The following is a 230,686-nucleotide window of genomic DNA, read 5'->3' as shown; positions in this document are numbered from 1 at the left end:
GGCGAAAGGCGCCTCGAAGCCCACTACACCGAGCCCGGTAAAGCCGATGAAGGCGCCTGAGTCCTTGCGCTCCAGCGCCCACAGGCCAAAGCCCAGTTCAGCAAAGTGCCCGCGGATACGCCCGATCAGGGCGGCACTTTCAAGGCGGGTCAAGGGCTCTGGAAAGTAGCGCATGACCCGCGGGTCGGCACACATCTTGGCGAATGCCGGTAAATCATCATCCCGCCACTGGCGCATCAATAATCGCGCACTGTCGAGTCTGAGTATCGGCTCCATCGGTTTTCTCCCATAACCGGCCAGTGAGTGTGTGCGGGCAAGTGTAGCGCGGTGATTTCTTTAAAAACTGTGCGTTATCTGCCAATACTGGCAAGATCAGCCTTCGTCCCTGCCCTGCACGCCAAATGTCCCTGCCGCTGATCTACCACGACGACTACAGTCCCGCGTTCCCGCCTGACCATCGCTTTCCGATGGACAAGTTTCGTTTGCTGCGTGACCACTTGATCGACAGCGGCCTGACCACGGATGTTCAATTGCTTCGTCCAGAGGTTTGCCCGGACGACATTCTCGCCCTGGCCCATGACCCCGGTTATATCCGCCGTTACATGGATGGCGACCTGTCCCGCGAAGATCAGCGCCGCCTGGGCCTGCCCTGGAGCGAAGACCTGGCGCGACGTACGGTGCGCGCCGTGGGCGGCTCGCTGCTGACCGCCGAACAGGCCCTGCAGCATGGCCTGGCCTGCCATCTGGCCGGCGGTACCCACCACGCACACTACGATTACCCGGCGGGCTTCTGCATCTTCAACGACCTGGCGATCATCAGCCACTATCTGCTGCAAAGCGGCCGGGTCGACAGGATTCTGATCTTCGATTGTGACGTGCATCAGGGCGATGGCACGGCGCGGATTCTCGCCAATACCGAAGACGCCATCACCGTGTCGCTGCACTGCGAGAAAAACTTTCCGGCGCGCAAGGCCAACAGCGACTGGGACATCCCGCTACCCATGGGCATGGGCGATGCCGACTATCTGCAAGTGGTCGACGAAACCCTCAACTATCTGTTGCCGCTCTATCAGCCAGACCTGGTGCTGTATGACGCCGGGGTCGATGTGCATCAGGACGATGCCCTGGGCTACCTGCGTCTGACCGATGCCGGCGTGGCCGCCCGTGACGAAGCGGTGATGCGCCATTGCCTGGGCCGGGACATTCCGGTGATGGGCGTGATCGGCGGCGGCTACAGCAAAGACCGCGAGGCATTGGCGCGACGGCACGGGATTCTGCATCACAGTGCACAACGGGTTTGGCTGTCGGAGGGCCTGTAAGTGCACGCCCTATTTGCATTTGATCTGTGGGACCGGCTTTAGCCGGGAAAGGGCAGGTAAGACCGATGCATTTCTCTTGTCGGTCAGATTGTCTTCCCGGCTAAAGCCGGTCCCACCTGAGCGCAAGAGCCACGACAGAATCGCTCATCAGGTAGAATGCCCCACCCCACTGCCTTCGATCATCCTGCCATGTCCCAGTGCTCCCCAACACCTCGCCAATCAATCGCCATTATCGGCGGCGGCCCCGCCGGGTTGATGGCGGCCGAGGTATTGAGTCAGGCAGGCCTGCAGGTCGACGTCTACGACGGCATGCCCTCGGTGGGCCGCAAGTTCCTGCTGGCCGGGGTTGGCGGCATGAATATCACCCATTCCGAAGCCTATCCGGCCTTTCTTTCACGCTATGCCGAGCGCGCGCCCCAGGTTGCCCCGTGGCTGCGCAGCTTTGGCGCCGAGGCGTTGTGCCAGTGGATTCATGAACTGGGCATCCAGACCTTTGTCGGCAGTTCCGGACGGGTCTTTCCTGCCGATATGAAGGCCGCACCGCTGCTGCGCGCCTGGCTCAAACGCCTGCGTGACGCCGGAGTCGCTATTCACACCCGGCATCGCTGGCTGGGCTGGAACGAGGACGGCAGCCTGCGCATTGTTCACGCCCACGGCGAACTGGCGATCAGGCCCGATGCGACCCTTTTAGCCTTGGGCGGCGCCAGTTGGGCACGCCTGGGTTCCGATGGCGCCTGGCTGCCATGGCTGCAACAACGCGCCGTCGAAGTATCACCTTTACAGCCAAGCAATTGCGGGTTCGAAGTGACCGGCTGGAGCGAACTGCTGCGCAGCAAATTCCCCGGGGCACCGCTGAAGAACGTTGCCATTGGCCTGCAAGGCCAGACGCTGCGCCTGGGCGAATGCGTCATCACCGAAACCGGCATCGAAGGCAGCCTGATCTACGCCCTGTCGGCGCCGATTCGCGAACAGATCAACCGAGAAGGTGTCTCAACCATCAGCATCGACCTGCTGCCGAACAAGCCCTTGAGCGCCGTCGAGAAAGCCCTGAATAAACCCCGTGGCTCGCGCTCCATGGCCAAGCACCTGCATAGTCAGTTGGGGATCGACGGCATCAAGGCCGCGCTGCTGCGCGAACTGGCCGACGCCACCACCTTCAGCGACCCGACGCGCCTGGCCCAGGCCATCAAGGCCCTGCCCCTGACACTGGTCAGGACACGGCCGCTGGACGAGGCCATCAGCACTGCCGGCGGCGTCAGCTTCGCCGCCCTTGACGAGCGCCTGATGCTGAAAAAGCTGCCGGGCGTGTTCTGCGCCGGGGAAATGCTCGACTGGGAAGCACCGACTGGCGGTTATCTGCTGACGGGCTGTTTTGCCAGTGGACGGATGGCGGGGCTGGGCGTGGCAGAGTGGTTGCACGGGCTAACAACGACTTGAATGGCGGGAATCATTGTGGGAGCGGATTCATCCGCGAAGGCGGCATTCCAGGCGATAAAAGTGCATTGGATGTACTGGCCTCTTCGCGAATGAATTCGCTCCCACAGTAGCGCGTGCATATCGTCGGATCTGTGGGAGCGGCTTCATCCGCGAAGGGGCTGTTCTGGCTTTACAGCAAACATAGAATCTCCCACAGATTCGTGCCTGACGGATATTTCAGCGCAGTTCCATCAAGGCTTGCGCTTACGCGGCCCGGTATTGAATACCGGCACCTTGCGTACTGGCTTGGCCACCGGGGCCTGAGGCTCGGTTTCGCCGCTGTCGACCCATTTACCGAGGTTGCGCTTGCCGCCACCGCCGGTCTTGGGCTTTTTCGGTTTCTTCGGCTTTTTCAGGATCTGCCCGCTGGCATCGGTGGCCGGCACGCGGTGTTCAGGCTCGAAATCCTGCTCTTCTTCGCGCTTGAGAGTCTGGCGGGTCAGCACTTCAATGGCCGCCAGCAACTCCACCTCATCGGCACACACCAGGGAAATCGCTTCCCCGGTCAAACCGGCGCGACCGGTACGGCCAATACGGTGCACGTAGTCTTCAGCGACGATCGGCAGATCAAAGTTGACCACGGTCGGCAGGTCGTCGATATCCAGGCCGCGAGCGGCGACGTCGGTGGCGACCAGAATCTGTACTTCTCGCAGCTTGAAGCGATCCAGGGCACGCTGACGAGTGGCCTGAGGCTTGTCACCGTGAATGCCGTCGGCGTTGATACCCAGGCCCTGCAAGCGCTCGACCAGTTGATCGACGCCGTTGCGGGTCTTGGCGAATACCAGCACCTGGCTCCAGCGCAGGCGCTTGAGCAGGTGGATGAACAGCTCGGGCTTGCGCTTTTTGTCCACCGGCACGACCCACTGCTTGACCGACGCCGCCGCCACGTTGCGCGGGCTGACCTCGATGCTCAGGGGGTTGTCGAGCATCAGGGTTGCCAGCTGGCGAATGGCGTCGGAGAACGTCGCCGAAAACAGCAGGGTCTGGCGTTTCTTCGGCAATGCGGCGTAAACACTGCGCAGCTCTTCGGAAAAACCCAGGTCCAGCATGCGGTCGGCTTCGTCGAGGATCAGGGTCTCGACCTGATTGAACTTGACCGCGTTCTGCCGGTGCAGGTCCAGCAGACGGCCGGGAGTGGCCACGAGCACATCGACCCCACGGCGCAGTTTCATCATCTGCGGATTGATACTGACCCCGCCGTAGACGGCGTAAGTGCTCAGGGGCAGGTGTTCGGCGTACTGACGGATGGCTTCATGGACCTGCTCGGCCAGCTCCCGGGTCGGCACCAGAATCAACGACCGCACCGAGTTGGCGGCCACTTTCGGCCCTTCCATGGTCAGGCGTTGCAGCAGCGGCAAGGCGAAACCGGCGGTCTTGCCGGTGCCGGTCTGGGCTGCGGCCATCAGGTCACGCCCGGCCAGGACCGGTGGAATGGCCTGGGTCTGAACAGGAGTCGGAGTCTGGTAGCCGAGCGCATCGAGGGCGCGCAGCAGAGGGTCGATCAGGCCGAGGGAGGCGAAAGTCATGGTAATACCGTCAGGAAAATTCAGCGCATTGAAGCAATGGGCCGCAGTTTACCCTGTCTGGCCCTCCCCCGCCCGCCTCAGACAGTCTTGGGTTTGCGCCACTGGGGCAGGCCGATCAGCACCACAGCGCTGATGATCACCGTCATCGCGACACTTTCCGCCATACCGATATGCTCGTCGGCAAAGACGATGCCCAACAGCACCGCTACCACCGGGTTGACGTAGGCATAGCTGGTGGCCGCCGCCGGACGCACGTTTTTCAGCAGGTACATGTAGGCGCTGAACGCGACGATGGAGCCGAATACCACCAGATAGGCCAGCGCCGCCCAACCGGCCAGCCCCGGCGATTGCGCCATGTGCTCGCCCGTGAGCGCGCTGCCCGCCAGCATCACCACCCCGGCAACGATCATTTCCGCCGCACTGGCCATGGGCCCGGCGGGCAGCGGCAGATAGCGGCTCCAGACAGAACCGAAAGCCCAGGTCGCCGCCGCGAAGATCACCAGTGCTGCGCCATAGGGGCTGGCTTGCAGGTTGGAACCGAGGTTGAGCAGGATCATGCCGACCAGGCCGAGCAGAATCCCCGCCCATTCCAGCCCGGTATTGCGATGCCCCCAGAACAGTCCGCAAATCAGGGTGAACAGCGGCACCACCGCCACCGACAACGCGGCGACGCCGGAAGCGACCCCGGCATGCTCGGCCAGACTGACACCACCATTGCCGCAGACCAGCAGCAGAAAGCCGATCATCCCCGCCGCACGCCACTGCTGCCAAGTGGGCGAAGGCACGCCGCGAAAGCGCAATACGGCGTACATCAGGGTTCCGGCGATAGTGAAGCGCGACCCGGCCAACAACAGCGGCGGCCAGGTCTCGATACCAATGCGGATGACCAGATAGGTCGATCCCCAGATCACGTACAGGGCAAAAAAGGCACCGATAAGCAGCAAGGGAAAGCGACGGACAGAAGGCATGAAAGGCTCGGATCAAAAGTTATTTTTATAGGGAGAACGAAAACAACTGACAGTGGGACCGGCTTTAGCCCACACATGATTAGATTCCCAGGGTTCATGCGCCACGATGGCGCTTGAGCGTTTCCCGAATCTTCGCCGCCGGGACTTTTTGCAGGGAACACAGCAACGGATGGGACACCTCGCTCAAACCGTGAGTCTGGCGCAACTGCAGGGCCAGATGGCCGATCAGGTTGGCGGCCATTTCCGCATCAGCCATGGCCCGGTGCGCCTTGCCGGTATCGGGCAGGCCGGCAAAACGGGTCAGGGTGCCGAGTTTGTGGTTGGGCGCTTCCGGCATCAGACGGCGGGCCAGCAGCATGGAACAGGCAAAGGCCTGCACGCGCTGGCGCTGGATGCGGGCCAGTTCGTCGTCCCAGAACTTCTGGTCGAATGAGGCGTTGTGCGCCACCAGCGGGGTAACGCCGACGAACTCGGCCACTTCCTGCATGACCTGAGCGGCAGGCGGTGCGCTGCGCAGCATGGCGTTGCTGATACCGGTCAGGCTCTCGATAAAGCCGGGGATGCGCACACCGGCATTCATCAGGCTCTGGTAACGCTCGACGATGCGCCCCTGTTCCATGATCACCACGGCGATTTCCGTCGCCCGGCAGCCCATGTTCGGGGACATGCCCGTGGTTTCAAAGTCGATGACCGCAATACGTTCCAACACGGGGTAAAACCTTCCTGGCAGGCAGATACGAGGGCGACGCGAACGTCAGTTTTTCAGCAACAACGCGCCTTCGATGGGCACATAACGGCTGGCGGCGCGGATCAATGAGTTGGCGGTCAGACCCGGTACGCCGTAAGCCACGGCTTCGACGCCATGCTTGGCGATGATGCGTTCGAGCAACATGTCGAAATCACCATCGCCGGAGGCCAGCACCACTTCATCGACCTGAGGCGCGACGTCCATGATATCGATGGTTATGCCCACATCCCAGTCGCCCTTGGCCGAGCCGTCGCTGCGCTGGATATAGGGTTTGAGCTTGACGGTAAATCCCAGGTTGCGAAGGATTTGCTGGAACTGCTGCTGTTTACTGTCGCCACGGTCGATGGCGTAGGCATAGGCTTCGACTATCTGGCCGCGCTGACTGATATCAGCCCAGAGCGCCGCATAGTTGAAGTGACAGCCATAGGCCTGGCGCACGGTGTAATACAGGTTTTGTACATCGGCAAATACCGCAATCTTCTTCACCGCACATCCTCATGAAGCAGGATCCCGGAGCGGAATCGACGCCCAGTATGCCAGTTTGAGGATGTTGCAGGAGATTGATGATGCCATCGGGGAAACACCGAGAGCGAATTGTGGGAGCGAATTCATTCGCGAAAAGGCCATTACATCCACTGCATTTCTATCGACTGGAATGCCGCCTTCGCGGATGAATCCGCTCCCACAACCATTCACCTCGAATCAGGAACTCAGACAAACGAATCGTCATCATCCATAAAGCCGCCGCCGTCATTGCTGTCGTAGCCACTGTCGGCAAAGCCACCGCCATTGCCGCCGCCCCACGAGTCGTTGTTGCTGACCCGCTGGCTCTCATCGCCCCAACCGCCGCCACCGTTGCCAAAGCCACCGTCGCTGGCCTGACTCGGTTGTTGCTCGATGATTTCAACAATCTCCTGAGGCTGACTGTTGTGGTGGAACAGACTGCTGATGCCTTCAGCCAGCATCACACCACCGGCCACGCCCGCTGCGGTTTTCAGTGCACCACCAAGAAAGCCGCTGCCAAAAGGCGCAGCCGGGGCCTGCTGTTGCGGCGGAGGCGCAGCGTAGTTGGCTTGTGGTGGTGGGCTCGCCGGACCGTCGCGCCAGCCGCCGGACGACGGTTGTGGCGCAGGGGCTTGCGGCTGCGACGAACCGCCACCGAAGAGGCTCGACAGGAAACCACCGCTCTGTGCCGGCGCAGGCTGGGCCTGGGCACGGGCCTGCTGCAATTGCGCCTGCAAATCACGGATCTGCTGATTGAGCTTATTGACCGCCACTTCCTGCACCAGGATCGCCTGGGTCATGTAATACGGGGCAGCGGGCTGTTGGCTGAGATGCTCCTTGATCCGCGCTTCCGCTTGGGCGTCCCGGGGGGCTGAGGCGGCTTCGGCACTTTTCAGTTTCGAGAAAAGACCATCGATCAGGGTTTGCTCTTCGCTATTCATGGCGACCTCGTTAGATTGCCGTTGGAAATCGTCGCAGGGTCAAAATGGCCCTGTGTACCCGGGGTAATGGGGCCGTAGCATTGCCTTTCAATAGATTAAATAAAAAGTTAAGAAGGCTCTGACTCAAGGGTCGTTGTCCTTGGTTCGACACAGGCCATGGGCTAAAGTGTCCAGCTGCTTTTTTATAGTCTTTGACCGGAAGCCCATGAACCCGCTGAACGTTATTCGTGACGCCCTGTATTTTTCCCGGCGCAACCTGGCCAGCATCATCATGCTCTGCCTGCCACTGGTCGCCCTCGAAGCCCTGACCAAGGAAGTGCTCGACAGCACGGTGTCGGACAACACCGCCAGCGTGTATGAAGTGCTGATCGGCCTGCTGTTCTATCCGCTGTACACCGGCGCCCTGATCCTCTTTCTCGATGCCCGCAGCCACGGCGATACGCCGCGCAAACGCGACCTGCTGGCACTGGCCCTGCGTCTGTGGCCGACCTTCGCGCTGCTGTCGGCCATGAGCACCCTGATGATCATGGCCGGGCTTTCGCTGTTTATCCTTCCCGGCGTGTGGATCATGGTCAAACTGGCCTTCGCCGAGTACCTGCTGGTGCTGCGGGGCCTGACACCACTGGCCGCCATGCGCCAGAGCGCAGTGCTGACCAAAGGTTATTTCGTACAGATCCTGGCCTGCCTGCTATGCGTTTATCTGCCCCTGATACTACTGGGGCGCTTCAGCCTGATGATCCTGCCGGACCCGCAGAACGCCGTGGTCACCCTGGCTATCGACAGCATCAGCAGCTTCCTGCAGCTGTTCACCAGCGTGGTGATGTTCCGTCTGTTCATGTTGGTCACCGAGCCACCGGTCAACGCCTGAGGGCTGTCATCGTGGCCTGACTGGGCTATGCTCGGGCCACCAATAGTCTGCCAACAGCCTTGAGCCGATGCCCCGACTACACCGCTACGCCCTGCTTGTTCTGCTATTGCTCGGCCTGTCCGGGGCGGCAATCTACAGCCTGACCTGGCACCCTGCCGACCGCGAAAAACTGCCGGTCAGTTGCAATGCCGAGACGCAGGCGCCGCCGCTGGTGCCGGGGCAGGCGCTGAAAGTCATGACCTGGAACATCCAGTACCTGGGCGGCAAGCGTTACGTATTCTGGTACGACCTGGCCGACGGCAGCGGCACCGACGAGCGCCCTACCCCGGAAGACACCGCCTACAACCTCGACGAAGTGGCCAGGGTCATTCGCGACGAGCAGCCGGATATCGTCCTGCTGCAGGAGGTCAACGACGGCGCCAAGAACACTGACTACCAGAACCAGCTGGCCCTGCTGCAGGAGCGGGTCGTCGATCTATATCCGTGCAGCACCGAAGCCTTCTACTGGAAGGCCGACTTCGTACCGAACCGCCACATCATGGGCAGCGTCGGCATGAAACTGGCGACCCTGAGCCGTTACCACATCGACCACGCCGAGCGCCTGCAGCTGCCGATTCTCTCCGCCGACCCGATCAGCCGCCAGTTCCGCCCCAAACGTGCCCTGTTGGTGAGCTACCTGCCCTTGGGCGATGGTCGTGAACTGGCGGTGATCAACACCCACCTGAACACCTTCACCCTCGACGACGACACGCCGCTGCGGCAGATCCAGATGACCGCAGGCCTGCTCGACAAACTGGAAAGCAGCGGCACGCCCTGGCTGATCGGCGGCGACTTCAACCAGTTGCCCCTGGGCCAATACAAGCGCCTGCCCCTGGAACAACGCCGCCGTTACTCGGCCGACAGCGACCTGCACCTGCTCTGGGACAAATACCCGATGATCCCCAGCAACGACGAAGCCAGCGGCATCGACCGCGAACAATGGCTGACCCACTTCCCCAACGATCCACGGGTCGACGGCCCCGATCGAACCCTGGACTACCTGTTCTACAGCCCGTTGCTCAAGCGCATCGACGCCAGGGTGAGGCGCGATGACACCTTATTGATATCCAATCATTTGCCGGTGGTTGCGCGGTTTTTGTTGCCGGGAACGCCGTAACCAGGAGCAAATCCTGTGGGAGCGAATTCATTCGCGAAGAGGCCAGTACACTCAATGCATCTGTACCTCTGAAATCCCGCTTTCGCGAATGAATTGGCTCTGTCTGCATTAAGTGTTGCGTACGAGGCATCGCGAATTATGTGGGAGCGGATTCATCCGCGAAAATGTCGTGATTGTGCACACTTCTTCGCGGATAAATCCGCTCCCACAACACCTACACCTCATTAGAACCGATGGCGATGCAACTGCCTGAATCGGCCAGGTAAATCGCTGGCCGCAACACCTGACGCAGACAGAGCGAATGAATTCGCACACAGAGTTTCGCGTATTCAACAGGTTTGGCGTTGTTTGATATGAGCGTGTTTACCGCGCGAAAAGGCTAGCTCTTACGCGGCTTGATCCGCGCCGTCGCTTCCGCCACCAGCGGATCATCCGGCCAGCAATGCTTGAGATAGAGCCCTTTCAGGTCTTTCTTGACCTCGGCATAGGTCGTGCGCCAGAAGCTGGCCAGGTCCTGAGTGACTTGTGCCAGGCGGGTAGATCCAACACTCGCCGCCCAGAAGCGCTGAAGCCATCGCTCAGGGATGCTCTCCTACCGTTACCGAACCCTGGGATATGTCGTGAGCGCCATTAGACAGACCGTTATTCTTGAGAGTTCTCCAGCTTAAAATAGTGCTTAGTTACAACAGCAACCGCCGCCGTTCCCGCCACAGCCCGAGGTTTTCTTACTCGCTACGCTTTCCACTGTCGCCAGTTGCGCTGGATAGCCCGCGTTCTCCAAGGCTGCAAGCAGCGCATGGCTGTCTGAATCGCCGCTGACCTTCACCCGTCCGGCTTGTAGATCCACTGTGACGTCACTGACTCCTTCGAGTGGGCGCAGCGCTTCAGTGACATGTTTGACACATGAGCCACAGCTCATGCCCTGAACTTGCAGTTCAACAGCTTTCATTGGTGACTCCTCACAACAAAGTGGATCATGGAAAGACTGACGCATGAGGCCTTTCTGCGGCGTTGGCTTATCCTCAACCTTGCCGCCATGGCAAGGTCAAGCGGTCGTTTTCACTCATTCAGTGGAAGCCTGGCGCAGACGCAAGGCGTTGAATACTACCGACGCCGAGCTCACGCTCATGGCCAGTGCGGCAATGAGCGGTGACAGAAGGTGACCGGTAAGTGGAAAGAGCAAGCCGGCAGCCAGTGGGATCCCCATGGCGTTGTAAAGGAAGGCGAAGGTCAGGTTCTGGTGCATATTTCTCACCGTTGCGACTGACAGGCTGCGAGCACGCAGGATACCGAGCAGATCCCCCTTGACCAGGGTGACCTGAGCGCTGTTCATCGCCACGTCCGTGCCAGTGCCCATGGCGATACCCACATCAGCGCGAGCCAGTGCGGGGGCATCATTAATGCCGTCGCCGGCCATCGCCACCCGGTGTCCGGCTTGTTGCAGAGAGGCCACCAGACGTTCTTTATCTTGCGGTTTGACCTCGCCGTGAACCTCCTCGATGCCCAACTGGCGAGCTACCGAGCGAGCAGTCGTAAGGCCGTCGCCGGTGGCCATGATGACCCTGACGCCATCCGCCTGCAGACGCTCGACGGCCAGCTTCGTGGTGGGTTTGACGGGGTCGGCAACAGCCAGCAAACCCGCCAGGGCACCATCGACTGCCAGGTACATGATGCTTGTACCGTCGCCGCGTAGCTTCTCGGCATGTACTTGCAAGCTCTTGGTGGAAACGCCCGCCTCTTGCATCAACGCGGTATTGCCTAGCATCAGGCGGCGCCCCTCCACCTGACCGCTTACGCCGATACCTGAGGCTGACTCGAAGGTTTCAGGTGCCACCAGTTTTAGCCCAGCGGCACGAGCCTGCTCAACGATGGCGTGGGCCAATGGATGCTCACTGCCCTGATCGAGACTTGCGGCCAGGCGCAACACTTCATCCTGACTAAATCCGGGTACTGCCTCGACGCTATGGAACGCTGGTCGACCTTCAGTGAGGGTGCCAGTTTTGTCGACTATCAAGATGTCTATCTTGCGCAGGTTTTCGATGGCGGCGGCATCGCGAAACAATACGCCGCTGCCAGCCGCCTTGCCGGTGGCAACCATGACTGACATCGGTGTCGCCAGGCCAAGGGCACAGGGACAGGCGATGATCATGACCGCGACAGCGTTGATCAGTCCGAACACCCAACTTGGCTCAGGCCCCCACAGCCCCCAGCCGAGTAGAGTCAGCGCGGCGATAGCAATCACAACGATCACGAAGTAACTGGCAATCACGTCTGCCAGCCGCTGCATCGGCGCTTTTGAGCGCTGTGCCTGCACAACCATCTGCACAATCTGTGCGAGCAGGGTCGCAGACCCTACCTTCTGCGCCTGCATCACCAGACTGCCGTGAATGTTGAGGGTGGCTCCGATCAGCGCGTCTCCGGCCCTTTTCATTATCGGTATTGGCTCGCCGGTGAGCATCGACTCATCTACAGCGCTTTCGCCTTGCAACACCTGGCCGTCGACAGGCACTTTTTCGCCCGGACGCACACGTAATGTGTCGCCGCTGTGTACGTGTGTCAGTGGGATGTCTTCTTCCGTGCCGTCGGCATTGATCCGACGGGCAGTTTTTGGGGCCAGTCCAAGCAGCGATTTGATGGCAGCCGAGGTTTGCGAGCGCGCCTTGAGCTCAAGCATCTGGCCGAGAAGGGTCAGTGAGATGATCACAGCCGCCGCTTCGAAGTACACGCCGATGCGGCCCTCCATCATGAAGTTGCCGGGGAATAGATCGGGGGTCAGGGTGGCCACGACGCTATAAAGGAAAGCCGCCGCTGTGCCGAGGCCGATCAGCGTCCACATATTCGGACTTCGCTGAATCACCGAACGCACACCGCGAACATAAAACGGCCAGCCCGCCCAAAGCACGACGGGGGTAGCCAATCCCAGTTCGACCCAGTTTTGCGTGGTGCCGTGGAACAGCACCAGCGCATGGCCACCCATAGCCAGCACGGTTACGACCACTGTCAGTGGCAGAGTCCACCAAAAGCGCCGGGTGAAATCCTTAAGCTCGGGGTTGTCATCCTCCTCTAATTCGGGGATCACCGGCTCTAAGGTCATGCCGCACTTAGGGCAGACGCCGGGGCCGATCTGGCGAATTTCCGGATGCATGGGGCATGTGTATTCAGCGGCACCCGTTACCGGTTCTGCTGTTGTCTGATGGACTTGTTCAATTTTCAGTTGAGACATTCGATAACGTTCGGGCGCTGCCCTGAAGGTCGTTTGGCATTTCTGGCTGCAGAACCGGTAGTTTTGTCCCTCATACTCCGTGCTGAACTGGCTGTCGTTACTGACGGTCATGCCACATACCGGATCATGGGAGCCGGTGGGTTGGGGGTCAGACTTCTGTATTGGCTCGCGCCCTTGACGAAGCTCAGGGGTGTGCATTAGCTAACTCCTGTTCGCATCCTTGGTTGAGGCCGAGGTTTCACCGTGATGACTGTGACCACCGTGGTGGTGTCCGAAAAAATGCATCAGCGGGCACAACAGCAAAATCATGTAAGGCAATAAGCCCAGCATATGGCCGTAGTGTTCTCTTGCCAGATAGAACAACACGATCACCAGCAGCATACCCAGCGCTATGCTGGGCTTGCGCCTCCAAAAAGTTGGAGAGCTATTAGCGGAATGTGGTGAATTCATCATGGATCTGTACTCCTGAGGGAGTGCTGTCTAGTGATACGTCGCAAAGGTGCAACGAGCGGCAGTTTTTACCTTTGGCATATTGGCTAAAGTAAAACCGTCGCTGCATTGCCTACAGGCTCGTGCGCGTCACTTGCTCATCGGCATGTTCATCATGCTCGATTGCTGATCCATCATTTTCATCATCATGCTCATCATTCCCATATCCATGCCGTCTTTGTTGTCGGTCATGCCCATGCCATGACAGTTCTTCTGCATCATGGACATGCTGTCCTTCATCGTCTTCATGCTCTCCTGCATGGCGGCGTGTCGTTCGGCAGGGGTCTTGGCTGCGGCTGCCTTTTCGTGTGCAGCCTGCATTTTTTGCATTTGCTCGGTCATGACATTGTTTTGCATCGGCGTAGCTGTTTCGCCCGTCTGGCCGGGCACGTTCTGCCCTTGCTCCGGGTGATGCTCATCGACTGCCGAGGCGATGAGTGGGCTGCTCATGAGCAGGGTGGCGAGGATAATTTTCAATGAGACATGCATGGCAATCTCCAAAGGGTGAGGACAACTCAGGTAATACCAAGCCGCACCAGGCAGGCGCAGTCAGACAATGCGCCGAAGATCGGCGCGCAGAAGGTCGGATTAATCGTTGAAACGGACGAAAATCAGGCGGGCAGGCGGTCTGGCCGGTACAGGGCGTCGTAATGCAAGAAAGGCAAAAGCGCAGGGATTGGCGAGAAACAAAATCAGCAGCGCAGGGGGCAGTAACAGAAACGTCCAACTGAACAGATCAAATGTTTGAAGATGGAACGAAGGACTTACAGCTATCGCGGCATCGGCACAGTGCTGAAGGCAGCCGAGGTCAAGGGCGTCGTGGCTTTCGTGATCTTGCGCAGTGTTCAGTGAGACATGCGTTGTAGCCGGATTGTGGCTGGGCTGTGCCAGACATCCCTGGGTCGCTGCCACACCAAACGCTAACACCCACAGCACGATGGCGAGGCGTATGAACGCTGGTTGACGATGGCGAAACCAGAACATGGAGAATCTCCGGTACTGATTAGCAAGTTCGATTTATCAACATACAGCACATCGAAGTGCCACGATTGATCCACATCAATTTATGCCGCCGGCTGTCGGTTCGTGGTGCGGTCAAATTTTATGACGTACGTCGATCTTTCAGATGTTGAGTTTCTCCGTGTGCTGACAAAAGTGTAATCACCGGCTAAGCGTGCTGACAGGTGCGTCCCCTCATCATCCTCATCGAGCTGACGCTCAAACTCTCTGGTTTCATCGAGAGTCAATTCCTTGAACGAGATGCACCATGAAAGCAACCAACGTTGTGATTCTTACACTCAGTTTGGCTATATCGTCCCTGGCCTTGGCCGAAGGTGGCGGCGACCGTGCGGTTGAGCGCATGGAACGAGCTCGCGAGACGGCAATGGCCACCACCAAGCCCGTCCCACAAGTGCAAGAGGAAATTGCACAGGAAAAGCCCACGGCTGAAGAGCAGAAGCATCAATGCTGAACCACCCAGCTTACGGAAATGTAATCACCCCGTTTGCTGGCTTACGGCATCTAACGATGTATCAAGCGCACTAGTTATCCAAAGCGTGAACCCTCGGGAGCACGCCAACGTGCGTGCACCTGACATCCGACTGACAGGACATGAATCGGTATGCATTCCAAAACCTCTCGGCGCACCTTTGTGAAAGGTCTCACCGCAGGCGGGATTCTCGGTGGCCTGGGGCTTTGGCAGACGCCTATATGGGCGGCACCTCGCTTGGGCGAAACCAATGTCCTGTCAGGCACAGAGTTCGACCTCTTTATCGGAGAAACACCGGTAAATATCACTGGAAATGCCCGGACAGCCATGACGATCAATGGTGGACTTCCCGGGCCTCAGCTGCGCTGGCGTGAGGGCGATACCGTGACCTTGCGGGTCAAGAACCGCCTCAAGGATATGACATCAATCCACTGGCACGGGATTATTCTCCCCGCGAATATGGACGGCGTGCCGGGCCTTAGTTTCCATGGGATTGAGCCTAACGGCACGTATGTCTATCAATTCAAGGTCAAGCAAAACGGAACATATTGGTATCACAGTCACTCCGGCTTCCAAGAACAAGTAGGTGTATACGGCCCATTGGTAATCGACGCGAAAGAGCTCGAGCCATTTGAGTATGACCGTGACTACGTGGTGATGCTTACCGATTGGACGGATGAAGATCCTGCTTCGCTGATGAAAACATTGAAGAAGCAGTCTGATTACTACAACACCCACAAGCGAACAGTCAGTGACTTTATCCATGACGTCGCTGACAAGGGTTGGTCAGCAAGCGTCGCTGACCGCAAAATGTGGGCGGAAATGAAAATGAATCCCACGGACATTGCAGACGTCAGTGGTGCGACATATACCTACTTGATGAACGGCCATTCTCCGAACTCCAACTGGACAGGCACATTCAAACCCGGCGAGAAGCTCAGATTGAGGTTCATCAATGGTTCAGCCATGAGCTACTTTGATGTCCGTATTCCGGGTTTGAAGATGACTGTTGTGGCTGCCGATGGCCAGTATGTTAAGCCGGTGAGCGTGGACGAGTTCAGGATCGCCACTGCCGAGACTTTCGATGTGATTGTCGAACCCACCCAGGACGCCTACACACTGTTTGCGCAGTCGATGGATCGGTCGGGATACGCCAGAGGCACCTTGGCCGTCCGGTCTGGAATGACTGCTGCGGTACCTGAGCTTGACCCTCGTCCTCTCGTCACCATGGCCGACATGGGTATGGCGGGTATGGATCATGGCGCGATGCCTGATATGGGCGATATGGCCGGAATGGATCACGGCAAGATGGCCGAAATGAGCAATGGCTCAATGGAAGGCATGTCTGGGATGGACGGCGGCTCTATGGAAGGTATGAACCATGACGCTATGCAAAGCATGTCCGGCATGGGCAACATGGCGGGAATGGATCACGGCAAAATGTTCATGGGCGGTATGGGTGGTAAGGGGGAAATGCAATCGCACCCAGCCACAGAATCCAACAATCCTCTCGTCGATATGCAGGCAATGTCGACCTCGCCAAAGCTCGATGATCCTGGCATGGGCCTTCGCGATAATGGTCGAAAGGTGCTGACGTATTCTGATCTTAAGAGCGCGTTTGAAGATCCGGATGGTCGTGAGCCAAGTCGAACTATCGAACTGCACTTGACCGGGCATATGGAGAAGTTCTCCTGGTCGTTCAACGGTGTGAAGTTTTCGGACGCCGAGCCAGTAAAGTTGAAGTATGGCGAGCGAGTCCGGATCGTCCTGGTCAACGACACGATGATGACTCACCCCATCCACTTGCATGGCATGTGGAGCGACCTGGAAGATGAAAACGGACAATTCCTTGTCCGCAAACACACCATTGATATGCCTCCAGGGTCAAAGCGCAGCTACCGGGTGACAGCCGATTCGCTGGGACGCTGGGCCTATCACTGCCATCTCCTGTACCACATGGAGATGGGGATGTTCCGCGAAGTGCGTGTAGAGGAATAAGGAATCGACTATGAGCAATTTCTTTTGCGGGACTCGCATGCACTCAGCTTTATTTACGGTCGCCCTAACCGCTGGTTTTGCCTTGCCGGCAGCTGCAGGACCAGATCAGGGTACGGAAGGCGGGCAAATGCAGACAATGGATCACAGTCAAATACAGGGTATGAAGCCCGCAAAGCAACCACAAACCCAAAGCCGGACTCCGATACCGCCGCTAACCGATGCCGACAGAGCCGCAGTCTATAAGTCCCCAGGTGGTCACGCGGTTCATGACGCTGCCCTCAACTCACTTTTTATATTTGAGAAGTTGGAGTGGCAGGATACTGACGAGGGAAGCGCACTGAACTGGGAAGCCCAAGGTTGGATAGGGGGAGATGTTGACCGTCTATGGTTGCGTACCGAAGGCGAGCGTACCAATGGGAAGACTGAAAAAGCTGAGATCCAGACTCTGTGGGGGCACTCGGTTAGTCCTTGGTGGGATCTAGTCGGTGGAGTTCGTCAAGATTTCAAACCCGAAGACCCTCAAACGTGGGCGGCTTTTGGCATCCAGGGTTTGGCGCTCTACAATTTCGAGGCCCAGGCTACTGCTTATCTGGGTGAAGGTGGCCAGACCGCAGCGCGTCTCGAAGGGGACTACGACATTCTTCTAACCAATAAGCTGATTTTGCAACCAACGGCAGAATTCAATTTCTACGGAAAAAACGATCCTGAGCGTGGCGTGGGTTCAGGACTGTCTGAAAGTGAGGTGGGTTTGCGGCTTCGGTACGAAATACGCCCAGAATTCGCACCTTACGTGGGTGTGACTTGGAATCGGGCTTATGGGAAGACCGCAGACTATGCGCGCGAGGAAGGCGAAGACGTTAACGACGCGCGCTTAGTGCTCGGCGTCCGTGTCTGGTTCTAAATAAAAGTTAGCGATACCAAATAATTATCTAACCTCATTACAACAGCTACGCGCTGTGAGGAGCCTTGCATGTCTGTATTTAAGTCCTGTGTTGTGGCCGTCGCTCTTTCAATCACGTTTCTGCTCAGTGCAGTCGCTCAAGCTCACCCGAAATTGTTGTCTTCTACTCCGGCTGAAGGTGAAAGCAAGTCAGCCCCAGCGAAAATTGAACTGCATTTTTCAGAGAACTTGGTTACTCAATTTTCCGGAGCCAAGTTAATCATGACTGACATGCCAGGCATGCCAAACTCACCTATGGGTGTAAAGGCCAGCGTAGCGGGCGGAAGTGATCCTAAAACAATGGTTGTAACACCGGTATCGCCACTTACAACAGGAACTTATAAAGTGGAGTGGCGAGCGGTATCGTCTGATACTCATCCGATTACTGGCAGCGTCACTTTCAAAGTAAAATAAGTATGAGTGACTCAATTAACGTAGCACTGCGCCTAGCGCTGTATCTGGATCTGATGCTTCTGTTCGGTCTTGCGATATTTGGCCTATACAGTTTTCGAGGAAAAGAGCGTGCATCGGGGGCAGTGTTGCATTTTGGGTCGTTACTGCCTTGCACCGCCGTTGCAGGAATGCTGTTGTCCGTCGCGGCTTTCGTTGTCATGACGAAAAACATGAGCGGCGCATCCGATTGGGCGGAGCTGCGACCTCACCTGGAAATGATGGTGTACGAAACTGAGGTTGGCTACACCTGGGTGACGCGCATGATCTCGCTAGCGGTGGTGATATTTGTCGGAAGCCAGAGCAAGCGATGGCCAACGGGCAGTCTCTGGGTTTCCACCTTGGCTGGCAGTATCGCCTTGGCGACCCTCCCATGGACGGGGCATGGGGCTATGGATGAAGGTACTCGGCGGTTCTGGCATTTTACCGCTGATATTCTTCATCTACTTGCGGCTGGCGGCTGGATCGGAGCTCTCGCAGCATTTGGTTTGATGCTGAGTATTAGGGGAGCAAATTCAGAGCAACTGGTACGAGTACTATCGCGAGCGCTCAGGGGATTCGAAACAGCGGGCGCCTTCATTGTCAGTATGATCATAGTTACTGGCGTCGCTAATTATCTCTTTATTGTCGGGCCGACAGTAATCGAGGTCGTAACCAGCACCTATGGCGTCCTCCTACTCGTGAAGATCCTGCTTTTCGTGGGCATGATCGGGCTAGCCACCCTCAATCGTTTCTACCTAAGTCCTTCACTAGAGCGCTCTGTGGTCGATGGTGATTATTCTCGTGCGGTAACTGCTTTGAGAAAAAGCGTGGTGATCGAATCGACTTGTGCTGTCGTCATCATTTGCCTAGTCGCTTGGCTAGGGACATTGAGCCCCTCAATCGAGATGGCTCAAGGGTGACCCAGGAGCCAGATCCGAGCGGCCCCACGGGCGCTCAGACCTGAGCAACGATTATCTGCTGGTGGGGTAGTCAGCGAGCACTTCTTGCGCACCTGCCTTGGTGAGCCCCAAGACTTGGTAAGGTTGATGATTCTGGCCGTAGTCCATACCAGGAGAGCCTGCAGGCATGCCTGGCACTGCAATTCCTGCGAGGTCTGGACGACCACTCAGCTTTTTGATGTCATCGGCCGGGACATGACCCTCTACGAATTTGCCGCCAATTACGGCCGTATGGCATGAAGCGAGTGCCGGTGGCACGCCTAAGCTCTGCTTGACAGCACTCATATTGCTTTCCACGTGATCGATCACCTTGAATCCGTTCGATTCCAGGTGCTTGACCCAGTCCTTGCAGCAACCGCAGTTTGCGTCTCGATGTACATCAATGGTGAGCGGCGTAGCTGCCTGCGCGACACCAAAAATCACAAAAACCAGAGCCAGCGATAGCTTTCGTTTGAACATTTGACGCACCTCGTCACGTTTTAGTGGGCGGTTGCCTATATAGCCTGGCTATAGGCCATGAGTCGTGCTTCCGCATGGTTGGAAGGTAGGTTAAGCGTAAAAAGCTCAGATCGCCGGTTACATTTTTGTAAGCTACCGACTAGCTCCTCTCGGCTTCGCACGGGCCGTCGCCTCGGCAACTAATGGATCTTCGGGCCAATAGTGTTTTGGGTATCTGCCTTTAAGATCCTTCTTCACTTCAACGTAGGTGCTGCGCCAGAAATTGGCGAGATCCTGAGTGATCTGCACAGGCCTGCGGGCCGGCGACAAGAGATGCAAAACCAGCGGCTGCCTGCCCTGGGCTATGCGTGGGGTTTCTGCCAGGCCAAAAAGCTCCTGCAACCGCACAGCCAGGATGGGTGGATGCTGCGAGTAGTCGATGCGAATGCTCGAGCCGGAAGGCACATGGATCGTCTGAGGTGCCTGAGCCTCCAGTTCTTGTGGAAGTGGCCAAGGCAGGAGATTTCTGACTATCGAAGACAGATCCAACTGGCTGAAGTGGCTGAGCCTGGTGACTTTGCCCAGATACGGCGTAAGCCACTTTTCCAGTGTCTCCAAGAGGTTGGTATCGCCGAGATCAGGCCATTTGCTGGTGGACTGGCCGCTCTGGATATCCAGCTGACGCAGCAGATCGACCCGCGCCTGCCACTGACGCAACTCCGGAGTCCATGGAAGGAGTTCGATCCCCTTACGCCGAACCAGATTGACCAGCGCGAGCGAACGAGCCTGCTCATCCAGGCTTGGCAGAGGCGCTGTGGAAAGTACCAACTGCCCAACCTTCAACTGCCGCTCAGCCTTGAGCACACCTTCCCTTTCATCCCAATCAACCTCATCGACAGACCTCACAAGGTCAGCCAGCTCGCCGTCGAACAGGGCCGGATCAAGGTCACTCGCCAGGTAGATCCGCTCCTCACGCTGACCTTGCCGGCTACCCAGGTCGGCCACGACCAGCCACTCGTGATTGGTGAGAGCATCGGGCTCTGAGAACACGGCAGCCCGCCCGTTGGAGAGACGGTACTCAGATACGCTTGCACGCCTCTGGAGACCGATTCGGTCAGGGTAGGCGAATGTCAGCAGGCACCCTACCCATCTTGGGTGATCGGGCTCGCTTACGGGGCTGGAAGCCCTTCCACGTAGTAGGGTTCGATACTGCCGAGCAGACTGCTTCACCCGCTGGAAGGAGCCACCGCCTCGACGTGAATGTTGCTCGCCTGACAATGCACTCAGCCTGGTGTGAAGATCGGCACCCGCTCCGCGCAGAATGTCCTTCTCACCCAACAGCGCCGCGATGTTGCACGCCAGGTCATCCAACCCCATCGCATTGCCTTTGATGAGCATGTGAGCGATCCGTGGATGCGCTGGAAGCTCGCTCATGGCCGATCCGTGTGGTGTGAGTAGCCCGGCATCGTCGAGAGCCCCCAAGCGCTTCAGCAGGTCTCTGGCTTGGGCGAAGGGGGCGGATGGAGGTTGATCGAGCCAGGTCATCTCCTCGGGATTCATTCCCCACCGGGCCAACTGCAGCGCTAGAGCTGCTAGATCTGCCTGCAAGATTTCAGGGGTACTGTAGCCAGCCATTTGCTCGTGCTGCGACTCAGACCACAGGCGATAGCAGACACCTGGCTCCAATCGCCCTGCCCGCCCCACTCGCTGAATAGCGCCGGCCTTCGAGATACGCTGCGTATCGAGTCGGGTCATCCCGCTGCGAGGATCGAACTTCGGCACTCGTTCAAGACCACTGTCCACCACTACCCTGACGCCTTCGATGGTCAAGCTGGTCTCGGCGATGTTCGTGGCCAGTACGATCTTCCGGGAGCCTGCGGGTGCCGGGTCTATCGCGGCTCGCTGCGCGTTCAGGTCGAGGTCACCGTACAGCGGGCATACGATCACGTCTGGGCGACTGCTCAAGTGCTCCTTGAGAGCCTCTGCAACCCGCCGAATCTCTGCCTGCCCAGGAAGGAAAACAAGGATGCTTCCAGGCTGTTCTTCGATGGCGGCCAAGCAGGTGTCCGTTACTCGCGCATCGATTCGCTCGCCCGGCTGACAGGGGCTACCCCAAATCATTGAGACCGGATACATCCGCCCTTCACTGATGACCACAGGCGCATCATTCAGCATCTTTGCAAGCCGAGCACCTTCCAACGTTGCGGACATCAAAAGCAGCTTCAATGGCGGCTCATCACGCAGCAGTTCACGACTACTCAGGCACAGAGCCAGCGCAAGGTCGGAGTCGAGGTTTCGCAGGTGGTATTCATCGAAGATGACCACACCCACACCATCCAGCGCAGGATCATCTTGTAGCCGGCGAGCCAGGATACCTTCTGTGACCACTTCAATCCGGGTGCGCGGGCCTACCTTGCTTTCAAGACGAATGCGGTATCCGACAGTCTCACCAACCTTCTCACCCAGTTCACTCGCTAACCGCTCAGCAGCCGCCCGAGCAGCCAATCGGCGAGGCTCGAGCATCAGGATCTTCTGGTCACCAAGCCAAGGTTCGTTCAGCAGCGCCAGAGGCACGCGGGTGGTCTTGCCGGCGCCGGGTGGCGCTTCCAGTACGGCTTCATGGCGCGTCGCCAGGGCGTCACGCAACTGCGGTATAACGGCGTCAATGGGTAGGGAAATCATGCAGACTCCAGGGCTGGCCGCAGAGTATACGAGGCCTGATTGATCACTCCCAGAACTGCTGCAATCGCCGGCGCCTATCGAACAACGCACAACCCACCCAGTCACGAAAACTCTGTGGGAGCGAATTCATTCGCGAAAGCGGTATTTCAGGCGATACAAATTTGTCGGATGTGCCGGCCTGTTCGCGAATAAATTCGCTCCTACAGGATTTGCTCCCAGCCCCTCTCAAGGATTTACTGCTCGACAGCGCGGTGTCGAAGACGAGCCGGGACTTTCTACGGAGTCGCTTGAACAACGGGCAATCGCCCATAGTCTTAACCTTGCTTGTATATTGGCGTTCTTTCGTTCATCAGGAGCTTTTCATGCGCATTCAATCCCGTGTCCTCGGCGGCGTACTGGTCGCCACCCTGCTCGCTCAACTGACCGCTTGCGGCAGCATTTTCTACCCTGAGCGCCGTGGCCAGATCGACGGCCATATCGACCCGGCAATTGCCGCGCTCGACGCCATCGGCCTGCTTTTCTATATCATTCCCGGCCTGATCGCCTTCGGCATCGACTTCACCACCGGCGCCATCTATTTCCCCAACAACCAAACGTCCCAGGTCGATCCGCAAAAACTGCAGCCGGCCATCAATGCCGACGGCAGCGTCGATAACGTCAAATTGCAGGCCATCCTGAAAACCGAGCTGGGCCGTTCTCTGCCGTTGGACGACCCGCGTCTGATCCAGCACAAGGGCAGCGTGCAACAACTGGCGATGTTCGGTCTGTCGCCCTCGGCCTGAGCCTTATAAGGAAGCGTCATGAGCACCAGCCCTGAACACGCCCGCCTGCTGCGTCTGGCAACCCGGGCTTCCCTGGCCGTGGCCAGCATTCTGATCGTGGCCAAGGCCGTAGCCTGGTGGCTGAGCGGGTCGGTCAGCCTGTTGGCCGGATTGACCGACTCGATGCTCGATGGCGCCGCCTCGTTTCTCAATCTGCTGGCGGTGCACTATGCCCTGCGCCCGGCCGACGACGATCACCGCTACGGGCACGGCAAGGCCGAAGCGCTGTCGGGCATGGCTCAAGCGCTATTCATTGCGGTGAGTGCCTTCCTGATCGGCTTCCAGGCCATCGAACGCATCCAGCATCCAGAGCCGATGTCCGCTCCCGGGCTGGGTATCCTGGTGATTCTGCTGTCTCTGGCCCTGACTGCGGCGCTTCTGGTCCTGCAGCATCGGGTCGTCAAGGAAACCGGCTCGGCGGCCGTGCGCGCCGATTCTCTGCACTACCGCTCCGATATGCTGCTCAATCTCAGCATCCTCTGCGCTCTGGTGCTGGCCTGGTTTGGCTGGCAGCAACTGGATGCCTGGTTCGGCCTGGGAATTGCCGCGTATATTCTCTGGAGCGCGGTTCAGATCGCCAGGGAAACCGTGTCAGTGCTGATGGACCAGGAACTGCCGCTGGATGTCAGTGCGCGCATGGTGGAACTGGCGTGCAGCGTGCCCGGCGTACTCGGCGCTCATGACGTGCGCACGCGCATCTCGGGGAGCCACTGGTTCGTGCAGTTGCATCTGGAGTTGCCGGGGGATCTGACTTTGTCGGTGGCTCACGGTCTGTGCGACCTCGCCGCTGAAGCGATCAACCGCGAATACCCGAAGGCCGAAGTGCTGGTGCACGCCGACCCTCAAGAAGTGGTGATCAAAGCCGCCGTCAGTTGAAGTTGACGCTGTAACCGCGCTTGAGCAGGCAGTCGGTCATTGAGCGACGGTAGGCGTCAATCAGGCTCGGGTCCGGTTGGTAGGTGACATTGGCCGGATCGAGGCCGGTCTGTTGCACGGACAGGCTGTAGCACTCATAGCGGTCCTGGCCCATCTGCTCCTGACTCTGGCCGTTGACGGTGGAGAACTGCGGGTCGTATTGCGTTCCCGGCTGCTGCCCCTGTTGCACAGTCTGCTGTTGGATTTGCTGTGGCGCTGGCGCATAGCCCTGATCGACATTGGCCGGCGGGGTGGCCACAACATAGTCCTGGGTATCGGGCTGATAGGCGTAGTAGGTACCGGCGGCGAGGAACAGCAGCGCGCCGCCGACCCAGACTTCGCTGGCATAGGACGGCAGGCTGCGCACCCGTACGCCATAGGGCGGGGTGACTACGACATAGCGCGGACCTTGCGGGCGATACCAGTAGCCGCCGGAGTAGAAGTAATCCTGGCCGCGATACGGAATACGTGAATAGCCGCCCGGCACCCGGTCGATCTCGTAACCCGGCCGGTACTGCGGGCCTGGTCCCCAGCCATTGCCATGGCCATCAGGGCGCCCTGGCCAGCGGTCATTGGGCCGATAGTTATTGTTGTTGCGCGGGATATCGCGGTAGTAACCCTCGCGCGGCGGCTGGGTCTGCCAGGCTTCGCGCGGGCCACCCTGGATCGGCAGGTTGTTCTGACGCTGCTGCGCCTGCTGGCGTTCGATCTGACGCTGCTGATTCTGCTGTTCCTGGATCTGCCGCTCTTGATTACGCTGGTTCTGCTGAATCTGCTGCTGTTGCTGGCGTTCAACCTGACGCTGCTGATTCTGTTGTTCCTGAATCTGGCGCTGCTGGTTTTGCTGATTCTGTTGGATCTGCTGCTGTTGCTGACGCTCGACCTGGCGTTGCTGATTCTGTTGCTGCTGAATCTGCCGCTCCTGGTTTTGCTGAACCTGTTGGACTTGCTGCTGTTGCTGACGCTCGACGTTGCGCTGCTGATTCTGTTGTTGCTGCATTTGCTGTTGCTGCTGGCGCTGCACGTTGTTGTTTTGCTCGCGACGCTCGTTGGAGCCACGCAGTTGATCCTGGCGATGCGAATTGTCCTGCTCGTCCGCCATCGCCTGAACGCTGATGCCCAGACACAACAGAGTCACACCTGCCAACTGCCAGATGCCCGTTTTCATGCTTTCCTCACTGCCACGCGACAATAGATAAGAATTCGACTGCACTTTGCGCGCGTCGTTCGCCGCACTCTATCAGGCCGTACAGGCTTCACGCACAAGAAACGCGCGCAAAGAAAAAGGGGGCCACGTCTGGCCCCCTTTGGGAATTTCGTCCTGGCTCAACGCTTCTGGCGTCGGCTCACCTCATGCCGTCTTCTGGACAGTATGTAGCCCGGTAACCTGCCTGACCCTGTTGGGTCAGTGGTTGCAGCCGGCCTGATTCGGCGAGCCGCGCTGGACGCTGTGTCCGGGCAGTGATTCTGTGAAAAAGAATAGGCTTTCGGATGCGGCAGGGGATTGCGAATATTGCTCAATGAAATAGCGCTTGCGCAATTTTTACCTAAAGATGAATAATTCAGCGCAATCGAACGAATAAAGGGGAATCCCGTGAGCAAGCTCGACAGATATGACTTGAGCATTTTGGCGGAATTGCAGCGTGATGCCCGCATTTCCAATCAGGAACTGGCCGAACGCATCGGCCTGTCGCCTTCACCCTGCTCACGCCGGGTCAAGCAGCTGGAGGACGACGGCTACATTGTCCGCCAGGTCGCGCTGCTGGATCGCAAGAAGCTCGGCCTGAGCCTGACAGCCTACGTGCTGATCGGCATGGACCGCCACACGCCGGAGCGTTTCGAGCACTTCGAACAGCAAATCCGCAACCTGCCCCAGGTGCTGGAATGCAGCCTGGTCACTGGAATGGACGCCGACTATCAACTCAAGGTGGTGGTAGCGGACATGGATCACTATCAAAAACTGCTGCTTGGCCACCTGACCCGCATCGAAGGTGTGACCAGCGTACGTTCGAGCTTTGTGCTCAATCAAGTGCTGGCGAGTACGGAATTGCCGTTGACGCACCTGCGTACGTGAGGACCTTTGTGGGACCGGCTTTAGCCTGGAAGAGGCCGGTACATCCAACACATATCCAAGGTATTCAACACCGCCTTCCCGGCTAAAGCCGGTCCCACAGGCTCAATAGCAGATGAGCGCACCCTGCGTACATCGGCCGCAGGTACCGATTACCAGCGAGCGCCTATACTTGCCGCGCATTTTGCCAGCGGAGATGGGTGATGGATCCTGCGGTTTTCGAAGAATGGATGATGACCATCCTGGTCACGGTCCTGATCGGCTTCATGGGTTTTATCGTCTGGGACCTGGCGAAGAAGTCCAAGGCGGGCAAGTTCGGCACGTTTATCCTGTTCTTCGCCCTGGGTCTGGGGGTGTTCGCCTTCGTCATCAAAAGCGTGGTGATTGCTTATATTGAGTCCGGCCACTGATTACAGCTTCGCCGGCACTTCCCGCCACTGCCCCTGATCCAGCCCTTCGATACTCCAGTCGCCGATTCTGACCCGCACCAACCGCAGCGTTGGCAAGCCCACGGCAGCGGTCATGCGCCGCACCTGACGGTTACGCCCTTCCTTGATGATCAATTCCAGCCAACTGGTCGGCACGCTCTTGCGAAAACGTACCGGCGGATTGCGCGGCCACAGTTCGGGCTCGTCCAGCTGCCGGGCTTGAGCGGGCAAGGTCGGGCCGTCGTTCAGCTCGACGCCATCGCGCAGCTGCTGAAGCTGCTGCTCGCTCGGCTCGCCCTCGACCTGCACCCAATAGGTCTTGGCCAGTTTGTGCTTCGGATCGGCAATCCGTGCCTGAAGCTGGCCATCATTGGTCAGCAGCAACAGCCCTTCGCTGTCCCGATCCAGGCGTCCGGCCGGGTAGATGCCGGGGATCTCGATAAAATCCTTCAGGGTCGCCCGCCCTTCACCGTCACTGAATTGCGTCAGCACATCGAAAGGCTTGTTGAACAGGATCAATCGGGGTTCGGCAGGCGGTGCCTTGGCGACGCGGCGAGGTGCGGCGGCAACAGGGCGACGAGGAGCAGGACGTTGGGTGCGGGACATGGAGGTTTCAGATCATTGCAAACTAAAGAGGGCCACTGTAGTGGCCCTCTGCGTAGCTGGCAATTTCCAGCGGGCAATCAACGGAATGGCGGCTCGTCGAAACTGCGCAGTTTGCGTGAGTGCAGGGAGTTCAGTTGCGCGCGCAACAGGTCCAGGGCTGCGATGCCGATCTTCAAGTGCTGGCTGACCGCACGCTCGTAGAAGGCGTTGGCCGAACCCGGCAGTTTGATTTCGCTGTGCAGCGGCTTGTCCGAAACGCAGAGCAAGGTGCCATAAGGCACGCGCAGGCGGTAACCCTGGGCGGCGATGGTGCCGCTTTCCATATCCACGGCCACGGCACGGGACAGGTTGATCAACGGGCGTTCCTGGGCCCAGCGCAGCTCCCAGTTACGGTCGTCGTAGGTCAGTACGGTGCCAGTGCGCAGGCGTTTTTTCAGCTCGTCGCCGCGTTCGCCGGTGATCTGCGCTGCCGACTCCTGCAAGGCCATTTGCACTTCGGCCAGGGCTGGAATCGGAATATTCGGCGGCAGGACCCGATCGAGAATGCCGTCGCGACGCATGTAGGCGTGGGCCAGCACGTAGTCGCCGATAGTCTGGGATTGGCGCAGGCCGCCGCAGTGGCCAATCATCAGCCAGCAGTGCGGACGCAGCACGGCCAGGTGGTCGGTGATGTTCTTGGCGTTGGAAGGGCCGACGCCGATGTTCACCAGCGTCACCCCGTGACCGTCTTCGGCAATCAGGTGATAAGCCGGCATCTGATAGCGGTGCCAGACCACGCTGGCGACGATGGCCTGGGCCTCGCCATTGTCCATGCTCTTGTCGACCACGACGTTGCCCGGCAGGACCATGCGGATAAAGCGCGGATCTTCACGCAACTGCTCCAGGCCATGAAGAATGAACTGGTCAACGTAACGGTGATAGTTGGTCAGCAGAATCCACGGCTGCACATGGCGCCAGTCGCTGCCGGTGTAATGCACCAGGCGACGCAGGGAGAAATCCACCCGGGCGGCGTCAAACAGGGCCAGGGGCAAAGGGTCGGTATTGGCCCAGTCATGCAGGCCGTCGGCGATGCCATCGGTGGCGGCGGACAGGTCGGTGCTGGGGAAAACCCGCGCCAGGGCAGCGGCAGTAACGCCGGAGCCAGCCAGTTCATCACCCTGCTCGACCACGTACGGGTACGGAATATTCTGCTCGCTGACGCCGACTTCGACCGTGACGGTGAAGTCATTCATCAACGGGCGCAGCTGTTCCAGCAGGTATTTGCGGAAGGCTGCCGGATGAGTCACGGTAACGCTGTAAGTGCCGGGCAGTTGCACCTTGGCGTAGGCTCGGGTGGTCAGGGGCACTTCGCCATGAGCCACGTAGGTCAGACGCAATTCAGGATAACGAAACAGCGCGCGCTGCTCGGCATCGGGCTCGACGCGGTCTTTCAGGTAACGCTTGAGGGCCTGGCTCAGCGCCTTGGTCCCACGGTCATGCAGCTCGGCAAGCCGGTCCACGGCTTGCTCGGCGGTTTCAACGACAACAAAAGCTTCGGTCACGTTACGCATCCTGTCTGATCTTGCAGGTCATCATCATGCCACCTGCGGCGAAGCCCGCGCCACCAGCGCTTCGACATCGACACCTCGTGGCAATGCGCCATACACCCGTCCGCCCTCCCCCAGGCGTCCGGCAATAAACCCGTCACTGACGCTGGCCTCCCCGGCTTCCAGGAGCAATTTGGCCTGCAAGGCCAGGGCGATATCTTCCGTCAGTTGGCGAGCGCGGTACTGGATATCGCCGGTGTCCTTGAATGCGGCCTTCAACTGGCCGATATGCGCGGCCAGGCGTCGGTCGCCGTGACCATCACCCAGTTCATCGAAAAGGGCGTCCAGCACGCCGGGCTCCTTGGACAAGGCGCGCAGTACATCAAGGCATTGCACATTGCCGGAGCCCTCCCAGGTTGAATTGACCGGTGCCTCGCGATACAGCCGGGGCAGGATGCTGTCTTCAACGTAACCGGCGCCGCCCATGCACTCGGCGGCTTCGTTGATCATGGCCGGCGCCCGTTTGCAGATCCAGTACTTGCCCACCGCCGTGACCAGCCGGGTAAACCGCGCTTCATGGGAGTCATCCAGATGATCCAGCGCCCGGCCCATGCGCAGGCTCAGGGCCAGAGCGGCTTCGCTTTCCAGGGCCAGATCGGCGAGTACGTTCTGCATCAAGGGCTGTTCGCTGAGCAGACGCCCGCCGACCTGGCGATGGGCGCAATGATGGGTAGCCTGGGTCAGGGCCTGACGCATCAGGGCGCTGGAGCCGACCATGCAGTCGAAGCGGGTCATGGCGACCATCTCGATGATGGTCGGCACGCCGCGGCCTTCTTCGCCGATCATCCAGGCCAGGGCTCCGCGGAACTCCACCTCGCTGGAGGCGTTGGACCAGTTGCCCAGTTTGTTTTTCAGGCGCTGGATATAGAATTCATTACGGCTGCCGTCGGGGCGATGGCGCGGCAGCAGGAAGCAGGTCAGGCCCTTGTCGGTCTGAGCCAGGGTAAGGAAGGCATCGCACATGGGCGCCGAGCAGAACCATTTGTGCCCGACCAGTTCATAGGCTTGCCCCGGCCCGCCCGCGCCCACCGGCCAGGCCTTGGTGGTGTTGGCGCGGACATCGGTGCCGCCCTGTTTTTCGGTCATGGCCATGCCGATGGTGGCGCCGCCCTTCTGTTCGATACCGACATTACGCGGGTCGTATTCGCGAGCGAGGATCTTCGGCAGCCAGATCTCGGCCAGGTCCGGCTGCAGGCGCAGGGCCGGGACGCTGGCGAAAGTCATGGTCAGGGGGCAACCGCTGCCCGCCTCGGCCTGGCTATGCATATAGCTCATGGCAGCGCGGGCAACATGGGCGCCAGGCTGTGGATCGGTCCAGGGCAGGGACGGGATGCCATGTTCGATGGCCACTTTCATCAACTGGTGATAGGCCGGATGAAATTCGATCAGATCGATGCGATGGCCGTAGCGATCATGGCTGGCGAATACCGGTTTGTTCTGGTTAGCCAGAAACCCCGCTTCCATCAACGGCCCACCGGCCAAGGCACCATAGGCATCGATCCGCGAGCTCGCCCAACCGGCACCGAAACGCTGGGTCCAGGCCTGCAATGGCAGGTCGGCGCGCCACAGGTTCAGCCCATCCAGTGATGGCGGCTGGTTGGTGACTTCATGGGTTTCGGCGAACTGATGCAGGTTCATGGCGGTTCTCCCGGCTATTGCGCAAGAGTCGAAGTGAAGCACGGGCAGATGGCATTAAAAAGTGCCATTCAGGACGAAGTAGCGGGGGGTTATTCGCTCTCTCCCTCAGCACGCATTCCATGTAGGAGCCGGCTTGCTGGCGATGGCGTCAGATCAGGCAACAACCTTGTCGGCTCCAATATCGCAATCGCCAGCAAGCCGGCTCCCACAGTGAAAATAGCTTTTCAATTCAGGTAATTGCATTCTGTTTCAGGGGCACGTTCACATGCGTGCCGAACCTCAGCGGCAAGCGCAGGGTAAATCGACTGCCCTGCCCCGGAGTCGACTGATGGCTCAACTGCCCGCCCTGCAATTCGATCAGTTGCCGACAAATGGCCAGGCCGATGCCCAAACCACCGTGCTCCCGGGTCATGGAGCCGTCGACCTGGAAAAAACACTGATACAGGGTCGAGGCATGTTTGCAGTCGAAACCGATGCCGCTGTCGATCACATCAAGCAGCAGCCAGGCCTCACCGTTCGGCCCATATTCTGCACCCGCACGAAGTTGAATCGCACCTTCGCGGGTAAATTTGATCGCGTTATCCAGCAGACATTCCAGGCACTGACGCAGCCGGGCGGCGTCACCGAGCAGGTCATCGGGCAATTGGGCCTCCCGCGCGAAGAGCAGCGCCACGCCCTTGGCCTGGGCTGCGGGCAGGAACTGGCGATGCAATTGGGCGAACAGCCTCTCCAGAGAGAAAGGCCGCTGCTCGGCATGGAGCCGCCCGGCCTGCAATTCGGTAAGGGTAAGAATGCCGTTGATCATGCCCATCATGTCCTGGGCCGAACCGGCAGCTGTTTGCTGGTACTGGGCAAGTTCCTCGTTGAGCTCCAGCGTCTCCATCAATTCGAGGGAGCCAATCACGCCATTCATGGGGGTGCGCAGCTCATGGGTCAGGGTCGCGAGGAATTCGTCTTTAAGGCGGTTACTGGTGGCCAGTTCCAGGTTTAACTGCTCCAGGGCTTGTCCGGCTTCGAGCAGCGTCTGCGCCTGTTGCGCACGCATCAGATTGATCCGCGCTGCCAGAGCCAGGGACAGCAACGCCACTTCCAGGGCCGAACAGACCTGCCAGATGTACAGGGTAAACACGGTACTGGGCAGGCAGCCAATCAACATCAAGCCGTGGATCAGACTGCCCAGCAGAAAAATCGACCAGGCCACGACGAAATAACGCGCCAGGGACACGCCCTTTTTCAAGGCGACGATCCCGGCGGAAAGAATCACCATCGCGAAGCACATCACCAGCGCCGTGACGAGCCGCAAGGCAATGGTGCAGTCGGGTAACAACGACAGCAGCATCACGCCAACCGCAGCACCCATAACCAGACGTAACAGCCAATCGATCCATGTCCCCAGCCTGGTTGTCTGCAGGAAAGTGCGGGAGAACTGGCAAGCAAAGAACACCGAAGCCGCGACCAGAAACGGTGTTGCCGCATTGGTCCACCACGGGCTGTTCGGCCACAGAAACTCCACCCCGGTGCCGTTCACCGAGACCTGATAAAAGCCGAACGAGGCTATATACAGCAAGTAGTACAGGTAACTACGGTCACGCACGCCGAAGTAGATGAACAGGTTGTAGACCAACAGCCCGAACAGCACGCCATAACTCAGACCCCACACATAAATGCGCGCCGGCTGCGTTTCCAGGAAGGCGTGGCTGGACCACAGGTTGATCGGCACCTGGATCGACCCATGGCCGGCAACCCGCAAGTACAGGGTCATGGCCTCGCCGGGATGCAATGGCAGCGCGAACAGGTAACTGTTCTGCCTGATCTGCCGACTGGCAAACGGCAGCATATCGCCGGTGCGTACCGCCAGCTGCAACTGTCCGCTGGCGTCGGGCAGGTACAAGTCGACATAGTCCAGGGGCGGATAGGCCACATCCAGCAGCCAGTCACGGTGAACCGACAGGTTTTTGGGGCGATACAGCAGCTCGACTTTCAGCCAGAACGCCGAGCTGGAAAAACCGGCATTGAGGGCGTCAGCCTGCAGCGGCCGAAAAGCAGCCGCCAGGGCGGTGGAGCTGACCTCCTGGATCGAAGCCTGCCCGCCCGGGTCTTCCAGTACCTGCACGTCGGGGCCCAGCACCATCGTGCGGGTGTGCTCGTCGAACTCGACAGCAGCAGCCAGCAACGGCAGCCAGGCGACCAGGATTATCAGCAAATAGCGCATACGGCCCCAGCATGGCCTGCCTGATAACGCTGTTCGTCTTCCTGTCCTTATGAAGCGAAGCGACCGGCAGATTCCTGTTTTTGGAATAAGCGTCAAACAACCTGAATCAATGGCTGAGTGTGCCAAGGCCCCTCCAGGACCTGTCAGCTCAAAGCAATAGAACGTGCATCTTGCCGCTGGAAAAACGCGAAAGTTCAAGCATAGTCGCTCTACGAGCGAATCGCGTAATGTTTTGAGTTGTAATGGAAGGCTCTAGTCCGGCACTTTCAAGACCATCAAGCGACGACAAAGCCATTTTCGGTGCGATGAACGTCCGCTTTTCACGAAAAAAATCCATCGCCCCTCAGCGGCTCGGAAAAAGGTTTAGTGGTAAGCTCGCGCGCCATGACTATCTATAATTCCCGCCCCGTTGTCCTTTGCCTTTCCGGCCACGATCCCAGTGGTGGTGCCGGTCTGCAGGCAGATATCGAAGCCCTGCTCGCCCAGGGTTGCCATGCCGCTCCGGCGGTGACCGCCCTGACCGTGCAAGACACTGTCAATGTCAGCGACTTCCGCGTGCTGGATCGCGAGTGGGTGCTGGCCCAGGCCAATGCCGTGCTCAATGACTCCACCGTTGCGGCGGTCAAGCTGGGCATGCTCGGTTCCCTGGAAATGGTCGACACCGTCGTCGAACTGCTGCAGGCGCACCCGCATCTGCCGCTGGTCTGCGACCCGGTGCTGCGTGCCGGGGGCGGGGGCCGTCTGGGCAAGGATGAAGTCGGCTACGCCATGCGCGAGCGCCTGCTGCCGCTGTCGAAAATCGCCACGCCCAATCTGCCAGAAGCGCGGATTCTCGCCGACCTGCCGGAAGGTAGCGCAGATGAATGCGCGGCCAAACTGCTGCCATTTGTCGAGCACCTGCTGATCACCGGCGGCCACGGCGACGAGCAGGACATCCATAACCGCCTGTACAGCCGCGACGGCACAACCCGCACCTTTACCTGTCAGCGCCTGCCCGGCAGTTACCATGGTTCCGGCTGCACCCTGGCCAGTGCCCTGGCTGGCCGTCTGGCACTTGGACAAGATCTGGTCAGCGCCGTCGAGACGGCGCTGGACTACACTTGGCGGACGTTGCGAGACGCTGAACAGCTGGGCAAAGGGCAATTCGTGCCCCGTCGCCTGCCCCTGGATTTCTGCTCGTAACGCCACGTCATGAGGCACATTTATGAAACTACGTGGCCTGTATGCCATTACCGACAACCAATTGTTGGCTGGCAAATTCCTGTCTTACGTCAAGGCCGCCCTTGATGGCGGCGTCACTCTGCTGCAATACCGCGACAAGAGCGGCGATGATTCGCGCCGCTTGCGCGAGGCCAGCGAACTGCTCAAATTGTGCCAGCACTACAAGACACAGTTGATCATCAACGATGACGCCGAGCTGGCCGCCCGCCTGGGGGTTGGCGTGCACCTGGGGCAGACCGACGGCTCGCTGCCCGATGCCAGGGCGCTGCTCGGGCACAAGGCGATTGTCGGCGCCACCTGCCATGGCAAGCTGGAACTGGCCGAACGGGCCAAGGCCGATGGCGCCAGTTATGTCGCCTTCGGGCGCTTCTTCAATTCCCAGACCAAACCCGATGCCCCGGCCGTCCCCCTGGAATTGCTGGATCAGGTGCGAGCCAAAGTGCATCTGCCGATCGCGGTAATCGGTGGAATCACCCTGGATAACGCGCCGCAACTGGTTGCCCATGGCGCCGACCTGCTGGCCGTGGTGCATGGCCTGTTCGGCGCCGAGACGGCACAGGAAGTCACCAGCCGCGCAAGGGCCTTCAACGACCTGTGGCGAAAGTAGGGCTGAACGTGCCGGTCAGCCCCGGCTGACCAGTTCGAAGGCGAATTCAGCCATGCCTTTGTTATTCTCCAGCGCCAGCAGGGCACGCTTGCGCTCGACACCGCCGGCATAACCGGTGAGGTCGCCACTGGCGCCTATCACTCGATGGCAAGGCACGATGATCGAGATCGGGTTCTTGCCATTGGCTGTGCCGACCGCACGGGAATGCCCGGCGCTCAGGCCCATCTTCTTCGCCATCGCGCCATAGGACAGCAACTCGCCATAGGGAATCCGCGCCAGTTCGCGCCAGACCTGCTCCTGAAACGGCGTGCCGCGAAAGCGCAGGGGCAGCTCGAACGCCCGGCGCTCACCGGCAAAGAACTCGGCCAACTGCTCCTGGGCCATGCTGATCACTCGCGGCACACGTCCCACGTCGGTGACCAGGGCCAGCTCGGGGTAGTACTTCTGTCCGACGAAATACACCCCGGTCAGGGCGTCATCCTCGGCACGCAGGGCAATGTCGCCCAACGGACTTGCAACCAGATAGCCGGGAATCATTGCTTTGCCTCCTCGCGTAAACGCCATAAATGCACAGTGGCGTAGGCCCGCCAGGGCGCCCACTGACTGGCGTGTTCATTGAGTTGCGCGGCCGTGGCACACGCGAGATGTTTCTTCAGTACGGCATCGCCTTGCGGGAAGGCATTGGGCCAGCCCAACGCACGCATGGCGATGTATTGCACCGTCCATTCACCGATACCGCGGATATGCCGCAGGGCGTCCAGGGTTTCGTCCAGGGGCACCAACGGCTCAAGAACCACACGCCCTTCGGCGACCTCCCCGGCCACGGCAATGATCGCCTCCGCGCGAATTCGGATAAGGCCGGTGGTGATCAGCTCTTCGGCGTCGAGTGAGGCAAGTGTCTCAGCCGTCGCAAAAGCATGGGTCAGACCGTGAGGCGCATCCTCGATCGGCGTACCGAAGCGCTCGGCAATACGTCCCAGCACGACCCGCGCCCGGGCAACAGAAACCTGCTGACCGACCACCGCCCGTACCGCTATTTCAAATCCATCCACCGCCCCCGGCACGCGCATGCCTGGCAGGTCGGCGGACAACTCATGCAGATGGCCGTCCACCAGATCGGGTCGGCAACCGGTGTCGAACAAGCGCCGCAAACGTCCCAGCACCTGGACGATTGCGCTTTGCAGCGACGCAGAGACCGTAACCACCAGGGCATGACGTTGCGGCGCATGGCTGACGCTGACCCAGCCGTTCAAACGTTTGCCGCCTTGCTCGACCTCTATAGTGCGGGCATAACAGTTCTCGGCGATATGTTCGACCCCGGCGATGCAGCGATGGGCAAGAAAGGCCAACACACCGTCCCAGGTATAGGGCGGCCGGTAAGACAACTCGAAGCGCAGAGTCGATGCGCCGGGTACATGCACAGCCTTTTTCAGGCGCAGGGGGTTGAGCCCGTACTGCGCCTGAAACACATCATTGAAACGCCGTACGCTGCCAAATCCGGAGGCCAATGCCACTTCAGCCATGGACAGGCCGGTATCGGTCAGCAGACGCTTGGCAATCAACAGCCGCTGGGTTTGTACGTAGTCAAGCAGTGACACCCCGAACTCGGCCTCGAAGATCCGCCGCAGATGCCGGTCAGTAACACCGACACGTGCCGCCAGGGCGACCAGACTGCGGCCATTGAGAAAACCGTCCTCGATCAGCCGCGCCGCTGCCTGGGCCAGGCGACTGGACATATCGATCAGGCCATGACCGGGCGCCAGTTCCGGGCGGCAACGCAGGCACGGACGGAAACCGGCCTGTTCGGCGGCGGCAGCGCTGGCGTAGAAACTGCAATTGACCGCATTCGGTGCGCGCACCGGGCACATCGGGCGGCAATAGATGCCGGTCGATGACACTCCCATGAAAAACCAGCCGTCAAAACGGCGGTCACGGGCGACAAAAGCGGCGTAGCAGACTTCGGGATCGAGAGTGTTCATGGGCGAACTGTAATCCAGCACTCGAGGAAAGTCTGGCTGGATTCGGACATCTGGCTCGATAGGTTTCCACCACCATGGGCACGATGACAAAAATATGGAGCCTATGATGCGGGAGCGAATTCATTCGCGAAGACGGTTTCTCAAACGATACAAATTTGGCGGATGTACTGACCCCTTCGCGAATGAATTCGCCCACAACTCACTCCCGCAATATTCGCCCCTACAATTCGCGCCTATCAATCCATCCTGCGGCATTCTCACTCGGCAGGAGCTGCCCGGCATTTGTTATAGTGCCCCTCCTCTCGCCCCGCCGGGCGTAACCAGACTTTCCGGTTCACCAGCAGAGACCCGACCATGTCCCGTTCTGAAACCCTGTTCGCCAACGCCCAGAAACACATCCCCGGTGGCGTCAACTCGCCGGTTCGCGCCTTCAAGAGCGTGGGGGGTACGCCGCTGTTCTTCAAGCATGCGGTCGGGGCCTATGTCACTGATGAAGACGACAAGCGTTATGTCGACTACGTCGGTTCATGGGGGCCGATGATTCTCGGTCACAGCCATCCGGAAGTGCTGGACGCCGTGCGCAATCAGCTGGAACACGGTCTGTCATACGGCGCGCCAACGGCCATGGAAACCGAGATGGCCGACCTGGTCTGCTCCATCGTGCCGTCAATGGAAATGGTGCGCATGGTCAGCTCCGGCACCGAAGCGACCATGAGCGCCATCCGTCTGGCCCGCGGTTTCACTGGCCGCGACAGCATCATCAAGTTCGAAGGCTGCTACCACGGCCACTCCGACAGCCTGCTGGTCAAAGCCGGTTCCGGCGCCCTGACCCTGGGTGTACCCAGCTCGCCAGGCGTGCCTGCGGCCTTCGCCAAGCACACCCTGACCGTGCCGTTCAACGACCTCGACGCCGTCAGCGCCCTGTTGGCTGAAGTTGGCCAGGACGTGGCCTGCATCATCGTCGAGCCGGTAGCCGGCAACATGAACTGCGTACCGCCTGCGCCGGGCTACCTGCAAGGCCTGCGCGCCCTGTGTGATCAATACGGCGTGGTACTGATCTTCGACGAAGTGATGACGGGCTTTCGTGTCGCCCTCGGCGGCGCCCAGGCTTACTACGGGGTAACGCCGGACCTGAGCACCTTCGGCAAGATCATCGGCGGCGGCATGCCGGTGGGCTGCTTCGGCGGCAAGCGCGAAATCATGTCCCACATCGCCCCGCTGGGCCCGGTCTATCAGGCCGGTACGCTGTCGGGCAACCCCCTCGCCATGGCTGCTGGCCTGACGACCCTGCGCCTGATCAGCCGCCCGGGCTTCCATGACGAGCTGAGCGAATACACCCGGCGCCTGCTCGCCGGCCTGCAAGAGCGCGCCGATGCTGCCGGCATCCCGTTCGTGACAACCCAGGCGGGCGGCATGTTCGGCCTGTACTTCAGCGAAGCAAAGGCCATCGTCACCTTCGAAGACGTAATGACCAGCGATGCTGAACGCTTCAAGCGCTTCTTCCATTTGATGCTCGAAGGCGGCGTATACCTGGCGCCCAGCGCGTTCGAAGCTGGTTTCACGTCCATCGCCCATGGCGAAACCGAGCTGAAACTGACTCTGGATGCAGCCGAGAAGGCGTTTGCGGCGCTTAAATAAGGCTGGAAAACCTTGTAGGAGCTGCCGAAGGCTGCGATTGCGTTCCGTCATGAGAAGCGCATCGCAGCCTTCGGCAGCTCCTACAGGTAACCAATCATCAATGAAAACAGGCATTTCAAGCCCGTGCAGCAGAAAATCCGTAAAGACTTTGTAAGGTTGGCCCCGCTTATTTCATAATGCGCAGCCAGCACGTTTAGCTGGACGGGTACGCCCGCACCTTTTCAGAGGTATGTCGATTCCCATGAACCGCACCGGCCGCACCCTTGCATTGGGCTGCCTGTTGCTTATTCATCCCCTGCTGGCGAATGCAGGTGGCAACTCGTTGTTGATCCCAGCGGTGGGTCGCTGCACCCTCAATACCCAGCCGGACAACCTGCCGACGGCGCTGGCTGCCTGTCAGGAAGCCGCCAAGGCCGGGGATGCTCAGGCGCAATACGAGTTGGGTGAATTTTACTACGACGGTAAACACGCCCCTCGTGACCTGGCGCAAGCGCTCAATTACTTTGAGAAAGCCTCGCTGCAGGGGCATGCCCAGGCGCAGTACCAGCTTGGCCTGATGTTCTTCAAGGGTGAAGGTGTGCAGGCCAACAACGTCCAGGCCTATATCGTGCTGAAGATGGCGGCGGTCAACGGCTCCGAGGATGCCCTGGACAGCGCTGACGAAGTATCGTCGCACATGCGGCGCGACGAGCTGGAAGTGGCGACTCAGGTTCTGGGCCAGATTTTCCGCAACTACCTGCAAGAACTGCAGTCCGCCGAAGGTCGCTCGCCCTTCGCGCCCCTGCCTGATCCCAACAGCACGGCCCCGGCGCCTGGCGCTGCGGCACCGGCACTGGCACCGCAACTGTCGCCCCAGCAGAACTGAAGCCGGTTATTTCTCCGGCATCGGCATGGGGAATGGCATCACGTTACTGGTACCGCGCGCTTCGCTGATCTTCGGTGTGCCCATGCGCTCGACTTCGTCGATGCGCACGATCGAATGCATCGGCACAAAGCTGCGCACGACGCCTTCGAACTGCGCCTTGAGCTTTTCTTCGCTGGGATCAACCACAACGGTTGTGCGCTCGCCGAAGACGAATTCCTCCACCTCCAGAAACCCCCACAGATCACTTTGATAGATCTGCTTGGCGTACATCTCGAACACTTGTCCCTGATTGAGGAAAATCACCTTGTAGATTGGAGCTTCGCGTTTGGTCATGGCAGGCGGGTATTGTTCGGCACGGTAAAAAGAAGAGGCGAACTATATGCCCATTCGCCAGACGACGCTAGGAACCCGCAAGCGCCGTCCCTATAATGCGCGGTTCTTTGAATCACCTGATGATCACGCATGGCCAAGAAGCTTTATATCGAAACCCACGGTTGCCAGATGAACGAGTACGACAGCTCGCGCATGGTCGATCTGCTGGGCGAACATCAAGCCCTGGAAGTCACCGCTCGCGCGGAAGATGCCGACGTCATCCTGCTCAATACCTGCTCGATCCGCGAGCGCGCCCAGGATCGGGTCTACTCCCAACTGGGCCGCTGGCGTGAACTGAAACTGGCCAACCCGGAGATGGTGATCGCCGTGGGCGGTTGCGTGGCCAGCCAGGAAGGCGCGGCGATCCGTGATCGCGCGCCCTACGTGGACGTGGTGTTCGGCCCGCAGACCCTGCACCGCCTGCCGGAAATGATCGACGCTGCGCGGGTTACGCGCCTGCCCCAGGTCGATGTCTCGTTCCCGGAAATCGAAAAATTCGACCACCTGCCCGAGCCCCGCGTCGATGGCCCGAGCGCCTATGTCTCGGTCATGGAAGGTTGCAGCAAGTACTGCACTTTCTGCGTGGTGCCCTATACCCGCGGTGAAGAAGTCAGCCGGCCGTTCGACGATGTCATTACCGAGGTCATTCACCTGGCCGAGCACGGCGTGCGGGAAGTGACGCTGCTGGGGCAGAACGTCAACGGCTATCGCGGTACCACGGCCGACGGCCGTCAGGCTGATCTGGCGGACCTGATCCGCGTCGTGGCTGCCATCGACGGTATCGACCGCATCCGCTACACCACCTCGCACCCGCTGGAGTTCTCCGACAGCCTGATCCAGGCCCATGCCGAAGTCCCGGAACTGGTCAAACACCTGCACCTGCCGGTCCAATCGGGCTCGGACCGCGTGCTGGCGGCGATGAAACGCAACCACACCACCCTCGAATACAAGTCCAAGCTGCGCAAGCTCCGGGCTGCCGTGCCGGGCATCAGTATCAGTTCGGACTTCATCGTCGGCTTCCCCGGCGAAACCGAGAAAGACTTCGACAACACCATGAAGCTGATCCAGGACGTGGGTTTCGACTTCTCGTTCTCCTTCGTCTACAGCCCGCGCCCAGGCACTCCGGCGGCCGATCTGAAGGATGACACCCCGGAATCGCTGAAAAAAGAGCGCCTGGCCGCCTTGCAGCACCGCCTTAATCAGCAGGGCTTCGAGATCAGCCGACAAATGGTCGGCAGCACCCAGCGCATCCTGGTCACCGATTACTCGAAAAAAGACCCAGGCGAACTGCAGGGACGCACGGAAAACAACCGCATCGTCAACTTCCGCTGCGATAACCCGAAGCTGATCGGCCAGTTCGTCGACGTGCACATCGATGACGCGCAACCCCACTCCCTGCGCGGCTCGCTGCTGATGTAAAGCCCGGAAGGTGCAAGCTCTGATGAGTTTTAAACACGTCAGAGCTTTCGCACATACCTTACCGGGGTTATCCTTCGGTCCATATCCATTGCCGTCGGGCGGCTAAAAACAACCTTGAACGCACCCATAGAACCTCATCATTTCATCCTCGAACCCTTCGAGGCCCATCGCTTCGCCAATCTGTGCGGGCAATTCGACGAGCATCTGCGCTTGATCGAGCAACGCCTGGAAATTGAGATCCGCAACCGCGGCAATCAATTCGAACTGATCGGCACGCGCCAGAACACCACTTCAGCCGAGAACCTGCTGCGCCGTCTCTATCGCGAGACCAAGGGCACCGAGCTGTCTCCGGACATGGTTCACCTGTTCCTGCAGGAGTCCGGCGTCGAAGGCCTGGATAACCATCCGGCCGCCCAACCCGGCGTGGCGCTGCGCACCAAGAAAGGCATGATTCGCCCTCGCGGCTTGAATCAGCAGCGCTATGTGAAGGAAATCCTCGGCAACGACATCAACTTCGGCATCGGTCCGGCAGGTACTGGCAAGACGTATCTGGCAGTAGCCTGTGCGGTGGATGCCCTGGAGCGCGAGCAGATCCGTCGCATCCTGTTGGTGCGTCCGGCGGTCGAGGCGGGCGAAAAGCTCGGCTTCCTGCCCGGCGACCTGGCGCAGAAAATCGACCCGTACCTGCGCCCGCTCTACGACGCGCTGTACGAAATGCTCGGCTTCGAATACGTGGCCAAGCTGATCGAGAAGCAGGTGATCGAAGTTGCGCCCCTGGCCTACATGCGCGGTCGCACCCTTAATAACAGCTTCATCATTCTCGACGAGAGTCAGAACACCACCGTCGAGCAGATGAAAATGTTCCTGACCCGTATCGGCTTCGGCTCAACCGCCGTGATCACCGGCGACATCACTCAGGTCGACCTGCCCAAGGGCACCAAGTCGGGCCTGAATCATGTCATCGAGGTGCTCAAGGACGTGCCGGGCATCAGCTTCACACACTTCAAGCCCAAGGATGTGGTGCGCCACCCCTTGGTGCAGCGCATCGTCGAGGCTTACGAGCGTTACGAAGGGCGTGTCAGCGACGAGCCCAATGCGTTCAACCGGGACACACGCCGCGATGCTTGAGCTGGATCTGCAAATCGCCAGCGACGCTGCTGCCCCCACCGAAGCCCAGTTTCGCCAGTGGTGCGAAATGGGCCTGCGTGCCCGCAGTGCCGACTCGGAGCTGACCATTCGTCTGGTCGACGAGGCCGAAGGTCGCGAGCTGAACAACACCTGGCGACACAAGGACTACGCGACCAACGTGCTGTCCTTCCCCGCCGACGTTCCTGATGATCTGCTGGATATCCCGTTGCTTGGCGATCTGGTCATCTGCGTGCCCGTTGTCGCACGGGAAGCCGCCGAGCAGGGCAAGGCGCTGGACGCCCACTGGGCTCACCTGGTCATTCACGGCTGTCTGCATCTGTTGGGTTTCGACCATATCGACGATGAAGAAGCCGAAGAAATGGAAGCACTGGAACGAGAGTTGCTTGCTGAGTTGGGCTATCCGGATCCTTATGCCGACGACGAAAGCGACGACCACCCCCATTCAGAAACACCAAGCAAGGACCACGAGTAAGGGCTATGAGCGAAGACCGATCGAGCAACGGGCAAAAGTCATGGCTGGGTAAACTGACCCAGGCTTTTGCCCACGAGCCGAAAAACCGCCAGGAGCTGCTTGAGCTGCTGCGTGAAGCCCATCAGAACAAATTGCTGGACAGCGAAGCCCTCGCCATCGTCGAAGGCGCTATCCAGGTGGCCGACCTGCAAGTACGCGACATCATGGTGCCGCGCTCGCAGATGATCAGCATCAAGGCCAGCCAGACGCCCCGCGAATTCCTGCCGGCGGTCATCGACGCAGCGCACTCGCGCTACCCGGTGATCGGCGAGAGCCACGATGACGTACTCGGCGTGCTCCTGGCCAAGGACCTGTTGCCCCTGATCCTCAAGCCCGACGGCGATAGAGACGACATCAAGAAGCTGCTGCGCCCGGCGACTTTCGTGCCCGAGTCCAAGCGTCTCAACGTGTTGCTGCGCGAATTCCGCGCAAACCACAATCACATGGCCATCGTCATTGATGAATATGGTGGTGTAGCCGGGCTTGTGACCATTGAAGATGTGCTTGAACAGATCGTCGGCGATATCGAAGACGAGCATGACGTCGAAGAAGACAGCTACATCAAGCCACTGCCCAGCGGCGATTTCCTGATCAAGGCGCTGACGCCCATCGAGAACTTCAACGAGTTCTTCGACAGCGAATTCTCCGACGATGAGTTCGATACCGTTGGCGGCCTGGTCATGAATGCCTTCGGCCACTTGCCCAAACGTAACGAAATCACCGAAATCGGTGCGTATCGTTTCCGCATCCTGAGTGCTGACAGCCGTCGCATTCACTTGCTGCGCCTGAGTCCGATCTCGCGCTCTTAAGCTTTTCAGGGCCTGTTAAGTTTCATCTGCCAAGGAACGTAGTACATGCATTGGATCACCCGCCCCGGCTGGCCCGGTAACCTGCTGGCCATGGCGGCTGGTGGCCTGACCACCCTGGCCCTGGCCCCGTTCAATATCTGGCCATTGGCGTTGGTGGCACTGATCGTGTTCTACCTTGGCCTGCGCGACCTGAGTTCGCGCCAGGCTCTGTGGCGCGGCTGGTGCTACGGTTTCGGCCTGTTCGGCGCGGGCACCAGCTGGATCTACGTCAGTATCCATACCTACGGCGATGCCCCGGTGCTGCTGGCCGGGTTCCTGATGCTGCTGTTCACGGCGTCCATTGCCTGGTTCTTCGCCCTGCCGGCGTGGCTCTGGGCGCGCTGGATCCGCCGCAGTGAGGCGCCCCTGGCCGACGCCCTGGCCTTTGCCGCCTTGTGGTTTGCTCAGGAAATGTTCCGCGGCTGGTTCCTCACCGGCTTTCCCTGGCTGTACTCCGGCTACAGCCAACTGGACGGCCCGCTGTCCGGTCTGGCGCCCATGGGCGGCATGTGGCTGATTTCCTTCTGCCTGGCCCTGACCGCCGCCCTGCTGTGCAACCTGTGGCGTCTGCGCGAACGCAAGTCGTTCCTGGCGGCGGGCGTGGTCCTGCTGCTGGCCCCCTGGGTGCTGGGTCTGGCGTTGAAAAACCATGCCTGGACTTCCCCGTCCGGCACACCGCTGAAAGTCGCGGCAATCCAGGGCAACGTCGCCCAGAGCATGAAATGGGACCCGCAGCAGCTCAATGCCCAGTTAGCCCTGTACCGTGACCTGACCTTCACCGGCAAACCCGTGGACCTGATTGTCTGGCCGGAAACCGCCGTGCCGGTGCTCAAGGAGTCCGCCGAGGGCTTCCTGTCGGTCATGGGCCGATTCGCCGCCGATCGTCATGCTGCGCTGATCACCGGCGTGCCGATCCGCCAGAAAGGCGGGCGCGGCGAATATCGCTACTACAACGGCATCACGGTAGTCGGTGAAGGCGACGGCACCTATCTGAAACAGAAACTGGTGCCCTTCGGTGAGTACGTGCCCTTGCAGGATCTGCTGCGTGGCCTGATCAGCTTCTTCGATCTGCCGATGTCCGACTTCGCCCGCGGGCCCGCCGATCAGGCGCTGCTCCAGGCCAAGGGCTATCAGATTGCCCCGTTCATTTGCTACGAGGTGGTCTACCCCGAGTTTGCCGCCAGCCTGGCGAAAAACAGCGATTTGCTGCTGACGGTGAGCAACGATACTTGGTTCGGCACTTCCATCGGCCCGCTGCAACACTTGCAGATGGCGCAGATGCGCGCCCTGGAGGCCGGACGCTGGATGATCCGCGCCACCAACAACGGCGTAACCGGGCTGATCAACCCTTTCGGCCAGATCACCGAGCAAATCCCGCAGTTCGAAGAAGGCGTGCTCTACGGCGAAGTAACGCCCATGCACCAGCTGACCCCGTACCTGCGCTGGCGCTCCTGGCCGTTGCTGATCCTCAGCGGGTTGATCTTCGCCTGGGCACTGGTGGCAAGCCGGATTGCCAAGACGGTTTAACCATCGCGGCATGCAACCCTGCGCGGTGAACTCAGGACGCATGCGGGACCGGCTTTAGCCGGGAAAGCAAAGGCAAGATCGACACATTTCTGTCGTCCATACCCTTGTCTTCCCGGCTAAAGCCGGTCCCACAGAACTCACAACGCCCTTCAGCGATAAATCAACGGATAAACCACCATCCCCGCCGCTTCGTTGAGCAACTGCCCGCTATTGGCGAATTCCTGAGCCTCGGGCAGCCAGCCACCGAACAGCCTGCCATTGTCGGCACTGAGAAACCCCACCGGCGCGCCAATCACGCTAAACCCGGCCTTCTCGAAACACCAGAGCGCACGTGGCATGTGCGCGGCCTGAGTCACCACGACCACTCGTTTGAACCCCAGAGGCTGCAGCACTGCAGCGCTCATCGTGGCGTTTTCCCAGGTCGTGCGGCTTAACCCTTCCTGCCAGCGTACCGGCGTACCGAAGTCCTGACTCAGGGACTTGGCCATGATCGCCGCCTCACTGGGTGGCTCGCCGTAGTGCAGCCCGCCGGTGGTGAGGATCGGCAGGCCCGAATCCTTCGCTAACCGTGCCGCAAAGCGCATCCGCTCCAGAGCGCCGCCCGTGGGAATGTCTTCGCCCCAGGTCGGGTCATTGCGCTCGCGCCCCGAGCCCAGCACCACAATCGCGTCAGCGCGCCGGGCCAGGGTTGTCCACTCGCCGACGGGCAGCGGTGGGACCGTCTCGACCTTCCCCGCCGCCCACTGGACCACAACCGGCAGGCTCATCAACCACAGCCCGCCCAACCCCAGGGCAAAGCAGCCAGCCGCCAGACGCGGGCGTGAGCGCCGCAGGAACAAGGCCAGCAACAGCAACAGAAAAAGCCCGCCAGGGGGCAGAAGCAGGGTCTTGAGCAGGTATCGAACAGGCATCAGGCATCTCCATGGATGCCCGAAGCCTAGAAGGATTGACGCTAAGCAACAATGCTTATTGAGGCAGGCTCGCAGCCCGCGAAAGGTTAACGCTTGAGATTGGAACCCGAACTGTAACGCTTGGCCTTGGCTGCCGCCTGCGCACGCCGTTGATCGGCCAGCCAGAAGACCTTGGCAGATCGCTGCGGTAAGGCAGGCGACACCATGGTTTCACGCGGCCGTTCTTTGGCAATGTCGCCGGCCGCCATGACATCCTTTTCAAGATAGGCCTCGATCAATTCGAACTCGGCCCGGCTCAAGCCTCGCAATTCCACGACAGCGGGCGACTCATCACGCAGTCGAAACGCTGTTTTTGCTGTCTCCAGAGCCAACCCCAGACGATTGATCAAGCTTTCGTACAGCTCAGGGTTTGTTACTGTGTGCTGCCACTCTGTCATCCGCTCACCTCGTCGAAGATAAGACATACCCTCGACATATGAGCTTAGCGCTGCCCGCAAAACCTACGTGATGCCGCGACAGACGGCGGCGCAGGGGCTTGCAACAGCAATCAGGGTTTCCCTCGATAGTCGGCGCTCATGTATGCTACGGCGCTTCCTGTCATTCCACTTCCGCTCACTTGAGCCCGAACGCACCGCACAGGCAGTTTTCAATGTCCGGCAAGCGGTGCCGACCAGACTCGGCGAAGCCATGAAGAGGTCAAGGGTCAACAATCTTTAGTCAAAAGTAGCCATGCACGAACTCTATCAGCCCCGCGAAATCGAAGCCGCCGCCCAAACATTCTGGGAAGAGCAAAAGTCTTTTGAAGTCAGTGAACAGCCAGGCAAGGACACGTACTACTGCCTGTCGATGTTTCCTTACCCCAGCGGCAAGCTACACATGGGCCACGTGCGCAACTACACCATCGGTGACGTGATCGCGCGCTACCAGCGCATGCAGGGCAAGAACGTCCTGCAACCCATGGGTTGGGACGCCTTCGGCATGCCGGCGGAGAACGCCGCGATGAAGAACAACGTCGCCCCGGCCAAGTGGACCTACGAAAACATCGCCTATATGAAAGCCCAGCTCAAAAGCCTGGGTCTGGCGATCGACTGGTCCCGCGAAGTCACTACCTGCAAGCCGGATTACTACCGCTGGGAACAATGGCTGTTCACTCGACTGTTCGAAAAGGGCGTGATCTATCGCAAGAACGGCACCGTCAACTGGGACCCGGTCGACCAGACCGTCCTGGCCAACGAGCAGGTTATCGACGGTCGTGGCTGGCGTTCGGGCGCGGTAATCGAAAAACGCGAAATCCCGATGTACTACTTCAAGATCACCGCTTATGCCGATGAGCTGCTGTCGAGCCTCGACGAGCTGCCGGGATGGCCTGAACAGGTCAAGACCATGCAGCGCAACTGGATCGGCAAGTCCCGCGGCATGGAAGTACAGTTCCCGTACGACCAGGCCTCGATCGGCGAAGCCGGTGCCCTGAAAGTCTTCACGACTCGTCCGGATACCCTGATGGGCGCAACCTATGTCGCCGTGGCTGCCGAGCACCCGCTGGCGACCCTGGCTGCGACCAACAATCCTGAGCTGCAAGCATTCATTCATGAATGCAAGAGCGGCAGCGTCGCCGAAGCCGACGTCGCCACCCAGGAAAAGAAAGGCCTGCCGACTTCGCTGTTCGTCGAGCACCCGCTGACCGGCGAGAAACTGCCGGTATGGGTCGCCAACTACGTGCTCATGCACTATGGCGACGGCGCGGTGATGGCGGTTCCGGCTCACGACGAGCGCGATTTCGAGTTCGCCACCAAGTACAACCTGCCGATCAAGTCCGTGGTCCGCACCAGTGCCGGTGACGAGAACCCGGCGCCGTGGCAGGCTGCCTATGGCGAGCACGGCCAGCTGATCAACTCAGGCGAGTTCGACGGCCTGGACTTCGCCGGTGCCTTCGACGCCATGGAAGTGGCGCTGATCAAGAAAAACCTCGGCCAGTCCCGCACACAGTTCCGCCTGCGCGACTGGGGCATCAGCCGTCAACGCTACTGGGGCTGCCCGATCCCGATCATCCATTGCGACAGCTGTGGTGACGTACCGGTCCCTGAGGACCAGTTGCCCGTCAAGCTGCCGGAAGACGTAGTGCCGGACGGCGCCGGGTCGCCCCTGGCGCGCATGCCCGAGTTCTACGAGTGCACCTGCCCGAAATGCGGCGCAGCGGCCAAGCGTGAAACCGACACCATGGACACCTTCGTTGAGTCGTCCTGGTATTTCGCCCGCTATGCCTCGCCTCACTACGAAGGCGGCATGGTCGATCCGAAAGCGGCCAACCACTGGCTGCCGGTCGATCAGTACATCGGCGGCATCGAACACGCGATCCTGCACCTGCTGTACGCGCGCTTCTTCCACAAGCTGATGCGCGACGAGGGCCTGGTCACTTCGAACGAGCCGTTCAAGAACCTGCTGACCCAGGGCATGGTTATCGCCGAGACCTACTACCGTCTTGAAGCCAATGGCAGCAAGACCTGGTTCAACCCGGCCGATGTCGAGCTGGAGCGGGACAGCAAGGCCAAGATCATCGGCGCCAAACTGATCAGCGACGGCCTGCCGGTGGAGATCGGCGGCACCGAGAAGATGGCCAAGTCGAAGAACAACGGTGTCGATCCTCAATCGATGATTGACCAGTACGGCGCTGATACCTGCCGCCTGTTCATGATGTTCGCCTCGCCGCCTGACATGAGCCTGGAATGGTCCGACTCCGGCGTCGAAGGCTCGCACCGCTTCCTCAAGCGCGTCTGGCGTCTGGCCCAGGCCCACGTCAGCGCCGGTCTGCCGGGCACCCTGGACAAGGCGGCACTGAGCGATGAACAGAAGGCCATCCGCCGTTCGATTCACCTGGCGGTCAAGCAAGCCGGTCAGGATGTCGGGCAGAATCACAAATTCAACACCGCCATCGCCCAGGTGATGACGCTGATGAACGTGCTGGAAAAAGCCCCGCAGGCCACCTCCCAGGACCGCGCCCTGTTGCAGGAAGGCCTGGAAACCGTGGCCTTGCTGCTGGCTCCGATTACACCGCACATCTGCCATGAGCTGTGGAACGCCCTGGGCCATGCCGACCCGATCATCGACGCCGGCTGGCCGGTGCTCGACGAAACCGCATTGGTTCAGGACAGCCTGCAACTGGTGGTACAGGTCAACGGCAAGCTGCGCGGCCAGATCGAAATGCCTGCCAGCGCCAGCCGCGAAGAAGTCGAAGCGGCTGCACGCACCAATGAAAACGTCCTGCGCTTCCTCGATGGCCTGACGATCCGCAAAGTGATCGTGGTCCCTGGCAAGCTGGTCAATATCGTCGCAAGTTGATGGGATCGGGCGCCCGGCCGACCGGGCGCCGAACATACTGCCAAGGGTCGCGAAGCCGGCCCAAACGGATTCAAGGGGAGCATCAAATGATCAAACGCAACTTGCTGGTTATCGGCCTCGCCGTTGTGCTGAGCGCCTGTGGTTTCCAGCTGCGTGGCACTGGATCGACCGAGATCACGCTCAAGGAGCTGGATCTGTCGGCGCGTGACGCATACGGCGATACCGTCAACCTGCTGCGTCGGGTACTGCAAGGCAGCGGCGTGAAGATCTACACCGGCGCCGAATACAAGCTGATCCTGGTCAGCGAGCCGGAAACCCAGCGCACCGCCAGCTACTCGGGCTCGGCGCGTTCGGCCGAATACGCCCTGACCTCGACGCTGAACTACGAGCTCCATGGCTTCAAGGATCGCCTGCTGGTCTCCGACCATGTGCAAGTGGAAAAAATCTACGTGCATGACGGCAACAACCTGATCGGCTCCGACCAGGAAGCCAACCAGATCCGTGGCGAAATGCGCAACGAGCTGGTACAGAAAATGGTCGTTCAATTGCAACAGCTGACCCCGGAGCGCCTGCAGACCCTGCAACAGCGCGCCGATGACGTGGCCCGTGCCGAAGCAGAAGCTCTGGAAAAGGCGCAGAAAGTTCGCGACGAGACGCCACAGCAGTCGCCTCTTGAAATCCCGTCCAAGTAAGGGCTCGGGGGCCGGTTCGCCGGCCCCCGCCTCGTCTGACCGATGAAACTCGCCCCCGCACAACTCGGCAAACACCTGCAAGGCACCTTGGCACCGGTCTATGTGATCAGTGGCGATGACCCGTTGCTGTGCCAGGAAGCCGCCGACGCCATTCGTACCGCCGCCCGCCAGCAAGGCTTCGACGAACGCCAGGTATTCAGCGCCGACGCCAGTTTCGACTGGGGCACGCTGTTGCAGGCGGGTGCCAGCATGTCGCTGTTCGCTGAACGGCGCCTGCTGGAACTGCGCCTGCCGTCGGGCAAACCCGGCGACAAGGGCGCGGCAGCCCTAATGGAATACTGCGCCCGGCCTGCCGAAGACACCCTGCTGCTGATCAGCTTGCCAAAACTCGATGGCAGCGCGCAGAAGACCAAGTGGGGCAAGGCGCTGGTCGAAGGCGAGCAGACTCAGTTCGTGCAGATCTGGCCGGTGGATATCGGTCAGTTGCCGCAGTGGATTCGCCAGCGTCTTTCACAATCCGGCCTGACTGCCAGCCAGGACGCAGTCGAGCTGATTGCCGCCCGGGTCGAGGGCAACCTGCTGGCCGCCGCCCAGGAAATCGAAAAGCTCAAGCTGATGGCCGAAGACGGGCAGATTACCGTCGAGACCGTGCAGGCCGCAGTGGCCGACAGCGCGCGATTCGATGTCTTCGGCCTGACCGACGCCGTGCTCAATGGCGAAGCGGCGCATGCCCTGCGCATGCTCGAGGGCCTGCGCGGCGAAGGGGTTGAGACCCCGGTGATTCTCTGGGCCCTGACCCGTGAACTGCGGGTATTGGCCAACCTGGCCATGCAGTTCAGCCAGGGCGTGCCCCTGGACAAAGCCTTCAGCTCCGCCCGCCCGCCGATCTGGGACAAGCGCAAGCCGCTGATGAGCAAAGCCCTGCAACGCCTCTCGGCCAAGCGCTGGAACCAATTGCTGGTGGATGCCCAGCAGATCGACGCGCAGATCAAGGGCCAGGCTCCGGGTTCGCCGTGGAGCAGCCTGAGCCGCCTGGTGCTGCTGATGGCCGGACAGCGGTTGTCCCTGACCTGACCTGCAGGACCGCCTTTAGCCGGGTAAGGGTCAGTACATTCACTATATTTCTTTCGTCTGGAACGAAGCCTTCCCGGCTAAAGCCGGTCCCACAAGGACGTCCTCCTCGCCTTGACGCCATAGCACACATCTATTAGACACAAGCGCCTCTGTATCCGATGATTGCCGCCGCATCACCCACCTGCAGAGAGAGCATCCGCCATGAGCAAGCCAAAAAAACGGCCGAACAAGGCCAAGTCCATCGTCGCCCAGCCCCTGTTCCGCAGCCGACAGGAACAACCCGCCAAGGGCAAAGGCAGCTACCGCCGCGAAGCCTTCCAGTCTAAAAGCTGGGAGGCTTCTGACTTTCTGGCGGCCTGAAAAGCGACGAAACGCCGCTCAGGGCCCTTTCCACGGGCAGCCGTGTTAAGGTCTGCACCTATCGGCAATCCCTTGGACCCCAGCATGCCCTCTTGTTTTTCCCGTCGTTGGCCAATACGCCAGCTGTTCGCTGCTTCCAGCCTCGTCGTTCTGGTCGCCTGCGCTGAAAAACCCACTGCCGCTGTCGCTACACCGCTCCCGACGTTGCCTACTGCGCAACCCGCCCTGCCGGTTTTGCCGGTCACGCCAATGCCCAACAGCGCGCCGGACACCGCCCTCGATTTCACCCCCACGATCAGCTTTGCCGACTGGCAAGCGGGTTTTCGTGTGGATGCACTGAAAGCGGGTATTCGTGCCGATCTGTTCGACCGCGCGTTTGCCGGAGTAACCCCGGACATGAGCGTGGTCAAAGCCGACCGCAGCCAACCCGAATTCACCCGGCCAGTGTGGGAATACCTGGACGGCGCCATCTCGCCGGTACGCGTGCGTAAAGGCCAGGCCCTGCTCGCGCAATACGCTGACGTGCTGCAAGGCATCGAGCAGCGTTATGGCGTTGATCGCCAGGCACTGGTGGCGGTATGGGGCATGGAAAGCAGCTTCGGCCAGTTCCAGGGCACGCAATACGTGATTCGCTCCCTGGCAACCCTGGCCTATGAAGGCCGCCGTCGCGCGTTCGCCCAGGACCAGTTGCTGGCCGCCTTGCAGATCCTGCAACACGGCGATATCCAGCCGGAGCAGATGCTCGGCTCATGGGGTGGCGCCATGGGCCAGACCCAGTTCATCCCTACCACCTACAATACCCACGCCGTGGACTTTGACGGCGACGGTCGCCGCGACATCTGGAACACCCCGGCCGATGCCCTGGCCTCAACTGCCCACTATCTGCAAAGCAACGGCTGGCAGACCGGCCAGCCTTGGGGTTTTGAAGTGCAATTGGCTCAGGGCTTCGACTATGCCCTGGCCGATGCGTCGACCCGCAAGAGCGTCGCCGAATGGCAGCAGCTGGGTTTGAAGCTGCCCAATGGCGCGCCCCTGCCCGTGGGCTCTCTGCAACAGCAGGCGGCACTGGTGCTGCCCGCAGGTTATCGAGGCCCGGCGTTCCTGGTCCTGGATAACTTCCGTGCCATTCTCAAGTACAACAACTCGACCTCCTACGCCCTGGCAATCAGTCTGTTGGCCGAGCGCTTCAAGGGGGGTGGCTACATCCAGGGCGAATGGCCACGTGGCGACATGCCTCTGAGCCGCACAGAGCGCATCGAGCTGCAAACCCTGCTCTCCACCCGTCAGTACGACGCAGGCACCCCTGACGGCATTATCGGCGCCAATACGCGCAAGGCAATCCGCAGCTACCAGCAATCCCTGGGCTGGCCAGCCGATGGTTATCCGACCCATGAGTTGCTCGACAAGCTGCGCCAGCCTTGAGGTGGTAATACCTGTGCAGACCGTGTGGGACCGGCTTCAGCCGGGAAGAGGCCGAGACATTCGATAAACATCTATCGCCTGACAGACCGCCTTCCCGGCTAAAGCCGGTCCCACCTCAGCCAAGGCAATAAAAAACGGGCCGGATAGTGATATCCGGCCCGTTTTTTTTACTGCCTCAACTCAGGATCAGAGCGACGCCTTGGCGATCTTGGCCTGTTCGTCGGCGTGGTACGAGGAACGCACCAGCGGCCCCGACGCGACGTTCTTGAAGCCCATCTTGTAGCCTTCCTCGGCGAACCAGGCGAAAGTGTCCGGGTGCACGAAGCGCTGCACCGGCAAGTGGTTGCGCGACGGTTGCAGGTACTGGCCCAGGGTCAGCATGTCGATGTCGTGTTCGCGCATGCGCTTCATGACTTCGATGACTTCCTCGTCGGTTTCGCCCAGACCCAGCATCAGGCCGGATTTGGTCGGCACGTGAGGCACCATCTGCTTGAAGCGTTGCAGCAGGGTCAGCGACCATTGGTAGTCCGAGCCAGGGCGCGCGGCCTTGTACAGGCGCGGCACAGTTTCCAGGTTGTGGTTGAACACATCCGGTGGCTCGGCAGCGGTGATTTCCAGGGCGACGTCCATGCGGCCACGGTAGTCAGGGACCAGGGTCTCCAGCTGCACATTTGGCGACAGAGCGCGGATTTCACGGATGCAGTCGGCGAAGTGCTGGGCGCCGCCGTCGCGCAGGTCGTCGCGGTCCACCGAAGTGATGACCACGTACTTCAGACGCAGGTCAGCGATGGCGATGGCCAGGTTCTTCGGCTCATCCACATCCAGAGCTTTCGGGCGACCGTGGCCGACGTCGCAGAACGGGCAGCGACGAGTGCAGATATCACCCATGATCATGAAGGTCGCGGTGCCGCCGGAGAAGCACTCGCCCAGGTTCGGGCAGGACGCTTCTTCGCAGACGCTGTGCAGCTTGTGCTTGCGCAGCAGTTGCTTGACGCGGTCTACCTCGGGGGAAACCGGGATGCGCACGCGAATCCAGTCCGGTTTCTTCGGCAGGTCAACGGTCGGAATGATCTTCACCGGGATACGCGCAACCTTCTCGGCACCGCGCAGCTTTACACCGGCCTCGACTTTCGGGCGGGGCGCACGGTCAGAGACATCGAGCGTCGGGATCAGGGTTTGCACAGCACTTTGCGCAGTATCAGTAGCAGTAGTCATATCAGTCGATTCCGCCCGTTAGGGTCGTCTGCTCAGCATAGTCGAGGTGTTTGACGAGCTGCGCGCGCAGCCGGGCACTTACCTCGGCAAATTCAATCGGGCCTGCATGGTCGCGCAGCTGGGTCATGGCCAGCCCCGCATAGCCGCAGGGATTAATCCGTCGAAATGGCTCAAGGTCCATATCCACGTTCAGTGCCAGCCCGTGGAAGGAACAGCCATTGCGAATCCGCAGTCCCAGGGACGCGATTTTCGCTCCGTCGACATACACACCCGGCGCATCAGGCTTGGCGAAGGCGTTGACGCCATAATCAGCCAACAACCCGATCAGGCTGCGCTCGATCCGGCTGACCAGATCACGCACACCAAAACCCAGGCGTCTTACATCCAGCATCAGGTAGGCAACCAGTTGCCCAGGCCCATGATAGGTCACTTGGCCACCTCGATCGACCTGTACGATCGGAATATTGCCAGGCAACAAAACATGTTCCGGTTTGCCCGACTGCCCCTGGGTGAAAACCGGCGGGTGCTGTACCAGCCAGACTTCATCGGCGGTGTCGCGGCCACGCTCGCTGGTAAATCGCTGCATGGCCTGCCACGCGGGCTCGTAGTCCAGCAGGCCGAGCTCACGAAAGCCCAGGACAGCATCGGCCATCAGAGCACCATGTGTACGATACCCGTAGCGCGCAGGGCACTATTGATATCACGCAGTTGGTCTTCGCCAGTAGCGATGATGTGCAGTTGGACCGTAGTGTACTTGCCGTTGCTGCTCTGGCGTTCGGCCATGGTCGTGATATCGAGCTTGGCATGCTTGCCAAGGATCTCGATGACCATGTCCTTGAACCCCACAGTCGTATCACCGATCACCTTGATCGGGTAGTCGTTGCAGGGAAACTCGATTTTGTGCGACTTGACGTCTGGCTCTGTCATGGCAGTAAAGGTCTCACAAGCCGTGAAGACGGACGCGCCCGCCCTGGATAAGGGCGGGCGCGCAGTGCGGCATTGCTTACTGGATAAAATCAGTTGAACAAGCCGAAGAAGAACAGGCGGATGCTATCCCACACGCGGCGGAAAATGCCACCTTGCTCGACACCTTCGAGGGCGATCAGGTTGGCACTGTGTACCACTTTATCGTCCATTTTCACTTCCACTTTACCGATCACGTCGCCCTTGGCGATAGGCGCAACCAGCTGCGGGTTCATGCTCATGCTGGCGGTCAGCTTCTTCATCTCGCCTTTAGGCATGGTCATGGTCAGATCTTCAGCCAGGCCAGCCTTGACCTGACGCTCGGTACCTTTCCAGACGGTGGCCTGGGCCAGTTCGGTGCCCTTCTGGTAGAAGCTCTGGGTTTCGAAGAAGCGGAAACCGTAAGTCAGCAGCTTCTGGGTCTCGGCGGCACGGGCCTGTTCGCTGTTGGTACCGAAGACCACGGCGATCAAGCGCATGCCGTCACGTACAGCGGAGGACACCATGCAGTAGCCGGCTTCCTCGGTGTGACCGGTTTTCAGGCCGTCGACGGTCTTGTCGCGCCACAGCAGCAGGTTGCGGTTAGGCTGCTTGATGCCGTTCCAGAAGAATTCCTTCTGCGAGTAGATCGCATAGTGCGCCGGATCTTCGTGGATGATCGCCCGGGCCAGACGCGCCATGTCGTGAGCCGACGAGTAGTGGTCCGGGTTCGGCAGACCGGTCGGGTTCATGAAGTGACTGTTGGTCATGCCCAGGTCGCCGGCCGTCTTGTTCATCATGTCGGCAAACGCATCTTCGCTACCGGCGATGTGCTCGGAGACCGCGACGCTGGCGTCGTTGCCGGACTGGATGATAATGCCGTGCAGCAGGTCGCTGACGCTCACCTGGCTGCCCACCTTGAGGAACATCCGCGAACCACCGGTACGCCAGGCGTTCTCGCTGATGGTCACCGGATCGTTCTCGCCGATCTGGCCACGACGGATTTCCAGGGTCGCGATGTAGGCGGTCATCAGTTTGGTCAGGCTGGCCGGGGCCAGGCGCTGGTCGCCATTGTTCTCGACCAGGACGTTGCCGCTGTTGGCATCCATCAGCACATAGGCCTTGGCTGCCAGTTGCGGGGCGGAAGGCGTCATCTGCTCGGCAGCCCAGGCGGCCGGGGTGATGATCAGCGGTACAAGCAGGCAAAGGCGTTTTGCAAAGGTGGTGATGTTCATCCGTCTCTCGAAAATGCTAATGGGCAAACATGCCCTCTCGGGCAAAGCTGATCAGGTCGGTGAGAGCGTCGGCGCTCCGCCGCGACCTGCGGCGCCAGGCTATTACCCTGGCTGACAAGACCTCCTGTTCGACAGGCGATCCTGTGAACAGTTGCCTGTGACGCTTGCTCTTATGGCAACTCATGTCGGACAGACAACCGTAAAACCTTCAATTACTCCGCAGGAATCACGCTGGCCTGGCCCAGATTGGCCGCCCGGACGCTGTTCTGCAGCTGCTGGGCCTCACCCGGCGTGCCGACTGGCCCCATCCGAACCCGGTAGAGCGTCTGCTGATTGCGTGCTATGGAACTCACGAATACTGGCGCTTGCACCATCGCGCTCAATTTCGACCTCAGGAGTTCCGCAGCGTCCGGATTGGCGAAAGCGCCCACCTGGACTAACAGACCAGATTGCGGTCCTGAACCGTTTTTTTTTGCGTCGATCTGGATGGGTACGGCCGGTGCTGCGTGCTGTTGAGGCGGCGGCGTGTACTGTTCAATGGTGCCGGTCGAGGCAGTCAGGGCCGGTGCGGCCGCCTGGGCCGTTACCTGCGGCTGATCAACCAACAGCGGCGCCGGTTGACCACGCTGAGCCCACCACTCCTGCGGATCGATCCCCTCGACCTTGACCCTCGCCGTGCCGATTTCGGCATAACCGAGTTTCTTCGCCGCCGCGTAGGACAGGTCGATGATGCGGTCGGAGTAGAACGGACCACGGTCGTTGACCCGCAGAATCACGCTACGGTTGTTGTCCAGGTTGGTGACACGGACATAACTGGGCAGCGGCAGGGTCTTGTGCGCCGCGCTCATGCCATACAGGTCATACACCTCGCCATTGGCGGTGTTCTGGCCATGAAACTTGGTGCCGTACCAGGAAGCCGTGCCCGAAGCCACATAACGCTTGGAATCGCTCAACGGGAAATAGGTCTTGCCCAGTACCGTGTACGGGTTGGCCTTGTACGGGCCGTTATGCAGGGTCGGCGTGGCATCGGGGATGCGCGAGACATCGACATCCCACCACGGCGCACCGTCCTTGTGGGCACGGTTGATATCCAGGCCCGGTTTCGAGCGGATGGCATTGCCCTGCTGTGGCGAACGATTGGTCGTAGAGGTGCAGCTGACAACCAAAAGGCCCAGTGCTGCGTAGGCCAAAACCTTGATTGATGTGCGCATCGACAATGATCGCATTACTTGACGCCCCGAGCTTGAACCAGCAAATCAGAGAGCTGATGCACGGCCATGGCGTACATCACGCTGCGGTTATATCGCGTAATCGCGTAGAAATTCTTCAGACCCATCCAGTATTCCGGGCCACTGTCGCCATCCAGGCGAAACGCGGTGACCGGCAGGTCGTCGCGCAGCGCATCATGACTCGCCCAGCCCAGGGCTCGCAACTCCCCAACGGTCTTTACAGGTTCAATACCGGGGCTCAGGCCCTCTTCGGCGCGGTCGCCGCGTATGGTAGCGCGACTGACCACCGGTTCGCCCGCAACCCAGCCATGTTGCTTGAAATAGCTGGCGACGCTGCCAATGGCGTCATCGGGATCGCTCCAGATATTAATGTGGCCATCGCCGTCGAAATCCACTGCGTAGGCGCGAAAACTGCTCGGCATGAACTGCGGCAGGCCCATGGCACCGGCGTAGGACCCCTTGATGGTCAGAGGGTCGACCTGTTGCTCACGGGCCAGCAGCAGGAACTCGCGCAGCTCCTTGCGGAAGAAGTCGGCTCGTGGCGGATAGTCGAAGCTAAGGGTCGACAGTGCGTCCATCACCCGATAGTTACCGGTGTTGCGGCCGAAAAAGGTCTCGACGCCGATAATGGCCACGATCACCTGGGCCGGAACGCCATATTCCTGTTCGGCACGGGCCAGGGAGGCCTCGTGCTGACGCCAGAAATCCACACCACGGGCAACCCGGGCACTGGTGAGGAACATCGGAGCGTAGTCCTTCCACGTCTTGACCCGCTCGGCCGGACGGGAAATCGCGTCGAGAATCGCCTGTTTGCGCTCGACCTCGCGGAACACATCGATCAGTTGTTCGCCGGCAAAGCCGTAGTCGCGGGTCATTTCACCGACAAACTGGGCCACCTTGGGCGAACCTTCGTAATCCCCGGCCGCTGCGTCCTGCGCAGGGCCAAGAATGCCGACCAGGCCGACCAGAGGGGCAAACCGAGCCGCCCGGTTGAGCATTTCCCGCATTGAATTCTTCACCTTAATCAAACCTGTGCGATCCATTTTCGATGTGTATGGATCGACATCAAAACCCCAAACGCTGACAGCAGTGTCACCAGCGAAGTTCCTCCATAGCTAATGAAGGGCAAGGGCACGCCCACCACCGGTAGCAGGCCACTGACCATACCGATGTTGACGAAAACGTAAACAAAAAACGTCATGGTCAGGCTGCCGGCAAGCAATTTTCCGAACAGCGTCTGGGCCTGGGCGGTAATCATCAGACCGCGACCTATGAGCATTACGTAGATCACCAGCAGTGCGCAGATACCGACCAGACCGAACTCCTCGCCCAATACCGCAATGATGAAGTCGGTATGACTTTCCGGGAGAAAATCCAGGTGCGACTGGGTACCCAGCAGCCAGCCCTTGCCGAAAACCCCGCCCGAACCGATGGCCGCCTTGGACTGGATGATGTTCCAGCCGGTCCCCAGCGGGTCGCTTTCCGGGTCGAGGAAGGTCAGGATCCGCTGCTTCTGGTAGTCATGCATGATGAAGAACCACATTCCCACAGCCACCGGCACCGCAGCAGCGATTACGCTGATGATCCAGCGCCAGCGCAGGCCGGCCATGAACAGCACGAAGGTCCCGGACGCCAGAATCAGCAGCGATGTGCCCAGATCAGGCTGACGTACAATCAGGATGAACGGCACGCCGATCAGCCCCAGGCTCAGCACTACATGCTTGAGATGGGGGGGCAAGGTGCGCTTGGACAGGTACCAGGCGATGGTCGCCGGCATGATGATCTTGAGGAATTCCGAAGGCTGGAAGCGAATCACCCCGGGAATATTGATCCAGCGCGTCGCCCCCATGGCGTTGTGGCCCATGACGTCCACCACCACCAGCAACAGTACACCGATCACATACAGGACCGGCACCCAGCGCGCCATGAAACGCGGCTCGAGCTGAGCGATGGTGACCATCGCTATCAGACCGATACCGAAGGAACTGGCCTGCTTGATCAGCAAGTCCCAGTTCTTGCCGCTGGCAGAATACAGAACGAACAGGCTACCCGCCGCCAGGGTAAGCAGCAGGATCAACAGCGGGCCATCGAGATGGATGCGCTGCAGGAAGGTCGCGCGACGACGCATCACGTCATCGCTGGACAGGATGCGATCGAAATTACTCTTCACGGGCCGCAGCCTCCGGATTGGCAGAGCTGGCGTACTCAGGCTTGAGCAAGCCGTCCGGGCCCAGCAACCAGGCATCCATTACCTGGCGGACCACGGGTGCAGCAACGCCGGAACCGGCCTCGCCGTTCTCCAGCATCACTGCAACGACGATTTTCGGTGCATCGGCCGGGGCGAAGCCGACGAACAGGGCGTGGTCGCGATGGCGTTCCTGAACCTTGGAGCGGTCGTACTTCTCACCCTGTTTGATAGCCACGACCTGGGCCGTGCCACTCTTGCCGGCAATCCGGTATTGCGCTCCGATGGACGCCTTGCGCGCAGTACCGCGGGCGCCGTGCATTACCTGTTGCATGCCGTGATTGACCTTGTCCCATGACGTTGGATCATGCAGGACCACGTTAGGCATAGGATTCGGATCAACCGGGGGCACCCCGTCGATGGTCTTGGCCAGGTGCGGCCGGTTCCAGATGCCCTTGTTGGCCACCAGGGTCGTGGCCTGGGCCAGTTGCAGCGGTGTGACCTGCATATAGCCCTGGCCGATCCCGAGGATCAGGGTTTCGCCGGGGAACCAGGCCTGGCGCCGGGTAATGCGCTTCCAGTCCCGGGACGGCATCAGGCCGGGAGACTCTTCGAACATGTCCAGCGAGACCTTCTGACCGATACCGAACTTGTTCATGTAGCTGGCAAGGCGGTCAATGCCCAGCTTGTGGGCCAGATCGTAGAAATAGGTGTCGTTGGAACGCATGATCGCGGTGTCCAGATCCACATAGCCGTCGCCGGTGCGGTTCCAGTTGCGATATTTGTGATCGTAGTTGGGCAGCATGTAGTAACCGGGGTCGAACACCCGGGTCTGGGCCGTGACCACTCCGCTGTCGAGGCCGGCTATCGCCACCACCGGCTTGATTGTCGAGCCGGGCGGATACAGGCCGCGCAGCACGCGGTTGAACAGCGGCCGGTCAATGGAATCACGCAGCTCGGCGTAGGCCTTGAAACTGATCCCGGTGACAAACAGGTTGGGATCGAAGCTGGGTGCACTGACCATGGCCAATACCTCGCCAGTAGCCGGATCCATGGCCACTACGGCGCCGCGCCGCCCGTCCAGGGCCTTCTCGGCGGCTTCCTGCAACTTGATGTCCAGGCTCAGCACAATGTCCTTGCCGGGCACCGGATCGGTGCGCTTGAGCACCCGCAGCACGCGGCCACGGGCGTTGGTCTCGACTTCCTCGTAACCGACCTGGCCGTGCAGCTCGTCTTCGTAGAAGCGCTCTACGCCGGTCTTGCCGATATGATGGGTACCGCTGTAGTTGACCGGATCGAGACTTTTCAGCTCTTTCTCGGCAATGCGCCCCATATAGCCGACGGAATGGGCGAAATGCGCCCCCTGCGGGTAATGCCGGACCAGTTGCGCCACTACCTCGACGCCGGGAAGGCGGAACTGATTGACGGCGATGCGGGCGATCTGCTCCTCCGTCAGCTCGAACAGGATCGGCACGGGCTCGAAGGGCCGACGCCCCTGCTTCATGCGCTTCTCGAAAATGATCCGGTCGTCCGGCGTCAGGTCCAGTACCTGAACGATAGTGTCCAACACCTGAGCCCAGTCGCCGGAGCGCTCGCGGGTCATGCTCAGACTGAAACTGGGCCGATTGTCCGCGATCACCACGCCGTTGCGGTCGTAGATCAGGCCACGGCTGGGCGGAATCGGCTGCACATGCACCCGATTGTTCTCCGACAGCGTGGAGTGGTAGTCGTACTGGATGACCTGGAGGAAATACAGCCGCGCAATCAGCACGCAGACCAGCACCACCACGGCCACAGCACCGACCACGACCCGGCCGCGCACCAGACGGGCGTCTTTCTCATGGTCTTTCAGGCGGATCGGCTGGGACATTTAGGCGAGGTACGCAGGCTATTTGTGGTAAGGGTGCCCGGACAGAACGGTCCAGGCGCGGTAGATCTGTTCGCCAATCAGAATACGTACCAGCGGATGCGGCAAGGTCAGCGGCGACAACGACCAGCGCTGTTCACTACGGGCACAGACTTCCGGCGCCAGCCCCTCGGGGCCGCCGACCATCAGGTTGACCGTACGCGAATCCAGGCGCCAGCGATCGAGTTCCGCCGCCAGTTGCTCGGTGCTCCAGGGCTTGCCGTTGACTTCCAGCGTGACGATCCGCTCCCCCGGCTGCACCTTGGCCAGCATGGCTTCACCTTCCTGACGGATCAGGCGGGCCACGTCGGCGTTCTTGCCACGGGTATTGAGCGGAATTTCCACCAGGTCCAGTGCCAGCTCGGATGGCAGACGCTTGGCATATTCATGCCAGCCTTCTTCCACCCACTTGGGCATGCGGGAGCCGACGGCGATCAGACGCAGTCGCACGGTCGTATGCCTTATTCGTTACCAGGTGTGTGATGCGCGCCGCTGGCTGCACGGCTTTGCTCGGCACCTTGCCACAGGCGTTCCAGGTCGTAGAACTGACGTGCTGCGGCGGTCATCATGTGCACGATCACGTCGCCCAGATCCAGCAGTACCCAGTCGCTTTCGCCCTTGCCTTCTTCGCCCAGAGGCTGTGCGCCCTTGGCCTTGACGTTTTCGCGGACCTTGTCGAGCATCGCATTGATCTGGCGGTTCGAAGTACCGGTGGCGATGACCATGTAGTCGGTCAGGCTGTGCTTGTCCTTGACGTCGATGACCAGGATGTCCTGGGCCTTGACGTCTTCCAGAGCTGCTTTGGTCAGTTCAACCAGCTCTTCGCCGGAAACGGAGATTTTTTGCTTTGTCATATAAAACTCATTCAACTCATTTATGTGGAAAGCCTGAACGCTAGTCGAAAAAGCGTACTCAGGTCGTCCCATCAGTGTTCGGCGCACGGTACAGCCCGTGTGCATCGATGTAGGCCAGTACCGCGTCTGGCACCAGAAAACGTACCGACTTACCGCTGGCCAGCAGTTGGCGGATCTGGGTGGCAGACACCGAAAGCGGCGTCTGCCAGACGAATGTAATGTGTCCGCCCGGCCCTTTAAGGGCCTTCGGATCGCTGACGGCGCGCGCCGCCAGCAGGTTGCGCATGGCGTCGGGCGACTCGCTGTCGGCGTCCGGGCGCTGCAGCACCACGATATGGCAGTGCTCCAGCAGGGCTTCCCAACGATGCCAGGTCGGCAGCCCGCAAAAGGCATCCCAACCCAGCAACAGGAATAACTGGTCCTCTGCGGCCAACTCGGCCCGCATCGATTCCAGGGTGTCGATGGTGTACGACGGCTTGTCGCGACGCAGCTCGCGATCATCCACCGTCAGCGGTGCAACCCCGGCGACTGCGCACTGGACCATCGCCAGACGGTCCTGCGCCGAAACGCTGGGGGTATCGCGATGGGGTGGCCGGGCGCTGGGCGTCAGGCGCAACTCATCGAGTTCAAGCAGGGCAGCCACTTCCAGCGCGCCCCGCAGGTGTCCGATATGCACCGGATCAAAGGTGCCACCGAGCATGCCAATGCGTCGGGGCTTTCCGGGCTCGCTCAAGTCAGGCTGGCTCCTGTCCGCGCAACTGCTGGCCATCGCCAATGACGATGTACTTCTCGCAGGTCAGGCCTTCCAGCCCTACCGGGCCGCGGGCGTGCAGCTTATCAGTAGAAATGCCGATCTCGGCACCCAGACCGTATTCGAAGCCATCGGCGAAGCTGGTCGGAGCGTTGATCATCACCGAACTGGAGTCGACTTCAGCCATGAAACGGCGAGTCTGGCCCTGATGGTCGGAAACAATGGCATCACTGTGGTGCGACCCATAGTGATTGATATGTTCGATAGCCTGGTCCAGACCGGTCACGATACGGATCGACAGGATCGCGTCCAGATACTCGGTGTGCCAGTCTTCCTCTGTGGCCGCAATGACATCGATTATGTCCCGGGTACGCTCGCAACCGCGCAGTTCGACGCCTTTTTCGCGGAACTGGGCCGCCATCTGCGGCAGGAAATCCGGCGCAATGGTCTGGTCCACCAGCAGGGTTTCCATCGCCCCGCAGATACCGTAGCGGTAGGTCTTGGCGTTGAAACAGATACGCTGGGCGCTGCTCAGGTCGGCATGGGCGCTGACGTAGACATGGCAGATGCCATCCAGATGCTTGATTACCGGCACCCGGGCGTCGCGACTGACCCGTTCGATCAGGCCCTTGCCGCCTCGCGGGACAATCACGTCGACGTATTCAGGCATGGTGATCAGCGCGCCGACCGCCGCGCGATCGGTGGTTTCGACCACCTGTACCACCGCAGGCGGCAGACCGGCTTCAGCCAGGCCGCGCTCGATGCACGCAGCAATGGCACGATTGGAATGGATGGCCTCGGATCCGCCACGCAGGATGGTGGCGTTACCCGATTTCAGGCACAGACTGGCGGCATCGATGGTTACGTTAGGACGCGACTCATAGATGATGCCAACCACACCCAGCGGTACGCGCATCTTGCCGACCTGAATACCGGACGGCTGGAAATTCATGTCACGGATCGAGCCGATGGGGTCTGGCAGATTCGCCACCTGACGCAGCCCTTCGATCATCTTGTCGATGCGTACGGGGGTCAGGCTCAGGCGTTCCAGCATCGCCGCTTCCAGACCATTGGCGCGACCGGCGGCCAGGTCCTGCTCGTTGGCGGCAGACAACTGCTCGCGGGCTGCATCCAGGGCGGCAGCGGTGGCGAGCAGGGCGCGGTTCTTCTGCGCGGTGCTGGCACGGCCGATGACACGGGAAGCCTCGCGGGCAGCACGGCCCAGGCGGGTCATGTAGTCAAGAACGGACTCAGTCATGGTCTCAGAGGTCTTGGCAAAGAGGAAAGCGGCTGATTATAGCTGTCAAGCGTGACTAACGACAGCGCAGACAGGCGGATGGTCGAAACAACTTGTAAAAGCATGTCGCAGCGCGATTCAGCTGCAATTAAGTCAGCCCTTGGTAAGATCGCGATCCCGTCCTCCCAGACAAAGACCGTCATGCCCACCGCCCTTCCCGATGCGTTCTTCAATCGCGATGCCCAGATCCTGGCCCGGGACCTGCTGGGCAAGGTCATCCGTCACAAGGTCGGCGAGCTGTGGCTGTCGGCCCGCATCATCGAAACCGAAGCCTATTACTGCGCCGAACGTGGCAGCCACGCCTCGCTGGGCTATACCGAGAAACGCAAAGCATTGTTTCTCGACGGTGGCCACATCTATATGTACTACGCCCGCGGAGGCGACTCGTTGAATTTCAGCGCCGAAGGGCCGGGCAATGCCGTGCTGATCAAATCCGCCTACCCCCGGGTCGACGCCCTGTCGGATGCCAATAGCCTGGCGCAGATGCGATTGAACAACCCCGATGCCAGTGGCGCGCTGCGTACGCCACAACGGCTGTGCGCCGGTCAGACCCTGCTGTGCAAGGCCCTGGGCCTGAAGGTGCCGGACTGGGACGCCCGGCGCTTCGACCTCGAACGGCTGTATGTCGAGGATGTCGGGCTCAAGCCCACAGGCATTATTCAGACCACACGCCTGGGCATCCCGGCAGGCCGTGACGAGCACCTGATGTATCGCTTCGTCGATGCCAGCCACGCAGCCTTCTGCACGCGGAACCCGCTGCGGCGCGGTCAGGTCGAAGGTCGCGACTACTTTTTAATCGATCAAGGAAACTGATCCATGGGGCCATGGCTCGACAGCATCACCACCTGGCTGGCGGCCAACCCTGCATGGCTGACCGTGGCGATTTTCCTGGTCTGCTTCACCGAATGCCTGGCCATTGCCGGGATCATCGTACCTGGCACTATCCTGCTGTTCGCCTTCGCGGCGCTGGCGGGCAATGGCGTGCTGCCCTTGCAGGAAGTCCTGTTGCTGGGCTTCCTCGGCGGCCTGACCGGCGACGTCGTGTCTTACTTTGTCGGCCGCTACTTCCACCAGAACATCCGCCGCCTGCCGGGCCTGCGCCATCATCCGGAATGGATCGGTGGCGCCGAGAGTTATTTCCAGCGTTACGGCATTGCCAGCCTGCTGGTCGGGCGTTTTATCGGGCCGTTGCGCCCCATGCTGCCCATGGTCGCTGGCATGTTCGACATGCCTTTCCCACGCTTTATCGGCGTCAGCATGATTGCAGCAGCAGGCTGGGCCATGGTCTACCTGATTCCCGGCTGGGCCGCCGGGGCTGCCGTACGCTTGCCGCTGCCGGAGGGTTTCTGGACCCAGGCGGCGGTTGTCGGTGCCGGCCTGGCGGTTTTGCTGGGCCTGAGCATTCAGGCAAGCCTGCGTAACAAGCGCTACTCCACGCCGCTGATTGCCCTGATCAGCCTGATTTTGCTGCTGGCGGTATTCCTCGGCTGGCCTTACCTGCCCCAATTCGACCAGGGCCTGATGACCCTGGTGCAGGAGCACCGCAGCGATGTTGCACAGATGTTCGTGGTGATTGTGACCCGTCTGGGCGACTTTCGTACCCAGTTCGTCGCCGGTGCCCTGCTGGTGGCAGCCCTGGCCATGGCCCGGCAATGGCGCCACCTGCTGTTCGCCGCCGGCGCCACTATCGGTGCAGCAGCGTGCAACGGGGCAATGAAAATGCATTTTGCCCGGGCCCGGCCGGAGGTGCTGCTTGAGCCGCTGACGACCTACAGCATGCCCAGCGGCCACTCTTCGGCGGCGTTCGCGCTGTTCATGAGTCTGGCGGTACTGGCCGGACGCGGCCAGCCGACCCGTCTGCGCCTGACCTGGCTGCTGCTGGGCTGCATTCCGGCGGCGTCAATTGCCATGTCTCGGGTCTATCTCGGTGTGCATTGGCCGACTGACGTACTGGCGGGGATGCTGCTGGCGTTCTTCACTTGTGCCACCAGCCTGGCCATCATCCAGCGCAAGGCTTCACTGCCGGCAATGCCCATTCGCGTCTGGTGGCTGATTCTGCCGCTGTTGCTGGCGCTGTTCGCTATCTGCGGCGCACTGGAACTGCCTCATGCGCTGGCGCGCTATCAGTACGAGGCTCAGGGCTGAAGATCGCCCTGCATCTCGTCGAGCAGTTCCTGGATAGCGTCAAGGCGCTCTTCGGGGTCGTCGATGCCCAGCAGGTCGACCTTGTCGTCCTCACTGAACGGCAGCAGGTAGGCCAGCTGATTGCTCAGCGACTGCTGGCCGCTGGCGTTGAGCCCCATATTCAGAGCCGCGACCATGGGATGCTCGGCCAGTGCAGTGAGCAACGCCAGCAGGTCGGCATCCTCTTCCTGTAGCGGCTGCTCTTCGGGCTCTTCAAGCCATTGCACCTGAGCGATCAGTGACTTGTCACGCTGCACCTGGGCACTGTGCACGCGAAAGCGCCGCCCGCCCATGACCCGGATACCCAGCAGGCCGTTGTCCTGCTGCTGGAAATCGGTGACCAGCGCCTCACAGCCAATCTGCGAGAAGCCTGCAGGCAATTCGCCCACTTCGCTGCCTTCGGTGATGCAGACCACGCCGAACCCTTCGCCCTGCTTCATGCAGCGGCCGATCATGTCCAGATAGCGCGCCTCGAACAATTGCAGATCGAGCACACACCCCGGAAACAACACAGCATTGAGTGGAAACAGCGGCAAAAGCGGCAACGTCATATACAAACCCTTAAACAAGCAAAGACACGGTCAATGGCAGAAACAACGCCGTGGCGACCCCCATCAGGCTCATCGCCAGGGCGGCGAAGGCGCCACACTCCTCACCTTCCTGCAAGGCCACGGAAGTACCCACCGCATGAGCGGTCAGACCCAGCGCCATACCCCGTGCGGCATGGCTATGCACACCGGCCCAGGACAACAAGGCCGGGCCGAATATCGCGCCGATCACGCCGGTAATCAAGACGAACACCGCCGCCAGCGCTGCGACACCGCCCATCTGTTCGGCCACCAGCATGGCGATGGGTGACGTCACCGACTTGGGCGCCATGGTCATCAGGATCATGTGATTGGCCCCCAGAAGCCAGCCGATCAGCAGGCATAGCCCCGTGGCAAACACCCCACCCACCACCAGCGTAGTCAAAATGGGCCAGAATAACTGCCGAATGCGCCGCAGATTCAGATAGAGCGGCACGGCCAGCGCAACAGTCGCCGGCCCCAGTAGAATGCCGAGGATTTCCGTGCTCTTGCGGTACTCGGCGTATTCCAGCCCGCAACTGACCAGCATGATGATCACCACCGACATCGAGGCCAGCACCGGCTGAAAGAACACCCAACGGGTTTTCTCGTAGCAGGCCATCGCCAATTGATAGGCGCCCAGGGTCAGGGCGATGCCGAACAATGGATGATGGATCACCGACGCCCAGGCGCCCTGCCAGTCAAGATTCATGATGTTCAGCCCGGCGATCGATGAGTTTTTGCATGAGCCAGCCGACGAAGGTCAGGGAAATCACCAGAGACAGCACCAACGAGCCGACGATGGCCCAGAAGTTTTCCGCGATGGCGGTGGCATAAATCATGATGCCCACGGCAGGTGGCACCAGCAGCAGCGGCAGATAACGCAGCAGGCTGCTTGCCGCGACACTGACGGGCTCACTGACTTCTCCGCGCACCATCAGGTAGCCCAGCAGCAAGACCAGGCCAATGATCGGCCCCGGCAGAATCGACAAAAACAGGTGGTTCAGTGCAGTGCCCAGCAATTGGAACAGCACCAGCCAGGTAAGACCCCGTAGCAACATAAAAAGAACTCCGGCAAATTCGCGGCCCATTATAAGCACGCCCGCGCGCTGCCTATTGTTAGCCATTCGCATAGCCAAGCGACCTTGACCAACTGCCGTCCGCGTGCTGATCTTGGGTATCGCCCGCAACCGTCAAGCGGGCGTTCCAATAAAAACAAACGCACCCCATGGAGAGATCAATGCCCTACGTACCTGCAGCAGCGCTCAAGGACTATATCGGCAAGGAACTGGGATGTTCCGAATGGCTGACCATCGATCAGGAACGCATCAACCTGTTTGCCGAAGCCACCGGCGATCACCAGTTCATTCACGTTGACCCGGTCAAGGCCGCACAGACACCGTTTGGCGGCACCATCGCCCACGGTTTTCTGTCACTGTCGCTGATTCCGCAACTGATGGAGAACCTGCTGGTTCTGCCCGAAGGCCTGAAAATGGTGGTCAATTACGGCCTGGACAGCGTGCGCTTCATCCAGCCGGTGAAAGTTGACTCGCGCGTTCGTCTAAAAGTCGAGCTGACCGAAGTTACCGAGAAAAAGCCCGGCCAATGGCTGCTCAAAGCCACTGCAACACTGGAAATCGAAGGCCAGGACAAACCTGCGTTCATCGCTGAACCCCTCTCGTTGTGCTTCGTGTAACACCCTTAAAACACGAAACAGTCGGTTCTGACTGTTTCGTCCCTCTTCCTCGCTGCGGCATACTCCCCTCCGGCTGTGATTGAGCAACTGGCTCGATCGCGCCTGAATTACATTTTTCGGGATCCGACATGCGCGCGCTTGTTCCACTCGCTCTGACCCTTCTGATTGCTGCCTGTGGTGATGGCGAACCGCTATCCCCGCCTGACGCACGCCTGCCTGACGGTGGCCGCTATCGCGGCGACGTGGTCAATGGCCTGCTGCAAGGCAAGGGTCGGGTCGACTACCCCAATGGCAGTTGGTACGCCGGCCAGTTCCAGAATGGCCAGTGGCATGGTCAGGGCGAGTGGCATGCGAGCAACGGCGACATCTATAAGGGCAGCTTCCTCAACGGTCTGTTCGACGGCCAGGGCACCCTGACCACCGGCACCGGCAGTTACGTCGGCGGTTTCAAACAGGGCCGCCGCGATGGCGAAGGCACCCTCAAAGAACGCGGCCTGACCTACCGGGGCGCGTTCAAGGCCGACCAGTACGACGGCCTTGGTCGCCTGGAACTGGAGGACGGCAGTCAGTATCAGGGCCTGTTTGCCCATGGCAAGCCCAACGGCGAAGGCCAGCGCAGCGATGGCAGCGGTAATCAGTTCAGCGGCAAATTCGTCAACGGCCAGCTGGAAGGCAACGGCAACTTCAACAGCGCCGATGGCGACCAATACGCTGGCGGTTTCCACAACAACCAGCTCAATGGCAAAGGCCGCTACGAAAACAGCGACGGAGACGTCTGGGTCGGCCAGTTCAAGGATGGCGCGCTCAACGGCAAGGGCGAGTTGATCGGCGCAGATGGCAGCCACTACGTCGGCCAGTTCAATAACTGGCGCTATTCCGGCGAAGGCCGCCTGCAACTCGCCGATGGCAGCCTTTATATTGGCGAGTTCGATGACGATGCGTACGACGGCCAGGGTGTGCTGATCGGCGCTGACGGCAGCGTCCAGGGCGGCACTTGGGCCAACGGCCAGCGCGTGCGTGACGGCCTCGGCAAGCTGCTGCCTGACCCGTTGGAAGAAGGTATCCTGGCCCAAGGCCCGTTATTGGAAAAAGCCTTGGCCGCCGTGCCGGTGTCCACCCCGGCGGTGGAACTGTACAGTCTGGTGGTGGGGGGTGACGGCAAGCAGAGCGTGTTCATGCGCGAAGCGGACTACGTCAATAACCTGCTGGCCTCTCGCTTCGGCGCCACCGGCCAGATCACCCTGGTCAACCATCGCGATCATATGAGTGACCGGCCCATGGCCACCCGCGAGAACATCAGCCGCGCCATCCAGACCCTGGCCATGCGCACCGGCCCGGAAGACCTGGTGTTCATCTACCTGACCAGCCACGGTACCCACGACCATCAACTGGTTCTCGACCAGCCGCGTCTGGAATTGGCCGACCTGCCCGCCAACGACCTGGCCGCCGTCATGGCCCCGCTGAAGAACCGCGACAAGGTCATAGTGATCTCGGCCTGCTACTCCGGTGGTTTCATTCCAGCCCTCAAAGACGAACGCACTGCGGTGATCACTGCGTCCCGGGCTGACCGCGTTTCCTTCGGCTGCTCCGAAGAAGCCGACTTCACCTACTTTGGCGACGCACTATTCGCCAAGGCGCTGGTCGAAACAGATGACCTGCAACAAGCGTTCAATGAAGCCAGGGCCGAGGTGGCCAAGCGCGAGATCGCCGACAACTTTGAAGCGTCCGAACCGCAGATCTGGGCGCCAAAAGGCGTAATCGCGCACTGGCAGTTGCTGCGCAAGACCCAGGCTGAACGGGCCCTGAACACAACAACGATGGTGCGCAAGGAAGCGAAAAACACCGCGAGTCACTAAGGCGCCGAAAGTCTAAGATGTAACGCAAGGAGAATGCCTATGTACTTGACGCCACAATATATCCTGCTCGCAGGAGCCACTGGTCTGACCGGTGAACATCTGCTCGACCGCCTGCTCAGCGAACCCACGGTCAGCCGCGTGCTGGCCCCGACCCGTCGCCCCCTGGCCGAGCACTCTCACCTGGAAAACCCCGTTGGCGAACTGGCCGACCTGCTGCCCGGGTTGCACGGCCAGGTCGATATCGCCTTCTGCTGCCTGGGCAGTACCATCAAGCAGGCCGGTTCACAGGAAGCCTTTCGCGCCATCGATCTGGATATGGTCGTGGCCTTCGGCAAACGCGCCCGCGAACTGGGTGCACGGCATCTGTTGGTGATCAGCGCGGTGAACGCCGATCCTGAATCCAGCGTGTTCTACAGCCAGGTCAAAGGTGAAATGGAAAAGGCGCTCAAGGATCAGGACTGGCCGCAACTGACCATCGCCCGCCCCTCACTACTGATCGGCAACCGTAGCGAAACTCGCTGGGCCGAACAGCTGGCTGCGCCCATCGCCAAACTGATTCCCGGCAAGTACGGCGCCATCGAAGCCTGCCATCTTGCCCGGGCGCTGTGGCGCCTGGCGCTGGAAGAACAGGAAGGCGTGCGGATTGTCGAGTCGGATGAGTTGCGCAGGTTGGGGAAATAAATTCGCTTCGTGCAGGAAAATGCAGGAGCGAATTCATTCGCGAAAGCGGTATTCCAGACGATAGAAGTGCATCGGACATACCGGCCTCTTCGCCAATAAATTCGCTCCCACAGAGTTTGCCTTACATCACATCCGGCACAACAATACAGTGAGTTACAACCCCCCACTCGCCTGAAACCCCACCCCCAACACCGTCAGCAACGACAATGGCAGCAGCAAGGTATCGAGCAGGGCGCTCGCCGGCAGGTCCAGAGCCGGGTAGCGTGGGGCTTCGGCGCCAAAACGGTCCTTGGCACAGCAACCGCCCTGCAAGGCATACAGATCCAGGCGCGTGCCCGAGTAAACCACTGGCGCTCCCGGTTTGGCCGCATCCAGGGTGCTGACGCTGGCGCAACCCGCCGTCGTCAGCATCAGCGCGGCCAGCAACAGCCTATTCATCGGTGCCGAAATGGCGCTCGCCCCAGCGCGGCAGCATGTCCTGAGGGATATTCAGCAGGTTGAGCACCCGGGCGACAACGAAGTCGATCAGGTCATCGATGGTCTGCGGCTGGTGATAAAAGCCGGGGGATGCCGGCAGGATCACTGCGCCCATATTCGACAGCTTGAGCATGTTTTCCAGATGAATACTGGAATACGGCGCCTCGCGAGGCACCAGAATCAGCTGGCGGCGCTCCTTGAGGGTGACATCCGCCGCTCGCTCGATCAGGTTATTGCAGGCACCCGTGGCAATCGCCGACAGCGTACCGGTAGAACAAGGCACCACCACCATGGCCGCTGGCGAACCGGAGCCGGAGGCCACCGGCGACATCCAGTCATCGCGGCCATACACACGAATCTGCCCCGGTGCCGCGCCCGTATACTCGGTGAGGAAGGCCTGCATCATGCTCGACTTGGGCGGCAGGCGGACGTCAGTCTCGGTGGCCATGACCAACTGCGCCGCCTTGGAAATGAGGAAGTGCACTTCGCGATCTTCCCGCACCAGGCAGTCGAGCAGGCGCAGGCCGTACTGTGCCCCCGATGCGCCGGTCATGGCCAGGGTGATGCGCTCGGGACCGTTCATGCCAATCATTGCAGCGCCTCGGCCAGCTTGCCGTGCAGGCCGCCGAAGCCGCCGTTGCTCATGATAACCACGTGAGTCCCCGGCTGCGCCTGGCTTTTAACCCGGGCAATGATCGCCTCCAGAGAGTCGCAGACCACCGCAGGCACCGAGCAAAGCGCCGCCGTGGCGCCCAGATCCCAGCCCAGATTGGCCGGGGCATACCAGACCACCTGATCAGCCTGCTGCACACTTTGCGGCAAGCCATCGCGATGGGCGCCGAGCTTCATGGAATTGGAGCGCGGCTCGATGATCGCAATCAGCGGTGCATCGCCGATCTTCTTGCGCAGGCCATCCAGAGTCGTGGCAATGGCCGTCGGGTGATGGGCGAAGTCGTCGTAAATGGTGATGCCGTGTACTTCGGCGACCTTCTCCATACGCCGTTTGACGCTCTTGAAAGCGCTCAGGGCTTCGATACCCAATGCCGCCACGACACCGACATGCCGCGCCGCTGCCAGGGTCGCCAGGGCGTTGGCGACGTTATGCTGACCGGTCATGTCCCACTCGACCGTGCCTTGCACCTGACCATCGAACAGCACTTCAAAGCGCGAGCCGTCTTCGCTGAGCAGGCGCGCCTGCCACTGGCCGCCTTGACCGGTGGTTTGTACCGGGGTCCAGCAACCCATCTGAATGACTCGCGCCAGCGCGGGCTCAGTGGTCGGATGAATTACCAGGCCTTCGCTCGGAATGGTCCGTACCAAATGGTGGAATTGCCGCTCGATCGCTGGCAGATCCGGGAAGATGTCCGCATGATCGAACTCAAGATTATTAAGGATCGCTGTGCGCGGACGGTAGTGGACGAACTTGGAGCGCTTGTCGAAGAAGGCGCTGTCGTACTCATCAGCCTCGACCACGAAGAACGGCGTACCGCCGAGACGGGCCGACACCGCGAAGTTCTGCGGCACGCCGCCGATCAGGAAGCCGGGGCTCATACCCGCATGCTCCAGCACCCAGGCCAGCATGCTGCTGGTGGTGGTCTTGCCGTGAGTACCGGCGACGGCCAGCACCCAGCGCCCTTGCAGGACATGATCGGCCAGCCACTGTGGGCCGGAAACGTAGGGCAGGCCCTTGTTCAGCACGTATTCCACCGCCGGGTTGCCACGGGACAGGGCATTGCCGATGACCACCAGGTCCGGCGCCGGATCGAGCTGGGCGGCATCGTAGCCCTGGGTCAGCTCAATGCCCTGCGCCTGCAACTGTGTGCTCATGGGCGGATAGACGTTGGCGTCGGAGCCGGTGACTTTATGGCCCAACTCTTTGGCGAGCACCGCCAGCGAACCCATGAACGTGCCGCAAATACCGAGGATATGAATATGCATGACCAACCCCTGAAAACATGGGCGCAGGTTAGCAGAAATCGCTCCCCGATCGTCGCCTCAACGCTCGATCCCATGCTTGCGCAGCTTGCGGTACAAGGTATTGCGGCTGATGCCAAGCTCACGGGCGCAATGGGTCATGTGCCAGCGCTGGCTCTCCAGTACCGCGAGCAAGGCGCTGCGCTCGGCCTCCTCGAGAGGGCTGTCACTCGCTGCGGCGCATACCGGAGCAACGCGGTCCTGACGAATATTTGCGGGGAGATCATCCAGACCAATGCGACCGTCCTCGCTCAAGGCAGTCAAGGTGCGCAGTACGGTACGCAACTGCCGGACATTACCCGGCCAGTTGAAACTCAGCAGCGCCTGCCGTGCCGGATCGTCGAGGCTGACCACCTGCCCGCGCGCTTCCTGCGCCAGCAGAAAATCCAGCAACCCGGACTTGTCACTGCGCTCGCGCAGCGGTGGCAAGGCAACTTCAAGGCCATTGAGACGGTAATAAAGGTCTTCGCGAAAACTGCCATCGCCGACCCGCTCGAGCAAATTACGGTGGGTCGCGCTGATAATACGTACATCCACCGCCTGGGCTTCGCCGCCGATAGGCACCACCATACGCTCCTCGAGTACCCGCAACAGGCGGGTCTGCAACGCCAGTGGCATATCGCCAATCTCATCGAGAAACAGCGTGCCACCGTCGGCCTGCTGCAACTTGCCGCGCATGCCCTCCTTGCGTGCACCGGTAAAACTGCCGCCGCGATAACCGAACAGCTCGCTCTCGATCAGGCTTTCCGGGATGGCCGCACAGTTGAGCGCAACGAAGGGTTTGTCGTTGCGCAGGCTGGCTTGATGCACTGCCTTGGCGAAGGCTTCCTTGCCTGAACCGGTTTCGCCATTGACCAACAGCGGCACATCTCGCTCAAACACCCGCAGTGAGCGGCGAAACGCCGTTTGCAGGGCGGCGTCTTCCAGGCAAATACCAATCGGAGGACGGACGGGAGCCAGCACTGGCTTGGCCAGAATTGGCGCATAGGCCGCAGGCGCAGTGGCAGCCGGAGCGCGCAGGGAAGCATGGAAGCCGCGACCGTCGCGAGTCCGCAAAGCCCAACAGGCCAGGGCCTCGGCACTGGCGCGGGACAGCAGTTGATCCAGTGAACAGTCGAAGTAACGCTCCACCGACTGGCCCAGCACATGGCTGCGCCCCAGGCCGAGCAGATTGATAGCGCTCTGATTCAGCGCGGTGATCCGCCCCTCCCCGTCGAACGCCAGCAGCCCTTCGCTGAACAGCCCCACGGACTCGGCCTGGAGGTGGAAACGCAGCAGCCACTGATCGTCACAGTGGCTGAGGAAATAACTGCTTTCAATCACCTTGGCCGACAGATTGACCAGAGCCATGGTGTGGAACTGACTCTGCCGGGAAACATCCTGACGTGCCGACGATACATCCAGGACTGCCAGCAGATCGCCGTGGGGATCGAACACCGGGCTGGCTGAGCAGGTCAGGCCAGTATGACGGCCACGAAAGTGCTCGTCGCGATGAATGGTCAGGGACTGACGCTCCACCAGGCAGGTACCGATGCCATTAGTGCCCTCGCACGCCTCGCTCCAGTCGGCGCCCAGCCACAGCCCGGCGCGCTCGAAAATACCGCGCTCGGCAGGTGCGGTCACACAGTTGAGAATGACCCCGCGGGCATCGGTCAGCAGCACGGCGTGGCCGCCGGACAACTGCTGATGCAGGCTGGTCATCTCGCCTCCGGCTATCTGCAGGACCTGATGCAGCCGCCCGCGGCTTTCCAGCACGCGTTCATGTTCGAGCACGGTGGGAGCATTGGCGTGAGCGGGGTCGAGGTGATAGTCCTCCAGGCAGCGCAGCCAGGAGCGGGCAATCGAAGGATCGCTACCGGGGCCGGTCACATGGGCCTTGCCCTGGGCAACCGTGAGGACTTGCTGAGCGTGGCGGGTCAGGTGATTGCTGTGCACTTTTTATTATTCTCCCGAGGAGTTGCCGCCCAGCATCCTCCACGGCGCCGCGCATTGCAATGTGCGCTGACCGATGAGTCACAGGCTGTGCCATTAACGGTACAAAGTGTCACCGATGGCTGTGTCAGGCTCGCGACAACGCTGTGCTCATGCAGCCGCGACAGTCGATAAAACCCTTGAAAATACGGCTGTTCCCGGCAGTGGCCCGGCCTTTGCTCTACGCTTTGGCAAGCGCCAATTGCGCGTAGTCGTACCGCTATGCCTCAGCTATCCCCCTTAAACAATAAGAATCAGGAGATATCAACATGCGTTATGCCCATCCCGGCACTGAAGGCTCCCTCGTTACCTTCAAGACCCAGTACGGCAACTACATCGGCGGCGAATTCGTTGCGCCGGTCAAAGGCCAGTACTTCGAGAACACCTCTCCGGTCAACGGCAAGCTGATTGCGCAATTTCCTCGCTCTACTGCCGAAGACGTCGAAAAAGCCCTCGATGCCGCCCATGCTGCGGCCGAGGCCTGGGGCCAGACCTCCGTCCAGGCGCGTTCGCTGGTCCTGCTGAAAATCGCCGACCGCATCGAAGCCAACCTGGAACTACTGGCCATCACCGAGACCTGGGACAACGGCAAGGCCGTGCGTGAAACCCTCAACGCCGATATCCCCCTGGCCGTTGACCATTTCCGCTACTTCGCTGGCGTATTGCGCGCCCAGGAAGGCAGCGCCGCAGAAATCGACGGCAACACTGTGGCCTATCACATTCACGAGCCACTGGGCGTGGTCGGCCAGATCATCCCGTGGAACTTTCCGCTGCTGATGGCCGCCTGGAAACTTGCGCCAGCCCTGGCTGCCGGCAACTGCATCGTGCTCAAACCCGCCGAGCAGACCCCGCTGGGCATCAGCGTGCTGATGGAACTGATCGGCGACCTGCTGCCACCGGGCGTGCTCAACGTCGTGCAAGGTTACGGCCGTGAAGCCGGCGAAGCCCTGGCCAGCAGCAAGCGCATCGCCAAGATCGCCTTTACCGGCTCGACCCCGGTCGGCTCGCACATCATGAAACTGGCGGCGGAAAACATCATCCCGTCCACCGTGGAACTGGGCGGCAAATCGCCGAACATCTTCTTCGAAGACATCATGAGCGCCGAACCCGAGTTCATCGAGAAAGCCGCTGAAGGCGTGGTACTGGCCTTCTTTAACCAGGGTGAAGTCTGCACCTGCCCGTCCCGCGCACTGGTTCAGGAATCCATCTACCCGCAGTTCATGGAAGCGGTGATGAAGAAGGTTCTGAAAATCAAACGCGGCGACCCGCTGGATACCGACACCATGGTCGGCGCCCAGGCCTCGCAGCAACAGTTCGACAAAATCCTTTCCTACCTGGAAATCGCTCAGGGCGAAGGTGCCGAGCTGTTGACCGGCGGCAAGGTCGAGAAACTGGAAGGCGACCTGGCAACCGGCTACTACATCCAGCCGACGCTGCTCAAAGGCAACAACAAGATGCGCGTGTTCCAGGAAGAAATCTTCGGCCCGGTGGTCAGCGTCACCACCTTCAAGGACGAAGCCGAAGCCGTGGCCATCGCCAACGACACTGAGTTCGGCCTGGGTGCCGGCCTGTGGACCCGCGACATCAACCGCGCCTGGCGCGTCGGTCGCGCCATCAAGGCCGGTCGTGTATGGACCAACTGCTACCACCTTTACCCGGCCCATGCCGCGTTCGGTGGCTACAAGAAGTCCGGCGTCGGCCGCGAAACCCACAAGATCGCGCTGGAACATTACCAACAGACCAAAAACCTGCTGGTGAGCTACGACACCAATCCGCTGGGCTTCTTCTGATAAGTCCTGCGGCTTGAAACCAATGGCTCCTTCGGGGGCCATTGTTATTTCTGACGCTCGCCGACGAAATCGGCGAGCTGCTCGCCGCGAAAATGGTGGTGATCCTGATCGGCGAACGCCCCGGCCTCAGTTCGCCGGACTGCCTGGGCCTGTATTTCACCTATGCTGCAAAAATCGGCCTGAGTTATGCCATGGCGGCACATCGCTTGCTTTACCTGATGCGCGAGGCTTGGCGCCGACAACTCTCCGGCGTGCACCTCAAGAATGAAGCGCAACCGTACACACTGGACAGCGCCACGCCCGCCGATGGCAGTCGTGGTAATTTCCTGCTCGCGGTGCCATCGGATCAAGCATTAGATTGCGCTTTCTAAAGCCATTGGGCAGCATCGCGAAAACGCCCACAGAGAAGTTGAGGCCCTACCATGCGGATCATTCAAGCCACGCTCGACCACCTGGACTTGCTGACCCCCCTGTTCGTCAAGTACCGCGAATTTTACGGCGAACTGCCTTATCCGGACTCGTCCCGCAGCTTCCTGGAAAAGCGCCTGCGCCGAGAAGAATCGGTGATCTATCTGGCCTTGCCGGACGATGACGACAACAAGCTGCTGGGCTTTTGCCAGTTGTACCCAAGCTATTCCTCGCTGTCGCTCAAACGAGTGTGGATTCTCAACGATATCTACGTCGCCGAAGACGCCCGCCGCCAACTGGTCGCCGATCACCTGATGAAGCAGGCCAAGAAAATGGCCAAGCAATCCCACGCCGTGCGCATGCGGGTCTCCACCAGTAGCAATAACGAAGTAGCACAAAAGGTCTATGAATCGATTGGTTTCAAGGAAGATACTCAATTCAAGAACTATGTGTTGCCGATCAATGAATGACGCCACTCTCTGAATGGGAATGAGTTTTTTGTAGATACTGGCGCGACACCACGTTATCGCGCAGCAAACACAGAACCAATGTGGGACCGGCTTTAGCCGGGAAGGCGTGGGCAGAATCGATATAGTTTCATCGTCTGCCATACCGTCTTCCCGGCAAAGCCGGTCCCACAGAAGTCTTACATTGCATTACACAATTACCGACCACCCCTTCACATATTCTCCCCCTATAATGTCGCCCACTTCCCTGTAGTACTTTCTCAGCGCACGGCCCGGTACGGGCTATCAACACAGGTGCCCCCTATGGATTTCAACCCCCTCGACCTTATCCTGCATCTCGATGTGTACCTCGACATGCTGGTCAACCAATACGGCACCTGGGTCTACGCGATCCTGTTTCTGGTGATCTTCTGCGAGACCGGCCTGGTAGTGACGCCCTTCCTGCCCGGCGACTCCCTGCTGTTCATCGCCGGCGCCGTGGCAGCTGGTGGCGGCATGGACCCGGTGCTGCTCGGCGGCCTGCTCATGCTGGCGGCGGTCCTGGGTGACAGCACCAACTACATCATCGGTCGTACCGCTGGCGAAAAATTGTTCAGCAACCCCAACTCGAAAATCTTCCGTCGCGACTACCTGACCCGCACCCACGAGTTCTACGACCGCCATGGCGGCAAGACCGTAACCCTGGCGCGCTTCCTGCCGATCATCCGCACCTTCGCGCCGTTCGTCGCCGGTGTCGGGCGCATGTCCTACCCGCGCTTCCTTGGCTTCAGCGTGCTGGGCTCGATACTCTGGGTCGGCAGCCTGGTCACCCTGGGCTACTTCTTCGGCAATATCCCGTTCATCAAGAAAAACCTGACCTTCCTGGTCCTGGCCATTATCCTCATATCGCTGCTGCCGATGATCATCGGCTTTATCCGCAGCCGTATGTCCCGCACCGCCGAAGCCCGTTAAGGCATGTGGTCGCTGCGCGACTGGCGGCGACGACGCACGCTGGCCAGACACCCCGTTGCCCCGCTACTGTGGCAACGGGTACGCGAACGTCTGCCGATCCTCGACGGCCTGAGCGCCGAACAGGACGGCTGGCTGCGTGACAGCAGCGTGCTGTTCCTTCACGCCAAACAACTCACCACCTTGCCCGGCGTCGAGCTGGACGACGAGCAACGCCTGTTCCTCGCCGCCCAGGCGCAACTGCCGCTGCTCAACCTTGGCGACCTCAACTGGTATCAGGGCTTTCATGAAATCGTCCTGTACCCGGACGACTTCCTCAGCCCCCAGCGCCACCGCGACACCAGCGGCATCGAACACGAATGGGATGGCGAACACAGCGGCGAAGCCTGGCTGCAAGGCCCGGTGATCCTGGCCTGGCCTGGCGTACTCAGCAGCGGCGGCTGGGACGGCTACAATCTGGTGATCCACGAGCTAGCGCACAAGCTCGACATGCTCAATGGCGACGCCAACGGCCTGCCGCCATTGCACCGAGATATGCGCACCAGCGACTGGGCTGACGCCATGCAAAGCGCCTACGACGACCTCAACCGCCAACTCGACCATGATCCCGACAGCGAAACGGCCATCGACCCCTACGCTGCGGAAAACCCGGCGGAATTCTTCGCCGTCACCAGCGAATACTTCTTCAGCGCCCCCGACTTGCTGATGACCGCTTATCCAGAGGTCTACGCCCAATTGAGCGCCTTCTATCGCCAGGACACCCTGGCCCGCCTGAACGCACTGCCCCGTAACCTCGACGCTACCAACGTCTAGGGACTAACGTCGCGCATGGCAACGCCCGTGGAATATGCCTATAATCCGGCCCACTTTTTGGCTTAATCAGCCGAAACCTGTCTGGTCAAACTAAGGGGGCAATGCCCAATGAGCTACAGCAAGATTCCGGCTGGCAAAGACCTGCCGAACGACATCTACGTCGCGATCGAAATTCCGGCCAACCACGCGCCGATCAAATACGAAATCGACAAAGAATCCGATTGCCTGTTCGTTGATCGCTTCATGGCCACCCCGATGTTCTACCCGGCCAACTATGGCTTCATCCCCAACACCCTGGCCGACGACGGTGACCCCCTCGACGTGTTGGTCGTGACTCCTTACCCGGTCACTCCAGGTTCGGTGATCCGCGCCCGTCCGGTCGGCATCCTGAACATGACCGACGACGGCGGCGGCGATGCCAAGGTTATCGCAGTACCACACGACAAACTGTCGCAACTGTATGTCGACGTCAAAGAGTACACCGACCTGCCGCCACTGCTGCTGGAGCAGATCAAGCACTTCTTCGAGAACTATAAGGATCTCGAAAAAGGCAAATGGGTGAAGATCGATGGTTGGGGCAACGCTGACGCCGCCCGCGCCGAGATCATGAAATCGGTAGCCGCCTACAAGGGCTGATACCCGCTACAAACCCTCGGAGCCGCTCGCCATGAGCGCTCCGAAGGTGCCATCCCCTCTGCATCACTTCTCCTCCTGTGTCTACACCAGACCAAAACCACGCGCATAACCCGGTTCCCGCATTGCCTGCAAAAAGGAAACAATGCACTTTCAATAAACAATTGTTGAAACTTGCAGCAGGACAACAAGCGCCTTAAACATCGCGTCCCATGCAGAAGGTGCGACGCCTTATCAAATTTAATTATTTACCACTCGCACCCTAATTACAGAAGCTTCCTACAATTTAGTAAAAACCATGTAGTCCCTTGCATCGAACTGCAACTTGATACCTCGCATATTTGAACGCCATGTTTATTTAAACAGCGCAAAGAGCCTCGTAAACTCCCACTCCATGAATACATCAGGTGATCGACTACGTGCCCTCCTGCGGGAGTGCCATCTCTCTGCAACGGACTTCGCCGCCAACCGCAAGGTCACGCCGCAACACGTGAACAACTGGTTCAAGCGTGGCATTCCATTGGCTCGTCTGGACGAGGTGGCTGAACTACTGACCGTCAACGCTCGCTGGCTGAAAACCGGAGAAGGCCCCAAGCATCCCAGCGAATCCGCCAACGAAAACACCGGCGGCGACAACGCGCACCTGCATCAAGGCCGAGGCCTGATGCGCGGCGACGCGGATATCCCACTCTATAAAGAACGCGACCCCAACTACCAACGCCAACCGGACGAAGAAGTGATAGTCCCCGTCCCCGGCAAAAAAATCCGCCTGCCGCAATACATCCTGCAGGCGATGAACATCGACATGGCCAACACCCTCTGCGTGCCCATGACCGGCCGCAATATGGCCGACAAGATCCAGGACGGCTCCCTGATCGGCATTGATCGCAGCCAGACCCGCGTTATCGATGGCGAAATGTACGCCGTGGAACACAGCGGCATGCTGCGCATCGCCTATCTTTACCGCCGCCCGGGCGGCGGCCTGCGCCTGCGCAGCCACAACCACCACGAATACCCCGACGAATACCTCAACGCCAAGCACCTGGAACAACAGCAACTACGCATCATCGGCTGGATTTTCTGGTGGTCCACCTTCAATCGCAGGCAGGAGGCGTCTTTCCCCTGATCGGTAACATTTCAGCACTGTCCATTAACGACAAACACCAGTATCATCCGCGCCACGTTTTACGCAGCCGCCACCCACACGGCGACGGCTGCGACAACGGGCATCAGTGATGCACCGATCCCGTCCAGACAGCGCCCGTCAGGGCACCCTTTGCAGGCGATTGCGGTTTACCAAAAATATTCCAAGATTGCCCACGAGAAGCCGGCCACAAGCCGGCTTTTTAATGCGCCACGGAAATCCATCAAGGCCCACGAACCCTATGATTTAGGGGCTCTAGACGTATTATCAGTCTATGGAGATCTACAGGCGACCATTGAAATCCGCCTCCAAAGTGTGGGTCAAGGTGTGGGTCGGTTGAGAGGTGAAGTGTGGGTAAGCTAACAAGCAAGACAGTGGAGTCACTGGCCTAAGCCGCAGAGCCTGGGAAGACCAACGACGGCGATGGGCTCTATTTTCAGGTATCAAAAAGCGGCGCCTCGAGCTGGATCTTCCGCTACAACCTCGAAGGCCGAAGCCGTGAAATGGAACTGGGCCCTTTCCCCACAGTATCCTTCAGCCAAGCCCGCCAACTAGCTGCGGACCAACGCAAAGTCCTCAACACTGGCACCGACCCACTCTCCGACCGCGACGCGCAGAGAGAATCGAAACGCGAAGCTGAACGACAGGCCTCCGCGCGCAGCGTTACGCTCAAAGACTTGGCAACACAGCACCAGCAAGCGCATGGCGCTGGCTGGTCAGACATATGACGTAAAGGCTGGCTACGCAAGCTCGAACTGTATGCCTTCCCCACCATTGGCCAACTCTCGGCTGATGCCATACAAACCGATCACGTCCTGAAGGTCTTGCGTCCTATTTGGGCAACCACGACCCGCACTGCCGACGAAGTACGCGGCCAGATAGAACAGATATTGGACGCCGCCAAAGCTCGCCGTCTGCGAGAAGGAGACAACCCGGCTCGCTGGCGTGGCCACTTGGATAATCTTCTGAGCAAAGCAGAAAAGAAAAAGGCCCGGCAGCGCCAGCATTTCCCGGCGATGCACTGGCGCGACCTGCCGCCGTTGATGAGCAAGCTAGCGGGGATACCCAGCCGCGACGCTGTGGCCACCCGCCTGCTCATTCTGACCGGCGCCAGATCTCACATGGTTCGCTTTGCCCAATGGTCCGAGTTTGATCTGGATAAGGCGATCTGGACGCTTCCTGGGGAGCGCATGAAGATGAAGAAGCCGTTCAGTATTCCTCTTCCCCTTGAGACGGTAGAGATGCTGAGAGGCATAGATCGCACTGACTCGGTTTATCTATTTCCTGGGCAGGGAAAAAGCGGTGTGATTCACGCCAATGCCGTACGTACGCTGCTGCATAAGCTTGGGCATGTTGACATTACTCGGCATGGCTTTCGTTCTACCTTTCGGGATTGGGCGAATGAGTGCACTCAGTTTCCGCGAGAGCTGTGTGAGCTGGCGCTTGCTCATGATGAGCGGGATCAGACCGAGGCGGCGTATTCGCGATCGTCCACTGCTTACGTTCGTACTATTCGCCAAGATACGCCTTTTGCACCCGCTCGTTATGCAGCAACTCATCCGCCTGCCCTTCCAGAGCAATGCGTCCGCCATCGATCACATAGGCGCGCTGGCAGGTTTGCAGGGCCAGTTTGGCGTTCTGCTCGACCAGCAACAGGGTCACTCCGCTCTTGACCACTTCGCGGATGGTCTCGAATATTTTCTGGACGATGATTGGTGCCAGCCCCATGGATGGTTCGTCCAACAACAGCAGCTTGGGCTTGCCCATCAGCGCCCTGGAAATCGCCAGCATTTGTTGCTCGCCCCCGGACATGGTGCCCGCCAGTTGAAAGGCGCGTTCCTTGAGTCGAGGGAAAATGCCGAACATGCGCTCGATGTCGGCCTCGATGGCGGTCTTGCCATCGGTACGGGAGAAGGCACCCATTTCCAGGTTTTCGTGGACCGTCAGCTTGGGGAAGATTCCCCGGCCTTCCGGCACCAGGGCCAGGCCTTCGCGGATCAGGTCATAGCTCTTGATCTTCGAATGCACCTTGCCGTCGAAGGTGATCTGCCCAACGGTCGGTGTCAGCAGCCCGGCCAGGGTCTTGAGGGTAGTGGTCTTGCCCGCGCCATTGGCGCCGATCAGGGCCACCATCTCGCCTTCGCCGACATGAAAGTTCAGCCCCTTGATCGCCTGGATGGCCCCGTAGGCCACTTTGAGATCCTGTACCTGAAGGATATTTTTCATGCCGTCTCCGAACCCAGATAAGCCTCGATCACCCGAGGATCTTTTTGCACCTGCGCAGGCAGGCCATCGGCGATCTTCCTGCCGAATTCCAGCACGGTGACGTGATCGCACAGGCCCATGACCAGTTTCACATCGTGTTCGATCAGCAGCACCGTCTTGCCGTCCGCCTTCATCTTGCACATCAGCTGGCGCAGCCCCTCGGTCTCCGAGGCGTTCATTCCCGCCGCAGGCTCATCCAGGGCCACCAAAAGCGGTTCGGTGGCCAGTGCCCGAGCGATTTCCAGACGGCGCTGATCACCGTAGGAAAGGTTCTTCGCCAGTTCGTCGGCAAAGCGGGCAATGCCGACATAATTGAGCCAGTAGCGCGCCGCCTCGTGGATCTCGCGCTCTTCCTGCACACAGCGACGGGTGCGCAGGATCGCACCGAACACCCCGCTTTGGGTGCGCACATGCCGGCCGATCATGACGTTTTCCAGGGCCGTCATATTGTGGAACAGGCGGATGTTCTGGAAGGTCCGGGAGATGCCTGCCTCCACCACCTTGTGCGGTTTGTTGATGCGCAATGGCTTGCCGTCAAAGGTCACCTTGCCTTCTTCAGCGCGATACAACCCAGTCAATACGTTGAACAGCGTGGTCTTGCCCGCGCCATTGGGACCCAGCAACCCGCGAATCTCGCCGCGCTTGATGCTCAGGTCTATCCCATGTAAAGCCTGGAGGCCTCCAAAAAACTTGCTGACCGAACGCAGCTCCAACAATACGTCGCTCATACCTTATTCGCCTCTTTCAATCCGAAACCGGCAGGTGCCGACTCCTGATGGCCAACCGTACTGTCCAGTGCCGGTGCGGGCACCAACGGTTCACTTTCGTCCTCATGCAGTTCGGCACGGCGCCGACTCGACGGCCATAGTCCTTCGGGACGGAAACGCATGACCAGGATCAGTGCCAGACCGAACACCAGCATGCGCAGGGTCGAAGCATCGAGGACGTTGCGCAGCACTTCGCGACTGATAAAGGTCACGTTGTCCAGCACATAGGGTTGTACCCAGTTGACCAGGTCGCGAAACACTTCCGGCATCACCGACAGGATCAGCGCCCCCAGCACCACGCCGCGAATCGAGCCCATGCCACCCAACACCACCATGGCCAGGACCATGATCGATTCCATCAGCGTGAAAGACTCCGGACTGACAAACCCCTGATAAGCCGAGAACAGCACACCGGAGACCCCGCCAAAGGTGGCACCCATGGCAAAGGCCAGCAGCTTGAGGTTGCGCTTGTTCAGACCCATGGCTTCGGCGGCCACTTCGTCCTCGCGCAAGGCCATCCAGGCGCGGCCGATGCGTGACACTTCCAGACGCTTGGAAAGGATGATCGCCATTACCACCACGGCGAGGAAGAACAGGTAATAGCTGATCACCGGCGACACCTGCAGGCCGAACAGGCTCCACTTGCTCTGCAAGCTCAGGATCGCGTGGGGCGCCTGGTCAGCGGCGTAGCTCCAGGCACCGCCGTCGATATGCAGCGGCGCGATGCCGGCAATGCCCTGGGGACCGTTGGTGATATTCACCGGTTGGTCCAGGTTATTCATAAAAATGCGGATAATTTCACCGAACCCCAGGGTGACGATGGCCAGGTAGTCGCCGCGCAGCTTGAGCACCGGCGCCCCGATCAGCACTCCGCAAAACGCCGCTACCACTGCCGATAACGGAATGATCACCCACAGCGGCCAGTTAAGTACCCCTTCAGCCAACCCCGCCAGGTTCAGGTGCGGCGAGGACAGCAAGGCGTAAAGGTAAGCGCCGATGGCATAGAACCCGATATAGCCCATGTCCAAAAGACCGGCGTAACCGATGACGATATTCAGGCCCAAAGCCAGTAACACATAGAGCATGGCAAAGCCGAGGATGCGCACCCAGGTCGGCCCGAGGAACGGAATGGCCTCGACCACAAAAGGCAGGGCGATGAACGCCAGGGCCAGCAAGGCATATTGAGCGTAAACATTATTGATAGTGTTTTTCATAGCAGCCTCTCCCTTAAGCGCGATCGGCCATGCGTTCGCCCATCAGGCCGTTGGGCCGGAACAGCAGGACCATGATCAGCACCATGAAGGCGAAGATGTCCTGATAGTTGGCGCCGAGAAACCCGCCAGTAAGCTGCCCGGTATAACCGGCCGCCAGAGATTCAATCAGGCCCAGCAACAGCCCCCCGGCCATGGCCCCGAACAGATTGCCGATGCCGCCCAGTACCGCTGCGGAAAACGCTTTGAGACCGAGCAACAACCCCATATAGGCGTCGGCCTGGCCGTAGTTGACGGCGCGCATGACCCCGGCGATGGCACCCAGAGAGGCACCGATGACAAAGGTGGCGGAGATCACCCGATTGATATTGATGCCCATCAGGCCGGCTACTTCCTGATTCTGCGCGGTGGCACGCATGGCCTTGCCCAGGCGGGTCTTGTCGACCAACAGCCACAGCGCCAACATGATCACCACCGAGATCAACATGATGCTCAACTGAATATTGGTGATGGTGGCGCCGAAGATATCGATGGGCTGGGTCTCGACCACTTCAGGGAAGGTCTTGTAGCCGCGCCCCCAGATCATCATCGCCAGGTTCTGCAGGAAAATCGAAATGCCGATAGCCAGAATCAGCGGGGTCAGACGTGGGGCCTTGCGCAGCGGACGGTAGGCAAATTTCTCCATCCCCTGAGCCATGAGCATGCACACCACCGCCGCAATCATGATGGCGAACAGCAGAGTCAACACGCCCGGCGCGAAGCCAAAACCGGCGAGCATGGTCAGCACGGAAATCGTCACCATTGCACCGACCATGACGATCTCACCGTGGGCGAAATTGATCAGGCCGATGATGCCGTAGACCATGGTGTAACCCAGGGCAACCAAGGCGTAGATACTGCCAAGCACCAGACCGTTGAGAACCTGCTGCAACAAGATATTAAGGTTGGCTTCCACTTGGTGAATCCTCAAAGCTGCGTCGTATCCACCAGCGCTGGCTGAGGACAGCGACGCGGTGACATTCATGGCAGATCAGATAAAAGTCTTTTCTTGTTGTTTGTCGCGGGCCTTGATGGCCCGCTTATAGTTTTTTGCGGATTGCCGATTGCTCAGTCGCGCTCGACCGACAGGGTTTTCCACTGGCCGCCTTCGAACTGGAAGATCGTCGCAGCGGCGTTTTTCAGGTTGCCATCGTCGTCGAAGGCGATGGTCCCGGTCACTCCGTCATAGCTGGAACTTTTCAGCACTGGCAGATAGGTCGCCGGGTTGACCGACTGGGCTTTGACCATGGCACTGATCGCAGTCCAGGTCGCGTCATAGGCCGCTGGCGAGGACTGCACTACGCCGACGCCATACTTGGCCTTGAGTTTCTGTTCGAAGGCCGCGCCCTTGGGCATGTCCTGCAGCGGGGTGCCGTAGTTCCAGGCATAGGTGCCTTCTGCGGCACTGCCGGCCATCTTCTTGAACTCATCGTTGGGCAGGTTGCCGATGTTCATGAACTTGGCTTTCAAGCCCAGGTTCTTCATCTGCTTGGCCATGGGGGCCGCCTGGTAATCCAGGGCGGCAAAAAACACCGCATCGACCTGCTGCGCTTTGGCGGTCGTGAGGATGGCGTTGAAGTCGGTGGCCTTGTCATTGGTGTATTCACGCACCACGACATTACCGCCAGCAGCCTTAACCGCCTTGTTCACTTCATCGGCCAGGCCCTGACCGTAAGCGGTACGGTCGTCGAAGATGGCGATACGCTTGGCCGCGAGCTTGTTGACCAGGTAGTTGCCGGCATAGCGGCCCAGGGTGGCGTCGTCGTTTACCACGCGAAACACCGATTTGATGCCCTGCCTGGTCAGCGCCGGATTGGTGGCCGAAGGCGAGATCTGCGGGATACCGGCGTCGGCGTAGATTTTCGAGGCTGGAATACTGGTGCCGGAGTTGTAGTGACCGATCACCACTGCGACTTTGGCATCCACCAGACGCTGGGCGACAGCAGTACCGGTACGTGGGTCGGCAACATCATCTTCGGAAACCAGTTTGAATTCGACGACCTTGTCGCCGATTTTCAGTTTCTGCTGGTTGGCCTCTTCAATGGCGATACTCACGCCGTGCTCGACATCGAGACCCTGGTGGCCGGACGGGCCGGTCAGCGGCCCGGCAAAGCCGATCTTGACCTGCTCGGTGTCGGCAGCAGTGGCGATTCCCACACTCATTGCCGTGGCCAAAGCCGTAGCCAGTGCGGTGACGATCAGGTTGTGTTTACGCATATACCCCTCCCAGAAATCAACGGACAAACGAATTGAGCACGTTGGCGTGCAAGTCTTCTTTTCCACGCCTGGGCCCTGTCACGGCATCCAGACTTTATTCGGGACCTTCTCACTGCATTGCATCTCGCCGAAAGCGGGCGCACTTGTAAGATAACAGTCAGCAGGCAACTGTCAATGGGTGTATGCTAAGGCTCAATGAAAATGCCCGTGAAGATTTTCCAGCGGCAGGAAAATGCACAGATACGAGGCGGAAAAACCCGTAATAATCGGGCTTTGCACCCTATCTGGTCAGTTGTTTGATAACATACGGGCCTTTGTCGCAGCCCCGGTCCAGCCGATTACCGACTAGACAATACAGAGGCTTTGCAACTTATTTGACGAGGCCCACTCAGCTGTTCAACCATTCATCTTCCGTGATGAGCATTCAGGTTTCAGGAGCAACACAAATGGACGCCACGACAGGTGCGCGCAGAGGCAATCTTGCTGAGACGGTTATCCGTGAACTGTCCAACCGTATCGATGTGGGCACCTATCGCCCCGGGGAAAAACTTCCCTCCGAACAGGAGCTGTGCAAGGAATTCAATGTCAGCCGCCCGGTCGTGCGCGAAGCCGTCGCGTCGCTGCGCCTGGGTGGCCGCCTGATCGCCCGGCAAGGTGTCGGGGTGTTCGTGGTCGAGCAGGACGTCAAGCGCATCGGCTATGCCTTGAGCACTGCGGTGGACGATGTTCGCACCGCCGCGCAGGTTCTGGAACTGCGCCTGGGGGTCGAGACCGAATCCGTGGCCCGGGCCGCCGAACGCCGCAGCCCGGCCAGTCTGTCGGATATCACCGAGGCATTCGACCGTTTCAACGCTCTGGACGGTACAGATCTGGAAGCAGAAGCCAAGGCCGATTTCGAGTTTCACCTGGCCATTGCCAGGGCCACCAATAATCCGCACTTCACCCAGTTGCTGGAAGCCCTCGGCCCGGACATTATCTTTGACCTGAACCTCAAGCACGGCCAATCCACCGGTAAGAGCCGTCTGGCGCATATCAAGAAGATCGGCCGAGAACACGGCGCCATCCTTACAGCCATCACCATGGGCGATGTCAGTGCCGCACGCAACGCGCTGCGCAAGCACCTGGAAGAAAGCCTGTCGCGTTATCAGCGCCTGGTGCAGAGCGGGGAGTGAGCTCGCATCTTCCAGAAACGACACAATCATTTGAGTTGAAATGCATTTGTGTAGAGCCGGCTTGCTGGCGATGGCGTCAGCTCGGGAGATAAAGCCGTCTGCTGCCGCCCCCCCTACAAGACCTGCACCCAGCTCAGGGCAATCACCGCGCAGCCAGCGCCTTTTCACGGATTTGACTCAGGCTCATCCGTGGCGTCAACGCCTCGGGGTCGACCTGGATCTCGATCAGCGCCGGTTTCTGCGAGGCCACGCACCGCTCGAAAGCTTCAGCGAACTGCTCGGTGGCGACCACGGTTTCAGCGTGGAAACCATAGGAACGGGCCAGCATGGCGAAGTCCGGGTTGTGCAATTCAGTGCCGGACACACGCCCCGGATAAGTCCTTTCCTGGTGCATACGAATGGTGCCGTACATGCCGTTATTGACCACGATAACGATCAGCCGCGCGTCGTAGTTGGCCGCCGTCGCCAACTCCTGGCCATTCATCAGGAAGCAGCCATCCCCGGCAAAGGCCAGCACCATGCGCTCCGGCGCGGTGATCTTGGCCGCCACTGCCGCCGGCACGCCATAGCCCATGGAACCGTTGGTCGGCCCCAGCAGCGTGCGGAAGGTGCGGTGCTGATAGCCGCGATGCAGCCAGCCGGTGTAGTTACCCGCACCGCAGGTCATGATGCTGTCCCGAGGCAGACGATCATTGAGCCAGGCAATGACCTGACTCATCTGCACTGGTCCCGGCGACGGCGGGCAATCGAAGTTGGCACGGTAGCCTAGATTGAGCTGCGCAGTCCATTCAGCCAGCCCCTCGGGCTTGACCGCAGGCAGCGCGGCGACCTGGGCGGCGAAGGTCTTCATCCCGGCATTGATCGCCAGGGTCGGCTGATAGACCCGCCCCAGCTCCTCGATACCCGGATGCACATGCACCAGTTTCTGCCTGGGCACCGGGATATTGACCAAGGAATAGCCGCCGGTGGTCATCTCGCCGAGACGCGCCCCGATCACCAATAGCACATCGGAATTCTTCACCGCCTCGACCAGCTCAGGACCCGCTGCCAGACCAAGATCACCGGCATAATTGGGCAAGGTATTGTCGAACAGGTCCTGGCAACGGAATGACGCCGCCACCGGCAGGTTCTGGGTCTCGATAAAGCGACGGATATTGGCCACCGCCCCGGCATCCCAACCGCCACCGCCCAGAACCACCAGAGGACGCTGCGCCTCGGCGATCAACCCTTGCAGTTGCTCCAGTGCCGCTGGCGCGGCAGCAGGTTCGATGGACTGGGCCGGGCCGGCATCGGGAACACTGACCACATCGGTCAGCATGTCTTCCGGCAAGGCCACCACCACCGGGCCAGGGCGGCCATTGGTGGCACGGTGGAAGGCTTGGCTGAGCAGCTCCGGCAGGCGTGCCGCGTCATCCACTTCCACCACCCACTTGGCCATCTGGCCGAACATGCGCCGGTAATCGATTTCCTGAAAGGCTTCGCGCTCCACCTGATCACGAGCCACCTGGCCAATGAACAGGATCATCGGCGTTGAATCCTGAAAAGCCGTGTGCACACCCACCGAGGCGTTGGTCGCCCCCGGTCCGCGGGTCACGAAACAGATACCCGGCTTGCCGGTCAGTTTGCCATAGGCCTCAGCCATGTAAGCGGCGCCGCCCTCCTGACGACAGACAATCAGCTCGATATCGTCCTTGGCGTCGTGCAGAGCATCGAGCACCGCCAGATAGCTTTCGCCAGGCACGCAGAACGCGCGCTCGACACCATTAATACGCAGGGCATCGACCAGTACCTGGCCGCCAGTGCGGGTTGCCTGGGAATTATTGTTAGTCATCATGTTCTCCATCAGGCCGCGCGGTCAGATGACCGAGTCTTCCAAAAAGGGACGATTCTCGACCACGCGCGCATATGAAAGCGGGCTCAGATCAAGGCTTCGGTATTCACCGTAGGTAATCAGTTCGCTCAGGCCGCGACCAATGGCCGGTGCCTGCTGCAGGCCGTGGCCGCTGAAGCCGTTGCAGAACAGGAAATTGCCCACTTCGTTATGCGGACCGACGATGGCGTTGTGGTCGAGCACACAGAAGTCGTAGTGCCCGGCCCAGGAGTTGACCACCTTGATCGCCTCGAACGCCGGTACGCGCTCGGCCAGGATCGGCCAGACCTCCTCTTCGAATTCGTCGTGCAGCACATCGAAATCGTCATAGGCCACTTCCGGGTCGACCTTGGGATAAGTGCCGCCCAGATACAGATGGCCTTCAGGACGAAAAAATACGCCGGTGGGGTCGATGGTCAGGGGCACCACGCCTGGCAGCGGCGTATGACAGTCGAACACGAACAGCGAACGACGGCGCGGCTCCACGGGAATCTGCAGGCCAGCCATGCGCGCGACTTTCGGCCCGCGGGTTCCGGCAGTGTTGACCAGGTACTCACAGCCGATATGCTCGCCACTGGCCAAAGTCACGCCGGTGACCACATCGCCCTTGCGCAACACTTCCACCACTTCGTTCTCGATGTACTCGACACCCAAGGAGCGGGCCTTCTTGCGAAAGCCGTTCATGATCCCGTAGTTATCGAACCAGCCTTCGTCCTTTTCGCCATAGGTGCCGCCGGCCAGACTGTCAGGGTTGACCCAAGGGAAACGCTTGACCAAAGCGTCGGTGGTCATCAGCGTCACATCGGCGCCGTTATCCAGTTGCGTCTGGTGCAAGCGCTTGAGCACATCAAAGCCCTTCTGGTCGGCGAGGAACAGATAGCCGTTTTCCTTGAATGCCAGGTCAGGCCGGTCGCCACCGACTTCCATCAGGTTGGGAAAGTCGCGAATAAATTGGGCGCCAAACCGGGAAATCTGAATATTGATCGGGTTGGAAAACTGCACGCGAATCGAGCTGCTGGACAATGCGGTCGCCGATTGGGCGTAGGTCCAGTCGCGCTCGACGACCAGTACCGAGCCGGTGAAATCCGGGTTGTTGGCGAGGAAATATGCGACGGCGCTGCCATTCACCGCACCACCCACAATCACCACATCGTAATGCTGCTTTGTTGCTGTCGAAGCCATGGCTTGGACCCCTGAAATTCGGTGAATAGACGTTACTTCGGATCTTCGAAATGCCCGGCGCCAGCGAAGTTGCCGCCGTGATAGCGCGCTGCGGGCTCATTCGGATCCAGGAGCGGGAATTTCGCCTCGACCTTCTCGCGGTAATCATCGGCGCTGTCCTTGGCGACATAACCGATCGACGATGCAGCGCGGTTGTCCCACAGGGATTCGCGGTTGGCCGACATGCCGTAGACGATCATGTGCCCGACACGCGGCGCCTGCAGTGAGCGTTCGACGATCTGGCTGAAATCGGAGAATGACAGCCAGGTCGCCAGCATGCGGCGGTCCAGAGGCTCTTCGAACGAGGAACCGATACGGATATTCACCGACTCGATACCGAACTTGTCCCAGTAGTAGCGCCCCAGATCTTCGGCGAAGCATTTGCTCAGACCGTACAGCGAGTCCGGGCGATGAGGCACGCTGGCGTCGATGGTTTCAGTGCGGTCGTAGAAACCGATGGCATGGTTGGAACTGGTGTAGATCACCCGCTTCACACCCTTCTGCCGAGCGGCTTCGTAGATGTTGTAGGTGCCAACGATATTGCCGTTGAGAATCAGCTCGAAGGTGTTCTCCAACGGCACGCCACCGGCATGGATGATCGCGTCGACGCCCTCGGCCAACGGCAGCACGTCGGCAAAACTGGCGAGGTCACACTGCACCAGCTCTTCATGGGGCGCCGCTTCGCCCATGTCAGCGATATCGGTCAGGCGCAGGATCTCGGCAAAGGCGCTCATTTCAGCGCGCAGGATTCGGCCCAGGCGCCCAGCGGCGCCGGTGATCAACAGTCGTTTGAAAGGCTTGCTCATCAGGAAACTCTCGATTGGGTCAGTGATTGCGGCACTTGGACCAACAGGGCCAGGGCATCGCGCATCTGCACGATGGCCTGCGCAAGCTGTTCACGGGACGTCGCAAAGGACAGGCGAATATAGGGTTCCAGACCGAAGGCCGAGCCCGGCACCGTAGCCACCTTGCCAACACGCAGCAGGTAATTGGCCAGATCGGTATCGGTCTCGATCACCTCGCCGTCCGGCGTGTGGGTGCCAATAAACGCCTCACACTTGGGGAAGGCGTAGAAGGCGCCTTCGGGCATCTGTAATTCCAGGCCATCGATGGCCGCCAGACCTTCCACCACCATGGCGCCACGAGCCTGATATTCACGGTTGGCGTTGCGCACGAAATCCTGGGGGCCGCTCAATGCAGCCGCCGCTGCCAGCTGCGAAATGGCCGACGGGCAGGTGGTAGTCTGGGACTGGGTCTTGTTCATGGCATCGATCAAACCCTTGGGGCCGGCGGCATAACCGAGGCGGTAGCCGGTCATGGCATAGGCCTTGGACACGCCATTGATCAGCAAGGTGCGCTCACGCAGGGCCGGACAGGCAATGACAAAGGGCACAAAGGCCTTGTCGCCAAGGATGATGTGCTCGTAGATCTCGTCGGAAATCACCAGCACCCGCGGATGCCGCGCCAGCACCGCACCGAGGGCGGCGAACTCCTGCTCGGTGTAGATCGCACCGCACGGATTGTTCGGCGAGTTCAGCATCAACCAGCGGGTCTTCTCCGTAATGGCTGCCTCCAGGCGCGCCGCATCAAGCTTGAAACCGTACTCGGAGCCGCAGGGAATAACCTTGGGCACACCGCCGTTGAGCAGCACCATATCGGTGTAGGACACCCAATAAGGCGCGGGCGTGATGACCTCGTCTCCCGGCTCCAGGGTCGAGAGGAAGGCATTGAACAACAGCTGCTTGGCGCCATTGGCCACGCAGATTTCATCCATGCCGTAGTTCAGGCCGTTTTCACGAGCGAACTTGTCGACGATGGCCCGGCGCAGCGACTCATAGCCATTGGGCGCCGTGTAGTGATTGTTGCCGTCGAGCATCGCCTGATGGGCGGCTTCGATCACGTGGGCCGGGGTATTGAAATCCGGCTCACCCAGGCTCAGGTTGATGACCGGCTCGCCCTTGGCCAGCATCTGCTTGGCCAGGACCGATACCGCCATGCTCGGCGAGCTCTTGACCTTTCTGACCCGCGAACTTTGAAATTCCATTACTTGCCACCCCGACCAGACTCATAACCATAATCGTCACGCGCCTGCTCGGCGCTTATGTAACCGAAACGCAGATCGCGCTCGACCTCCTCGCGCGGGCGCTGGCCCGGCTCGCCGTAACCGCCGCCGCCCGGCAGACTAAGCACCAGCCGACGCTCGGCCGGAACGAACTGCTGGCCCTTGCCCCGCAACAGCGTGCCGTCATCCAGGCCGACATAACCCTTGGCCCCTTCCCGCCCACCTTCCAGGCCCCGCGCCGGATACTCGATGCGGTCGAACATGGCACTGAAACGGAACGAATAACCGGCCGCCGCAGAAATCTCGATCTCCTGCCCCAGACCTCCACGCAGTTGCCCCGCACCACCGGAACCGTCGCGCAGCTCCTTGCGCCAAACGATCACCGGCCCGGCATGTTCGGTGGCCTCCACCGGCATGGTGTGCACGCCGCTGGGGAACGCCGTGGCACTCAGGCCATCCTTGGCAGCGCGGGCGCCCATGCCGCCACTGTTGAACATCAGCATCTCGGCGCTGCGACCCTGAGGATTGCTTTCCAGCGGACGCACGCTCAGGTGCAGGTTCCACAACGCACTGGCGCCCTCGGCCGGCACCTGGCCGGGCAGGCATTTGTGCAGCGCGCCCAGCACCAGATCAGGGACGAAGTGGCCGAGCACATGGCGCACCGAAACCGGCGCCGGGTGCTTGGCATTGAGGATGCAGCCCTCGGGCGCCGTGACGTCGAACGGCGCAAGGGACGCTGAGTTATTGGGGATTTCCGGGGCGACGATGCATTTGAGGCCGTAGCAGGCGTAAGCCTTGGCGTAACCCAGAGGCACGTTGATACCAAACTGGCTCATGCCCGAGGTGCCACTGAAATCAGTGAGAATGCCGTCCGGGCCCACCGTCAAAGTCACCGCCAGAGTAACCGGCACGTCATAGCCGTCCAGGGTCATGCTGTTCTGATAGACGCCGTGGGGCAGTGTCTTGAAGCACTCCAGAGTGGCACGGCGGCTGTGCTCGAGAATAAAGCCGCCGATGTGTTCCAGATCATCGAGCTTGAACTCTTCGAGCATGCTCAACAGGCGCTTGTGACCGGTCTCGTTGCACGCCGACAGGGCATAGAAGTCACCCACTACCCGATCGTTCTCACGCACGTTGTTGCGCAGGATATTGATCAGGTCGCGGTTGACCTTGCCACGCTCGAACAACTTCATGATCGGGATGAACAGGCCTTCCTCGTAAACCTCACGGGCGTCGGGACCAAAGCCACGGCCGCCAATATCGACCACATGGGCGGTACTGGCGAAGTAGCCGATCAATCTGCCCTGATAGAAAGACGGCGAAACGATGGTGATGTCATGCAGGTGGCCGGTGCCCTTCCACGGGTCATTGGTCACATAGACATCGCCTTCGAAGATGTTCTCCGGGCCAATGTCCCTGATGAAGTGCACCACCGCCTCGGCCATGGTGTTGACGTGACCGGGGGTGCCGGTCACGGCCTGGGCAAGCATGTTGCCGGCGCGGTCGAAGACCCCGGCGGAAAGATCGCCCGCCTCACGCACGCTGGTGGAGAAGGCGGTGCGGATCAGGGTCAGCGCCTGCTCTTCAACCACAGAGATCAGGCGATTCCACATCACCTGCATTTGAATATCGATCAAGGTATCGCTCATGAAAAATCGCCTTCTATGCAAGTGACGCTTAGCGTCGAACGACCATCAGGCAGCCATCAGGCTGAACCGTGGCGGTGAACGAGGACGACACGAAGGTCGAGGTTTCGCGCTCGGCGATGATCGCCGGACCGTCGACCCGCGCCCCCGGTTGCAGTTCTTCGCGCTGAAAAATCCCGGCTTCGACAAAGCCGCCGCTGACCACGTCGAACACCTGACGGCGGGCGACTTCTTCGGCGCGGTAAGAAGCCTTGATCTGCTCTACCGGCTCTACCGCCAATAGCGGCGAACTGGCCTTGACCGACCAACTGACGATCTCGATATCCGGCCCTTCGATGGGACGGCCGAAGAACATGGTGTAGGCCGCTTCGAACAGGGTCTTGAACTGCGCCGTGTCACTGGCGCTGAAGGATTTAAATGGCACGCTGACGGGAATTTCCCAGCCCTGGCCGACGTAGCGCATGAACGCCGTGCACTCCAGTTCCGGCTCGCCCTCAGGCATGCCCTGGCGTAGGAAGCCGATGGATTCGGCCTGCATGTCTTCGATCAGGGCATTGACCTGGGGCGCGTCGAATTCGGACAGGCGCACGAAGGAACTGCGCACCGCCTCGTAACCGAACGGTGCACGCAAGAAGCCGATCGCCGAACCGACCCCGGCACCGGCCGGAACCAGGAAGCGCGACACCCCCATCTTTTCGCACAAGCGCGCAGCATGCAGCGGGCCGCCGCCACCGAAGGTGATCATGGTGTATTCGGCGATATCCTTGCCGCTTTCCACCGCATGCACGCGACCGGCGTTGGCCATGTTTTCATCGACTACTTCACAGATGCCGTAGGCGGCGGTGACCGCTTCCATATTCAGGGGTGCCCCGATGGCACGGGTCACTGCGCACGCGGCGCTATCGGTCTCCAGACGCATGGCGCCACCAGCAAAATTGTCGGCATCCAGACGCCCCAACAACAGGTTGGCATCGGTGATGGTCGGCTGCTGGCCGCCACGACCGTAGCAAGCCGGGCCCGGCTCGGAACCGGCACTGTGCGGACCGACACGGATCTGGCGCAGGCTGTCGATACTGGCGATGGAACCGCCACCGGCACCGATCTCGACCATTTCCACCACGGGAATCGAGATGGGCATGCCGCTGCCTTTCTTGAAGCGCCAGGTGCGGGCGACTTCAAAGGTCTTGGCGGTTTTCGGCACCTGGTTTTCGATCAGACAGATTTTCGCTGTGGTGCCGCCCATATCGAAGGAAACCACCGAATCCAGGGCGTATTTGCGGGCAATGTCTGCCGCGAAAATCGCCCCGCCCGCCGGGCCGGATTCAACAAGGCGCACGGGAAACTCCGCCGCGCTCTGCACGGAAATAATCCCGCCGCCGGAGTGGATCATGAACACCGGACAGTCGGCGCCGGACTTCTTGAGGGTGACTACCAGACGATCCAGATAGGACTTGATCAGTGGCTTGACGTAGGCATTGGCGCAGACCGTGTTGAAGCGCTCGAACTCACGCATCTGCGGCGACACTTCGCAGGAAATCGATACCGAGACATGGGGCAGACGGCTTTGCAGGGCATCACGCAACAGGCGTTCATGGGCGCCGTTGACGTAGCTGTGGATCAGGCCGACCGCGATGCTTGCGTAACTGCCTTCAGCGATCCGCTCGACCAGCGCGTCGATATCGGCCTTGCTTGGCGCAATCAGCACTTGACCATGGACATCCAGACGCTCGCGCAGGGTATAACGGTGTTCACGCTCGATCAGCGGTGGCGGCAGAGTGATATTGATGTCGTACTGTTCGAAGCGGTTTTCGGTGCGCATTTCCAGCGTGTCGCGAAAGCCTTCGGTAGTGATGAACGCCGTACGGGCCCCGCGCCGCTCGATCAGGGCATTGGTGGCCAACGTAGTGCCGTGAATCAGTTGATCGATATCCGCAAGCTTGAGCCCGGCCGCTTCGACAACACTGTTGACGCCCTTGAGGATGGCGCGCTCCGGCAGCTCGTAGTCGGTGAGAATCTTGGTCGAATGCAGGACGCCGCCTACATCCAGCGCGATGTCGGTAAAGGTCCCACCTATGTCCACGCCGACCCGGCATGAAGTCGCAGTCATCGTCGTATCCCCTGGAATTGCTGATGTCATGAGAAGAAGCTTGGGCGCCACTTCAAATGTAAGTTATATGTTGTCTTACAGGCAGTCAAGCATTGCCACTACTCATTACCACCCGTTGCGCACAGCAAAATGAACGGGCGCACACACTGCGCCCCACTCATCAATCCAGCGTCTTGACCATTCGCGAACCGCCAACTGCCTGAGCCGTCGGGAAGACTTCCAGGCGCGACACATCCACCCGCTGTGGCAAACTAAGTGCGGCCAGCAACAACTGGGCGATGTCTTCGGGCATGATCGACTCATAGCCGTCGTATAGCTGCTCACCGGCTGCCTGCATGCCCATGGCATTCTTGTAGAGATGAGTCTGCACACGGCCGGGCGCGATTTCAGTCACCCGCACACCACTGCCGAGCAGATCGCAACGCAGCGCGTCGCAGAACAGACTGACCCCGGCTTTGGACGCGCCGTACACCGCCGCCCCCGGATGCGGCGCGCGACCAGCACTGGACCCGATAAAGAACAGATGGCCATGACCGCGAGCAATCATCCCCGGCAGCACCTTGCGCGTCAGGTGCAGCGGCGCCTTGAGGTTGATATCGAACATATGGTCGATTTCGGCCGGATCGATGTCCTGGAACGCCGCACGACTGGACAGCACCCCGGCGTTATTGACCAGTACATCCACCGGGTATTGCGCGAGGATCTCGTCAAAGACGTCGACCTGCCGCACATCGGCCTCGACGACGATAACGCCCTTCTGCGCTCTCAATGCCCGCAAAGCCTCAGGACTGCGACCCACGGCAATCACTTGCAGACCGGCATCGCGCAAGGCAATGACCACGGCCTTGCCGATACCACTGGTGGCGCCGGTGACCATGGCGCATTTATAGATCGCCGGGGCAGACGTTGAATCAGGCATAGATATAGCCTCCGCTGACAATCACGTTTTCCCCGGTAGCGTAGCTGTTGCGACTGCTGCCCATCATCACGATCCACTCGGCAATTTCAGCAGGTTCGGCAGCGCGGCCCAGCGGGTTGGCGGCGGCCAGTTCACCCAGGAAACCCAGTTGCCTGGCGCGCTCGGTGGCAAAGCCGGCCGGAGCGACGGAGTTGACCAGGATCTGATCCTTGGCGCAGGCCTGGGCGAAGGATTTGGTCAGGCTGACCACGGCGGCCTTGGTCGCGGCGTAGTGGGCGTTCTGCGGGTGGGCCTTGAAAGCGTCCACGGAAGTGACATTGACGATACGGCCGGTGACGGCAGGCGCGGCTACATAGGCCTGCATGTGTTTCACCGCCGCTACCATCATGTGGTAGGTGCCTTTGATGTTGATGGCGTTTTCCAGATCCCATTCGTCGTCGCTGATCTCGAAAATGTCCTGGCGCGGATAAATCGCTGCACTGTTGACCAGGCAATCGACGCGACCAAGGGCGTCGACGATCTGCTGGAACGCTCCATGGGCGGTTTCCTTGCGCGAGATGTCGCCTACTGCGGTCGCCACTTCACAGCCTTCGGCACGCAAGATCTCTGCGGCAACGACCATCAACTCTGCATTTCTGTCGATAATGCCGATTTTCGTCGCGCCGCGCTTGCGCATCAACTTAGCGGTTTCCAAGCCCAAACCCGAGGCGCCACCGACGATTACGACCGTTTGCCCATCCATAAAACACCTCCACGATTAGTCTTTACGTAAGATGCCTGTTGTCTTACATTTGGTCAAACCCAATTTGCCCGTTCAATCCTGGCAATCTCTTTGCTAAAGAACACAGGACACCTTGATGCCTGCGGCCACGACCACCCCGAAATACGCGCCAAACAGCGCTCGCGACCGCCTTGTCGATGCCGCCCTGGAACTCTTCGCCACTCGGGGCTATCAGGCCATCGGCCTGCGCGACCTGGCCAGCCATTTGGGGCTGCATGCGGGCTCTCTCTACAACCACATAGAGAACAAACAATGCCTGCTGTTCGAGTTGATCGAAGCCGCCCTGTCCGACCTGCTCGCCGATACCAAACGGCGCATGCGCGGCGCCAGCAGTAATCATGAGCGCCTGCGCCGGTTTATCAATGCGTTCGTATCATTCAACCTGGCAGAAAAACATCGCCTGCTTCTGGTAACCAGAGAGTTCGTCAACCTCACTGGTGATCAGCAACAGGAAATCGACCAGCTTAAATGCAATTACTCGGGCCTCTTGAATGCCATCGTCTCTAGCGAGTGCGCCGAGCAAGGCCGTCCAACTGATCGCGTTGAAGTGATCACGGATGCGCTAATAGGCATGCTATACGGGCAGTCACATTGGCGCAGCCCTGAAACTTCAGAGTCGAAACTGACCGACACGCTAACTACATTCGCCATTGGGATAATTAATACTCGGGAGCCCACGGATCATAAGTCGGTCAAACTGAAAAGGTTGAACACACACAAATAATGAGGAGAAGGTGGAAGCATACTGACGGCTCTATGAAGACTCAGCAGACCAAGGCTGGCTATTCTGAGAGCGCTTAGAAAGGCTGACCAACGAACTCTCGGATAAAGGAAGTACGCCTCAGGCTAATCGCTACCAGTAACCACGAGCAGCTAGTCAGTGCAATCCTGACTCACCGAACCGTTAACCCCATAAAACGTCGCGCGATCAGGCTCACCCAAGGGCCAGTCGTGCCGCATGCGCTCCACTAAGTCTGGGTTGGCAATGAAAGGGCGGCCTGTTGCCGCTGACCGATAACGCTCCCGTATTTTGCATAGCTAGCCATTTCACACCTCCATTGCGTAACAGTCCGGGGCATCCGCCCCGTACCGGCGAGTGTGGCGGTCAGTTCAGCATGCACAATGTTGGCGACTTGAAGCCAGTTGTCTGCCAAACCCTCATCCAGGTAGATCGACCACAAGATGATCATCACCGCAGAGCGCATGAGCGGCGCCCATCATCGCTCAGAAAATTGACGAGGCTCTGCACGCCATAGATCAGCGAAGAGGTGGGGGGTCAAAGTGAGGGTGATGATAGATATCTAAGAATTTATCCTTATTTTTCAATACATTAAAATAAATATGCGCCGACCACTAACCGGCTTTTTATTTGTCCGCAGAAGCCCATCAGGTTAGACGTATCATCAGTCTCCAATGAGATCCGCCGCCAAAGCGTAGGTCAACTGAGGGTTCGGCATGGGCAGGCGTGCGAACAGAACAGTAGAGTCACTGACCCGAGTCTCAGGGCCTGGAAAAACCAAGGACGGCAACGAGCTCTGCTTCCGAGTGCCAAAAGACGGCACCTGGAGCCGAATCTTTCGCGATAAACTCGACCGCCGAAGCCGGGAAAATGGGCTCGGTCCTGTCCCCACAGCGCCCCTTCAGTGAAGCCGTCAACTAGCCGCGGACCACTGTAGATTTCTCAACAACGGCGTCGAACTTGACCAGACAGGTCACCGCTGGCATCTATGCATCTTCATTGCGTAAGTTTTTAAAAGAGCAGTGGAAAGACGCGTATTGATTAGCAGGTCCCCGACAGAAAAGAGCTCATTTGCTGTAATTGTATATTGAATATCTATTGACTCTCGCCCAGGAGACCGAGCCGATACGCCCAGTTCACAATATCTGCGGAATTATGAGCATCGAGTTTTTTCATTAAATTAAGCCGGTGTGTTTCTACAGTTTTGAGGCTTATGCACAATATCTGCGCAACATCACGATTGCGTGAGCCCTCGGCAATCAGCTTTAGGACCTGCCGCTCACGCTCAGTCAGGGTGACCCCACTCACGGCTTGACCACTGCGCAGTGCAGCGACCTGGGTACCATCAAGGCCGGAGTCGATGTAGATTTTGCCGGCGCGTACCAGATAAATGGCGCGAAGCAAATCATCGCGACGACTGCGCTTGAGTACATAGCCCATCGCCCCGGCCTCAAGCGCCAAGGCCGCGTTTTGCTCAGAGATGTTGGAGGTTAACGCGATGATTTGTATCTCAGGCCAACGCTTGCCGATCAGGGTGAGAGCCGAAACACCATCAAGCAACGGCATATTCAAGTCCATCAGCACCAGATCAGGCTGCAAGGCCCGGCACATCGCAATGGCTTGCTGGCCGTCCTCGGCTTCACCCACTATCGTGATCGCAGCTTCGTCGGCAAGCAGAGCGCGCAATCCCTCACGAATCATGGCGTGGTCATCGACCAGCAATAAACGGCATTCAGGCATCTTCAGATTATCCGTGTCAAAGAGGTCAAGCCTGGCGGGCAGCCAGGGTTAAACAGTGCATTTCCAACTGGCGTAGCGTCGCACTGATTGTCGGGTAATCGCGGTCATGGCAGGCTTGCTCCATGACATGGGCAGCCTGCTCCAGTGCCACTTCGCCAAACTGCCCGGAGCTGCCTTTGAGACTATGGGCGACACGTTCTGCTTCGGCATGATCGACCACTCCAATAGCGGTCCTGAGTCGCGCCAGCAATGCCTGGCAGTCCTCGTTGAACAATCGCTGCAGACGCGGTGAGCGCAATGGATCAGGCGCATCCAGCGGCGACGCTTCGACGTGCACCCTCGGTAACAAGGGCGGCTCCTGTGCTCGCAACTCCATCTTGCGCACTAACTGCCTGGCAATCGCCGCAGTAATGGCATCAAACAATTGCATCGGTAACACCGGTTTGGCGAGGTAGTCGTTGGCGCCAGCTTCAATGAACAGGTCACGATCACCATTCATGGCATTGGCCGTCAGGGCAATCACGTACACCTCATCATCAAGTGCTCCAGCCTGGCCCGAGCGCAGTTGTCTGACGGCCTCTATTCCATCCATGCGGGGCATCTGGCCGTCCATCAGCACTGCATCGAAAACCTGCTGCCCAAGCAGGCTCAAGGCTTCGATGCCGTCACAGGCCAGGCTGACCCGGTGACCAAAGCGCTCAAGGAACAATTGGGTGATTTCCCGGTTGGTGGCGATGTCATCGACCACCAGGATATCCAGGCTGTAGTCATGCCGTTCAAGCGCCCGTAAAGGGGCTGGTACCTCGTTCAGCGTCGGCGTAGCGCCGCTTTGCACTTGGCACAAGGTGCGATAGAAATGCTGACGACGCAGCGGTCTGACCACACATGCCGCCAGCCCCCAGGCACGCAGTTGATCGGCATCGGGCAGCGACTCGACATGAGATGCCATCAAGACAATACGCGCGGCGGCCAACTGCGCACTGGCACGGCAGATCGCGGCGAATTCAATGCCATCAACCAAAGGCAGGCGCCAGTTGACCAATACCAGATCGAACGTAACGCCCAGTTGCGCCTGCTCATGCATCAACCGCAACGCGCTATCGGCACTCGAGGCACCTTGGCACAGCACCTGCCACTGGCAGAGTATGCCCATCAATGCGTCACGCTCCTCGCTGTGTTCGTCAATCACCAGGGTACGCAGCCCCCATAGCCGCGAAACGTCGGTCACTGCGGTCGGGGATTGCGGCAACGGTAGTGTCAGGCTGAACGTAGAACCGACCTCCACCTGACTCTGTAGCTCAATACTGCCGCCCATAAGCCCGGCCAGACGCTGACTGATCGACAGACCCAGACCGGTACCGCCGTAATTGCGGGTGGTGGAAGCGTCTGCCTGGAGAAAGGCTTCGAATACAGCATCCTGCGCGGAGCTGGCGATGCCTATTCCGGTGTCCACCACCTTGAAGCCCAGCCGGTCGCCCTCGACACACCAGACCGCCAGACGAATGGAACCACTGGCAGTGAATTTGACGGCGTTACTCAAAAGATTGAGCAGAATCTGCCGGAGCCTCCAGGGATCACCCATCACCTGCTCCGGCACATCCGAAGCAATGTGGCAGATCATGCGCACCCCCTTTTCGGCTGCGCGCGGGGCCAGTAGCTCAACGACTTCTTCGACCACCTCGATCAAATCAAAGGCGATCCGCTCAATGCTCAGGTTGCCAGAGTCGATTTTGGAAAGGTCCAGGATGTCGTTGATAAGCGCCAATAGCGCTTCGGAGCTTTCCCGGATAGAGGTGACAAAATATTGCTGCTGCGCGCTAAGCGGCGTATCGGCCAACAGATGATTCATGCCGATCACAGCGTTCATCGGAGTGCGTATCTCGTGACTCATGTTTGCCAGAAACTGGCCTTTAAGTCGGCTGGCCTGCTCGGCCAATTGCCGGGCGATCTGTAATTCATGAGTTCGAACCTCGACCAGATTTTCCAATCCCGCCTGCTGGGCCTCCAGTGCATCCAGAAGCGCGTTGTAAGCCCTGGCAAAACGCCCAAGCTCATCCTCTCGGGTCACCGGCAGACGACGCGACAAATCATCGCCATCCACGGCGAGTTCGATTTCCCGGGCAAACAAGGCCAACGGCCGCGCCAGCTCTCGCCGCAATACCAGCAGTAGTCCCAGCGTCAACAGGACAAAGCCGACGAGTGCAAAGGGTACTTCGCCAACAATCAGGGCCAAGGCGCCCGCGCGCAACTTCGCCTGCGGATAAAGCGTCAGCAGATACCAGTCAGGTTGACTTAGATGAGCGATCACCATCGGTGAGCCGTCAAAACGTGCGACTTGAGGAAATTCGGATCCTGCCGAAACACCGACCAGCAGCTTCTGCAGATCATCTTGAGGGACCGCGTTCATGGAGTTTCCAGAAAGATCTGCAACCTTTTGCCCCTGGGCATTGAGCAATAGACTCGGATAACCATTGAGCAACTGTTCAATGCGGGTCAGCCGCTCATTAAGCTTGAGCTCATAACCGGTCATGAATAGCGGTTTGCCTGATGCGTCCCGGGACACGATCGCCACACTGAGTAGCTGCTGGTCGAGCAATGCGTCGTAATGCGGTCCCGACCAAACCACTTCGGGGGCATTTACTGGCAACTGGCCAAACAATTCACGTAATTGCGCTGCACGGTTCTGGACAAATCCTGTCGGGATATCGGGTTGAGTGGAAAACGCGGCCCCCGCATCAGGAAAATAGAAAAAGGTATCCACGGTCATGGCTTGCCCCGCAGTCCCGAAAGCTTCGGCCGCAGAGGCGGCCCGCGCCAGCCTGTCGACAATCGCAGGGTTGTCTGGATCGATTTGCGAGGATGAGTTGAGCACCCAATGCATGGTGCTGCGTTGAAAAATATTGCTGCCGAACTCATTGGCCGCACCACTGTTCCAGCGCGTCATAAGCCGCTTTGCACCCTCCTGCGCGTCGCGAAAGTCCTCATTATCGACACTCGAAAGCAAGCGCAGACGCTGACTGAGATCATTCAGGGCCTCGCTCTGCAGTTGCTCGAAGGTTCGCCAGGCGCTGAGCCCGGCGGCCACGCACCAGCTCAACGCCAGAACCAGCGCCAGCACACAGGTGATACGCAGTGCCAGCGAACTCCTCCAGCCCTTCATCGCACGCCGACTTTGCCGGACGCGGCGCTATCCAGCTTTGAATTAACCCCCATCTTGCGCGCAATATCCCGAATCGCCCGCTGTGCGGCGGCATCATCGCGTAGCGACACCACCAGCAATCGCTGCACCTTTTCCCCTGTCACTGTTTGTACGGCCTCACGTTGAGTGGCGAACCCCAACGTGCGCAATTGCGCCTCCAGGTTTCTCATCCGCGTTTCGTTGCCGTAGATGCCGAGGTCCAGGCGCAACCCTTCGCCGGCTGCCAACCCGGTATCCACTGGCCTAGGTGTCCAGCACCAGGCGATCTGAGTGGGCGGTTGAATATTGGCGACACCTTGCTGAGCCGGTGATCCCAGCGCTGAAAGGCTCACATTCACGGCAGCAGCCTGAGCCTCCATCGCCATGAGTTGCTCGGCAATGGCTTTCAAGCGCTCATCGAGAATATTGATCTGCAACTGCAGCTCGTCGGCTTTGGCGTATTTCTCCAGCAGCACCTGTTCACCTTCCTGGCGGTAAGTCAGCTGGATGCCAATCAGGTTTTCGCTACCCATCAAATTACGCTGGCTCGGAAAGTCGGCAACCGTAAAGGTGTGCTGACCTCCAGTGAACAATCTCAGGAAGTCCACAAAAGCCCGATCGCCTGTCCAATGCCGCGTCAGCTTGAAGTTGGCGAAAATGATATCCAGTGAAACATCCGCACACGCCCCTGGCGCCCAGACGAAACTGGCACTGGTCGGGAAGTTGAAGTTGTCCAGAACAGTGGAGCGGCCACTGCACTGCATCGTCAGGCGCGTCTGCTGGGGCAAAGAGCGGGCGCTGATATTGACCTGGGATGGCGAGGCTGAAAGCTCCACCACCGCAGCAGTGGCCTGCAGCGTTGCCACGCTTTGCTTGAGTTCGGCCCGTTGCGCCGTGAGGGTTTTCTGCTCGGCGTCCAGCGCCTGCTTGCTTTGCTGCTCAGTCGCTTGCTGGGTCTGGCTTTGTCGTTGAGCGCTGACCAGATCGTTCTGCGCGTGCTGCATGCGACTGACATAGGCGTAAAACGCGCCAGTCAGCGGAATCTGTACGCCCAGAGTTTCACGCCCGCTGTAGCGCTGGACATCACGCTGCACGAAGGTTTTAACCGGCCCATTCATAAAGGCCGGCAGTTGACCGCGATCCCCGTACAGCAACTCGTTGAGCATGACCGGATCCCGCACCCCCTGGATTGAACTGAGCAGTTGCCCACTCCAGTCGCTTTGCAGACGGCAGGCTGCCACTTGCGCGACATAATGCGAAGAGAAGTCCAATTGCCCGGTCGCCAGCGACCAGACCACATCTTCACGCGGGTCCGGCCCCTTGAGGGCATGAATCAACGCCGTGCGGATGCTGTCGGCCTCCCAGAGTGGCGCCGCTTTGACCGCCGGGTCGGCACCAAAGCCCCAGGTATCGAGGGCAACCTGGAACGCTTGCGCGTCATTTTTTTGCAGATCGCCGATCACCCCTTTCATGAGCTGCCCAAACCTGGCCAGCGCACGCGTCTGTGTCAGTTCATCGCGCAGACCATTGACGCCACTTTCGATTGATCCGCCATTGACCATGCCTTTGAGCACATCTCCGCCCAGCGCATTGGTGACTTTGAAATTAGCCAGAACGCCGGACTCGGTGTGCAGATCATTGCTGGCCGCCAGCCTGAGCAAGCGATCCATCGCCACCGCGCGACTCGCCCACGGCACCCGGTGCTCCAACGGAATCAACTCGAAGCGCTCGGCGCTTCGGTGCAATAGCCTTAAAAACGGGTCGTTGGACGTGCCGACAACACTGAGCGTCTGCTGCCAGTCACTGCGGGTTTTCAGGCGAGTCTGCGCGCTGAGCAAGCTGCCCTGGATAAATCGGTACCACGCGTCCTGAGTATCACTCTGGTATTGCTCCAGAAACTTGACGCGCTGCGCCTTCCACAACGTCTGGTCACGACTGGCAAGGCCCAATTCATCGATGAAACCGAGAATCGCGTTATGTCCTTGTGCGGTATAGGCACCGGACAGGCTCAGGTTCGGGTTATCGGTGTCGGTCCAGTATTCGCTGAGGAGAATCGGCGGCAAATTGCCTTGCATATCTGCCCACTCCGTCAGCCAGGCCAGTGGGCGCCCCTCAAGCCCCATGGTTTCGAGCTGCCCCAACAAGGCTGCCCGTTGGCTCTGCATCTGCGCTATATCGGTCTGCCATTGCAGGTACGAGCGATAAGTGCTCCCCAGAGTCACCAATTGCCCTGCGCCTATGGTCTCTTTAGAGCCATAGGTGAGGTTCAGCAAGCCCACCTCGGAGCCGGGGAGCGGCAAGTTGTCCATGGACTTATTATTCAGACGGGCGTCGAGCAGATTAATCCTGCGCACCAGGAACTCCGCATAAGCGGCGATCAATCGAGGGTTGCCACTGTTCAGCGCATTGCGCAGATTCTGGGAAATGAAGCCATCGAAAACCGGGTGACGTATCTCACTGTCGAACAGACTGACGTAATCGGCTCGATACTGCTCTTGCACCTGCTCGATATGCCTTGAGAACGGCAGTAACGAACGCCAGCCGCCTTGCTGCGCCTCGGATAAATTGAGCAGCGCCTGGCGGAAACGGCGCAATGCATCCAGATCGGTTTCCAGCCCACCGGCGAAATCGGCGGCAGCCGGCGGTTGGTGGACCGCTTCGGCCAGTACCGCCTGGGTGTGACGATCGGCATAGACCATCAAGGCAGCAAAGCCAATGCACAGGCCCAGCCAGGCAATCACGGCGACATGGGCCAACAGACGTCGCCAGCGATGCCAGCTGTCGATGGGCTGGTAAGCGTGACGCCGAGCTGGCAAGAGTTGCCCCAGCAGCTCATGGCTGAACCAGCCCTCTTGCCGCCCCTCGGCATCCTGCGCTTGGGCAGTGAGGAATAGCCCGCTCAACAGAGGGGCCTCACTGTAGGGACTGGCATCAAATGCCGGCGACAGCAGTTTTTCCAGACGCGGGCGTAAATCGTCGAGGCGTTCCGGCAGGCTGAACGCCTGTTTATCCGGCAGGCCGCGCACGCCCAGTTCGATGCGCAAATCAGCCAAGCGTTGGGCCAGCCCGGCGAATATCTCATTCAGAAAATCGCCCGCGCCCGTGCGTTGCCTGCCAAGCAAGCCGAAGGGCTGTTCGCGCTGCAACGGCGTAAGTGCCGCTCCCCACGGAGTGAAACCCGGCAGGGCTTCGGCGTGAGTCACGATGAAATAGACCGGCAGGCGGGCACCGAAAACCTTGACCAGGTCATCAAGACGGCGGCGCAGATTGTGCCCCTGCTCGCTCAGCGCTTCATCGGCGTCAGTCAGCAGGCGTTGACCATCGATCACCAGCAACACGCCATTGAGCGGCTCGCGACGTCGGGAACGCAGTAACCAGTACAACAGGCGCCGCCATTCGGGGCCGGCATCACTGTGACCTTCGGCCATGCGTCCGGCAGGGTCGATCACCACGGCGCGTTCCAGAAACCACCAGTCCAGTGTGCCGGTCGCGGTCGCCTGCTTGCCTGAGTGGGCCGAACGCAACGAAGAGGTCAGCCCGCTATGGGTCAGCAAGCTGCTTTTGCCACTGCCACCCTCGCCCAACATCAGAAACCAGGGCAGGACATACATCGGTGACCCCAGCCGGCTCAGGCGTGAATCGCGCAGCCTGCGCACACCCAGGTTCCAGTCCTGATCCAGGTTGGGGGATTCATCAAGACGACTCTGCGACAGCCCGCTTTTCATGCGCGCCCGCAAACGCCATGCGTACCAGCGGCGCACGACCCAGCGGACCAACACAACCAGTAACAGGGTTGCGATAAAAATCAGCGGCACATACCACAGCGGCCAATCCTGGTAGAGCGCCAGCGCCCAGAGCATCACCGCAAAACCTGCCAGGAGCAGGATCCAGAGCAAGAATACGCCTGCCTTCTTTAACATCAGCGCATCTCCAGTATTTGGCTGACTTGCCGAGCCAGAGAGAGATCGAAACTGATGTACAGCACGGTCAAGACAATCAAAGGAACCCCGATCAGCAGAAGCAGTGATAGACCGGGCAGGCCACGGCGCACCACGCGCGCGCGCTGGGTCTGCAGGTCTTCAGGCTGCAAAAAAAGGTGGCTGGAGACATCCAGGGCGACCATCTTGTGATCAAGAATGATCCTTTCCAGAAGCACCCTGCGGTACTGGGCAAGCTCGCCGCCCGGACGAGTCGAATAGCGCCCTTCAAAGCCACTTAACAAGGCCAGTCCGAACACTTCACGAGCCTGCGCCGCAGCCTCCGGCAGCGCCTCCAGACGCTGAAAGAACTCGACACCGGCGCGGCTGGTAGAGAAGTAGTGACGTTGCAACGGTGCCCGGCGCCATTGCACAGAACCCGACCACTCGCCAGACATGGCCGTTTCGTCGATCCAGGCCACTACCGCAAACAACGCCTCGCGTATCTCAGCTTCGGCAAACTGCAATTCCCGCGCGCGGTTCGCGGCCGCATCAAGCAGCGCAATCAGCGCTGGCGCAAGGGACTCATAGGTTTGTGAAGGATCACTGATGCCGCGCTTGGCCGCGTCGAAAACCGGTGCCCAACAGTGAGAAAGTCGCAGGCTGCTCATGCGCGTACCACCACCAGATCAATGACCAGATCAGTCGGCGGCTGAGGCAGGAAGAACGCTGCCTGACGCTCGCGCTGCAGGGTTTCCCAGCCATCACTCAGGGTTTCCAGGCGGAAGTACAAGGCCCCGGCTACACGCGGCAGACCTTGTGGCGGCACTTGCAGATAAATCAGCTCGACACCGGGCAGGGCACGATTGATCAAGCCTTCCATGGCACTGAGCGCACCCAACTTGCCATCGAGCGGCAAGCTCTCGGCCAGCCAGACCGGATCGACGGCACTGCGCGCCACCAGGAAATAGCGATGGCGAGGGCCAAAAAACGCATCCGGCAGTTCGGCTTGAGAGAAACCGTCAAGCAGTTGCAAACGCACCAGCAACTCGGAACCAATGCTGATTTCATTGAGTTGCTGGCCGATCAACGCCACCAGGGCAATGATCGCCGCGCCCGCCTCCTCATGCTTGTAAGGCGCAACCAGCGAACGGTCATCCGGGGTTTCACCTAGCATGTCGCAGATATCGGAAAACAGGCTCAACTCACCCACCAGCTGACGCAGGGTGCCGTAAAGCTGCCAGGGCGAGACCTGCGGCGTTTCCAGCAGATGGGTCAACAGCGGGCCATAACGATTCAGGACAGCGAGGGCCATCAAATGATTGACCTGCGCGCCATCGACGTCACCCCGTCGGGATTCGCCCGGCTGTTTGTACACCGACAATTGCCGGGCTCGGCCGACCAACTCATCGCGTACTTCGCGCAGCGTTTGCACAAGCATTGGCGATGCCGCGAGATTCACCGAGGGTGGCACGTAGCGCTGGGCCAGTCGCACGCGGTCGCCGTCGAGATCGAAACGGGCGATGGGCAACAACTCATAGATGCTTAAATGCTCCAGTTCATCTTCCCAAAACAGCCGCAGCACGTAGGACATCGGACGCACCCGGGCTTCCGGCGAGTGACCGAGACGGTCAGCAATGACTTCCGGGTCGGCGGCCACGACGAAGCGCGCTTCGGCCCGGGCACCTTCAGCCAGGGTTTCAAAGACTTGAGCGTTGGCATCCCCGGGCAGCAAGCGGCGCAGGCCGACGAACAACGTCCGCCCGCCACTGAACTCGCCCAGGTCCAGAGTCCGCGACTCCAACACCGCATTGCCTGGGAACTCCGCCAGCGTGCCCTCGGGAAAACGCACCGACAACTGCTCCAGCAGACACTGTTTGGCCACCAACGCAGACTCGTTGATCTGCAGTGAGATCAAGCCCCATGGGTAGGGGTGATTCAGCTCGGTGGTGCGCCGCAGACGGTGCTCAATCCGGGCATCATTCTGCTGAAAGTGCTGAGGCTGGAGAAACAAGCCCTGATGCCAATACAACAACTGATCGATATTCATAGGGCTCGCGTTCGGGCAAAAAGAAAGATGGAAAAAACGGTGATCACACTCAGGACATCACGATCAATCCTGGGCACCCGGCAGGCGAACCTCTCCTTCGCGGGGCTGCACGGGCTTGGGCAGTGCCAGGCGGCTTTCTTTGCCGCGCAGCAGTGCATCCGGCCCTGCCAGTAAATCAATGGCAATGGGCCGGGGCGTAGCGGTCCAGGTCTTGCTGAACCAGCCGGTAGAGGTCACATCAACACCAATCTGATAGAGCCTGGCGCTGCGGGTCGGGTCCAGGTGGGCATAGCCCGCAGCGATACCGACCATCTTGGCGCCCTCCAGACGTGGCAGGCTGACCTGCTTGCTTTGCCCCGGCTCAATGAACAGACGGGTAAGGCCGATCATCCCGGTCGGCGCACTGTTCATCAGCAACAGGCTGCTCAGTTGCTGGGAACTGCCGGTGTAGGCGGAAAACGCACTGATTTGATCGAACTGCGCGACCACCACCAACAGGTTATGGGCCTGGCCGTCGTACTGATTGAGGTCGTTATCGGCGGTGAACGTCAGCTCGATGGCGCTTTCGCTGTAGTCCCATTTGAGCTCGGTGAGGGCCTTCTGCTCGGGGGTCAGTTCCTGACTGCTGCAGGCGGTGAGCAGGATGCAAAAGGCGAGCCCGCCCATGAAAAACTTGATTGAGGGCGCACGCCCCGCGACGCTCACGCCATCACCAGGACGGCGGTCTGGCTTGGCTGCGAAACCGTACCCATGGTGTTATTGGCGTTGTGCATGGTCTGGCAAGTGACGCGCACGGCAGGCTTACCTGCGACCATCACTTTGGTACTGCCATCGATGAAGATCATTTCACCCTTGACCTTACCGCTGGTGACGCCACCGGCCACACCCGCCTCATCGCCACTGGTCATCAACACCTTGCTGGACATATTCATCGCTGGCATGCCGTCCACCAGCACTTCCATCACCAATCCACCCGGGTCCGCGGCGCTGGTATCGGCAGTGTTGGGATAAGGCAACGGCACGGGCCCGGCTGGCGGAACGGGCGTCTTGCAGATATCGGGCACGGTGGACATCGCCATTGCACCGCCGTTATTGAGCATATACATAATCGATCTCACCCCAGCTTGATGCTGTCGCCATCAATGGCAACGCTACGTTGTGCGTTCAGGTCCAGCGTGTCGGCCTGCACGCTCCAGTCATCGCGCACGCGCTGGCGCAACGAGCCGGAATGAAGTTCTTCATGGCCTTCGACGCGACGGCGGCTATCAGTAAAATCCGCCTCGTGGCGCACGGCCTTTTCGCGGTGATAAACGCTGTTGTCGTGGCGCTCGACCCAATGGTTCTCAAGATGCTCGCCACTCATGGCCAGGGTCCCGACCGTCAGATGGGCACGCTGCATCTGCACACTGCCCTGCTCGGCGCACACCCGTAATGCGCTACCGGCGTCAAGGCTCACGCCGTCGCGAGCCTGAATGCTCAACGCGCCAGCGGGCAGGCTCAAATGCAGGTCACCCTCCAGATGCAGACGCGCCGGTTGAGCGATGGCGCGTTCCAGCACGCTAAGGATGTAACCTCCTTGCGCGTCCAGGCTGACCAACACCTTGTCCCCCACTGCCGGACGCACCAGGCAACCGAATGCGGGTTTTAGCCAATAGCGGCGGCCATCGCTGCTGACCACGCCGAAACGCTCGCCATCCAGTGCGTTGACCTGTGCATGACGCAATTGAGCAGCGGCATCGCAATACTGCGGGGCTTCATTCATCTCGTTTTTCCTAAAGAGGCGGGCCGCCATTGCTCGGCGGCAAGGCGTTCGGTATCAACGGGCTGGATGGCCTGGGGGTTGCTCTGCTGCCAGTCGGCCTGGGTGAAATCAGCGGCATGGGCATTCATGCCGGTCACGTCGGCGGCGACGAACGAGGCGCGTGGCGCAAGCAACGCGGTGCAATCGGCATAACGCAACAGGGCGCGGTCAAAGCGCGCGCCTGGCATCTGGGCGTCTATCAGGATGGCCATCTCCAGAACGGCATCACTGAAATCGACCGAGTCAAAATGGCTGGCATTGAACAGAGCGCCCTTGAGATTGGCACCGACAAACATCGGCGCGGCTCCCTTGCTGCGGTAGAACGACGCGCCTTCGGCCTGCACGGCATGAAAATCGGCGCCACTCAACGACGATTCATCAAAGGCACACTGCTGCAACGACGTCAGGCCGAAGCGCGCCTGATCGAGTTGGCAATCTATCAACCGTACCTTCGTAAAATGCGCCGACTGGGCATCAAGGCCCGTCAGATCGCAGCGGTTCCATTGGGATTTGCTCAACTGGGCGGCGGCGAGCCTGATACGCGGTACCCGGCACTCCGAGAGTGTAAAAGCCTGTAGCTGCGCCCCCGACAGATCCAGATCCTCGCCGTGGCATTGCGCCCAGCTGGTCTTGTTCCAACGCACATTCGTGAACAATGCGCCCTGCAATGAACACCCGTCCATGTACAACGAGTCCGCAGTGCTGTCGGAGAAATCGGCACCGTCCAGGCGGCAGTCTTTCCAGCAGCTTTGGGTCAGCATGGCGCCATTGAATTGCGCGCCACGCGCATCCACTTGTTCCAGCCGTGCGTTGCTCAAATCGACACCGCGATAGTCGCCACCGGCCAGATTCAACGCGCGCAAGGGATGCCAATCAGCCAGCAATTCCTTTAGACGCTCGGCACTTAATACCTCAAGCATGAGTCAGGCTCTCCTTGAGTCGGCAACGCGTCATCAATGCCTGCTCCAGGCGCACACCGCTGCCATGTACAGCGTCACTGGCCAAGCCATGCAAGTTGCTGCCACTGAGGTTGGTCTGCTCCAGGCATACCTTGCGCAAGCGGCCGTTAAGCAGGTTGGCGCCAGACCAATCAGCGCGACTCAAGTCACATCCCGACAGGTAGACACCTTGCGCCACCAGCTCAGCACCATCGGAATCACTCAGGTTGCAACCGGTCAACAGCGCGTCGTTAAACCGTGCGCCGCGCAGGCTGGCATGATTCAGATCGGCATCTTGAAAACTGGCAGCGGTCAGGTCGGCATCGTCCAGGCGCACACCCGGCAAAACGCAGTGAGCGGCCAGGCGCAGGTTTTGCAGGTTGCACTCACGCAAGTCCAGATTGCGTCCCACAACCTTGGCCAAATCGGCTTTGCTGAGATTGGCACCGCGCATGTCCGTCGCGTCCAGGGTGCAGTCGTAGAACTTGGCTTTGTGCAGGTTGCTGTCGGTGAGTTTCGCGCCGCTCAGGTCGCATTCATTGAGGCGTAATTTGCTTAGATTGGCGTTGCTCAGTTGCGCCTTGTCAAGGCTGCATTCGTTGAGTTGGGCTTGCTGTAGGTTGGCCTCGGTGAAATCAGCAATGGAGAAATCACTTTTACTGGCTCGGATAGCCAAAAGGTTAGCGCCCTTGAATGATGCGCCTTGGCATAGAACCCGTTCAAAGACCGTTTCTTGCAAGGACGCTTTGTCCAAACTCGCAGCACTCAAATCACAACCGATAAATTGACTCTGGCTCAGGTCCGTATTTGCCAGACAAGCCCCTTTGAGCTGGCAGTTTTCAAACAGGGTTTTTTTCAGGTCTGCTTGACCCAGATCGATCCCTGAAAGATCAAGGCCATTGAGGCTGAGGTTCTGCAACGGTTTACCCGCCAGGTGCAAGGCTTGCAGCGATTCACGGGTCAGATTGCAGTATTCGGCAGGCGTGGGTGCGGGGCCGAATTTGATTCGATCAGCCGCCAGTGCCTTTTCGACAGCAGCGAGTCGCTGATCGATGGAGGCCTCGATCGCTTGTGAACGGGAAAATCCCGCTGCCACTTTTTCAACCATATCCGCCTGCTGTGCCTGAGGCAGGTCCAATCGGGCCAGCAAATCCATGAGGTCAACTTCGGGTACTGGTTGCTTTGCCAGCGCCAAGGTCTTCTCGACATCCATATCCAATCGAGTGATCGCACTCCGGACATGGCGCATGCCATCGGCCTTGGCCTTAGCGAGTTCCGTCTCGATTTCGGCTTGTAGTGCCCCTGGATCGAAGGGCTTGGCAGGCGGCCGTGGCTCTCGCATGAGCGCCGCAAAATCCGGTTTGGCCAACGGCGGATAATCTGCACGGTTGAAAGGCATGTCCATGCCTATCGCCATATCCTCGGCGATCTGAAGACTCTGCTCATACCCCACGGATAATTCGGCGTGTATTGCGTCCGCAGCAGCCTGCAAACCGGCAATCATGGGCCCGGAGTCAAACACCGGCGGCTCGGTGGGCGGTATCTCTGCCGGCTCCACCGGAGGACGGGGCCAAAGCCGATCAATCCATGCCTGTTTGTTCCGCTCGGCATCCCCGACACGCTCAAGGGCCATCGCCAGTGTGGCGATATCCTGCGCATCGATATCGAGTACAGACACCTCTGCCCGGTATAGCAAAAGCACACTCTGCGCTTCGGGGAACAGCCATACCGTATCGAGATCCATTGGCGCTTCGGTGATAGCAAGGTGCTTATCAGTGCGCTCGACAAAAAGTCGTGGCCGCAGGCCAGGCAGACGCCCGGACACTTGCGCCTGGGCTGGGTGCATCCCCGTCGCCGACCAGGTTTCGTCTCCCCGCCAAAATTCAGTATTGCACTGGTCCTGCGCCACTTCGTCGAACCAACGGGCATCGGTATCGCTCGGCAAGAACGGTGCGCGATATGCGGCCCAGTCCTCATCAAGAGTGCCCATAAAGGCACTGCGCGCAGCGCTTTGCGGGGGTAATGGCATGAAGCTGGCAGTTACCGGGCGATCCTTAGGATCGCAAACACTCAGGTTCGCGACTTCCAGTTGCGCGAGTGCAGTTCCGCCTGCGGTGTCTGTATCAGGACAATGACCCTTGCCCACTGGGTTATCCGCCCACTGAGAACCACCGTAGGCGTTTTCCAGGGTCAACGGCAGGCAATCAATCTGTCCGGTTGTAACAGGCATCCAACCCAAGAGGCCCTTGTTCCATTGACGGGGTGGAAACACATGCAGTGTTTTCTCAAGCGTACCCAGACTTACCCGCACTGCCATTCCAGCACGCTGTGCATCGGTCAGGGCATAGGCTTGCCCCTGCACTGCGAAGGTACCACGGCTTTTTTTCAAACCGCTGTCCAGCGTCTGCTTGCCCATTCGCTCGGCGAGCCAGCTCCAGGATTCCCCGGCGGGCATGATCTTGCCTTCGGCATCCACTAATAAGCCGAAAGTAACCACCAGGACATGGGTATCCCGCAGTTTGGAAGTGGCAAGCAATACAAGGCTGGCGTGTTCACATTTGAGTTGCATCAGAGTCTCCGCACTGAGTTTAAAATCAACAGTGACCTTTACACATATGCATCAAGGACCTGCGGGAGGCACATCAACTGCGCCAGCTGCCTCGAGTGGGGCCCCCATGGCGTTACCTGCCGCCAACGCGACATCTACCTTGCCCTCACTGACAACACCGTCGGAAAATATTTTTGTTAGTGAACTCTGGACTTTAGCTTTTAGATTATCGAGCGGTATATTGGGAGAAATCACGACACCCTCGCCAATAAAACTATCTCTAATCCGCTTCTTTACATCTACGTTTTCATCCACAGATATACTCTTACTAACAGATAGGCTGCCGCCTATCAGGACCTCACCTGCAACATGCAAGTCAGCATCAATATGAACGACGCCGGTCGATTTAATAACTATTCCACTCTCGGTCAATAAAATAGTATTGCCACCCACATGAATTTGGTGAGATTCTTCGGAGCCGTGAATAAAAATCTTGCTCTTTTCCACTTTAACCTCGTAGCCCGCTTTCAGAGTGACAATCGAATTTTCCGCATAAAATTTTTTGTCTTTTTTTACCTTAGCTAGGCACTTAACCAATTCTGTATTTAAATATTGTACGGGGCAAAATACAAAATCATATGAAACCAATCCCAGCTTGACATTAGACGATATAGCATTTACTCCAACGTTAACACTAAAGGCATTCACTGAAACGGCGGCCTTAAGACCCGAGCCACTTGCTGAAAGATCAACGCCAGTTAATGTGGATTTAATCAAATATTCGCTATTTATATGGGTGGCAATTGAAGAACCTTTATGACTATGACTAGGACTAGGTGCAGGACTAGGACTAGGTGCAGGACTAGGACTAGGACTAGGACTAGGACTAGGTGCAGGACTAGGACTAGGTGCAGGACTAGGAGCAGGAGCAGGGGTAGGGTCCTGATCTTTACGGTTGAACTTTTTGGCTAATTCACCTTCATCAGTGTTTGCCGATAATGCCTTAGGTGGCTCCCCGCCACTAATGGTGATTTTATATACACCGGGTACTTGATGCTTATAAGAACTGGACGCCAACTGCAAATGTTTGTCCGTGCGCAAATGCGCCCCACTGATATCACCCTCGCCCAGGGTGAAACTGCAACCGGTAGACGCCCCCATCTTCATCATCGGCCCGGACGGGCTGTCTTCCATCGCAAACAAATGCCCACCGGGAGTGCTCAAGCCACTTTGGGTCGCGTTATCGCCGGTGACCACATTGGGATTCTCAGAGTTGGGCACACTACCGGTGATCACCGGGCGGTCCGGGTCGCCACCCAAGAACGAAACCAGCACTTCCGTGCCTTTGAGCAGCGGGAAATTCATGCCGTGGCTCGAACCACTGGACAGCGTGGCCATACGCAACCAGGCCGAACCACGGGTCGCATTCTTATCGTGGCGAATGAACGGGAAACTCACCTTGTAGCAACCATGCTCATTGAGCAGTGGTCGACCGGTATTTTCATCACCGTCCACTACCGCACTGAGCACCCCCTGTACATAGGGCCGGGGCGTGACGCAGGGAGTGCGGAACTGCACGTCGCCGGGCAAGGCGATAAAACGGGTGTTGATTCCCTGCCCCGGCCCGTCCCCCTCCGCGCCCAGCCCTGGCAACGGCTGATAACCGTCATGATGAACTTCAATGACCTGATAACCGGCATTGAACAGCGGACGCGGGTGGCCCACTAACAGCATCGGATAACCGGCGCGCAACCCCGTGGCCCTACCGCTGCCATGAAACTCCCGTTGACGGCACCCGATGGCCTGGGCGCGGCGATCCGCCAACCATTGCCCCTGTTCGAGTGAACCGAAGTGCTCGCCATACAAGCCTTGCTCGCCGACAAATACAGACGAACCAGAGACGGCCTCTCGTTGCTCGGTCGAGGCATCTGCGGCAAGGCTGGCAGTTGCCACCGAAGCGTTGACCTCTAACTTCAACTGCGCGTTGCTCGCGGAAAAGTCCTGCAGCGTGACCTGTGCCGCTTGCCGCACCAGCTTACGCTCGAAGGTCCGCGCCACCGCCAGGACACGACCTACATCCAGTTCCGAATCTTGACGACGATAGGTCAGCAGACTGGGGAGTTGCGGCTGGTGCAGTCGGTCGCCACAGAACACCAGAGCCTCGCCGTCAAGCCCCTGTTCAAAGAAGTAATACACGCCAAAATATTCAAGAAGACGTGAAATGAACGCGAAACAGGTTTCTTCAAACTGGCAGGTAAACGTTGCCAGGGTCAGCCGATCATCGCCCAGCGTCAGGCGAATATCGAAGTCATACGCCGAACCGGGCAACCCGTTCATCCCCGGCCCTTCGACAGTAAGGTCAGCCAATTTGAGCACGTCGCGAATCAGCTCCGGCAGACTTTTGTCCAGCCAGATTTCGGAAAAGCGGAAATGACGCAACTGCACGAAACGCGGTTCCAGCACCACGCGGTAGTAGTAATACAGGGAGTCGGCGTCGAGATAATCCACCTCCGTGACCACGCCCTGATAGGGATGTGGCTGCCCCAACGCGTCGCTCAGGGTCAATACCGCCCGGTTGCCCAGCAGCGCTTCGTCGTCGAACAACGGATTGATCGTGGCCAGCCGAACCTCGAAGCGATAGGGCTGCGAAAGCTTTTCCTCGCCCTGCCACTGCTGCACCCATAATGTTTCGAGCAGCAGCGAGGGGGCCAGGCTGGCGAAAGTGCAGAGCGCGTGATCATTGAGAGCCATCAATCAATCCTTGTTCTTCAATCGGTAAACGAGCGGTCACTCTAGGGGTTCAAGCAGCGCTTCACGCTCGGGTAAAGACCTGATCCCATCGGTTTCTTGCGGGGTAATGATCCACTCGCCGCGCGCATCCACTGCCACATGCAAGCCGGCCAGCGGCCGCTGATCGGCAATCGCCCCCAGCAACACATCAGACAAACGCGGTGTCAGGCTTTTACGCAAAATGAAATCGATATTGCGCGCCCCACTCTCCACTTCCGTGCAGCGCGCGGCGATGGCGTCGGCGACTTCATCTGCAAAGGTCAGGCGCACTTTCGACGAGGCCAGCAGACGTTCGCTGAGTCGGGCCAGTTTGAGGCGCACGATGCCCGCCAGTTGTTCGCCCGCCAGGGTGAAGAACGGCACGATGGTCATGCGCGCCAGCAATGCGGGTTTGAAATGGCGGGACAGGATTGGTCGGATCTTTTCCGCCAGGGTGTCCGGATCGGGCCGCCCGTCGACGCACAGGTTCTGGATTTCTTCGGTGGCCAGGTTGCTGGTCAGCAACACCACGGTGTTGGAGAAGTCGATCTGCCGCCCTTCGCCATCGGACAGGCTGCCCTTGTCGAAGACCTGATAGAAAATGTTCACCACGTCCAGGTGGGCTTTTTCCACTTCATCGAGCAGCACCACCGAATACGGACGCTTGCGTACCGCCTCGGTCAACATACCGCCCTCGCCGAAGCCGACATAGCCGGCGGGCGAGCCCACCAAGCGGCTGGCGGTGTGCTTCTCCTGGTACTCGCTCATGTTCACCGAGATCATCGCCTGCTCGCCGCCGAACAAATGCTCGGCCACGGCCAGGGCGGTCTCAGTCTTGCCGACACCCGAAGGGCCGACCAGTAGAAACACACCCAGCGGCTGTTGCGGATCGCGCAGGCCGGATTGCGCGGCCTTGAGGATTTCCGCGATTTGCTCGACGGCAGTGTCCTGACCGCGAATCCGCGTCTTGATGTTGGAAGCCAGGGCCAGCACGCCACCAGCGGCGTCACGCAGGACTTTACCGAGCGGCACGCCGGTCCAGTCGGAAACCACCTTGGCGATGGCGTCCGGATTGACCTCGGTGAACAGCAACGGCTCGTCGCCTTGCAGCGCCGCCAGTTCTTCGCGGGCCAGCTCAAGCGCGGCCTGCCGCTCGGCCAGCGGCGCCAGGGTCTGAGCCGTTTCGCCTTCTTCGGGGGTTGGCAGATCGTCTTCTTTCAAGGCCAGTTGCTTGCGCGCATCCAGCACTCGAACCGCCGCGTCGCGCTCGGCAACCCAGCGGGTTTCCAGGGTCAAACGGGAGTCTTCAATACCTGCCTGTTCATCCACGATATCGGCCAGGCGCTGCACCTCCACCGGGAAACCGTTACTGCGGTCACGCTCCAGCGCGGCCAGCTCACGGGTCAGACCGGACAACTGTCGCTCCATGCGCTCCAGTTCGGCAGGCTTGATGCCCAGGCCGATCCGCACGCGGGCACTGGCGGTGTCGAGCAGGTCCACTGCCTTGTCCGGCAGCAGGCGCCCGGTGATATAGCGATCCGACAACTCGGCCGCAGCGACGATGGCGTCGTCACGCACGCTGACACCATGGACTTTTTCGTAATGGCCCTTGAGGCCGCGCAGGATCAGCACGGCCGTCTTGACGCTCGGCTCATCGAGCTTGACCAACTGGAAGCGGCGCGCCAGCGCCGGATCTTTCTCAAAATACTTTTTATATTCCGACCAGGTCGTGGCGGCGATGGTGCGCAACTCGCCACGAGCAAGGGCCGGCTTGAGCAAGTTGGCCGCATCAGAGCCGCCTGCGGCACCGCCCGCGCCGATCAACATGTGCGCTTCGTCGATAAACAGAATGACCGGGGTGGCGGATGCCTTGATCTCTTCGATAACCCCGCGCAGGCGGTTCTCAAATTCACCCTTGACGCTGGCCCCGGCTTCCAGTGCCCCCAGATCCAGGCTGAGCAGCCGGGTATTTTTGAGGAAGTCCGGCACTTCGTTCTGACTGATCAACAGCGCCAGCCCTTCAACGACCGCCGACTTGCCCACACCCGGTTCGCCCACGGCGATAGGGTTGTTTTTGCGACGTCGGGCAAGGATGTCGATCATCTGGCGGATTTCATCATCGCGACCGAAAATCGGGTCGATACGCCCTGCCGCCGCCTTGGCGGTCAGGTCTTCGCAAAAGCGCGCGATATTATCTTCAGCGGCTCGTGCGGTACCGCCAGCGTTGGCGACGTTCGAGGAGGCCGCGCCGGTCTGCAGGCTGTCCAGCGGACCTTCACTGGAGCCGCCCAACAGCTGAGCGAACTCAGCCGTCAGGGCATCGGTGGAGATGGGCTTGAGCATTTCGCCGTAACGCGTGCCGGCGGTGTAGTAACCCAGGCGCGATACCAGCGCCAGCAGCAACGAGCCACCGCGAATCCGCCCGGTGCCGACCACCAGCGAGGCAATCAGCCAGGCGTCCTGAATCCATTCGGTGAGCAGGCTGGCGAACACCGGACGCCCGGGATTGCCGTTTTTCAGTTGCGCCAGGCCATCATCCAGCAGCGCCCGCAAGCGCAGCGGATCGATCTCGAATCGAGTAAGGATGCGCGTCACATCGGCATTGGGATCTTCCAGCAACTGACGCAGCAGGTGCTCCAGAGAAATCTCGTAGTGAGTGCGCGCCAGGGTCAGACCCGCCGCATTTTCCAGGGCTTTGGTGCCATATACGTTGAGCCGTGCGAACAGCGGTTTGAGTTCTACCTGAATCATCTAGCGAGCCCTCTCTTCGAGCATTGGTCCGTGTTCGGCCGTCAGCATGAATACAACATCGTCTTGTGTGTCACCGTCACCGAGCCAGGTATCCAGGCCAAGCTGCTGCCAGCCGCCTCCCAGCGAAACGCACTGCTGCTGATCTACCGCAAGACGCATGACCAATCGGCTGCGTAATGGTGTCTGCAGGTACAACGCCACTAACCGTTCGAGCTTTTGGTAAAGCACCTGCCCCGGCAACAGCTGGTGAAAGCACTCGCTACTCAGTGACGTCAGGCGGATATCCAGCGTGCCACTGCGATCCATGACTTCACGCCCGAGCAAGCTGTTTTCGCCCAACACACCGCACTGCATGCCCAGGTAAGTGCGTGCCGCACGATCGATCCGCAGACGCGTCTCGACACAGGGCACGACCTCCACCATCACGTCGGCGAGCACGGCCTTGACCAACTGTTGCAGGCCCAGGGCCGAGCGCGGGTACTGGTTGAATAAGCCGGCATAGCGCAGCAAATCGATGGATTGATCGCGCTGCTCGGGACGCGCATCGGCAATGCCGATCAACGCCTGTATCTGGCGCAGGCTCTTGACGTCACGGCGCTCGGTGATATCGATCCAGATCCGGTGCTTTTCCCAGGCACGGAACAGCAGTGGATAGAGCGAGGCATGCAGGATGTCGAGAAAGTCCCGCCCCGCTGAATGGCCCAGCAGTTGTTCGTCGATCAGGTCTTCGGTGTAAAAGGTTGGCAACGGCGAGGTAACGCCATACAACCCTAAAAAGTTGGCCTCGATCCGATAGCGGCCGTCTTCATCCTGCTCGATCTTCTCGATATCGCGCTGCGGAAATCCAAGCCCCAGCCGTGGGCGGATCCGCACGTTCTCGACGAAGTCTTTTTCGCTCGGAAAACGCAAGCGCAACAGGCGCAAGGCCTGGAAAAACCCGAACTCGCCGCCGTCATCGAGCAGCGGATCGATCACAGAAGGCGTTGGTGCCCGATCTTCGCTGGCCATTTCAAGGTCTCATGGTTGACGCTGTCGAACAGCGTGAAAGCGGTAAAGCTGTTGATTGCCGTACAGCCAGCGAAAAACTCATCGAGCACACAACCAAACAGGTAGAAATTGCCGGGGCTGAGGAAATAGTCGCCGCGACACTCGACCCGGACCAGGCTGCCCTCGATCGGCAACCCACGAATAAACCGCCGCTCGTGGCTGACGGTGACTTTTTCTATGGCATCGATGCGCCGCTGGTTGGCGTCCTGGGCACCTTCGCCGACGCTGGGCAGATACAACGCGAGCAGGCCGCGCAGGTAGTCGCGATCGGCCAGGCGGAAGTGGTTGGCATTGAGCTGCGAGAGCATGCGCCACAGCAACTTGTCGTCGAACTTGGGCGGCTGGCACGATGTAATGCCGCGAATGCTTTTGAACTCGACCCTGGGCGGGGTGTTGTCGGTAGGCTGGTTCAAATCCCCCAGGCGCAGGCTTTCCGGCAACTTGCCATTGGTGCAGAGCAGGCCGATGGACAAGGTCATCTCGCCCGGTACTTTGCCTTCGCTGTAGGGCAGGCTCAGATAGTGGTCATAGCCTTGCGCATCGATGCTCGATGGACGGATACGCAGGTTGTAGGTGTCGCGCTGCGAAAAGGTATTGAACGGCTCCAGCAGCCGCTCGCCCCCGCCAGCGGAATAAGCGCTGACCTTGAGCACCGAATGAATCCGCATGCTCATGCGCTGGCCATGGTCGGCAGGCTGGATGCGGTAGTCGACCTGTTTATGGTCGATGCGCAGCGGGTGCGCTTCCTGGGCGAACAGATTGATCGCCGGGGTCACCCCGAGCATGAAACTGTTGGCCGACAGGTTTGGCGTCCAGTCCGGCAGATTTTCGAACATCAGGCGAACGCTGAAACGCCCGGACTCGCCCCTGGCCCGCCATTGCTGGAACCCGCACAGCTCGATAAACAGGAACTTCTCGGGCAGCGCGAAATACTCCTGCAAGCAACGATAGGCCGGGTGCGCGGTGTCGGGAAACGGCAGCAGGGTGTTGCTCGCATCGAATCCCAGAGCGCGTAAATGGCTGGCTGGCAGTACGGTCATGGGCTGTTCTTGCGCAGCGATGCGAATCTCGCGCAGGTTGAGCTGCAACAGACGCAACAACTTGGAGCCATCGACCAGGCCATCGCCCAGATAGAAACGCAGGCTGTCGGCCAGCCAGCTATTGGGATCGGCGGTGGTAAAAGCGAAGTCCAGGACCAGGCTACGCTCTTCACCAGCGCCGCCGTCCCAGCGGCTTGCGACCAGTTGCAACGGTTCCAGATCGACCGCCGCAGTGCTGCTAAAGCGCACCCGCTGGCCATCGACCGGCACCGAGGCAATTTCGCAACCGGGCTCGATACGCGAAACCTCCTGCAATGCCGTGCGCGATTGAAATTGCAGCAGCGTCAGGCAAGGCAAGGGTTGCAGGTAATGGGGATAAAGCAGCTGCGCCAACTCTTGAATGAACTCGGGAAACTCGTCGTCCAGCCGTTGGCGCACCATCCCGGTGAGAAACGCCACGCCTTCGAGCAGGCGCTCAACATCCGGGTCATTGGCCGAGTCCACCCCCAGCAGCGGCGCCAGGGCCGGGTTGCGGCGGGCAAACTCATCAGCCAGACGCCGTAGTTGGTTGAGTTCACTTTGATAATGGCTGTTGAGCATGACTTAGTGCATCGCCAGGGACACACGACCGTCCGAAGACACCCGCGTCGCCAGGTGGATGGGGATGTCCCGATCATCGATCGATACCATGCCTTCAAGGCTGAAACTCAGCGACAAGACTTCCTGGCCGCCTTCGGCGACCAGGATGCGCGGCGATTTCAACCGAGGCTCATAGCGGGCGATCATACGAGTCATGTTCTCGATTATTTGCGTGGTCTCGCCGGTTGCAAATGAACCGGCCAGATTGGTGAAATCGGGTACGCCAAACTCGGCGTCAATCGGCACGCTGCCGCGCCGCGTATTCAAGATGCGTTGCAGATGCTGGACGATCGACTGCGTCAACACTTCAGCCTGGGTCAGGTGCGTGCGACCGGTTTCGACTTGCAGGCTTGTGATGCGCTCCAGCAATCGTTTTTCTCTCAACGCCTTGTACCTTCTGTGATCGCCGGAACACCGCCCCGGACCAGGGCGGCATTGAACAGTCGAGCCTGTCTTACGCTTTTGGCGCCAACCACGAATCTTCGGCTTCGATGCCATCCGGCACCCAGGTCCATACGATTTTTTCGTAGGTGATGCCGATGTCTTCCATGTGGCCCAGTTGCTTGAATTCAGGGTTCAAGACGTTCGGCACCCAGGTGTGGGCCGAAACAAGTACGGCGTTGCTCAAGGTGATGGTGTAGTACTTTTCCTCGGTGCCTTTAGGCGAGATCCGATAGAACTCCAGGACTACGGACTTGAGTTGCTCGCCAGAGGTCAGGGCTTGCAAAAGCTTTGGGGAAGACTTGTCGATTTCCTTGGTCAGGGTCATGCCCTGGTGAACACGCTTACCAGCAGGCAGGCCGGTTTGCGGATTCTTCGGAATATCGATCAGGTGTTCGACGGCCTGAACAAGGATCATTCCTTCATGACCGGTAACAGTGCTGGAACCTTCGATCTTGCCTTGGTTCTGGCCGTCGATACTCAAGTAGCATGGCATTGGCATAACGTGTACTCCGGGGTTAATCAGTGAGTTTTCAGGCATCGATCAGCGCCTCTGGCCCTGTCTCGCTGCGTTGAATCCATCTTATGGAAACGTCGAGGTAATGACCCTCGGGTGAACACCTGAATGGGCACCGACCAGGCTGCCCATCAGCGCCTGGGATCAGCTCTTGTCGAGCTTGCCTACCAGCGACAGCGTGAAAGACGCGCCCATGTACTTGAAGTGCGGACGGACTTTCAAACCGACGCGGTACCAGCCTGGATCGCCCTCGACGTCGCTGACGGTGATGTCCGCCTGACGCAACGGACGACGGCTGCGCACGCCGGCGGCTGGGTTATCCATGTCGGCCACGTACTGGCGAATCCAGGTGTTGAGTTCCGATTCCAGGTCGCCGCGCTCTTTCCAGGTGCCGATGTTTTCGCGCTGGATGACCTTGATGTAATGGGCCAGGCGACTGACCACAAAGATGTACGGCAGCTGGGTGCCCAGCTTGTAGTTCAGCTCGGCTTCCTTGCCTTCCTTGTCATTGCCGAAGAACTTGGGCTTCTGGCACGAGTTGGCGGAGAAGAAGGCCGCGTTATCGGTGTTTTTGCGCATGGTCAGGGCGATAAAACCCTGTTCCGCCAATTCAAACTCGCGGCGCTCGGAGATAAGCACTTCGGTCGGAATCTTGGTCTGGGTTTCGCCCATGGCCTCGTAGTTGTAGATCGGCAAATCACCGACGGTGCCACCACCCTGTGGGCCGATGACGTTGGCGCACCAGCGGTACTGGGCAAAGCTGTCGGACAGGCGGCTGGCGAAGGCGAACGCGGCGTTGCCCCACAGGAAGTCCTTGTTACCGCCCCCGACGTTTTCGTTGTAGCGAAAGGTCTTGGCGGGAATCGTGTCTTCGCCATAGGGGGTGCGCAACAGGAAGTGTGGCAAGGTCAGGCCAACGAAGCGCGAGTCGTCGCTTTCGCGGAAGGCGTTCCATTTAGTGAACTGCGGACCTTCAAAGACCGCTTGCAGATCCTTGAGATTGGGCAGGTCGGCAAAACTGTCGATGCCGAAAAACTGCGGGCCGGCCGCAGCAATGAACGGGGTGTGGGACATCGCCGAAATAGCCGCGACCGATTGCAGCAATTTCATGTCCTGCGGGCCCGGGTTGAACTCGTAGTTGCCAATGATCGAGCCGAATGGCTGACCACCGAACTGGCCGAACTCTGCGGTGTACACCGCTTTGTACAGACCCGAACGGGTAATCTCCGGGGCGTCTTCGAAATCCTCCAGCAGTTTCTCTTTGGAAACGCTGAGAATCTCCAGCTTGTTGTTCTCGCGGAAATCAGTACGGTCGACCAGGAACTTCAGCGAGCGCCACGACGACTCAAGCTTCTGAAACTGCTCATTGTGGATGATGGCATCGACCTGCCGACACAGCTTGGCATCCAGGGTGGCGATCATATCGTCGATCAGACCGGCGCTGACCTTTTCGGTCTGCCGGGCGGGCTCAAGCAGCTCGGTGACGAAGGCTTCGAGGCCCTGACGGGTGACGGCATAAGCCTCGTCGCCCGGCTTGACGCGAGTCGCTTCCACCAATTGATCCAGCAGGGAAACCGACTCAACGGCTTGCCCGGCGGCGTTCGTGGCCTGGCTTTTCTCTTCACTCATGGGTTATTCCTTGTCCTTGACGCCGAGTTCCGAGAGCAAACGCTCGCGAGCCCCGTCATCGTTCATCAGGGCCTGAAGTTGCTTGCGAAACTCCGGCAAGTTACCCATCGGGCCTTTCAAGGCCTTGAGCGAATCACGCAGGGCAATCAGCTGTTGCAATTCGGGAACCTGGGCAACAATTGCGTCAGGCTCAAAGTCGCGCATGGACTGGAAGGTCAACTCAACGGGGATCTGCTCATCCTCCGGGGCGTTTTCCGACAACCGATTGGGCACCGCCAATTGCAGGCTGAGGTTTTGCCCCTTGAGCACATCGGTGAAGTTGTCCTTATCGACGCGAATCGGCTTAAGGTCTTCAACCGGCGTATCGTCATTACGCAAGGTGAAATCGCCGATTACCAGTTGCTTCAAGGGCAGTTCAACCTGCTCTTGAGCGCCACCGGTGTCGGAGCTGTAAACAATATTGACGCGCTCTTTTGGCGCGACCGAACCTTCACTAGCCATTCATTCCCACTCCTGTTACCGGGCACGCTCAACGCTGCCTTTGAAAAACTCATGGCATGGATATGCACATGTCTGTCGGGCACTGTGTGTGGCTTGCTTCAATCTGCCGGCGGGCTGGCCAGACGCCAGAAAGCCGGCAAATCCATTGCAGCCAACTGCTGCGTCCATGTCGCTTTAGAGCCACCGTCGTCACAGCTCAAGGCCAATTCCAACAACGGCTTTACAAGATCGGGTTCCCAGCGGTCCAAGCCTTGCTTTGTCGCTTCTTGCAGCAAGCCATCAACCGCCACCTGCAATTGGGCATGTGGAGCAAAACGTTTCAGCAAAAAGCACTGGGCACAACGCAAGCGGAAGCGGTCACGCCCGCCGCTGACCTCGCGCAGGCTGTGCTGCAAGCGATTCAGGGCATCGCTCAGCCGGCCATCGGCAGCCTCCAGAGCGGCTTCATCAATCAGGGTTTGCAAGCCATCCGCGGCGCTTGCCTGGGCAACCGGAGCCAATCCTTCGAGCCAGCTGCGTGTAGCGCCGTCGGCGAAGGGCTGGCCATTGGCGAAAGTCAGCTCGGCCAGTGCCGGAAGCCGCGTCAGAAAATGCCGGGTTTCCAGCGCCAGACTGGTTGCACCCGGCAACGCGGCAGTGCCGAGGCGGACCAGTGCCGAGTGACTGGCTCGATTGAGGTCCAGCCAGAATGGATAGGTGTTGAGCCGACCTTCGCAGAAGCGCACGACATCAACGGGTTCACCGACGCTCTGCAAGCGTTTGAAACTCTCTAGCTCAGCCTCGGAGGGTGCCGGCAAGCGGGTGGTATTGGCTTGTGCGGGGGGGGCCTGCTCCAGCGTGATCCAGGCCATCTGGCGATTCAGGCGAAACAACAACGGAAAGGTTGTTTTGGACTCCAGACAAAAACCAACCAGCGGCATCAGCGAAGCGAACACGCCATTGATTGCACCTTCGACCGCCTCATTGCTTTCCAGACTGCCCAATGACTGAACGACAGGCAGTGGCGGTGGTGCCTTGTTGCTCGCAGCCAGCGATGGGGAAACCGACGGATGAACAGGCTCCTCCATCGCTGGCACCGGCTTCGAAGGAGCAATAGTCGACGCAACGGCGGCCTGTACGGGCAGCTGGGAAAGACGACGACGTAGCGCAAAGAAACTCGGCCCTTCAGCATCACGATCACGCCATTGCGTGTCTATGGCATCCCAGTCTTCGAGCAAGGCTGCCAGTTGTTCTCCCGGCACCGGTTCGAAGCTCTCTTCGATCTTGGCGGTGAGCCACTCAATCATCCATTCGGCCTGATTTCGCCGGGCACGCAAGCGCGCGGGAGGTGGTGTCAGCGTGTCCCAATACAGCTCAAGCATTTCGCGCAATACATGCACACCGGTGACCAGACCGGATAGTCCTCTGAGGCTGGTCCAGGCACAGACCAGCCAAACCGCAGCATTGATGTCCTTGCCTTCATCTCGAAGAACACGCACACAAGACTCTGACACGGCGTGCCAATCGACTCCGGATTCGGCATGGATATTGGTAAGTTTTTCAACTTCGATTTGGGCGAGCGAAAAGGCAGCCCCCTCCCGAGGATTCACCCCCGCCGGGCTGGCCACACTGATTGCCGACGCCCCCAAATCCTGATCGAGACCACTCATACCTTATTCCTGCAATACCACTGGCTGCTCGGTACATCGCCATATGCGCAAAAACACGGTCGATGCCTTGATCTTGAAATTGGGCATAAATGGATAGCCCGTCTGTAGGTAAACAATGACTTTTTGCCGCGCCTGACGACATCAGGTGAACACCTGAGTTGGCTGATTGAATCCAGCCTCTCGGTTGAGCAAGCCCACCGCATGCAGCCTCAATTACAGCGACACCTGCCCGCCGTTTTTTTGGCAGGCAACATCCGACGCAAACCCGTTATTAATGGGCCATTTAGCGGTTTTATTTTCGAAGAAACTTATCAGAAGCCTGCTGCGCGGCTTGACCCTGCGTTGCAGTTTTTCATTTATTTTTTTGGCGGCCACCATCCGGCATTGATGGCAAATAAAACCGGACGCGCTAGACAATGACAAACCATCGCTCGTACATTGCAGGTAGAACGGGTATCACGGCCAAGGCGGATGGGTTATTCAATGCCCGTCGAGTTACGCGCCAATCAATTGAAAGACCAACCGCCATGATCAGCTATTGATGAATTGGATCATCTGGTCAGCAGTGAAATTATGAAGAGTCCAATGCCTACTCAACGTTCACGGCACATAAGTGCGCTACAGAACCACGACCATTACGACGTCGCTGGCGAGCCTGTTGCCAATCAATTACTGGCATGGCGTCGGCGTGTCGGGCATGTCATTGATGTTCTTCCATCATCCGCTGCCGTGGAGCTTCCGTTCAAAGCAACGATCGACCTGTACAAACTGAATGATCGTGTTTTCACCGATTGTTCAAGCGACCACCTGCTGCTTGATCGCCCGATCTCGCGTATCTCTACAGACAGTCTGCGGGACTACGTATTTCAGGTGTTTACCGACGGCGGCATCGATCGCGTAGAGGGAGCCGGCCTGGAAAGTCGGCCTACAGCCCGAGCCAGCATCATGGCTCTGGATTTGAATCAGCCGATACGCATGCATCGCAGCCGCTGCCGGGTGCTGACATTCTTCGTACCTCGCCAGATCGTGGAGCGGGAGCTACCGCATGCGGAAAGCATCCACGGACGCGTCTTCGAGAATACAACTCCGCTTACCCAATTGATGATCGAGCATGTCGCTACATTGTCGAAACGTCTTCCGGGCATGACGGAAAGCGAAGCCGTACAGGCGTTCGATACCGGTATCCAGTTGATGCTCGGCGCCTTTGCAAAGCAGGCAAAGCTGAGTGGCAACGCACGTGCTGCAGCACGCCGCGCGATATTCGATAAGGCCAGGCGTTATGTAAAAAAGAATCTGTACCAGCCTTGGTTGACACCCGAGAGCGTACTCGCCGCCCTGCAACTTCCCCGAGCAACCGTGTATCGGCTCTTTCAGCATGAAGGTGGATTGGGCCGCCACATCATAAACAGCCGTTTGCGTGAAGCCGCCGATGAAATCGTGCGCTATCCCGATAGACAAATTACAGAAATCGCCTATAGCCTGGGATTTAATAGCGCTTCGGATTTTACCCGGGCATTCCGTCGACATTATGGAATGTCGCCACAAGACCATCGTTTTCTAGCAATAGGAAAATTAAGCGGATACCCATAGACCCAACCCGTCTGAGACAGACTATTTGCTTTCTTCTATAGCCGCAGGAAAAGCCGCCAATGCAAACAAGCTGATCATCATGGCCCCCAGCAAATACCATGCAGGCGCCATTGGGTTGTGTGTGACACTGATCATCCAGGTTACAAAAAATGGACTGAACGCGCCAAAGATTGTCACACCCAGGCTGTAAACCATCGACATTCCCGTGGCACGGCTATGCAAGGGAAATGACTCCATGATCATCACAGTCGTCACGCCATTATTACCCATTGCCACAACCGAATAGCCGGCAATTATCACAATGGATAGCACTTCGCCGATACCTTGGGTCAAGGCAAGAAACACCGGATAAACCAGGGCAATACTGGCCAGCATCGTGACGTACTGAGTAGGCTTGCGCAGTGGATAGCGATCTGCGACCCGCGCAAACAAGGGGGCGGCGATAAATAGCATTGCGCTCGCCAGGCACGACGAAAGCAGGCTCATGGTGGGCGACATCCCCAGACTGCGGATCAAATAGGTCGGCATGTACAACACCATCAAGTAAATACTTGCCGTCGGTGTAGCGATCAGCAAAATGCCGAGCAACAACGGCGAGCCGTGCCTTTTCAGCAAAGCCCTCAACGATGGCCGCGATATATCAGGCTGAACGGCTTCGACCATATTTCGCCGAATAATCCAGCCGATTGGCGCAATCAACAACCCGAAAACAAAGGGGATCCGCCAGCCCCAGGTCATTAATTGCTCGGCGGTCAGCAATGATGTAGTCGCCGCCCCTACCAAAGCCCCCAGTAACGCGGCAGCAGCCTGGCTGGCTGAGCGCCAACTTACCAGATAGCAACGTTTATCCTTAGGCGCCAACTCCATCAAGACCGCTGAAGCGACGCCTATCTCGCCACCCGTTGCGAAACCCTGCAGTAAACGCGCAACAACGATAAGCAATGTCGCCGTGATCCCAATCGATTCGAAGGTCGGCATACATGCAATCAATGCGGTTCCTGCGGCCATCAGCAAATTCGAAAAATTCAGCCCTGCTTTGCGACCTTTGCGGTCGGCGAGTCGACCAATCACCATTGCCCCCAGCGGCCTCATGGTGAAACCGATACCGAAAGTCAGTAACGACATAAGCAGGGAAGATAATGGGTTATCCGCCGGAAAGAAAAGTTTCCCTATAATCACAGCTGAAAAGCTGTATACCGTAAAATCATAGATCACCAAACCATTGCCTATAACAATAGCGAACACGGTTGTTTTTGATTGTTTAATAGTGGCTGGAGTCAGCTCGTATGAATCGCTCGCCATATCAGCAAGACCTCAGCAGGTAGATAAAAGTGATCGGGCGGTGCACAGCGCGTGAAAAATACGCCTACCTTAGGCAACATCATGCCTCAACAACATAATTTTAACAAATATAACCGCAAAATTTGATTTGTGAAGAGCCATTGACCTGATGCGTAAACTCTTCAGACCGAAGAGATGGGAATGCTCAAATGCCTTTCTTGCTACAGAAGGCAACTGCAGCGTCATTGCCGTCTTTGTTAAAACCCGCCTCGTGACTATTCAAAGCCTGGAAAGGTGCCGCAGTCTCAAGATGGTGATTGAGAAAATGCTGCTAACGCTGATCATTAACGCTAACAAGGTACTTGGCGGCTTTCTCTATTTTTGTCCGACCCACAAGCTTTTCTTATTAAGAGAAAGCGACTCCAGAACCGACAAAAAATAAAATTTAACGATACCTCCATACATAACGCAAATACCCACCATAACTTTTAGTACGTTCCAGCATGCAGGTATTATCAGACAATCTGAACCTCGAAGGATTTGGCCTAGAGGGTTCATGGCGAATGAAAGACTCCACCCTGCGCAGAACAAAATCCCAGGCCTTCATCGTTCTTAACGTTGGCATTAAAAGGTAACGTTATCGGGCGCCTATACCAAATTGACCAAAAGCGGCCAACGAACAATAAAATAAGTGCCAGTGTCCTGTCTCGCAAATAACTATTTTCATGGATCGGCGTCAAAAAATCGAAGGTTACGCCTAGCCCCGGCTTCAGCTCGGAGAGCCAGACGGCCCGATTGATATCTCGTATGGCCTTTCAGGGCCTAAACGACTGGTGCGCAGCTTGGTGGTGCATATTCACTGCTGACACAACCTGCTGGATTTGCCGACGCCGTGCGACAAGTTGATCGGAGCCCCTCTGACACGAGAAACACCTTCCCTGGGTTTGATATTGCTTATCAAATGCATTAAGTTGCCCTGATCATTTTCACGTAGACGTGGTCATGTTCGATCTACAGGCCGTCAGCTTTGGCGTACCAGGACGCACCCTGCTTCATCCCCTGGACTTGACCCTGCCCCACGGGCAAATGATCGGTCTGATCGGGCATAACGGCTCGGGAAAATCCACGCTGATCAAACTGCTTGCCCGCCAGCAGTTGCCGACAGCCGGACACCTGACCCTGGATGGCCGGCCGCTGGGACAATGGAAAAATCGCGACTTCGCTCGCCAGGTCGCCTACCTGCCGCAACAACTGCCCTCGGCTGACGAATTGACCGTGCGCGAACTGGTGGGCTTCGGGCGATACCCCTGGCACGGCGCCCTCGGCCGCTTTAGCGCTGAGGACCGCGCTCAAGTGGACCGAGCCCTGGAGCTTACCCATACACAGGTGTACGCCGGGCAACGCGTCGATGAGCTATCAGGTGGTGAACGGCAACGAGTGTGGCTGGCCATGCTGCTGGCACAGAATAGTCGCTACCTGCTGCTGGACGAGCCGACGTCGGCGCTGGACATCGCCCACCAGGTGGAGGTGCTGTCGCTGGTACGCCAGCTCAGCCATGACCTGGACCTGGGCGTGATCGTGGTACTGCATGAAATCAATATGGCCGCTCGCTATTGCGACCATCTGGTTGCGCTGCACAGCGGACGCTTGCTGATTCAGGGTGAGCCGGCCGAACTCATGAACAGCGCCACCCTGGGGTCCATTTACAGCATCGGCATGGGCGTGCTGCCCCATCCGGTGGACGGCAGCCCACTGAGCTTCGTCTACTAAGGCAAAGGCCCTCAAGCCGCGACGGCCCCGCCCCGAGGCCCAGACCCCAATGCCATGGCCTGCCGCTCGTGGCAAGGCCACTCGTGGATCGCCAGCGGCTGGCCGTACTGGTACCGACTTCCTGCCAAGCCAAGGTCAGGTCGGACGGCCAAAGCCCGAAATACGTGTCCTGTTACAGCAACCGTCAGCCGTGGTGCCAACCCGCCCCCCTTTCGATGTGCAGAGCCATTGTGCTGTCGCCGGCCCTGATTCGTGATCCAGAGACGAAGCCGGACTCAACAAAAATGGCGGGGAGACGAGCCGCAGGATTTACCACTTATCAGAAAGCTGAGAGGCGCCGAGGAATCCCGTACCGAGCAGGTCGGGACTTTGCGGTCGTCAGCGCGGACGGATACTAATAAGTCAGTTTTGCATTTGACAATCATTATCACTAGCTCTAATTTGTTTCTCGCTCAACCAGCAGCCCATGCTCGTGAGACCCCGCTTACTCTTAGTAGCAAGGTGACGTCCATGCAGGAACATTTTTTTAGAAGCAGGTGTGCTTCGCCCTTGGTTCAAGCGTTTGTCGACAATCGATTGACCCTTATCAGGATCGCCACCCGAATCACCGGCTGCCGGTCTCGTGCTGAAGATGTGGTGCAGGATGCTTTTTTCCGACTGCAGTCGGCGCCCGAGACCATTTCTTCACTCAAGGCACAACTGAGCTATATCTTCCAGATCGTGCGTAACCTGGCCATCGACCACTACCGCAAGCAGGCCAGCGAGCAGCGCTTTTCCAGTCCAGAAGAGGAAGGCTTGAATGTGGCTATACATGGTTCCTCGCCCGAAGCCCTGCACATCAACCAGGCCATGCTGGAACAAGTTGCCGACGCACTGACCGAGCTACCCGGACGTACCCGCTACGCGTTCGAGATGTATCGCCTGCACGGCGTGCCGCAAAAGGAAATCGCCAAGGAGCTTGGGGTTTCACCCACTCTGGTTAATTTCATGATCCGCGATGCCCTGGTACATTGCCGCAAAGCATCCGGCCTGCCCCGCAACGTACCCGAGACAAATTAAACGCCTTGATTGATGTGGCCTTGCCATATCGCCGCCTCAGCGCTTCTCAATGGAGGGTAGAATAGTCAGAATCCAGGAGAAGCCATGAGCGAGTCCCCTCTCAGCGACAGCCAATACGACGCCATCACCGATACGGCAGCGCAGTGGTGCATGCGTCTGCAGGACGGTGACATGACGGTGGCCGAGCGCAAGGCACTCCAGACCTGGCTACTGGCTCACCCGCAACACGCCGTCGAATTCGAAGCCATTGCGCAGATCTGGAACATCACCGGCCTGGTTCAACCTGTCAGCCCGGCGCTGACCACCCTCACCCCGCCCGCCCCGAGCAGATGGCGACATCGGTATGCCGCAGCAGCCGCCGTTATCCTGTTGGGCATACCCTTGACCGGCCTGGTCGGCTGGCAGTTCGGCTGGCTGCCCAACGCCTATGAAACCCATGAAGCCCAGGGCGGCACCCGTCAGGTACTGCTGAGCGATGGCAGCCGCGTGCAACTGAACCTCAACACCCACCTGACTTTCACCAACTACAAGGACCGGCGCAGCGTGCGACTGGACAACGGCGAGGCCTTCTTTGAGGTCAGCCATGACCGTCAGCACCCGTTCGTGGTCAACGCAGGCGAAGGCAGCATCAGGGTTACCGGCACCCGTTTCAACGTATGGATGTATAACGATCAGGTCAAGGTGATGCTGGTGGAAGGCTCCGTTAACGTCACCAGCAAAGCCGGCCGAGAAGACACTGCCCTGACATTGTCACCCAACATGCAGGCCAGCTGGAGCAGCGGCGACAATCAACCCAGGGTAAGCCCCATCGAGTCCAACGACACCAGCATGGCCTGGCGCGAAGGCAAGCTGGTGATCAACGACCTGCCGCTCAACCAGGCACTGCCTCTGATCAACCGCTACCTGCAGACGCCAATCGTGCTGGCCGACAATGCCACTGGGCAGATACGCCTGGGTGGCATTTTCAACACCCAGGAAATGGCCAGCCTGGCGACTTCCCTGCCTGGCGTGCTGCCGGTCTCCATGAGCCGCAACCAGCAAGGCAACCCGGTCATCAACCGGGCGCCCACCGCCAAGACCACGCCGTAGACCTCGGTTTTGGTTCCTGGCCTTCCCTGGCTCTTGATTCGCTGCAGGCTTGCTGCCTGATCGCCCCAACCTGCGCCGTGCAACTGCACACAGCCAGCTGGAAACGGGACGTCTCCCCGCCAGAGCGCTTATCACTGCATTACATGAAGAACCTCAATTTTTATCCAGCTCATTCGTCTTAAGAAGGATGATCACGTACAGGCGCCTTCAGGCGCCCATGCAAAAAGGATTGGCCACCGATGTCCATGCACCCTCGCAGCACGCTCGGCGAATTGCTGAGCCTTATCAAACCCATGCGCGGCATATTAATTGTCTCAGTGGTACTCGGCATTCTGGGTGGTCTGAGCATTACCGGTCTGCTGGCCACCATAAACCAGGCCCTGCACAACGATGGCATCACCTCCAGCGGCCTGCTGCTGGCCTTCGGCGGTCTGTGCGCCCTGGCGCTACTGGGTTCGATACTCTCGGATATCGGCACCAACCATGTGGGCCAGCATGTTATCGCCAAGCTGCGCATCGACCTGGGCAGCCGAATTCTCTCGGCCCCCATTGACCAGCTGGAACGCTACCGCACCCACCGGCTGATCCCGGTGTTGACCCACGACGTCGACACCGTCAGCGACTTCGCCTTCGCCTTCGCGCCGCTGGCTGTGTCCCTGAGCGTGACCCTGGGCTGCCTGACCTACCTGGCCGGCCTCTCCCTGCCGATGTTCCTGACCACCGTGGTGGCCATCCTGATCGGTAGCGCCATTCAGTACGCCGCCCGGATGCGGGGCCTGCAGGGTTTCTTCGAGGCCCGCGAACTGGAGGACGACCTGCAGAAGCAGTACCGCTCCATCGCCGAGGGCGCCAAGGAGCTGCGTATCAATCGCCCACGCCGCCTGCGCCTGTTCGGAGACAAGCTCAAGGGCACCACCCGGCGCATCTGTGATATCCAACTACGGGCTATCCGCCAGTTCGTCATCGCCAAGGGCTTCGGCTCGACCCTGTTCTTTATCGTGATCGGCGTCGCCCTGGGCTTCCAATCGATCTGGCCCAGTACCGACAAGGCCACCCTCAGTGGCTTTATCCTGGTGCTGCTATATATGAAAGGCCCACTGGAACACCTGATTGGCACCCTGCCGATCGTCAGCCGTGCCCAGGTCGCCTTCAAGCGCATCGCCGACCTGTCCGCTCAGTTCTCCTCGTCTGAACCGCATTTGCTGCTCGACGAACACAAACCGGTGGTCAGCAGCATCGATAGCCTGGAACTGCACGAAGTCCGTTACACCTACCCCGCACAACCCGACGTACCGCCCTTTGTACTGGGCCCGGTGAACCTGAAGATCAAACGCGGCGAAACGCTATTTATCGTCGGCGAGAACGGCTGCGGCAAGACCACCCTGATCAAGCTGCTGCTGGGCCTCTACGTACCTCAACAGGGCTCCATCCTGCTGGACGGTCAACCGGTCACGGCACATAGCTGCGATGACTATCGCCAACTATTCACCACAATATTCTCTGACTACTTTCTGTTCGAGGATCTGATCCAGGGCGACGAGGCCATCCCGGAGGATGCCGAGCAATACCTGCGGCGGCTGGAGATCGCTCACAAGGTCAATATCCATGACGGCAAGTTCTCCACCACCGACCTGTCCACGGGTCAACGCAAACGCCTGGCGTTGCTGCAAGCCTGGACCGAAAAACGCCCGGTGCTGGTGTTCGACGAATGGGCAGCTGATCAGGACCCGACGTTCCGCCGGATCTTCTACAACGAACTGCTGCCGAGTCTGAAAGCGCTGGGCAAAACCATCATTGTGATCTCCCACGATGACCGCTACTTCGATTGCGCCGACCATCTGCTCAAACTGCAGAGCGGCAAGGTCCTGGAAGAAATGAGCGTCGCCGTCTGAAACGCCTGGGCCGACCGCATCAATGCGGTCGGCAAACGCCTCATGCCGGGTTCGGCTGTCTGACCGGCAGCTGCTGCTCTACAGCGCGATCACCGCCATCGAACATCAAGGGATCGAGCAACAAGCGCCGCGTTTTCGCCATGCACAGCGCTGCCCCCCAGCTTGTGTGCGCCGCAATACCGTCGACATCCTTCGGGATCTGCGCATCAACATCCACCAGGGTGACTTTCACTCCCCTTCCCTCGAACACCTGACTGGCCGTTTGCGCATTGCGCCACGGCACCACCGTGTCGCGCGAGGAGCCACACAGGGCTGTCGGGGTTTTCGGGGTCCAGGCCAACAGATCGTTGCGCACCAGATCCACGCGCAACGCATTGCGCGGGTTGCTCACGAAGTCCTCGGCAAAGCGCGCCTGCCGCAAGTTGTCCCCCACGCCCAGCGGCGGCAGCAGCCCGGCCCGCGCCATGTCCATCAGACGCTCCTTGCCCGGAAAACGTCCCTGTACCTGCTCGGCATACGGGGGCTTGAGCACTTGCTCGGCGTTGCCATAGATATTGCGATAGGTGTTTTGCATCGAATTGAGCGTGTAGACGAACAGATATGGCGCCAGCGCATCGCCCGTTCCGTGAGGGCTGTTCCAGTTGTCCAGGAACGTCTGGCTCAGGGCATAGGGCCCCGACATCGGCGCGCTGGCACGCAGGTCGAACTCGGTGCTGAAATCTTTTTCGATGGCACGCTGGGCTGCCATGCTCGCATGCCCACCCTGGGAATAGCCGGCCAGCGCCACCTTGCCGTTCAACCTCACGGCATCCTGCTTGCCGGCCAGTCGCGCGGCGCGCAAGGCATCGATGATGGCAGAGGCTTCGCTGTCGGCGTGCAGGTAAGGGTGAAACCGATAGTCTGACTTGCCCAGGCCCAGGTAATCGGTGGCAGCCACCACGTAACCTTGTGCGGCATAAAACGTCATTAGCGCAGTAGCCGGGCCGCCGGGCTCCTGGCTGGCCTGCTGCGAGTCGCGCAAGGTCTCGGTACCGCGAGCCCAGCCCAGCAACGGCTGCGATCCCGTGCAGCCGGGCCCCTGGGGGAGCAACAGCATGGCCGATGCGGTCGCAGGCTCACCGTGCACACCAACAGTCCGATACAGCAGTTCGCGCATCTGTACCCCACAACGTGGCGCACCGGTCAACGCCAGCGTCTGCCCGGCAAGGCCGCTCAACGCTTGCACACTGTAATCGCGCACCAAGGTGTCGGAAATCAGGCTGCCACGCGGTGCGGCATGGCCCGGCAAGGATAACGACAGCAGCGTCAGCCCCATGGCGACAGTCAAGGCCAAGGGGCACTGGCTGGGGTGTCTTGAGCAGAAAGGGCGCATGAAAAATTCCCGAATGACCGCATGACGGACAAAATGACCGTCCTTCTTGTTCATACGAAACCCGAACCGGTTTTTTTAAGGCTCATCACCGGGGATCAACTTATCGCCACGCCAAGCGCAAAGGCCGCCGCAGGACTGCCTGCGTCCTGAGGAAAATCGACCCGTTCAGTACTTAATGATAAATACTTCCAAAAACTGCTAATTTTTTCCGCCGCTCGTCCGTTCCCCCTAACACGCACGCATCGTTTGAATTGAATGCAGCAAGGCTCGCAAACCGCAGCCTGGGGAAAACAACGCCATGACCGAACTCCTCGCCCCTTTGTTTCAGGGCCCTCTGGAGGAATATCGCGGCAGCCTGGTCCTGCATGATGACCCACGCCCAGCGATTGCCGCCGACAGGTTGTTTACCGAGCCGACGCTGCTGCAGGCGACCCAAGGCTTTGCCCGACGTTTTAACAACAGTGATCGGCGCGCCGTTCTGTCGTTGTGGTCCAAACGCTATTTCACCCAACTGCTGATGCCCTGCCTGTCGGCCAACCTGATACTGGACCGCCAGTTGCCCTTGAGCCTGGCCGAAGTGGCGTGGGTATTGGCCGATGATGGTCTGCCCGTGTCGCTGAAGCTGGCCAACGAGGGCAAAACCTGCGCAGCGGGGACCCCAGCCGAACGTTTCGAAAATCTGGTGCGTGGCCATCTGCAACCCGCCATCGAAGCCCTGGCACACATCAGCGGTGCCTCAGCCACGGTGTTCTGGAGCAACGCCGGTAACGTCGTCGAATTCATCCTGCGGTCGGTCGCGCGCCTGCCCCGTCCGCCGCTCCAGGCCGTGGCTGATGGCGAGTGGTTGCTCACCCAGACCGTCTGGCCCGATGGCTGGCGCAACCCGTTGCGTGACCCGATCCGCTATGTCGCCCAAGGCGACGGCGAAGCACATCGCCAAAGGCGGTTGTGCTGTATCGCTTACCTGATCCCTGACACCGAGTACTGCGGCAATTGCCCGCTGCCGGCGAAGGGATCAAGGCGACACTGTGCTGCTTCATCTGCCAACCCAAAAAAATAATAAACCTTAACCCAACTACAGAGCTCGATCGCATGAATCCACAGCAATATCAGACGTTTCGTTCCCGGCAATCCACGTCGCCGCGCATGGCCATCGGACTGCTGACCGCCGCGCTGTTGACGGCCGCCCTGCCCATCAACGCGGCAATGGCCGACTCGCCGAGCAACATCAGCATTCCGGCCCAACCCCTGGAAAGCGCCTTGCGCCAGTTGGGCGAGCAGACCGGTCTGAATATTCTTTATCAGCCTGGCCAGTTGCCCAAGGTCAACTCCCATGCGGTAAAGGGGCAGATGGATCCGCAACGCGCGCTGGAACAACTGTTGCAAGGCACCAATCTGGATTATCAGCACCAGGGCAATACCATCACCGTGGTGGCCAAGGACAGCTCTTCGGCTCTGGCCCTGCCGGTGCAGACGATCACCAGCACCTCGCTGGAAACCGCCCTGACCCCGGTCAGCGGGCTGATAGCCAACCGGACGCTTACAGCGACGAAAACTGACACGCCAATCATGGAAACGCCGCAGTCCATTTCCGTGGTTACCCGCAAGCAGATCGACGAGCAGAAACCTCAGAGTGTGGGCGCCGCATTGCGCTACACCGCCGGGGTGAACGCCGAGGCCAACGGTGTCGACACCCGTCGCGATACCATCGGCATCCGCGGCTTCGACGCCACCACCACCGGCGGCATCTACCGTGACGGCCTGCGACAGTACAGCTTCAGCAACCAGAGTCGTGCCGTTGGCGAAATCTATGGACTGGACCGCATCGAAGTGCTGCGCGGGCCTTCGTCGATCCTCTATGGCCAGGGCGCGCCCAGCGGCATGGTCAACATCGTCAGCAAGCGCCCGACCGACGTACCGCTGCATGAAATCAGCGTAGAAGCCGGCTCCAATGACCGCAAACAGATCGCTGCCGACTTCGGTGGCCCGATTGACGACGAAGGGGTTTTTTCCTACCGCCTGACGGGGCTGGTACGCGACAGTGACACCCAGATCGAGTACGCCAAGGACGACCGCCAATACATCGCACCCGCCTTCACCTGGCGCCCGTCCGAGGACACCTCGCTGACGATCCTCAGCAACTTCCAGAAAGACCGCAACGTACTGGGCTACTATGCCCTGCCGCGTATCGGTACCCTGGTGCCCTCGCAGTACGGCCGCCTGCCGACCAACCTGTTTGTCGGCGACCCGGACTACGACAAATATGACGTGGAACAGTGGTCGGTGGGTTATCAGTTCGAGCACCACTTCGACGATATCTGGACCTTCCATCAGAACACCCGTTATTCGCGCTCCTACCAGGACCAGCGCACGCTGTACCAATATGGTCTGGCCGCCGACAACCGTACTGTCGGACGCTTTGCCTACACAGGCCACGAAAAGGTCAAGAACGCGCTGATGGACAACAACCTGCAGGCCAAGTGGAACGTTGGCAAGTTCGAGAACACCACCCTGGTCGGCCTGGACCTGCAGCACGCCACCACCGATCAATTGGGCGGCGGCGCCGTGGCGTCAACCCTGGATGTCTACAATCCGCTATACCATCAGGACTACAGCGACCTGGTCGTCGACTACGACCTGGACCAGAAGCAAACCCTCAACCAGGCCGGTGCGTATTTCCAGCACCAACTCAAGTATGACGAGCATTGGGTGCTGAACGTTGGCGGTCGCCAGGACTGGACCCGCAAGGAAGTCGACAATCACATCAGCGACGCCACCACCAAGCAGCGCGACCATGCCTTCACCTGGCGCACCGGTGCGATGTACCTGGCCGATAACGGTCTGGCGCCCTACGTCAGCTACTCGGAATCGTTCTACCCCACCGTAGGCGCCACCGCACTCGATGGCAGCTCGTTCAAACCGGAAACCGGCAACCAGTATGAAGTGGGCGTGAAGTTCCAGCCCAAGGGCAGCGAGAGCTTCTTTACCGTCTCGTTGTTCGATCTGACCCGCCAGAATGTGCTGACCGCCAACCCGGCCAACAACCGCTTCAGCATCCAGACTGGCGAGCTGGAATCCAAGGGTATCGAACTCGAGGGCAAGGCCACCATCAACGACTCGCTGGACTTGATCGCCAACTACAGCTATTCGCACGTGGAGATCACCAAGAACGCCAATGGCAACGTAGGCAATCGCCCGGCCAACACCCCGGCCACTCTGGCGTCGCTCTGGGCGCAGTACACACTGCATGAAGGCCCACTGAGAGGATTGGGCGCCGGTGCCGGCGTGCGTTTTGTCGGTGCCGGTTACATCGACGACCAACACACCGATACCATTCCCTCGTACACCCTGCTCGACGCGGCACTCAGCTATGACTTGAGCCACATTGCGCCGTCCCTCAAGGGCGTCAAGCTGGGGGTCAATGCCTCCAACCTGACCGATGAGAAGTACGTCTCGCAGTGCGGCTACACCGGTGACAGTTGCAAGTACGGCTACCGTCGTACCGTGACCGGATCCGTCACCTATAACTGGTAACCAGATGGCCTCACGCACGATTGGACATACCCGTCGCCAAGTACTGGGCGGGCTATGCCTGCTGCCGTGTTGGCCACTGCTGGGCGCGCCCGCTTCCCCGAGGGTCATTCCCCTCGACTGGGAGCTGGCGCGGTTGATGCTCGCGCTGGGCGTGACGCCGTTGGCCGTCAACCAGAGCGAGCATTTTCGCGAGCGGATCGAAGACCCGCGCCTGCCGCCCCAGGTCCTGGACCTGGGCAGCGAAAGCGAACCCAACCTGGAGTTGATACAACAACTCAAGCCGGACCTGCTGCTGACCTCCACACTCAACCCCGGTCAGCGGCAGACCCTGCAACGCATCGCCCCGGTACGCGAATACATCTGGGAACTGGCCCCCGGTCAAAGCCCTTATGACAAAGGTCTCGAAACGCTCTTCCAGGTCGGCGACTGGCTGGATCGCCGCCCCCAGGCCCTGGCCGTCGCAGAGCAGCTCGAAGGGCGTCTGCAAGCCTGTCGCCACCGCCTCAACGGCCGCACCTGGCCACCGATCTTCATCGGCGACCTGACCCGCGGCAAAGGCTTTATCCGTCTGTATGCGCGCAACAGTATCCTCAACGATGCCCTGCGCCTGATCGGCCTGGACAACGCCTGGCGCGGGGAAGTCGACGAGTACGGCAAGACCCGCGTCGGCATCGAGCAACTGGCCAATCCACAGCACGCGCTGCTGTTCTACCTTAATTACGGCAAAAGCAGCGTGCGCGCCTTGCACGAGCTGAGCACAAGCTCGCTGTGGAACCAACTGCCACTGGTACGCCAGGGCCATGTCGTGCCCCTGCCACCCACCTACGTGAGCGGCGTTCAAAGCGCTGTAAACCTGGCCGAAGCGATCACTGCCTATCTGGAAACCCGGTATGTCTGAAGCCTTAAGCGTGGCGCCGCCGCGCCGCGCCCTCCCGGTCGCCGTCTGGGTGATCCTGGGTTTGCTCGTGCTGGCCGCCAGCATGGCCTACGGCCAGTTGAGCCAAGTATTGCCCCCACAGCGCTGGGCCGAACTGCTTGCCCCGCAAACCGCCCCCCAGTTGTTGCTGATCCAGTACGGCGTGTTGCCGCGCATGTGTATCGCGCTGTTGACCGGCGCCGCCCTGGGCCTGGCCGGCACGTTATTCCAGACGGTGCTGCGCAGCTCTCTGGCCGAGCCCTCGACCCTGGGCGTTTCGGCAGGGGCCTACCTGGCGCTGTCCATCGCCCTGCTGTATGCCCCCGGGCTATTGGATGGCGGACGCGAATGGGTGGCGATGGCAGGGGCCAGCGTGGCGACCCTATTGGTGGTGCTGCTGGCGGCACGGCGCGGCTTGTCGCCGCTGGCGCTGATCATAGGCGGCATGCTGGTGACCTTGTACTGCGGCACCAGCAACTCGATCCTTGTGCTGTTCAATCAGGAAGCCCTGAGCGAGCTGTTCGTCTGGCAGGCCGGCGATCTGACTCAAATCGGCTGGGCCAACGTGCAATTCCTGGCACCGCGGCTGGCCCTGGCCCTACTGTTGACCATTGCGTTGGCACGCATGCTCGACACCCTGGGCCTTGGCGATGCCGGTGCGCGCGGTCTCGGCGTGTCCCTGGGCATGACCCGGGTAGTCGGCATGCTCCTGGCTACCTGGCTGAGTGCTTGTGTGGTCAGCAGTGTCGGGGTGATCGCCTTCCTCGGCCTGGCCGCGCCGCACTTGGTGCGCCTGGGCGGCGTGCGACGCCTGCGCGGCCAGTTGCTGGCTTCGCCGGTAATGGGTGCCGCGCTGCTGTGGTTGGCCGACGAACTCATGCGCCGCTTTGCCAACGGTCTGCCCACGGGCATCGCCAGTTCTCTGCTGGGCGCGGTGCTGCTGCTGTGGTTGCTGCCCCGTCTGCGTGATACTCCGCCGCGCCCCGGCGACAGCCGCAACCACTCCCGTGCGCGCGCCTTCAACCCCTGGCGCGTGCTGCCCGTGGCGGGCATCGGTCTAGTCCTGACGGTACTGATGCTGCTGTTTGTCAGCCAGGGGCCCCAAGGCTGGCACATCAGCGACCTGGCGGAAATTCGTGAGTTATGGGGCTTGCGTGCACCACGGGTCATCGCCTCATTGGCAGCCGGGGCCATGCTGGCCATCGGTGGGGTGATTATCCAGCGGATGACTGGCAACCCCATGGCCAGCCCGGAAGTCATGGGTATCAGCTCAGGTGCCGCGCTGGGGGTGATCCTGCTGTTCCTGATGACCGCCGGCCGGGCCCTGCCCGAAGGGGCGATGCTGCTGATGGCCCTGGGCGGTGCGTTCATAACCCTGCTGATCCTGCTCGGGCTGGGCTGGCGCAGCGCCTTCGCCCCCGACCGCATGTTGCTCACCGGAGTGGTCCTGGCCACCCTCACCGGCTCACTGTCGGCCATGGTGCTCATCAGCGGTGATCCGCGCCTGAACCTGCTGCTGTCGTGGATGTCGGGGTCGACCTACCGCGTCGATTTCCCGGATGCCTGGACCGCCTGCGCAGTAGTGCTCGTGTTGCTGCTGTGCACCCCGCTGACCGCCCGCTGGCTGGACATCCTGCCGCTGGGCGGGGTCACTGCGCAAAACGTCGGCGTCCCCTTGGCACGGGCGCGACTGTTCCTGTTGCTGCTCACGGCCCTGGCGACGGCTACCGCCACACTGATCGTCGGCCCCTTGAGCTTCGTCGGCCTGATCGTGCCGCATATCCTGCGCATGAGCGGCGTGCGCCAGGCACTGCCGCAACTGCTCGGTGCGGCACTGCTGGGTGCCGTCGTGATGAGCCTGGCCGACTGGTTGGGACGCACTCTGATATACCCCTGGCAGATCCCCGCCGGCCTGATGGCCACCTTTATCGGTGGCCCGTACTTCATGCTGCTGATCCTCAAGCGCAAGGCGTGAGGGGAGCGAAGGCCCGTGTAAAGCACTCGGCAATCTGCTGGTAAAGCCTCTCGACTTCCTCGCTCAAGGTATACAGACGCAGGAAGTCATGGGGCAGCCCGCCCAACCGCAGGGTGGTCACCGCCACCCCGGCCTGGGCAAGCCGTTCGGCATAGGCCAGGCATTCGTCCAGCAACGGGTCGAACCCGCCGATGGCCAGCAGGGTCGGCGTCGCGCCCGCAAGATCGGAGCGTAGCAAAGGCGAAAAACGCGGGTCCAGACGGTCTTCGGCGGTTCGGGCATAGTGCTGGTAAAACCATTCCAGCGTCGCCGTTTCCAGCAGATAGCCTTCGTCGAACAACTGTGCCGAGCCGCTGACCCGGCTGGCGTCGGTGATCGGGTAGAACAGCGCCTGCAGGCACGGGCGCAGCGGCAATCGGTCGGGCGCGCTGGCCAGCACCGTCGCCAGGGTCGCGCCGGCACTGTCGCCCGCCAGGATCAGACGCGCGGTGTCCAGTTGCAGCGCCGCGCCCTCCCGTGCAAGCCAGCCAAGAGCATCCTCGGCGTCGTGCACGGCAGTGGGGAATGGGTACTCCGGAGCCAGCCGGTAGCTCACCGCCAGTACCGCGCAGCCGACCCGCCCTGCCAGCTCGCGGCATATCGCCGCGTGACTGTCCAGGCTGCCGACCATGAAGCCACCACCGTGCAGATAAACCACCACCGGCAAGGCCGTCGTCGTGGCGGTGGACGCCGGACGATACAGGCGCAGTCTCAGTTGATCACCGTCGCGGCTGGCGCCACTGAACGCCTGCCAAGTCACGCCCGCAGGTCCTGGCCAGTCCAGTCCCTGGGAGGCACGCTCGAACTCGGCGCGGGCCTGGCCCGGCGTCATCTCGTGGAAAGGCTGGCTACGGCCAGCCTCACGGCCTTCCTGCAGCAGATCGAGAAACACGGCAACATCAGGGTTGAGCGACATCGCAAACTCCAGTGGCCAACAGCAATTCATTACGGTAGTCGTCCATGAAACGCTGGACGGTTTCGGCGCGCCAGACCTTCTGGCTGTAAACGCAGCGCAGGCTCAATTGGCCGTCGTAGACCTGGCCGACAATCTCCAGCCAGTTTGCCAGCGGCGTATCGGCACCCTGCAAGGCCCCCATATGCTCGCGAGCCGGCTTGAACAGCCCGTCATCGGCAAAACTCTGATCGAACTGGCCCATGTAGTTGAACGTGACCCGCGCGGTATGCGCAGCCAGGGCCGCACGTGCCTGCTCGCTGCCCAGGTAGCGCAGGGCGCCATAGCCCAGACCCTTGTCCGGCAGGGCGGCAAAGCCCTCGGCGATCCGCCTGGCGGTGACGGCGAAGGTTTCCCCGGCCGGCGCCCGCAAGCCCATCGGGTACAGGCTGGTGAACCAGCCCAGAGTGCGGCTCAGGTCCAACTCGTCGAACAAGTCCTCGCGGCCATGGCCCTCGAGCATCACTCGCACCGCCTCGCCCTGGCTCCAGCGGCACAGACTGCGGGCCAGACCCGCCAGCAACAGATCGTCGATGCGCACCCCCAGGTCCGCCGGTAATTGTTTCAACAAGCGCGCAGTGGCCGCCTTATCGAGCACCAGCATGGCTGCAGCCTGCTGGGCCACCTGCTGCCGGCCACGCGGATTGTCACGGGGCGGCTCGACGTAAACCTGCGGGCCGTCGCCACCTTGCCAGTAAGCCAATTGCGCGGTGCTCCAGGCTGGATCCAGGGCGAGCGCGCCCAGGCGTTCGACCCAGGCGCGGTAAGGGCTGCCGGTGGGTAACGGCGCCTCGGCCGCCGGATCCAGCGCATGGGCATAGGCCGCCTGCAGGTCCTCGAGCAGGATGCGCCACGACACCCCGTCCATAGCAAGGTGATGAATGCTCAGCAGCAACCAGCGACGCTCCTGGCCCAGGCACAGATACTGCCCGCGCACCAGTTGGCCGTGCTGGATATCCAGGCTGCGCTGGGCCGCTTCGGCCTGCACGGTGACCTGCTCGACGGTGTCGATATCGGCCTGCCAAAGCAGCGGCTCGCGGCGCCATTGCGCCTCCAGCTCGGCCGTTTCGCGATAGCTTTGGGTCCATTGGCCCGGCGCGCTTTCACGGTAGCGCAGACGCAGGCTGGCGTGCTGCAGCACCAGAGCCTGCAGGGCGCTCTCCAGAGCAAGCGGGTCCAGGGCCTCGCGCACATCCAGCAGCACCGCCTGGTTATAGTGCGAACGGTTGGCCATGGGCTGCTCGAAAAACCAGGCCTGGATCGGCAGCAGCGGGAACTCCCCGGGCAGCGCCTGGCTATCCGACGGCACCACTGTCTGGGCCGCCGTGGCATGTTCGAGTACGCCCTCGATAGTCTGGTAACGCATCAGGTCACGCAGCTTGATCTCCACGCCCAACGACGGTAAGGCACGCAGGCGTCCCATCACCTGCAGGCAAAGAATCGAATCGCCGCCCAGCTCGAAGAAATTGTCACGGATACCCACCGCCTCCACGCCCAATACCTGGGCCCAGAGGGTGGCCAGCAAACGCTCGTTGTCGTTGCGCGGTTCCACCCGCCCGCTCGACTCCCACACGGGCTCGGGCAGCGCCCGCCGATCGATCTTGCCATTGGCGTTGACCGGCAGGCGGGCCAGGCTGATGATCCTGGCTGGCACCATATAGTCGGGTAACTGGTTGTGCAGTTGCTCACGCAGTTGCCCACTGCTCTCCTCGCCGCCCTCGACATAGGCGACCAGCTGGCGTCCATGCGGGGTTTCCACGGCCAGTACCACCGCCTCGCGCACGCCCGGGCGTTGGCGCAGGCGGGCTTCGATTTCCCCCAGCTCCACGCGGAAACCACGAATCTTCACCTGATGATCGATACGCCCCAGGTAGTCGAATACCCCGTCATCGCGCTGGCGCACCAGATCGCCGGTGCGGTACAGCCGCGCCCCCGGCGGGCCGAACGGGTCGGCGACAAAGCGCTCGGCGCTGGTGCCCGGACGCTGGTGATAACCACGGGCAAGTCCTTCCCCTCCCAGGTACAGCTCACCGGCCAGGCCCGGCGGCAAAGGGTTCAGATCCTCGTCCAGCACCCACCCCGTGCGTGCGCCCACCAGGCTGCCGATGGGCGCGTAGGCCGCGCCGCAGGCGTCGTCGATAGCCGCGCGCCAGAGCAATGGCGTGATCACCGTCTCGGTGGGACCGTAACCATTGATGATCGCCTGGGGCTTGAGGCATTCCCAAGCCTGCCGATACGCTGCTTCGGGCACCGCGTCACCGCCAAAACAGTAGATGCGCATGGACGGCACGTGTCCGCTATGCGCCGCTTCGGCACTGAGCTGCTGCAGATAGACCGGGGCGAAGGCTGCCACCGTGACCCGATGTTCGCGCATCGCCTCCAGGGTTTGCTGCGGGGTCCAGAGCTCCTCGCCACGGATCACCACGCCCGCGCCGTGGCTGAGCGCCGTGATCCAGCGCTCCTGGGCACCATCGAACGAGAACGACATGAAGATCAGTTCGCGGTCCGCCGGGCTCATGCCATAGCGCTGACCGATGGCCTGACAGTGCATCGCCAGGGGGCCATGGGTTACGGCCACGCCTTTGGGGCGGCCGGTGGAACCGGAGGTGTAGATCAGGTACGCCAGTTGCCCGGGGTGAACCGCCACCGCCGGGGCGCTGGCCGGTTGCGCCGCCAGGTCCAGGCGGTCCAGTTCCAGGCATGGCAATTGCGCTGGCACGGGCAAGCTGACGGATAACTCGCTGTCGGTGACCAGCAGGGTCAGCGCGGCATCCTCCAGCAGGAACGCCAGGCGTTCGGTGGGGTAGCTGGCGTCCAATGGCACGTAGGCACCACCGGCCTTGAGCACCGCCAACAGTGCCACCACGGTCTGCGGGCCGCGCGGCAGGGCCACGCCCACACGGGTTTCCGCCGCCACACCGTGGGCGATCATCAAGTGGGCCAATTGGTTGGCCTGGCGTTCAAGCTCGGCGAAGGTCAGTTGCCCCTGCTCTCCGATCAGTGCCGCAGTTTGCGGCTGGCATTGCGCATACTCGCTGATGCGCGACATCACCGAGCGCCACGGCGTAGCCGCAGTCGGCGTCGGCGGGCAAGCCAGCGCTGCGCTCAGGCCCAGATTGCCGACCGCGCGTTCAGGTTGTTGCGCCAGGCTCTGCAGCAAGTACTCCAGGTGATCGCGCAGACGCTCCACGGCCTGCAGGGTGAAGGACTCACGCAGGAACATGTATTCGATATGCAAGCAGTCGGTCAGGCTGACCATCAGGTCCATGGCGAAGTTGGTCAAGCCCACGTCGGCGATATCGTCGAACTGCAAGTCCGCGTCGTTCCAGGCCTTGAGGGTTTGGTCCACCGGCTGGTTCTCAAACACGATGATGCTATCGAACAACGCTTGCCCGCCCTGTCCCGCCCAGCGCTGGATCTGCGGCAGAGAGGCATGTTCGTGAGCCTGACCTTCCAGATTGGCCGCCTGCAATGCACGTAGCCAGTCGCCCACCGGCTGGCTGTCCGCCACCGGGTGCAGCACAGGTACAGTGTTGATGAACAACCCAAGCATTTGCTCGATGCCCGGTAACTGCGCCGGACGCCCGGATACAGTGGCACCGAACACCGGACAACGCTGGCCGGTATAGCGCTGCAACAGGATCAGCCAGGCGCCTTGTACCAGGGTGTTGAGGGTAATGCTTTGCTCGCGGCAAAAGCTGCGCAGCACCGTCGTGGCAGGCGCGCCCAGGCGGGTATAAATGGCGTGGTGGCCACGGCTGCCGTCGCGGGGCGGAATCAGGCTGGCCGCCAGTTGCGTGGGGCTTTCCAGGGCTTGCAGGCGTGTGCGCCAGTAGCCCTCGGTAAGCGCCGCATCGCGGCTTTCCAGCCACTGGATGTAATCATGGAAACGCCCGGCGGCCGGTTGCGGATGCTCAGGGTCGGCGTAACGGCGCAGCACTTCGCCCAGCAACAGCGAACTGCTCCAGCCGTCCATCAGCACGTGGTGGTAGGTCCAGATCAGGTGATGCCGGTTATCTGCCAGACGCACCAGCAGCAGACGCATCAGCGGCGCAGCCAAGAGATCGAAACCGCGTTCGCGCTCAGCACGGGCCAGGCCGTCGAGGAGCTCGACCGAAGTATCGCGGCCGCGCCAGTCCAGCTCGCTCAGGGGCAAACGCACCTGGCGCGCGACCAGTTGCAGCGCATCCTTGCCGCCGTCCCAAAGGAAGGCGCTGCGCAATACGCTGTGGTGGGCCAGGGTGGCGTTCCAGGCAGCCTCGAAGCGGGTCACGTCGAGACCGTTGACGCCCACCGTGAGCTGATTGATGTAAAGCGTGCCGTCATCGTCCTGAGTATGGAACAGCATGCCCTGCTGCATCGGTGACAGGCGATAGTGGTCTTCCAGCTCGCCCAGCTCGGCCGGCAGGCGTGCCCGCAGGTCGGCGGGCACCGGCTGCGCCGGCGCACTTGTCTGGACCTGTGTGTGCAGTTGGCTGACCCGGCTGGCCAGGCGGTCGATGCGCGGGTGCAGGAACAGCTCGCGCAGCTCCAGTTGCAGACCTTGCGCAGCCGCGCGGCTGACCACTTGCAGGGCGTTGATGGAATCGCCGCCCAACGCGAAAAAATTGTCCTCGATACCGACCTGTCCGGCGCCAAGCACCTGCTCCCACAGACCAGCCAAGGCCCGTTCAATGTCGTTGCGCGGGGCTACATATTGCTGTTGAGTCAACTCGACCTGAGGCAAGGCATTGCGATCGAGCTTGCCATTGGGCGTCAGTGGCAAGTGCTCCAGGGCCAGCAGACGAGCCGGCAACAGTGCCTCGGGCAGGGTCTGGGCCAGGTGCGCACGCAGGGCATCTTCCGCCTGCGCCGCAGGGCCGCAGACATAACCGATCAATTGCTGGCCCGCCGGGCCGTCGCGCAGGATCACCGCCGCCGCCGTGATACCGGGGTAATCGCGCAGGCGTGCCTCGATCTCGCCCAGCTCCAGGCGCTGGCCGCGCAGCTTCACCTGATGGTCCAGGCGCCCCAGATATTCGATTTCGCCTTCAGCGGTCCAGCGCGCACGGTCGCCGCTGCGGTACAACCGACCACCGTTGCCGAACGGGTCGGCGACAAAGCGCTCGGCCGTCAGGCCCGGACGATTCAAATAGCCCCGGGCCAGGTTGACGCCGCCGATGTACAGTTCGCCCGCCACGCCCAGAGGCACCGGTTGCAACTGCTCGTCGAGTACGTGGATCTGGGTGTTGGCGATGGGCCGACCGATGGGTGTACATGGCCGCGGCCAGTCGCCGCAGGTCCAGGCCGTCACGTCGATGGCGGCCTCGGTGGGACCGTACAGGTTGTACAGCGCCGCCGGATGCTCGGCGCGGGTGCGCTGTTGCAGGTCTGCGGGCAGGGCCTCGCCGCTGCAGAGGATGCGGGTCAGGCTCGAGCAGTGCGCCAGCTCACCGCTGCCGACGAAGGCCTGCAGCATCGACGGCACGAAGTGCAACGTGGTCACGCCCTGCTCGACAATGCAGGCGCGCAGTTGGCGCGGGTCGCGGTGGGCACCTGGCGCGGCCATCACCAAACGGGCACCGGTCAGCAGCGGCCAGAAGAACTCCCACACCGACACATCGAAGCTGATCGGGGTCTTTTGCAATACCCGATCCTGCTCCGTCAACCCGTAGGCGTCCTGCATCCACAGCAGCCGGTTGTACAGGCCCTCATGGCTGTTGATCACGCCCTTGGGCCTACCGGTAGAACCGGAGGTATAAATGCAATAGGCCGCTGCCAACGGCGGCACGTCCACCGCCGGCAACGGCGCGCAGGCCTGCACCTGGGCCCAGTCGCGGTCCAGGCAAAAGCTCGGCACGGCACTGGCCGGCAGTCGGTCCAACAGGCGCTGCTGGGTCAGCAGCAACTGCATGCCGCTGTCCTCGAGCATCCATTGCAAACGCTGCGCCGGGTAGTCGCTGTCCAGTGGCACGTAGGCGGCGCCCGCCTTGAGAATCCCCAGCAGGCCCACCACCAGTTCCACCGAGCGCTCGGCGGCAATGCCGACGCGACTGTCGATACCCACCCCGCGCCCGCGCAGCCAGGCCGCCAGGCGATCGCTGCGCTCGGCAAGCTCGGCGCGGCTCAGCTGTTCGTTCCCGGCAACCACGGCGATGGCCTGGGGATCGCTTTCCAATTGCCCGGCAATCAGCCCCAGCAGATCATTCGCCGGCCACTGGCGGGCGGTGGCATTGCGGGTGACCAGCAGGTCGCTACGTTCGGCTGGCGACAGCAACACGTATTCGTGCAATGGACGATCCGCTGTATCGCACAGGGTTTCGAGCAAGCGCTGGTAATGGCCCGCCAGACGCGCAATGGTGGTGGCGTCGAACAGGTCGGTGGCATAGACGAAACTGGCGTGCAGGCTGCCGTCGGGTTGCTCGTTGGTGTTCAGGGCCAGGTCCACCTGGGCGCTTTCGGCTGGTCGGCTCAACACACTCATGCGCAGGCCGTCCGGCCCCTGCGACGGCAGTGCGGCGTGACGCACATGGTTGAAAAGCACCTGAAACAGCGGGTTGCGCTCCAGGTCATGAGCCGTGCCCAAGGCCTCGACCACAGCCTCGAACGGCACGTCCTGGCTGGCCTGCATGTCCAGCACAGCGTCGCGCGTATGGGCCAGCAAGGCGCTGAATGGTTGCTCGTCCGCCGGTTGCAAGCGCACCACGCAGGTGTTCACCAACAGGCCAATCAAAGACTCACTGCCGGCCAGGCGCCGTTGGCTCACCGGCACGCCAATGCTCAGGTCGTTCTGCCCGCTGTGACGGCGCAACACCAGAGCGAAGCTGGCCAACAGCAGCATAAACAGGCTGACGTTGGCCTGCTGGGCGATCTGCCCGAGACGCCGGACCTGCTCGGCGGGCAAGCGCAGCAAATGCTGGGCACCCCGTTGCGTGGGTTGCGCAGGCCGCACGCGGTCCTGCTGCAACTCCAGCACGGCCGCGCCCTGCAGACGTTCGCGCCAGCCTTCGAGCTGGTGTCGGTAATCCGCCGACAAACGCCACACTTGCTGACGCGCCGCGTAGTCCAGGTACTGAGGAAGTGTCGGAGCCACGTCCGGCTGCCCCAGGGCATAAGCCTGGCCCAACTCGCTCACCAGCAATCCCATGGACTGGCCGTCACTGGCGATATGGTGCACGCACAGCAATAGCACCGATTGCTCGTCAGCCAACTGCACCAGACGCACCCGCAGTGGCGGCTCACGGCGCAAGTCAAACGGCTGGCGCAGATGAGCGGCGGCTTCGCGCTCGATGAGTTCGATGAGGGTGCCCGAGGTGTCAGCACGCAGATCGATGCAGTCCAGGCTGAGCGCGGCTGCGTCGCCCACTACCTGCAGCGGCTCGTGCTGTGCATCATCGTAAGTACTGATCAACACTTGGTGGCGCTGGCACACCTGCTGCAGCGCCTGGCGCAGGCGCGGCACATTCACGCCCCCCTCCAGACGCACCACTGCGGGGATGTGATAGGCGGTGCTGGAAGGCTCCAGGCACCAGAGGAACCACAACCGGCGCTGGGCTGACGACAGGCTGCCACGCCGTGCACCGGCGGCGGTCAACGGCAAGCGATCCAGAGTGATGCCGCGCTCGTCCAGTTGTTCCACGAACCGTTGTTGTTGCTCTGCGGGCAAAGCCATCAGCCGCTGGGCGATGGTTTCCAGGCGTGCCTGGGGCGCGGCAGTGGTCAGCGGCTTATTCATGGGTCATTTCCTCAAGATCCTCAAGCCAGCCATCCAGCTCATCCAGATCTGCGTCCAGTGGCGTTGCAACGGCCAGGGTCTCCTCCAGCTCGGTCGCCAGGGCCGCCAGAGTCGGGTGCTCGAACAGGCGCCGGAACGGCAGTTCGACCGACCAGCGCCGATCGATGTCGGCGGCCAGTTGCACCAACGTCAGCGAGTGGCCGCCCAAGGCAAAGAAGTTGTCCTGGCGCCCCACCCTTTCCACCCCAAGCACCTTGACCCACATATCGGCCAACGCCTGTTCAAGACTGGTGCGAGGTGCTTCAAAAGCACGTTCGGCCAACTCGACCTGAGGCAAGGCATTGCGATCGAGCTTGCCATTGGGCGTCAGTGGCAAGTGCTCCAGGGCCAGCAGACGAGCCGGCAACAGAGCCTCGGGCAGGGTCTGGGCCAGGTGCGCGCGCAGGGCATCTTCCTCCTGCGCCGCAGGGCCGCAGACATAGCCAATCAATTGCTGGCCCGCCGAGCCGTCGCGCAGGATCACTGCCGCCGCCGTGATACCGGGGTAGTCGCGCAGGCGTGCCTCGATCTCGCCCAGCTCCAGGCGCTGGCCGCGCAGCTTCACCTGATGGTCCAGGCGCCCCAGGTATTCGATTTCGCCTTCAGCGGTCCAGCGCGCGCGGTCGCCGCTGCGGTACAACCGACCACCGCTGCCGAACGGGTCGGCGACAAAGCGCTCGGCCGTCAGGCCCGGACGATTCAGATAGCCCCGGGCCAGGTTGACGCCGCCGATGTACAGCTCGCCCGCCACGCCCAGAGGCACCGGTTGCAACTGCTCGTCGAGTACGTGGATTTGGGTGTTGGCGATGGGCCGACCGATGGGTGTACATGGCCGCGGCCAGTCGCCGCAGGTCCAGGCGGTCACGTCGATGGCGGCCTCCGTGGGACCGTACAGGTTGTACAGCGCCGCCGGATGCTCGGCGCGGGTGCGCTGTTGCAGGTCTGCGGGCAGGGCCTCGCCGCTGCAGAGGATGCGGGTCAGGCTCGGGCAGTGCGCCAGCTCACCGCTGCCGACGAAGGCCTGCAGCATCGAGGGCACGAAGTGCAGCGTGGTCACGCCCTGCTCGACAATGCAGGCGCGCAGTTGCCGCGGGTCGCGGTGGGCTCCCGGTGGCGCCATCACCAAACGGGCACCGGTCAGCAGCGGCCAGAAGAACTCCCACACCGACACATCGAAGCTGATCGGGGTCTTTTGCAGCACCCGGTCCAGCTCCGTCAACCCGTAGGCGTCCTGCATCCACAGCAGCCGGTTGTACAGGCCCTCATGGCTGTTGATCACGCCCTTGGGCCTACCGGTAGAACCGGAGGTATAGATGCAATAGGCCGCCGCCAACGGCGGCACGTCCACCGCCGGCAACGGCCTGCAGGCCTGCACCTGGGCCCAGTCGCGGTCCAGGCAAAAGCTCGGCACGGCACTGGCCGGCAGTCGGTCCAACAGGCGCTGCTGGGTCAGCAGCAACTGCATGCCGCTGTCCTCGAGCATCCATTGCAAACGCTGCGCCGGGTAGTCGCTGTCCAGTGGCACGTAGGCGGCGCCCGCCTTGAGAATCCCCAGCAGGCCCACCACCAGTTCCACCGAGCGCTCGGCGGCAATGCCGACGCGGCTGTCGATACCCACCCCGCGCCCGCGCAGCCAGGCCGCCAGGCGATCGCTGCGCTCGGCAAGCTCGGCGCGGCTCAGTTGTTCGTTCCCGGCAACCACGGCGATGGCCTGGGGATCGCTTTCCAATTGCCCGGCAATCAGCCCCAGCAGGTCATTCGCCGGCCACTGTCGAGCGGTGGCATTGCGGGTGACCAGCAGGTCGCTACGTTCGCCTGGCGACAGCAGCGCTATATCGGCCAGAGGTGTGGCGTGATGCAGTTCCATTTGCTCGAGGAACACCACCAGATGGTCCAGCAAGCGCTGCACCGTGGCCTGTTCGAACAGGTCGGTGGCATAACCCAGGCGCAGCAACAGTTCGCCGTCGGCGGTTTCAAAGGTGTTCAGGCCAAGGTCGAACTGGGCGGTGCTCACCGGCTGCGCCACCGCCCGACACTCCAGGCCCGCCACACGCTGCACCTGGCGCTCGCCCAGGGCACGCGGGACATGGCTGAACATGGCCTGGAAAAGGGGGTTACGGCTGGCGTCTCGCGCTGGCTGCAGGGCCTCGACCAGACGTTCGAACGGCAAGTCCTGATGGGCCTGGGCACCCAACGACGCTTCGCGCTGGCTGTCGAGCAAGGCGTCAAAGCTCATGTCATCGGTGAAGTTCGCGACCATTACCTGGGTGTTGGCAAAGAAGCCGATCAGGTTTTCCAGCTCCTGGCGCGGACGGTTGGCAATGGGCACGCCGATACGAATCAGCGACTGGCCACTGTAGCGCCGCAATACGGCCTGGAACGCTGCCAGCAGGGTCACGAACAAGGTGGTTCGACGCGATTGCGCCAAGGCTTGCAGGACCTGCAGGCCGGCAGCCGATAATCGGCGCTCGACCGCCGCGCCGCGGTAGCTGGGGCTCGGTGGGCGTGGCTTGTCCTCGGGCAGTTCAAGCACACTGTCGGTGGGGCCCAACTGTGCGCGCCAATAGGTCAGCTGTCGCGCCTCCTCGCCGGCCTCCAGCCAGTAGCGCTGCCAGCGCGCGAAGTCGGCATAGTGCAGCGCCAGTGCTGGCCACTGCCCCGCCTGGCCCTGGCAACGGGCGGCATAGCCGCGCAGCAGTTCGCCCACCAGGATGTCCAATGACCAACCGTCGGCGATGCTGTGGTGCAAGACCAGGCTCAGGCACCAAGTATCGGCAGACTCGCGAAAAAGGTGGGCCCGAAACAGCGGGCCCCGACGCAGATCGAAGGGCTGCCGGGCGACGGCATCGATGTGTTCCACCCTGTCTTCGACCGTCAGGGTCGACAAGGCACGCTCGTGAATATGCTGGCACAGTTGTCCGTCTTGCTCGACGAAAGTGGTGCGCAGGCTCTGCTGGCGCGCCACCAGATCGTCACAGGCGGCTTGCAGGGCGCCAACATTTAGCTCGCCCTGCAGCCGATAACGACAACCCAGGTGATACGCCGTGCCATGCGGATCCAGGCGCCACAACAGCCACATGCGTTGTTGCGCATGGCTGGCCGGGCGTATGGCGGGTGCCTCGGCCAACAGCGGAATCGGCAGCAGGTTATAGTCCAGGCCGTCACTGTTCAGGGCTTGCCAGAACAGCGTCCGCTTGGCAGCGGGTAACGACATGAAACGTTGGGCCAGTGCCAGGGATTCTTCAGGAGTCATGGGCAGAACAGAGCCTCGTATTCAGCAAATGTCCTTACTAGACGAAGTTCGGCCCAGGATCGTTAAGCCCTTCAGCTCCCCGACGGCAATACGCTCTCCTGCAGTGCGCGACCAAACAGATCCGCTACCTCGTCGACCTGTGCCGCAGTGATGATCAGCGGTGGCAGGAAGCGCACCACCGCGCCGTAGCGGCCCCCCAGTTCCAGGATCAAACCGTGGCGCAGGCAGGATGCCTGGATGCGCGAGGCCCGGGCCGCGTCGGCCGCCGGGTTGCCTTGGGCATCACGAGCTTGCGGGTCGACGATCTCCACGCCCAGCATCAGCCCGCGCCCGCGCACATCGCCCATACACGGGTGATCGCACTGCAACGCCCGCAGATGCCCCGACAGCCGCCCGCCCATGGTGGCCGCATGCTCGGCCAGCTGTTCGTCACGCAAGACGTCGAGGGTGGCGATACCGGCGGCCATGGCCAGTTGGTTGCCACGGAAGGTGCCCGCATGCGCCCCGGGCTTCCAGAGGTCGAGTTCTTCACGGTAAACCACCACGGCCAGCGGCAGACTGCCGCCGATGGCCTTGGACAGGACCACCACATCAGGCTCGATGCCGGCGTGCTCGAAGGCGAACATTTTGCCGGTGCGGCCAAAGCCGCTCTGGATCTCGTCGACGATCAGCGCTACACCGGCGCGTCGGGTGATTTCGCGCAGGCCGCGCAACCAGCTGAGCGCTGCCGGCACAACGCCGCCTTCACCCTGTACCGCCTCGACGATCACCGCCGCCGGTGGTGCGACGCCCCCCTCGGGATCTTCCAACAGGTTCTGGATGTAGCGCAGCCCCAGGCGCACGCCCTCCTCGCCGCCCACGCCGAAGGGGCAACGGAAGTCATAGGGATACGGCAGGAACTGCACCGGAGCGAAGGTCCCTTCCAGTGGCTGCTTGGCTGCCAGGCTGCCCATCAAGCCCAGCGCGCCCTGGGTCATGCCATGGTAACCGCCCTGGAAGGCCAGAACGCCGCGTCGACCGGTGGCGATACGCACCAGCTTGAGCGCTGCCTCCACGGCGTCCGAGCCGCTGGGCGAGCAGAACTGGATCTTGGCCTTGGCCGCAAAGGACGCCGGCAGCGTTTCCAGCAGACGCTGCATGAACAGGTCCTTGACCGGCGTGGTCAGGTCCAGGGTATGCAGCGGCAACTCATCGTCCAGTACCTGGCGAATCGCGGCGATCACCCGAGGGTGATTGTGCCCCAGGGCCAGAGTGCCAGCGCCCGCCAGGCAGTCGATGTACCGCCGCCCATCCATATCCTGCACGTGAATACCTTTGGCGCTCTTGAGTGCCAGGGGCAAGCGCCGCGGGTAGCTGCGGGCATTGGACTCATGGCGTGCCTGACGGCCGAGCAGAGGCGCATTGGCGCTCTCCGGCACTGCGTTGGGAGCCACAGCGTTGATAACCCGGCCCTGGGCCGGAACCGCTTGAACATCGAGCGTCTGCATTACCTGTTCTCCTGAGTAACCGAAAAGCGCCGGGTTGGCACGTCGAATTCGTTCATGACTTTTCTTCCAGTTCCGCCATCAGCGCGCTGAGCTTGCTGGCCTGGCTCGACAGACGCTGGCTGTTGCGCGCCGCCTCCACGCACAAGGCCAGGGCCGCCACCGTGCTGGCCTCGAACACCTCGCGCAGCGGCAAGGCAATCTGCAACTGGCGTTGCAGGCGGGTATACACCTGGGTCGCCAACAGCGAGTGGCCACCCAGCTCGAAGAAGTCATCGGTCACGCCGATGTCCTGCTGCTGCAGCACCTCGCGCCAGATCTCCAGCAACTGCGCTTCCAGTTCGTTGCGTGGGGCCTGCGGCGCGCGCGCGGCCCATTGCGGTGCAGGCAGGGCCTTGCGGTCGAGCTTGCCGTTGGGTGTCAGTGGGAACTGCGCCAGCACTATCAGGTGCGCCGGCACCATGTAGTCGGGCAGGCTCTCGCGCAGGGCGGCCTTGAGCACGCTTTCGACGTTATCCAGCTCGCACGCCAGGGTGATATAGCCGACCAGTTGCCGCCCCAGCGGAGCGTCGTGGTCCACTACGATGGCCTCTGCGACCTGGGGCTGAGCCCGCAGGCGCGCCTCGATCTCGCCAAGCTCAATGCGCAGGCCACGGATTTTGACCTGATGATCGGCGCGCCCGACATACTCGATCAGACCGTCCTGACGACGCCGCGCCAGGTCACCGGTGCGGTACAGCCGCGACCCCGGTTGCGCGCCGAACGGATCGGCGACAAACGCTTGGGTCGTGCGTATGGGATCGCCCAGATAGCCGCGCCCGACCCCCACCCCGGCCACATACAGCTCTCCCACCACGCCCGCCGGCAGCGGCTCAAGGCTGCCATCGAGGATGTACAGGCGGTTGTTGTCAGTGGGCGTGCCGATGGGCAGATAAGCGGCCGTGTCGCTGATCGCCTCGACCTGGTAGAACGCCACGTCGTCCGAGCACTCCGCCGGGCCGTAGGCGTTGATCAAGGGGATCGCCGGGTAGCGGCGTTGCCAGTCCCGGGCCAGTGCCGGCGGCAAGGCTTCACCGGTTGGCAACAGCCAATGAAGGCTGTCCAGGACTTGCTCCGGTTCGTCGAGCAGGCTCTGAATCAATGCGGGTACCAACTCCAGCACCGTCACGCCGCAGCGGCGGACATGGGCCAGCAGAGCCGTCGGATGACGAGCGATATCCTCGGGGAAGATCTCTACCCGGCCACCACACAGTAACGCGGTCAGGAACTGCCACACGGAAATGTCGAAGCACTGGTTGGCGGTCTGGGCGATGACGCTGTGCTCGTCCAGGCCCAGATATGGCACCTTGCTCAGTTGGTTATTGAGCATGCCCGCCTGTTCCACCATGACGCCCTTGGGCTTGCCGGTGGAGCCGGAAGTAAACAGCACGTAGGCCAGGCTGCGCGGTCCACTCGGCACCGCCGGGTCGACGGCGGGCCACATCTGCTCCTGCCAGTCGTCCATCAGCAATACCGGGCAGCTCCCCGCGGCCGAATTCCGGCCCAACAGGTCAAAGCTCTGCTCCAGCACTTCGCTGCGGGCGCGCCGGCTGACCACGCAGGCCACCGAGCCGGCCGCAAGGATTTCAGCAATGCGCTGTGGCGGATGGGCCGGGTCCAGGGGCAACCATGCCGCCCCCGCCTTGAGGGTGGCAAGCATCATCACCAGCAGGTCCAGGCCACGCTCATCGAGCAATGCCACCTGCCGCTCGGGCCCCGCCCCCTGAGCCCGCAGGCAATGGGCCAGGCGGTTGGCACGGGCGTCGAGCTGCGCGTAGGTCAGCGACTGGTCCAGGCAGGCGGCAGCGATACGCTGGGGATGGCGCGCGGCGCTGGCGGCAAACAACTGGGCATAACTGCTGTGCAGCGGGTAGTCACGCTGAGTGGCGTTGTGCCAACCCAGCAAATGTTCACGTACCACCGCATCCAGGCGCGGCAAACGCGTGACGGGCGCCTGCAACCCGTCCAGCAGGTTGATCAGGTGCTGACGGAAATTGGCCAGCAGGGCCTCCACGGTGGCGCTGGCGAAGAGTCGCTCGTCGCAGGACAGGTGCAGCGTCAGGGCGCCACGGGGGTACGCCACCACGGTGATCGGGTAGTTGGTGTGGGTGCGGCTTTGCAACATCTCGGCACGCAGCTGTTTGCCGCCTTCCACCACCGCAGCATCCAGCGGCGCGTTCTCGAATACCAGCAGGCTGTCAAACATCGATTGCCCGTGGGGGATGGCGCTGGCCTGCTGGATCTCTACAAGCGGCAGATGCTCGTGCTCGCGCATCGCCAGATTCTGCGCCAGCAACGCGCGCAGCCATTGGCCTGCAGTGGTCGACGAGCCGGGCTCGGGCACCTGCACGCGCAGCGGGATGGTATTGATGAACAAGCCCAGGGTGGCGTGCATGTCCACCCGCTCCAGTGGGCGCCCGGCTACGGTGATGCCGAACAGCACGTCGTCACGACCGCTGTAGGTCCGCAAAGTCAGGGCCCAGGCAGCCTGGACCACCGTGTTGATGGTGGTCTGCTGTTCACGCACAGTGACGCGCAGGCGTTCGGTCTGGGCTTCGCTCAAGGAGACCAGACGGTCGATGATGCGCGAGTGACCGTCGCCGCGTCCGCTGGCCTTTTCCACCGGCAGCGAGGTGACGCTGTCGAAACCGGCCAGCGCCTGTTTCCAGTAGCCGCGGGTCAACTGCAGGTCGCGCTCGCCAAGCCAGGCGATGAATTCGCGGTAGCGCGCCGCCACCGGCGGCAAGGCGGCGTCGCTGCCCTGCAACGACCGGTAGCAGGCCAGAAAGTCGGCCAACAGCAGGTGCACACACCAGGCGTCCATGATGCTGTGGTGGTAGCTGACCACCAAATGCACATGGGCCTCGTCCAGGCGCGCCAGACGAATGCGCAGCAGCGGCGCGCGGGCCAGGTCCATACCCTGGTCGAGCTCGGCCTGTAGCTCGTCGTTCATCAAACGGCGTTGTTCCTGCTCAGGTCGGCCGCGCCAGTCGAAATGGGCGACCCATGGCGCTACCTCGCGCCGCACGATCTGCAGCGGCCGTTCGGTGACGTTCCAGACGAAGCCGGTGCGCAGCGCTTCATGCCGGCGCACCACCATGGCCCAGGCGGCATCAAAGGTGTCGGGCTCGAAGTGGCCTTCCAGGCGGTACTGGTTCTGCATCAGGTAGATACCTGAATTCGGCTCCAGCAGGCAGTGCATCAGCAGGCCTTCCTGCATCGGTGCCAAGGGGTAGATGTCTTCGATCTCTGCCCGCGGCAACGGCAAGGCCGCCCATTGCGCCTCGCTCAGACTGACCAGTTCGCGGTCGTCGGCCAGCCGTGGCGCCTCGGCCTGTACCGCCACCGCGCTTTGGGCCAGGGCTTCGACGGTGGGCTGCTCGAACAGTGCCTTGGGGGTGATCGACAAGCCTTGCTGGTGGGCCCGGGTGACCACCTGGATAGACACGATCGAGTCGCCGCCCAGGGCAAAGAAATCGTCGTGGATACCAACCTGTTCCAGTCCCAGCACGCTTTGCCAGATCTCGCACAGCAGGGTTTCGGCCACCGTGCGCGGCGCCACGTAGTGCCGGGTATCGGGCCCAGGTTGTGGCAGGGCCTTGCGGTCCAGCTTGCCGTTGGGGGTCAGCGGCAAGCCGGGCAACTCGACGATCCAGGTAGGCACCATGTAGTCGGGAAGATGCTCGCGCACGTACTGTTGCAACACCTCGCCGGCCAGCGAGGCGCCGTTCGGCACCACATAGGCCACCAGCTGTTGACCGGCGCCTCGGGTCTGCACCGTGACCGCCGCCTGGCGCACGCCGGGGTGACGTTCCAGGCATGCCTCGATATCGCCCAACTCGATGCGGAAGCCGCGAATCTTCACTTGCTGGTCGATACGCTCCAGGTATTCGAGCTGGCCATCGGTGCGTCGGCGCACGCGGTCGCCGCTGCGATACAGGCGCGCGCCAGCGTTGAACGGATCGGCGACGAAGCGCTCGGCGGTCAGTGCCGGCTGACGGTGATAGCCGCGTGCCAGGCCAACGCCACCGATGTACAGTTCGCCAGCCACGCCCAGGGGCACCGGTTCCAGGTTTTCATCGAGGACATACAGGCAGGTGTTGGCCAACGGCTCACCCAGCAGTGGCTGCGGATTCTCGCCGCCGATGCGCTGGCGCGCCGACCAGATGGTGGTTTCGGTGGGGCCATAGACGTTCCACAGCTCCCCGCGCCCGGCCAGTTGCCCGGCCAGGGCCTTGGGCAGCGCCTCACCGCCGCACAACAAGCGACAAGCCGACAGGTCGAGCCCGGCGTCCTGTTCCAGCAGCATGCGCCAGGTGGACGGTGTGGCCTGGATCGTACCGACCTGCTCGCGCTGCACCAGGGCCCACAGGCGTGCCGGATCACGGGCGTCGTCGCGATCAGCAATGATCACCGGCGCACCGTGCAGCAACGGCAGGTAAAGCTCCAGTCCGGCGATGTCGAACGACAGCGAGGTCAGTGCCAGCATCGCTCGCGCCTGCCCCCCATCGGCGGCCAGGCCCGGGGCCTGGGCCATGCTGGCGAGGAAGTTGCTCAAGGCTTCATGATGGATGGCCACGCCCTTGGGCTTGCCAGTGGAACCGGAGGTGTAGATCACATAAGCCAGGTCGCCCGCAGTGTTGATCGCGGCGGGATCGGTGTCGTCCTGCGGCTCTTGTACGCAGGGAGTGTCCAGTAACCACACGGGGATGTCCCCCGCGGCAGCCTGCAGCTCGGCCTGCAGGCTGTTCTGGGTCAGCAGCAAGGCCATGCCGCTGTCGCTGAGCATATGGGCCAGGCGCGCTGGCGGGAAGGCGGGGTCCAGCGGCACATAGGCGCCACCAGCCTTGTGGATCGCCAGCAATGCCACCAGCATGCCGGCACCACGTTCCACGCAGAGGCCCACCAGCGCGTCACGCCCAATGCCTGCTCGGCGCAGGCGCCAGGCCAGGCGGTTGGCCCGGCGGTTCAAGGTGGCGTAGTCCAGGCGTTCGTCGCCCGAGCACACTGCCAACGCCTGGGGCGTGCGCTGCGCCTGGCACTGGAACTGTTCAACCAGGGTCAGCCCCGGCATTGCACTGCGGCCCGCTTCACCTGCCGCCAGCAAGGCGCGGCGCTGGGACATGTCCAGGCCATGCAACTGCCCCAGACATGCCTGTGGCGAGTCGCACATGGCCAACAGCAGGTGCTCCCAGTACTGCATCAGGGCGCTCAGGGTGGCCGCATCGAAACAGGCCGGATCGTAATGGCACTTGACCGAGAGTTGTGTTCCGGGGCTGATAGTCAGCATCAGCGGATAATGACTCTGCTCGCGTACCTGGGCCGGGCCGAAACGCGGCCCCGAGGCATCGTCGGCATTGTCGAAGGCAGCCGACACCGGGTAGTTCTCGAACACCAGCAGGGTATCGAACAGGGTCTGCCCGCTACGCCCCAACCAGCGCTGAATCGATTGCAGAGGCGTGTGTTGATGGTCGCGCAGGGCCAGGCTGTCTTCCTGCCAGGCCTCCAGGTAGGCCGTCACCGTCTGCTCCGGGCGCGGCGCGGCATTGACCGGCAAGGTGTTGATGAACAGCCCCAGTTGCTCTTCGATGCCCGCCACCTCGGCCGGACGCCCCGACCAGGTCGCGCCGAAAACCACTTGAGCCTGGCCGCTCAGACGTTGCAACAACAGCCCCCAGGCGGCTTGCAACAGGCTGTTGAGGGTGACCCGGCGATCACGGGCGAAGGCCTCCAGCGACTGGCTCGCAGAAGCGCTGAAACGGTGGCCGTGATAACCCCCTTCGCCACCCAAGGCCTGACCTGCCAGTGCCTGGTGCAGCAAAGTCGGTTCGTGGAGGTCGGCCAGGCGTGCCCGCCAGAAGGTTTCGTCGGCCGCCGTATCGCGACCGGCCAGCCAGTGCAGGTAATCGTCGTAGCGCGACAGTGGCGCGCCCAGCGTCTCGCCACGATACAGCTGCAATACCTCGGCCAGCAGGCGCGACAGGCTCCAGCCATCGAGCAACAGGTGATGGCAGGTGAAAATCAACTGATGGCTGTCGCTGCCGGTGCGCACCAGGTGCAGGCGCCACAAGGGGCCGACCTGCAGGTCGAAGCCCTGCTGCAACTGCTGCCGGGCCAGGGCATCGCGCTCGACATCGCTACGCAGTTCAAGCTCGATCAGTGGCAGTTCGACGTTGCGCAATACCACGCGCACGCTCTTGTCGTCCTGCCAGTGGAAGGCGCTGCGCAGGCAGGCGTGGCGCTCCAGTACCGCCTGCCAGGCACGGCTGAAGCGCACGCTGTCCAGACCCCAGGCATCGACGCGCACCTGGTTGATGTAATCGCCGGGACGACTGTCGTACAGGCTGTGGAACACCAGTCCCTGCTGCAAAGGGGTCAGCGGGTACAGAGTCTCGATTCGGCCTGCCGCATACGGCAAGGCCTGCAACTGCTGTTGATCGAGAGCCGCCAGCGGCACGTCCGAAGGGGTCAATTGCCCCGGCTCCGTATGCAGGCAATGCTCGATGAGCGCGTCCAGTTCGCGGGCGAAGCCGTCACGCAGCGCCTCGATGGAGGCCGGGTCCAATTGCCGCGCACTGAAGCTCCAGCCCACGGCCAGGCATTGGTCATGGACCGCAGCGTTCAGGGTCAGCCAGTTGTTCAGCGGAGCCTGGGCATCGACATTCGCACCGGCCGGCTCCGCTGCCAGACTGAACATGTCATTGTCCGAGAACTGCTGGTCGAACTGGCCCAGGTAGTTGAAGGTGATCCGTGCCGGCGGCAGTGCGGCCAGCGCCTCGCGCAGCGGCTGCGGACCTAACTCGCGCAACACGCCGTAGCCCAGGCCGTTGCCGGGCACGCGCAGTTGTTCCTTGATGGTTTTCAGCGAGTCGGCCAGGTCTTGGCGCGGGGTCAGACGCACCGGCCAGGTGCTGGTGAACCAGCCCAGGGTACGACTCAGGTCCTGCTGTTCGTCGAACGGTTCACGGCCATGGCCTTCCAGCTCCACCAGCAACGCTTCGGCCTTGCCCCAGGCACAGGCGGCGCGGGCCAGGGCGGTCAGCAACAGATCGTCGACCCGGCAACGGTAGGCGGCGGGCGCGTCGGTCAACAGTTGACGGGTGCGCTCAGCGCTCAGGCGCAAGGTCAGGCGGGTGGCATCGCCTGCACGCGGCACTGCGTCTGCATCCCGCAGGGGCCACTGCAGGCTAGGCCCGCGCAATGCGGCCAGCCAAGTATTGCCCTCTTCGACCAGTCGGGCGCTACTGGCGTGTTCGCGCAGGGCTCGACCCCAGGCTTGCCCCGACGTGGTCTTGGGCGGCAAGCTCGGAATCGCTTGTGGGTCGTCCGCCAGGTTGCGATACACCCGCTGCAAGTCTTCAAGCAGGATGCGCCAGGACACGCCATCGGTGGCCAGGTGGTGGATCACCAGCAGCAATCTCTGCCCACCCTCAGCCAGGTTTACCAGCGCCGCGCGCCAGATCGGCCCGTGTTGCAGGTCCAGACTGAGCTGGACCTGATCGGCGATGTCAGCCAGCTCATGGCTGCCGGCCGCCGCCAACACCCACAATTTCGCAGGCGTGGCGCCCTGCACGTAATGACCCTGCCCGTTCGCATCAAAGCGCAAGCGCAAGGCATCGTGGTGGTCGGCCAGCAGACTCAAGGTGCGCTCCAGCAGATCGGCCCGCAATGGCTGACGCGGCTGCAGCATCACGGCCTGGTTCCAGTGGGAGCGCTGCTCGATAGCCCGGGCGAAAAACTGCTGTTGCAAGGGCGTCAGCGGCAATGATCCCTGCACCGGCCCCTGATCGATGAAGGTGGCGCTGCGCTCCTCGCACGCTGCGGCCAGGGCCCGCAGGCTCTGGTGCTGGAAGAGGTCGCGAGGCTTGAGGTGCAGGCCCTGCTCCCGTGCCCGACTGACCACCTGCAACGCGACGATGGAATCGCCGCCGCGGGCAAAGAAGTTGTCCTGACTGCCGATGGCCTCGCCGCCCAGCAAACTGTGCCAGATGGCCGCCAGGGCGATTTCCCGAGGACCTTGCGGAGCTTCGAAGGCCGCGCCCTGCCATTGCACGGCCGGAAGTTGCCGACGATCAAGCTTGCCGTTGGCGCTCAGTGGCATGCTGGCCAGTGATACGGTCTGGGCCGGCAGCATATAGTCGGGCAACTGCTGGGCAGCCCACTCGCGCAAGCGTTCGACCAAGGCCGCCGGAGCATCGTCGCGCGGCGTGACATAGGCCACCAGGGCCTGCCCGCCAGGGCTATCACAGACCATCACAGCCGCTTCGTGCAGCCAGCCACTGGCCAGCAACGCCGCCTCGATCTCGCCCAGTTCGATCCGTTGCCCACGCAGCTTGACCTGATGATCGAGGCGGCCCAGGTAATCCAGGGTGCCATCGGCCGCGCGTCGCACCCGGTCGCCGGTGCGGTACAAGCGCTGCCCGGCCTCGAACGGATCGGCAACGAAGCGTTCGGCGGTCAGCCCCGCCCGGTTGCAATAGCCCCGCGCCAGGCCGACACCGCCCAGGTACAGCTCGCCGGGCACGCCGTTGGGCACAGGTTGCAGCGCCGCATCCAGTACATAGGTGCTCAGACCGTCGATCGGTTGGCCGATCGGCACATGTGGGCGGTCATCGGCACGACAGGTCCAGTGGGTCACGTCGATGGCCGCTTCCGTCGGCCCATAGAGGTTGACCAGGCAGGCTCCCGGCAGGCTGGCCAGGCAGCGTCGCGCCAGCGCTGCCGGCAAGGCTTCGCCGCTGCATACCAGCAGGCGCAGACTGCCCGAGTGAGCCGCGACCTGGCCGTCGGCGAGAAAAGCCTGAAGCATGGACGGCACAAAGTGGATCACGCTGATGGCCTGACTCTCGATCAACTCGGCCAGGGCCTCGGGGTCGCGATGCGCCCCCGGCGGCGCCATCACCAGGCGCGCGCCCTGGGCCAGTGGCCAGAGGTATTCCCACACCGACACGTCGAAACCAAACGGGGTTTTCTGCAGCACTGCATCGGTGCTGCCGAGCCCGTAGGCCGTCTGCATCCAGTGCAGCCGGTTGGCCAATGCCGAATGCCGGTTGCCGACCCCCTTGGGCCGGCCAGTGGAACCAGAGGTGAAGATCACATAGGCCAAGTGTTCACCCAGCACCGGCACCCGGGGCGCCTCGGCCGAGTAACCGTCGAGGACCAGGGTCGCCAGGTCCAGCACCGGACACCCAGTCAGCGCCAGCAGCCGCGTACTGTGGGCGGCATTTTGCGCCACTACGGCATGCGCCGCGCTGTCGGCGAGCATGCCCGCCAGGCGTTCGTCGGGCAGTTCCGGATCCAGTGGCAACCAGGCACCGCCGGCCTTGAGAATGGCCAGGATCCCCAGCACCTGTTCGAAGGAGCGCTCGGCACACAGGCCGACGACGGCATCCGGCCCTACGCCCTGTTCGCGCAAGGCATGGGCCAGGCGGTTGGCCTGACTGTCCAGTTGGCCATAGGTCCATGAGCGCTCGCCCACCACCAGCGCCACAGCGTGCGGGGTACGGCGGGCCTGGTCGGCGATGGTCTGGTGCAGCGGCTGCTCGAAGGCCGGGGCCGAGACGCCGCGACTGGTCTTGAGAATGGCCTGTCGCTCCTCGGCCAGCAGCAGGGGCAGTCGCTCCAATGCCAGGTCCGGTGTCTGGATCAAGGCGTCGAGCAACTGCTCGTAATGAGCCAGGAGGGTTTGCATGACGTCAGAGTCGAACAGCTCCAGGTTGTACTCCAGCCGCGCGCTGACCCCGCTGTCAGACACCTCGATATCCAGGGACACGTCGAACTTCGCGATCCCGGTGTCGATGCGCACCGGCTCCAAGCGCAGGCCGCCCGGTTCCTGCAGCTTGCCCGGGGCCTGGGTACGCAGATTGAACAGGGCCTGGAACAGTGGCGCGCGGCTCAGGTCACGGGTGGTTTCAAGCTCCGCCTGCAGCAGTTCGAAAGGGTAATCGGCATATTCCAATGCCTTGAGAAACTCGCTGCGCAGGCGTTGGCACAGCTCAGCGCCAGTGAGCCCGTCGGTAAACGCCACGCGGTACAGCTGCGTATTGACGAAAAAGCCCACCAGTTCCTGGGTTTCCGCACGGTTGCGCGCCGCCTGGGGTACACCGATCAGAAACGCCTGCTGACCGCTGTAGCGCACCAGCAATGCCTGCCAGGTCGCCAGGCAGACCACAAACGGAGTCAATCGGCGCTCGCGGCAGAAGGCTTGCAGGCGCTGCGCCAATGCCGCAGGCACCGCTCGGCGCAAAGCCGCACCACGGCTGCCCAGGATCGCCGGGCGCGGCCCGCGGGTTGGCAGGTCCAGGGCCGGGGCCCCGTTACCCAGGTAGTCACGCCAGTAATCGGTGGCCGGCCCTTCGACCTGGGCGTAGCGCTCACGCTGCCAGCGGGCATAGTCGGCGTACTGCAGCGGCAGTTCAGCCCACGTGCTGTTGTCCAGGCCCGCTGCACGAGCGTAAGCGCGGCCCAGATCGCGCAGCAGCACGCCATTGGACCAGGCATCGGACACGATGTGATGCAAGGTAATCGCCAATACCGGCGACTGCTCCTGGATTTCAATCAAGGTCGCCCGCAGCAACGGGGCCTGCCCCAGGTCGAACGGTCGGCGCGCCTCGTCGAGTAATACCTGTTCCAGTGCCTCATCGTCGACCAGGGAGCGTTCGTGCAAGAGTACCTGCACTTGAGCCAACGGCTGCTGCCAAGCCTGGCCTTCGCTCTCGAAAAAGCGCGTGCGTAAAATGGCGTGGCGCTGCACCAGATCGTTCAGGGCCTGCTGCAGTGCCGGCCGATTAACCTCGCCGTGCAGGCGCAAGGCATGCAGCAGGTTGTAGGCGACGGCATCCGGCTCCAGTCGATGCAGTACCCACAGGCGCTGCTGAGCGAACGACAAGGGTGCCGGCCGATCGCTGCCACTCGCTGCGATCCGCTCCAGGGCCGGGCTTTGCGGGCTAGGCCAAGCAGGCGTCGAAGGCGTGACGGGGGTCGGGCGGTATCCATTCATGGCGGACTTTCTCGGCAAGCTGAAGTCTTTTGTAAACGAACTTGCGCGGCGTTAATTTAATCGGCCAGGGCCTGCCATAGGGCCTGGCGAACGCCCTCCAGGCAGCCGCGAGCCGCCCTCGGCGGGGCGGTCGCGGGATCAGGTGGGCAGGCTACGCTCAGGCAGGTTCCACAAGTGACAGATTCAACGCCCGCTCGGCATTGCGCTCGAGCTGGCCGGGGACGCTTTCATAGGGCAACAGGGCGGCAGACAATTCCAGCGCACTGGGGAAATCGAACACCACCCCCGGCGGTGGCTCGATGCCCAGGGTGTCGCGCAGACCACCCATCAGTTGTATCACCAACAGCGAGTGCCCTCCGGCGTGGAAAAAATCGTCCTCTAGGCCGAGGCTCGGCAACTCCAGCAAGGCCGCCATACGCTGTAGCAGCAGGTGCTCCAGAGCACTGGCCGGCTGTCGGCGGGCTAGCGTCGAGACAGCCTGATCGGGGCGGGCCGACGCGGCCAGCAGGGCCTGACGGTCTGGCTTGCCGTTGGCCAGGCGCGGCAGCTCGCGGTGCAGATGCCAGCGTCCCGGCACGAACGCGCTCGGTAAGCGCCGGGCCAGTGCCTCGCGCAGTGACTCCAGGTACTGAGCCGAGTCATCGGGCGCCGGTTGCACCACCATGTGCCCATGCAATACAGCGTCGCCATCCGCTCCCACCACGGCCACCACCACGGCCTGGGTGATTGCGACCTGCTCGAGCAGTGCCGCCTCGATTTCTGCGGGCTCTATGCGGTAGCCCCGCACCTTGATCTGCAGGTCCTGACGCCCGAGCAATTGCAGCCGTCCGTCATGCCGCAGGCACGCCGAATCGCCGCTGGCGTACAGACGTTCGCCAGCCAGCCACGGATCTTCACCGAAGGCCGCGCTCGCCTCGGCCTGCAGGTAGCCGCGCGCCAGCTGCGCACCGCCGATGTACAACTGACCGCGCGCCCCCCGTGCGACGGGGCGGCCCTGAGCGTCAAGCACACGGATCCGACTGCCGGCCAATACCTGCTCCAGAGTCGCCGCGGTGTTGGCCGAGCTGCTTGGCAGTGCCTGAATCAGCACGCCCACGGTGGTTTCGGTGGGGCCGTAGTGATTGAACAGGCGCAGATCCGCACGCGCCTCGAACAGCCGACGCAACGTCGCCGCCGGTACGGCTTCGCCACCCAATATGAGGGTGGCAGGCAAAGTCGCAAGTCCATCACCTATCAACGCCCTCACGTGGGACGGGGTCATTTTCAGGCAATCGACGTCGTGGCGCCGCACGAACGCCTGGAACGCTGCGCCATCGAGGGTTTCGGCCTCGCTGGCCACCACCAGGCGAGCCCCCTGCTCGAAAGCACCGAACAAGGTGGTGTTTCCCAGGTCGGCGGCCACGCTGGAGGTCAGGCCGAAGCTGCGGCAGGCGTTGAGCCCCAACGCCTGGGCAGAGGCGCCGAGGTAAGTATTGAGCTGGCGATGCTCGATGATTACGCCCTTGGGTACCCCGGAGGAGCCCGAGGTAAACAGCACGTAGGCGGCATCGTCGGGCGCCGGCAGTGGCAACGCCGCACGGCTCGCACAGGGTGTTTCCAGCAGAGTCGTCAGTTCGTCGATAATCAACAGCACACGCGCCTGGGCTTGAATGGCCTCGCGCCGTTGCGCCGGCCAGCCTGGGTCCAGGGGCACATAGGCGGCGCCACTGCGCAATACCGCCAGAACAGCGATGACCAACTGCGGCGAGCGCGGCAGGTTCAAGCCGACGCAGGTACCCGGTCCGGCGCCGCGCTGGCGCAACACTTGGGCCAAATGCTCAACCTGGGCGTTCAGTTCGGCATAGGTCAGCACCACTGGCCGGCCGTGCTCATCACTGCCCACCAGAGCCTCGGCGTCGGGGCGCATGCGCGCCCAGTTGGCAACCGACTGGCTGGGGCCGATCGCCGGCAACACGTCTTCAATCGACGCCACGGTAGCATCGGCCAGGGGCTCGGCGCTCAGGTCGATGTCGGCTGGCAGGGCATCAGGTTGCGCCAACAGACCCAGCAGCAAATGACGATATTGCTCCAGCAGGCCCGCTGCCTCGACGGCCGGGTAGAGTGCAGGCCTGTGTTCAAGACTCAGTTCGGTGCCGTTGAGCACATCCTGACGCACCACCAGGCACAGTTCGGCGCCCGGCAGCACGCTCGGCCGCGCCGTGATCTGCCAGCCGACCGGCAGCGTGGTGCTGCTGGCGACAAAGGCAAAGCCGCAGGCCATGGGCGACGGTTGCACGCCGGGCAGCGGCCAGTAATCCTGCCAATCGCGGTGCCCTTCACATTGGGCACTGAAGGTGCTGACCAGGGTACTGAACGGTTGATCGATTCGCTCCAGCGACACCGGCAGTACATGGGCAAACGCCCCCAGCGTAGTAGCGAATTCCGGGTAGTCGGCCCGCGGGTCATACAGCCAACCGCCGCCGCAGGCACCGTCGCCCAAGCGCGCCAGCAGCGCCCACCAGGCTGTCTGCAGGGCATCTTCCGGCAGCCAGCCACGCGCCTCGCACAGGTCCTGCCAGGCTCGGCTCTGAGCCGGGCTCAAGCGTACGGTCTGGCAATCAGTGGCTATTGCACCGGCGCTACTGTCCTCGCCGCGCACAGCCAGGCGCGCCTCGACAAACGGCGATTGCTGGCGCGCCTGCCAGTAGGCCCGCCCCTCTTCGGCATCCTCGGCATTGGCTGTACTGCTCTGCCACTCCAGCCAACGCGCATACAGCACGTTGTCCGCCAGCGGCGCCCGCAAGGCTTCGTCCAGCAGGTTTAACAAATGCTCCAGGCTGGTGGTGTCACCATGCAGACGACTCAAGTTCAGACGCAACCCAAAGGCTTGCTCGCCGATGCGATAGAGACTGGCGCGCAGGCCTTGGCCTGGCATCGGTGCTTGCAAACGGCGAACGAATTGCACCACGGGGTCGGCCAGAGTACGCAGGTCTTCGCTGTGCCATTGCCATTCGGCCAAGGCATTCGGGCAAACCCGCAACTCCCGGTAACCGGCGACACTGGCAAAGTCGCAACGCAACCCCCACTGGCTGTCAAATACCCGCTGCAGGGCCTGACGGACCTGCTCGGGACTCAGCGGGCTATTGCAGATCAGGCTGATCTGGTTGTCAGTTGCGCTACCGGCCCGGTCGAAAACCTGGGCAGCACGCTGGCCGCTGCTCAGGGCGAGAGTACGCGACGGGGTGCTGTGTTCGATCATGGTCGTGCTCCAGGTTCAAGGTCGGTACGGTCAGTCAGCTCGCCCATGGCCACGACTATCTTGCGCGGGCCCGAGTAAGGGTCGCGAGCATGGGCGGCGAGCATGTTGTCGAGCATGACCACATCACCCTGCAGCCAGTCGAAGCGCACGGCGCAGGCTTCATAGGCCTCACCGATGCGTTGCATGGTGGCGTCGTCGATGGGTTCGCCGTCGCCATACAAGACGTTGCGCGGCAGACGTTCAATGCCGACCATGGCGATCAGGTCGCGACGCACTTGCGCATCCAGACACGAAGGGTGGTGCAACTGCACCTGGTTGAAGAACGAGCGCGCGCCGGACAACGGATGGCGAATCACCGCCGGCCCCGGCGTGCGGGTCTGCAGCTCGTCATCAGACAGCCATTGCCAAGCGATGCCAGCCTCACGGCAACGGCGCTCCACTTCCTCGCGCTGATCAGTACCGTAGAAGTCCTGCCAACTGACGTCCAGGCGCCGGGTGAAGGTGCGCAGATAGCACAGGCCACGCCGCTCGAAACGCTCCACCAGATCGGCCGGCAGGTGCTCGAGCATCTCGCGGCAGTCGACGATGGGAGTGGCGCCACCGACGGTGGACGGCAGTTCACAGAAGAACCACTGCTTGCGCGGCCAGCGGCCGGTGTGGGCGCTTTCATTGTGGAAAAGGATCATTTGCTGCTCGGGGTACGGCGTGGAGCGGTAGGTGTTGCGCCCGCCCTCTTTCTTCGGCAGATCGCCATAAGCACCATACAGGCCCGGGTGCAGGGCTTCGGCGAAGGCCTCGAAATCACTGGAGCTGTGCAGCTCGAAACCGCGAAACAGCAACCCGGCATGCTCGACCAGCAGCGCGTCGATGCGCGAGCGGTGAGCAACAGCCCAAGCCACCGGATCAAGCCCCGACTCGTGGGGTTCAATGACCCGTACAAAGCGCTGACCGTCGCGCAGGGGGCGGATTTTCAGGGTGTCCGTCGCCACGGCAGGTACGGGGGCATCGACGGTTTCCAGGAATCGCTTGAGGCGATCACGGCGCCCGCCGCTGCGGGCAACCGGTTCCACAGATTGTGCTTGAGACGAGGATGACTGAGGCATGGTGGGTTCCTCCATTACCGTATGAGGGGCGTTCAATACCCGTTGCAGGCACATCAACCACTGCCGGGCGAGGGTCTGGATCGTTTCAACGTCGAACAGCGCATCGGCATACACCCAGCGCACTGCCAAGGCAGCGTCGCGGGGCTGCAGGAACAGCGCCATATCGAACTTGGAAGACGCCTGATCAGACTCTTGCATCTGGATCTGCAGGCCCGGCACCTGGAAATCTTCGCGGGGCTGGTTGTGCATCACGAACAGCGCTTGTACCAGCGGGTTGCGGCTGCGGTCGCGCGGTACGCCAACGGCGTCCACCAGGCGGTCGAAAGGCACGCTGGCGTGGGCGAAGGCTTGCAACGAGCGCTCTCGGGTCGCCTGCAACAACTCGACGAAGGTCATGCCCGGCGTGCGCACCGAACGCACCGGCACGACGTTGACAAAGAAGCCCACCAGCGCTTCCAGCGCCGACTCTTCGCGGCCGGCCAGGTCCGTGCCCAGCAACAGGTCCTGGCTGCCAGTCAACTCGTGCAGCCACCACTGGAAACTGGCAAGCAGCACCATGAACGGCGTGGCCTGCCAAGCGTTGGCCAGTGCCGTTACCTGGGTCACCAGGGCAGCGTCCAGTTCAAACTCATGAGCCTTCCCGCTGGCCGTCGCCACTGCCGGCCGCGGCCGCGCGCCGGGCAGTTCGAGGCTGCGTGGGGCCCCGTCAAGAGCTTCGCGCCAGTAGTCGAGCTCAGCCTGCTGGTAGCCCTCGTCCCACAACCGTTGCTGCCACACTGCGTAGTCGCCGTACTGCACAGACAGGGCCGGCAAGGTGACACTACGGCCAGCCAGCAAGGCTGAGTAGGCGGCACAGAAATCACTGATCAACAGGCCCACCGACCATCCGTCGGCGACGATATGGTGCAGGCTCAGGTGCAGCAGATGACGGTCGCCGCCCAGGTGTTGCAAACGCGCCCGCAGCAATGGCCCGCTTTGCAGGTCGAAGGGGGTCTGCCCCTCTTCTACGCTGGCCTGGGCACAGGCTTGTTCACGCTCGACGGCATTCAAGCCGGCAAGATCGTCGACCGGCAGCGCCAGACAGAACGGTGGCAATATCTGCGCGAACGGCTTGCCAGCAGCATCGACGGGGTAACAGCTGCGCAATACATCGTGGCGGCTGACCACGGCGCTCAACGCCTGCTGCAACAACGCCGCATCCAGCGGGCCATCAAAAGCCAACCGACCACACAGGTTGTAGGCACTGCGGGTGGCACGGTCGCCCAGTCGGTCCACCATCCACAAACGGCGCTGGGCCGGGGACAGTGGGTAACGGGTTTGCTGCAAGGCCTGCAGCATCGGGCGCGCGGCGCTCGGCGTCAGCGGTACACGTGATGCCAGGCGCTCGGCCAGGGCCTGCAACGTCGGCACGGCAAACACATCAGCCAGTGGCAGTTCCAGTTGCAAGCGTTCACGCACCCGCGCCACGACCTGGGTGGCCAACAGCGAATGGCCGCCCAGTTCAAAGAAGTGATCATCCAAGCCCACGCGGCCCAGGCCCAACACTTCACACCAGATCGCGGCAAGGGCCTGTTCCAGCGCACTTTGAGGCGCGCGGTAGCCTTGGCGACCGTGCCAGTCGGGTGCGGGCAATGCCTTCACGTCGAGCTTGCCGTTGCCGGTCAGCGGCCAGTGTTCCAGGGTCACGTAAAAGGCCGGCAACATGTAGTCCGGCAGGCGCTCGGCCAAGTGCTCACGCAACACCCCTGGCTCAGGAGGCTGCCCTGTCAGCCAGGCCACCAGTTGCGGGCCACTGGGAGAGTCGGATACCCGCACTACGGCACCGTCGATACCCGGGCAGGTGCGCAGCGTCGCCTCGATTTCACCGGTCTCGATGCGAAAGCCACGCAGTTTGACCTGCTGATCGCCGCGGCCGGCATACACCAGTTGACCGTCTTCGTTACGCCGCGCGCGGTCGCCGCTGCGGTATAGACGTGCACCCGGCTGCGGGTTGAAGGGGTGGGCAATGAAGCGCTCGGCGCTCAGGCCTGGGCGGCCCAGATAGCCACGGGCCAGCCCGGCGCCACCGACGTACAACTCTCCCTCCACCCCCACGGGCGAGGGTTCCAGGCAGTCGTCCAGCACATACCAGTCAAGGTCGTCGAGGGGTTGGCCGATGGGGCTATGAACACGTGTCAGATCACTTAGCGCCAGGCGCCGGTAACTGACATGCACGGTGGTCTCGGTGATCCCGTACATGTTGATCAGCTCCGGTGCCTGCGCACCGAAGTGCTGCAACCAGGGGCGCAGGCTGGCCACTTCCAGCGCTTCTCCGCCGAACACCACCTGACGCAACGCCAGTTCACCCGGTCGCACCTTCGCCGCCATCACCACCTGCTGCAAAGCCAGGAAGGCACTGGGTGTCTGGTTCAGCACGGTCACCCGGGCATCACGCAACAGCTCCAGGAACGCCTCGGGGTTGCGTGTGACGGCCAAGGGCACGATGACCACCTGCGCGCCCTGCACCAGCGGCGCGAACAGTTCCCATACCGAGAAATCGAACGCGATGGAATGGAACAACGTCCAGACCTCATCCTCACCCTGGCCAATCCCGGCGGCGTTGGCGCTGTGCAGCAGGCGCAAGGCGTGCCGATGAGTAATCTGCACGCCCTTGGGGCGACCGGTGGATCCGGAGGTGTAGATAACATAGGCCAGGTTGTCCGGGCCAACACCGGTGTGCGGGGCCTGATCGGGTGCCCCGTGTGCCGACTGTTCGAGCTCAGCGAAAACATGGACCTGGGCACCACCCTGACTCAGCGCCTGGTCGACCAGCAACAGCGGTGCACCGCTGTCAGCCAATTGCCAATCACGACGCTCGGCTGGCGCTTGCGGATCGATGGGCAGGTAGGCAGCCCCGGCCTTGAGTACCGCGAGCACGGCCACCAGCAAATCCAGCCCGCGAGTCATGGCAATACCGACGCAGATTTCCGGCCCGGCGCCCAGTTGCCGCAGGCGATGGGCCAGACGGTTGGCTCGCAACTCCAGGGTCGCGTAGTCGAGCTGGTCTGCCCGTTGCGGCCATTGCCACAAGGCAATCGCCTGCGGACGGCGGGCGGCCTGGCGTGCGATGGCCTGGTGCAGGCATTCGTCCACCTCGTATCGGGCCAGCGGTTGACCCAGCCCCAGGGCGGCCTGGCGTTGTTCGGTCGACAGCAGTTCATAGTGGGCCAACGGCCGCCCCGGTGCGGCGACGATGCCCTGCAACAACCGCTCGAAGGCTTCGGCCAGACGCCGAATGCGCACCTCGGCAAACAATTGGTTGGCATAGTGGAAGGTCAGTTCCAGTTCACCGCCGGGCAGTTCTTCGCTGTTGAGCATCAATTCGAACTGGGTGCTGTGGCTGACCATCGGCAGCCGCTGCACGGTCAACCCTGGCAACTCGCTCAGGGCATCGCTGCGCAGCCGCGTATGGCTGAACATCACCTGAAACAGCGGCGTGCGGCTGAGACTACGCTCCGGCTGCAGGGCCTCGACCAAGCGTTCGAACGGTAAAGCCTGCTGGGCCTGGGCATCAAGCAACTGGCCGCCGAGTTGCCGCAGGGTATCGCTGAACGATGCCTGGGGATCGAGGCGAATCGGCATGGCCAGGGTGTTGACGAAGAAGCCGATCAACCCTTCGAATTCCACGCGTTCACGGTTGGCCACCGGAATGCCCAGAGCAAAAGCCGATTGGCCGCTGTGGCGCTGCAACAGGGTAGCAAACGCACTCAGCAGCAGGCTGAACAGCGAGGTGCCATGGTCCTGGGCGATTGTTTGCAGGGCCTGGCACAACGGCTGTGGCAGGCGCAGGGCAAGGCTCGAACCTTGCGCGACCGGGGTCGAGGGACGAGCGAAGTCCAGCGGCAGGTCGAGGGTGCGTGGTATGTCCCGCAGGCGTTGGCACCAGCTGTCGAGCAAGGTCTTACCCATCGCACCGCCCAGACGTTCGTTCTGCCAGCGGGCGTAGTCGATATATTGCAGGGCCAGCGGCGCGGGCGGTGTGTGATCGCCAGCGATGACCTGACGATAATGTTGCACCAGTTCGTTGACCAACAAGTCCATGGACCAACCGTCGGCCACGATATGGTGCAGGGTCAGGTGTACCACCCAGGTGGTGTCCTCGAGCCGATAAAGGCATACGCGCAGCAGGCTGTCGCTGCGCAGGTCAAACACCTGCTCGCCAGCGGCGGTCACCAGCGAGCGCCAGGTTTGCGCCGCGCCGCGCAGGTCCTGCTCATGCCACTGTGGCGCGCGCTGTTCAAGGATCTGCTGGCGTGGCTCGCCGCTCTCTTCGATGAAAGCCGTGCGCAGGCTGGCGTGACGCTGGGTCAGGCGCTCGAAGGCTTCTCGTAGCACGACGGTGTCCAGATTGCCCTGCAGGCGTACCGCAGCCTGGATGTGATAGGCGCTGCTGTCCGGCAGCAGTTTCCAGAGGAACCACAGGCGTTGCTGACCGGCGGACAGCGGCGCCTGGCGCAGTGTCGGGTCGTGCGCCAGGTTCTCGGCGAGCGGTACAGGTGCGGGCTTGGCGACCGGCAGGCTGGCCACCAGCTCGCGGATGGTTTGATGGGTGAACACCTGCTGCGGACTGATCTTGATGCCTTGCTTGCGCGCCCGGGCAATGATTTTCAGGCTCAGGATCGAGTCACCGCCCAAGGCGAAGAAGTTTTCAGTGACACCCACTTGATCACGCTTGAGCACCTCGCACCAAATCTGCGCCAGAGTCGCTTCTTCAGCGCTGGCTGGCAGCTCCAGCACTGCCTCGTCCACCGGACCGGCCTGTGCATCGACTTGCAGCAGGGCCACCAGATTCTTGTGGTCGAGCTTGCCATTGGCTGTGCGCGGCAATGCCTCCAGCAGCAACCAGCGGCCGGGTTGCAGGTAATCCGGCAACTGCATGGCCAGGGCGGCCTGTAACTCCGACAGTTGAGTAGACGGCGTGACCACGCACGCAACGATCAAGCCTTCGTCAAATATGACCGCCGCTTCCTTGACCCCGGACAGGCCGCGCAGTACCTGCGCCACCTCCTCCGGCTCAACCCGATAGCCACGGATTTTCAACTGCGCGTCGATCCGGCCCAGGAACTCTATCTGGCCATCGCGCCCCAGCCGTACGCGGTCACCGGTGCGATAGAGCCGCTCACCCCCGCCGTCGGGGTCGGCGACAAAACGCTCGGCGGTGAGGGCCGGCTGGCCCAGGTAGCCCTGAGCCAGGCCAGCGCCGCCCACGTACAACTCGCCCGCCACGGCAGGCGGCACCGCTTGCAAGTGCTCGTCGAGGATGCGCACCTGCAGGTTGGCGAGGGGCCGGCCCAGGGGCAAGTGACTGTCGCCTGCCAGCGATTCGTGGGTCAGCACGCCCACCGTGGTTTCGCTGGGGCCGTAGTGATTGATGATTCGCAGGTCTGGTGACAGCGCCCGGATGCGCTGCAACAACCCGTCCGGGCAGGCTTCGCCGCCCAGCACCAGGGCATGCCAGGGCAGCACGCCAGAGCCGGCCTCAAGCAACGCGGCAAGATGGCCGGGAACGATTTTCAGCACGCCGACCCGCTGTTGGCTGATGAAGCGGGCGAAGGCATCCGGGTCACGTACGCAGTCGGCATCAGGCAGGTACAGCATACGGTCGGAACACAATGCACCGAACAGCGCGGTGTGACCCAGGTCCGCAGCCACCGAGGACACCATCGCCGCGCTCGCTTCGGGCGCCAGTTGCAGACGCGTCAGGAGGGCTTGTACGTAGTTGGCCAAGGACCCGTGGCTGATCGCAACACCCTTGGGCGCGCCCGTAGAGCCAGAGGTGTGAATCACATAGGCCAGTTGCCCGGGCAGCACCGTCACAGACGGCGCGAGGGCCGCCTCGAGCGCCTGCGGGGCCAGGGTTTTCAGGTCGCCCAAGGCCTGCCCGGACACCACCAGCCGCACGCCGGCCTTGCGCAGCAAGCGGACGCGATAATCGGCCGGTTGCTCTGGGTCTACCGGCACACAGGCGGCGCCGGTCTTGAGCACCGCCAGCAAGCCCACCAGCCAGTCCAGCCCGCGCGCAAGGTTCAAGCCAATCACGGCGCCAGGATCGGCGGCGAGCAATTGCGCCGCCAAGTGGTTGGCGCGGCCATCCAGTTGCGCCACGCTCAGGCTGTGCTGCCCGTCGCCGGCCGCCAGGGCCTGCGGTTGCCGGGCTACGCGGGCCTGCCAGGCCTCGAGCACGGTGGCGTGAGAGAACGCGACGCGCTCGCCGTCGAGTCGCGCCCCCTGCCCGTCGCGGGCCAGGGCATGCACTGGCTGATCGGGGCGGGTCAGCACCTGCTCGAGCACGCCGTTGAAGGCCGTGGCGAAATGCTCCACGGTGGGCCCATCGAACAGGTCGCGGGCGAAGGTGAACACGCACTGGAAACCTTCGGCGCTGTCGGCAATGTCCAGGGCCAGGTCAAAGTGCGCCCCCAGGTAGGCGTTATCCATGGGCGTGAACACTAGCCCCGCCGGGCTGGGCAGTACCGAGGTGTCGAAACCATAGTTGAACTTCACCTGGAACAGGGGGTTATGGCTGAGGCTGCGCTCGGGCTTGAGGGCCTCTACCAGTCGCTCGAACGGCAGGTCCTGATGGGCCTGGGCGTCCATGGAGGTAGCCTGTACCTCGCGCAACCAGTGACGGAAACTGCCGTGGCTGTCGAGACGGCTGCGCAACACCAGAGTATTGACGAAGAAACCGATGACCCCTTCCACTTCCTGGCGACGACGGTTGGCGTAGGGCACGCCGACCCGCAGGTCGGTCTCGCCGCTGAAGCGGTGCAATAGCACCTTGAACACGGCAAGCAACAGCACGAAGGGGGTGACCTCCTCACTACGGGCCAGGGCCTTGACGCGCTCGCTGTCCGCCTTGCTCAGAATCCAGGCGTGACTTCCACCCTGAGCACTGAGCACTGCCGGGCGTGGCCGGTCATGGGGCAGAGCCAGCAACGGGTGGCTATCGCCCAATTGCTCGCGCCACCAGGCCAGTTGCCGGTCGCTTTCTCCCGCCGCCAGCCACTCGCGCTGCCATTGCGCATAGTCCGGGTACTGCACCGGCAGGTCGGGCAAGGCCGCGTCCGGTTGCTCGTAGAGCCGGGCCAGTTCACGCAAGAGGATATCCACCGACCAACCATCGGCGATGATGTGGTGCAGGGTTACCAACAGAACGTGGTCGTCGCTGGCCAGCCGGATCAGTGACAGCCGCAACAGTGGTCCCTGCTGCAGATCGAACGGCGCCAGGGCCTCCTCTTCGGCTAGCGTGTGGGCCTGGGCCAGACGCAGCTCAGGGGGCAAGTGTTCAAGATCGTGCCCGGTCCAGGCCAGCGGCTCTGCCGGCATGACCACCTGGGTATCGCCGTTGTCGCCGTGGCGGAACACGGTGCGCAACGCCTCGTGGCGCTGATACAGGCCCTCGAAGGCCCGCTCCAGACGCGGGCGATCGAGCGGGCCACTGACGCGGATCGCGCCGGGCACGTTGTAGGCATTGCCCTGGGGATCGAGCTGCCAGAGGAACCACAGCCGCTGCTGCGCGAACGACAGCGGCAACGGCTGTTCGCGGGACACAACCGGCATCGGCAGACGTGCGTGCAGGTCGATGCCCTTGCGCGCCATCAAGGCATGCAGCGCTTTGCGCTGGGCCGGTGAAAGGTTTTGTACGGAGGCCAGCATATCGTTCATCAGGCTTGTTCCTTGGCCAAGAGTTCGAGGGCTGCGTCGTCGAGCCCTTCCAGTTCGCGCAGCGCTGCCGCCAGCTCGTCATCGAGCCCGGCCAGGCCGCCGCTTTCGCCGATGCGCTCGGCCAGGGCAGCAAGGCTGCGGGCTTCGAAGAATTCGCGCAGGGTCAGGGTCGGGTCCAGTTGGGCATTGATCCGCCCCACTACCTGGGTGGCCAACAGGGAGTGCCCGCCCAGTTCGAAGAAGTTGGCGTGTACGCCGATGCGCTCCACACCCAGGGCTTCGCGCCAGATCTCGGCCAGGTCCAGCTCCACGGGATTGCGCGGTGCCTCGAACGCCTGCCCGGACACCGCCAGCGGGTCATGGGCAGCCAGGCGCTCCAAGTCCAACTTGCCGTTGGCCGTCAGCGGCCAGCGCGGCAATACCTGGATCTGCGCCGGCACCATGTGCGCCGGCAGACTTTGCGCCAGGGCCTGGCGCAAGCGCGTCGGCAATTGGCGACGCACCCGGGCGATCAACGGGTTGCTGTGATCGGCCGGATCGGCCTTGGCCGCAGGGTCCGGCGTATCGGCGACCAAGGGCGCGCAAGCGACGTCCTCGACCAACAGCTCGACACTGAAACGACCTTCCCCGCCCGGGCTCCAATTGATTGCCGCGCTGTACCCATGCTCCCGGGCCAGCGTCCAGTACACCTCGGGATCGACACCGCTGGCCGGGGTTGCGGCCAGGCGTTGACGCAATTCGCCCACGGTGGCCAGCGTCGGGTCGGCCAACAGCCTGCGCAATGCCAAGTCGGCACTGAGCCGGCGGTTGGCTATGCCGGTGAGCAGCACCCGGGCTGGACGTTGCTCGGTCAGCAGCCGGGCCAACGCGGCGGGCTCGATCGGTGCAGGGGTGGCCACGGCAGTCACTACCCGGGCCGGGCCGCGTTGCAAAATGGCGTCATAGCGGTAGCGGGTCAGCTCGTTGTCGGCAAAGCCGCGACGCAACTGGCACTCCACTCGCGCCAGACCCAGGCGGCGTTGCAGGCCGTCGAACCAGGCGGTTGATAGTTGCAGCTCCTGGTCCTCGCCCATGGCCTTGAGAATGCGCTCGTGCAGGTGTGTCAGAGGCAGTTCATCCGGCGCCCGGTGCAGGGCCACGGCGCTGTGCAACATCGACTGCAATGGCCAGGCGCGCAAGTCGCCAAGGAAGATCCGGCCACCAGGGCTCAAGCGGGCCAGAGCGCCCTCCAGCACCCGTTCCAGGTACGCCACATCGGGGAAGTACTGGGCCACCGAGTTGATCACCACCAGATCGAAGCTTTCCGGGGCCAGGCCATCGAAATCGCTGGCCTCGCGGCAATCCAGGTGCACATGCCGCAGGGCCGGTTGGGTCTGCACCCAGCGGGACAGGCCAGCCACCGCGGTCGCCGACAGATCGGTGCCCCGGTACACCGCGCAGGCCGGCGCCAGGTGCTGGGTCAGCAAGCCGGTGCCGCAGCCAATTTCCAACACACGCTGCGCGCCCAGCGCGAGGAGCCGCGCCACGGTGCCGTCGAGCCACTCCTGCATCTGCGCTTCGGGGATCGGCGTGTCATCGTAGCTGTCGTTCCAACCGGTGAAGGTCGGTGCCTGGGCCTTGGGGTCGTAGGTGCCGTCGAATACTTCACGCCACTGCTCCACCAATTCGCCCTCGCGCGCCTGGCTGGCGGTGCCGGCATCGGCCAGCACATAGGCGGCCAGGCGCTGAGCCTGGTCGCTGCCCACCACTCGCACCAATGCATCGCTCACGTTGGGCTGGGCGCGCAGGCAAGCCTGGATCTCGCCCAGTTCGATACGGAAACCACGCAGTTGCACCTGCTGGTCACGCCGTCCCAGGTAGTGCACCGAGCCATCGGCGCGCCAGATGGCCAGATCACCCGTGCGATAAAGCCGCTCGCCGGCCGCAAATGGATGAGCGATAAAGCGCTCGGCGCTCAGACCCGGACGGTTAAGGTAACCACGGGCCAGGCCCGGGCCGCCGACGTAGAGTTCGGCGGGCACACCGGCCGGTACCGGGTTCAGGCCATCATCTAGGAAGTACCAGCGCAGGTCGCCCAGAGGCAGGCCGATGGGGCTGATGGTGCCCTCTGCATCCGCAGCGCTCAGGCGATGCAGGGTTACGTGAACAGTGGTCTCGGTGATGCCATACATATTCAGCAATTGCGGTGCGCGGTCACCGAAGGCCTTGAACCATGGCGCCAGGCTGCCCGTGTCGAGTGCTTCGCCGCCGAAGATCACCAGACGCAAGGCTCGTGGCAACGCGCCGCTGGCCAGCACTTCGGGCATCAAGGCGCGGAATGCCGACGGGGTCTGGTTGAGGACACTGACGCCCTCCTCTTGCAGCAGCCGACGCAAATCGGCCGGCGAACGGGTGGTATCGCTCGGCACTACCGCTACCCGACCGCCATACAGCAAGGCACCGAAGATTTCCCACACCGAGAAGTCGAAGGCATAGGAATGGAACAGGCTCCACACATCCACCTCACTGGCCTGCAGCCACGGCTGGCTGACAGCGAACAGGCGCAGCACCTGCTGGTGGCCGATCATCACGCCCTTGGGGCGCCCGCTGGAACCGGAGGTGTAGATCACATAAGCCAGTTGTTGCGGGTGCACCGGCAAGGCAAGGTTGGCGGCGCTGTACTGCGCCGCCGGGTATTGGTCGAGGAACACCGGGCGCGCAGCGCCCTGGGGCAGACGCTCGGCCAACTCCGAGTGGCTGACCAGCAATTGGATGCCACTGTCTTTCAGCATCATCGACAGGCGCTCGGCCGGGTACGCCGGGTCGAGCGGCACGTAGGCGCCGCCGGCCTTGAGAATCGCCAGCAGACCGACCAACAACTGCGGCGACCGTTGCAGGGACAGGCCCACACGCACGTCCGTCCGCACCCCTTGCTCGCGCAGCGCATGGGCCAGGCGGTTGGCCTGTTCGTTGAGCGCGGCATAGGTGAGGGTCTGCCCGGCGTAGCTGACGGCGATGGCCGACGGCCGGCGTGCGGCCTGGGCCTCGAATGCCTGGTGCAGGCTGGCAGCGCTGGCCGCTGTCGGCGCGGCGCTGGCGTTCCACTGACCGAGCAATTGGGCCTGCTCGCCGGTATCGAGCATGTTCAGGCGGCTGACCGGCAGATCAGGCGCCGCGACGATGGCCTGCAAGAGGTTGACCCAGTGCCCGAGCATGCGTTGCACCGTGGCAGGCTCGAACAGTTCGCTGCTGTAGGTCAGGGTTGCGGCCAGACTGCCGTCACGCTCAAGACAGTGCAGGATCAGATCGAACTGGGTGTGTCGCTGATCATGGGCCAGCTCCACTACCTGCAGGCCCGGCAGCCGCTGCAGAGGGGCCAGACGTTGCCATTGGTGGTCGAAGGCGACCTGGAACAACGGGTTGCCGCTCAGGTGACGCTCCGGGTGCAAGGCTTCCACCAGTCGTTCGAACGGCACGTGCTGGTGGGCCTGGGCTTGCAGCGCATGGTCACGAACCTGGCGCAGGAAATCGCTGAAGCTCGGGTCGCCGGCAAAATCGGCTTCCAGCACCAGCATGTTGACGAAAAAGCCGATCAGCGCTTCGGTTTCCAGTCGGTCGCGCCCGGCTACCGTGGAGCCCACGCGCAACCGTTGCTGGCCGCTATAGCGCATCAGCAAGGTCTGAAACGCGCCCAGCAGTACCATTGGCAGGCTGGCCTGGTGATTACGTGCGAGCAGACGCAGAGCCTTGAGCAGATCGGGCGGCAGAGTCACGCTGACATTACCTCCGGCCCCCGTGGAGCGCGAAGGTCGTGGATGGTCAAACGGCAACGCCAGGGTCGGTGGTTCGTCGGCCAGCCGTTGCTGCCAGTACCCCAATTGCCGCTCGCCTTCGCCACTGGCCAGCCACTGCTGTTGCGCCGCTGCGAAGTCCTCATATTGCACCGGCAGTGTCGGCAGTAGTGCTTCACGACCGAGCACCGCGGCCTCATAGAGGCGGGAAAACTCATCGATCAGGCAATTCATCGACCAGCCATCGCCCACAATGTGATGCAAGGTGACCAACAGGTAATGGTCGGCCTCGCCCAGCGCCAACAGACGAACCCGCAACAGCGGGTCACGCTCCAGGTCGAACGGGGTATTGGCTTCGGCATCGGCGCGAGCCATGGCCTGATCCGGCTCGGCGCGCAGATCTTCTCGGGCAATCTGCAGCACACGCCGATCGTCGATCAGCAAGCGCGCGGTACCGGCCTGTTCAACGAACCGTGTGCGCAACGCCGCGTGGCGGGCCAACAAGGTATCGAAGGCGCTTTGCAGCGCCGGTTCATCGAGTGCGCCTTGCAGGCGCAGACGTCCAGCGATGTTATAGGCCGGGCTTGTCGGGTCGAGTTTCCAGAGGAACCACAGGCGGCGCTGGGCCGGCGAGAGTCCTGGCTCGGTGTCACAACGGCCGATGGGCGCCCAGTCATTGGTCGCCGTGGCCGGCCTTGTGCTCAGCAGATCCACGAAATCGCCCAACTGCGGCGCTTCAAAGAAGTCCGCCAGGGTGGCCTGCAAGCCCAGTTGCTCACGCACCCGCCCGATGATTTGCACGGCCGTGAGCGAGTCGCCACCGCGGTCGAAAAAGTGTTCATCCAGACCTGGTAACTCGCCGCCAAGCAGTTGCTGCCAAATCCTGGCCACCGCTTGTTGTCGTTCGGTCGCGGGCAGTACATCGGCGTAGCCGGTGAGCGCACCGCGGTGCTGATGGAAAGCGTCGATCGTGCCAGCAACGATGGCCGCCCGACAGGCGTTGCGCTGCACCTTGCCGCTGGAAGTCTTGGGCAGTGCGCCAGGTTCGAGCAAGGTGATCTGATACGGCGCCTCGCCACAAGCCGCGCTGACGGCGCGATGGATCGAACGCAGCAGCCCGGCGAGGTCGCCGCGATGCTCGCTGGAACGACCGATTTCCGCCGCCAGGCCAATGCCTTCCTGGCCATCCTCTGTGCTGACGGCAAATACCGCGACCCGGCCACCACGCACGCCGTCGACAGCGGCTTCAACGGCATGTTCGATATCCTGCGGGTAATGATTCTGCCCACGCAAGATGATCAGGTCCTTGAGGCGACCGGTCACGATCAGTTCGCCATCCTGGACGAACCCCAGGTCACCTGTGCGCAACCAAGTCTGCCCGTCCACGACGTGGCGGCTGTTAACGGTGGCTTCGGGGTTACGCCAGTAACCACCGGCCACGCTGGGCCCGCTGAACAGAATCTCACCCACCGCCCCAGGCGCAAGCTGCGCACCGCTGTGGACATGCGCAACGCGCAACTCATGCCCCGGCGCCACTCGACCGCAGCTGACCACCGCATGGTCAGTGCCCGGTTCGCCACGACCTTCACGCAATGCCTGAGCATTCACCCGTACCCGGCCGATGCCGCCACCACGCACGCTGCCAGCGACAAACAGGGTCGCCTCGGCCAGACCGTAGCTTGCCATCAAGGCGCGCGGGTCAAAGCCATGGTAGGTAAAGCGCTGGGCGAAGCCATCCAGGGTGTCGATACGGATCGGCTCGGCGCCGGTAAATGCCACGCGCCAACTGCTCAGGTCGAGGCCTTGCAGGCTGCTGTCGCGGATGCGCTCCAGGCACAGACGATAAGCAAAATCGGGACCGCCACTGACAGTGCCGCGGTACTGCGCAATCGCCTCCAGCCAACGACGCGGGCGCTCCAGGAAATAGTCCGGTGCCATCAATACGCAGGGAATACCGGTGTACAGCGCTTGCAACAGGCCACCGATCAGGCCCATGTCATGGTAAAGCGGTAACCAACTGACCATCACATCGTCAGGGCCGATGCCGAAGCCCTGCTGGATGGCCAGTTCGTTGGCCGCCAGATTGCCGTGGCTGACTTCTACGCCCTTGGGCGCGGAAGTGGAACCGGAGGTGTACTGCAAGAAGGCGATTTGCCCGGCATCCGGCACGCTCGGATACCAGTCGCTCTCCCCTGCCGGCCCGGCTGCCTGCGCCTCGATCGGTGGCACCTGGGCGCCGGCGCCCTGCAGCGCCTCCCTCAGCGGCTGACACAGCGCCGCCTCGCACAGCGCCAGGCACGGCTCGGCATCGGCAAGGATACCCAACAATCGTTGCAAGTGCTGGGGGCGCACGGTCTGCGGCGGGTAGGCCGGCACGGCAATCACCCCGGCATACAGGCAGGCCAGGAACCCCACCACGTACTCGACGCCGCTCGGATAGAGCAACAGCACCCGTTGCCCCTTGCCCGCACAGGCACTCAAGCGCGCGGCCAGCATACGCACGCGGCCATCGAGCTGTTGATAGGTGAGGACGGTTTCGGTCTGTTTGTCGATGAAACGCAAGGCGATCCGGTCGGGCTGGCGCTGAGCGTGCTCGCGTAGCACTTCGACCAGATTGCGGCCCATAGCATAGGAAGGGTTCATGGTTCACCTGTCTGCGGATAACGGCGCCGGCTCAGCCAGCAGGCCGACTGAGGTTCAGGCCGGGTTGACCGGCGTAACGGAATGCTGCTCGACACGGGCGCTCGGGCTGCCCGGCGGGACTGCGCGCAGGGGCTCGAGAAACTGCTGCAGGGCCGTGAGCACGGCATCCTGCGCACTACCAATAAAAAAATGACCGCCATCGAACATCTGCACGGCAAAGGGCCCGCAGGTCTCGTGGCGCCAGGCCTGCAGCTGTTCGGCGCTGGCGATGTCATCATGGCCGGCCATTACCAGCAGTGGCACTTCAAGGGGTGCATGGACGCTATAAGTGTGACTGCCGCACAGCTGGAAGTCGGCACGCAGCACAGGCAGCACCAGCTCCAGCAATTGCGGGTTGTCGAATACGGCGGCCGGAGTACCGCCCAGCTCTTGCAAGCGCGCCACCAGGCGCTCGTCACTCAGCGGCATGGCCAGTTCTCGGTCGTCGCGCTGCGAGGGCGCTGCGGTACCGGACACGATCAGTGCCGCCGGCAAGCGACACTTGCGCTCCACCAGCGCCTGAACCACGTGCCAGCTCAGCAGGGCCCCCAGGCTGTGGCCGTACAGTACATACTGCGCGCCGTCTTCGACCTGGGCCGCCAGCTCTCCCGCCAGACGCCGACTCAACAGACCAATGTCGGTGTAGAGCGGGTCGGCATAACGCTGACCGCGACCCGGCAACTCCAGCGGACACACTTGCAGCCAGGAGGGCAAAAGGCATTGCCACTTGGCGTAAACCATGGCGCTGGCGCCCGAATACGGCAGGCAATACAGACGCATCGTGATCACTCGCCAGCCTGGGTTTGCATCGCCTGGCGCAGGCTCAACGGACGCATGTCCAGCCACACTCGCTCGACATAGTCCAGGCACTCTTGCTTGAGCCCGGCTTGGCCGGTATCACGCCAGCCGGCAGGCACATCTTTCCAGTGAGGCCACAACGAGTACTGCTCCTCTTCGTTGACCAGCACCTTGTATTGAGCGTCTTCGCGATCGAATGCCATGGGTGTTTCTCCTGTAGGAAAAGATGTACGCATTTTTCAGATATAACGGATCGCAACAGCGGATAATTAGTCATCCATTTCAACTGCCAGACTGCCTGCCACAGGCGCAGGCCGGCCTCGCTCGTACTGGCCTGCAACACGACATCGATCAGTTATTCAGGGAGGAAGGCCAGGCAGCACGGCAGCCAAAAGTCCGCCTTATGGCGCACTTTCAATAAGTGGCGTGTCGCCCAGCACCAGCGTCAGGCTGTCGACTGAGCGCGAGCACTGAGCAAGCGGCCATCCGGCGCAGGCATGGGTTGAAACGGGAAAATCGCGGACAGGCTCTCATCCCGCAAGTCATACGTCGGGGACGGAGCGTGGACGGTTGTCGCCGTAGCCTTCCGTCATCGCCACCACCACTTTGCGGGGCCCGGTGTAGGGTGCCCGGGAATGCGCGGTGAGCATGTTGTCGAGCATCAGCACATCGCCATTGGCCCACGGGAAGACAATCTCGCAATCGTTCAGTACACCGCGCACCTCGTCCAGCGCCGAACTTTCCAGCGGGCTGCCGTCGCCGTAATAGACGTTGCGCGGCAAATCTTCCTCGCCGACGGTATCGAGCAGCACTTCCTGCATGTCCGGGTCGAGGGCGCTTAAGTGAAACAGATGCGCCTGGTTGAACCACACCCAGTCGCTGGTGCGCGGGTGCTGGGCCACGCCCTGGCATTGTTGGCGGGTGCGCAATTCACCGTCGCTCTTCCATTCGCACTCGATGCCGCGCTGGCGGCAGTAGGCCTGCACCTGCGCCGGGTCCTCGGTGTTGAACACCTGCTGCCAGGCCACGTCCAGGCCATTGCCGTAATTGCGCACGTACATCAGACGCTTACGGGCAAAGCGTTCGCGCAAGGCCGGGTCGATGCGCCGGTAGACCTCGCGGCTGTCGGCGATGGGCGTCTGGCCACCGGTCTCGGCAGCCTGAGCGCAATAGAACCAGATACGCATCGGCCACTCGGTGGTGTAAGCCTGTTCGTTGTGCAGCGGGATCGAACGGTGCGCCGGGTACTCGGTGGAGGTGTACACCCCACCGGCCACCTGGCTGCGCGGCGTGGAGCCGAACTCGTAACTGAGCAACGGATGACCGAAAGATCCGGCGAACTGCTGGAAGCCCTCGATGCCGCCCGGGTCGAAGCCGCTGAAGAGAATCCCGCCATTGCGCTCCAGGAACGTCTGGGTCACCTCCCGCAGCAGGTGGGCGCAACTGGCCAGCGAAACACCGGGTTGTGTGGGCGATAAGCGCATGGGCAGGCCTTCTTCAAGCTGCAGCCAGGATGCATGCGCGATCATGCTGGTGTTCATGAACGGGTCCTCGGGATTGAGTCGCCCATGAAAAAGTATCGGGCGTTATAAAGAGAGGACGAACGTGCGGTCGAAAAATTTGGTTACTTGTAAATTTGCGGACAGGATGCGGCGGCTCTGGTTTGTGCTCGGCGATTTTCGTGCCCGCCCCAGACCGGGCTCAAGCCAATAATGCGGTGATCCAGCAAGCCTGCCCGAGATGGCTAGCAGCTAAGAAAGATCCGTGTTGCGCAGGTTGAGGCAAAGGGTGCCAAGAAGTGGCACGCGGTAAGGCGCTGTTGGAGACGGCATTTGCGGCAGCCTGGCCGTGATGAGGGGGTGCGATACGTTTTACGGTTCATAAATGACGTCGGTCCTGATCGGTTATGGGACTTGTCATTCTTTTGTGCCGCTGCTGCGTGATCCACATGCTATAGCGTACGTTCGGGGATCTTCCGATATCTGCGATTCAAAAATGTTGTTGAATGTACGAACCTCCTCGCGGGCAAGCCTCGCTCCTACGGGCGGTATCCGGTCAGTGGGTATTTGTCGTGCAGCACACCCTCATGTGGGAGCCAGCAAGCCGGCTCCCACGAAATGTCACGCCAAGACAATTACCTACAACACAAACCGGGAAACCGAAGTTTTCAGCTCCTGCGCCAGACGCTCCAGCGACTGCACATTGCTATTGGCCTGCCCCACCGATTCGGCCGTGGCTTCGACCATATTGGAAATACGCTCGATATTTTCCGCGACGCTGGCGCTGGCCAGGCTTTGTTCGGTGGTGGAGGTGGCGACTTCCCGGACCTGAACAAGGGTAGCGGAGGCTTCGCGGTTGATTTCACGCAGGGCGATGGCGGCTTTTTCGGCCATCTGCACCCCTTGCAATACCTGAGGGGTGACGGCGTTCATGCTGATCACCACGGAGCCGGTGTCGTTCTGGATGGAAGTGATCATGCTGGTGATTTCCTCCGTGGCCAGCGACGTGCGTTGCGCCAGGTTGCGGACTTCGTCGGCGACCACGGCAAAGCCACGGCCTTGTTCACCGGCGCGGGCAGCTTCAATGGCGGCGTTGAGGGCCAGCAGGTTGGTCTGGCTGGCGATGTTCTGGATGACCCCGGCGATGCTGTCGATCTCATGGGTGCGCTTGACCAGGCCCTCGATCATGTCCGAAGCCTCTTCGACCTTGATCGAAACCGCCTGGATGGCTTGAGCGGCATCGTTGACCAATTGTTCGCCGTCGGCGGCCAGTTGGGTGGAACTGGCGGAGTTCTTTTCGGTTTCCCCGGCGCTGTAGGAAATGTGCTCGATCGTCACGGACATTTCTTCGATGGCGGCCGCCGTAGCTGTGGTGGCGTCGGAGGTCTGCTGGGAGGCCGAGTCCAACTGATGCATCTGTCCGGACAAACCCACAGCCGCCTGGCCCAGCTCCAAGGCCCCCTGCTGGATGGAGTGGATCATCTCCCGCAGGTTTTTCTGCATCTGCGCCACACTGGTGAGCAGGCTGAGTTTACCGGCGCTATGGACAATCGTCTGGCTCAGGTCGCCATTGGTGATGCTGCCGACCACGCTGGCGGCATAAGAGGGTTCGCCACCCAGGCTGCTATAGATACTTTTGGAAATACGCCAGGCAACGATCACGACAGCAAGAATTACCACCAGACCGATAATGATGAAGTTAAATGCCAGTCGCCAGTAAGCCTTTTCGATATCAGAAACAAATACGCCAAAGCCGACAAACCAGTTCCAGTCTTGTATCTGTGTGACACCATTTATCTTCGGCGCCATTTCTCCAGTATCGGGGTTTTTGGTGAAGTCGTCGTAGTAATAGAACTTGGTCGTGGCCAGATTATCGATGTAATTCTGGATGCTGGTTTTGCCGTTGGCCGCTTTACCCATATCGATCTTGCCGACTTTGTCAGCGATGGCATGGACCAGGCCCATGCCGTCGATACCCCGTGCCCATACGTAGGCGTTGGAGCCGTTGCGCATGTTGGTAAGGGCTTCGATGGCTTTAGCCTGGGCTTCAGCGCGGCTGAGCTTGCCGCTTTTTTCCAGTGCCTGGAAGTAGCCGACCTGCTGCGCGGCAAGGCTGAGCACAGTGTGGATTTCGTTACGTTTGTCGTCCTGCATGGTGGAGTGCAGGGTGTTCAGGGCCAGGCCGCCGATGATCGCGAGGCCTAAAATTGCCGTCAATACCAGGATGATCAAGCGATGGGATAACTTCACGTCCGTCTCCAATAAAAGCCCTAAGTCAAATCCCTAAGGGGCGTTAGTTGTGTTTATTAGATAATGGCTATCGGCTATCGAGCGAAGGACTTTAGCTTTTGGATCCAAAGAAATATGAGTCACTAGTTCCAATTAGCCGAAGCCAACCCGAACGGCAACAGAACATGAAACGCAAGTGAAACTGTACTTGCGCTTAGATTAAAAAGTTGCATATGCAGCACCGTTTTCTGTCGGGAGGGTGTTCTCTCGGCTAAAGGCGCGTTCATCAAACACAACACAAATATCTGAATTGAAACGAGATTTGCAGGAACCGGCTTGCTGGCGATCGAGTGCGAAGCGCTCGCATAGCGTCAGCAATCGCCAGCAAGCCGGCTCCTACGGGTCTTGTGTTTGCTGCGCGACTGCGTGGCGCCTTGACGACGAGGTTGCTCCTGCAGAAACCGCATCGCTCTCGCTGTATTCGGCCGCCTTATTGCGCCCGAACCGCATCGGTAGCCTGACCGGCCTCGTCGCTATCCCCGTCGCTGCTCGAATCGGTTTCGATTTCGTAGCTGTTGATCTGCTGGCCATCGGCGTCATACACCAGTATTCGGCCCTCTTTCTCCGGGTCATAGATGCTGTACTGCGCCTCGTTAGTGTTGGCCGACACGCTGTAGGTGTTGTACCCGCCGAGCTTTTTGACCATCCGGTTCTGCTTGTCGATCAAGACCAGGCCGTCAAAGCCTTCTTCAGGCACGGCAGCGGCCAGCCGAGTCTGGAACGGGTTGATCGACAGGTAATTCAGCGGGACGGTCAGCGCACCCTGCATGTCGATAGCGCCAGAGCGCTCGCCCTTGCGCACCACGGCCATGCCGTTGGAGAACGGTTGCACGTCGTCGTAGGGCAGTTTGAAGGACAGGGTCTTGCCCTGCTTGTCGATAAAGGCAAAGGTCCGATTCTTACTGTTGTGCATCAACAGCGGTTGCTCGGCCGTGAAATCACCGATCACATCAAAACCTGTCGGATTGATTTTCTTACCGGTCAGGTCGTAAAGATCCCGATGTTTGTCGTCCGCTGAAGTCGCGTACAAAAAGCCTTCGTGCAGACGCACGCCGCCAAAACGCGGCGGCAGTATTTCCTTGCCGTCGAGGGTAAAGGCGCCGTAAGTCGGTTTGGACTCATAGGTTTTATCACCCAGCCGCGCCACCATGACATTGCCTTGTACTTGCGCGTTGACGAACTTCATCGGCACGGTGAAGGCCTGCTGCTTCATGCTGTAGATGCCGTAAGGGCCATTGGTGTTGCGCTGCACCAGCATCAGGTCATCGTTGATCTGCTCTTCGATCCCTTCAAAAGGCAACGCCTTGAAGTTGAGGGTGCCAGGTTGCAGGTAGTAGTACTTGACCAGCACCTCGGAGACTTCGTCGCTGATCGATCTTTTCCCGGTCACCACTCGATAAACCCCGGCGATATCCAAGTAATCGATGCCGATAAAAGTGGGTTTTATTTTCCAGGCGCCACTGGCATCGACGAAGCCGACCAGGCCGGTCTTCTGATCGTGGGCGATATAAAGATCCTGGGCAGGCAGTCGATTGGGCAGCGTCAGTTCGGTCTGGCTGACTTGCACCGGGTCATAGACGACTATCTCGACTTTAGTGGGCGTGACGTCATAGCGGTATTCCGCCTGAATATTCTTCAGGCTGCTCGCAGCGGGCTGGAGGCTGACCGCAAGTTTCTGCAGTTCATCCTGCAGGCTCTGGCTGTCGTGATACTGGCTGAAGTTGGCTTTTACCTTGAGCAGTGCGTCGTACAACTTACGCAGGCTGGCCATTTCTTCGTCGGAAGGCAGGGTGCTGGAATTGGAACTGCTGCTGCGCAGCCGCTTGCCTGTTTCGTCCAGCCCTTGCACGGCAAAGCTGTCTACCCTGGACGTAGAGATCATCAGCGAGGCGGCGTTATCTTGCAGCGAAGTCAGGCGATAGCGCTCGCTGCCCACCGTCACTTGCGGATGGTCCTTATCCAGCACGACCGTGTGATAACCGGCGTAGCTCTTATAGCTGATTTCTACGCTGATTTTATCGATGGGCTTGGCCGTATTCAGTTCGGCGTCGCTGCTGTAATAACCGGTTTCCTCATCATCGGCCTGCACCCTGGCCTGTACGGCCGAATAGTCCTGCTCGGAGCCATCACGGAAGTAAACGCGCTTGAAGCGATAACGCTCCACCGATTCATTATTGGAGGTCGCGGCCTGTTTCCAGATGGGATCCAGCGCCTGGGTATTCCATTTGGCCACCGAACCCGGCACATCGATCACCTGACGAAAATCAACGGCGCCGGGCGCAAGCGCAGCCAGGGCAGCTTCAACATCCTTGCCGGTGAAGGGCTTGATGGGCTCGTCATAAGCCGGTACGACTGCCAGTTGATTGGCGGACGTCTCTTTTGCCGGAGTGATCTTGAGGGTCAGGCTGCTCAACTGACTGAGCGCATTAAGGGAGTCGCGGGTATCGGCGATCAGGAAGTTCAGACGCTTCTGCGCCTCGGGCAGTGGCAGAGTGGCGATATCGTCCAGGCCGCCTTCATTGAGCTGATCGGGGCTGAAGTTTTCGCCGTCAATCAGGCCATCTGCCGAGCGGCCAGCCATGAAGGCGTACGTCAGCCCCCCTGCCAGCAACAGGCCGACGACCAGAGTCGACAGCAGGACGGTCCTTGTCTTGTTGGTTTGCATGGTAATAACTCTTGCGACACAGTCGGGTGGCAGACAGTGCTTGGTCCGGCCAGGCCTTTATGAGTTCCCCGGCCCGCCGCAATGAGCGAACCGATTGGCAGGAATCACGACTGGTTCCGCTTTCAGGCCCGCAGAAAATGCTCGGCGAGCACTCCGGACTGAATCAACTCGACCGCCCCGGTCAGAATCACGCCGCCACGACCGTCCCAGCTCACTTTCAACGCGCCCCCATCGCACTGCACCTCAACGGTGTCATCCAGCAGGCCACGGCGAATCCCGTTGACCACCGCACCGCAGCAGCACGAACCGGAGCCCATGGGAATACCACCGCCGCGCTCCCAGATGCGCAGACGAATATGGCCACGGTCGATAACCTGGACGAAATGCACATTGGTTTTTGCGGGAAACAGCGGATGGACTTCGATTTCAGCGCCCATCACCGCGATGTCGAGGCTGGCCAGATCATCGACAAAATACGTGCAGTGGGGATTACCCATGCTGCACGCCGTAGGGCTCGCGGGCAGGAGTAATAGCCGGGTGTCGGCGGCTTCGGCCAGGGGAATGTCCTGCCAGTCGAGCAGCGGCTTGCCCATGTCCACCGAGATGCGCTGATCGGCTTCGCGGTGACAGGTCAGCAGGCCGCGGTTGGTCCTGAGCACCACCGACGAAGTATCGGCCTCACGCATCAACAGATCGGCAACACCACGGGTCGCACTGCCGCAGGCATTGAGCAGGGTGCCGTCAGGGTTCCAGAACACCAGCTGCGCGGCGGCATCGTCGCAATCCAGAACCACTGCCAACTGATTGAAACCGATGCCGCGATGGCGGTTGCCCAGACGCCGGGCTATTTCAGCGGTGATCGGGTCCGCTTGACCGCGCCGGTCTACCACCATGAAGTCATCGCCATGGGCGTGCATCTTTATGAAACTAAGGGTCATACCTTGCCCTGCTGATGAAATGTCATTTCGCCAAACTCTATTGTGTGGGAGCCGGGCTTGCCCGCGAAAGCGATTCGTCAGACACAAAAAAGTATTGCCTGTACCGGCCTCTTCGCGGGCAAGCCACGCTCCCACAAATATCAATCACGCTATAGAACATTTGGTTCGGACAACCGCAGAAAATGTGTGATCCGCACCATTAAGCCCCGTGCTAACGTCGTCCGCACATGCACATTAGCCAGGACGATCATGAACCGTACGCTAGCGGCGTTGACCTTCGCCACCCTCCTCGCACCAACCTTCAGCCAGGCCGCCCCGGCCACCGCGCAAATCACCGACGAGCAATATGCCAGCGTACTGGCCGGGCCATGGCGCGCGCCGCAAAACAGCGTGCGTGACAGTTATCGCCATCCAGAGCAAACCCTGAAGTTCTTCGGCTTGCAGCATAACCAGACCGTGATCGAAATCACCCCCGGTGGCGGTTGGTACAGTGAAATTCTCGCTCCCCTGCTCAAGGATCACGGCCATTACATCGCCGCCCTGCAAGCGCCGTCCTCGGGTGACTATTACAAAAAATCCGCCGATGGCCTCAAGCAGAAGTTCAAGACCGACCCCGAACATTACGCCAAGGCCGGTTTTGTCGAGTTCGACCCCAAGGCGCCCGTCTTCGGCAAGCCGGGCTCGGCCGACCGCGTGCTGACTTTCCGCAATGTGCATAACTGGGTCATGGCCGATGACGCGCCGCAAATGTTCGCGGCGTTCTTCAAGGTGCTGAAACCGGGTGGCGTGCTCGGCGTAGTCGACCACCGCGCCAAGGACGGCGCCGATCTTGAGAGCATCAAGCAAAGTGGCTACCTGCCTACCGATTACGTGGTGAAACTGGCCACCGATGCTGGCTTCAAGCTGCAAGACCAGAGCGAAATCAACGCCAACCCCAAGGACACCAAGGACTACCCCGGCGGCGTCTGGACCTTGCCGCCGTCACTGAAACTGGGGGATCAGGACCGGGCCAAATATGTCGCGATTGGCGAGTCGGACCGGCTGACGTTGCGGTTTGTCAAACCGGGCAAGTAAAGCCAACACTGCAAGTCTCTGTGGGAGCGAATAAATTCGCTCTCACAACAGTGTCAATCTCAGTGAGTCTTGGCAACCGTACGATCCAGGAACCGATGGATCTCGTTGCCAATGGCCTCGACATCGGTTTCCAGCGCAAAGTGGCCGGTGTTGTAGAAGTGCACTTCGGCCTTGGCATCGTCACGCTTGAACGCCGTGGCACCGGCCGGCAGGAAGAACGGATCGTTCTTGCCCCATACGGCCAACAGCGGCGGCTGGTACTTGCGGAAATAGGCCTGGAACTCCGGATAGCGCTTGACGTTGTTGGCATAGTCGCCGAACAGATCCAGCTGGATTTCGTCATTGCCAGGGCGAGCGACAAAGGCAGCATCAAGCGTATAGGACTCAGGGGCGACGCTGTCGGGGTTGGTCACACCGTGGGTGTATTGCCACTTGATCGACTCAGGCTTGAGCAACTCACGCAAGGCGTTGCGATTCTCGGCAGTCGGGTCTTTCCAGTAGCGCTGGATCGGGTTCCAGCCTTCGCTCAAGCCTTCTTCGTAAGCATTACCGTTCTGGCTGATGATCGCCGTGATTCGCTCCGGGTGCGCCACTGCCAGGCGCCAACCGACCGGCGCGCCGTAGTCAAAGACTTCAATCGCATAACGCTTGAGCGACAGCGCTTCGGTAAAGCCGTCCATGGTTTCTGCCAGGTTGTCGAAGGTATAGGCATATTGCGCACGATCCGGGCTGTCGGAGAAACCGAAGCCAGGCATGTCCGGGGCAATGACGTGGTAACGGTCGGCCAGTTTCGGAATCAGCTCGCGATACATGAACGACGACGTCGGGAAGCCGTGCAGCAGCAGAACGGTTGGCGCCTTGGGATCACCGGCTTCGCGGTAGAAAATCTTCACCCCCTGCACCTGCACGGTGTGATGGCTGACCACGGGTTGCGCCTCGGCAGCCTGTGCGTTCGAACCGATCAGCGCGGTCGCCAGTACTGAGGCTGCCAACAGTTTGTTAATAGACATGGGTTATTTCCTTTCAAGGTTTGAGCTGCCATCAGCTCCTTGAACGAAATAATGCCGTCTTTCACATATAAAGATAATTCACTAATATTGAGAACCATACTGCCAATAAATGGAAGAATCCATGGATCGCTTCGAGGCCATGTCACTGTTGGTCATGGTCACGGAGAAAGGCAGCCTGTCGGCAGTCAGCCGTGCCTTGCACGTGCCGCTACCCACACTCAGCCGCAAGCTCTCCGACCTGGAAACATTGCTCGGCACACGCCTGCTGATCAGGACTACCCGCAAACTGACCCTGACTGACGCAGGCGTAGCCTACGTCGCCGCAGCGCGGCGCATTCTGGAGCAAGTGGAAGACGCCGAACGCGAGGCGGCGGGTGAGTTCAAGGAGCCCAAGGGTGAATTGGTACTGACCGCCCCGGTATTGTTCGGGCGGTTGCATGTGCTGCCGGTAGTGACGGACTTTCTCGAGCAGTTCCCCGAGATCAACGTGCGCCTGGTACTGGCCGATCATAATATTCATCTGGTCGACGACCACGTGGACATGGCCGTGCGCATCGGCAGACTGCCTGACAGCAGCATGGTGGCCACACGGATTGGCGTGATGCGCTCAGTGATGTGCGCAAGCCCCGCATTGCTGGCTAAATACGGCGAACCCCAGACCCCGCAGGCGCTGGAAGGGCTGCCCTGCGTCAAGGTGGAAACCCCGCTGCCGGCAATGAACTGGCATTTTCCACTACCGGATTCGACGCACACCATCGAAGTGCCAATCCGCCCGCGTCTGCTGGTCTCCACCGCCGAAGCGGTGATGCAAGCGGCCGTGCGCGGCGTCGGCGTGACCCGGCTTTTGCATTATCAGGTGGCGGATGCGGTAGAAAACGGCAGCTTGCGGATCATTCTGCGCAAGTTCGAACCGGAACCGATGCCGATCAGCCTGGTGCATGCATCGCGGGGATTCATGCCGTTGAAGATGCGCCGGTTCATTGATTTCGCCTTGCCGCGTTTGCGCGAGGGGCTGGACAGGCTAACGGCTTCGAAGGACATCTCTGCGCAATAACCCATTCCTGTGATTGCGAATTCTGTGGGGCCAAATTGTGTGCGAATTCATTCGCGAAGAGGCCGGTACATTCAACGCATTTTCAGCGATTCAAATACCGCATTCGCGAATGAACTCGCTCCCACAGAATTCGCTGCTACAACTCCCCCCAACAATTCACTGCCACAAAGTTCGCTCCTCCCCTTGTCAGACCACCTTGAACCGCTGCACCAGCGTCGTCAGCTCACCACTCAGGCGCGACAGCTCGACACTGGCCTCCGTGGTTTTCAGGCTGTTGTCGGCGGACTCGTCGGCAATATCACGCACCCGTACCAGGCTGCTGCTGATCTGCCGCGACACACTGGTCTGTTGATCTGCTGCCGTGGCGATGCTCATGTTCATGCTGTGAATCGAGGCCACCGAATCGCGAATCTCGCTGAGCACCTGCCCGGCCGCACGGGCCAGCTCGACGCTGGAATTGCTCATGGCTTCGCTCTGTTGCATCAACGCCGTGGCGTCCTTGGCGCCTTCCTGCAAGGACAGGATCAGGCCCTCGATTTCCTGGGTGGACTGCTGGGTGCGTTGCGCCAGGCCCCGCACTTCATCGGCCACCACGGCAAAGCCGCGACCGCTTTCCCCTGCCCGTGCCGCCTCGATGGCGGCGTTGAGCGCCAGCAGGTTGGTCTGTTCAGCCACGGCGCGAATCACCCCCAGCACGCCGTCGATACGTTCGCTGTCGTGACGCAGGCGGGTCATGGCCTGTCCGCATTGGGCGACGTTTGCCAGTAACAGGTCGAAATGCTCCAGTGCCTGGGCAATGATGCGGTTGCCTTCCACCGTCTGCTGCTCGGTAACGTGAGTGGCGTGGGTGGTGTCCCGGGCGTTCTGCGCCACATGCTGGGCACTGGCGACCATATCGGCTACGGCATGGGTGACGTGGGCGGTCTGTTCGCGTTGCAAGGTGGCCCCGGCATTGTTCTGGGAGGTCACCACCGACAGTGCCGCTGCGGCCGAAGTCAGGCGCTGGGCACCGCCACCGATGCGGCTGATGATCTGGCGCAGATGCTCGGCCATTTCCTGCATGGCCCCCATCATCTGGCCGATTTCGTCCTTGGCGCTGCTGTCGAGTTTGCCGGTGACATCACCGGCGGCAATCTGCCGGGCCAGGGTCAGGGCGCGATTGAGCGGCGGCACAATCTGCCGGGTAATCAGCCAGGACGCGCCAAGCCCTAACAGCAAGGCCAGTACGGCGGCCACTGACAACTCGGCCTGAGCCAAGCGCACATCGTGGCTGCGGCCTTCGACATGCTGCTGATAGATAGACGCGCTCAAGGTCTGCAGTTCGTTGGCCTGATCAAGCATCAACTGTTTGGCTTTTTGGCTCTTGAGCAGGTTGTCGCGGAACTCGGCAACCCGGTCCTGATAAGTCAGTACCGCCTGCAGGGCATCAACCAGCTGCTGTTGAAGGTCATCGCCGGGCAGCAATTCCCACAGATCGTTGCCACGCTGGCGAATGTGATCGACGCTGGCTGCGACATGCTGATGGGCCTGATCGGTGGGGCTGGCGACGTAGTTGCGTACTTCGTCACGCAGGGCGCTCATCAGCGCTTGTAGTTCGACCGCCGTTTGCAGCGGTGCAATGCCACTGGCAGGGTCGCTGCCCAGTGTCTCGAACAGACTGTTCAGGACCTTGGTCAGCTTGCTGGCAATATCTTCGATCACCGGATTCATTTCATTCTGCGCCCGCCTGGCCTGATTACGCGCCACAACGAAATCGCTGAAGGTTTGTTCATAAGTCTTACGCACGGTGCGGATGCGTTCGACGGCGGCGCGACCCTCCTCACCAGCGCTGATACGGACCTTGTCGACGAGGGTGTCGAGTTTGCCGATTTCCCGGTTATATGCGTCCACCGCCTGGCTCTGGCCGGTACGGTCAAACTCGTTTTCCTGCAGGCGTACGGCAGCGATCTGACTGTCCAGGGAGATGCTGTCGACCAACGCCTCGCTACGGGTAGTGAGTTGCTTGACGCTGTACAGCGCGATGCAGGTCAGCAGCGCGGTCAATAACAGCACGGCACCAAAACCGGCGATCAGCTTGCCTCTGACGGATGTGTTCATGCACACGCCCCCCGAATCAGACGCATATCCACTTCGCGCTCGACGAACTGCCACTCCAACGTGCCGCGCAACAACCCCAGCAACTCGTCAAAAGCCCCGGCATCAGCGGCATTGAATTTAAACCAGGTAAGAAAATCGAAGGGCTGGGCATTGGCCAGATCGCGACAATGAAACAGACGGCGGGCAATCGCAGGCAGGTAATTCATACCCAGGGCGATGTGGTGCGACTGCTCCTCGACAATGCTGCGCCGCTCATCCTGGGTCAGCGCCCACCATTGCGGGCTCTTGCGCAGAGCAATGAATGCCCCGCAATCCGCCGAAGGCCGTCCCGGTTCAGCCTGACGGGCAACCAGAGCCGTTTTTTCATCGCGGGTCACATAGCGCTCGTTACTGGTGACGCCTTGCAGCGACCACAACGGCGCCAAGTCCGGCACTGTATCCGTATGTCCGATAATTGCCAGACGCTCGGCATCCGGCAAAGACTCCCCCACTAAGGCGATATTGCTCTGGATCGACCAGGGGCCCTGTTCGCCAGCAACGAAGCTGAACATGCGTTGCGATTTATCAATCATGGAGGGAGTGCTCAAGAATTCACGTCAGGCTGACGAGGGTTAATTCGTTTCGGACGGGGATTCAGTTACACCGCAATGCAGTTTTTTCAGAGATCGAGGTCCTCCTGTAAAACCGGGGCTTCTACCGGAGAGTCGCCTCTACAATCACACCTACGGATTCTTGACCGCCTGCGGCGGATAGCGCTGGATCAACGCCTGGGCAAACTCCTGTTGCCGGGCGAAGCTCTTAAAGTCCGGTTTATAGTCCATCTGCTTGGGCCAATACTGCGCAGCGATTTTGTGCCAATAGAGAACATCGTCCGAACCGGCCACCGAGGTGTGGTTTTCACGCTGGATATACTCCATGGGCTGATCGTCCACCCAGCGCCAGGTACGCCGCAGATTTTTCGGTTCATCGGTCACTACCTGACGCAGATGACCGTCGATGAAGACGTAGACGATCCGCACATCCGAGGTGAATTTCCCGGTGTCGGTGCCGCGCAGGTCATACAGGCAGATACCGCCGTGTTCATCCAGGGTGATGCTGACCTCGACATTCGGGTCGTAGGGCCATTGCGCCGTCTTTTCCAGCCGGGCCCGATAGGTCGTGGCAGCAGGTCGCAGGCACAGGTAGGAGAAATCTTTCAGGTTCGCGGTAGGGTTGTAGACCCAGCCTTTGTCCGGCGTAGGTATCAGCCCATAGCTGTCGAGCAGCTCACTGCTGATCATCGAGTTTTTTTCACCGTAGTGACCGCGAATGCGCTCTTTTACACTTTGCCTGGTTGTCCAGGCTGGCCAGTCCCCTTTGTCCAACCCACACTCCGCAGCCTTGGGATTGGTACTGGCGCCCTTGCGGTAGGTGAGCAGGAATTGCCGGGTGAGCATTTCCGGTTCGCGTTCGTCGGTATAGCAGTCGGTGGTGACGTCCTGAGTAATCGGCTGGCACTTGTCGCAAGGGATCAGAGTCAGGTTCAGCGAAGCGATCCGATACTCGGCGCCGCGAAACTTGAGCATTGGCGCAAAGTCCACATCGATACTGCGCTCACCCGCAAGGCTGATCTGACTGGCAGGTAATTGCATCCACTCCGAACGCACAACCGTGCTTTTGCACTTGCCCATGCTCGGTACCGGTACGAACACCACATTGCTGCCTGCCCTGCAGTTCTTGCGACTTTCAGTGGTAATGAAGGTGCCGGGATCGCCGAAGTTGATCGGGTTGTAAGTGGCGAGCACCGAGACACGCCAGCCGCTGGCCAATGGCGAATCCGGGGCGAACAGAGTAAGCCGGAGTCGGTCCAGGTCTGCCTGCTGCGTCTTTGCAGGGGAAGGTGGAGAGGAAGCTGGAGAGTTGTTATCTCGCGCTTCGCAGCCGCTGGAGAGCAACAACACCATGACGAGCAATACCGCCCCCATGCGCTTCAATGGCACGTCCTTTTTATTGTTATTGTCACTTAACACTCAGAGCTTCTTCATCAATCGCTCTTTGAACTGCAACACGGCCGCTTCGCTGATCTCGAAATACAGATTTTCTTCATCTTCTGCGGTACGCACGGCACCCATTTTTTCGTGGAAAGAGATGACGTGCTCATTGCCCTTGCGTACATCGAAGTGGGCCTTGTGATAACCCAGTTGCTGGAAGCCGATCTGATAAATCAGAAAGGCGCTTTCCAGTGCCGCATAGCGGGTCTTGTCGGCGTTGAGAATCCAGCTGCCCCAGCAGAATGAATCCTCGCGCAGGTCATAGATACGCACGGTGCCACAGGGCACGCCGTTGTTGTTTTCAATAATGAAGTAGAACTGGCGCCCGGCACGCTCATCATCCTTGTAGCTTTCAATCCATGCCCGTTGCGCCGCGACACTGGGATTGACGCTCGACAGATACTCGCTGTAGCGCTTGTCCAGCCGCAGGTCCAGGACAAACTCGGCATCTGCCACTTCGATCAGCCGTAAACGAATGGATTTCGCTTGAAGATCCATGGCCACTCCAGAAAAAACACAACATCGACTGCCGAAGCCTACACGCCGCTCGTCGCTTTCGCTAATTCCAGTCCGTTGGGGCTGGGTACATGCTGCTTCAGCCATGCGCTGACGACGGAGACGTCCAGCAGGTATTCCTTGTAATAGAGCTCATGGGAATTATGGGCGCCGGTGCGATAACGAACGAACTCCAGATCGACACCGACAATGGCGGCGAGATTGGAAAAACAGGACAGGTCGCCATATTCCTCGGCCATCCAGCACAGCGCCTGAGTTCCCGCAGAGGCGAACATGATGTTAGTCCATGCAGCCCCGGTCGGCCCCAGGACCACTTCGGCATTGGCCATGATCGCCACCTGCTGATGGACATCGAGGTCTTCCATATAAACACAGGTAAAACCATAGGGTTCAAGCAGTTCGATAACGTCCTGCTGGTTAAACCGTCGCAGGAATCCCTTGCGTGCAAGAAATACACGCTTGGGCAGGTCGGTCATATCGAGCCCGGCCACCAGGCTCAAGGCATTTTCACGCAGGTACTCGATGGACTCGCGTCGACCAAAATTATCGATGGTGTGATAACCGTGGCTGGCCTTGAAGTTAGGAATCATGTTGTTGGGAGCATCAATCCACAACAGGTCATCAACCTGGTAGTTAAGTTGTGTCTGCAGATAGATAAAAGGCCGGGTAATACCGAGCCCGTCGATCATGGCCTTGATGGACGGTATTTTCTGACTGCCACCTGAAATCAGAATCGGGTAATCGGCATACTGCGCAGGCAACTCTGCAACGAACTGCAATTGCGCCAGTACTTCCACGACCCAGTGATAATAATTCCCTTCGCTTATACCGTTAATGAGGATGCCTTTATCGACAGGCACAGGCTCGCCGACGGCCACCAGTGCGAGGCGTCTGCCATGAAAAACCATGTCGCCGACGGAGTAATCCGCGTTACCAGGCGTGGTCGTGGTCACGCGCTCTTGCACCACACGTTGATCCGGCAATAACACCGAACGCGAAACCGAGCCCACCAGGCCCTGGCGAAAACGATGCAAGGCGACCTCTGGCAAGGTGACTTTTACCGGCGCAACGTTCTGGCCGACATACCGCGGGCCCTGGACTACACCAGGCACGGCAGGCCGGAAAACATGCACCTTGAACTCATCTGTCGTGTCCAGCCATTGCAGATTGAAGCGCTTTACCTGCTTTTTAATGCCGGTGCGGCACTTGAGATAATGCTGATAGAGCACGTCCGACAGCATCCCGGGGCGCAGGCAGATCAGCTCCAGGAACATTATCCAGAAGCGATAGCGCAAACGCTGGCCCAGCGAGCTGGCTTCCATCGAAGGGTGATGAATATCGATTTTTGCATCATCGATACCCAGATCGATCAACTGGGGAAAAATCTCACGATAATAATCACTGGCAATGACGATCCTGTCGAAGCTGAGTTGATTCAATTCAGCGGGTGCATGGATCACTTTGCCGAGTAATTGCTGCCCGTGCTTTTGTGCACTGTTATCGACAAAACCCAGTACTTCATAACGTTTGCCCTGGCTTTTGTAAAAATTGACGCCTCCGACACTGGCACCAAAGACAAGGACACGCTCTTTTTGTTTGGACCACATAGGCATACTTCACCCGGAAAATTAATTATCGATTCAGCCTTGGCAGTGGGCAAGCAATTCAGCATATTGTTCATCGGTCAGATAATCTGACAATTTCTTCCCTGAATAATCATATGTTTCCAGCTGCGCAGCGTTTTTCAGCAACAGGAAGAACGTGCGGCGACAGCGCCCGGAAAAATACGCATCCTTCGCGTACATCAACGGTGTGGTCCCTTTATGGTTGGGCCTGACCGCCGAAGCACCTTGTTTCAGCAACCAGTTCACCACGTCATAGGCGCCGGCGTAACTGGCGACGATAAGCGGCGTCCAGCCCTTCTCGTTGGCATCGTTGTAGCCCGCGATATTCCCTTGCAGCCGGATGACTTCCGGCAAATCTGCACGTTCGCAGGCAGCCAGCATTTCCGGCAGCTTGTCGAAATGCAAGCGAACATCGTAATCAATGGTGGCAACGTCTGCGTGATACTCGTTTTCAGCAAGGACAATACCCGGTTTATGACGAGACTTGTCCGGAAGAATTGTGGCAGATACCACGGGTCGGCCTTGCCACTTCAAGAATTGATATTCGCGAAAGGCAAAGGCTCTGATCTGCGTTACGCACTCCCAGGCGGTGGCCTTGGTGTTGATCTGCAGGCTCGAATAGTCGATGGACGATTTCGAGAAATAACTCGACCCCCTCGCCGGTTGAGGTCGACCTTCAACCTGATTATTGATCAGGCGTAAAAAACAGCGATCCAGAACTTCGGTGGCCTGCTGAGTAAACGCGAGGTAAAGATCACGGCAAGTCCACCAATCGGCGATGGGGAATACCTGCTGGTCGATGATATCGCCGGTATCAATGCCAGCCTCTATGTGATGCAGTGTCACCCCGGCCTCCTCCTTGCCATCGAGGATGGGCCAGACCGAAGTAAACATGCCTTTGTATTCCGGCAGCCTGGAGAAGTGGATATTGAAAATATTCGGGATGGAAAACCGCGACGGCACGACCAGTTGATCGAACTCCAGGGACAGGAAGGCCTGGGTAGCCAAACCATAGGCCGCCTCAAGGCTGATTTCTTTTACCCCCCATCGGGCTGCCGCCTGACGCAACGAGCGCTGCCAGCTATCTGCACCGGGTTCATTTCTATTGCAGACCACCGCCAGTTGTTCTGCAGGAAAATGCCTGAGCGCCAGTTCCAGGCCGTGCACAGCAATACTGTTCTTTCCTGCGATGATGATCATTGCTCGGCGGTCTCTACTGCTTTATTTCATAACGGTGGCAAATATTGACGATCGGCGATGACTCTGTCCATAAGCAGCAAGCCAGCGGCTTGAAGACGACGCACGTTATTAAATATTTCCTTGATCCACGTTCATTTACACCGGCGCCCGCCGATAAGAATATTCGAGCACTACCAGCAACGATGAGCGAGTGGAAACATGCAAAGCTGCCTCAACAACCTGATGGAGCAAGGTGCGCACCTGTTCGGCGAGATCCTTGATGTCGAGCGAACCCAGGCTCTGTATCGCGACATGATTGCCGCTCGCGCCTTCAACGGCGATCTGTTCATGAGTGAGGCCGAGTATCTGGCCCAGGAAAATCACTTTAACGCCAACCCGACCAAGACCTTCAACTTTCTCAACCAGTTCGAGGAACAGTTGCAGTTCATCGAGCAGGATCCGGACCTGACAGCCGTTCTCAATCATGTGCTGGGCGATGATTATGAAGTGGTGATCAAGAAAGCCGTGTGCGGTGTGCCTGAAGCCTGGCTGCCGGACTGGATAAAAGAGCGAATCCGCGATGTGAACGTGGCGAACCTCGGGCCTTATATCAAGAAGCCGTTTCGCGACATTACCTACTTCCGTGGCATCGACTTCCATCAGGACATCATCGACTGGCCCCAGGGCCGGGTAGAGCTCGACCCTTCGACCTTTCTGACCCTGTATGTCTATCTGCACGACGTCAGCGAGCATGACTCACCGCTGCACCTGATGCCGGGCACTCACCAACTGGGCGCCACGCTGTTCCCTCATCGACTTGAACATCTGCACAACGACCAGTGGGTCTATAGCGATGATCAGGGCAACAGCATCCCGTGCATCGATCAAAAGCTGATCGGCGGTCCCGGCTACGTCGGGCTGTGGCATAACTGCACTCTGCATGGCACCCGCCCGGTGACTCATGAGTCGGAACAGTTCCGCCTGTCACTGCGCTACTTGCTGGGCAAGTCCAACGGCAATGTGCAGAAAACCGGCATTGACGACATCAACAGCCGGATCAAGGGCGAACTCAAACCCATCAGGACCCGCCGCGACCTGGATGAAAAAGGCGTAGCGCAGATTCGTGGCAACATTATCAACAAGGATTGAAACGAGGTCGTAATGGCAGCAGGCTCTGGAAATAAACCGCGCATCCTGATTTTCGGGACTGGCTCTGGCGGGGTCAATTTCTACAAGAGCTATCGCCAGCGCTACCAGGTGCTGGGTTTTCTCGATAACAGCCAGCAGAAACATGGGCAGCGGTTATTTGGCAAAACCATCCACGCCCCGCAGTCCATCAATATGCTGTCATTCGACAAAATCATCATCGCCAGCGATTACTACCGCGAAATCAACCAGCAACTGCTCAATGAGCTGGCCGTCGATGAGCAGAGAATAGGTTTTTCCCACTCCGAAGAGCCGCTGCCCCAGAGCCGTTTCAAACTGTGGTGCCAACAAATGAGGCGTTTGAGTCATAAGCGCCTGTGTGAGAAACCGGGGCTGGTTTCTTCGGTTTTTCATGGGTTGTTTTCGCGGGAAACCGGCAAAGGCGCCAAGCCAGTCCTCAAGCGCTTGCCGCTGCGCTGGCTGGATACGATGCACGACAACAAAGTGCATGTTTTCCGGCAAAGTCGACCGGATAAAGTGCAGGGTCCAAGAGTATTTGGCGATCAGGTACCGCCCATTGATATCCAGCTGCCGGAGGTCGCCCTCTATCACTTCAAACACGCGCGGGCCTGTTCGGTTTCGCGCTCCGTGGTCCTGCCGGGCGAGCAATTGATCGTTGAGCGAGTGTTGACGGCGACCATGGATAACGCGGACTACGGCAACGGCCATGTGCTGCATCACAATGACAGCCATGGGCTGATTATTCAGCACCCGCAGGTCAGGCTCGAAAAAGGCATCCTGATCAACGGTTTGACTGAAACCAATTATTACCACTGGATTTTGGAAATCCTCTCGCAACTGGAATTCATTGCCGAGCTGCCGAGGCAATATGCCGACTATCCAGTGCTGATTTCTGCGTTCAGCCAGAAGATCCCGTCGATCACAAGTTACCTCGCAACCTTCAATATTGACCGGCCACTGGTCTTTCTCGAAGCACAGATAGCCTATGAGGTCGACGATCTGTTGTTTATCAACGCTCCCAATAATCTGATCGCCAATCTTAAAAACGCTGCCGGAAACCTCACTGAGGACGGTTTTATCCGCAGGGAATCACTCGACTACCTGCGCAGCCATGCGTTGCCATTGGCGAACACGATCGACGCCAGCACCCTGCCCAAGCGAGTATTCCTGGCCCGCAAACATAACCTGCGCACCTACAATCAGGCCGACATTTTCGCGGTGCTCGACCCTCTGGGCTTCACTGCCGTCTATATGGAGGAACTGGACTTCAGCCGGCAAGTGGCCCTGATGGCCAACGCCGAAGTGGTCGTCGGGCCGACCGGGGCGGCCTGGACGAACATCCTCTTTGCCTCTCAAGGCACCCGGGCGTTGTGCTGGATGGCCGAAGAATACGGCGACCTGTCGTGCTTCTCCAATCTGGCGGACAAGGTGGGCGTCGACCTGGATTACATCCATTACGCGGCCGGGACTAAAGACTCTCGCCAGCTTTATTCGAAAGAATATTCCCTGGACAAGAACCTCGTCAGCCGCTGGGCCAGAGACAAACTGCCGGCTTTGGCCTGAGCGGCATGATCCCTGCACTGCACTGAGTCCAGGCGCATCGGGCAAAGCTTATCCGGCTTTTTTTTGACGCTTGGTAGTACGGGTGCCAAGAGGTTATGTATGGCAGTAGCGGCAAAACAAAAAAACACACGCATCCTGATTTTTGGTACCGGCGCGGGCGGGATCAACTTCTATAAAAGCTGTCGTGGCCGTTATAACGTGGTCGGTTTCCTGGACAACAACCAGCAAAAACACGGGCAGGCGTTGTTCGGCAAGACCATTCACGACCCACAACACCTGAACCAGTTGAATTTCGACCAGATCATTATTGCCAGCGACTACTACCGCGAGATTTATCCGCAACTGGTCAATGAATTGGCGATCCGCGAAGAACAGATCAGTATTTTTCACAAACAATTGACTGCCGCCAGCCGCCTGCAACGCCTGACTGCCCGGCTGGAGCGTTGGGGTTATGCCCTGATGTGTTGGCGCCCGGGGCTGATGTCAGACCTGCTTTACCGGCTGTTCTTTGCCCGGCAGCGCGACATCCGCCGTTTTGCGTTGCGCTGGCTCGATGAAGCTGATGCCCATAAGGTGCAGGTCTTGCGCCCGGCGCAGCCCGGCAGCGTGCAGGGCCCGCGATTTCTCGGCCATGAGACCACGGCTACCGCTATTACCTTGCCGGAAGTGGCGCTTTACCGCTTCGTAAACGGGCAGGTGTGCTCGGTCTCCCGCTCGGTGATTCTGCCCGGCGAGCGGTTGGTCGCCGAACGGGTCGTCACGGCGAAAAGCACGGCTGCCGACTACAGCGGCGCGCATCTGCTCTATCACGGTCAGGCCCTGGCGCTGGTCCGCCAGGCCCCCCAGGCAGAGCTTATTGATAAAGGCCTGCTGGTCACGGGTGGCAGCGAGGTCAATTATTATCACTGGGTGCTGGAAATCCTCAGCCAGTTGCAATTCATCAGCGAACTGCCGGGCGAGTATGACGACTATCCATTGCTGATCTCCGGGCACAGCCAGAATATCCCCGCGATCAAAGCCCTGATTGATGCCATTGGTATTGCACGGTCGGTGGTGTTTCTTAAAAGCGTGGCCTCGTATTGCGTCACTGATCTGTTGCTGATCAGCGCGCCAAACAACTGCATTACCAACTACAAGGGCGAATCCCGCAGCATCGCCGAGAACAGCTTTGCCCGGCCGGAATCCATTCGTTTCCTGCGGGAAAAAGCACTGCCTCTGGCCGCCGGCATTGACCGGGACAGCCTGCCCAAGCGGGTGTTTCTCGGCCGCAAGGGGTTTCTGCGCCCCTACAACCAGACTGAGATCCTGACAAGACTCGAACCCCTGGGGTTCATCTGTGTGTACATGGAAGAACAGGACATCCATCACCAGGTCGCAATCATGGCCAATGCCGATATCATCATCGGCCCGACCGGGGCGGCCTGGACCAACATCATCTTCGCCACCAGGGGAGCCAGGGCGTTGTGCTGGATGGCCGAGGAAGCCGGAGCGATTTCCTTTTTCTCCAATCTGGCGGCCATTGGCGGAGTTGAAATGGATTACGTCTCCTATCAGGCACAGACATCTGACTCCAGAGAGATCTACTACAAGGGATACTCGATTGAACCCGACACTATCGTGGCCTGGATCACGAACGACGTGCCGGTCCCCCACCGCGGAACGACATCATGAAAGTTCATTATTTGCAGTTGCAGGCCCATGGTGATGAACGCGGATCGCTGATCGCCCTGGAGGAAGGCAAGAACATTCCCTTTCAGGTCAAGCGCGTCTACTACATGTTCGATACGGGCGAAGGCGTACGCCGCGGCTATCACGCCCACAAGTCCCTGAAGCAGGTGGCGATTGCCGTGCGCGGTTCGTGTCGTTTCATGCTGGATGACGGCACGGAAAAAATCGATATCCGCCTCGATAATCCGAATCAGGGATTGTTGATCGAATCCTTTATCTGGCGGGAGATGTATGACTTCTCCCCCGACTGCGTACTCATGGTGCTGGCCGATAATCTTTACGACGAAGCCGACTATGTACGCGATTACGCAACCTTCCGGGCCATGGTGACGGCATGACGATGAATATTCCCTTCCTCGACCTGCAAGCGGTCAATCACGAATACGCCAACGAGTTGAAGGAGGCCTGCGCCAGGGTCATCGATTCGGGCTGGTATATCGGCGGAGTCGAACTGAGTCGTTTTGAGCAAGCCTTCGCCGAGTACTGCGAGGTTGCCCATGCCATCGGCACCGGCAACGGCCTGGATGCACTGGTGCTGGTCCTGCGGGCCTGGAAGGAACAGGGCAAGTTGCAGAGCGGCGATGAAGTAATAGTGCCGAGCAATACCTTTATTGCCACTGTTTCGGCGGTGGTGGAAAACGACCTAGTGCCCATTCTGGTGGATGTCGATCCCCGCACCCACAACCTCGACTGCACAGCGGTCGAGGCCGCCATCGGCAGCAAGACGCGGGTCCTGCTGCCCGTGCATCTGTACGGCCAGCTTGCGCCGATGCCTGAACTGATGGCCATCGCCGAACGCCATGGTCTGCTGGTGCTGGAGGATTGCGCCCAGGCCCATGGCGCACGCCTGAACGGCCGCCGGGCCGGTAGCTGGGGGCATGCTGCAGCGTTCAGCTTTTACCCCGGCAAGAACCTTGGCGCCCTGGGCGACGCCGGTGCGGTGGTTACTGCCGACGCCGAATTGGCCAGACTGGTACGGGCCTTGGGTAACTACGGTTCGAGCATCAAGTATCAGCACGACTACCCGGGCATCAACAGCCGGCTGGACGAGATCCAGGCCGCGATGCTGCACGTCAAGCTCAAGCATCTGGACGCTGACACCGAGCGCCGTCGCCGGGTTGCCGAGCGTTACCTGAGCCGGGTGGATAATCCGTTGATCAGTCTGCCCAAAGTGACAGAGCGCGCAGCCCATACCTGGCACTTGTTCGTGATCGACTGCCCTGAGCGTGATGCGCTCAAAGAGCACCTGGCGCAACATGGCATTCAAACCAACATCCACTATCCGCTGCCAATTCCCCGACACAAACCTTACGCAGACCTGGCACTGAGCCCGGCCATGGTCGCTGCGGGCCTGCACGGGCGCATCCTGTCGTTGCCCATCTATCCAACCCTTGGAGAGGCAGAACAAGACCACGTCATCAACGCTCTGAATCAGTTCTCCGTTCGCCAGGAAGCAACTCATGAAAGGTAAGGATTTTGCTCAGGTCGCTTTTTTTATACACGCCGCCGAAATATTCAACCATTACCAGGCGGTATGGCGACTGCTGGGCAGCGAGTCCTTCGACATTGTCTTGCACGGTACCGACAGCGAACGCGCGAACACCCTGGCGCTGGCCAGTGCTGCGGGCTACCGCTGCTTTGACAGCGAGACGGTGATCGAGTCCGGATACCGCTACGACATCGTCGTCTCCAACCTGAGCATGTATCACCACATGGACCAGCCGATCATCCATGTACTGGGTCATCGTCGTGTGCGTTTCATGTACGCCCTGGGCAAGGCCAAACACAACTTTTCCAGCTGGAACAACGACTACGACCTGATCCTCTGTTTCGGCCCCTGGCAGGCCGAGCGCCTGAAGCAATGCTGCGACGCGGTGACCTTCCAGATGGGCTACCCGCGCTATGACGAGTATTTCCGAGAGCCCGCGCTGCTCGGCGTCTCGCCGCCGGGGCTGACCCTGGATCCGGCAAAAAAGACCGTGCTCTGGCTGCCGACCTGGATGGAGCTGTCGTCGATCAGCCGCTATGCCGACGCCATGGCCGAGTTGTGCCGCGACTACAACGTCATCGTCAAGACCCATCCGCTGTCGGTAGAAGCCGAACCCGAGGTTCTGGCCATTCTCGACCGCTACGAATTCACGGCGGTGATCGTCACGGTCTATGACAACCTGAACCTGTTCCGCTGTGCCGACTACGTAGTGGCCGACTATGGTGGTACAGCATTCGGTGCACTGTATCTGGACAAGAACCTTTTACTGCTCAACGTTCCCGACGCGGAAAAAGACGCCCACACCGGTGATGACTCCCCGGATATTCTGCTGCGTGAAGAGATCGTCAATGTCGACGAACAGGATCGCTGGAAGCTGCCTGCCCTGCTCGCCGATGAGACGCTGTGGGCGGCCCAGGCCAAGGTTCGCCGGGATTTGCGGCACAAATACTTCGTCAACAGCTATGGTTTTTCTGCCGAAATGGCCGTCATGGCCCTGTGCAATATAGAAACCTTACTCAAGCAAGGATAAAGGCCATGGTCATCTGGCTGGTCGGCCTCTCCGGGGCTGGCAAAACCACGATTGGACGGGCGTTGTACGCCAGTCTGAAACAGGAACGGCCACAGACCGTGTTCGTCGATGGCGATGAAATCAGGGCGCTGTTCCGCCATGACCAGCGCGCCGACGCCTATACCCTGGCCGGGCGCCGGGTCAATGCCGAACGCATCCAGGCATTGTGCGGCTGGCTGGACAGCCAGGGCATTGATGTCGTGTGCTGCATTCTGTCGATGTTCCAGGACATCAGCGATGACAACCGCCAGCGCTTTTCCGGCTACAGGGAAGTGTTTATCGATGTGCCGCTCGACATCCTCATCGAGCGCGATGACAAGGGCCTCTATCAATCGGCGCTGCGTGGTGAGCAGGCTCATGTGGTGGGGGTGGATATCGAGTACCGGCCACCCGTGACCCCGGACCTGGTGCTGCACAACAGCCAGGTGCCGGACGACCTGCCGGGCTATGTGGCGCAGATTCGCCGGATCAGCGGGTACGCCTCGTGAGCCTGGACTATCCCTACAGCGACGGCGATCTGCTGAGCCATCCGCAGACTTATCGCTATACCCGCTTTCAGGGCGAAGTGTTTGTCCGGGCCTGGCAGGCTTCGCGTCAGGAGGCTTGTGCACAATTACCCGAGCCTGCTCTGCTGCCGCTCACTGCATCAGTCGATACATCACCGACCGACATCACGGCCCTGCTCGCGCACATCTGCCTGACATTGCGAGTCACGCCCCTGAGCGACGACACACTGGCGCAGTACTGGCTGCCACGGCTGCTGAAGAAGTTCGAGGTAAGCAAACATTTGCATGCCGGCTATGAACTGGCCGCGCCCCATCGCGCCCTGCCCGGCAGTGACTTTCTGGCGCTGGCGCCCTACCTGCTGCTGGCCGAGTGCATGATTCATGGCTGGCGCTCGGCAGGTGCCGGTTATTACCTCAGCGCCCTGCTCAAGCTCAACGATACCCTGGTCTCGCAGCGGGCCCGACTCGATACGGACCAAGCCGCTTACCTGGCCTGGATTCTCTCCACCGAACAGCAATTGATTGCGGAGTTGAGTCCATGAGTTCATCGCACCTGGTACTGCTGTGCGCCAGAACCGCCCGCTCGGTCAGCTACCTGCAAGCCCTGCATACCGCAGGTATCGTGCCGGACCAGGTGCTGGTCTATGGCCAATCCAACAGCACGCCCCACACCACCCGCGCCTGGCAGGCGGCGAAAGCGGATGGCCTGTTTCTGCCAGACCTCAAGGAAGACGTGAGCACCTGCCTGGCGCGCCTGGGCTGGCCCCATGTGACCTGCTCCGCCGACACCCTGGACGATCCGGCCTTGCTCGCCAGCGTCGAGAAGGCCGCGCCGGGCGTGCTGGTCTACTCCGGCTACGGCGGCCAGCTGGTGCCTGCCGCCCTGCTCAAACGCTATCCGGTGCTGCATATCCACTCCGGCTGGCTGCCGGACTACCGCGGCAGCACGACGATCTATTACCAGATCCTCGAACAACGCCAATGCGCCGCCAGCGCCCTGTTGCTGGATGAAACCATCGACACCGGCCCGGTGCTGGCGCGCAAGGTCTATCCGCTGCCACCTGCGGGACTGGATGTGGACTACGTTTACGATAACGCCATCCGCGCAGATCTGCTGGTGCAGGTACTGACCGCCTGGCGCCGGGACCCGGCCAGCCTCAAGCCCTCGGCAGACGCGGAGTTACAGGCCGAGGCGCCGCCCTATTTCATCATCCATCCTTTGCTCAAACACTTGGCCTTGCTCGCCGTTGACCAGCAAGAGGCACAGCCATGAGTATCGAGTTCGGCACCAAATCCGAAACCCTCAAGCGCTTGAAGCCTTTGCTGCGCAATTCACAGATTCTGCCGCTGCATTACTTCACCGCCGCCGACTGGCAACGCGATCCGGCCGGGGTGCTGGCCGCCATTGCCCGGATGGAGCACGGCGGCAATGTGATCGTGCGCAGCAGCGCGAAGAACGAAGACGGCGCGGCAAGTTCCATGGCCGGGGCTTTCACCAGCTGCCTGAATGTTTCGACAACGATGGCCGGTGAGCTCAACGCGGCTATCGAAAAGGTGATTGCCTCGTTCGCCGGGCATCAGGCCGACGGCAACCAGGTGCTGATTCAGCCGATGCTCACGGATCTGCAGATGAGTGGCGTGGTCATGACCCATGACCTGGAGCACGGCGCGCCGTACTACGTGCTCAATTACGATGATGAGAGCGGCCAGACCGATACCATTACCGGCGGCATCGGCATTCAGAAAACCGTGCTGGTCTACCGCGACACCGAACGCGAGCTGATCCGTTCGCCCCGGATCCAGGCCGTGCTGGATGCCTGTCGCGAGCTGGAAGCCTTATGCGGTCGCGTGCCGCTGGACATCGAATTTGCCGTGGGCCGCAATCAGCAAGTGTATGTGCTGCAAGTACGGCGCATCACCCTGAGCAACACCTGGCACCCGGTCACCGAACGCCGCGTAGCCCGGCAACTGGAGCATGTGCGCAGCTTTCTGGCCCATCGTCTGGCACCACAGCCTGGATTGTATGGCGCGAGCACCGTGCTCGGCGTCATGCCGGACTGGAACCCGGCGGAAATCATTGGCACCACCCCGCGTCCGCTGGCGGCGTCACTATATCGTCTGCTGGTCACTGATTCGACCTGGCGTAAAGCGCGCAACCAGATGGGCTACTACTCGCCGCCGCACCAGGTATTGATGGTCACCCTGGGCCATCACCCGTATATCGACGTGCGCTGCAGCTTCAATTCGTTCCTGCCCGCCGGCCTTGCCCCGGCACTCTGCGACAAACTGGTCAACGCCTGGCTGGCCCGGCTGCACGCCAATCCGGAGTGGCACGACAAGGTAGAGTTCGACATCGTCCCCACCTGCCTGGACTTCACCTTCGACGCCGATTTCGCCACTCGCTATGACGATGCCCTGGACGCGGATGAATACGTCACCTATCGCGCGGCACTCGACGAACTGACCTGCCGCGCAGTGTCAGGCCAGGGGCCGGGTTCGCTGCCAGAGGCGCTGGCACGCATCCATGCCCGCGAACGTCAGCAACGCGCGCGCAGTGCCGAGCCCCCGCAAAGCATCAGCCTGGACAGCATCAACCGTCTGCTGCAGGAATGCCGTGAAGAGGGCACCTTGCAGTTCGCGATTCTCGCCCGCCACGGTTTTATCGCCGAAGCCCTGCTGCGCTCGGCCGGTCGACGCGGAGCCCTGAGTGCTGAACGTCTGCAAGACTGGAAGCAGTCCATCGCCACCGTCACCACCGAACTGACCGGCGAATATGCCGCCGTCTGCGCCCAGGCGGCACCCCTGCCGCAGTTTCTGGAAAAATTCGGCCACTTGCGCCCTGGCACCTACGAAATCACCTCGTTGCGCTACGACGAGCGCCATGACCTGTTCGCCAGCGACCCGGTGCAATGGTTCGACTCCGACGCCCAGACCGAGGCGTTCGAACTGCAGGGCAGCGAACGTCAGGCCCTGCAAGAGTTGCTGGACGAACAAGGCTGGCCAATATCCACAGAGCAATTGCTGAGCTATGCCAGCCAGGCCATCCAGGCCCGGGAATACGCCAAGCTGGTGTTCACCCGCGACCTTTCCGACGCCCTGAAACTGCTGGTCAGTTGGGGCGGCGAGGTCGGCCTGGCACGGGAAGACCTGTCATTCCTGAATATCAACGGCCTGCTCGATACCCTCAGCGTGCCATTGATGGACGATCTTGACCGGGTCCTGCTGGAACGCGCGACCCAGGCGCGCAACAGCTATGAGCAAGGGCTATCGTTGAAGCTCGGCCACCTGATCGGAGGCATCGACGACGTCTTTGTGGTGCCACTGCACCGCAGCCTGCCCAACTTCGTCACTCAGAAAGCCGTCGAAGCACCGGGTGTGAAACTGAGCCAGAACTCACCGGCATCGACCTCGCTGCAAGGGCGCATCGTCTGCATCGAAAATGCCGACCCCGGCTATGACTGGGTCTTCACCCGTGGCATTGCCGGGCTGGTCACGCAATATGGCGGCGCCAACTCGCATATGGCGATACGCTGTGCCGAGTTCGGTATTCCGGCGGCCATCGGCTGCGGCGAGCAATTGTTCAACCGCCTGGTGCGCAGCACACGTATCGTCCTGGACTGCCGGGACAAGACCCTGCGACCGCTATAGGCTGCTATCAAACACAACGCAATTATCTGATTGGAATGACATCTGTGGGGCCGGCTTCAGCCGGGAAGAGGCGAGTACATCCGACATATATCCTTGATCAGAAAAGTGCCTTCCCGGCTGAAGCCGGTCCCACATTAAAGTGCGAACAAAAAGCAGGCTTGTATGAAAAAAATAGGCATCACCCTGCGCCAGTCATCACCCCACAGCTATCACGAACCCCGTGACGGCCTGGCCAGAGACTGGTATCGGCTGTTTGCCGAGCTGGGTGTTGGCCATCACTGGCAATTGTTGCCCAATCTCGGCGAACAGACCGTGGCCTATGCCCAGGCTCATGGGATTGAGGGGGTGATTTTCAGCGGCGGCGACGATGTCGGCAGTGACCCCTTGCGCGACGCCAGCGAGCAGGCGCTGCTGACCCATTGCATTGCCCGGCAATGGCCGGTGTTGGGCGTCTGCCGGGGGCTGCAATTGATCCAGCGGTTCTTTGGCGGGCAACTGGCCGAGGCCGATCGCAGCGTGCATGTCGCCCAGCGGCATCTGCTCATTCCGACGACGGACGACCTGCCCTGGCTGAGCCAGCCATCGGCGCCGCGCTCGGTCAATTCCTTCCACGGCAACCGTCTGGCCATGCCCATACCGGCCACATTGCGGCCATGGGCGTTTGATGAACAGGGCGCCTGCGAAGCATTGGTGCATGTCAGCGAAAAAATCGCCGGGATCATGTGGCATCCCGAGCGCGAAGCCTCCTTAAGCGAGCCCGACCGGCAACTGTGCCGGTGGTTATTTGAGTGAATCGATATGAAAGCCATTATTCTCGCCGCCGGACGCGGCTCCCGTCTGGGCAGCATCACCGCCGCACAACCCAAGCCGCTGACAGTACTGGCGGGCAAGCCTCTGCTTGAGTGGCAGATAGCGGCATTGCACAGTGCCGGGGTCAGCGAGGTGCATCTGGTCAGTGGCTATTGCCGCGAAGCTCTCGAGCCCTACGGCGACAGCCGCCTGTACAACCCGCACTGGGCCAGCAGCAACATGGTCCGCAGCCTGCTGCGCGCCGACGCCCTGCTGGCGGCCGAACCCATGCTGGTCTGCTACGGCGATATCGTTTACCGCCCGGATATTATCCAGAGCCTGATCGACTCCCCCGCGCCGCTGGCCATGACCTATGACCTGGACTGGTGGTCACTGTGGTCGGCACGCTTCGACGACCCGCTCAGCGACGCCGAAAGCTTTCGCCAGGCCGACGGCCAGCTGCTGGCCATTGGTGAGCGCACCGACGACCGCCGGCAGATCGAAGGCCAGTACATGGGCCTGCTGAAATTCACGCCCGAAGGCTGGCAACATGTCAGGGACCTGCTTGCCGGGCTGACTGGCGAACAGATAGACAAGCTGGACATGACCAGCCTGCTGAGGCGCCTGCTGGACAATGGCACGCCCATCGCGGCCGTGGCCATTCGTGGCGGCTGGGTAGAAGTGGATAACCCGTCGGACATTACCCTCTACGAGCAATTGATTGCCCGGCCGGGGTGGAGCCATGACTGGCGTTATGGGAGCGCCAGCAAGTGATCAAAAAACAACCGCGCCGCACTCGATAACCCTTCCCGTGACCTCACACACAGGCTCAGCTCACGCCGAGCCCAGGGTTCGTCGAGATCGACGGTGCGGATATTGGCCAGGTTATACAGGCCGACGCTGCCCAGAGGCATGACCCCCAGGCCGATCCCCGCTTGCACCATCAGCCCCAGGGCATCGTAGTTGGACACTTCCATGCGGATTTTCAACGAGCGACCGACGTCATTGGCGGCCTTGATCAGCTGGAAATTCAGGTGGGTGCCGCTGCGCAGGGCGACGAAGGGTTCGTCCAGGGCGTCTTCGAAACGCACGCTGTCGTACCCGGCCAGGGGATGCGTGTCGGGTACCAGCAGGACCAGTTTGTCTTCGCGAAACCGATAGACCTCGACATCAGTACCGTGGGGCAGCCGGGTGAAGATGCCGATATCGGCCTGATTCTGGGCAACGGCCTGGGTGATCGCCAGGCTTTCTCGCTCCTGCAAGGCGATATCGATCAGGGGGTAGCGATCCATGAACGAGCGAATCAGTGCAGGCATGAACTGAGTAATCGCGGAAATATTCGCCAGCACCTGCACCGAGCCGCGCAGGCCATGGGCGTAGTCGCGCATCTGCACAACGATGTCATTGAGGTTATTCAGCGCGCTGCGTGCCAGATACAACAACGACACCCCCGCCGCCGTCGGCGTGATGCCCTTGTTGCTGCGCACCAGCAGTTGCGCATCGAGTAACGCCTCCAGTTCGCTCAGGCGCTTGCTCACCGCCGCAGCGGCAATGTGCTCACGCCTGGCGGCGGCGGCGATGGTGCCTTCTTCGATGACACTGACGAACAGACGCAGCGAAACGGGGTCGAGCTTCATGCAGTGGTTGGCTCCAGGCACGGAGCGAATGAATTGGGGATAATTGTGGGGGGCTAGTTCTGTGGCAGCGAATAATGTGGGAGCGAATTCATTCGCGAAGAGGACGGCTCATTCGACGCATCTTTACCGCCTGAAATACCGTCTTCGCGAATGAATTCGCTCCCACAAAATTAGCTCCCGCAGTTATAACCGCATTACTGGCTTCCACATCAGTGGCCCTGGATTATTCACTCACTCAGCAAAATCAGAGCGCCATAGTACCTGCTCGGATGAGCCTCAGAACGCGCCCGACAACAAATACCCCGCATTGGGCACCTTGGCTTCGAGGCCAAGAGTCTTGAGGATCTGGTAGACCGTCGCCACCGAAGCCGACAGCACCGGCTTGTCGAGGCGATCCTGCACCACCTGGATCGCTGGCAGCGAAGGCATCTGCACGCAGCACGACAACACCACGCCATCGGCCTGGCCAATATTCAGGCGATCGGCATGGGCAACCAGGTCCATCGGATCGAGGCGGCCGACCGCGAGGTTGTCCGAGACTTCCAGGCTGATGGAGTCCGTGACTTCGATTCCAGCCGCTTCGATGTAGTCGATCACCTGTTGGGTCAGGGGCTTCATATATGGCGTGATAATCGCGATTTTTTTGTATTGCATCAGGTTCAGGCTGTCGATCAGCGCCCCGGCCGAACTGAGGATCGGGGTCGGCGCCTGATTGGACTCCACGGCCTTGCTCAGACGTGCCTGGGACACACTGTGATAACCCGGCCCCTGGCACATGATCGCGACCAGGCAGGCATAGGCCATGACATCGACCCGCGCATCGCTCAGCTCCAGGGCGCAGCGATCACTGTCCACATCCATTTTCTTCAGCTCTTCGGGGCTGACTTTCATCATGCGCATGCGCGCCGAGTGAAAGGTGAAGTGCTCTTCGGGAAACAGCGAGTAGCGCGACGTCAGCATCGCTGGAATTTCGGTTTCCATGGTGGTGTTGGAGCTGGGGACGATCTGGCCGATACGGAAGTTCTTCATGGTTCGCGGCTCGCAATGATGAAAAGGCAGTCATGGCGATACTAGGAGGACCAACCCGGGCGGCAAATCAGTCATTGGCGAGCTTGCCATCGTCAACGGCGATGGCAGCGTAAACACGGAATGTGGGGATGAGGTGATTGTGGGACATGCTTTGGCCGGGAAGAAGACATGGCAGGCGATAGAAATATATCGATCTTGCCCATGCCTTCCCGGCTGAAGCCGATCCCACATTTATTGACCCATCAGCCTGATCGTAATCTACCAACGCAACCAACGCGGCCCCATGGCAGCGCCGATCAGGGTCGGCACCAGCATGCCCAGCAGATACCAGATGCCCCAGAACGGCACGGCCATTTCCGGGCAATGCAGGCAGTAGGCAAGGGTCGCCAGAGAGCTGGCAAGCAAGCCGCCGCAGGCTCCGGCCAGCCTCAGTTGCGTCGGTGCCAGGCCGCGCAGGGCCCAGAACACGGCGATAAAGCCCGGGATCGACAGCACAGTGATATTAAAAGCACAGACCTTCCAGGTCTTGCCCAACACCATGGCAACTCGCTCGTCGGCAGGCGCCACGGCCAGGCCATATAGCGCGCCCACCCAGATCGCCACCACCCCCAGAGTCACCCACAGCTTGCCGCCGCCAGCGCTCATGCCAGGTCGGGACAGGCGCGTCACCATCAACAGCGCGCCCACCATCAGGCTCAGGGGGAAGGCAATCTTGGCCCAGAAAACCGGAGTCGTCGCCACTTCGGCCAGATCCGGGCGCACGCCGAAGCGCAGCAGGATCAGCAACAGAGCGCCCACACCGCCAATCAGTATCGCCAGGCTGAAACGCTTGGCCACTGCCTTGGGGTCAACGGGTTCAACCCCCGTCGAGAGCATGGAAATAAGATCGTCTGTGTTCATCATTTACCCCTGATCAAGGCCGCCAGGGCCTTGAGGCCGCGATGCACGCCAATCTTCACCGCCGACTCGGAAAGCCCGGTCAACTGCGCCGTCTCCATCACGGAAAGCCCTTCGAGCTTGACGTGCAAGATCGGCAATCGCTGCTTGTCCGGCAGTGCTTCGAGCAACCTGTCCAGATCACGACTCGCCTGAGCCGGTTCCAGACAGGGCTCGGCAAACAGCTCATCGGTGTCATCCAGGGAATCGGTGATCCCGTCGTGCCGCGAGCGTGAGCGATAGAAATCGGCCAGCTTGTAGCGCGCAATGGCAAATACCCAGGCTGTCAGCGGCTGATCGGATTGATAGGTCTGACGGCCGTTATGCACTGCCAGCAGGATTTCTTGCAGCAAATCCTCTATTTCATCCGGCTGACGCAGCAGTCTTGCCCTGAGAAAACCACGCAGATGCGTGCTCAACTCCCGCAGGAAACGTGCGTAGTCAGCCTGATGCCCCTTGAGCCCCGACAGGAAGAGCGTCTGAAGATCAATCTCTCGCCTGCGCAACGATTCGTTATGTGTAGTTCGGTCCATCAATCGCCCTGGTTACACAAAAGTTAGAAATTTTTTAATTGTTTTACTCATAAGCGCGTCACGAGCGCGCACTCATTGAGCGCGAGGAGGGCAGTGAACTGAGAAACCCTGCCTGGCGCAAACTTTTTCACGATGTTTCAAATATTTTTTTCGATCGCTGTAACCGGTTGGCGTTTCATGACGAATTACTTCTCGGATCGCAAGCACAGCGACAAATTCGCTGAAATGCCGACCAACTACCTACATCCTCGGAGAATCACCATGAAAACTATGAATATCGCCGCTATCGCCATCGCCCTGTCTTCCGTTGCTGCCGGTTCTGTCATGGCTGCCGAAAAACCAGCAGCCATGGAGAAGTGCTACGGCGTTTCCCTGGCCGGCAAGAACGATTGCAAAGCAGGCGCAGGTACGACTTGTGCCGGCACCTCGAAAACCGACTACCAGGCCAACTCCTGGAAGAACGTTCCTGCCGGTACCTGCACTTCGATCAAGACGCCGAACGGCCACGGTACTCTGGAAGCCATGTAACCCGCCACAGCAAGGGACACGTCAATCATGAAAACTTCCCAAAAGATGGGCGCCGGACTGGGTCTCAAGGCAGAGCACTACGAGCACGCACTCGAGTGCACCGCCGGCGGCCTGTGGTTTGAAGTCCATCCGGAAAACTACATGGTTGACGGCGGCCCCCGACTGGCCTGGCTTGAAGCGATTGGCAGCCGGCATCCGCTGTCCCTGCACGGTGTATCCCTGTCCCTGGCGGCCGATTGCCCGCCGGACATGGCCCACCTGCAACGGCTCAAGGTGCTTGCCGATCGCGTTCAACCGGCCCTGATGTCGGAGCATCTGGCCTGGTCAACCTGGCGAGGCCAGTACCACCCCGACCTGCTGCCGTTTCCCCGCTCCCATGAAGCACTGCAACGGATCGTCGACAATATTGATTGCACCCAGAACACCCTCGGGCGCCGGATTGCGATTGAAAATCCGACCCACTATTTAAAGCTCGACGGCCATGACTGGAGCGAGCTCGATTTCCTCACGGAGCTGAGCAACAGAACCGGCTGCGGGCTGCTGCTGGACGTGAACAACGTCTTTATCAGCGCGCATAACCAGGACTTCAACGCCGCCGGTTATCTGGATGCCTTCCCGGCCAATGCGGTCATGGAAATCCATCTGGCCGGTCACACCCCTGACCCTGGCGACTCGAACCTGCTGATCGACTCCCACGACAGCCCCATCAGCGACGCGGTCTGGTCCCTTTATCAACGCTTGATCAAGCGTATCGGCCCACGGCCGACGCTGATTGAACGCGATGACCAGATTCCCGCTTTCGATGAATTGATGATCGAACGCAACAGAGCCCAGAACCTGCTGGAAACCCACCGGCACCTGCAATTGGAGACCGCACAATGAACCTGTCACTGGCCGGTTTTCAGGACGCCTTTATCAGCGCCCTGTATGGCAAGGACCCCGAAACCTTGCCGGTACTGACGCAACAGTCGGGGTTTCTGGTGTATCGCAACACCGTGATGAAAGGCGCCAGCGATGCTTTGCTGGCAAACTTCCCGACCGTCGAGCGATTGGTCGGCACCGAATGGATGCAAGCCGCTGCGGCGCGCTACGTACGCCAGTCACCGCCCACCGATGCGCGCCTGCTGAACTACGGCAAAGGCTTCCCGGACTTTCTCGATGCCTTCGAACACGCCCGGGACCTGCCCTATCTGGGCAACGTCGCGCGCCTGGACCTGCTGTGGAACGAAGCCCACGGTGCCGAAGACGAACTTGCCCTCGACGTTACTGCCTTTGCCGCCATCACGCCGGAGTTGTTGGCCAGCGTAAGGCTCAAATTGCGCGCTACGGCACGCTGGAAGTGGTTCGCCACTCAGCCGGCCTACACCATCTGGCGCTGCAATCGCGAACAGATCGACGTACCTGCCGAGTTGGAATGGGTTGGCGAAGGTGCGCTGATCAGCCGTAGCAGCGGGCTCATCACCTGGTATCCGTTGAGCGTCGGCGATTGCGCCTTTCTCGACGCCTGCGCAGCCGATCTGGCCCTGGAAGACGCGGCCGAACACGCCACCCGGGCAGAGCCCGGCCTTGATCTGATGAACATGCTCAGCCGCCTGATTGCCGCCGACGTCTTTGCCGCTCACTGAGCCCTGGAGAACACCATGAACCCGCCCCGCCTGCTCGTCCTCTGGAATACCGTGGCCGAGCGCCTGCAACGCCTGATCAATGACTCGACCCTGGCGCTGGTGGCGCGGATCTCGATTGCCGCAATATTCCTGCTGTCCGGGCGGACCAAGGTCGAGGGCTTTTTGACCATCACCGACAGTACCTACGAGCTGTTCCGCACGGAATACAATCTGCCGCTGATCTCCCCCGAGCTCGCCGCTCATCTGTCGGCGTATGCCGAGCATCTGTTTCCGACCTTGCTGATCCTCGGGCTGTTCAGCCGCCTGTCGGCACTGGCGCTGCTGGGTATGACGCTGGTTATCGAGATATTTGTCTATCCCGATGCGTGGCCGACCCATTTGTCCTGGGCCGGGTTGTTACTGGTGATCATTGGCCGGGGCGCGGGGGCGATCTCGCTGGATAGGCGGTTGGGTATTAAATAAACACATGCACCTGTAGGAGCTGCCGAAGGCTGCGAATGACGATGTCCGATATTGCGCTATCGCAGCCTTCGGCAGCTCCTGAGGTCCGGATGCAGGCCCTGTGTAATTTGCCCCAAAGCCCATGCTCTGCTAGTGTCGCGCCGGTTTAACCTCTACCGGAATGTCCGCCATGGCCCGCAAGAAAGCTGCACTGGATTTCGAACAGTCACTCGCCGACCTGCAAACGCTGGTAGAGCGTCTGGAAAACGGCGAACTGTCGCTGGAAGACTCCCTGACCGCCTTCGAGCAGGGCATCCGCCTGACTCGCGATTGTCAGAGCGCCCTGGCTCAGGCCGAACAGAAAGTGCAAATCCTGCTTGAACGCGATGGCGAACTGGCTGAAGAACCTTTCGACGCGGAACAACCCGAATGATCGCTGACTATCAAGCTCGCAGTCAGGCCCGCGTCAATGCGGCGCTTGAGAGCCTGTTCGAAGCCCCAAGCCCTGAATTGACCCGCCTGTATGCCGCCATGCGCTACAGCGTGATGAACGGCGGCAAGCGTGTGCGCCCGCTGCTGGTCTACGCCGCCTGCGAAGCCCTGGGCACTGACCCGGAGCAAGCCAATGGCGCGGCCTGTGCAGTGGAACTGATCCATGCCTACTCCCTGGTGCATGACGATCTGCCCGCCATGGACGACGACGACCTGCGTCGCGGCCAGCCCACCACTCATAAAGCCTTCGACGAAGCCTGTGCAATTCTCGCCGGAGACGGCCTGCAAAGCCTGGCCTTCAGTGCCTTGCTCAATGCCAGCCTGAGTCCGCAGAACGCCGAAACCCGCTTGCAGATGGCCGACGCCCTGGCCTTTGCCGCAGGTCCTGCCGGCATGGTCGGCGGCCAGGCCATTGATCTCGGCTCGGTCGGCCTCAAGCTTGACCAGGACGCCCTGGCTTTCATGCACCGGCACAAGACCGGCGCCCTGATCGAAGCCAGCGTCAAACTCGGCGCCCTGGCCAGCGGCAAAGCCGACCAGAGCCAGCTCGATGCCCTGCAAACCTATGCCCGCGCCATCGGCCTGGCCTTCCAGGTGCAGGACGACATCCTCGACGTCGAAAGTGATACCGCGACCCTCGGCAAGCGCCAGGGCGCCGATATCGCCCGCGACAAACCCACCTACCCGGCCCTGCTCGGCCTCGACGCCGCCAAGGCTTACGCCCTGCAACTGCGCGATCAGGCCCTCGACGCCCTGCGACCTTTCGACACGGCCGCCGAGCCACTGCGGGCGCTGGCACGGTTTATTGTTGAGCGGCGTAGCTGAAGCATCGAATTGTGGCCCTGTATTAAGGAACACTGTGGGAGCAAATTCGCTCCCACAGAGCTAGTCACGCGCATCCATAAGCGCACCTTCATGGGCAGCATGCGCTGCATCAGGTAAACTGCCGCCTCTTTTACTTATAACGATTCGCCTGATGCCCACGACGTTCAAAGAGATTCCCCGCGAACGCCCGACCACGCCCCTGCTCGACCGTGCGCAAACGCCGGACGGACTGCGCCGGTTGGGTGAAGCCGAGCTGGAAGCCCTGGCCGATGAACTGCGCCTGGAACTGCTCTATACCGTTGGTCAGACCGGCGGGCATTTCGGTGCCGGGCTGGGTGTGATCGAGCTGACCATCGCCCTGCATTACGTCTTCGATACCCCCGACGACCGCCTGGTCTGGGATGTGGGTCATCAGGCGTATCCGCACAAGATCCTCACCGGTCGTCGCCAGCGTATGTCGACCCTGCGTCAAAAGGACGGCATCGCCGCCTTCCCGCGTCGCAGCGAGAGTGAGTACGACACCTTTGGCGTCGGCCACTCCAGCACATCCATCAGCGCCGCGCTGGGCATGGCCATTGCCGCTCGCCTGCAAGGCAGTGAGCGCAAGGCCATCGCCGTCATTGGCGACGGGGCATTGACCGCCGGCATGGCTTTCGAAGCGCTGAACCACGCGCCGGAAGTCGATGCCAACATGCTGGTCATCCTCAACGACAACGACATGTCGATTTCGCGCAATGTCGGCGGCCTGTCGAATTACCTGGCCAAGATCCTCTCCAGCCGTACTTACGCCAGCATGCGCGAGGGCAGCAAGAAAGTGCTGTCGCGCCTGCCCGGCGCCTGGGAGATCGCCCGCCGCACCGAAGAGTACGCCAAGGGCATGCTGGTCCCCGGCACCCTGTTCGAAGAGCTGGGCTGGAACTACATCGGCCCGATCGACGGCCACGACCTGCCGACCCTGATCGCTACGCTGCGCAACATGCGTGACCTCAAGGGCCCGCAGTTCCTCCATGTGGTGACGAAAAAGGGTAAAGGTTTCGCCCCGGCCGAAGTCGATCCGATTGGCTACCACGCCATCACCAAGCTTGATCCGCTCAATGCACCGGTTGCTGCGCCGAAGAAAGCCGGCGGACCGAAGTATTCGGCGGTGTTCGGTGACTGGATCTGCGATATGGCTGCCGCCGACGAACGGCTGGTGGGTATTACCCCGGCCATGAAAGAAGGCTCCGATCTGGTGGCGTTCAGCGAACGTTTTCCGACGCGCTACTTCGACGTTGCCATTGCCGAGCAGCACGCCGTGACCCTTGCGGCCGGCATGGCCTGTGAAGGCAGCAAGCCCGTCGTGGCGATCTACTCCACCTTCCTGCAACGCGGCTATGACCAACTGGTCCATGACGTGGCGGTACAGAACCTCGACGTCCTGTTCGCCATCGACCGCGCCGGTCTGGTCGGCGAAGACGGTCCGACCCACGCAGGCAGCTTCGATCTGTCCTACCTGCGCTGCATCCCCGGCATGCTGATCATGACGCCGAGTGATGAAAACGAACTGCGCCGCATGCTCAGCACCGGCTACCACTTCGTCGGCCCGGCAGCCGTGCGCTACCCGCGTGGCAGCGGCCCGAACGCGGTGATCGACAGCAGCCTGGAACCGCTGGAGATCGGCAAGGGCGTGATTCGCCGCAACGGCCAGGGCGTCGCCATTCTGGTATTCGGCGTGCAACTGGCCGAAGCACTGAAAGTCGCCGAGCGACTGGATGCCACGGTCATCGACATGCGCTTCGTCAAACCTCTGGACGAAGCCCTGATCCGTGAAGCCGCTGCCAACCATGAGCTATTGGTGACCGTGGAAGAGAACGCCGTGATGGGTGGCGCTGGCGCCGCCGTCAGTGAGTTCCTGGCCCGGGAAAACATCCTCAAGTCCGTCCTGCACCTGGGTCTGCCGGATGCCTACGTCGAACATGCCAAACCGGCGCAGATGCTGGCGGAGTGCGGGCTGGATGAGGCGGGAATCGAAGCGGCGATCAATGAGCGGTTGGCGTTGATTGGCTGAAATACCCAGCGAAGAGCCAATGATGGGAGCATTGTGGGAGCGAATTCATTCGCGAAGAGGCCAGAACACTCGACGAATTTTTATCGATTTCAACGCCGTCTTCGCGGATAAATCCGCTCCCACTGGAATGAACTGCCAGATGAACGTCAGGCCAACTGCCGCGGTATCCGATAGAGATACAGCAGTACCACGCTGGACAGCGTCAGCAGACACAGCGGCACTGTCTCCAGCCCACTGAACACCGCTATCGCGGCAATCCATGCAGGCACACTGGCAGCCAGCAACGCCTTGCTGCGGGTAGCGTCAAGATTGCGCCAGGCGCCGTCTTCTTCGGGAGTATCGAGGGCTTTGCCGGTGGCGATCAGGGCGTGTTTGTAGCGACCAAACGGGCGCAGGCTGACAAACATCGAGCTGACCCCGACGATAAAGGCGGGCATTGCCAACATCGGCGCAAAGGCTTCGGAAGGGGCGAACCAGCGGCTGATCACCACGACCGGCGCGACAATCAGCAGCAATTGCCACCACCAGGCCAGCGCCAGGCGGCGGCGCCTGTTATTGCGGGTCACGCCTTGTCAGTCTCGCTCTGGTGCTCGTTGCCCATCATGTGGCCAA

At 60.7% G+C, this 230,686-nt stretch carries 175 protein-coding genes and 6 pseudogenes (2 of these 181 only partly in view); 75 read left to right on the top strand and 106 right to left on the bottom strand.

All coding sequences use genetic code 11. From position 1 onward, the window contains the following. A protein-coding gene (locus ACCD02_RS11100; protein WP_413301279.1) for a GNAT family N-acetyltransferase crosses the window boundary here: on the bottom strand, positions 1–276 show its start. It extends 294 nt beyond the left edge of the window; only the first 276 of its 570 coding nucleotides appear in the window; the start codon lies at positions 274–276; the stop codon falls past the left edge of the window. 125 nt (positions 277–401) lie between these two features. Here ACCD02_RS11100 and ACCD02_RS11095 point away from each other — a divergent pair, with 125 nt between their 5' ends. Both ACCD02_RS11095 and ACCD02_RS11090 read left to right on the top strand, forming a co-directional pair. After that, a complete protein-coding gene (locus ACCD02_RS11095) occupies positions 402–1,319 on the top strand; it encodes a histone deacetylase (RefSeq protein ID WP_413301277.1) in 918 nt (305 codons plus the stop codon). 189 nt (positions 1,320–1,508) lie between these two features. Then, a complete protein-coding gene (locus ACCD02_RS11090) occupies positions 1,509–2,756 on the top strand; it encodes a TIGR03862 family flavoprotein (protein ID WP_413301275.1) in 1,248 nt (415 codons plus the stop codon). Between the two features lie 230 nt (positions 2,757–2,986). On the opposite strand, the gene ACCD02_RS11085 is transcribed toward ACCD02_RS11090, so the two are convergent. The 5 genes from ACCD02_RS11085 to ACCD02_RS11065 form a co-directional block, all read right to left on the bottom strand. After that, positions 2,987–4,321: a DEAD/DEAH box helicase gene (locus tag ACCD02_RS11085; protein WP_413301273.1), complete on the bottom strand. Its 1,335-nt coding sequence runs from the start codon at positions 4,319–4,321 to the stop codon at positions 2,987–2,989. A gap of 77 nt (positions 4,322–4,398) precedes the next feature. Continuing rightward, positions 4,399–5,289 carry a drug/metabolite exporter YedA gene (gene yedA, locus ACCD02_RS11080; protein ID WP_413301271.1) on the bottom strand — a complete coding sequence of 297 codons (891 nt, stop codon included), beginning with the start codon at positions 5,287–5,289 and terminating at the stop codon, positions 4,399–4,401. A 94-nt stretch (positions 5,290–5,383) separates the two neighbouring features. Further along, complete coding sequence (locus tag ACCD02_RS11075) at positions 5,384–5,995, bottom strand: PolC-type DNA polymerase III (protein ID WP_413301372.1); 612 nt, start codon at positions 5,993–5,995, stop codon at positions 5,384–5,386. A gap of 48 nt (positions 5,996–6,043) precedes the next feature. Beyond that, complete coding sequence (locus ACCD02_RS11070) at positions 6,044–6,523, bottom strand: NYN domain-containing protein (protein WP_413301269.1); 480 nt, start codon at positions 6,521–6,523, stop codon at positions 6,044–6,046. 224 nt (positions 6,524–6,747) lie between these two features. Continuing rightward, positions 6,748–7,482, bottom strand: coding sequence for a DUF2076 domain-containing protein (locus ACCD02_RS11065; RefSeq protein WP_413301267.1), 735 nt, complete (start codon positions 7,480–7,482; stop codon positions 6,748–6,750). A 205-nt stretch (positions 7,483–7,687) separates the two neighbouring features. Here ACCD02_RS11065 and ACCD02_RS11060 point away from each other — a divergent pair, with 205 nt between their 5' ends. Both ACCD02_RS11060 and ACCD02_RS11055 read left to right on the top strand, forming a co-directional pair. Further along, complete coding sequence (locus ACCD02_RS11060) at positions 7,688–8,350, top strand: YciC family protein (RefSeq protein ID WP_413301265.1); 663 nt, start codon at positions 7,688–7,690, stop codon at positions 8,348–8,350. 67 nt (positions 8,351–8,417) lie between these two features. After that, positions 8,418–9,506 (top strand): endonuclease/exonuclease/phosphatase family protein, encoded by a 1,089-nt coding sequence (locus tag ACCD02_RS11055; protein WP_413301263.1) that lies wholly within the window; start codon positions 8,418–8,420, stop codon positions 9,504–9,506. A 379-nt stretch (positions 9,507–9,885) separates the two neighbouring features. On the opposite strand, the pseudogene ACCD02_RS11050 reads toward ACCD02_RS11055, so the two are convergent. The 6 genes and pseudogenes from ACCD02_RS11050 to ACCD02_RS11025 all read right to left on the bottom strand — a co-directional run. Beyond that, positions 9,886–10,041: pseudogene (locus ACCD02_RS11050) on the bottom strand (ATP-dependent helicase C-terminal domain-containing protein); the annotation flags it as partial. A 141-nt stretch (positions 10,042–10,182) separates the two neighbouring features. Continuing rightward, on the bottom strand, positions 10,183–10,455 hold the full coding sequence (locus tag ACCD02_RS11045; RefSeq protein WP_413301261.1) for a heavy-metal-associated domain-containing protein: 273 nt from the start codon (positions 10,453–10,455) through the stop codon (positions 10,183–10,185). A gap of 114 nt (positions 10,456–10,569) precedes the next feature. After that, positions 10,570–12,840 (bottom strand): heavy metal translocating P-type ATPase, encoded by a 2,271-nt coding sequence (locus ACCD02_RS11040; RefSeq protein WP_413301370.1) that lies wholly within the window; start codon positions 12,838–12,840, stop codon positions 10,570–10,572. Between the two features lie 90 nt (positions 12,841–12,930). Next, positions 12,931–13,182 (bottom strand): DUF2933 domain-containing protein, encoded by a 252-nt coding sequence (locus tag ACCD02_RS11035; RefSeq protein WP_413301259.1) that lies wholly within the window; start codon positions 13,180–13,182, stop codon positions 12,931–12,933. Between the two features lie 126 nt (positions 13,183–13,308). Continuing rightward, positions 13,309–13,707 carry a hypothetical protein gene (locus tag ACCD02_RS11030; protein ID WP_413301368.1) on the bottom strand — a complete coding sequence of 133 codons (399 nt, stop codon included), beginning with the start codon at positions 13,705–13,707 and terminating at the stop codon, positions 13,309–13,311. Positions 13,708–13,806: 99 nt separating this feature from the next. Continuing rightward, complete coding sequence (locus ACCD02_RS11025; RefSeq protein WP_413301257.1) at positions 13,807–14,202, bottom strand: hypothetical protein; 396 nt, start codon at positions 14,200–14,202, stop codon at positions 13,807–13,809. A gap of 283 nt (positions 14,203–14,485) precedes the next feature. On the opposite strand from ACCD02_RS11025, the gene ACCD02_RS11020 reads away from it, so the two are divergent. The 5 genes from ACCD02_RS11020 to copD all read left to right on the top strand — a co-directional run bounded on the left by ACCD02_RS11020 (position 14,486) and on the right by copD (position 18,997). Beyond that, a complete protein-coding gene (locus tag ACCD02_RS11020; RefSeq protein WP_413301255.1) occupies positions 14,486–14,689 on the top strand; it encodes a co-regulatory protein PtrA N-terminal domain-containing protein in 204 nt (67 codons plus the stop codon). A gap of 150 nt (positions 14,690–14,839) precedes the next feature. Continuing rightward, entirely contained in the window at positions 14,840–16,705 is a 1,866-nt protein-coding gene (locus ACCD02_RS11015; RefSeq protein WP_413301253.1) for a copper resistance system multicopper oxidase, read from the top strand. Positions 16,706–16,715: 10 nt separating this feature from the next. Continuing rightward, entirely contained in the window at positions 16,716–17,606 is an 891-nt protein-coding gene (locus ACCD02_RS11010; protein ID WP_413301251.1) for a copper resistance protein B, read from the top strand. 69 nt (positions 17,607–17,675) lie between these two features. After that, a complete protein-coding gene (gene copC, locus ACCD02_RS11005) occupies positions 17,676–18,059 on the top strand; it encodes a copper homeostasis periplasmic binding protein CopC (protein ID WP_413301250.1) in 384 nt (127 codons plus the stop codon). Positions 18,060–18,061: 2 nt separating this feature from the next. Continuing rightward, positions 18,062–18,997 carry a copper homeostasis membrane protein CopD gene (gene copD, locus ACCD02_RS11000; protein WP_413301248.1) on the top strand — a complete coding sequence of 312 codons (936 nt, stop codon included), beginning with the start codon at positions 18,062–18,064 and terminating at the stop codon, positions 18,995–18,997. A 51-nt stretch (positions 18,998–19,048) separates the two neighbouring features. Here the strand turns inward: copD and ACCD02_RS10995 are convergent, their stop codons facing one another. Continuing rightward, entirely contained in the window at positions 19,049–19,495 is a 447-nt protein-coding gene (locus ACCD02_RS10995; RefSeq protein ID WP_413301246.1) for a DUF411 domain-containing protein, read from the bottom strand. 132 nt (positions 19,496–19,627) lie between these two features. Next, positions 19,628–22,156 carry an ATP-dependent helicase HrpB gene (hrpB, locus tag ACCD02_RS10990; protein WP_413301244.1) on the bottom strand — a complete coding sequence of 843 codons (2,529 nt, stop codon included), beginning with the start codon at positions 22,154–22,156 and terminating at the stop codon, positions 19,628–19,630. A 362-nt stretch (positions 22,157–22,518) separates the two neighbouring features. Here hrpB and ACCD02_RS10985 point away from each other — a divergent pair, with 362 nt between their 5' ends. Together ACCD02_RS10985 and ACCD02_RS10980 are read left to right on the top strand one after the other, a co-directional pair. Continuing rightward, positions 22,519–22,938, top strand: a complete 420-nt coding sequence (locus ACCD02_RS10985; RefSeq protein ID WP_413301242.1) for a polyribonucleotide nucleotidyltransferase — start codon at positions 22,519–22,521, stop codon at positions 22,936–22,938. An 18-nt stretch (positions 22,939–22,956) separates the two neighbouring features. Further along, positions 22,957–23,853 carry a cation diffusion facilitator family transporter gene (locus ACCD02_RS10980; protein ID WP_413301240.1) on the top strand — a complete coding sequence of 299 codons (897 nt, stop codon included), beginning with the start codon at positions 22,957–22,959 and terminating at the stop codon, positions 23,851–23,853. Here the strand turns inward: ACCD02_RS10980 and ACCD02_RS10975 are convergent. Next, complete coding sequence (locus ACCD02_RS10975; RefSeq protein ID WP_413301238.1) at positions 23,846–24,379, bottom strand: DUF6515 family protein; 534 nt, start codon at positions 24,377–24,379, stop codon at positions 23,846–23,848. The genes ACCD02_RS10980 and ACCD02_RS10975 overlap by 8 nt on opposite strands. A gap of 150 nt (positions 24,380–24,529) precedes the next feature. Here ACCD02_RS10975 and ACCD02_RS10970 point away from each other — a divergent pair, with 150 nt between their 5' ends. The 3 genes from ACCD02_RS10970 (at position 24,530) to ACCD02_RS10960 (ending at position 26,373) form a co-directional block, all read left to right on the top strand. Further along, positions 24,530–25,087 (top strand): hypothetical protein, encoded by a 558-nt coding sequence (locus ACCD02_RS10970; protein WP_413301366.1) that lies wholly within the window; start codon positions 24,530–24,532, stop codon positions 25,085–25,087. Between the two features lie 399 nt (positions 25,088–25,486). Beyond that, entirely contained in the window at positions 25,487–25,966 is a 480-nt protein-coding gene (locus ACCD02_RS10965; RefSeq protein WP_259104736.1) for an Lrp/AsnC family transcriptional regulator, read from the top strand. A gap of 200 nt (positions 25,967–26,166) precedes the next feature. Beyond that, the gene (locus tag ACCD02_RS10960) at positions 26,167–26,373 is read left to right on the top strand and encodes a DUF2788 domain-containing protein (RefSeq protein ID WP_413301236.1); all 207 of its coding nucleotides are present in this window, start codon (positions 26,167–26,169) and stop codon (positions 26,371–26,373) included. Here the strand turns inward: ACCD02_RS10960 and ACCD02_RS10955 are convergent, their stop codons facing one another. The 4 genes from ACCD02_RS10955 to ACCD02_RS10940 all read right to left on the bottom strand — a co-directional run bounded on the left by ACCD02_RS10955 (position 26,374) and on the right by ACCD02_RS10940 (position 32,433). Continuing rightward, the gene (locus tag ACCD02_RS10955) at positions 26,374–26,997 is read right to left on the bottom strand and encodes a pseudouridine synthase (RefSeq protein ID WP_413301234.1); all 624 of its coding nucleotides are present in this window, start codon (positions 26,995–26,997) and stop codon (positions 26,374–26,376) included. It lies immediately after the preceding gene. Positions 26,998–27,074: 77 nt separating this feature from the next. Further along, positions 27,075–28,547, bottom strand: a complete 1,473-nt coding sequence (amn, locus tag ACCD02_RS10950; RefSeq protein ID WP_413301232.1) for an AMP nucleosidase — start codon at positions 28,545–28,547, stop codon at positions 27,075–27,077. A 24-nt stretch (positions 28,548–28,571) separates the two neighbouring features. After that, a complete protein-coding gene (locus tag ACCD02_RS10945) occupies positions 28,572–30,221 on the bottom strand; it encodes an acyl-CoA dehydrogenase family protein (RefSeq protein ID WP_413301231.1) in 1,650 nt (549 codons plus the stop codon). Positions 30,222–30,450: 229 nt separating this feature from the next. Next, positions 30,451–32,433: a 7TM diverse intracellular signaling domain-containing protein gene (locus tag ACCD02_RS10940; protein ID WP_413301229.1), complete on the bottom strand. Its 1,983-nt coding sequence runs from the start codon at positions 32,431–32,433 to the stop codon at positions 30,451–30,453. 384 nt (positions 32,434–32,817) lie between these two features. Here ACCD02_RS10940 and ACCD02_RS10935 point away from each other — a divergent pair, with 384 nt between their 5' ends. Together ACCD02_RS10935 and thiE are read left to right on the top strand one after the other, a co-directional pair. After that, complete coding sequence (locus ACCD02_RS10935; protein WP_413301227.1) at positions 32,818–33,615, top strand: hydroxymethylpyrimidine/phosphomethylpyrimidine kinase; 798 nt, start codon at positions 32,818–32,820, stop codon at positions 33,613–33,615. Between the two features lie 22 nt (positions 33,616–33,637). Further along, positions 33,638–34,261, top strand: coding sequence for a thiamine phosphate synthase (gene thiE / locus ACCD02_RS10930; RefSeq protein ID WP_413301225.1), 624 nt, complete (start codon positions 33,638–33,640; stop codon positions 34,259–34,261). 15 nt (positions 34,262–34,276) lie between these two features. On the opposite strand, the gene ACCD02_RS10925 is transcribed toward thiE, so the two are convergent. Further along, positions 34,277–34,798, bottom strand: a complete 522-nt coding sequence (locus ACCD02_RS10925) for a methylated-DNA--[protein]-cysteine S-methyltransferase (protein WP_413301223.1) — start codon at positions 34,796–34,798, stop codon at positions 34,277–34,279. Beyond that, positions 34,795–36,240 (bottom strand): AlkA N-terminal domain-containing protein, encoded by a 1,446-nt coding sequence (locus tag ACCD02_RS10920; RefSeq protein ID WP_413301221.1) that lies wholly within the window; start codon positions 36,238–36,240, stop codon positions 34,795–34,797. Before ACCD02_RS10920 ends, ACCD02_RS10925 begins: the two co-directional genes overlap by 4 nt. 354 nt (positions 36,241–36,594) lie before the next feature. Here ACCD02_RS10920 and hemL point away from each other — a divergent pair, with 354 nt between their 5' ends. Together hemL and ACCD02_RS10910 are read left to right on the top strand one after the other, a co-directional pair. Beyond that, positions 36,595–37,878, top strand: a complete 1,284-nt coding sequence (hemL, locus tag ACCD02_RS10915; RefSeq protein ID WP_413301220.1) for a glutamate-1-semialdehyde 2,1-aminomutase — start codon at positions 36,595–36,597, stop codon at positions 37,876–37,878. Positions 37,879–38,119: 241 nt separating this feature from the next. Beyond that, positions 38,120–38,665, top strand: a pseudogene (locus tag ACCD02_RS10910) (tetratricopeptide repeat protein); the annotation flags it as partial. Positions 38,666–38,749: 84 nt separating this feature from the next. Here the strand turns inward: ACCD02_RS10910 and ACCD02_RS10905 are convergent. Beyond that, positions 38,750–39,076 carry a DUF1820 family protein gene (locus ACCD02_RS10905; RefSeq protein ID WP_003313868.1) on the bottom strand — a complete coding sequence of 109 codons (327 nt, stop codon included), beginning with the start codon at positions 39,074–39,076 and terminating at the stop codon, positions 38,750–38,752. Between the two features lie 129 nt (positions 39,077–39,205). On the opposite strand from ACCD02_RS10905, the gene miaB reads away from it, so the two are divergent. The 5 genes from miaB (at position 39,206) to lnt (ending at position 44,569) form a co-directional block, all read left to right on the top strand. After that, on the top strand, positions 39,206–40,534 hold the full coding sequence (miaB, locus tag ACCD02_RS10900) for a tRNA (N6-isopentenyl adenosine(37)-C2)-methylthiotransferase MiaB (RefSeq protein ID WP_413301217.1): 1,329 nt from the start codon (positions 39,206–39,208) through the stop codon (positions 40,532–40,534). Between the two features lie 114 nt (positions 40,535–40,648). Next, entirely contained in the window at positions 40,649–41,662 is a 1,014-nt protein-coding gene (locus tag ACCD02_RS10895) for a PhoH family protein (protein WP_413301215.1), read from the top strand. Beyond that, positions 41,655–42,155, top strand: a complete 501-nt coding sequence (gene ybeY / locus ACCD02_RS10890) for an rRNA maturation RNase YbeY (protein WP_413301213.1) — start codon at positions 41,655–41,657, stop codon at positions 42,153–42,155. Before ACCD02_RS10895 ends, ybeY begins: the two co-directional genes overlap by 8 nt. 5 nt (positions 42,156–42,160) lie before the next feature. Next, a complete protein-coding gene (locus tag ACCD02_RS10885; RefSeq protein ID WP_413301211.1) occupies positions 42,161–43,003 on the top strand; it encodes an HlyC/CorC family transporter in 843 nt (280 codons plus the stop codon). 45 nt (positions 43,004–43,048) lie between these two features. Beyond that, positions 43,049–44,569, top strand: a complete 1,521-nt coding sequence (gene lnt, locus ACCD02_RS10880) for an apolipoprotein N-acyltransferase (RefSeq protein ID WP_413301209.1) — start codon at positions 43,049–43,051, stop codon at positions 44,567–44,569. Positions 44,570–44,718: 149 nt separating this feature from the next. Here lnt and ACCD02_RS10875 read toward each other — a convergent pair whose 3' ends face one another. Together ACCD02_RS10875 and ACCD02_RS10870 are read right to left on the bottom strand one after the other, a co-directional pair. Continuing rightward, positions 44,719–45,480, bottom strand: coding sequence for a YdcF family protein (locus ACCD02_RS10875; protein ID WP_413301207.1), 762 nt, complete (start codon positions 45,478–45,480; stop codon positions 44,719–44,721). An 86-nt stretch (positions 45,481–45,566) separates the two neighbouring features. Continuing rightward, positions 45,567–45,917 (bottom strand): hypothetical protein, encoded by a 351-nt coding sequence (locus ACCD02_RS10870; RefSeq protein ID WP_413301205.1) that lies wholly within the window; start codon positions 45,915–45,917, stop codon positions 45,567–45,569. A gap of 292 nt (positions 45,918–46,209) precedes the next feature. On the opposite strand from ACCD02_RS10870, the gene leuS reads away from it, so the two are divergent. The 5 genes from leuS to ACCD02_RS10845 all read left to right on the top strand — a co-directional run bounded on the left by leuS (position 46,210) and on the right by ACCD02_RS10845 (position 52,364). Beyond that, positions 46,210–48,816 carry a leucine--tRNA ligase gene (leuS, locus tag ACCD02_RS10865; protein ID WP_413301203.1) on the top strand — a complete coding sequence of 869 codons (2,607 nt, stop codon included), beginning with the start codon at positions 46,210–46,212 and terminating at the stop codon, positions 48,814–48,816. An 86-nt stretch (positions 48,817–48,902) separates the two neighbouring features. Further along, positions 48,903–49,508, top strand: a complete 606-nt coding sequence (gene lptE / locus ACCD02_RS10860) for an LPS assembly lipoprotein LptE (protein WP_413301201.1) — start codon at positions 48,903–48,905, stop codon at positions 49,506–49,508. A 42-nt stretch (positions 49,509–49,550) separates the two neighbouring features. Next, on the top strand, positions 49,551–50,582 hold the full coding sequence (gene holA, locus ACCD02_RS10855; protein ID WP_413301199.1) for a DNA polymerase III subunit delta: 1,032 nt from the start codon (positions 49,551–49,553) through the stop codon (positions 50,580–50,582). 201 nt (positions 50,583–50,783) lie between these two features. Then, positions 50,784–50,942 (top strand): alternative ribosome rescue factor ArfA, encoded by a 159-nt coding sequence (arfA, locus tag ACCD02_RS10850; protein ID WP_413301197.1) that lies wholly within the window; start codon positions 50,784–50,786, stop codon positions 50,940–50,942. 84 nt (positions 50,943–51,026) lie between these two features. Then, the gene (locus ACCD02_RS10845) at positions 51,027–52,364 is read left to right on the top strand and encodes a lytic murein transglycosylase (protein WP_413301195.1); all 1,338 of its coding nucleotides are present in this window, start codon (positions 51,027–51,029) and stop codon (positions 52,362–52,364) included. Positions 52,365–52,550: 186 nt separating this feature from the next. On the opposite strand, the gene lipA is transcribed toward ACCD02_RS10845, so the two are convergent. From lipA to ACCD02_RS10785, 12 genes are all read right to left on the bottom strand, one after another. Next, positions 52,551–53,579 carry a lipoyl synthase gene (lipA, locus tag ACCD02_RS10840; RefSeq protein WP_413301193.1) on the bottom strand — a complete coding sequence of 343 codons (1,029 nt, stop codon included), beginning with the start codon at positions 53,577–53,579 and terminating at the stop codon, positions 52,551–52,553. A gap of 1 nt (position 53,580) precedes the next feature. Then, positions 53,581–54,231: a lipoyl(octanoyl) transferase LipB gene (lipB, locus tag ACCD02_RS10835; RefSeq protein WP_413301191.1), complete on the bottom strand. Its 651-nt coding sequence runs from the start codon at positions 54,229–54,231 to the stop codon at positions 53,581–53,583. Next, positions 54,231–54,506: a DUF493 domain-containing protein gene (locus ACCD02_RS10830; RefSeq protein WP_413301189.1), complete on the bottom strand. Its 276-nt coding sequence runs from the start codon at positions 54,504–54,506 to the stop codon at positions 54,231–54,233. Before ACCD02_RS10830 ends, lipB begins: the two co-directional genes overlap by 1 nt. Positions 54,507–54,595: 89 nt before the next feature. After that, entirely contained in the window at positions 54,596–55,756 is a 1,161-nt protein-coding gene (locus tag ACCD02_RS10825) for a D-alanyl-D-alanine carboxypeptidase family protein (RefSeq protein ID WP_413301187.1), read from the bottom strand. A 212-nt stretch (positions 55,757–55,968) separates the two neighbouring features. Beyond that, on the bottom strand, positions 55,969–56,982 hold the full coding sequence (locus ACCD02_RS10820; protein WP_413301185.1) for a septal ring lytic transglycosylase RlpA family protein: 1,014 nt from the start codon (positions 56,980–56,982) through the stop codon (positions 55,969–55,971). Continuing rightward, positions 56,982–57,983, bottom strand: a complete 1,002-nt coding sequence (mltB, locus tag ACCD02_RS10815) for a lytic murein transglycosylase B (RefSeq protein WP_413301364.1) — start codon at positions 57,981–57,983, stop codon at positions 56,982–56,984. Before mltB ends, ACCD02_RS10820 begins: the two co-directional genes overlap by 1 nt. 26 nt (positions 57,984–58,009) lie before the next feature. Next, on the bottom strand, positions 58,010–59,113 hold the full coding sequence (gene rodA / locus ACCD02_RS10810; RefSeq protein ID WP_413301363.1) for a rod shape-determining protein RodA: 1,104 nt from the start codon (positions 59,111–59,113) through the stop codon (positions 58,010–58,012). 31 nt (positions 59,114–59,144) lie between these two features. Further along, positions 59,145–61,040, bottom strand: coding sequence for a penicillin-binding protein 2 (mrdA, locus tag ACCD02_RS10805; RefSeq protein ID WP_413301183.1), 1,896 nt, complete (start codon positions 61,038–61,040; stop codon positions 59,145–59,147). 18 nt (positions 61,041–61,058) lie between these two features. Next, positions 61,059–61,526, bottom strand: a complete 468-nt coding sequence (gene rlmH, locus ACCD02_RS10800; RefSeq protein WP_259104695.1) for a 23S rRNA (pseudouridine(1915)-N(3))-methyltransferase RlmH — start codon at positions 61,524–61,526, stop codon at positions 61,059–61,061. An 11-nt stretch (positions 61,527–61,537) separates the two neighbouring features. Beyond that, positions 61,538–61,930 (bottom strand): ribosome silencing factor, encoded by a 393-nt coding sequence (rsfS, locus tag ACCD02_RS10795; RefSeq protein WP_081569285.1) that lies wholly within the window; start codon positions 61,928–61,930, stop codon positions 61,538–61,540. A 58-nt stretch (positions 61,931–61,988) separates the two neighbouring features. Continuing rightward, on the bottom strand, positions 61,989–62,699 hold the full coding sequence (gene nadD / locus ACCD02_RS10790) for a nicotinate-nucleotide adenylyltransferase (protein WP_413301180.1): 711 nt from the start codon (positions 62,697–62,699) through the stop codon (positions 61,989–61,991). Next, positions 62,665–63,939 carry a glutamate-5-semialdehyde dehydrogenase gene (locus tag ACCD02_RS10785; protein WP_413301178.1) on the bottom strand — a complete coding sequence of 425 codons (1,275 nt, stop codon included), beginning with the start codon at positions 63,937–63,939 and terminating at the stop codon, positions 62,665–62,667. The genes nadD and ACCD02_RS10785 overlap by 35 nt, the downstream gene beginning before the upstream one ends. 180 nt (positions 63,940–64,119) lie before the next feature. On the opposite strand from ACCD02_RS10785, the gene ACCD02_RS10780 reads away from it, so the two are divergent. Together ACCD02_RS10780 and ACCD02_RS10775 are read left to right on the top strand one after the other, a co-directional pair. Next, positions 64,120–64,791, top strand: coding sequence for a DNA-3-methyladenine glycosylase (locus ACCD02_RS10780; protein WP_413301176.1), 672 nt, complete (start codon positions 64,120–64,122; stop codon positions 64,789–64,791). A gap of 3 nt (positions 64,792–64,794) precedes the next feature. Next, positions 64,795–66,123 carry a bifunctional DedA family/phosphatase PAP2 family protein gene (locus ACCD02_RS10775; protein WP_413301174.1) on the top strand — a complete coding sequence of 443 codons (1,329 nt, stop codon included), beginning with the start codon at positions 64,795–64,797 and terminating at the stop codon, positions 66,121–66,123. On the opposite strand, the gene ACCD02_RS10770 is transcribed toward ACCD02_RS10775, so the two are convergent. From ACCD02_RS10770 to ACCD02_RS10760, 3 genes are read right to left on the bottom strand one after another with little or no spacing between them, the layout of a single operon-like run. Continuing rightward, positions 66,114–66,713 (bottom strand): LON peptidase substrate-binding domain-containing protein, encoded by a 600-nt coding sequence (locus ACCD02_RS10770; protein WP_413301172.1) that lies wholly within the window; start codon positions 66,711–66,713, stop codon positions 66,114–66,116. The two genes, ACCD02_RS10775 and ACCD02_RS10770, sit on opposite strands and share 10 nt — an antisense overlap. A 10-nt stretch (positions 66,714–66,723) precedes the next feature. Then, complete coding sequence (locus ACCD02_RS10765; protein ID WP_413301170.1) at positions 66,724–67,440, bottom strand: LrgB family protein; 717 nt, start codon at positions 67,438–67,440, stop codon at positions 66,724–66,726. Beyond that, positions 67,430–67,789, bottom strand: a complete 360-nt coding sequence (locus ACCD02_RS10760; RefSeq protein ID WP_413301168.1) for a CidA/LrgA family protein — start codon at positions 67,787–67,789, stop codon at positions 67,430–67,432. The genes ACCD02_RS10765 and ACCD02_RS10760 overlap by 11 nt, the downstream gene beginning before the upstream one ends. Before the next feature lie 179 nt (positions 67,790–67,968). Between ACCD02_RS10760 and ACCD02_RS10755 the strand changes: the two genes are divergently transcribed. The 3 genes from ACCD02_RS10755 to ACCD02_RS10745 all read left to right on the top strand — a co-directional run bounded on the left by ACCD02_RS10755 (position 67,969) and on the right by ACCD02_RS10745 (position 70,961). Next, positions 67,969–68,424, top strand: a complete 456-nt coding sequence (locus tag ACCD02_RS10755) for a MaoC family dehydratase (RefSeq protein WP_413301166.1) — start codon at positions 67,969–67,971, stop codon at positions 68,422–68,424. A 128-nt stretch (positions 68,425–68,552) separates the two neighbouring features. Continuing rightward, positions 68,553–70,280: a C13 family peptidase gene (locus ACCD02_RS10750; protein ID WP_413301164.1), complete on the top strand. Its 1,728-nt coding sequence runs from the start codon at positions 68,553–68,555 to the stop codon at positions 70,278–70,280. Positions 70,281–70,319: 39 nt separating this feature from the next. Then, positions 70,320–70,961: an oxidoreductase gene (locus ACCD02_RS10745; protein ID WP_413301162.1), complete on the top strand. Its 642-nt coding sequence runs from the start codon at positions 70,320–70,322 to the stop codon at positions 70,959–70,961. 153 nt (positions 70,962–71,114) lie between these two features. On the opposite strand, the gene ACCD02_RS10740 is transcribed toward ACCD02_RS10745, so the two are convergent. Genes ACCD02_RS10740 through ACCD02_RS10725 form a run of 4 tightly spaced genes read right to left on the bottom strand, consistent with a single transcriptional unit; the run spans position 71,115 to position 75,347 of the window. After that, complete coding sequence (locus tag ACCD02_RS10740) at positions 71,115–71,399, bottom strand: YceK/YidQ family lipoprotein (RefSeq protein WP_413301160.1); 285 nt, start codon at positions 71,397–71,399, stop codon at positions 71,115–71,117. Further along, on the bottom strand, positions 71,392–72,021 hold the full coding sequence (gene ubiX / locus ACCD02_RS10735) for a flavin prenyltransferase UbiX (RefSeq protein WP_413301361.1): 630 nt from the start codon (positions 72,019–72,021) through the stop codon (positions 71,392–71,394). Before ubiX ends, ACCD02_RS10740 begins: the two co-directional genes overlap by 8 nt. Positions 72,022–72,026: 5 nt before the next feature. Then, positions 72,027–73,376 carry a UDP-N-acetylmuramate:L-alanyl-gamma-D-glutamyl-meso-diaminopimelate ligase gene (mpl, locus tag ACCD02_RS10730; protein ID WP_413301158.1) on the bottom strand — a complete coding sequence of 450 codons (1,350 nt, stop codon included), beginning with the start codon at positions 73,374–73,376 and terminating at the stop codon, positions 72,027–72,029. A gap of 57 nt (positions 73,377–73,433) precedes the next feature. Then, positions 73,434–75,347 carry a sigma-54-dependent Fis family transcriptional regulator gene (locus ACCD02_RS10725; protein ID WP_413301156.1) on the bottom strand — a complete coding sequence of 638 codons (1,914 nt, stop codon included), beginning with the start codon at positions 75,345–75,347 and terminating at the stop codon, positions 73,434–73,436. Between the two features lie 305 nt (positions 75,348–75,652). Here ACCD02_RS10725 and ACCD02_RS10720 point away from each other — a divergent pair, with 305 nt between their 5' ends. The 8 genes and pseudogenes from ACCD02_RS10720 to ACCD02_RS10685 form a co-directional block, all read left to right on the top strand. Then, positions 75,653–77,173, top strand: a complete 1,521-nt coding sequence (locus ACCD02_RS10720) for an aldehyde dehydrogenase family protein (RefSeq protein ID WP_413301154.1) — start codon at positions 75,653–75,655, stop codon at positions 77,171–77,173. 50 nt (positions 77,174–77,223) lie between these two features. Next, a pseudogene (locus ACCD02_RS10715) lies at positions 77,224–77,544 on the top strand (ethanolamine ammonia-lyase light chain EutC); the annotation flags it as partial. Positions 77,545–77,595: 51 nt separating this feature from the next. Continuing rightward, entirely contained in the window at positions 77,596–78,051 is a 456-nt protein-coding gene (locus ACCD02_RS10710) for an N-acetyltransferase family protein (protein ID WP_413301152.1), read from the top strand. A gap of 300 nt (positions 78,052–78,351) precedes the next feature. Then, positions 78,352–78,999 carry a DedA family protein gene (locus tag ACCD02_RS10705; RefSeq protein ID WP_413301150.1) on the top strand — a complete coding sequence of 216 codons (648 nt, stop codon included), beginning with the start codon at positions 78,352–78,354 and terminating at the stop codon, positions 78,997–78,999. A gap of 3 nt (positions 79,000–79,002) precedes the next feature. Continuing rightward, the gene (locus ACCD02_RS10700; RefSeq protein ID WP_413301148.1) at positions 79,003–79,809 is read left to right on the top strand and encodes a zinc-dependent peptidase; all 807 of its coding nucleotides are present in this window, start codon (positions 79,003–79,005) and stop codon (positions 79,807–79,809) included. 108 nt (positions 79,810–79,917) lie between these two features. After that, complete coding sequence (gene ppa, locus ACCD02_RS10695; RefSeq protein ID WP_259104673.1) at positions 79,918–80,445, top strand: inorganic diphosphatase; 528 nt, start codon at positions 79,918–79,920, stop codon at positions 80,443–80,445. 391 nt (positions 80,446–80,836) lie between these two features. Then, positions 80,837–81,568, top strand: coding sequence for a LexA family transcriptional regulator (locus ACCD02_RS10690; protein WP_413301146.1), 732 nt, complete (start codon positions 80,837–80,839; stop codon positions 81,566–81,568). Positions 81,569–81,936: 368 nt separating this feature from the next. Beyond that, a pseudogene (locus ACCD02_RS10685) lies at positions 81,937–83,076 on the top strand (tyrosine-type recombinase/integrase); the annotation flags it as partial. Between the two features lie 19 nt (positions 83,077–83,095). On the opposite strand, the gene ACCD02_RS10680 reads toward ACCD02_RS10685, so the two are convergent. The 5 genes from ACCD02_RS10680 to ACCD02_RS10660 form a co-directional block, all read right to left on the bottom strand. Further along, positions 83,096–83,812: an ABC transporter ATP-binding protein gene (locus ACCD02_RS10680; protein WP_413301144.1), complete on the bottom strand. Its 717-nt coding sequence runs from the start codon at positions 83,810–83,812 to the stop codon at positions 83,096–83,098. After that, the gene (locus ACCD02_RS10675) at positions 83,809–84,579 is read right to left on the bottom strand and encodes an ABC transporter ATP-binding protein (protein WP_413301142.1); all 771 of its coding nucleotides are present in this window, start codon (positions 84,577–84,579) and stop codon (positions 83,809–83,811) included. The genes ACCD02_RS10680 and ACCD02_RS10675 overlap by 4 nt, the downstream gene beginning before the upstream one ends. Next, the gene (locus tag ACCD02_RS10670; protein ID WP_413301140.1) at positions 84,576–85,832 is read right to left on the bottom strand and encodes an ABC transporter permease subunit; all 1,257 of its coding nucleotides are present in this window, start codon (positions 85,830–85,832) and stop codon (positions 84,576–84,578) included. Before ACCD02_RS10670 ends, ACCD02_RS10675 begins: the two co-directional genes overlap by 4 nt. Before the next feature lie 13 nt (positions 85,833–85,845). Beyond that, entirely contained in the window at positions 85,846–86,784 is a 939-nt protein-coding gene (locus ACCD02_RS10665; RefSeq protein WP_413301138.1) for a branched-chain amino acid ABC transporter permease, read from the bottom strand. 152 nt (positions 86,785–86,936) lie between these two features. Then, positions 86,937–88,085, bottom strand: coding sequence for a branched-chain amino acid ABC transporter substrate-binding protein (locus tag ACCD02_RS10660; RefSeq protein WP_413301136.1), 1,149 nt, complete (start codon positions 88,083–88,085; stop codon positions 86,937–86,939). Positions 88,086–88,531: 446 nt separating this feature from the next. Here ACCD02_RS10660 and ACCD02_RS10655 point away from each other — a divergent pair, with 446 nt between their 5' ends. Further along, positions 88,532–89,257: a FadR/GntR family transcriptional regulator gene (locus tag ACCD02_RS10655; RefSeq protein ID WP_413301134.1), complete on the top strand. Its 726-nt coding sequence runs from the start codon at positions 88,532–88,534 to the stop codon at positions 89,255–89,257. 142 nt (positions 89,258–89,399) lie between these two features. On the opposite strand, the gene ACCD02_RS10650 is transcribed toward ACCD02_RS10655, so the two are convergent. The 8 genes from ACCD02_RS10650 to ACCD02_RS10615 form a co-directional block, all read right to left on the bottom strand. Beyond that, positions 89,400–91,088, bottom strand: a complete 1,689-nt coding sequence (locus tag ACCD02_RS10650; protein WP_413301132.1) for a thiamine pyrophosphate-binding protein — start codon at positions 91,086–91,088, stop codon at positions 89,400–89,402. Between the two features lie 24 nt (positions 91,089–91,112). Next, positions 91,113–92,309 (bottom strand): NAD(P)/FAD-dependent oxidoreductase, encoded by a 1,197-nt coding sequence (locus ACCD02_RS10645; protein WP_413301130.1) that lies wholly within the window; start codon positions 92,307–92,309, stop codon positions 91,113–91,115. A 32-nt stretch (positions 92,310–92,341) separates the two neighbouring features. Beyond that, a complete protein-coding gene (locus tag ACCD02_RS10640) occupies positions 92,342–93,154 on the bottom strand; it encodes an NAD-dependent epimerase/dehydratase family protein (protein WP_413301128.1) in 813 nt (270 codons plus the stop codon). Further along, positions 93,154–94,392 carry a pyridoxal phosphate-dependent aminotransferase gene (locus ACCD02_RS10635; protein WP_413301126.1) on the bottom strand — a complete coding sequence of 413 codons (1,239 nt, stop codon included), beginning with the start codon at positions 94,390–94,392 and terminating at the stop codon, positions 93,154–93,156. Before ACCD02_RS10635 ends, ACCD02_RS10640 begins: the two co-directional genes overlap by 1 nt. Then, positions 94,392–96,059, bottom strand: a complete 1,668-nt coding sequence (locus ACCD02_RS10630) for a hydantoinase B/oxoprolinase family protein (RefSeq protein ID WP_413301124.1) — start codon at positions 96,057–96,059, stop codon at positions 94,392–94,394. Before ACCD02_RS10630 ends, ACCD02_RS10635 begins: the two co-directional genes overlap by 1 nt. Positions 96,060–96,087: 28 nt before the next feature. Next, the gene (locus ACCD02_RS10625; protein WP_413301122.1) at positions 96,088–98,163 is read right to left on the bottom strand and encodes a hydantoinase/oxoprolinase family protein; all 2,076 of its coding nucleotides are present in this window, start codon (positions 98,161–98,163) and stop codon (positions 96,088–96,090) included. 160 nt (positions 98,164–98,323) lie between these two features. Beyond that, positions 98,324–99,082 (bottom strand): SDR family oxidoreductase, encoded by a 759-nt coding sequence (locus ACCD02_RS10620; protein ID WP_413301120.1) that lies wholly within the window; start codon positions 99,080–99,082, stop codon positions 98,324–98,326. Next, complete coding sequence (locus ACCD02_RS10615; RefSeq protein WP_413301118.1) at positions 99,075–99,824, bottom strand: SDR family NAD(P)-dependent oxidoreductase; 750 nt, start codon at positions 99,822–99,824, stop codon at positions 99,075–99,077. The genes ACCD02_RS10620 and ACCD02_RS10615 overlap by 8 nt, the downstream gene beginning before the upstream one ends. 115 nt (positions 99,825–99,939) lie before the next feature. On the opposite strand from ACCD02_RS10615, the gene ACCD02_RS10610 reads away from it, so the two are divergent. Next, the gene (locus ACCD02_RS10610) at positions 99,940–100,587 is read left to right on the top strand and encodes a TetR/AcrR family transcriptional regulator (protein ID WP_413301116.1); all 648 of its coding nucleotides are present in this window, start codon (positions 99,940–99,942) and stop codon (positions 100,585–100,587) included. Between the two features lie 149 nt (positions 100,588–100,736). On the opposite strand, the pseudogene ACCD02_RS10605 reads toward ACCD02_RS10610, so the two are convergent. From ACCD02_RS10605 to tssA, 20 genes and pseudogenes are all read right to left on the bottom strand, one after another. Next, positions 100,737–100,868 (bottom strand): annotated as a pseudogene (locus tag ACCD02_RS10605) (alkene reductase); the annotation flags it as partial. A gap of 829 nt (positions 100,869–101,697) precedes the next feature. Continuing rightward, entirely contained in the window at positions 101,698–102,342 is a 645-nt protein-coding gene (locus ACCD02_RS10600) for a response regulator (protein ID WP_413301114.1), read from the bottom strand. Positions 102,343–102,367: 25 nt separating this feature from the next. Beyond that, a complete protein-coding gene (locus tag ACCD02_RS10595) occupies positions 102,368–105,502 on the bottom strand; it encodes a response regulator (protein WP_413301112.1) in 3,135 nt (1,044 codons plus the stop codon). Continuing rightward, positions 105,499–109,440, bottom strand: a complete 3,942-nt coding sequence (locus ACCD02_RS10590) for a type VI secretion protein IcmF/TssM N-terminal domain-containing protein (RefSeq protein ID WP_413301110.1) — start codon at positions 109,438–109,440, stop codon at positions 105,499–105,501. Before ACCD02_RS10590 ends, ACCD02_RS10595 begins: the two co-directional genes overlap by 4 nt. Beyond that, the gene (locus tag ACCD02_RS10585; protein ID WP_413301108.1) at positions 109,440–110,108 is read right to left on the bottom strand and encodes a DotU family type IV/VI secretion system protein; all 669 of its coding nucleotides are present in this window, start codon (positions 110,106–110,108) and stop codon (positions 109,440–109,442) included. Before ACCD02_RS10585 ends, ACCD02_RS10590 begins: the two co-directional genes overlap by 1 nt. Next, positions 110,105–111,487, bottom strand: coding sequence for a type VI secretion system baseplate subunit TssK (tssK, locus tag ACCD02_RS10580; RefSeq protein WP_413301106.1), 1,383 nt, complete (start codon positions 111,485–111,487; stop codon positions 110,105–110,107). The genes ACCD02_RS10585 and tssK overlap by 4 nt, the downstream gene beginning before the upstream one ends. A 63-nt stretch (positions 111,488–111,550) precedes the next feature. Next, positions 111,551–112,153, bottom strand: a complete 603-nt coding sequence (locus ACCD02_RS10575) for a type VI secretion lipoprotein TssJ (RefSeq protein ID WP_413301104.1) — start codon at positions 112,151–112,153, stop codon at positions 111,551–111,553. A 35-nt stretch (positions 112,154–112,188) separates the two neighbouring features. Next, positions 112,189–112,593 (bottom strand): DUF4150 domain-containing protein, encoded by a 405-nt coding sequence (locus ACCD02_RS10570; protein WP_413301102.1) that lies wholly within the window; start codon positions 112,591–112,593, stop codon positions 112,189–112,191. Between the two features lie 8 nt (positions 112,594–112,601). Continuing rightward, positions 112,602–113,249 carry a DUF3540 domain-containing protein gene (locus ACCD02_RS10565; protein ID WP_413301100.1) on the bottom strand — a complete coding sequence of 216 codons (648 nt, stop codon included), beginning with the start codon at positions 113,247–113,249 and terminating at the stop codon, positions 112,602–112,604. Further along, positions 113,246–114,208 carry a pentapeptide repeat-containing protein gene (locus tag ACCD02_RS10560; protein ID WP_413301098.1) on the bottom strand — a complete coding sequence of 321 codons (963 nt, stop codon included), beginning with the start codon at positions 114,206–114,208 and terminating at the stop codon, positions 113,246–113,248. Before ACCD02_RS10560 ends, ACCD02_RS10565 begins: the two co-directional genes overlap by 4 nt. Next, positions 114,201–116,795, bottom strand: coding sequence for a DUF2169 domain-containing protein (locus ACCD02_RS10555; RefSeq protein WP_413301096.1), 2,595 nt, complete (start codon positions 116,793–116,795; stop codon positions 114,201–114,203). Before ACCD02_RS10555 ends, ACCD02_RS10560 begins: the two co-directional genes overlap by 8 nt. 51 nt (positions 116,796–116,846) lie before the next feature. Continuing rightward, positions 116,847–119,525 (bottom strand): type VI secretion system tip protein TssI/VgrG, encoded by a 2,679-nt coding sequence (tssI, locus tag ACCD02_RS10550; protein ID WP_413301094.1) that lies wholly within the window; start codon positions 119,523–119,525, stop codon positions 116,847–116,849. A 36-nt stretch (positions 119,526–119,561) separates the two neighbouring features. Then, positions 119,562–122,294: a type VI secretion system ATPase TssH gene (gene tssH / locus ACCD02_RS10545; protein WP_413301092.1), complete on the bottom strand. Its 2,733-nt coding sequence runs from the start codon at positions 122,292–122,294 to the stop codon at positions 119,562–119,564. Next, positions 122,295–123,302, bottom strand: a complete 1,008-nt coding sequence (gene tssG, locus ACCD02_RS10540; protein ID WP_413301090.1) for a type VI secretion system baseplate subunit TssG — start codon at positions 123,300–123,302, stop codon at positions 122,295–122,297. After that, a complete protein-coding gene (tssF, locus tag ACCD02_RS10535; protein ID WP_413301088.1) occupies positions 123,266–124,981 on the bottom strand; it encodes a type VI secretion system baseplate subunit TssF in 1,716 nt (571 codons plus the stop codon). Before tssF ends, tssG begins: the two co-directional genes overlap by 37 nt. A gap of 3 nt (positions 124,982–124,984) precedes the next feature. Beyond that, on the bottom strand, positions 124,985–125,404 hold the full coding sequence (tssE, locus tag ACCD02_RS10530) for a type VI secretion system baseplate subunit TssE (RefSeq protein ID WP_413301086.1): 420 nt from the start codon (positions 125,402–125,404) through the stop codon (positions 124,985–124,987). Positions 125,405–125,474: 70 nt separating this feature from the next. Beyond that, entirely contained in the window at positions 125,475–125,963 is a 489-nt protein-coding gene (locus ACCD02_RS10525) for an Hcp family type VI secretion system effector (RefSeq protein WP_413301084.1), read from the bottom strand. Positions 125,964–126,122: 159 nt separating this feature from the next. Continuing rightward, complete coding sequence (gene tssC / locus ACCD02_RS10520; protein WP_413301082.1) at positions 126,123–127,607, bottom strand: type VI secretion system contractile sheath large subunit; 1,485 nt, start codon at positions 127,605–127,607, stop codon at positions 126,123–126,125. A 3-nt stretch (positions 127,608–127,610) separates the two neighbouring features. Beyond that, the gene (gene tssB, locus ACCD02_RS10515) at positions 127,611–128,108 is read right to left on the bottom strand and encodes a type VI secretion system contractile sheath small subunit (RefSeq protein WP_413301080.1); all 498 of its coding nucleotides are present in this window, start codon (positions 128,106–128,108) and stop codon (positions 127,611–127,613) included. 98 nt (positions 128,109–128,206) lie between these two features. Continuing rightward, positions 128,207–129,715, bottom strand: a complete 1,509-nt coding sequence (tssA, locus tag ACCD02_RS10510; protein WP_413301078.1) for a type VI secretion system protein TssA — start codon at positions 129,713–129,715, stop codon at positions 128,207–128,209. A gap of 165 nt (positions 129,716–129,880) precedes the next feature. Here tssA and ACCD02_RS10505 point away from each other — a divergent pair, with 165 nt between their 5' ends. Further along, positions 129,881–130,177: a hypothetical protein gene (locus tag ACCD02_RS10505; protein WP_413301076.1), complete on the top strand. Its 297-nt coding sequence runs from the start codon at positions 129,881–129,883 to the stop codon at positions 130,175–130,177. Between the two features lie 165 nt (positions 130,178–130,342). Further along, positions 130,343–131,347 carry a helix-turn-helix domain-containing protein gene (locus tag ACCD02_RS10500; protein WP_413301074.1) on the top strand — a complete coding sequence of 335 codons (1,005 nt, stop codon included), beginning with the start codon at positions 130,343–130,345 and terminating at the stop codon, positions 131,345–131,347. A gap of 21 nt (positions 131,348–131,368) precedes the next feature. Here the strand turns inward: ACCD02_RS10500 and ACCD02_RS10495 are convergent, their stop codons facing one another. Further along, positions 131,369–132,649 (bottom strand): MFS transporter, encoded by a 1,281-nt coding sequence (locus ACCD02_RS10495; RefSeq protein ID WP_413301072.1) that lies wholly within the window; start codon positions 132,647–132,649, stop codon positions 131,369–131,371. Between the two features lie 148 nt (positions 132,650–132,797). Here ACCD02_RS10495 and ACCD02_RS10490 point away from each other — a divergent pair, with 148 nt between their 5' ends. The 5 genes from ACCD02_RS10490 (at position 132,798) to ACCD02_RS10470 (ending at position 138,438) form a co-directional block, all read left to right on the top strand. Then, positions 132,798–133,070: a hypothetical protein gene (locus ACCD02_RS10490; RefSeq protein WP_413301070.1), complete on the top strand. Its 273-nt coding sequence runs from the start codon at positions 132,798–132,800 to the stop codon at positions 133,068–133,070. Positions 133,071–133,630: 560 nt separating this feature from the next. Beyond that, entirely contained in the window at positions 133,631–134,398 is a 768-nt protein-coding gene (locus tag ACCD02_RS10485; RefSeq protein ID WP_413301068.1) for an ATP-binding cassette domain-containing protein, read from the top strand. 510 nt (positions 134,399–134,908) lie between these two features. Further along, positions 134,909–135,457, top strand: a complete 549-nt coding sequence (locus tag ACCD02_RS10480) for an RNA polymerase factor sigma-70 (protein WP_413301066.1) — start codon at positions 134,909–134,911, stop codon at positions 135,455–135,457. Between the two features lie 84 nt (positions 135,458–135,541). Next, positions 135,542–136,546: a FecR family protein gene (locus ACCD02_RS10475; RefSeq protein ID WP_413301064.1), complete on the top strand. Its 1,005-nt coding sequence runs from the start codon at positions 135,542–135,544 to the stop codon at positions 136,544–136,546. A gap of 239 nt (positions 136,547–136,785) precedes the next feature. Further along, complete coding sequence (locus tag ACCD02_RS10470) at positions 136,786–138,438, top strand: cyclic peptide export ABC transporter (RefSeq protein WP_413301062.1); 1,653 nt, start codon at positions 136,786–136,788, stop codon at positions 138,436–138,438. Positions 138,439–138,478: 40 nt separating this feature from the next. Here ACCD02_RS10470 and ACCD02_RS10465 read toward each other — a convergent pair whose 3' ends face one another. Continuing rightward, on the bottom strand, positions 138,479–139,810 hold the full coding sequence (locus tag ACCD02_RS10465; RefSeq protein WP_413301060.1) for an alpha/beta hydrolase family protein: 1,332 nt from the start codon (positions 139,808–139,810) through the stop codon (positions 138,479–138,481). Between the two features lie 298 nt (positions 139,811–140,108). Between ACCD02_RS10465 and fhuF the strand changes: the two genes are divergently transcribed. From fhuF to fhuB, 4 genes are read left to right on the top strand one after another with little or no spacing between them, the layout of a single operon-like run. Continuing rightward, positions 140,109–140,870 carry a siderophore-iron reductase FhuF gene (gene fhuF / locus ACCD02_RS10460; protein ID WP_413301058.1) on the top strand — a complete coding sequence of 254 codons (762 nt, stop codon included), beginning with the start codon at positions 140,109–140,111 and terminating at the stop codon, positions 140,868–140,870. A 32-nt stretch (positions 140,871–140,902) separates the two neighbouring features. Continuing rightward, a complete protein-coding gene (locus ACCD02_RS10455; RefSeq protein WP_413301056.1) occupies positions 140,903–143,344 on the top strand; it encodes a TonB-dependent siderophore receptor in 2,442 nt (813 codons plus the stop codon). Positions 143,345–143,348: 4 nt separating this feature from the next. Beyond that, a complete protein-coding gene (locus ACCD02_RS10450; RefSeq protein ID WP_413301054.1) occupies positions 143,349–144,242 on the top strand; it encodes an ABC transporter substrate-binding protein in 894 nt (297 codons plus the stop codon). Then, the gene (fhuB, locus tag ACCD02_RS10445; protein WP_413301052.1) at positions 144,235–146,235 is read left to right on the top strand and encodes a Fe(3+)-hydroxamate ABC transporter permease FhuB; all 2,001 of its coding nucleotides are present in this window, start codon (positions 144,235–144,237) and stop codon (positions 146,233–146,235) included. Before ACCD02_RS10450 ends, fhuB begins: the two co-directional genes overlap by 8 nt. Here fhuB and ACCD02_RS10440 read toward each other — a convergent pair. The 14 genes from ACCD02_RS10440 to dapF form a co-directional block, all read right to left on the bottom strand. Next, entirely contained in the window at positions 146,219–147,190 is a 972-nt protein-coding gene (locus tag ACCD02_RS10440) for an alpha/beta hydrolase (RefSeq protein ID WP_413301050.1), read from the bottom strand. The two genes, fhuB and ACCD02_RS10440, sit on opposite strands and share 17 nt — an antisense overlap. After that, a complete protein-coding gene (locus ACCD02_RS10435) occupies positions 147,174–154,940 on the bottom strand; it encodes an amino acid adenylation domain-containing protein (RefSeq protein ID WP_413301048.1) in 7,767 nt (2,588 codons plus the stop codon). Before ACCD02_RS10435 ends, ACCD02_RS10440 begins: the two co-directional genes overlap by 17 nt. Continuing rightward, the gene (locus ACCD02_RS10430; RefSeq protein ID WP_413301046.1) at positions 154,933–158,232 is read right to left on the bottom strand and encodes an amino acid adenylation domain-containing protein; all 3,300 of its coding nucleotides are present in this window, start codon (positions 158,230–158,232) and stop codon (positions 154,933–154,935) included. The genes ACCD02_RS10435 and ACCD02_RS10430 overlap by 8 nt, the downstream gene beginning before the upstream one ends. A gap of 71 nt (positions 158,233–158,303) precedes the next feature. Further along, complete coding sequence (locus ACCD02_RS10425; protein ID WP_413301044.1) at positions 158,304–159,719, bottom strand: diaminobutyrate--2-oxoglutarate transaminase; 1,416 nt, start codon at positions 159,717–159,719, stop codon at positions 158,304–158,306. 52 nt (positions 159,720–159,771) lie between these two features. Beyond that, the gene (locus ACCD02_RS10420) at positions 159,772–170,754 is read right to left on the bottom strand and encodes an amino acid adenylation domain-containing protein (protein ID WP_413301042.1); all 10,983 of its coding nucleotides are present in this window, start codon (positions 170,752–170,754) and stop codon (positions 159,772–159,774) included. A gap of 157 nt (positions 170,755–170,911) precedes the next feature. Next, a complete protein-coding gene (locus ACCD02_RS10415; RefSeq protein WP_413301040.1) occupies positions 170,912–173,992 on the bottom strand; it encodes an amino acid adenylation domain-containing protein in 3,081 nt (1,026 codons plus the stop codon). Then, entirely contained in the window at positions 173,989–182,796 is an 8,808-nt protein-coding gene (locus tag ACCD02_RS10410; protein ID WP_413301038.1) for an amino acid adenylation domain-containing protein, read from the bottom strand. The genes ACCD02_RS10415 and ACCD02_RS10410 overlap by 4 nt, the downstream gene beginning before the upstream one ends. Then, positions 182,796–189,209, bottom strand: a complete 6,414-nt coding sequence (locus tag ACCD02_RS10405) for an amino acid adenylation domain-containing protein (RefSeq protein WP_413301036.1) — start codon at positions 189,207–189,209, stop codon at positions 182,796–182,798. Before ACCD02_RS10405 ends, ACCD02_RS10410 begins: the two co-directional genes overlap by 1 nt. Before the next feature lie 54 nt (positions 189,210–189,263). Next, complete coding sequence (locus tag ACCD02_RS10400; protein ID WP_413301359.1) at positions 189,264–190,028, bottom strand: thioesterase II family protein; 765 nt, start codon at positions 190,026–190,028, stop codon at positions 189,264–189,266. A gap of 5 nt (positions 190,029–190,033) precedes the next feature. After that, positions 190,034–190,249, bottom strand: coding sequence for an MbtH family protein (locus ACCD02_RS10395; protein WP_413301034.1), 216 nt, complete (start codon positions 190,247–190,249; stop codon positions 190,034–190,036). Between the two features lie 339 nt (positions 190,250–190,588). Further along, positions 190,589–191,587, bottom strand: coding sequence for a TauD/TfdA family dioxygenase (locus tag ACCD02_RS10390; RefSeq protein WP_413301032.1), 999 nt, complete (start codon positions 191,585–191,587; stop codon positions 190,589–190,591). A gap of 597 nt (positions 191,588–192,184) precedes the next feature. After that, the gene (locus ACCD02_RS10385) at positions 192,185–193,795 is read right to left on the bottom strand and encodes a methyl-accepting chemotaxis protein (RefSeq protein WP_413301030.1); all 1,611 of its coding nucleotides are present in this window, start codon (positions 193,793–193,795) and stop codon (positions 192,185–192,187) included. 469 nt (positions 193,796–194,264) lie between these two features. After that, entirely contained in the window at positions 194,265–196,499 is a 2,235-nt protein-coding gene (locus ACCD02_RS10380; RefSeq protein WP_413301028.1) for a WG repeat-containing protein, read from the bottom strand. A 122-nt stretch (positions 196,500–196,621) separates the two neighbouring features. Beyond that, complete coding sequence (dapF, locus tag ACCD02_RS10375; RefSeq protein ID WP_413301026.1) at positions 196,622–197,437, bottom strand: diaminopimelate epimerase; 816 nt, start codon at positions 197,435–197,437, stop codon at positions 196,622–196,624. Between the two features lie 249 nt (positions 197,438–197,686). Between dapF and ACCD02_RS10370 the strand changes: the two genes are divergently transcribed. Continuing rightward, entirely contained in the window at positions 197,687–198,511 is an 825-nt protein-coding gene (locus ACCD02_RS10370) for a class I SAM-dependent methyltransferase (RefSeq protein WP_413301024.1), read from the top strand. A 59-nt stretch (positions 198,512–198,570) separates the two neighbouring features. On the opposite strand, the gene ACCD02_RS10365 is transcribed toward ACCD02_RS10370, so the two are convergent. Beyond that, positions 198,571–199,521, bottom strand: coding sequence for an alpha/beta fold hydrolase (locus ACCD02_RS10365; protein ID WP_413301022.1), 951 nt, complete (start codon positions 199,519–199,521; stop codon positions 198,571–198,573). Positions 199,522–199,642: 121 nt separating this feature from the next. On the opposite strand from ACCD02_RS10365, the gene ACCD02_RS10360 reads away from it, so the two are divergent. Further along, the gene (locus ACCD02_RS10360) at positions 199,643–200,575 is read left to right on the top strand and encodes a LysR family transcriptional regulator (RefSeq protein WP_413301020.1); all 933 of its coding nucleotides are present in this window, start codon (positions 199,643–199,645) and stop codon (positions 200,573–200,575) included. Between the two features lie 186 nt (positions 200,576–200,761). On the opposite strand, the gene ACCD02_RS10355 is transcribed toward ACCD02_RS10360, so the two are convergent. The 7 genes and pseudogenes from ACCD02_RS10355 to ACCD02_RS10325 all read right to left on the bottom strand — a co-directional run bounded on the left by ACCD02_RS10355 (position 200,762) and on the right by ACCD02_RS10325 (position 208,043). Next, on the bottom strand, positions 200,762–201,628 hold the full coding sequence (locus ACCD02_RS10355) for a methyl-accepting chemotaxis protein (RefSeq protein WP_413301357.1): 867 nt from the start codon (positions 201,626–201,628) through the stop codon (positions 200,762–200,764). Then, positions 201,620–202,672 (bottom strand): annotated as a pseudogene (locus tag ACCD02_RS10350) (methyl-accepting chemotaxis protein); the annotation flags it as partial. The pseudogene ACCD02_RS10350 and the gene ACCD02_RS10355, both read right to left, overlap by 9 nt. Beyond that, entirely contained in the window at positions 202,669–203,244 is a 576-nt protein-coding gene (locus tag ACCD02_RS10345; protein ID WP_413301018.1) for a chlorite dismutase family protein, read from the bottom strand. The gene ACCD02_RS10345 and the pseudogene ACCD02_RS10350, both read right to left, overlap by 4 nt. Positions 203,245–203,394: 150 nt before the next feature. Beyond that, positions 203,395–204,681 carry a hypothetical protein gene (locus ACCD02_RS10340; RefSeq protein ID WP_413301016.1) on the bottom strand — a complete coding sequence of 429 codons (1,287 nt, stop codon included), beginning with the start codon at positions 204,679–204,681 and terminating at the stop codon, positions 203,395–203,397. Next, complete coding sequence (locus ACCD02_RS10335; protein ID WP_413301014.1) at positions 204,682–205,200, bottom strand: GNAT family N-acetyltransferase; 519 nt, start codon at positions 205,198–205,200, stop codon at positions 204,682–204,684. Positions 205,201–205,238: 38 nt separating this feature from the next. Then, positions 205,239–206,825, bottom strand: coding sequence for a glycosyltransferase family 61 protein (locus tag ACCD02_RS10330; protein ID WP_413301012.1), 1,587 nt, complete (start codon positions 206,823–206,825; stop codon positions 205,239–205,241). A 33-nt stretch (positions 206,826–206,858) separates the two neighbouring features. Further along, positions 206,859–208,043, bottom strand: coding sequence for a formyltransferase family protein (locus ACCD02_RS10325; RefSeq protein ID WP_413301010.1), 1,185 nt, complete (start codon positions 208,041–208,043; stop codon positions 206,859–206,861). Between the two features lie 198 nt (positions 208,044–208,241). Between ACCD02_RS10325 and ACCD02_RS10320 the strand changes: the two genes are divergently transcribed. From ACCD02_RS10320 to ACCD02_RS10265, 12 genes are all read left to right on the top strand, one after another. Next, positions 208,242–209,171, top strand: a complete 930-nt coding sequence (locus ACCD02_RS10320; RefSeq protein ID WP_413301008.1) for a phytanoyl-CoA dioxygenase family protein — start codon at positions 208,242–208,244, stop codon at positions 209,169–209,171. Between the two features lie 12 nt (positions 209,172–209,183). Beyond that, a complete protein-coding gene (locus ACCD02_RS10315; RefSeq protein ID WP_413301006.1) occupies positions 209,184–210,752 on the top strand; it encodes a glycosyltransferase family 61 protein in 1,569 nt (522 codons plus the stop codon). Positions 210,753–210,851: 99 nt separating this feature from the next. Further along, positions 210,852–212,423, top strand: coding sequence for a glycosyltransferase 61 family protein (locus ACCD02_RS10310; protein ID WP_413301004.1), 1,572 nt, complete (start codon positions 210,852–210,854; stop codon positions 212,421–212,423). Beyond that, positions 212,420–212,818 (top strand): sugar 3,4-ketoisomerase, encoded by a 399-nt coding sequence (locus tag ACCD02_RS10305; protein ID WP_413301002.1) that lies wholly within the window; start codon positions 212,420–212,422, stop codon positions 212,816–212,818. The genes ACCD02_RS10310 and ACCD02_RS10305 overlap by 4 nt, the downstream gene beginning before the upstream one ends. 2 nt (positions 212,819–212,820) lie before the next feature. Beyond that, entirely contained in the window at positions 212,821–213,951 is a 1,131-nt protein-coding gene (locus tag ACCD02_RS10300) for a DegT/DnrJ/EryC1/StrS family aminotransferase (RefSeq protein ID WP_413301355.1), read from the top strand. Further along, positions 213,941–214,999, top strand: a complete 1,059-nt coding sequence (locus tag ACCD02_RS10295; RefSeq protein ID WP_413301000.1) for a CDP-glycerol glycerophosphotransferase family protein — start codon at positions 213,941–213,943, stop codon at positions 214,997–214,999. The genes ACCD02_RS10300 and ACCD02_RS10295 overlap by 11 nt, the downstream gene beginning before the upstream one ends. Positions 215,000–215,004: 5 nt before the next feature. Next, on the top strand, positions 215,005–215,526 hold the full coding sequence (locus tag ACCD02_RS10290; protein ID WP_413300998.1) for an adenylyl-sulfate kinase: 522 nt from the start codon (positions 215,005–215,007) through the stop codon (positions 215,524–215,526). Next, positions 215,523–216,086: a hypothetical protein gene (locus ACCD02_RS10285; RefSeq protein ID WP_413300996.1), complete on the top strand. Its 564-nt coding sequence runs from the start codon at positions 215,523–215,525 to the stop codon at positions 216,084–216,086. Before ACCD02_RS10290 ends, ACCD02_RS10285 begins: the two co-directional genes overlap by 4 nt. Continuing rightward, positions 216,083–216,817, top strand: coding sequence for a formyltransferase family protein (locus ACCD02_RS10280; RefSeq protein WP_413300994.1), 735 nt, complete (start codon positions 216,083–216,085; stop codon positions 216,815–216,817). The genes ACCD02_RS10285 and ACCD02_RS10280 overlap by 4 nt, the downstream gene beginning before the upstream one ends. Next, the gene (locus ACCD02_RS10275; RefSeq protein WP_413300992.1) at positions 216,814–219,192 is read left to right on the top strand and encodes a PEP-utilizing enzyme; all 2,379 of its coding nucleotides are present in this window, start codon (positions 216,814–216,816) and stop codon (positions 219,190–219,192) included. Before ACCD02_RS10280 ends, ACCD02_RS10275 begins: the two co-directional genes overlap by 4 nt. Before the next feature lie 162 nt (positions 219,193–219,354). Next, entirely contained in the window at positions 219,355–219,984 is a 630-nt protein-coding gene (locus ACCD02_RS10270; RefSeq protein ID WP_413300990.1) for a gamma-glutamyl-gamma-aminobutyrate hydrolase family protein, read from the top strand. A 6-nt stretch (positions 219,985–219,990) separates the two neighbouring features. Next, the gene (locus ACCD02_RS10265; protein ID WP_413300988.1) at positions 219,991–220,755 is read left to right on the top strand and encodes a phosphocholine cytidylyltransferase family protein; all 765 of its coding nucleotides are present in this window, start codon (positions 219,991–219,993) and stop codon (positions 220,753–220,755) included. Here ACCD02_RS10265 and ACCD02_RS10260 read toward each other — a convergent pair. The 4 genes from ACCD02_RS10260 to ACCD02_RS10245 all read right to left on the bottom strand — a co-directional run bounded on the left by ACCD02_RS10260 (position 220,734) and on the right by ACCD02_RS10245 (position 224,116). Next, complete coding sequence (locus ACCD02_RS10260; RefSeq protein WP_413300986.1) at positions 220,734–221,618, bottom strand: LysR family transcriptional regulator; 885 nt, start codon at positions 221,616–221,618, stop codon at positions 220,734–220,736. The genes ACCD02_RS10265 and ACCD02_RS10260 overlap by 22 nt on opposite strands. 276 nt (positions 221,619–221,894) lie before the next feature. Further along, a complete protein-coding gene (locus ACCD02_RS10255) occupies positions 221,895–222,647 on the bottom strand; it encodes an Asp/Glu racemase (RefSeq protein ID WP_413300984.1) in 753 nt (250 codons plus the stop codon). Positions 222,648–222,905: 258 nt separating this feature from the next. Then, positions 222,906–223,547 carry a DUF1109 domain-containing protein gene (locus tag ACCD02_RS10250; protein WP_413300982.1) on the bottom strand — a complete coding sequence of 214 codons (642 nt, stop codon included), beginning with the start codon at positions 223,545–223,547 and terminating at the stop codon, positions 222,906–222,908. Beyond that, on the bottom strand, positions 223,547–224,116 hold the full coding sequence (locus tag ACCD02_RS10245) for a sigma-70 family RNA polymerase sigma factor (protein ID WP_413300980.1): 570 nt from the start codon (positions 224,114–224,116) through the stop codon (positions 223,547–223,549). The genes ACCD02_RS10250 and ACCD02_RS10245 overlap by 1 nt, the downstream gene beginning before the upstream one ends. Positions 224,117–224,377: 261 nt before the next feature. Between ACCD02_RS10245 and ACCD02_RS10240 the strand changes: the two genes are divergently transcribed. The 7 genes from ACCD02_RS10240 to dxs all read left to right on the top strand — a co-directional run bounded on the left by ACCD02_RS10240 (position 224,378) and on the right by dxs (position 230,074). Then, on the top strand, positions 224,378–224,644 hold the full coding sequence (locus ACCD02_RS10240) for a DUF2282 domain-containing protein (RefSeq protein WP_413300978.1): 267 nt from the start codon (positions 224,378–224,380) through the stop codon (positions 224,642–224,644). Positions 224,645–224,671: 27 nt separating this feature from the next. Beyond that, positions 224,672–225,526, top strand: a complete 855-nt coding sequence (locus ACCD02_RS10235) for a DUF692 domain-containing protein (protein WP_413300976.1) — start codon at positions 224,672–224,674, stop codon at positions 225,524–225,526. Continuing rightward, the gene (locus ACCD02_RS10230) at positions 225,523–226,269 is read left to right on the top strand and encodes a DNA-binding domain-containing protein (protein ID WP_413300974.1); all 747 of its coding nucleotides are present in this window, start codon (positions 225,523–225,525) and stop codon (positions 226,267–226,269) included. The genes ACCD02_RS10235 and ACCD02_RS10230 overlap by 4 nt, the downstream gene beginning before the upstream one ends. A 15-nt stretch (positions 226,270–226,284) precedes the next feature. Continuing rightward, complete coding sequence (locus tag ACCD02_RS10225) at positions 226,285–226,731, top strand: DoxX family protein (protein ID WP_413300973.1); 447 nt, start codon at positions 226,285–226,287, stop codon at positions 226,729–226,731. Between the two features lie 169 nt (positions 226,732–226,900). After that, positions 226,901–227,143, top strand: a complete 243-nt coding sequence (locus ACCD02_RS10220) for an exodeoxyribonuclease VII small subunit (protein ID WP_259104622.1) — start codon at positions 226,901–226,903, stop codon at positions 227,141–227,143. Next, on the top strand, positions 227,140–228,027 hold the full coding sequence (locus ACCD02_RS10215) for a polyprenyl synthetase family protein (protein WP_413300970.1): 888 nt from the start codon (positions 227,140–227,142) through the stop codon (positions 228,025–228,027). The genes ACCD02_RS10220 and ACCD02_RS10215 overlap by 4 nt, the downstream gene beginning before the upstream one ends. Positions 228,028–228,178: 151 nt before the next feature. Continuing rightward, positions 228,179–230,074: a 1-deoxy-D-xylulose-5-phosphate synthase gene (gene dxs, locus ACCD02_RS10210; protein WP_413300968.1), complete on the top strand. Its 1,896-nt coding sequence runs from the start codon at positions 228,179–228,181 to the stop codon at positions 230,072–230,074. Positions 230,075–230,220: 146 nt separating this feature from the next. Here dxs and ACCD02_RS10205 read toward each other — a convergent pair whose 3' ends face one another. Together ACCD02_RS10205 and ribA are read right to left on the bottom strand one after the other, a co-directional pair. Beyond that, a complete protein-coding gene (locus ACCD02_RS10205; RefSeq protein WP_413300966.1) occupies positions 230,221–230,640 on the bottom strand; it encodes an MFS transporter in 420 nt (139 codons plus the stop codon). Continuing rightward, positions 230,637–230,686, bottom strand: the end of a protein-coding gene (ribA, locus tag ACCD02_RS10200) for a GTP cyclohydrolase II (RefSeq protein ID WP_413300964.1). It continues 568 nt past the right edge of the window; 50 of the gene's 618 nt are visible here — the last part of the coding sequence; the start codon falls outside the window, past its right edge; it ends in the stop codon at positions 230,637–230,639. Before ribA ends, ACCD02_RS10205 begins: the two co-directional genes overlap by 4 nt.

The organism is Pseudomonas sp. Pseusp88, from assembly GCF_047303955.1.
Classification (GTDB): domain Bacteria; phylum Pseudomonadota; class Gammaproteobacteria; order Pseudomonadales; family Pseudomonadaceae; genus Aquipseudomonas.
The sequence above is the reverse complement of the archived record's forward strand: the minus strand, read 5'-3'. Positions and strand labels throughout refer to the sequence as shown.

What these genes read in the sequence shown, in the direction of transcription:
- ACCD02_RS11095 (WP_413301277.1), top strand. Translation starts at nt 402, where the DNA reads ATGTCCCTGCCGCTGATCTACCACGACGACTACAGTCCCGCGTTCCCG.
- ACCD02_RS11090 (WP_413301275.1), top strand. Translation starts at nt 1,509, where the DNA reads ATGTCCCAGTGCTCCCCAACACCTCGCCAATCAATCGCCATTATCGGC.
- ACCD02_RS11085 (WP_413301273.1), bottom strand. Translation starts at nt 4,321, where the DNA reads ATGACTTTCGCCTCCCTCGGCCTGATCGACCCTCTGCTGCGCGCCCTC.
- yedA (WP_413301271.1), bottom strand. Translation starts at nt 5,289, where the DNA reads ATGCCTTCTGTCCGTCGCTTTCCCTTGCTGCTTATCGGTGCCTTTTTT.
- ACCD02_RS11065 (WP_413301267.1), bottom strand. Translation starts at nt 7,482, where the DNA reads ATGAATAGCGAAGAGCAAACCCTGATCGATGGTCTTTTCTCGAAACTG.
- ACCD02_RS11060 (WP_413301265.1), top strand. Translation starts at nt 7,688, where the DNA reads ATGAACCCGCTGAACGTTATTCGTGACGCCCTGTATTTTTCCCGGCGC.
- ACCD02_RS11055 (WP_413301263.1), top strand. Translation starts at nt 8,418, where the DNA reads ATGCCCCGACTACACCGCTACGCCCTGCTTGTTCTGCTATTGCTCGGC.
- ACCD02_RS11045 (WP_413301261.1), bottom strand. Translation starts at nt 10,455, where the DNA reads ATGAAAGCTGTTGAACTGCAAGTTCAGGGCATGAGCTGTGGCTCATGT.
- ACCD02_RS11040 (WP_413301370.1), bottom strand. Translation starts at nt 12,840, where the DNA reads ATGACCGTCAGTAACGACAGCCAGTTCAGCACGGAGTATGAGGGACAA.
- ACCD02_RS11035 (WP_413301259.1), bottom strand. Translation starts at nt 13,182, where the DNA reads ATGATGAATTCACCACATTCCGCTAATAGCTCTCCAACTTTTTGGAGG.
- ACCD02_RS11030 (WP_413301368.1), bottom strand. Translation starts at nt 13,707, where the DNA reads ATGCATGTCTCATTGAAAATTATCCTCGCCACCCTGCTCATGAGCAGC.
- ACCD02_RS11025 (WP_413301257.1), bottom strand. Translation starts at nt 14,202, where the DNA reads ATGTTCTGGTTTCGCCATCGTCAACCAGCGTTCATACGCCTCGCCATC.
- ACCD02_RS11020 (WP_413301255.1), top strand. Translation starts at nt 14,486, where the DNA reads ATGAAAGCAACCAACGTTGTGATTCTTACACTCAGTTTGGCTATATCG.
- ACCD02_RS11015 (WP_413301253.1), top strand. Translation starts at nt 14,840, where the DNA reads ATGCATTCCAAAACCTCTCGGCGCACCTTTGTGAAAGGTCTCACCGCA.
- ACCD02_RS11010 (WP_413301251.1), top strand. Translation starts at nt 16,716, where the DNA reads ATGAGCAATTTCTTTTGCGGGACTCGCATGCACTCAGCTTTATTTACG.
- copC (WP_413301250.1), top strand. Translation starts at nt 17,676, where the DNA reads ATGTCTGTATTTAAGTCCTGTGTTGTGGCCGTCGCTCTTTCAATCACG.
- copD (WP_413301248.1), top strand. Translation starts at nt 18,062, where the DNA reads ATGAGTGACTCAATTAACGTAGCACTGCGCCTAGCGCTGTATCTGGAT.
- ACCD02_RS10995 (WP_413301246.1), bottom strand. Translation starts at nt 19,495, where the DNA reads ATGTTCAAACGAAAGCTATCGCTGGCTCTGGTTTTTGTGATTTTTGGT.
- hrpB (WP_413301244.1), bottom strand. Translation starts at nt 22,156, where the DNA reads ATGATTTCCCTACCCATTGACGCCGTTATACCGCAGTTGCGTGACGCC.
- ACCD02_RS10985 (WP_413301242.1), top strand. Translation starts at nt 22,519, where the DNA reads ATGCGCATTCAATCCCGTGTCCTCGGCGGCGTACTGGTCGCCACCCTG.
- ACCD02_RS10980 (WP_413301240.1), top strand. Translation starts at nt 22,957, where the DNA reads ATGAGCACCAGCCCTGAACACGCCCGCCTGCTGCGTCTGGCAACCCGG.
- ACCD02_RS10960 (WP_413301236.1), top strand. Translation starts at nt 26,167, where the DNA reads ATGGATCCTGCGGTTTTCGAAGAATGGATGATGACCATCCTGGTCACG.
- ACCD02_RS10955 (WP_413301234.1), bottom strand. Translation starts at nt 26,997, where the DNA reads ATGTCCCGCACCCAACGTCCTGCTCCTCGTCGCCCTGTTGCCGCCGCA.
- amn (WP_413301232.1), bottom strand. Translation starts at nt 28,547, where the DNA reads ATGCGTAACGTGACCGAAGCTTTTGTTGTCGTTGAAACCGCCGAGCAA.
- ACCD02_RS10945 (WP_413301231.1), bottom strand. Translation starts at nt 30,221, where the DNA reads ATGAACCTGCATCAGTTCGCCGAAACCCATGAAGTCACCAACCAGCCG.
- ACCD02_RS10940 (WP_413301229.1), bottom strand. Translation starts at nt 32,433, where the DNA reads ATGCGCTATTTGCTGATAATCCTGGTCGCCTGGCTGCCGTTGCTGGCT.
- ACCD02_RS10935 (WP_413301227.1), top strand. Translation starts at nt 32,818, where the DNA reads ATGACTATCTATAATTCCCGCCCCGTTGTCCTTTGCCTTTCCGGCCAC.
- thiE (WP_413301225.1), top strand. Translation starts at nt 33,638, where the DNA reads ATGAAACTACGTGGCCTGTATGCCATTACCGACAACCAATTGTTGGCT.
- ACCD02_RS10925 (WP_413301223.1), bottom strand. Translation starts at nt 34,798, where the DNA reads ATGATTCCCGGCTATCTGGTTGCAAGTCCGTTGGGCGACATTGCCCTG.
- ACCD02_RS10920 (WP_413301221.1), bottom strand. Translation starts at nt 36,240, where the DNA reads ATGAACACTCTCGATCCCGAAGTCTGCTACGCCGCTTTTGTCGCCCGT.
- hemL (WP_413301220.1), top strand. Translation starts at nt 36,595, where the DNA reads ATGTCCCGTTCTGAAACCCTGTTCGCCAACGCCCAGAAACACATCCCC.
- ACCD02_RS10905 (WP_003313868.1), bottom strand. Translation starts at nt 39,076, where the DNA reads ATGACCAAACGCGAAGCTCCAATCTACAAGGTGATTTTCCTCAATCAG.
- miaB (WP_413301217.1), top strand. Translation starts at nt 39,206, where the DNA reads ATGGCCAAGAAGCTTTATATCGAAACCCACGGTTGCCAGATGAACGAG.
- ybeY (WP_413301213.1), top strand. Translation starts at nt 41,655, where the DNA reads ATGCTTGAGCTGGATCTGCAAATCGCCAGCGACGCTGCTGCCCCCACC.
- ACCD02_RS10885 (WP_413301211.1), top strand. Translation starts at nt 42,161, where the DNA reads ATGAGCGAAGACCGATCGAGCAACGGGCAAAAGTCATGGCTGGGTAAA.
- lnt (WP_413301209.1), top strand. Translation starts at nt 43,049, where the DNA reads ATGCATTGGATCACCCGCCCCGGCTGGCCCGGTAACCTGCTGGCCATG.
- ACCD02_RS10875 (WP_413301207.1), bottom strand. Translation starts at nt 45,480, where the DNA reads ATGCCTGTTCGATACCTGCTCAAGACCCTGCTTCTGCCCCCTGGCGGG.
- ACCD02_RS10870 (WP_413301205.1), bottom strand. Translation starts at nt 45,917, where the DNA reads ATGACAGAGTGGCAGCACACAGTAACAAACCCTGAGCTGTACGAAAGC.
- leuS (WP_413301203.1), top strand. Translation starts at nt 46,210, where the DNA reads ATGCACGAACTCTATCAGCCCCGCGAAATCGAAGCCGCCGCCCAAACA.
- lptE (WP_413301201.1), top strand. Translation starts at nt 48,903, where the DNA reads ATGATCAAACGCAACTTGCTGGTTATCGGCCTCGCCGTTGTGCTGAGC.
- holA (WP_413301199.1), top strand. Translation starts at nt 49,551, where the DNA reads ATGAAACTCGCCCCCGCACAACTCGGCAAACACCTGCAAGGCACCTTG.
- arfA (WP_413301197.1), top strand. Translation starts at nt 50,784, where the DNA reads ATGAGCAAGCCAAAAAAACGGCCGAACAAGGCCAAGTCCATCGTCGCC.
- ACCD02_RS10845 (WP_413301195.1), top strand. Translation starts at nt 51,027, where the DNA reads ATGCCCTCTTGTTTTTCCCGTCGTTGGCCAATACGCCAGCTGTTCGCT.
- lipA (WP_413301193.1), bottom strand. Translation starts at nt 53,579, where the DNA reads ATGACTACTGCTACTGATACTGCGCAAAGTGCTGTGCAAACCCTGATC.
- lipB (WP_413301191.1), bottom strand. Translation starts at nt 54,231, where the DNA reads ATGGCCGATGCTGTCCTGGGCTTTCGTGAGCTCGGCCTGCTGGACTAC.
- ACCD02_RS10830 (WP_413301189.1), bottom strand. Translation starts at nt 54,506, where the DNA reads ATGACAGAGCCAGACGTCAAGTCGCACAAAATCGAGTTTCCCTGCAAC.
- ACCD02_RS10825 (WP_413301187.1), bottom strand. Translation starts at nt 55,756, where the DNA reads ATGAACATCACCACCTTTGCAAAACGCCTTTGCCTGCTTGTACCGCTG.
- ACCD02_RS10820 (WP_413301185.1), bottom strand. Translation starts at nt 56,982, where the DNA reads ATGCGATCATTGTCGATGCGCACATCAATCAAGGTTTTGGCCTACGCA.
- mltB (WP_413301364.1), bottom strand. Translation starts at nt 57,983, where the DNA reads ATGCTCAACCGGGCGGCTCGGTTTGCCCCTCTGGTCGGCCTGGTCGGC.
- rodA (WP_413301363.1), bottom strand. Translation starts at nt 59,113, where the DNA reads ATGCGTCGTCGCGCGACCTTCCTGCAGCGCATCCATCTCGATGGCCCG.
- mrdA (WP_413301183.1), bottom strand. Translation starts at nt 61,040, where the DNA reads ATGTCCCAGCCGATCCGCCTGAAAGACCATGAGAAAGACGCCCGTCTG.
- rsfS (WP_081569285.1), bottom strand. Translation starts at nt 61,930, where the DNA reads ATGACAAAGCAAAAAATCTCCGTTTCCGGCGAAGAGCTGGTTGAACTG.
- nadD (WP_413301180.1), bottom strand. Translation starts at nt 62,699, where the DNA reads ATGGCCAGCAGTTGCGCGGACAGGAGCCAGCCTGACTTGAGCGAGCCC.
- ACCD02_RS10785 (WP_413301178.1), bottom strand. Translation starts at nt 63,939, where the DNA reads ATGACTGAGTCCGTTCTTGACTACATGACCCGCCTGGGCCGTGCTGCC.
- ACCD02_RS10780 (WP_413301176.1), top strand. Translation starts at nt 64,120, where the DNA reads ATGCCCACCGCCCTTCCCGATGCGTTCTTCAATCGCGATGCCCAGATC.
- ACCD02_RS10775 (WP_413301174.1), top strand. Translation starts at nt 64,795, where the DNA reads ATGGGGCCATGGCTCGACAGCATCACCACCTGGCTGGCGGCCAACCCT.
- ACCD02_RS10770 (WP_413301172.1), bottom strand. Translation starts at nt 66,713, where the DNA reads ATGACGTTGCCGCTTTTGCCGCTGTTTCCACTCAATGCTGTGTTGTTT.
- ACCD02_RS10765 (WP_413301170.1), bottom strand. Translation starts at nt 67,440, where the DNA reads ATGAATCTTGACTGGCAGGGCGCCTGGGCGTCGGTGATCCATCATCCA.
- ACCD02_RS10760 (WP_413301168.1), bottom strand. Translation starts at nt 67,789, where the DNA reads ATGTTGCTACGGGGTCTTACCTGGCTGGTGCTGTTCCAATTGCTGGGC.
- ACCD02_RS10755 (WP_413301166.1), top strand. Translation starts at nt 67,969, where the DNA reads ATGCCCTACGTACCTGCAGCAGCGCTCAAGGACTATATCGGCAAGGAA.
- ACCD02_RS10750 (WP_413301164.1), top strand. Translation starts at nt 68,553, where the DNA reads ATGCGCGCGCTTGTTCCACTCGCTCTGACCCTTCTGATTGCTGCCTGT.
- ACCD02_RS10745 (WP_413301162.1), top strand. Translation starts at nt 70,320, where the DNA reads ATGTACTTGACGCCACAATATATCCTGCTCGCAGGAGCCACTGGTCTG.
- ACCD02_RS10740 (WP_413301160.1), bottom strand. Translation starts at nt 71,399, where the DNA reads ATGAATAGGCTGTTGCTGGCCGCGCTGATGCTGACGACGGCGGGTTGC.
- ubiX (WP_413301361.1), bottom strand. Translation starts at nt 72,021, where the DNA reads ATGAACGGTCCCGAGCGCATCACCCTGGCCATGACCGGCGCATCGGGG.
- mpl (WP_413301158.1), bottom strand. Translation starts at nt 73,376, where the DNA reads ATGCATATTCATATCCTCGGTATTTGCGGCACGTTCATGGGTTCGCTG.
- ACCD02_RS10720 (WP_413301154.1), top strand. Translation starts at nt 75,653, where the DNA reads ATGCGTTATGCCCATCCCGGCACTGAAGGCTCCCTCGTTACCTTCAAG.
- ACCD02_RS10710 (WP_413301152.1), top strand. Translation starts at nt 77,596, where the DNA reads ATGCGGATCATTCAAGCCACGCTCGACCACCTGGACTTGCTGACCCCC.
- ACCD02_RS10705 (WP_413301150.1), top strand. Translation starts at nt 78,352, where the DNA reads ATGGATTTCAACCCCCTCGACCTTATCCTGCATCTCGATGTGTACCTC.
- ACCD02_RS10700 (WP_413301148.1), top strand. Translation starts at nt 79,003, where the DNA reads ATGTGGTCGCTGCGCGACTGGCGGCGACGACGCACGCTGGCCAGACAC.
- ppa (WP_259104673.1), top strand. Translation starts at nt 79,918, where the DNA reads ATGAGCTACAGCAAGATTCCGGCTGGCAAAGACCTGCCGAACGACATC.
- ACCD02_RS10690 (WP_413301146.1), top strand. Translation starts at nt 80,837, where the DNA reads ATGAATACATCAGGTGATCGACTACGTGCCCTCCTGCGGGAGTGCCAT.
- ACCD02_RS10680 (WP_413301144.1), bottom strand. Translation starts at nt 83,812, where the DNA reads ATGAAAAATATCCTTCAGGTACAGGATCTCAAAGTGGCCTACGGGGCC.
- ACCD02_RS10675 (WP_413301142.1), bottom strand. Translation starts at nt 84,579, where the DNA reads ATGAGCGACGTATTGTTGGAGCTGCGTTCGGTCAGCAAGTTTTTTGGA.
- ACCD02_RS10670 (WP_413301140.1), bottom strand. Translation starts at nt 85,832, where the DNA reads ATGAAAAACACTATCAATAATGTTTACGCTCAATATGCCTTGCTGGCC.
- ACCD02_RS10660 (WP_413301136.1), bottom strand. Translation starts at nt 88,085, where the DNA reads ATGCGTAAACACAACCTGATCGTCACCGCACTGGCTACGGCTTTGGCC.
- ACCD02_RS10655 (WP_413301134.1), top strand. Translation starts at nt 88,532, where the DNA reads ATGGACGCCACGACAGGTGCGCGCAGAGGCAATCTTGCTGAGACGGTT.
- ACCD02_RS10650 (WP_413301132.1), bottom strand. Translation starts at nt 91,088, where the DNA reads ATGACTAACAATAATTCCCAGGCAACCCGCACTGGCGGCCAGGTACTG.
- ACCD02_RS10645 (WP_413301130.1), bottom strand. Translation starts at nt 92,309, where the DNA reads ATGGCTTCGACAGCAACAAAGCAGCATTACGATGTGGTGATTGTGGGT.
- ACCD02_RS10640 (WP_413301128.1), bottom strand. Translation starts at nt 93,154, where the DNA reads ATGAGCAAGCCTTTCAAACGACTGTTGATCACCGGCGCCGCTGGGCGC.
- ACCD02_RS10635 (WP_413301126.1), bottom strand. Translation starts at nt 94,392, where the DNA reads ATGGAATTTCAAAGTTCGCGGGTCAGAAAGGTCAAGAGCTCGCCGAGC.
- ACCD02_RS10630 (WP_413301124.1), bottom strand. Translation starts at nt 96,059, where the DNA reads ATGAGCGATACCTTGATCGATATTCAAATGCAGGTGATGTGGAATCGC.
- ACCD02_RS10625 (WP_413301122.1), bottom strand. Translation starts at nt 98,163, where the DNA reads ATGACTGCGACTTCATGCCGGGTCGGCGTGGACATAGGTGGGACCTTT.
- ACCD02_RS10620 (WP_413301120.1), bottom strand. Translation starts at nt 99,082, where the DNA reads ATGCCTGATTCAACGTCTGCCCCGGCGATCTATAAATGCGCCATGGTC.
- ACCD02_RS10615 (WP_413301118.1), bottom strand. Translation starts at nt 99,824, where the DNA reads ATGGATGGGCAAACGGTCGTAATCGTCGGTGGCGCCTCGGGTTTGGGC.
- ACCD02_RS10610 (WP_413301116.1), top strand. Translation starts at nt 99,940, where the DNA reads ATGCCTGCGGCCACGACCACCCCGAAATACGCGCCAAACAGCGCTCGC.
- ACCD02_RS10600 (WP_413301114.1), bottom strand. Translation starts at nt 102,342, where the DNA reads ATGCCTGAATGCCGTTTATTGCTGGTCGATGACCACGCCATGATTCGT.
- ACCD02_RS10595 (WP_413301112.1), bottom strand. Translation starts at nt 105,502, where the DNA reads ATGAAGGGCTGGAGGAGTTCGCTGGCACTGCGTATCACCTGTGTGCTG.
- ACCD02_RS10590 (WP_413301110.1), bottom strand. Translation starts at nt 109,440, where the DNA reads ATGTTAAAGAAGGCAGGCGTATTCTTGCTCTGGATCCTGCTCCTGGCA.
- ACCD02_RS10585 (WP_413301108.1), bottom strand. Translation starts at nt 110,108, where the DNA reads ATGAGCAGCCTGCGACTTTCTCACTGTTGGGCACCGGTTTTCGACGCG.
- tssK (WP_413301106.1), bottom strand. Translation starts at nt 111,487, where the DNA reads ATGAATATCGATCAGTTGTTGTATTGGCATCAGGGCTTGTTTCTCCAG.
- ACCD02_RS10575 (WP_413301104.1), bottom strand. Translation starts at nt 112,153, where the DNA reads ATGGGCGGGCTCGCCTTTTGCATCCTGCTCACCGCCTGCAGCAGTCAG.
- ACCD02_RS10570 (WP_413301102.1), bottom strand. Translation starts at nt 112,593, where the DNA reads ATGTATATGCTCAATAACGGCGGTGCAATGGCGATGTCCACCGTGCCC.
- ACCD02_RS10565 (WP_413301100.1), bottom strand. Translation starts at nt 113,249, where the DNA reads ATGAATGAAGCCCCGCAGTATTGCGATGCCGCTGCTCAATTGCGTCAT.
- ACCD02_RS10560 (WP_413301098.1), bottom strand. Translation starts at nt 114,208, where the DNA reads ATGCTTGAGGTATTAAGTGCCGAGCGTCTAAAGGAATTGCTGGCTGAT.
- ACCD02_RS10555 (WP_413301096.1), bottom strand. Translation starts at nt 116,795, where the DNA reads ATGCAACTCAAATGTGAACACGCCAGCCTTGTATTGCTTGCCACTTCC.
- tssI (WP_413301094.1), bottom strand. Translation starts at nt 119,525, where the DNA reads ATGGCTCTCAATGATCACGCGCTCTGCACTTTCGCCAGCCTGGCCCCC.
- tssH (WP_413301092.1), bottom strand. Translation starts at nt 122,294, where the DNA reads ATGATTCAGGTAGAACTCAAACCGCTGTTCGCACGGCTCAACGTATAT.
- tssG (WP_413301090.1), bottom strand. Translation starts at nt 123,302, where the DNA reads ATGGCCAGCGAAGATCGGGCACCAACGCCTTCTGTGATCGATCCGCTG.
- tssF (WP_413301088.1), bottom strand. Translation starts at nt 124,981, where the DNA reads ATGCTCAACAGCCATTATCAAAGTGAACTCAACCAACTACGGCGTCTG.
- ACCD02_RS10525 (WP_413301084.1), bottom strand. Translation starts at nt 125,963, where the DNA reads ATGCCAATGCCATGCTACTTGAGTATCGACGGCCAGAACCAAGGCAAG.
- tssC (WP_413301082.1), bottom strand. Translation starts at nt 127,607, where the DNA reads ATGAGTGAAGAGAAAAGCCAGGCCACGAACGCCGCCGGGCAAGCCGTT.
- tssB (WP_413301080.1), bottom strand. Translation starts at nt 128,108, where the DNA reads ATGGCTAGTGAAGGTTCGGTCGCGCCAAAAGAGCGCGTCAATATTGTT.
- ACCD02_RS10500 (WP_413301074.1), top strand. Translation starts at nt 130,343, where the DNA reads ATGCCTACTCAACGTTCACGGCACATAAGTGCGCTACAGAACCACGAC.
- ACCD02_RS10495 (WP_413301072.1), bottom strand. Translation starts at nt 132,649, where the DNA reads ATGGCGAGCGATTCATACGAGCTGACTCCAGCCACTATTAAACAATCA.
- ACCD02_RS10490 (WP_413301070.1), top strand. Translation starts at nt 132,798, where the DNA reads ATGCGTAAACTCTTCAGACCGAAGAGATGGGAATGCTCAAATGCCTTT.
- ACCD02_RS10485 (WP_413301068.1), top strand. Translation starts at nt 133,631, where the DNA reads ATGTTCGATCTACAGGCCGTCAGCTTTGGCGTACCAGGACGCACCCTG.
- ACCD02_RS10480 (WP_413301066.1), top strand. Translation starts at nt 134,909, where the DNA reads ATGCAGGAACATTTTTTTAGAAGCAGGTGTGCTTCGCCCTTGGTTCAA.
- ACCD02_RS10475 (WP_413301064.1), top strand. Translation starts at nt 135,542, where the DNA reads ATGAGCGAGTCCCCTCTCAGCGACAGCCAATACGACGCCATCACCGAT.
- ACCD02_RS10470 (WP_413301062.1), top strand. Translation starts at nt 136,786, where the DNA reads ATGTCCATGCACCCTCGCAGCACGCTCGGCGAATTGCTGAGCCTTATC.
- ACCD02_RS10465 (WP_413301060.1), bottom strand. Translation starts at nt 139,810, where the DNA reads ATGCGCCCTTTCTGCTCAAGACACCCCAGCCAGTGCCCCTTGGCCTTG.
- fhuF (WP_413301058.1), top strand. Translation starts at nt 140,109, where the DNA reads ATGACCGAACTCCTCGCCCCTTTGTTTCAGGGCCCTCTGGAGGAATAT.
- ACCD02_RS10455 (WP_413301056.1), top strand. Translation starts at nt 140,903, where the DNA reads ATGAATCCACAGCAATATCAGACGTTTCGTTCCCGGCAATCCACGTCG.
- ACCD02_RS10450 (WP_413301054.1), top strand. Translation starts at nt 143,349, where the DNA reads ATGGCCTCACGCACGATTGGACATACCCGTCGCCAAGTACTGGGCGGG.
- fhuB (WP_413301052.1), top strand. Translation starts at nt 144,235, where the DNA reads ATGTCTGAAGCCTTAAGCGTGGCGCCGCCGCGCCGCGCCCTCCCGGTC.
- ACCD02_RS10440 (WP_413301050.1), bottom strand. Translation starts at nt 147,190, where the DNA reads ATGTCGCTCAACCCTGATGTTGCCGTGTTTCTCGATCTGCTGCAGGAA.
- ACCD02_RS10435 (WP_413301048.1), bottom strand. Translation starts at nt 154,940, where the DNA reads ATGAATAAGCCGCTGACCACTGCCGCGCCCCAGGCACGCCTGGAAACC.
- ACCD02_RS10430 (WP_413301046.1), bottom strand. Translation starts at nt 158,232, where the DNA reads ATGACTCCTGAAGAATCCCTGGCACTGGCCCAACGTTTCATGTCGTTA.
- ACCD02_RS10425 (WP_413301044.1), bottom strand. Translation starts at nt 159,719, where the DNA reads ATGCAGACGCTCGATGTTCAAGCGGTTCCGGCCCAGGGCCGGGTTATC.
- ACCD02_RS10420 (WP_413301042.1), bottom strand. Translation starts at nt 170,754, where the DNA reads ATGAATGGATACCGCCCGACCCCCGTCACGCCTTCGACGCCTGCTTGG.
- ACCD02_RS10415 (WP_413301040.1), bottom strand. Translation starts at nt 173,992, where the DNA reads ATGATCGAACACAGCACCCCGTCGCGTACTCTCGCCCTGAGCAGCGGC.
- ACCD02_RS10410 (WP_413301038.1), bottom strand. Translation starts at nt 182,796, where the DNA reads ATGAACGATATGCTGGCCTCCGTACAAAACCTTTCACCGGCCCAGCGC.
- ACCD02_RS10405 (WP_413301036.1), bottom strand. Translation starts at nt 189,209, where the DNA reads ATGAACCCTTCCTATGCTATGGGCCGCAATCTGGTCGAAGTGCTACGC.
- ACCD02_RS10400 (WP_413301359.1), bottom strand. Translation starts at nt 190,028, where the DNA reads ATGCGTCTGTATTGCCTGCCGTATTCGGGCGCCAGCGCCATGGTTTAC.
- ACCD02_RS10395 (WP_413301034.1), bottom strand. Translation starts at nt 190,249, where the DNA reads ATGGCATTCGATCGCGAAGACGCTCAATACAAGGTGCTGGTCAACGAA.
- ACCD02_RS10390 (WP_413301032.1), bottom strand. Translation starts at nt 191,587, where the DNA reads ATGAACACCAGCATGATCGCGCATGCATCCTGGCTGCAGCTTGAAGAA.
- ACCD02_RS10380 (WP_413301028.1), bottom strand. Translation starts at nt 196,499, where the DNA reads ATGCAAACCAACAAGACAAGGACCGTCCTGCTGTCGACTCTGGTCGTC.
- dapF (WP_413301026.1), bottom strand. Translation starts at nt 197,437, where the DNA reads ATGACCCTTAGTTTCATAAAGATGCACGCCCATGGCGATGACTTCATG.
- ACCD02_RS10370 (WP_413301024.1), top strand. Translation starts at nt 197,687, where the DNA reads ATGAACCGTACGCTAGCGGCGTTGACCTTCGCCACCCTCCTCGCACCA.
- ACCD02_RS10365 (WP_413301022.1), bottom strand. Translation starts at nt 199,521, where the DNA reads ATGTCTATTAACAAACTGTTGGCAGCCTCAGTACTGGCGACCGCGCTG.
- ACCD02_RS10360 (WP_413301020.1), top strand. Translation starts at nt 199,643, where the DNA reads ATGGATCGCTTCGAGGCCATGTCACTGTTGGTCATGGTCACGGAGAAA.
- ACCD02_RS10355 (WP_413301357.1), bottom strand. Translation starts at nt 201,628, where the DNA reads ATGGCCGAGCATCTGCGCCAGATCATCAGCCGCATCGGTGGCGGTGCC.
- ACCD02_RS10345 (WP_413301018.1), bottom strand. Translation starts at nt 203,244, where the DNA reads ATGATTGATAAATCGCAACGCATGTTCAGCTTCGTTGCTGGCGAACAG.
- ACCD02_RS10335 (WP_413301014.1), bottom strand. Translation starts at nt 205,200, where the DNA reads ATGGATCTTCAAGCGAAATCCATTCGTTTACGGCTGATCGAAGTGGCA.
- ACCD02_RS10330 (WP_413301012.1), bottom strand. Translation starts at nt 206,825, where the DNA reads ATGTGGTCCAAACAAAAAGAGCGTGTCCTTGTCTTTGGTGCCAGTGTC.
- ACCD02_RS10325 (WP_413301010.1), bottom strand. Translation starts at nt 208,043, where the DNA reads ATGATCATCATCGCAGGAAAGAACAGTATTGCTGTGCACGGCCTGGAA.
- ACCD02_RS10320 (WP_413301008.1), top strand. Translation starts at nt 208,242, where the DNA reads ATGCAAAGCTGCCTCAACAACCTGATGGAGCAAGGTGCGCACCTGTTC.
- ACCD02_RS10315 (WP_413301006.1), top strand. Translation starts at nt 209,184, where the DNA reads ATGGCAGCAGGCTCTGGAAATAAACCGCGCATCCTGATTTTCGGGACT.
- ACCD02_RS10310 (WP_413301004.1), top strand. Translation starts at nt 210,852, where the DNA reads ATGGCAGTAGCGGCAAAACAAAAAAACACACGCATCCTGATTTTTGGT.
- ACCD02_RS10305 (WP_413301002.1), top strand. Translation starts at nt 212,420, where the DNA reads ATGAAAGTTCATTATTTGCAGTTGCAGGCCCATGGTGATGAACGCGGA.
- ACCD02_RS10300 (WP_413301355.1), top strand. Translation starts at nt 212,821, where the DNA reads ATGAATATTCCCTTCCTCGACCTGCAAGCGGTCAATCACGAATACGCC.
- ACCD02_RS10295 (WP_413301000.1), top strand. Translation starts at nt 213,941, where the DNA reads ATGAAAGGTAAGGATTTTGCTCAGGTCGCTTTTTTTATACACGCCGCC.
- ACCD02_RS10290 (WP_413300998.1), top strand. Translation starts at nt 215,005, where the DNA reads ATGGTCATCTGGCTGGTCGGCCTCTCCGGGGCTGGCAAAACCACGATT.
- ACCD02_RS10280 (WP_413300994.1), top strand. Translation starts at nt 216,083, where the DNA reads ATGAGTTCATCGCACCTGGTACTGCTGTGCGCCAGAACCGCCCGCTCG.
- ACCD02_RS10275 (WP_413300992.1), top strand. Translation starts at nt 216,814, where the DNA reads ATGAGTATCGAGTTCGGCACCAAATCCGAAACCCTCAAGCGCTTGAAG.
- ACCD02_RS10270 (WP_413300990.1), top strand. Translation starts at nt 219,355, where the DNA reads ATGAAAAAAATAGGCATCACCCTGCGCCAGTCATCACCCCACAGCTAT.
- ACCD02_RS10265 (WP_413300988.1), top strand. Translation starts at nt 219,991, where the DNA reads ATGAAAGCCATTATTCTCGCCGCCGGACGCGGCTCCCGTCTGGGCAGC.
- ACCD02_RS10260 (WP_413300986.1), bottom strand. Translation starts at nt 221,618, where the DNA reads ATGAAGCTCGACCCCGTTTCGCTGCGTCTGTTCGTCAGTGTCATCGAA.
- ACCD02_RS10255 (WP_413300984.1), bottom strand. Translation starts at nt 222,647, where the DNA reads ATGAAGAACTTCCGTATCGGCCAGATCGTCCCCAGCTCCAACACCACC.
- ACCD02_RS10250 (WP_413300982.1), bottom strand. Translation starts at nt 223,547, where the DNA reads ATGAACACAGACGATCTTATTTCCATGCTCTCGACGGGGGTTGAACCC.
- ACCD02_RS10245 (WP_413300980.1), bottom strand. Translation starts at nt 224,116, where the DNA reads ATGGACCGAACTACACATAACGAATCGTTGCGCAGGCGAGAGATTGAT.
- ACCD02_RS10240 (WP_413300978.1), top strand. Translation starts at nt 224,378, where the DNA reads ATGAAAACTATGAATATCGCCGCTATCGCCATCGCCCTGTCTTCCGTT.
- ACCD02_RS10235 (WP_413300976.1), top strand. Translation starts at nt 224,672, where the DNA reads ATGAAAACTTCCCAAAAGATGGGCGCCGGACTGGGTCTCAAGGCAGAG.
- ACCD02_RS10230 (WP_413300974.1), top strand. Translation starts at nt 225,523, where the DNA reads ATGAACCTGTCACTGGCCGGTTTTCAGGACGCCTTTATCAGCGCCCTG.
- ACCD02_RS10225 (WP_413300973.1), top strand. Translation starts at nt 226,285, where the DNA reads ATGAACCCGCCCCGCCTGCTCGTCCTCTGGAATACCGTGGCCGAGCGC.
- ACCD02_RS10220 (WP_259104622.1), top strand. Translation starts at nt 226,901, where the DNA reads ATGGCCCGCAAGAAAGCTGCACTGGATTTCGAACAGTCACTCGCCGAC.
- ACCD02_RS10215 (WP_413300970.1), top strand. Translation starts at nt 227,140, where the DNA reads ATGATCGCTGACTATCAAGCTCGCAGTCAGGCCCGCGTCAATGCGGCG.
- dxs (WP_413300968.1), top strand. Translation starts at nt 228,179, where the DNA reads ATGCCCACGACGTTCAAAGAGATTCCCCGCGAACGCCCGACCACGCCC.